Annotated in this window: 195 protein-coding genes and 7 pseudogenes (1 of these 202 only partly in view); 116 read left to right on the top strand and 86 right to left on the bottom strand. The window is 59.6% G+C overall.

The features are described from left to right. Positions 1-1,000 carry the end of a trimethylamine N-oxide demethylase gene (locus AC07W5_RS15685; protein ID WP_495023757.1) on the top strand. It extends 1,343 nt beyond the left edge of the window, so 1,000 of the gene's 2,343 nt are visible here — the last part of the coding sequence; its start codon lies beyond the left edge, outside the window; it ends in the stop codon at positions 998-1,000. Between the two features lie 201 nt (positions 1,001-1,201). Then, entirely contained in the window at positions 1,202-2,881 is a 1,680-nt protein-coding gene (locus AC07W5_RS15680; protein ID WP_495011915.1) for an APC family permease, read from the top strand. Between the two features lie 167 nt (positions 2,882-3,048). Here AC07W5_RS15680 and speB read toward each other — a convergent pair whose 3' ends face one another. After that, the gene (gene speB, locus AC07W5_RS15675; RefSeq protein ID WP_495023756.1) at positions 3,049-4,008 is read right to left on the bottom strand and encodes an agmatinase; all 960 of its coding nucleotides are present in this window, start codon (positions 4,006-4,008) and stop codon (positions 3,049-3,051) included. A 13-nt stretch (positions 4,009-4,021) separates the two neighbouring features. Beyond that, entirely contained in the window at positions 4,022-5,113 is a 1,092-nt protein-coding gene (locus tag AC07W5_RS15670; RefSeq protein ID WP_494991539.1) for a polyamine ABC transporter substrate-binding protein, read from the bottom strand. A gap of 101 nt (positions 5,114-5,214) precedes the next feature. On the opposite strand from AC07W5_RS15670, the gene AC07W5_RS15665 reads away from it, so the two are divergent. After that, a complete protein-coding gene (locus AC07W5_RS15665) occupies positions 5,215-6,114 on the top strand; it encodes a LysR family transcriptional regulator (protein ID WP_495023755.1) in 900 nt (299 codons plus the stop codon). Between the two features lie 121 nt (positions 6,115-6,235). On the opposite strand, the pseudogene AC07W5_RS15660 reads toward AC07W5_RS15665, so the two are convergent. Both AC07W5_RS15660 and AC07W5_RS15655 read right to left on the bottom strand, forming a co-directional pair. After that, a pseudogene (locus AC07W5_RS15660) lies at positions 6,236-6,764 on the bottom strand (DUF2931 family protein). Positions 6,765-6,892: 128 nt separating this feature from the next. Then, positions 6,893-7,930 (bottom strand): phospholipase effector Tle1 domain-containing protein, encoded by a 1,038-nt coding sequence (locus tag AC07W5_RS15655; RefSeq protein WP_495023834.1) that lies wholly within the window; start codon positions 7,928-7,930, stop codon positions 6,893-6,895. 691 nt (positions 7,931-8,621) lie between these two features. Between AC07W5_RS15655 and AC07W5_RS15650 the strand changes: the two genes are divergently transcribed. Together AC07W5_RS15650 and AC07W5_RS15645 are read left to right on the top strand one after the other, a co-directional pair. Next, a complete protein-coding gene (locus tag AC07W5_RS15650) occupies positions 8,622-8,912 on the top strand; it encodes a DUF3077 domain-containing protein (RefSeq protein ID WP_495011910.1) in 291 nt (96 codons plus the stop codon). 130 nt (positions 8,913-9,042) lie between these two features. Further along, positions 9,043-9,513, top strand: coding sequence for an LEA/WHy family protein (locus AC07W5_RS15645; RefSeq protein WP_494991534.1), 471 nt, complete (start codon positions 9,043-9,045; stop codon positions 9,511-9,513). A 5-nt stretch (positions 9,514-9,518) separates the two neighbouring features. Here the strand turns inward: AC07W5_RS15645 and AC07W5_RS15640 are convergent, their stop codons facing one another. Continuing rightward, positions 9,519-11,042 (bottom strand): MFS transporter, encoded by a 1,524-nt coding sequence (locus AC07W5_RS15640; RefSeq protein ID WP_495023754.1) that lies wholly within the window; start codon positions 11,040-11,042, stop codon positions 9,519-9,521. Between the two features lie 130 nt (positions 11,043-11,172). On the opposite strand from AC07W5_RS15640, the gene AC07W5_RS15635 reads away from it, so the two are divergent. Together AC07W5_RS15635 and AC07W5_RS15630 are read left to right on the top strand one after the other, a co-directional pair. Beyond that, positions 11,173-12,069, top strand: coding sequence for a LysR family transcriptional regulator (locus AC07W5_RS15635; RefSeq protein ID WP_494991532.1), 897 nt, complete (start codon positions 11,173-11,175; stop codon positions 12,067-12,069). A 54-nt stretch (positions 12,070-12,123) separates the two neighbouring features. After that, a complete protein-coding gene (locus tag AC07W5_RS15630) occupies positions 12,124-12,669 on the top strand; it encodes a GNAT family N-acetyltransferase (protein ID WP_495023753.1) in 546 nt (181 codons plus the stop codon). Here AC07W5_RS15630 and AC07W5_RS15625 read toward each other — a convergent pair. Further along, entirely contained in the window at positions 12,662-13,582 is a 921-nt protein-coding gene (locus AC07W5_RS15625) for a carbon-nitrogen hydrolase family protein (protein ID WP_495023752.1), read from the bottom strand. The genes AC07W5_RS15630 and AC07W5_RS15625 overlap by 8 nt on opposite strands. 85 nt (positions 13,583-13,667) lie before the next feature. On the opposite strand from AC07W5_RS15625, the gene AC07W5_RS15620 reads away from it, so the two are divergent. Next, positions 13,668-14,576, top strand: a complete 909-nt coding sequence (locus AC07W5_RS15620) for a LysR family transcriptional regulator (RefSeq protein WP_495023751.1) — start codon at positions 13,668-13,670, stop codon at positions 14,574-14,576. Between the two features lie 73 nt (positions 14,577-14,649). Here the strand turns inward: AC07W5_RS15620 and AC07W5_RS15615 are convergent, their stop codons facing one another. Beyond that, entirely contained in the window at positions 14,650-14,901 is a 252-nt protein-coding gene (locus AC07W5_RS15615) for a hypothetical protein (RefSeq protein WP_494991528.1), read from the bottom strand. 165 nt (positions 14,902-15,066) lie between these two features. Here AC07W5_RS15615 and AC07W5_RS15610 point away from each other — a divergent pair, with 165 nt between their 5' ends. After that, positions 15,067-15,384: an ElaB/YgaM/YqjD family protein gene (locus AC07W5_RS15610; RefSeq protein WP_494991527.1), complete on the top strand. Its 318-nt coding sequence runs from the start codon at positions 15,067-15,069 to the stop codon at positions 15,382-15,384. A gap of 46 nt (positions 15,385-15,430) precedes the next feature. On the opposite strand, the gene AC07W5_RS15605 is transcribed toward AC07W5_RS15610, so the two are convergent. After that, a complete protein-coding gene (locus AC07W5_RS15605) occupies positions 15,431-16,468 on the bottom strand; it encodes an Ldh family oxidoreductase (protein ID WP_495011905.1) in 1,038 nt (345 codons plus the stop codon). Positions 16,469-16,759: 291 nt separating this feature from the next. On the opposite strand from AC07W5_RS15605, the pseudogene AC07W5_RS15600 reads away from it, so the two are divergent. Further along, a pseudogene (locus AC07W5_RS15600) lies at positions 16,760-17,260 on the top strand (FecR/PupR family sigma factor regulator); the annotation flags it as partial. A gap of 134 nt (positions 17,261-17,394) precedes the next feature. After that, the gene (locus tag AC07W5_RS15595) at positions 17,395-17,775 is read left to right on the top strand and encodes a fe2+ zn2+ uptake regulation protein (RefSeq protein WP_494991525.1); all 381 of its coding nucleotides are present in this window, start codon (positions 17,395-17,397) and stop codon (positions 17,773-17,775) included. Positions 17,776-17,792: 17 nt separating this feature from the next. On the opposite strand, the gene AC07W5_RS15590 is transcribed toward AC07W5_RS15595, so the two are convergent. Beyond that, a complete protein-coding gene (locus AC07W5_RS15590; protein ID WP_489071560.1) occupies positions 17,793-17,981 on the bottom strand; it encodes a hypothetical protein in 189 nt (62 codons plus the stop codon). Positions 17,982-18,139: 158 nt separating this feature from the next. On the opposite strand from AC07W5_RS15590, the gene AC07W5_RS15585 reads away from it, so the two are divergent. Then, entirely contained in the window at positions 18,140-18,277 is a 138-nt protein-coding gene (locus AC07W5_RS15585; RefSeq protein WP_495023750.1) for a hypothetical protein, read from the top strand. 46 nt (positions 18,278-18,323) lie between these two features. On the opposite strand, the gene AC07W5_RS15580 is transcribed toward AC07W5_RS15585, so the two are convergent. After that, on the bottom strand, positions 18,324-19,244 hold the full coding sequence (locus AC07W5_RS15580; protein WP_495023749.1) for a LysR family transcriptional regulator: 921 nt from the start codon (positions 19,242-19,244) through the stop codon (positions 18,324-18,326). A gap of 121 nt (positions 19,245-19,365) precedes the next feature. Here AC07W5_RS15580 and AC07W5_RS15575 point away from each other — a divergent pair, with 121 nt between their 5' ends. The 12 genes and pseudogenes from AC07W5_RS15575 to AC07W5_RS15520 all read left to right on the top strand — a co-directional run bounded on the left by AC07W5_RS15575 (position 19,366) and on the right by AC07W5_RS15520 (position 36,412). Then, positions 19,366-20,361, top strand: coding sequence for an aldo/keto reductase (locus AC07W5_RS15575; protein ID WP_494991521.1), 996 nt, complete (start codon positions 19,366-19,368; stop codon positions 20,359-20,361). Between the two features lie 148 nt (positions 20,362-20,509). Then, a pseudogene (locus AC07W5_RS15570) lies at positions 20,510-20,713 on the top strand (YqaA family protein); the annotation flags it as partial. A 102-nt stretch (positions 20,714-20,815) separates the two neighbouring features. Next, positions 20,816-21,769, top strand: coding sequence for a D-2-hydroxyacid dehydrogenase family protein (locus AC07W5_RS15565; protein ID WP_495023748.1), 954 nt, complete (start codon positions 20,816-20,818; stop codon positions 21,767-21,769). Between the two features lie 482 nt (positions 21,770-22,251). After that, entirely contained in the window at positions 22,252-23,820 is a 1,569-nt protein-coding gene (gene glgA, locus AC07W5_RS15560) for a glycogen synthase GlgA (protein ID WP_495023747.1), read from the top strand. A 16-nt stretch (positions 23,821-23,836) separates the two neighbouring features. Beyond that, on the top strand, positions 23,837-25,645 hold the full coding sequence (gene treZ, locus AC07W5_RS15555) for a malto-oligosyltrehalose trehalohydrolase (RefSeq protein ID WP_495011901.1): 1,809 nt from the start codon (positions 23,837-23,839) through the stop codon (positions 25,643-25,645). Next, complete coding sequence (gene malQ / locus AC07W5_RS15550; RefSeq protein WP_495023746.1) at positions 25,642-27,720, top strand: 4-alpha-glucanotransferase; 2,079 nt, start codon at positions 25,642-25,644, stop codon at positions 27,718-27,720. The genes treZ and malQ overlap by 4 nt, the downstream gene beginning before the upstream one ends. Then, positions 27,717-30,500 carry a malto-oligosyltrehalose synthase gene (locus tag AC07W5_RS15545; protein WP_495023745.1) on the top strand — a complete coding sequence of 928 codons (2,784 nt, stop codon included), beginning with the start codon at positions 27,717-27,719 and terminating at the stop codon, positions 30,498-30,500. The genes malQ and AC07W5_RS15545 overlap by 4 nt, the downstream gene beginning before the upstream one ends. 21 nt (positions 30,501-30,521) lie before the next feature. Then, a complete protein-coding gene (locus AC07W5_RS15540; protein ID WP_494991515.1) occupies positions 30,522-30,794 on the top strand; it encodes a DUF2934 domain-containing protein in 273 nt (90 codons plus the stop codon). Positions 30,795-30,914: 120 nt separating this feature from the next. Beyond that, the gene (gene glgX / locus AC07W5_RS15535; protein WP_494991514.1) at positions 30,915-33,074 is read left to right on the top strand and encodes a glycogen debranching protein GlgX; all 2,160 of its coding nucleotides are present in this window, start codon (positions 30,915-30,917) and stop codon (positions 33,072-33,074) included. 223 nt (positions 33,075-33,297) lie between these two features. Then, a complete protein-coding gene (locus AC07W5_RS15530; RefSeq protein ID WP_494991513.1) occupies positions 33,298-34,056 on the top strand; it encodes a PIG-L deacetylase family protein in 759 nt (252 codons plus the stop codon). A 95-nt stretch (positions 34,057-34,151) separates the two neighbouring features. Beyond that, positions 34,152-34,952, top strand: a complete 801-nt coding sequence (locus AC07W5_RS15525; protein WP_494991512.1) for an endonuclease/exonuclease/phosphatase family protein — start codon at positions 34,152-34,154, stop codon at positions 34,950-34,952. Positions 34,953-35,344: 392 nt separating this feature from the next. Beyond that, on the top strand, positions 35,345-36,412 hold the full coding sequence (locus AC07W5_RS15520; RefSeq protein WP_495011898.1) for an autotransporter domain-containing protein: 1,068 nt from the start codon (positions 35,345-35,347) through the stop codon (positions 36,410-36,412). A gap of 95 nt (positions 36,413-36,507) precedes the next feature. Here the strand turns inward: AC07W5_RS15520 and glgB are convergent, their stop codons facing one another. From glgB to AC07W5_RS15505, 3 genes are all read right to left on the bottom strand, one after another. Further along, entirely contained in the window at positions 36,508-38,739 is a 2,232-nt protein-coding gene (glgB, locus tag AC07W5_RS15515) for a 1,4-alpha-glucan branching protein GlgB (protein ID WP_495011897.1), read from the bottom strand. Further along, positions 38,736-42,089 carry a maltose alpha-D-glucosyltransferase gene (treS, locus tag AC07W5_RS15510; RefSeq protein WP_495023744.1) on the bottom strand — a complete coding sequence of 1,118 codons (3,354 nt, stop codon included), beginning with the start codon at positions 42,087-42,089 and terminating at the stop codon, positions 38,736-38,738. The genes glgB and treS overlap by 4 nt, the downstream gene beginning before the upstream one ends. Before the next feature lie 168 nt (positions 42,090-42,257). Further along, the gene (locus AC07W5_RS15505) at positions 42,258-44,255 is read right to left on the bottom strand and encodes an alpha-1,4-glucan--maltose-1-phosphate maltosyltransferase (protein ID WP_495023743.1); all 1,998 of its coding nucleotides are present in this window, start codon (positions 44,253-44,255) and stop codon (positions 42,258-42,260) included. A 1,054-nt stretch (positions 44,256-45,309) separates the two neighbouring features. Here AC07W5_RS15505 and ccoG point away from each other — a divergent pair. Then, a complete protein-coding gene (gene ccoG / locus AC07W5_RS15500) occupies positions 45,310-46,722 on the top strand; it encodes a cytochrome c oxidase accessory protein CcoG (protein ID WP_495023742.1) in 1,413 nt (470 codons plus the stop codon). A gap of 138 nt (positions 46,723-46,860) precedes the next feature. Next, positions 46,861-48,270: a GntR family transcriptional regulator MpaR gene (gene mapR / locus AC07W5_RS15495; RefSeq protein WP_494991505.1), complete on the top strand. Its 1,410-nt coding sequence runs from the start codon at positions 46,861-46,863 to the stop codon at positions 48,268-48,270. 127 nt (positions 48,271-48,397) lie between these two features. On the opposite strand, the gene AC07W5_RS15490 is transcribed toward mapR, so the two are convergent. The 7 genes from AC07W5_RS15490 to tpx form a co-directional block, all read right to left on the bottom strand. After that, a complete protein-coding gene (locus AC07W5_RS15490) occupies positions 48,398-49,144 on the bottom strand; it encodes an SDR family oxidoreductase (RefSeq protein ID WP_494991504.1) in 747 nt (248 codons plus the stop codon). Positions 49,145-49,234: 90 nt separating this feature from the next. Then, complete coding sequence (locus tag AC07W5_RS15485; protein ID WP_495023741.1) at positions 49,235-51,316, bottom strand: putative bifunctional diguanylate cyclase/phosphodiesterase; 2,082 nt, start codon at positions 51,314-51,316, stop codon at positions 49,235-49,237. Positions 51,317-51,594: 278 nt separating this feature from the next. Next, positions 51,595-53,088 (bottom strand): efflux transporter outer membrane subunit, encoded by a 1,494-nt coding sequence (locus tag AC07W5_RS15480; RefSeq protein ID WP_495023740.1) that lies wholly within the window; start codon positions 53,086-53,088, stop codon positions 51,595-51,597. Beyond that, positions 53,085-56,192: an efflux RND transporter permease subunit gene (locus AC07W5_RS15475; protein ID WP_495023739.1), complete on the bottom strand. Its 3,108-nt coding sequence runs from the start codon at positions 56,190-56,192 to the stop codon at positions 53,085-53,087. The genes AC07W5_RS15480 and AC07W5_RS15475 overlap by 4 nt, the downstream gene beginning before the upstream one ends. After that, positions 56,189-59,290 carry an MdtB/MuxB family multidrug efflux RND transporter permease subunit gene (locus AC07W5_RS15470; RefSeq protein ID WP_495023738.1) on the bottom strand — a complete coding sequence of 1,034 codons (3,102 nt, stop codon included), beginning with the start codon at positions 59,288-59,290 and terminating at the stop codon, positions 56,189-56,191. The genes AC07W5_RS15475 and AC07W5_RS15470 overlap by 4 nt, the downstream gene beginning before the upstream one ends. Next, positions 59,287-60,603 (bottom strand): MdtA/MuxA family multidrug efflux RND transporter periplasmic adaptor subunit, encoded by a 1,317-nt coding sequence (locus AC07W5_RS15465; protein ID WP_495023737.1) that lies wholly within the window; start codon positions 60,601-60,603, stop codon positions 59,287-59,289. The genes AC07W5_RS15470 and AC07W5_RS15465 overlap by 4 nt, the downstream gene beginning before the upstream one ends. A gap of 175 nt (positions 60,604-60,778) precedes the next feature. Continuing rightward, the gene (tpx, locus tag AC07W5_RS15460) at positions 60,779-61,279 is read right to left on the bottom strand and encodes a thiol peroxidase (RefSeq protein WP_495023736.1); all 501 of its coding nucleotides are present in this window, start codon (positions 61,277-61,279) and stop codon (positions 60,779-60,781) included. Positions 61,280-62,071: 792 nt separating this feature from the next. Between tpx and AC07W5_RS15455 the strand changes: the two genes are divergently transcribed. Then, a complete protein-coding gene (locus AC07W5_RS15455; protein ID WP_495011887.1) occupies positions 62,072-62,272 on the top strand; it encodes a hypothetical protein in 201 nt (66 codons plus the stop codon). 143 nt (positions 62,273-62,415) lie between these two features. Further along, positions 62,416-63,816 carry a DUF1254 domain-containing protein gene (locus tag AC07W5_RS15450; RefSeq protein ID WP_495023833.1) on the top strand — a complete coding sequence of 467 codons (1,401 nt, stop codon included), beginning with the start codon at positions 62,416-62,418 and terminating at the stop codon, positions 63,814-63,816. 199 nt (positions 63,817-64,015) lie between these two features. Here the strand turns inward: AC07W5_RS15450 and AC07W5_RS15445 are convergent, their stop codons facing one another. Together AC07W5_RS15445 and AC07W5_RS15440 are read right to left on the bottom strand one after the other, a co-directional pair. Further along, positions 64,016-64,510, bottom strand: a complete 495-nt coding sequence (locus AC07W5_RS15445; RefSeq protein ID WP_495011886.1) for a DUF934 domain-containing protein — start codon at positions 64,508-64,510, stop codon at positions 64,016-64,018. Next, positions 64,507-66,180 (bottom strand): nitrite/sulfite reductase, encoded by a 1,674-nt coding sequence (locus AC07W5_RS15440; RefSeq protein WP_495023735.1) that lies wholly within the window; start codon positions 66,178-66,180, stop codon positions 64,507-64,509. Before AC07W5_RS15440 ends, AC07W5_RS15445 begins: the two co-directional genes overlap by 4 nt. Before the next feature lie 389 nt (positions 66,181-66,569). Here AC07W5_RS15440 and ccoN point away from each other — a divergent pair, with 389 nt between their 5' ends. Together ccoN and AC07W5_RS15430 are read left to right on the top strand one after the other, a co-directional pair. Next, positions 66,570-67,997, top strand: a complete 1,428-nt coding sequence (gene ccoN / locus AC07W5_RS15435; RefSeq protein WP_495023734.1) for a cytochrome-c oxidase, cbb3-type subunit I — start codon at positions 66,570-66,572, stop codon at positions 67,995-67,997. A 15-nt stretch (positions 67,998-68,012) separates the two neighbouring features. After that, positions 68,013-68,234 carry a cbb3-type cytochrome c oxidase subunit 3 gene (locus AC07W5_RS15430; RefSeq protein WP_494991493.1) on the top strand — a complete coding sequence of 74 codons (222 nt, stop codon included), beginning with the start codon at positions 68,013-68,015 and terminating at the stop codon, positions 68,232-68,234. A 114-nt stretch (positions 68,235-68,348) separates the two neighbouring features. On the opposite strand, the gene AC07W5_RS15425 is transcribed toward AC07W5_RS15430, so the two are convergent. After that, a complete protein-coding gene (locus tag AC07W5_RS15425) occupies positions 68,349-68,843 on the bottom strand; it encodes a hypothetical protein (protein ID WP_494991492.1) in 495 nt (164 codons plus the stop codon). A gap of 70 nt (positions 68,844-68,913) precedes the next feature. After that, positions 68,914-69,690: a helix-turn-helix domain-containing protein gene (locus AC07W5_RS15420; RefSeq protein WP_495023733.1), complete on the bottom strand. Its 777-nt coding sequence runs from the start codon at positions 69,688-69,690 to the stop codon at positions 68,914-68,916. Positions 69,691-69,770: 80 nt separating this feature from the next. Here AC07W5_RS15420 and AC07W5_RS15415 point away from each other — a divergent pair, with 80 nt between their 5' ends. Next, positions 69,771-70,463 carry an aspartate/glutamate racemase family protein gene (locus AC07W5_RS15415; RefSeq protein ID WP_495023732.1) on the top strand — a complete coding sequence of 231 codons (693 nt, stop codon included), beginning with the start codon at positions 69,771-69,773 and terminating at the stop codon, positions 70,461-70,463. Between the two features lie 33 nt (positions 70,464-70,496). On the opposite strand, the gene AC07W5_RS15410 is transcribed toward AC07W5_RS15415, so the two are convergent. Continuing rightward, the gene (locus tag AC07W5_RS15410) at positions 70,497-70,937 is read right to left on the bottom strand and encodes a carboxymuconolactone decarboxylase family protein (protein ID WP_494991489.1); all 441 of its coding nucleotides are present in this window, start codon (positions 70,935-70,937) and stop codon (positions 70,497-70,499) included. 191 nt (positions 70,938-71,128) lie between these two features. On the opposite strand from AC07W5_RS15410, the gene pdxR reads away from it, so the two are divergent. The 3 genes from pdxR to AC07W5_RS15395 all read left to right on the top strand — a co-directional run bounded on the left by pdxR (position 71,129) and on the right by AC07W5_RS15395 (position 73,465). Next, positions 71,129-72,562 carry a MocR-like pyridoxine biosynthesis transcription factor PdxR gene (gene pdxR / locus AC07W5_RS15405; RefSeq protein WP_494991488.1) on the top strand — a complete coding sequence of 478 codons (1,434 nt, stop codon included), beginning with the start codon at positions 71,129-71,131 and terminating at the stop codon, positions 72,560-72,562. Positions 72,563-72,664: 102 nt separating this feature from the next. Continuing rightward, positions 72,665-72,946 carry an antibiotic biosynthesis monooxygenase family protein gene (locus AC07W5_RS15400; protein ID WP_494991487.1) on the top strand — a complete coding sequence of 94 codons (282 nt, stop codon included), beginning with the start codon at positions 72,665-72,667 and terminating at the stop codon, positions 72,944-72,946. A gap of 99 nt (positions 72,947-73,045) precedes the next feature. Then, a complete protein-coding gene (locus AC07W5_RS15395) occupies positions 73,046-73,465 on the top strand; it encodes a cupin domain-containing protein (protein ID WP_494991486.1) in 420 nt (139 codons plus the stop codon). A gap of 180 nt (positions 73,466-73,645) precedes the next feature. On the opposite strand, the gene AC07W5_RS15390 is transcribed toward AC07W5_RS15395, so the two are convergent. Beyond that, positions 73,646-78,568, bottom strand: a complete 4,923-nt coding sequence (locus AC07W5_RS15390; protein WP_495023731.1) for an NAD-glutamate dehydrogenase — start codon at positions 78,566-78,568, stop codon at positions 73,646-73,648. Between the two features lie 504 nt (positions 78,569-79,072). Here AC07W5_RS15390 and AC07W5_RS15385 point away from each other — a divergent pair. The 10 genes from AC07W5_RS15385 to AC07W5_RS15340 all read left to right on the top strand — a co-directional run bounded on the left by AC07W5_RS15385 (position 79,073) and on the right by AC07W5_RS15340 (position 92,356). Then, positions 79,073-79,429 carry a hypothetical protein gene (locus AC07W5_RS15385; protein WP_494991484.1) on the top strand — a complete coding sequence of 119 codons (357 nt, stop codon included), beginning with the start codon at positions 79,073-79,075 and terminating at the stop codon, positions 79,427-79,429. Between the two features lie 293 nt (positions 79,430-79,722). After that, a complete protein-coding gene (locus tag AC07W5_RS15380; protein WP_494991483.1) occupies positions 79,723-80,682 on the top strand; it encodes an AAA family ATPase in 960 nt (319 codons plus the stop codon). A 5-nt stretch (positions 80,683-80,687) separates the two neighbouring features. Beyond that, the gene (locus tag AC07W5_RS15375; protein WP_495011878.1) at positions 80,688-81,632 is read left to right on the top strand and encodes a DUF58 domain-containing protein; all 945 of its coding nucleotides are present in this window, start codon (positions 80,688-80,690) and stop codon (positions 81,630-81,632) included. Next, positions 81,629-82,123 carry a DUF4381 domain-containing protein gene (locus AC07W5_RS15370; protein ID WP_494991481.1) on the top strand — a complete coding sequence of 165 codons (495 nt, stop codon included), beginning with the start codon at positions 81,629-81,631 and terminating at the stop codon, positions 82,121-82,123. The genes AC07W5_RS15375 and AC07W5_RS15370 overlap by 4 nt, the downstream gene beginning before the upstream one ends. Continuing rightward, on the top strand, positions 82,116-83,186 hold the full coding sequence (locus tag AC07W5_RS15365; protein WP_495023730.1) for a vWA domain-containing protein: 1,071 nt from the start codon (positions 82,116-82,118) through the stop codon (positions 83,184-83,186). Before AC07W5_RS15370 ends, AC07W5_RS15365 begins: the two co-directional genes overlap by 8 nt. Next, positions 83,183-84,922, top strand: a complete 1,740-nt coding sequence (locus AC07W5_RS15360) for a vWA domain-containing protein (RefSeq protein WP_495023729.1) — start codon at positions 83,183-83,185, stop codon at positions 84,920-84,922. Before AC07W5_RS15365 ends, AC07W5_RS15360 begins: the two co-directional genes overlap by 4 nt. Then, positions 84,919-86,559, top strand: a complete 1,641-nt coding sequence (locus tag AC07W5_RS15355) for a BatD family protein (RefSeq protein WP_495011877.1) — start codon at positions 84,919-84,921, stop codon at positions 86,557-86,559. Before AC07W5_RS15360 ends, AC07W5_RS15355 begins: the two co-directional genes overlap by 4 nt. Positions 86,560-86,853: 294 nt before the next feature. After that, positions 86,854-88,098 (top strand): exonuclease SbcCD subunit D C-terminal domain-containing protein, encoded by a 1,245-nt coding sequence (locus AC07W5_RS15350; protein ID WP_494991477.1) that lies wholly within the window; start codon positions 86,854-86,856, stop codon positions 88,096-88,098. Then, positions 88,095-91,736 carry an AAA family ATPase gene (locus AC07W5_RS15345; protein ID WP_495023728.1) on the top strand — a complete coding sequence of 1,214 codons (3,642 nt, stop codon included), beginning with the start codon at positions 88,095-88,097 and terminating at the stop codon, positions 91,734-91,736. The genes AC07W5_RS15350 and AC07W5_RS15345 overlap by 4 nt, the downstream gene beginning before the upstream one ends. Next, positions 91,733-92,356: a glutathione S-transferase gene (locus AC07W5_RS15340; RefSeq protein WP_495011874.1), complete on the top strand. Its 624-nt coding sequence runs from the start codon at positions 91,733-91,735 to the stop codon at positions 92,354-92,356. The genes AC07W5_RS15345 and AC07W5_RS15340 overlap by 4 nt, the downstream gene beginning before the upstream one ends. Positions 92,357-92,524: 168 nt before the next feature. Here AC07W5_RS15340 and AC07W5_RS15335 read toward each other — a convergent pair whose 3' ends face one another. The 7 genes from AC07W5_RS15335 to AC07W5_RS15305 form a co-directional block, all read right to left on the bottom strand. After that, a complete protein-coding gene (locus tag AC07W5_RS15335) occupies positions 92,525-92,797 on the bottom strand; it encodes a hypothetical protein (protein ID WP_495023727.1) in 273 nt (90 codons plus the stop codon). Next, positions 92,794-93,006, bottom strand: coding sequence for a hypothetical protein (locus AC07W5_RS15330; RefSeq protein WP_495023726.1), 213 nt, complete (start codon positions 93,004-93,006; stop codon positions 92,794-92,796). Before AC07W5_RS15330 ends, AC07W5_RS15335 begins: the two co-directional genes overlap by 4 nt. A gap of 462 nt (positions 93,007-93,468) precedes the next feature. Then, positions 93,469-93,648 carry a hypothetical protein gene (locus tag AC07W5_RS15325; RefSeq protein WP_494991471.1) on the bottom strand — a complete coding sequence of 60 codons (180 nt, stop codon included), beginning with the start codon at positions 93,646-93,648 and terminating at the stop codon, positions 93,469-93,471. A gap of 157 nt (positions 93,649-93,805) precedes the next feature. Next, positions 93,806-94,981, bottom strand: coding sequence for a lactonase family protein (locus AC07W5_RS15320; protein WP_495023725.1), 1,176 nt, complete (start codon positions 94,979-94,981; stop codon positions 93,806-93,808). Continuing rightward, the gene (locus AC07W5_RS15315; RefSeq protein WP_495023724.1) at positions 94,968-95,261 is read right to left on the bottom strand and encodes a DUF5629 family protein; all 294 of its coding nucleotides are present in this window, start codon (positions 95,259-95,261) and stop codon (positions 94,968-94,970) included. The genes AC07W5_RS15320 and AC07W5_RS15315 overlap by 14 nt, the downstream gene beginning before the upstream one ends. Before the next feature lie 146 nt (positions 95,262-95,407). Then, positions 95,408-97,813 (bottom strand): efflux RND transporter permease subunit, encoded by a 2,406-nt coding sequence (locus tag AC07W5_RS15310; RefSeq protein WP_495011870.1) that lies wholly within the window; start codon positions 97,811-97,813, stop codon positions 95,408-95,410. Between the two features lie 19 nt (positions 97,814-97,832). Beyond that, positions 97,833-98,885, bottom strand: a complete 1,053-nt coding sequence (locus AC07W5_RS15305; protein ID WP_495023723.1) for a WD40/YVTN/BNR-like repeat-containing protein — start codon at positions 98,883-98,885, stop codon at positions 97,833-97,835. A 276-nt stretch (positions 98,886-99,161) separates the two neighbouring features. On the opposite strand from AC07W5_RS15305, the gene AC07W5_RS15300 reads away from it, so the two are divergent. Continuing rightward, on the top strand, positions 99,162-99,518 hold the full coding sequence (locus tag AC07W5_RS15300; RefSeq protein WP_495023722.1) for a hypothetical protein: 357 nt from the start codon (positions 99,162-99,164) through the stop codon (positions 99,516-99,518). A 306-nt stretch (positions 99,519-99,824) separates the two neighbouring features. Here the strand turns inward: AC07W5_RS15300 and pepN are convergent, their stop codons facing one another. From pepN to AC07W5_RS15270, 6 genes are read right to left on the bottom strand one after another with little or no spacing between them, the layout of a single operon-like run. Next, positions 99,825-102,494, bottom strand: a complete 2,670-nt coding sequence (gene pepN / locus AC07W5_RS15295; RefSeq protein ID WP_495023721.1) for an aminopeptidase N — start codon at positions 102,492-102,494, stop codon at positions 99,825-99,827. Positions 102,495-102,506: 12 nt separating this feature from the next. Then, on the bottom strand, positions 102,507-103,337 hold the full coding sequence (locus tag AC07W5_RS15290; RefSeq protein ID WP_495011867.1) for a DUF2797 domain-containing protein: 831 nt from the start codon (positions 103,335-103,337) through the stop codon (positions 102,507-102,509). After that, entirely contained in the window at positions 103,334-103,594 is a 261-nt protein-coding gene (locus AC07W5_RS15285) for a YeaC family protein (RefSeq protein ID WP_494991464.1), read from the bottom strand. The genes AC07W5_RS15290 and AC07W5_RS15285 overlap by 4 nt, the downstream gene beginning before the upstream one ends. 36 nt (positions 103,595-103,630) lie before the next feature. Continuing rightward, positions 103,631-104,500: a rhomboid family intramembrane serine protease gene (locus AC07W5_RS15280; protein WP_495011866.1), complete on the bottom strand. Its 870-nt coding sequence runs from the start codon at positions 104,498-104,500 to the stop codon at positions 103,631-103,633. Further along, positions 104,497-105,471, bottom strand: coding sequence for a metallophosphoesterase (locus AC07W5_RS15275; RefSeq protein ID WP_495023832.1), 975 nt, complete (start codon positions 105,469-105,471; stop codon positions 104,497-104,499). Before AC07W5_RS15275 ends, AC07W5_RS15280 begins: the two co-directional genes overlap by 4 nt. After that, positions 105,468-106,358, bottom strand: coding sequence for an NAD(+) kinase (locus tag AC07W5_RS15270; protein WP_419115794.1), 891 nt, complete (start codon positions 106,356-106,358; stop codon positions 105,468-105,470). The genes AC07W5_RS15275 and AC07W5_RS15270 overlap by 4 nt, the downstream gene beginning before the upstream one ends. On the opposite strand from AC07W5_RS15270, the gene AC07W5_RS15265 reads away from it, so the two are divergent. Beyond that, a complete protein-coding gene (locus tag AC07W5_RS15265; RefSeq protein ID WP_495011941.1) occupies positions 106,260-107,411 on the top strand; it encodes a DUF1853 family protein in 1,152 nt (383 codons plus the stop codon). The genes AC07W5_RS15270 and AC07W5_RS15265 overlap by 99 nt on opposite strands. Before the next feature lie 131 nt (positions 107,412-107,542). Here the strand turns inward: AC07W5_RS15265 and AC07W5_RS15260 are convergent, their stop codons facing one another. Together AC07W5_RS15260 and AC07W5_RS15255 are read right to left on the bottom strand one after the other, a co-directional pair. Then, the gene (locus tag AC07W5_RS15260; RefSeq protein WP_495023720.1) at positions 107,543-108,835 is read right to left on the bottom strand and encodes an arsenic transporter; all 1,293 of its coding nucleotides are present in this window, start codon (positions 108,833-108,835) and stop codon (positions 107,543-107,545) included. Between the two features lie 232 nt (positions 108,836-109,067). After that, on the bottom strand, positions 109,068-109,625 hold the full coding sequence (locus AC07W5_RS15255) for an NADPH-dependent FMN reductase (protein ID WP_494991459.1): 558 nt from the start codon (positions 109,623-109,625) through the stop codon (positions 109,068-109,070). Between the two features lie 185 nt (positions 109,626-109,810). On the opposite strand from AC07W5_RS15255, the gene AC07W5_RS15250 reads away from it, so the two are divergent. Beyond that, complete coding sequence (locus tag AC07W5_RS15250) at positions 109,811-110,047, top strand: hypothetical protein (protein WP_494991458.1); 237 nt, start codon at positions 109,811-109,813, stop codon at positions 110,045-110,047. Between the two features lie 88 nt (positions 110,048-110,135). After that, entirely contained in the window at positions 110,136-111,029 is an 894-nt protein-coding gene (locus AC07W5_RS15245) for a LysR substrate-binding domain-containing protein (protein ID WP_495011864.1), read from the top strand. Here the strand turns inward: AC07W5_RS15245 and AC07W5_RS15240 are convergent. From AC07W5_RS15240 to AC07W5_RS15220, 5 genes are all read right to left on the bottom strand, one after another. Then, a complete protein-coding gene (locus AC07W5_RS15240) occupies positions 110,995-111,612 on the bottom strand; it encodes a GNAT family N-acetyltransferase (protein WP_495011863.1) in 618 nt (205 codons plus the stop codon). The two genes, AC07W5_RS15245 and AC07W5_RS15240, sit on opposite strands and share 35 nt — an antisense overlap. A 14-nt stretch (positions 111,613-111,626) precedes the next feature. Further along, positions 111,627-113,882, bottom strand: a complete 2,256-nt coding sequence (locus AC07W5_RS15235; RefSeq protein ID WP_494991455.1) for an Orn/Lys/Arg family decarboxylase — start codon at positions 113,880-113,882, stop codon at positions 111,627-111,629. A 103-nt stretch (positions 113,883-113,985) separates the two neighbouring features. Then, on the bottom strand, positions 113,986-114,738 hold the full coding sequence (gene dnaQ, locus AC07W5_RS15230) for a DNA polymerase III subunit epsilon (protein ID WP_494991454.1): 753 nt from the start codon (positions 114,736-114,738) through the stop codon (positions 113,986-113,988). Between the two features lie 135 nt (positions 114,739-114,873). After that, complete coding sequence (gene rnhA, locus AC07W5_RS15225; protein WP_494991453.1) at positions 114,874-115,326, bottom strand: ribonuclease HI; 453 nt, start codon at positions 115,324-115,326, stop codon at positions 114,874-114,876. Between the two features lie 144 nt (positions 115,327-115,470). Further along, positions 115,471-116,229 carry a methyltransferase domain-containing protein gene (locus tag AC07W5_RS15220; RefSeq protein WP_494991452.1) on the bottom strand — a complete coding sequence of 253 codons (759 nt, stop codon included), beginning with the start codon at positions 116,227-116,229 and terminating at the stop codon, positions 115,471-115,473. Positions 116,230-116,294: 65 nt separating this feature from the next. On the opposite strand from AC07W5_RS15220, the gene gloB reads away from it, so the two are divergent. From gloB to fabI, 8 genes are all read left to right on the top strand, one after another. Continuing rightward, positions 116,295-117,062 carry a hydroxyacylglutathione hydrolase gene (gene gloB, locus AC07W5_RS15215; protein WP_495011862.1) on the top strand — a complete coding sequence of 256 codons (768 nt, stop codon included), beginning with the start codon at positions 116,295-116,297 and terminating at the stop codon, positions 117,060-117,062. Positions 117,063-117,161: 99 nt separating this feature from the next. Continuing rightward, positions 117,162-118,580: a transglycosylase SLT domain-containing protein gene (locus AC07W5_RS15210; RefSeq protein ID WP_494991450.1), complete on the top strand. Its 1,419-nt coding sequence runs from the start codon at positions 117,162-117,164 to the stop codon at positions 118,578-118,580. 124 nt (positions 118,581-118,704) lie between these two features. After that, positions 118,705-120,537 (top strand): extracellular solute-binding protein, encoded by a 1,833-nt coding sequence (locus AC07W5_RS15205; protein ID WP_495023719.1) that lies wholly within the window; start codon positions 118,705-118,707, stop codon positions 120,535-120,537. Beyond that, positions 120,534-122,387 (top strand): extracellular solute-binding protein, encoded by a 1,854-nt coding sequence (locus AC07W5_RS15200; protein ID WP_495011860.1) that lies wholly within the window; start codon positions 120,534-120,536, stop codon positions 122,385-122,387. Before AC07W5_RS15205 ends, AC07W5_RS15200 begins: the two co-directional genes overlap by 4 nt. Before the next feature lies 1 nt (position 122,388). Further along, positions 122,389-123,462 carry a microcin C ABC transporter permease YejB gene (locus AC07W5_RS15195; protein WP_495011859.1) on the top strand — a complete coding sequence of 358 codons (1,074 nt, stop codon included), beginning with the start codon at positions 122,389-122,391 and terminating at the stop codon, positions 123,460-123,462. 1 nt (position 123,463) lies between these two features. Then, a complete protein-coding gene (locus AC07W5_RS15190) occupies positions 123,464-124,483 on the top strand; it encodes an ABC transporter permease (RefSeq protein WP_495011858.1) in 1,020 nt (339 codons plus the stop codon). 1 nt (position 124,484) lies between these two features. Next, a complete protein-coding gene (locus AC07W5_RS15185) occupies positions 124,485-126,095 on the top strand; it encodes an ABC transporter ATP-binding protein (protein WP_495011857.1) in 1,611 nt (536 codons plus the stop codon). A 20-nt stretch (positions 126,096-126,115) separates the two neighbouring features. Then, on the top strand, positions 126,116-126,910 hold the full coding sequence (gene fabI, locus AC07W5_RS15180) for an enoyl-ACP reductase FabI (RefSeq protein WP_494991444.1): 795 nt from the start codon (positions 126,116-126,118) through the stop codon (positions 126,908-126,910). Between the two features lie 138 nt (positions 126,911-127,048). Here fabI and AC07W5_RS15175 read toward each other — a convergent pair. After that, positions 127,049-127,168 (bottom strand): annotated as a pseudogene (locus tag AC07W5_RS15175) (LysR family transcriptional regulator); the annotation flags it as partial. Between the two features lie 95 nt (positions 127,169-127,263). Between AC07W5_RS15175 and AC07W5_RS15170 the strand changes: the two are divergent. Next, positions 127,264-127,689, top strand: a complete 426-nt coding sequence (locus AC07W5_RS15170; RefSeq protein WP_495011856.1) for a VOC family protein — start codon at positions 127,264-127,266, stop codon at positions 127,687-127,689. Between the two features lie 16 nt (positions 127,690-127,705). Here the strand turns inward: AC07W5_RS15170 and AC07W5_RS15165 are convergent, their stop codons facing one another. The 5 genes from AC07W5_RS15165 to AC07W5_RS15145 all read right to left on the bottom strand — a co-directional run bounded on the left by AC07W5_RS15165 (position 127,706) and on the right by AC07W5_RS15145 (position 132,397). Continuing rightward, positions 127,706-128,671, bottom strand: coding sequence for a GGDEF domain-containing protein (locus AC07W5_RS15165; RefSeq protein WP_494991442.1), 966 nt, complete (start codon positions 128,669-128,671; stop codon positions 127,706-127,708). Between the two features lie 66 nt (positions 128,672-128,737). Next, a complete protein-coding gene (locus AC07W5_RS15160) occupies positions 128,738-129,337 on the bottom strand; it encodes a hypothetical protein (RefSeq protein ID WP_495023718.1) in 600 nt (199 codons plus the stop codon). Between the two features lies 1 nt (position 129,338). Next, the gene (locus AC07W5_RS15155) at positions 129,339-131,504 is read right to left on the bottom strand and encodes a xanthine dehydrogenase family protein molybdopterin-binding subunit (RefSeq protein ID WP_495023717.1); all 2,166 of its coding nucleotides are present in this window, start codon (positions 131,502-131,504) and stop codon (positions 129,339-129,341) included. 50 nt (positions 131,505-131,554) lie between these two features. Continuing rightward, entirely contained in the window at positions 131,555-132,010 is a 456-nt protein-coding gene (locus AC07W5_RS15150; protein WP_494991439.1) for a (2Fe-2S)-binding protein, read from the bottom strand. Positions 132,011-132,205: 195 nt separating this feature from the next. Beyond that, positions 132,206-132,397 carry a hypothetical protein gene (locus AC07W5_RS15145; RefSeq protein WP_495011852.1) on the bottom strand — a complete coding sequence of 64 codons (192 nt, stop codon included), beginning with the start codon at positions 132,395-132,397 and terminating at the stop codon, positions 132,206-132,208. Positions 132,398-132,673: 276 nt separating this feature from the next. Here AC07W5_RS15145 and AC07W5_RS15140 point away from each other — a divergent pair, with 276 nt between their 5' ends. The 3 genes and pseudogenes from AC07W5_RS15140 to AC07W5_RS15130 all read left to right on the top strand — a co-directional run. Continuing rightward, positions 132,674-133,177 (top strand): VOC family protein, encoded by a 504-nt coding sequence (locus AC07W5_RS15140; protein WP_495023716.1) that lies wholly within the window; start codon positions 132,674-132,676, stop codon positions 133,175-133,177. A 37-nt stretch (positions 133,178-133,214) separates the two neighbouring features. Beyond that, the gene (locus AC07W5_RS15135; RefSeq protein ID WP_495023715.1) at positions 133,215-134,048 is read left to right on the top strand and encodes an AraC family transcriptional regulator; all 834 of its coding nucleotides are present in this window, start codon (positions 133,215-133,217) and stop codon (positions 134,046-134,048) included. A 27-nt stretch (positions 134,049-134,075) separates the two neighbouring features. Next, positions 134,076-134,234: pseudogene (locus AC07W5_RS15130) on the top strand (adenosine-specific kinase); the annotation flags it as partial. 86 nt (positions 134,235-134,320) lie between these two features. On the opposite strand, the gene AC07W5_RS15125 reads toward AC07W5_RS15130, so the two are convergent. The 4 genes and pseudogenes from AC07W5_RS15125 to AC07W5_RS15110 form a co-directional block, all read right to left on the bottom strand. Beyond that, positions 134,321-134,941 carry a LysE family translocator gene (locus AC07W5_RS15125; protein ID WP_494991434.1) on the bottom strand — a complete coding sequence of 207 codons (621 nt, stop codon included), beginning with the start codon at positions 134,939-134,941 and terminating at the stop codon, positions 134,321-134,323. A 209-nt stretch (positions 134,942-135,150) separates the two neighbouring features. After that, positions 135,151-135,573, bottom strand: coding sequence for a DUF2000 domain-containing protein (locus AC07W5_RS15120; protein WP_494991433.1), 423 nt, complete (start codon positions 135,571-135,573; stop codon positions 135,151-135,153). Between the two features lie 14 nt (positions 135,574-135,587). Continuing rightward, positions 135,588-135,809: a hypothetical protein gene (locus AC07W5_RS15115; protein ID WP_495023714.1), complete on the bottom strand. Its 222-nt coding sequence runs from the start codon at positions 135,807-135,809 to the stop codon at positions 135,588-135,590. A gap of 58 nt (positions 135,810-135,867) precedes the next feature. Beyond that, a pseudogene (locus AC07W5_RS15110) lies at positions 135,868-135,945 on the bottom strand (LysE family translocator); the annotation flags it as partial. A 557-nt stretch (positions 135,946-136,502) separates the two neighbouring features. On the opposite strand from AC07W5_RS15110, the gene AC07W5_RS15105 reads away from it, so the two are divergent. The 7 genes from AC07W5_RS15105 to AC07W5_RS15075 all read left to right on the top strand — a co-directional run bounded on the left by AC07W5_RS15105 (position 136,503) and on the right by AC07W5_RS15075 (position 142,579). Next, positions 136,503-136,916, top strand: coding sequence for a hypothetical protein (locus AC07W5_RS15105; protein ID WP_495011848.1), 414 nt, complete (start codon positions 136,503-136,505; stop codon positions 136,914-136,916). A gap of 498 nt (positions 136,917-137,414) precedes the next feature. Further along, entirely contained in the window at positions 137,415-138,035 is a 621-nt protein-coding gene (locus AC07W5_RS15100; RefSeq protein WP_495023713.1) for a LysE family translocator, read from the top strand. A 34-nt stretch (positions 138,036-138,069) separates the two neighbouring features. After that, positions 138,070-139,110 carry a DMT family transporter gene (locus AC07W5_RS15095; RefSeq protein ID WP_494991429.1) on the top strand — a complete coding sequence of 347 codons (1,041 nt, stop codon included), beginning with the start codon at positions 138,070-138,072 and terminating at the stop codon, positions 139,108-139,110. 80 nt (positions 139,111-139,190) lie between these two features. After that, positions 139,191-140,273, top strand: coding sequence for a bifunctional transcriptional activator/DNA repair enzyme AdaA (locus AC07W5_RS15090; RefSeq protein ID WP_495023712.1), 1,083 nt, complete (start codon positions 139,191-139,193; stop codon positions 140,271-140,273). 60 nt (positions 140,274-140,333) lie between these two features. Continuing rightward, positions 140,334-141,146 (top strand): isocitrate lyase/PEP mutase family protein, encoded by an 813-nt coding sequence (locus AC07W5_RS15085; RefSeq protein WP_495023711.1) that lies wholly within the window; start codon positions 140,334-140,336, stop codon positions 141,144-141,146. Between the two features lie 5 nt (positions 141,147-141,151). Next, entirely contained in the window at positions 141,152-141,769 is a 618-nt protein-coding gene (locus tag AC07W5_RS15080) for a DNA-3-methyladenine glycosylase family protein (RefSeq protein WP_494991426.1), read from the top strand. Between the two features lie 321 nt (positions 141,770-142,090). Further along, a complete protein-coding gene (locus AC07W5_RS15075) occupies positions 142,091-142,579 on the top strand; it encodes a GFA family protein (protein WP_495023710.1) in 489 nt (162 codons plus the stop codon). A 156-nt stretch (positions 142,580-142,735) separates the two neighbouring features. Here AC07W5_RS15075 and AC07W5_RS15070 read toward each other — a convergent pair whose 3' ends face one another. The 5 genes and pseudogenes from AC07W5_RS15070 to AC07W5_RS15050 all read right to left on the bottom strand — a co-directional run bounded on the left by AC07W5_RS15070 (position 142,736) and on the right by AC07W5_RS15050 (position 150,037). Further along, the gene (locus tag AC07W5_RS15070; protein WP_495023709.1) at positions 142,736-145,813 is read right to left on the bottom strand and encodes an efflux RND transporter permease subunit; all 3,078 of its coding nucleotides are present in this window, start codon (positions 145,811-145,813) and stop codon (positions 142,736-142,738) included. Beyond that, positions 145,810-147,012, bottom strand: coding sequence for an efflux RND transporter periplasmic adaptor subunit (locus tag AC07W5_RS15065; RefSeq protein WP_495023708.1), 1,203 nt, complete (start codon positions 147,010-147,012; stop codon positions 145,810-145,812). The genes AC07W5_RS15070 and AC07W5_RS15065 overlap by 4 nt, the downstream gene beginning before the upstream one ends. Next, positions 147,009-148,373, bottom strand: a complete 1,365-nt coding sequence (locus AC07W5_RS15060) for an efflux transporter outer membrane subunit (protein ID WP_495023707.1) — start codon at positions 148,371-148,373, stop codon at positions 147,009-147,011. Before AC07W5_RS15060 ends, AC07W5_RS15065 begins: the two co-directional genes overlap by 4 nt. Before the next feature lie 258 nt (positions 148,374-148,631). Beyond that, a pseudogene (gene miaE, locus AC07W5_RS15055) lies at positions 148,632-148,991 on the bottom strand (tRNA isopentenyl-2-thiomethyl-A-37 hydroxylase MiaE); the annotation flags it as partial. A gap of 89 nt (positions 148,992-149,080) precedes the next feature. Continuing rightward, the gene (locus AC07W5_RS15050) at positions 149,081-150,037 is read right to left on the bottom strand and encodes a LysR family transcriptional regulator (protein ID WP_495011940.1); all 957 of its coding nucleotides are present in this window, start codon (positions 150,035-150,037) and stop codon (positions 149,081-149,083) included. Positions 150,038-150,231: 194 nt separating this feature from the next. Here AC07W5_RS15050 and AC07W5_RS15045 point away from each other — a divergent pair, with 194 nt between their 5' ends. Both AC07W5_RS15045 and AC07W5_RS15040 read left to right on the top strand, forming a co-directional pair. Further along, positions 150,232-150,864 carry a glutathione S-transferase family protein gene (locus tag AC07W5_RS15045; protein ID WP_495023706.1) on the top strand — a complete coding sequence of 211 codons (633 nt, stop codon included), beginning with the start codon at positions 150,232-150,234 and terminating at the stop codon, positions 150,862-150,864. A gap of 121 nt (positions 150,865-150,985) precedes the next feature. Next, a complete protein-coding gene (locus tag AC07W5_RS15040) occupies positions 150,986-151,351 on the top strand; it encodes a nuclear transport factor 2 family protein (protein ID WP_493060885.1) in 366 nt (121 codons plus the stop codon). Between the two features lie 150 nt (positions 151,352-151,501). On the opposite strand, the gene AC07W5_RS15035 is transcribed toward AC07W5_RS15040, so the two are convergent. After that, positions 151,502-152,110: a MiaE family protein gene (locus tag AC07W5_RS15035; RefSeq protein ID WP_489072876.1), complete on the bottom strand. Its 609-nt coding sequence runs from the start codon at positions 152,108-152,110 to the stop codon at positions 151,502-151,504. 227 nt (positions 152,111-152,337) lie between these two features. Between AC07W5_RS15035 and AC07W5_RS15030 the strand changes: the two genes are divergently transcribed. After that, the gene (locus AC07W5_RS15030) at positions 152,338-153,201 is read left to right on the top strand and encodes a universal stress protein (RefSeq protein WP_494991420.1); all 864 of its coding nucleotides are present in this window, start codon (positions 152,338-152,340) and stop codon (positions 153,199-153,201) included. A gap of 57 nt (positions 153,202-153,258) precedes the next feature. Here AC07W5_RS15030 and AC07W5_RS15025 read toward each other — a convergent pair whose 3' ends face one another. After that, the gene (locus tag AC07W5_RS15025) at positions 153,259-153,729 is read right to left on the bottom strand and encodes a DUF1289 domain-containing protein (RefSeq protein WP_494991419.1); all 471 of its coding nucleotides are present in this window, start codon (positions 153,727-153,729) and stop codon (positions 153,259-153,261) included. A 407-nt stretch (positions 153,730-154,136) separates the two neighbouring features. On the opposite strand from AC07W5_RS15025, the gene acnB reads away from it, so the two are divergent. Continuing rightward, the gene (acnB, locus tag AC07W5_RS15020) at positions 154,137-156,737 is read left to right on the top strand and encodes a bifunctional aconitate hydratase 2/2-methylisocitrate dehydratase (protein WP_495023831.1); all 2,601 of its coding nucleotides are present in this window, start codon (positions 154,137-154,139) and stop codon (positions 156,735-156,737) included. 51 nt (positions 156,738-156,788) lie between these two features. Here acnB and AC07W5_RS15015 read toward each other — a convergent pair whose 3' ends face one another. From AC07W5_RS15015 to glnT, 8 genes are all read right to left on the bottom strand, one after another. Next, entirely contained in the window at positions 156,789-158,456 is a 1,668-nt protein-coding gene (locus AC07W5_RS15015) for a SulP family inorganic anion transporter (RefSeq protein ID WP_495023830.1), read from the bottom strand. 13 nt (positions 158,457-158,469) lie between these two features. Continuing rightward, entirely contained in the window at positions 158,470-159,087 is a 618-nt protein-coding gene (locus AC07W5_RS15010; protein ID WP_495011839.1) for a ParB-like protein, read from the bottom strand. Between the two features lie 270 nt (positions 159,088-159,357). Continuing rightward, the gene (locus AC07W5_RS15005; RefSeq protein WP_495011838.1) at positions 159,358-160,638 is read right to left on the bottom strand and encodes a serine/threonine transporter; all 1,281 of its coding nucleotides are present in this window, start codon (positions 160,636-160,638) and stop codon (positions 159,358-159,360) included. Positions 160,639-161,077: 439 nt separating this feature from the next. Further along, positions 161,078-162,412: an ammonium transporter gene (locus tag AC07W5_RS15000; protein ID WP_495023705.1), complete on the bottom strand. Its 1,335-nt coding sequence runs from the start codon at positions 162,410-162,412 to the stop codon at positions 161,078-161,080. A 314-nt stretch (positions 162,413-162,726) separates the two neighbouring features. Beyond that, positions 162,727-164,049 (bottom strand): FMN-binding glutamate synthase family protein, encoded by a 1,323-nt coding sequence (locus AC07W5_RS14995; RefSeq protein ID WP_495023704.1) that lies wholly within the window; start codon positions 164,047-164,049, stop codon positions 162,727-162,729. A 10-nt stretch (positions 164,050-164,059) separates the two neighbouring features. Continuing rightward, positions 164,060-164,743, bottom strand: a complete 684-nt coding sequence (locus tag AC07W5_RS14990) for a protein glxC (protein WP_495023703.1) — start codon at positions 164,741-164,743, stop codon at positions 164,060-164,062. Positions 164,744-164,754: 11 nt separating this feature from the next. Next, complete coding sequence (locus AC07W5_RS14985; protein WP_494991414.1) at positions 164,755-165,660, bottom strand: class II glutamine amidotransferase; 906 nt, start codon at positions 165,658-165,660, stop codon at positions 164,755-164,757. Between the two features lie 78 nt (positions 165,661-165,738). Beyond that, positions 165,739-167,073, bottom strand: coding sequence for a type III glutamate--ammonia ligase (gene glnT, locus AC07W5_RS14980; RefSeq protein WP_495023702.1), 1,335 nt, complete (start codon positions 167,071-167,073; stop codon positions 165,739-165,741). A 368-nt stretch (positions 167,074-167,441) separates the two neighbouring features. On the opposite strand from glnT, the gene AC07W5_RS14975 reads away from it, so the two are divergent. The 15 genes from AC07W5_RS14975 (at position 167,442) to AC07W5_RS14905 (ending at position 182,055) form a co-directional block, all read left to right on the top strand. Then, the gene (locus AC07W5_RS14975; protein ID WP_495023701.1) at positions 167,442-168,047 is read left to right on the top strand and encodes a helix-turn-helix domain-containing protein; all 606 of its coding nucleotides are present in this window, start codon (positions 167,442-167,444) and stop codon (positions 168,045-168,047) included. A 405-nt stretch (positions 168,048-168,452) separates the two neighbouring features. Then, positions 168,453-169,319, top strand: a complete 867-nt coding sequence (gene purU, locus AC07W5_RS14970; RefSeq protein WP_495023700.1) for a formyltetrahydrofolate deformylase — start codon at positions 168,453-168,455, stop codon at positions 169,317-169,319. Beyond that, the gene (gene folD, locus AC07W5_RS14965; protein WP_495011834.1) at positions 169,316-170,236 is read left to right on the top strand and encodes a bifunctional methylenetetrahydrofolate dehydrogenase/methenyltetrahydrofolate cyclohydrolase FolD; all 921 of its coding nucleotides are present in this window, start codon (positions 169,316-169,318) and stop codon (positions 170,234-170,236) included. The genes purU and folD overlap by 4 nt, the downstream gene beginning before the upstream one ends. Continuing rightward, positions 170,236-171,477, top strand: a complete 1,242-nt coding sequence (locus AC07W5_RS14960) for an FAD-dependent oxidoreductase (protein WP_495023699.1) — start codon at positions 170,236-170,238, stop codon at positions 171,475-171,477. Before folD ends, AC07W5_RS14960 begins: the two co-directional genes overlap by 1 nt. 12 nt (positions 171,478-171,489) lie before the next feature. Beyond that, a complete protein-coding gene (locus tag AC07W5_RS14955; RefSeq protein WP_494991408.1) occupies positions 171,490-171,795 on the top strand; it encodes a sarcosine oxidase subunit delta in 306 nt (101 codons plus the stop codon). Further along, on the top strand, positions 171,782-174,721 hold the full coding sequence (locus AC07W5_RS14950; protein WP_495023698.1) for a 2Fe-2S iron-sulfur cluster-binding protein: 2,940 nt from the start codon (positions 171,782-171,784) through the stop codon (positions 174,719-174,721). Before AC07W5_RS14955 ends, AC07W5_RS14950 begins: the two co-directional genes overlap by 14 nt. Positions 174,722-174,723: 2 nt before the next feature. Next, positions 174,724-175,404 carry a sarcosine oxidase subunit gamma gene (locus AC07W5_RS14945; protein ID WP_495023697.1) on the top strand — a complete coding sequence of 227 codons (681 nt, stop codon included), beginning with the start codon at positions 174,724-174,726 and terminating at the stop codon, positions 175,402-175,404. Between the two features lie 182 nt (positions 175,405-175,586). Next, positions 175,587-176,369: an IclR family transcriptional regulator gene (locus tag AC07W5_RS14940; RefSeq protein WP_495023696.1), complete on the top strand. Its 783-nt coding sequence runs from the start codon at positions 175,587-175,589 to the stop codon at positions 176,367-176,369. A 332-nt stretch (positions 176,370-176,701) separates the two neighbouring features. Then, entirely contained in the window at positions 176,702-177,292 is a 591-nt protein-coding gene (locus AC07W5_RS14935; RefSeq protein ID WP_494991404.1) for an amino acid synthesis family protein, read from the top strand. A 25-nt stretch (positions 177,293-177,317) separates the two neighbouring features. Beyond that, positions 177,318-178,151, top strand: coding sequence for an alpha/beta fold hydrolase (locus AC07W5_RS14930; protein ID WP_494991403.1), 834 nt, complete (start codon positions 177,318-177,320; stop codon positions 178,149-178,151). Further along, a complete protein-coding gene (locus AC07W5_RS14925) occupies positions 178,148-179,629 on the top strand; it encodes an aldehyde dehydrogenase (RefSeq protein ID WP_495023695.1) in 1,482 nt (493 codons plus the stop codon). The genes AC07W5_RS14930 and AC07W5_RS14925 overlap by 4 nt, the downstream gene beginning before the upstream one ends. Positions 179,630-179,641: 12 nt before the next feature. Continuing rightward, entirely contained in the window at positions 179,642-180,127 is a 486-nt protein-coding gene (locus AC07W5_RS14920) for a flavin reductase family protein (protein ID WP_494991401.1), read from the top strand. A gap of 129 nt (positions 180,128-180,256) precedes the next feature. Next, the gene (locus AC07W5_RS14915; RefSeq protein WP_150807566.1) at positions 180,257-180,646 is read left to right on the top strand and encodes a carboxymuconolactone decarboxylase family protein; all 390 of its coding nucleotides are present in this window, start codon (positions 180,257-180,259) and stop codon (positions 180,644-180,646) included. A 90-nt stretch (positions 180,647-180,736) separates the two neighbouring features. Beyond that, a complete protein-coding gene (locus AC07W5_RS14910; RefSeq protein WP_494991400.1) occupies positions 180,737-181,489 on the top strand; it encodes a GntR family transcriptional regulator in 753 nt (250 codons plus the stop codon). Positions 181,490-181,491: 2 nt separating this feature from the next. Continuing rightward, positions 181,492-182,055 carry an NUDIX hydrolase gene (locus AC07W5_RS14905; RefSeq protein WP_494991399.1) on the top strand — a complete coding sequence of 188 codons (564 nt, stop codon included), beginning with the start codon at positions 181,492-181,494 and terminating at the stop codon, positions 182,053-182,055. A 15-nt stretch (positions 182,056-182,070) separates the two neighbouring features. Here the strand turns inward: AC07W5_RS14905 and AC07W5_RS14900 are convergent, their stop codons facing one another. Beyond that, positions 182,071-182,364 carry a DUF1330 domain-containing protein gene (locus AC07W5_RS14900; RefSeq protein WP_495023694.1) on the bottom strand — a complete coding sequence of 98 codons (294 nt, stop codon included), beginning with the start codon at positions 182,362-182,364 and terminating at the stop codon, positions 182,071-182,073. Between the two features lie 86 nt (positions 182,365-182,450). Here AC07W5_RS14900 and ribBA point away from each other — a divergent pair, with 86 nt between their 5' ends. The 10 genes from ribBA (at position 182,451) to AC07W5_RS14850 (ending at position 192,255) form a co-directional block, all read left to right on the top strand. Beyond that, positions 182,451-183,560: a bifunctional 3,4-dihydroxy-2-butanone-4-phosphate synthase/GTP cyclohydrolase II gene (ribBA, locus tag AC07W5_RS14895; protein WP_495023693.1), complete on the top strand. Its 1,110-nt coding sequence runs from the start codon at positions 182,451-182,453 to the stop codon at positions 183,558-183,560. Positions 183,561-183,990: 430 nt separating this feature from the next. Next, positions 183,991-185,016, top strand: coding sequence for an ABC transporter substrate-binding protein (locus AC07W5_RS14890; protein WP_494991396.1), 1,026 nt, complete (start codon positions 183,991-183,993; stop codon positions 185,014-185,016). Then, positions 185,013-185,957: an ABC transporter permease gene (locus AC07W5_RS14885; RefSeq protein WP_495023829.1), complete on the top strand. Its 945-nt coding sequence runs from the start codon at positions 185,013-185,015 to the stop codon at positions 185,955-185,957. The genes AC07W5_RS14890 and AC07W5_RS14885 overlap by 4 nt, the downstream gene beginning before the upstream one ends. Before the next feature lie 6 nt (positions 185,958-185,963). Next, complete coding sequence (locus AC07W5_RS14880; RefSeq protein ID WP_494991395.1) at positions 185,964-186,773, top strand: ABC transporter permease; 810 nt, start codon at positions 185,964-185,966, stop codon at positions 186,771-186,773. A gap of 17 nt (positions 186,774-186,790) precedes the next feature. Next, complete coding sequence (locus AC07W5_RS14875; protein WP_495023692.1) at positions 186,791-187,945, top strand: ABC transporter ATP-binding protein; 1,155 nt, start codon at positions 186,791-186,793, stop codon at positions 187,943-187,945. A gap of 313 nt (positions 187,946-188,258) precedes the next feature. Then, positions 188,259-188,744, top strand: coding sequence for a flavin reductase family protein (locus AC07W5_RS14870; protein ID WP_489074574.1), 486 nt, complete (start codon positions 188,259-188,261; stop codon positions 188,742-188,744). A gap of 58 nt (positions 188,745-188,802) precedes the next feature. Continuing rightward, a complete protein-coding gene (locus AC07W5_RS14865; RefSeq protein ID WP_494991393.1) occupies positions 188,803-189,846 on the top strand; it encodes an LLM class flavin-dependent oxidoreductase in 1,044 nt (347 codons plus the stop codon). Positions 189,847-189,924: 78 nt separating this feature from the next. Further along, positions 189,925-190,083, top strand: a complete 159-nt coding sequence (locus AC07W5_RS14860; RefSeq protein ID WP_494991392.1) for a hypothetical protein — start codon at positions 189,925-189,927, stop codon at positions 190,081-190,083. Positions 190,084-190,213: 130 nt separating this feature from the next. After that, on the top strand, positions 190,214-190,897 hold the full coding sequence (locus AC07W5_RS14855) for a cysteine hydrolase family protein (RefSeq protein WP_495023691.1): 684 nt from the start codon (positions 190,214-190,216) through the stop codon (positions 190,895-190,897). Further along, entirely contained in the window at positions 190,894-192,255 is a 1,362-nt protein-coding gene (locus AC07W5_RS14850; RefSeq protein WP_495023690.1) for a purine-cytosine permease family protein, read from the top strand. The genes AC07W5_RS14855 and AC07W5_RS14850 overlap by 4 nt, the downstream gene beginning before the upstream one ends. A gap of 176 nt (positions 192,256-192,431) precedes the next feature. On the opposite strand, the gene AC07W5_RS14845 is transcribed toward AC07W5_RS14850, so the two are convergent. After that, positions 192,432-193,406 carry a site-specific integrase gene (locus AC07W5_RS14845; protein WP_495023689.1) on the bottom strand — a complete coding sequence of 325 codons (975 nt, stop codon included), beginning with the start codon at positions 193,404-193,406 and terminating at the stop codon, positions 192,432-192,434. Positions 193,407-193,942: 536 nt separating this feature from the next. Here AC07W5_RS14845 and arnB point away from each other — a divergent pair. Genes arnB through AC07W5_RS14800 form a run of 9 tightly spaced genes read left to right on the top strand, consistent with a single transcriptional unit; the run spans position 193,943 to position 204,362 of the window. Further along, the gene (gene arnB / locus AC07W5_RS14840; RefSeq protein ID WP_494991388.1) at positions 193,943-195,082 is read left to right on the top strand and encodes a UDP-4-amino-4-deoxy-L-arabinose aminotransferase; all 1,140 of its coding nucleotides are present in this window, start codon (positions 193,943-193,945) and stop codon (positions 195,080-195,082) included. Between the two features lie 5 nt (positions 195,083-195,087). Next, on the top strand, positions 195,088-196,107 hold the full coding sequence (gene arnC / locus AC07W5_RS14835) for an undecaprenyl-phosphate 4-deoxy-4-formamido-L-arabinose transferase (RefSeq protein WP_494991387.1): 1,020 nt from the start codon (positions 195,088-195,090) through the stop codon (positions 196,105-196,107). After that, positions 196,104-198,095 carry a bifunctional UDP-4-amino-4-deoxy-L-arabinose formyltransferase/UDP-glucuronic acid oxidase ArnA gene (gene arnA / locus AC07W5_RS14830; protein WP_495013121.1) on the top strand — a complete coding sequence of 664 codons (1,992 nt, stop codon included), beginning with the start codon at positions 196,104-196,106 and terminating at the stop codon, positions 198,093-198,095. Before arnC ends, arnA begins: the two co-directional genes overlap by 4 nt. Continuing rightward, positions 198,095-198,979 (top strand): 4-deoxy-4-formamido-L-arabinose-phosphoundecaprenol deformylase, encoded by an 885-nt coding sequence (gene arnD, locus AC07W5_RS14825; protein WP_494991385.1) that lies wholly within the window; start codon positions 198,095-198,097, stop codon positions 198,977-198,979. The genes arnA and arnD overlap by 1 nt, the downstream gene beginning before the upstream one ends. Continuing rightward, the gene (arnT, locus tag AC07W5_RS14820; RefSeq protein WP_495023688.1) at positions 198,976-200,625 is read left to right on the top strand and encodes a lipid IV(A) 4-amino-4-deoxy-L-arabinosyltransferase; all 1,650 of its coding nucleotides are present in this window, start codon (positions 198,976-198,978) and stop codon (positions 200,623-200,625) included. The genes arnD and arnT overlap by 4 nt, the downstream gene beginning before the upstream one ends. Next, the gene (gene arnE, locus AC07W5_RS14815; protein ID WP_495023687.1) at positions 200,622-200,966 is read left to right on the top strand and encodes a 4-amino-4-deoxy-L-arabinose-phosphoundecaprenol flippase subunit ArnE; all 345 of its coding nucleotides are present in this window, start codon (positions 200,622-200,624) and stop codon (positions 200,964-200,966) included. Before arnT ends, arnE begins: the two co-directional genes overlap by 4 nt. Next, the gene (gene arnF / locus AC07W5_RS14810; protein WP_494991382.1) at positions 200,963-201,370 is read left to right on the top strand and encodes a 4-amino-4-deoxy-L-arabinose-phosphoundecaprenol flippase subunit ArnF; all 408 of its coding nucleotides are present in this window, start codon (positions 200,963-200,965) and stop codon (positions 201,368-201,370) included. The genes arnE and arnF overlap by 4 nt, the downstream gene beginning before the upstream one ends. Next, positions 201,367-202,746 carry a UDP-glucose dehydrogenase family protein gene (locus AC07W5_RS14805; RefSeq protein WP_494991381.1) on the top strand — a complete coding sequence of 460 codons (1,380 nt, stop codon included), beginning with the start codon at positions 201,367-201,369 and terminating at the stop codon, positions 202,744-202,746. The genes arnF and AC07W5_RS14805 overlap by 4 nt, the downstream gene beginning before the upstream one ends. Positions 202,747-202,754: 8 nt before the next feature. Beyond that, the gene (locus tag AC07W5_RS14800; protein WP_494991380.1) at positions 202,755-204,362 is read left to right on the top strand and encodes an ArnT family glycosyltransferase; all 1,608 of its coding nucleotides are present in this window, start codon (positions 202,755-202,757) and stop codon (positions 204,360-204,362) included. Between the two features lie 312 nt (positions 204,363-204,674). On the opposite strand, the gene AC07W5_RS14795 is transcribed toward AC07W5_RS14800, so the two are convergent. Continuing rightward, on the bottom strand, positions 204,675-205,640 hold the full coding sequence (locus tag AC07W5_RS14795) for a LysR family transcriptional regulator (protein WP_494991379.1): 966 nt from the start codon (positions 205,638-205,640) through the stop codon (positions 204,675-204,677). A 303-nt stretch (positions 205,641-205,943) separates the two neighbouring features. On the opposite strand from AC07W5_RS14795, the gene argH reads away from it, so the two are divergent. The 9 genes from argH to AC07W5_RS14750 all read left to right on the top strand — a co-directional run bounded on the left by argH (position 205,944) and on the right by AC07W5_RS14750 (position 215,610). After that, positions 205,944-207,371, top strand: coding sequence for an argininosuccinate lyase (gene argH / locus AC07W5_RS14790; RefSeq protein WP_495023686.1), 1,428 nt, complete (start codon positions 205,944-205,946; stop codon positions 207,369-207,371). Between the two features lie 108 nt (positions 207,372-207,479). Further along, positions 207,480-208,358: an amino acid ABC transporter permease gene (locus tag AC07W5_RS14785; RefSeq protein WP_494991377.1), complete on the top strand. Its 879-nt coding sequence runs from the start codon at positions 207,480-207,482 to the stop codon at positions 208,356-208,358. Positions 208,359-208,378: 20 nt separating this feature from the next. Further along, positions 208,379-209,143, top strand: a complete 765-nt coding sequence (locus AC07W5_RS14780; protein ID WP_494991376.1) for an amino acid ABC transporter ATP-binding protein — start codon at positions 208,379-208,381, stop codon at positions 209,141-209,143. 42 nt (positions 209,144-209,185) lie between these two features. Next, the gene (locus AC07W5_RS14775; RefSeq protein ID WP_494991375.1) at positions 209,186-210,010 is read left to right on the top strand and encodes an ABC transporter substrate-binding protein; all 825 of its coding nucleotides are present in this window, start codon (positions 209,186-209,188) and stop codon (positions 210,008-210,010) included. 206 nt (positions 210,011-210,216) lie between these two features. Continuing rightward, positions 210,217-211,065, top strand: coding sequence for a polysaccharide deacetylase family protein (locus tag AC07W5_RS14770; RefSeq protein WP_495023685.1), 849 nt, complete (start codon positions 210,217-210,219; stop codon positions 211,063-211,065). Further along, on the top strand, positions 211,058-211,945 hold the full coding sequence (locus AC07W5_RS14765) for a polysaccharide deacetylase family protein (RefSeq protein ID WP_495023684.1): 888 nt from the start codon (positions 211,058-211,060) through the stop codon (positions 211,943-211,945). Before AC07W5_RS14770 ends, AC07W5_RS14765 begins: the two co-directional genes overlap by 8 nt. Beyond that, the gene (locus AC07W5_RS14760) at positions 211,942-213,309 is read left to right on the top strand and encodes an MmgE/PrpD family protein (protein ID WP_495023683.1); all 1,368 of its coding nucleotides are present in this window, start codon (positions 211,942-211,944) and stop codon (positions 213,307-213,309) included. Before AC07W5_RS14765 ends, AC07W5_RS14760 begins: the two co-directional genes overlap by 4 nt. A 272-nt stretch (positions 213,310-213,581) precedes the next feature. After that, a complete protein-coding gene (locus tag AC07W5_RS14755) occupies positions 213,582-214,754 on the top strand; it encodes an MFS transporter (protein ID WP_495013156.1) in 1,173 nt (390 codons plus the stop codon). Between the two features lie 148 nt (positions 214,755-214,902). Then, positions 214,903-215,610 carry an HPP family protein gene (locus tag AC07W5_RS14750; protein WP_495023682.1) on the top strand — a complete coding sequence of 236 codons (708 nt, stop codon included), beginning with the start codon at positions 214,903-214,905 and terminating at the stop codon, positions 215,608-215,610. 48 nt (positions 215,611-215,658) lie between these two features. Here the strand turns inward: AC07W5_RS14750 and astA are convergent, their stop codons facing one another. The 7 genes from astA to AC07W5_RS14715 all read right to left on the bottom strand — a co-directional run bounded on the left by astA (position 215,659) and on the right by AC07W5_RS14715 (position 221,946). Beyond that, positions 215,659-216,693 carry an arginine N-succinyltransferase gene (gene astA / locus AC07W5_RS14745; RefSeq protein ID WP_494991370.1) on the bottom strand — a complete coding sequence of 345 codons (1,035 nt, stop codon included), beginning with the start codon at positions 216,691-216,693 and terminating at the stop codon, positions 215,659-215,661. Further along, the gene (gene ctlX, locus AC07W5_RS14740; protein WP_494991369.1) at positions 216,690-217,652 is read right to left on the bottom strand and encodes a citrulline utilization hydrolase CtlX; all 963 of its coding nucleotides are present in this window, start codon (positions 217,650-217,652) and stop codon (positions 216,690-216,692) included. The genes astA and ctlX overlap by 4 nt, the downstream gene beginning before the upstream one ends. 674 nt (positions 217,653-218,326) lie before the next feature. After that, positions 218,327-218,806 carry an Lrp/AsnC family transcriptional regulator gene (locus AC07W5_RS14735; RefSeq protein WP_495023681.1) on the bottom strand — a complete coding sequence of 160 codons (480 nt, stop codon included), beginning with the start codon at positions 218,804-218,806 and terminating at the stop codon, positions 218,327-218,329. A gap of 12 nt (positions 218,807-218,818) precedes the next feature. Beyond that, positions 218,819-219,580, bottom strand: a complete 762-nt coding sequence (locus AC07W5_RS14730; RefSeq protein ID WP_495023680.1) for an ABC transporter ATP-binding protein — start codon at positions 219,578-219,580, stop codon at positions 218,819-218,821. A 78-nt stretch (positions 219,581-219,658) separates the two neighbouring features. Beyond that, positions 219,659-220,369, bottom strand: coding sequence for an ABC transporter permease (locus AC07W5_RS14725; RefSeq protein WP_494991367.1), 711 nt, complete (start codon positions 220,367-220,369; stop codon positions 219,659-219,661). Beyond that, on the bottom strand, positions 220,366-221,058 hold the full coding sequence (locus AC07W5_RS14720; RefSeq protein ID WP_494991721.1) for an ABC transporter permease: 693 nt from the start codon (positions 221,056-221,058) through the stop codon (positions 220,366-220,368). The genes AC07W5_RS14725 and AC07W5_RS14720 overlap by 4 nt, the downstream gene beginning before the upstream one ends. Before the next feature lie 108 nt (positions 221,059-221,166). Next, on the bottom strand, positions 221,167-221,946 hold the full coding sequence (locus AC07W5_RS14715; RefSeq protein ID WP_494991366.1) for a transporter substrate-binding domain-containing protein: 780 nt from the start codon (positions 221,944-221,946) through the stop codon (positions 221,167-221,169). Positions 221,947-222,404: 458 nt separating this feature from the next. Here AC07W5_RS14715 and AC07W5_RS14710 point away from each other — a divergent pair, with 458 nt between their 5' ends. Both AC07W5_RS14710 and AC07W5_RS14705 read left to right on the top strand, forming a co-directional pair. Next, on the top strand, positions 222,405-223,511 hold the full coding sequence (locus AC07W5_RS14710) for an enoyl-CoA hydratase/isomerase family protein (protein ID WP_495023679.1): 1,107 nt from the start codon (positions 222,405-222,407) through the stop codon (positions 223,509-223,511). Positions 223,512-223,514: 3 nt separating this feature from the next. Next, on the top strand, positions 223,515-224,666 hold the full coding sequence (locus AC07W5_RS14705; protein ID WP_494991364.1) for an acyl-CoA dehydrogenase family protein: 1,152 nt from the start codon (positions 223,515-223,517) through the stop codon (positions 224,664-224,666). Positions 224,667-224,728: 62 nt separating this feature from the next. Here the strand turns inward: AC07W5_RS14705 and AC07W5_RS14700 are convergent, their stop codons facing one another. From AC07W5_RS14700 to AC07W5_RS14680, 5 genes are read right to left on the bottom strand one after another with little or no spacing between them, the layout of a single operon-like run. Next, complete coding sequence (locus AC07W5_RS14700) at positions 224,729-225,502, bottom strand: enoyl-CoA hydratase (RefSeq protein WP_494991363.1); 774 nt, start codon at positions 225,500-225,502, stop codon at positions 224,729-224,731. Positions 225,503-225,540: 38 nt separating this feature from the next. Continuing rightward, entirely contained in the window at positions 225,541-226,668 is a 1,128-nt protein-coding gene (locus AC07W5_RS14695; protein WP_495013128.1) for an acyl-CoA dehydrogenase, read from the bottom strand. 9 nt (positions 226,669-226,677) lie between these two features. Beyond that, a complete protein-coding gene (locus AC07W5_RS14690; RefSeq protein ID WP_494991361.1) occupies positions 226,678-227,871 on the bottom strand; it encodes an acetyl-CoA C-acyltransferase in 1,194 nt (397 codons plus the stop codon). Positions 227,872-227,883: 12 nt separating this feature from the next. Beyond that, complete coding sequence (locus tag AC07W5_RS14685; protein ID WP_494991360.1) at positions 227,884-228,651, bottom strand: SDR family NAD(P)-dependent oxidoreductase; 768 nt, start codon at positions 228,649-228,651, stop codon at positions 227,884-227,886. Positions 228,652-228,667: 16 nt separating this feature from the next. Next, a complete protein-coding gene (locus AC07W5_RS14680; protein WP_494991359.1) occupies positions 228,668-230,326 on the bottom strand; it encodes an AMP-binding protein in 1,659 nt (552 codons plus the stop codon). Positions 230,327-230,686: the final 360 nt, after the last annotated feature.

The following is a 230,686-nucleotide window of genomic DNA, read 5'->3' as shown; positions in this document are numbered from 1 at the left end:
GGACCTGACCGCCCTGCGCAAATTCGAAATCATCGGCCCGGATGCCGAAGCCCTGCTCCAGTACTGCCTGACGCGCGACGTGCGGCGGCTGGCGATCGGTCAGGTGGTCTATTCGGCCATGTGCCATGAACACGGCGGCATGCTCGACGACGGCACCCTGCTGCGCCTGGGCCAGGACAACTTCCGCTGGATCTGCGGCGAGGATTACGCCGGGGTCTGGCTGCGTGAGCAGGCACAGAAGCTGGGCATGAAAGTCTGGGTGAAGTCCGCCAGCGAGCAGATTCACAACCTTTCGGTACAGGGGCCGCTGAGCCGCGAACTGCTCAAGCAAATGGTCTGGACCCCGGCCACCCAGCCCGGCGTGGAAGCCTTGGGTTGGTTCCGCTTTCTGGTGGGGCGCCTGGATGGTTACGACGGCTGCCCGCTGATGATTTCCCGCACCGGCTACACCGGCGAGCTGGGCTACGAAGTCTGGTGTCAGCCGCAGGACGCCGAGCGGGTCTGGGACCGGATCTGGCAACTGGGCGAGCCGCTGGGCATCGTCCCGCTGGGCCTTGAAGCACTGGACATGCTGCGCATCGAAGCCGGACTTATTTTTGCCGGCTATGAGTTCAGCGACCAGACCGATCCGTTCGAGGCCGGGATCGGCTTCAGTGTTCCGCTCAAGAGCAAGACCGACGATTTCATCGGCCGCGATGCACTACTGCGGCGCAGTGCCAATCCCATGCACAAACTGGTAGGCCTGCAACTGAGCGGCAATGAAGGCGCCCATCACGGCGACGGCGTGTACAGCGGTCGCGCCCAGGTCGGCGTGGTCACCAGTGCCTGCCGTTCACCGCTGCTGGGCAGCAATATCGCCTTGTGCCGGGTCGATGTCGCCAGCTGCGAAGCAGGTACCGCGCTGCAAGTAGGCAAGGTCGATGGCTTGCAGAAGCGCATCGATGCCCAGGTCATGGCGCCGATTTTCTACGACCCGCAGAAATGCCGGGTGCGCAGCTGATCGGCCAGACAAGTTGTTGCTGCACCGAATACCGCTACTGCGTTGCCCACCAGCGAGACAAAGAGTCTTTCGACAAGACCAAAAACACTCGCTGACCGAAGCCCTGCCGCCGAACCGGATGCCAACGCATCCGGCCGAGTGCCAGGGTATCGGCTGACCTTCCGACTGCCCCGACAACTCTTCTTACATGGGATCACAGAAATGGAAGCGACTACGTTCGAGACCGTATCGCAGGCTGGCCAGACGGTTGGCAGCCTGCAGCGCAAAATTGACTGGAGAGGTGCGTTCTGGGTTGCCAGCGGCGTGCCAGCACTGGTGCTGTTTTCCATTGGCGCGATTGCCGCGACGGTGGGCAAACCGGCGTGGATCGTCTGGATCATTTCGATCCTGTTCGGTTTCATCCAGGCCTTCACCTATGCCGAGATCGCCGGATTGTTCCCGCATAAATCCGGCGGTGCATCGGTTTACGGTGCGGTGGCCTGGGTGCGTTACAGCAAGCTGATCGCGCCGGTGTCGGTGTGGTGCAACTGGCTGGCCTGGTCACCGGTGTTGTCCATCGGCTCCGGGCTGGCCGCCGGTTACATCCTCACCGCGTTGTTTGCGCCGGACGCGCTGATCAACACCTGGCAATTGACCTTGCTGGATCTTGGCTGGATCAAGAGCGGGCTGTCCCTGCGCATGAATGCGACCTTCGTGGTCGGCGTGGTGATTCTGCTCGGGGTGTTTGTCATACAGCACGGCGGCATCCTGCGCTCGGCACGCCTGACCCTGATACTCGGTGTCACCTCGCTGATTCCGCTGCTGCTGGTGGGCGTGGTGCCATTGTTGACCGGCGATGCGCTGCAGGCCAACTTCCTGCCGCTGTATCCCTTGGCTCACGACGCCGGCGGCCAGGTCATCGATGGCGCGTGGGACATTTCCGGTTGGTCGTTGATGGCCGGCGGGCTGTTCATGGCGGCATGGTCGACCTACGGTTTCGAGACTGCCGTGTGCTACACCCGCGAGTTCAAAGACCCCAAGCGCGACACGTTCAAGGCGATCTTCTATGCCGGCCTGCTGTGCATTCTGGTGTTCACCCTGGTGCCGATGGCGTTTCAGGGCAGTCTCGGCCTCGGTCAACTGGTCAGCGCCGCGGTGCTGGATGCCAACGGCACCGTCGTGACGCCAGCGGTTTACAGCGGTTTGCTGTCACCGGCGATCTACAGCGGCATGGGCGTTGGCCAGGCGATGGCCGACAGCATCGGTGGTGGTAAAGTCGTGGCCAATGTGGTGTTGATCATGCTGATCCTCGCCACGCTGCTGGCGATCATGACCTCGATGTCCGGCTCCTCGCGCACCTTGTATCAGGCTTCGGTGGATGGCTGGTTGCCCAAATACCTGGGCCACACCAACGAACACGGCGCTCCCACCGCAGCCATGTGGACCGACCTGTCGTTCAATCTGCTGCTGTTGCTGATGTCCGACTACGTGTTCGTCCTCGCGGCGTCCAACGTCAGTTACATCATCTTCAACTTCCTCAACCTCAATGCCGGCTGGATCCATCGCCTCGACCGCCCGGACTGGGTGCGCCCATACAAGGCACCGACTGTACTGCTGGCATTGGGTGGCGTGCTGAGCTTCGTCAACCTGGCGTGCATGGGCCTGGGCGCCGATATCTGGGGCGCCGGCACCTTGTTCACCGGGGTGCTGCTGGCGCTGTTGATTATCCCGGTCTTCGTCTATCGGCACTACGTGCAGGACAGGGGCAGCTTCCCGGTGGCGATGCTCAGCGACTTGCATATCCAGACCGATGAAGGCGCCAGGCGGGCCGGGATGCTGCCCTATGTGACCTTGGTGGCGGGTGTGCTGGTGGTGTACTTCTGTCATCGCCTGGCGGTTTGAATCAGCGACCAGCTGAGTGTTGAATGGCTGGGCAGGAGACGGTTTCACTTCTAGCGTGAATGGCCAGGGATGGCGAAACGCTAACGATTCGGCTCAATACTTGCAGGAGCCAGGCTTGCCCGCGAAGACGGCCTGGAGGTCACTACAGACTTGTAGCGAATACAGCCCTAGCGATCGACCTTATGCCGCGCCGCATACAAGCACAGCATCTCCATCGCCAGGGTTGCTGCCGCCAGTGACGTGATGTCCGCGCTGTCATAGGCCGGTGCGACTTCCACCACGTCCATGCCCACCAGATTGATCCCGCGCAAGCCGCCGAGAATCTCCAGCGCCTGCACCGTGCTCAGGCCACCACATACCGGTGTGCCAGTCCCTGGTGCGAATGCCGGGTCCAGACAATCGATGTCGAACGTCAGGTACACCGGGTTATCGCCAACCCGCTCACGGATCGATTCGATGATCTCGTCGCAGCCGCGCCGATGCACTTGCCGCGCGTCCAGCACCTGAAAGCCCTGGTGGTCATTATTAGTGGTGCGCAAACCGATTTGTACTGAACGGGACGGATCCACCAGCCCCTCTTTCGCCGCGTGCCAGAACATGGTGCCGTGGTCGATGCGTTTACCGTCTTCATCGGGCCAGGTGTCGCTGTGGGCGTCAAAATGGATCAGCGACAACGGACCGTGCTGCCGGGCATGGGCCTTGAGCAGCGGATAGCTGATGAAGTGGTCACCGCCAAAGGTCAGCATTGCGCAACCCGCCGCGAGGATCTTCTCGGCATGGGCCTGGATACTGTCCGGTATCGACTGCGGCGTGCCGTAATCGAAGTTGCAATCGCCGTAGTCGATCACGGCCAGATGGTCGAAGGGGTCGAAGGTCCAGGGCCAATGCCGTTCCCAGGCGATCCCGGTCGAGGCACTGCGAATCCCCCGTGGCCCGAAGCGCGCGCCCGGGCGGTTGCTGGTGGCGGTGTCGAACGGTACGCCACTGACCACCACGTCCACACCGCGCAAGTCGCGGCTATAACGGCGGCGCATGAAACTGGTGATGCCGGCGTAGGTGCTTTCAGCGGCAGTCCCGTAGAGGCTGTCGCGGGTCATGGCCTGGTCATTCAAATCAGCGATATCCATACACAATTCCTTATTATTGGTGGCTACGGAAGGTGGTCCACACGCGGGTGCGCTGACGCATGTCCTTGAGGCTCATGCTGCGGTCGGCGTACAGACGATCACGCACATCGGCAGGCGGGTAGATATTGGCGTCTTCACGCACGGCGGTATCCACCAAGGGTGTCGCTGCCTGGTTGGCTGTGGCGAAAAACAGCGTGTTGGTCAGCGCTGCCACCGACTCCGGGCGCAGCATGAATTCGATAAAGGCCCGCGCCGCTTCCGGGTGCGGTGCGTCCTTGGGGATCGCCAGGTTGTCCTGCCACACCAGTGTGCCTTCCATGGGTATCCGGTAAGTCACCTCGAACGGTTTGTTGGCCTTGTGCGCCTGATCGGCAGCCATGCTTGCGTCACCGTTATAGGTCAGCGCCAGACACACACTGCCATTGGCCAGATCACTGATCTGTCGCCCGGTGGCCACGTACAGCACCGAAGGTTGCAACTGATGCAACAAGGCTTCGGCGGCGGCCAGATCATTCTTGTCAGTGCTGTAGGGATCTTTACCGAGGTAATGCAGCGCCAGACCGATCACTTCCTGAGGCGAATCAAGAATGGCGATACCACAGTCCTTCAACTTGCTGGCGTATTCGGGCTTGAACAGCAGATCCAGGCTATTAAGAGGTACGCCCGGCAAGCGCTTCTTTACTGCTTCGACATTGATGCCCAGGCCCAGCGTGCCCCAGGTATAAGGCACGCCATAACGGTTACCCGGATCGACAGCGGCAAGCTTTTTCAGCAAATCCGGATCAAGGTTGTCGTAGCCTTTGAGGTTGTCGTGGGGAATTTCCTTCAAGGCGCCGGCGGCCAGACCACGGGCCAATACGCTGGACGACGGCACCACCACGTCATAACCGCTGCCGCCGGTGAGCAGTTTGGTTTCCAGGACTTCCGAGGTATCGAACGTGTCGTAGCGCACGTGGATGCCGGTTTCCTGTTCAAAACGCTGCAAGGCCTCGGGCGCCACGTAATCGGCCCAACTGTAAAGATTGACCACTTTGTCTTCGGCCTGCGCCGACAGTGCAATGGCCAAAGCCAGAGCGGGATAACAGAGTCTGAGAACCGAACACATGGGAATCACCTGCCGCAATGGAGTGCCTGCAGGATGCGCCAAGGGATACATTGTAAAAATATTAAGTTTATTATCCTGACTTTCACCGGGAGTAATGTTTGATGCTCGGACAAATTCACGATCTGGACCTGCATCTGCTGCGCCTGTTTGTCAGCGTGGTGGAGTGCGGTGGTTTCAGCGCCGCCCAAGGTGAACTCGGTCTCAGCCAGTCAAGCATCAGCCAGCAGATGGCCAAGCTCGAAACCCGTCTCGGCTACCGGCTGTGCAGTCGCGGCAAAGGCGGTTTCAAACTGACGCCCAAAGGCGAGCAACTGCTCAGCTCGACTCGCGAGCTGTTCCAATCCATTGAAGCGTTCCGCCATCAGTCCAACGGCGTGGCCGGTCGATTGCTCGGTGAAGTGCGCCTGGGCCTGTCCGAAGCCCTCGATCAGTCAATTCTGCAACGGGTCGCCGAAGCGATCCGGCGCTTTCGCGAGCGGGACGAGTCGGTGCGCATCGAACTGATCAGCGCCATGCCCGGCGAGATGGAAAGGCTATTGCTGCAACAGCGGCTGGACCTGGCGATCGGCTATTTCTCACAGGTACAAAGCGCATTCGACTACCGCGAACTGTTCACTGAAACCCAGCATCTGTACTGCGCGAAAGGTCATCCGCTATTCACCAACGATGCACCGGACGATGAAGCACTGCAAAACACCGATCGGGTCGACCACCCCTATCGCTTTCTGCGAAGCGCCGAACCCTTCCAGGGCAAGCTCTGTTCGGCCCGCTCGGAACAGGTCGAAGGCACCCTCACCTTTATCCTTTCCGGAAAACATGTCGGCTATCTACCCAACCACTTCGCCCGTTCCTGGGAGGAAAAAGGCTTACTCAAGGCCGTGCGTCAACAAGACCTGAGTTTTGAAGTGGCCTTTCACCTGGCCCGGCATCGGGCGCAGGTGCCGGGGGATGCACAGCGGGCATTCGAGGAGGACTTGTTGACGGCGTTTTCCCTGGCCTAGACAGCTGCGGGGGATTTTCGCGTGGGGCTGGCATGAGGTTGCGTCAGCATTGCTCGGGCCTGTTGTGGAAATCCCACTGTCAGTGGGATCCAGCTTCGAGTTGATATCAAAGGAGTTTCCATCACCAACTTCCGTAAGGGATGCCGAAGCGTTCGATGTAGCGCTTGGAGGCGGCTTTGATGCTGACGTAATACCCTTCGTACATCCCTTGATCCGGCCCCAATGGCTCGATGCCGACCACGGCGCGGTCGGCTTTGTTGGCGTGGAAGCAGTCGTCCCAGACCCAGACCTGAATGATTCCGCCGGGGGCCAGGCCCAGGTTTAAAGATGCGCTGAATCTAGAGGTGTACTCCGGGTATTTGTGACAGCGTCGTGCCGTAGAGTTGCGCATGATTTCGGGTTTCTTCCGGGATATCGATCCAGCCGCTGTAGGTTTTTCGCTCGACAATCGACTGCCAGCGCACATAGATGCGCTTGGGCAGGTCGGCGCCAACAACCGGCATCCCTGAACCGCCGACTCCATCCCAGCCGCGGGCTACTTCAGAGTCAAATTGTTCTCCCAGCGTCTGTGCTGCAGCGCCGGCAGCAACGTCGCGAAACAGCCGGCCTTGAATATCTTCCACTGAGGAAGTTTCCACCCACACGGTCATATGGGCCGGTTCGGTAAAACCGATGTACCACCAGCGGCTCTTGTAATCATTTTTGGCGGAGAGCGGGTCCGGTGTCTGGCAACCGCTCAGAGATAACAGCGCTAGAAGCAAAAAAAGGTGTTTCATGGCTACAGCATCCATTCCGGTACATGAGGGTGTTGCACCCGCACGGCGTCCGCCGTCGGAGCGTTGACATAGATCAGCTCGAGCTTGCTGGTGCGCGGTCCGGCGAGCAGGCCCGGCGTCCAGTGGGCAGACCTATGGATGTAGCAGTGCCTGAGCAGCTTCTCTTTGGTGGGCGTCGTGCTGTAGTCGCCCGAGATAAAACGATCGCATAGCGTTTGCAGTTCAGAAGGCGGACGTAACCCCGGTCTTTCATTGATCTCTTCAAACTGTACACCGTGCTTTTTCGCCGCCTCGTACATCACCCGCAAGTACACCTTTGCCAGCCCGGCGCTGACCTTACGCTGGAGCCGTAAGCCGACAAAAACCCTTTTGTGTTTCGGGGCCATACGGTCCTGTGAGTCGGCCGGCAGTAGTTCGGGTTCGGGGGTGACAAGCCTCAACATGTCCAGGGGCCAGCCTTTGGCGTGCCATGTGGCTTGCGCTTGTTGGGCGTCGCGGTAGATCGAGGTGGTTTTCACATCGGTGTGCACAGGCACGTCCAGTGCCTGCAGCGGGATGAGCATCACCCGTTCTTCGGCCTCGTCCCGGTAGCCGCCGCCGAGGTCCGAATGGGCGCCGGGCAGGCTGATTTCCGTGTGATCCGGGCCCAAACGGTTCAGGGCGAAGTTGGCACGGTGCTCGTCCCGCGCCACCAGATGCAGCACATGGCGAAAGAGCTTCGGGTGCAGATGCAGTTTGACCCCCGGAGTGGCGGGGCTACGCACATAGCCCAAATTGCTCCAGCCGCCCACCGAGGCCACGGTGTCGAACAGCCCGATAAACCCGGTATGCACGCTTTCGCCATAGATTTTGCTGAAACCATTGGCGAAGAATTTTTTGGGCAAGGCCAGGGTTTCGTGCAAGGGACTGCCGACTCCTGCCATCGTCAGGGGCTGCGTTCTGCTGTTGCGCCGTCTCGGCGCAGAAGGCTCTGTCCTTGGTTCGTTCCGCCCGTTGTGTTGCCAACGCCTGATCACGGCACACGGCGCAATGGTATCCATCGACTTCATTTTTCATTCGGCATCCCTTTTTCAGTCGACCCATCCTTGGGCCGGAAGCCCAATGGCAGGCTTCAAGCTAAAAATGCACCCCAAACGGTAAGGCCGGATGCCAGTTGCGGATTGATAGTCTGTGGGAAGTGCGCTGAATTCGCTGCACCTGGAGCTGACAGAAAAAACGCACTCTAAAACGAGGTTTGGCATAAGCCTCGGCGGGAGATGCCAAAGGTTTCCGGTCTTATCGCAGGCCTTCGGCAGTGACTACAGGGGATGTGTCGGGTTGAGATTTTTCCGGCGTTATTTTGAGTTGCAGTCCCCCGACCTCCCCGCTATCCTTCGGCGGTCGTTGCACATTCAGCGACCGGGCTTGGCGGCCTGAGTTAATCAAGGCGCGACAGCGCCTCCCACACACATTGCAGGCGCTTTTTTTTGCGCCCGCATATCTGCGTTATGGCGGGTTGCGTGGGAGAACCTTCGGGTTCGCCGGTTCCTTGATTCCCGGTCCGCCAATCCTGCGCAATCCGCCACCCTCATCTGCTTGGCGGCAGACGGTGGTGGTTCCCCTAGAATCGAGGAGCCAGACCATGTACAGCATAAATCCGTCCAAAATCCGCATTTGCGCTTACCGCACTACACCCTCGGCCACGTTTCAAACCTCCCCCCTGCGCCACCTCCAGACCCTCGGAGGTGCCCAATGACCGATCACCAAGACCTCAAAACCATCGGCCTCACGCCGTTCTCCATCCATTCGGATCAGGCGCTGTTCCGGGTCAACAGTGGCGTGTCGATCCGAGAGGCGCTGTCGCACGTGTCCGACTTGCTCCATGTCGCGAAGATGCTGGCAGAAGATGCCGCGATGGAACGAAATACCGACCGTTATGCCTGGGCGTCGCACTATTTGCAGGAGATGAGTAAGGCGGTGATCGATGATGTGGTGAAAGTGCTAACGCCCAAACCTGTACCCGTTGCGAAGGAGAAGATGTGAGGATGGAATATCGATCCAGCTCACTGTCGGCGCGTTCTGCGCTATCTTGCTGAACATGCGGTGAACCGTTAGAGAGGCTCGAGGGCCCAGCCACTGGCGGTTCGGCCCTTTTCTTTTCGAGATCACGTCCATGCGCAGATTCTTCGGTTTATCCCTCGCCCTGCTCCTGCTCACCTTGAGCGCCTGCGCCCAGTTCCCCAGCCGGGATCCGCTGAACATCAACGTGGTGGGCATCGAACCGCTGCAGAGCCAGGGTCTGGAAGTACGATTCGCGGTGAAACTTCGTCTGCAAAACCCCAACGAAACGCCGATCGACTACAACGGCGTGGCCCTGAATCTTGAGGTCAACGGGCGGCCACTGGCCAGTGGCGTGAGCGATCAACACGGCTCGATCCCGCGTTTCTCCGAAGCGATCCTGACGGTGCCGGTGAGCATCTCGGCATTCTCAGTGTTGCGTCAAACGCTGGGACTGAGCCAGACCCAAAGCCTGGACAACCTGCCTTACGTGCTGCACGGAAAACTGGCGGGGGGTGTGTTCGGCACCATGCGTTTCGTTGACCGAGGCAATCTCAGCCTGCCAGGCTCGACCGCAGTCTGGTGAGCCCGTCATGTTTTGCGCGGTTCACGTAAAGCCACAAACACCACCAATGCCGAGACGATAGTAATCCCGATCAGCACATACAGCAGTTGGCTGAAGGCGTTGGCATACAACAGCAACAACGCCTCACGACTGAGGTGCGGCAACAGCGCTGCACTGGCTTGCAGGTTGCCGTTGGCCAACTGTTGCGCCGCGAGGGAAATGTGTTCTGAGTCCGCAACTGCGTCGCTGATCGAAACCTTGAGTAATCCGGCCAATACAGCGATCACCAGCGCCAACGCAATGCCCTCCCCGGCGACCCGGGTCGTACTGAAAATTCCGGTGGCCATGCCAGCGCGCTCCTTGGGTACCACACTCACCGACAACCCGTCCATCAAGCCCCACGGCATGCCTGCACCCAACCCGATCACCAACATCGGCAGCACATATTCTGCCGGGGGCTGTCCTGGCGCGACGCAACTGAGCCCATACAAACCGGCTGCGGCGATCAGTAATCCGACACCCGAAACCACCCCGGCGTTAATCCAGCGGGTCAGCAGCGCCGCGAGAAACGGCACAACAACCATGGGCGCAGACAAAGCGATCATCATCAAGCCGGCGTCGACCTCGCTGTAGCCTTCGACACCGATAAAGCGTATCGGTAGCAGAATTAACAGCACTACGAAGCAGTAACAGGTGGCAATCGGCAGCACTTGAACGCCGACAAAACGCGGGTAACGAAACAACGACAAATCAAGCATCGGCCGCGAGACCCGCAGCTCCACCGCGACAAACCCCAGCAACGACGCCAGCGCTCCCAGTAGCAGACCCAACACCAGCCCACTGCTCCAGCCACTTTCCGGCGCCTGCAAAATCCCCCAGGTAAACAGCACCAGCGCTGCGGTAAAACTCAGGGTGCCCGGCCAATCGACGCCAGCGGCGTCAGGGTCGCGAGACTCGTGCATCCGTGGCACACCAAACAGCAACGACATACCACCGATAAGCGTCGCGGACAAAAAGATAGCGCGCCAACCGAAGTGCTCGATCAACACTCCGGCCAGAATCGGGCCGAAGGCCAGGCCGACGCCAAACGTCGTGCCCAGCAGACTGAAGGCCCGGGTTCGCACCACACCGTCGAACTCCTGCGCCAGTGCAGCCGAACCGCCGGCCAGCGCGGCGGCTCCGGCAAGTCCCTGGACGGCCCTCAGTAGATCGAGCCAAAGCACCGAAGGTGCAAACGCCAACGCAAGAGATGTCACGGCGAATAGCGCGATGCCAATACCGAATACTCGCTTGCGACCGTATTCATCAGCCAGCGTCCCGGCAGCCATCAGCGCGCTGCCGAAACTCAGCATGAAGGCATTGGTCATCCAGCTCAGGGCTAAGGCACTGCCACCCAGCTCACGACCAATTGCCGGAGTGGCGACGGCGACCCCGACAAACGTCAGCGGCAATATCAACGCCGCCAGGCAAACCGCCGCCAACACCACGTAGGGATCGCGGGTGCTGGACGGGAAATCTACAGTGTTGGAAATATCGACTTCGCGGCTCATTTGCACCTCAGGTGTCTGTGGCCGACAACGCGGCATTCAAGTCGATTCGATGGTAGATTCGCTTCAATCAGCGATAAATAGGGCGAAAGTCCCTATTTAAAGGACTAAAACGCTCGAATCGAGACTAACTTTGGACAATTTGAATGGCTTGCTTGCCTTCGTCCGCGCGGCGCAAATGCGCAGCTTTGTCGCCGCTGGAGAGCGATTGGGGATTTCCGCTTCGGCGGTCGGAAAAAGCGTGGCGCGGCTTGAAGAAAAACTCGGCGTACGACTGCTCAACCGCAGCACCCGACGTATTAGCCTGACCGACGAGGGCACGCTGTTTTTCGAGCGATGCCAACGCATCGTCAGCGAAGTCGAGGAGGCGCAAGCGGAACTCGCACGAATCACCGACAAACCCCGGGGCAAGTTGCGCGTCAGCCTGCCTGCCGTCGGCTATCGCATGCTGCTGCCGATCCTCCCCGAGTTCGCCGAACGCTACCCGGACATCGAGCTGGACCTGGACTTCAATGACCGGCTGATCGATGTCATCGCCGAAGGTGTCGATGCGGTGATTCGTAGCGGCGAGTTGATGGATTCTCAGCTCAAGTCGCGCACGCTAGGACCGTTTCGCTTCGTGCTGATCAGCGCTCCCCACTACTTTGCTCGTCATGGCACACCCACGACGCCGAGGGAACTGGAGCAGCACGCTTGCTTGCGTTACAAATTTCCAGGCACCGCCCAGTTGCAGGAATGGAAACTGCGCAGTGCAGCCGATGAACCACCGTTGCTACTCAGAAGCGCGCTGATCAGCAATAACCTGGAAGCGCTGATCTTCGCCGCGACCCAAGGGCTGGGTATCGCCTTTATCCCGGATTTTGTGGTCCGCGAAGCATTGGCCGACGGCACGTTGGTCTCGGTGCTGGATGACTACCAGACCGACAGCGGAAAATTCTCGATTCTGTGGCCGAGCAGTCGACACCTGCTGCCAAAACTGCGAGTGTTTGTCGACTTTCTGGCCGAGCGGCTGGTATTGGGAAAACCCTGAACTCTGAACCGTGAAAGCCGTTTTATCGCACACTCCAAGGAGGAAACCTCGCACATGGAACCCGTCCCGATCCTGTACACCGAACGGCTGATTCTGCGCCCGCTGGAGCTGGCCGACGCCGAAGCCATTCAGCAGCAGTTCCCGCACTGGGAAGTGGTGCGTTATCTCAATGCCATGGTCCCATGGCCTTACCCTGCGGACGGTGCACTTCGCTATTTGCAAAGCATGGCCCTGCCAGCAATTGCCCGATGCGAAGAATGGCACTGGTCGATCCGTTTGAAGTCGGCACCGGATCAACTGATTGGCAATGTCAGCCTGATGGACGAGCCAGGCAACAATCGTGGCTTCTGGCTTGCACCACAATGGCAAGGTCAGGGGCTGATGAGTGAAGCCAGCGCGGCGGTGACCCAATACTGGTTCGAAACCCTCGGTCGCGCGCTGATGCGAGTGCCCAAGGCCTCGCCGAATCTGGCCTCACGGCGTATCTCCGAGCGCGACGGTATGCGCCTGATCAACACCGAAGAAAGCAACTTCGTCAGCGGGCGCTTCCCGTGCGATACCTGGGAAATCACCCGCGAAGAATGGCAACGCCTCAGATAAACCGCACGCCCGGTTTGGCCCGCTCATCCACGGTCAATTCGAACACGTCCGGGCGTGCATAGTGCCCGACCACGTCGTAGTCGTAACGAGCGCGGACCAATTGATCCGTGTCGATTTCAGCGCTCAGCAGACCGGCGCCGCCCAATAGCGGCCCGGCAAGAATATCGCCCATGGGACCTACGATCACGCTGCCGCCGGCAATCAACGGGCGCTCGGCCGGCCAGTTGGCGATATCCCGGCCCAAGGCTTGCGGTGAGTCCTGAACCTGACAGGCGCTGACCACAAAGCAGCGCCCTTCGTGAGCGATATGACGCATGCTGACCTGCCACATCTCCCGCTCATCCACCGTCGGCGCGCACCAGACTTCCACGCCTTTGGCGTACATCGCGGTACGCAGCAGCGGCATCATGTTTTCCCAGCACACCGCCGCGCCGATTCGCCCGACCTTGCTGTCGATCACCGGCAATGTCGAGCCGTCGCCCTTGCCCCAGATCAGCCGCTCGGTACCGGTAGGCATCAGTTTGCGATGCTTGGCCACCAGGCCGTCTTGGGGCTCGAAATACAGCACGGTGCAATACAGCGTGCTACCAGAGCGTTCGATGACTCCCAGCACCAGACTGGCGCCTGTACGCGTGGATAATCCAGCCAAGGCTTCGGTTTCAACACCGGGAACGTCGATCGCGTTGGCGAAATAGCGGGCAAAAGCCTCTCGGCCTTCCGGCAAGCGATAGCCCAATTGCGTTCCAAAACTTTCGCCTTTTGGATAACCCCCAAGCAAGGCTTCAGGCATGACCACCAGGCTCGCACCGGATTCGACGATGGCACTTTCGTAAGAGAGGATCTGTTCCAGTGTCTCGCCCTTGCCGCCGGGCAATGAACCTATTTGCAGTGCAGCAACGATGGACTTGGGCATCGCGGTAACTCCATGAGCAATGAGGTGTTGCTCATTCTCCCGCCGCGATCGACTATGAATAAAGTCCATTTCAATGCTGAATGATATGAACCAAATGAATATCACCGACATCGACCTCAACCTGCTCAAAGCTTTCGAAGCGTTGCATGACGAGTCCAGCGCCAGCCGGGCGGCGTTACGTCTGGGGGTTACGCAATCGGCCATGAGTGCGGCGTTGCGCCGGCTGCGAGACGTGTATGGCGATCAACTATTCGTTCGCACGGGTCGCGGACTGGCACCGACGCTTCGTGCCAACCAGCTGAAACCGGTGATCAGTGAAGCACTGAACAAGTGTCGGCAAAGCCTGGCGATGGTCGACCCTTATGTCAGCCATTACGAAGGTCGCTCGGTCGCCATCGGTTTATCGGATGACTTCGAAATTGCCTACGGACGGCGGCTGATCGAGGAGATTGCACAGCGCGCGCCGAAACTGCGGCTGATTTTTCGTCAAACCCACAGTCAGATTGTTGCCCATGCATTGATGGAGCGCAGTATCGACCTGGCAATCACCGCCGGTGGTTTTGCCGAGCGCATGCTCAGCCGCCAGGTGCTCGGTGAAGGAAGCTATCTGTGCCTGGTGGACCCGGCCAGCCTGGCCGACGGGCAGCATGAAATCGACCTCGACGAATTCGTCAGACGCGAACATATATTGGTGTCGTCGGGAGGATTTATCGGGATTACCGATGAGGGGTTGGCCGGATTGGGACTGAGCCGACAGGTCTGCGCCTCGACCACCCACTTCGCGGCGTTGCCTTATCTGCTCAAGGGTAGCCAGGCCGTAGCGACCATCCCGGCCCACGCAGCGCAGAGCATTGCGGCGCTCACCGGGCTGACGCTGTTGCCCTGCCCTCTGACGCTGCCACGCTACCCGATCGAACTGGGCTGGCGCACCAGTACTCAGCTCGATCCGGTGGTGCTAAAAGTACGGGAAGCAATAGTGGCGTGCTTTTTGTAGGAACTGCCACAGGCTGCGATCTTTTGGGGGTAACCCTGTGCTCAGCTGGCTACACACTGACAAGAAAGCCCGGTTACTTCGCCGCCATCAACCGATTGACTTCACTGCGCACCATGTTGGCGAATTCCGGCGGAGACATGAGATCCAGCTCCGAGCGCACCCATTCCGCCCATTTGCCCTTACGCTTGGCGCGCTCGCCGAACAAGCGTGCGCCCTCGCCTTTGGCTTTACCCAGATTGCTCTGCCAAAGGTCGAACAGACGGGACTTTTCATCTTCAAGCGCAGCGCGCTCGGCAAGGGGCTGGTTAGCCAGATTGAAGCTCATGGGAGTTACCTGCTGCGTAAAATTGGCAACATCTTACACTGTAGGAAGAAATGTCTTTGCCTGGATTTCTTGTCGACTTTCGGCTCAGGCACAAAATAGCTGCAACTTTTACACGTGCAGCTGACTCCATGGTTCACTGCACACTCACCTGCAAGGAGTATCTCGATGGCCCGGAAAAACGCCGCGCAAATGGCTGACGAACAAATCAAGGATCAAGCTTTCAGCGAGCTGCGGGCGCTGATCGAAGAGTCGGAAAAATTACTCAAAAGCAGTGCCTCGCTGGTGGGCGAGGAAGGCGAAAGCCTGCGCGAACAAGTCGCGTTGAAACTCAAGCAGGCACTGAACGCCGTATCGAGCGTACGTGAGCGCAGCAAGCCGGTGGTCGATGCCACGCAAATCTACATAGGCGGGCATCCTTGGCAGACTGTGGCGATCTCAGCCGGTTTTGGTCTGGTGCTCGGCTTGTTAGTGGGCCGTCGTTAATACGTCAGTTCAAAAGGCGAGCCGTAGTCAGCTCGCCTTTTTCACATCAAAGTCCTGCCAACTCGCGCAGCTGCGTCAACTCTGCGCTGGCAATCCGAATCCCTTCTTCGCCAGCCTTCGCTCGCTCACGATGACGACGGTCGCCTGGTAAACGCTTGAGCCCTACCCCGTGCATCTGCCGCACCAATTCCTGACTGCGCTCGGCGAAACTCTGCCCGGCCGCTTTGCTGGGGTCGATCACGATGATCAACTGACCGGTCCAAGGGGTTTTCGCCCCAGGGTGATTAGACCAATCGAACTCGAACGAGAAGTTTCCACCGGTCAAGGCCGCGGCCAGCAGTTCGACCATCATCGATAGCGCCGACCCCTTGTGACCGCCAAACGGCAACAGCGCACCGCCTTCGAGAATCGCCTTCGGGTCCTGGGTCGGCTGGCCCAGGCTGTCCACCCCCATGCCGGCGGGCAGGCGCTCGCCCTTGCGCGCAGCGATCTGTACATCACCGTGGGCAATGGCGCTGGTGGCCAGATCGAAGACAATCGGATCACCGTCGGCCCTCGGTGCGGCAAAGGCAATCGGGTTGGTGCCAAACAGCGGGCGATCGGCGCCATGGGGCACGACGCAGGTCATGCTGTTTACCACGCTTAATGCCACCAGCCCTTCATAAGCGAAGGGTTCGACATCCGGCCAGAGTGCCGCAAAGTGATGAGAATTGCGTATCGCCAACACTGCGATCCCGGCGCTTCGGGCTTTCTCGACCAGAAGCGCCCGAGCCGCCGCCAGGGCCGGCTGAGCAAAGCCGTTGGCCGCGTCGACCCGGACAAAACCTGATGCCACGTCTTCAACGACAGGCACTGCCTTGCCATCGACCCAGCCGCTCGCCAGCGTCGATACATAACCGGGGATACGGAATACGCCGTGACTGTGGGCACCATCGCGCTCGGCGCCCGCGCAGTTCTCGGACAGGACGCGAGCCACTTCGAGGGAAGTACCCTGGCGCAGGAAAATTTTCTCTAACAACGCCACCAACTGAGCATAAGTGATGCGTTCTGACAGGGTTTCGTCAACCAAAGGTGATGCAGACATCTGAAGCTCCAGTTTAATTATTGGAGGGGGCAACAGCGTATGAAATTCCGGCACCCGGATTAAACAACGGTTAGCGAGCGCCCTGTCAACTTTTGTCGCTCGAGCAGACGCTCAAGAGCGCGAGATTTTCTTGATCATTTTCGTACTCCATTGACGGGCATTGCTGATAGATGTGCTGTTTTCTTGGGTATTTTCCGGGGCAACAGGTTCCACATTGATATCTATTTGCCATTACCGCCATTCTCGTCGCCTGCCCGTGAAGGTTAGAATGCAGGAAATCAGGAAGAGTCAGTGAGCGAACAATCCCTCTCAGAAGCCGAATACGATGCCGTTACGGATGCCGCCGCGCATTGGTGCATGCGTTTGCACGCGCATGACTGCACGGCAGCCGAGCGCCTGGCGTTTGAGCAATGGCGAGATATTCATCCATTGCACGCCTTCGAGTACGAGGCAATGCGCAAAATCCGGGATGTCTCGGAGCAACTTCCGCGCACAGAAACGCCACAAATCACTCCCGTTTCAGCGCCACACCACCCATGGCGAGCTTACGGCCTGGCCGCGGCGATCAGTCTGCTGGCGTTGCCGCTGGCGGCATTTACCGGCTGGACCCTGGGCTGGCTACCAGGTTCCTATGAACACTTCCAGGCCGAGAGCCATGTGCGTCACATCACCTTGGCCGATGGCAGCCAGGTCGAACTGAACCTTGGCAGCGAATTGACCAACAGCATCCCACGCCCGTTGAACGAGCGTTCACTGCCGAGGGTGACGGCGTTGTCGAGTCAGCTATTTTGGGTAGATGACATGCCGGCAACCTGATACCGACAATTTTTCTACATCTGGCGCTTCATGATTTGGTGTACTCATTCGTCTTAGTAACAGAGAGCACCCATCATTTTCCTGATCAGGCTCTGAAAAGGAGTTTTTGCATGTACAACCAGCAATTGCCAATGGATGGCAACAAAACGCTGCACAGCCCGACACTGGGTGGTGAGACCGATGTATTCGGCAAAAGCGCTGAGCGCCACAACAATGACCGGATCAGGCTGTTGCTCAAAAGCTTCGGCCTGCGCACCAGCCTGATTCGCCTGAAGGTCATCGACGCCTTGTTGACGGCGGCCGAGAACGACCGCTCGCTTGGCGTGCGCGGTGTGCACAGCCATTTGTTGGAGCTGGACATCCCCTTGTCCTTTCTCAGCGTACGCGAGGTGCTCAAGCGCCTGTGCAGCGAAGGTGTGATCACGCTGAATCCGGACAAGAGCTACAGCCTGAATCAACAGGCTATCGCGCTACTGCACGGCAAAGACTGAAACCTTGCAGCCCCGACTCAGGGCTTGACCTTGCGGCGCATGACGCCATTGACCACCACCACGACCACCGCCACGCCAATGGCGATGTACTGGAACATTTTTTCGGTGATCATCCCGGCGTTTTGCATGTAAGAGAGGCCAAACATGATCCCCAGTACCACCAGGGAGATCAGAATCGAATATTTCAAACGTTGCGACTGGGTCATTGCGGGTTCCTGAGCCTGAAAATGTGTATCCGGTTTGTATCCAGATGCATGCCAAGACCCTACCTTTGTGCGGGAATGGGCAGCTACAAACGGGATCTCATGTTACAGCCGATGAAGAGTTTTGGCTTCATCGCGGCTTTAACCATGAGGATTTTGAAATGCTCCGTCGAATCACAATGCTGATTCCCCTGCTGATTATCCTGACCCTGAGCGACTGCCTGTTTTTCCCTCGCGAAGGTGGCTGGCACGAGCACCGCCATTACGATGGTGGCCATGGTTATTATGAACGTCGCTAAAAAGCCTTCAGTGAACCTCTCGACTCCCCCCTTCTCATAACCACGATCATCCTCCCGGGCGCTTGAAACCACTTTGCTCCCGGGAGCACAGATCAACCAGCCAGTCGACAAATACCCGCACCCGCCGGGACAACTGGCGGTGCGGGGGATAGAGCGCAGTCAGTGGCAGCCTTGGCGGCGGTATATCCCTCAGGACCTCGCACAAGCTGCCCTCTCGTAGCTGTCGGTCAACGTGGTAACGAGGCATCTGCACCAGGCCATATCCCGCTTCACAAGCCGCCAGATAACCATCGGCACTGTTGACCGAGACCTGCCTGGGCAAGTCGATCAAGCGCACCTCATCACCCACCTGAAATTCCAGGCCATAGCGCTTGCCCGTGGCGCTGGAAAAATACTCGACCACTTGGTGTCCAGCCAGGTCATCCAGACATTGCGGCCTGCCGTTGCGCTGCAAATACTCGAGGCTGGCACAGGTCACTTGACCTATCAGTGCCAATGGACGGGCCACCAGCGAGTCATCCAGAGACAGCCCGCCACGCAGCACGCAATCGACACCCTCACGAATCAGGTCCACAGGCCGATCGTTCAAGCCGATTTCCAGCTCGATCAACGGATAAAGAGTGGTGAACTCGGGGAGTGCCGGAATCACGATCAAACGACCGATACCGGCAGGCATGTCAACCCGCAACGTGCCGCGTGGGTTGTTGCGAGCGGCAGAAAATACCGCCTCCGCTTCCTCAAGATCCGCCAACAGACGAATGCAGCGCTGGTAATAGGCCGCTCCGTCGAGAGTCGGACTGACCTGCCGCGTTGTGCGTTGCAACAGCTGCACACCCAAGTGCGCCTCCAGCTGCTTGATCAGAATAGTCACTGAGGCGCGAGGCAATTGCAGGCTGTCGGCGGCCTTGGCAAAGCCACCCAATTCAACAATCCGCGTAAACACACGCATGGCGTTAAAACGATCCATTGTTTTGCCCTGCCCGACCATTATTTAGAAATTACAAATAGTGATAGCGGTTTTAGCCGGTTTATCTTGTTTTTGTCGAGGAGAACAATAGCTCCGGTCATCTATAAGGAGCTTCAAACCTATGCACACTCGTCAACTAGGCACAAACGGCCCACAGGTTTCCGCCATCGGTCTTGGCTGCATGGGCATGACCGACTTCTACACCACCGGCACAGATACCCAAGAGGCGATCGCGACCTTGCACCGCGCCCTGGAGCTGGGCATCAACCTGCTGGACACCGCTGACATTTATGGCCCTCACAGCAATGAGGAACTGATCGGCAAGGCGATTCGGGGTAAACGGGATCAGGTATTTCTGGCCAGCAAATTCGGCATCGTCCGCGATACGGCAAACCCGGCCAGCCGTTCGGTCAATGGTCGTCCGGACTACATTCGCACATCGATCGACGGCACCTTGAAACGCCTGGGCGTGGAAACCCTGGATCTGTATTACCAACACCGCATCGACCCCGATGTCGCGATCGAAGAAACCGTGGGTGCCATGGCCGAACTGGTCAACGAAGGCAAGGTGCGCTATCTCGGTTTGAGCGAAGCATCGGCCAACACCCTGGAGCGGGCGCACAAGGTTCATCCCATCAGCGCGCTGCAAAGTGAATACTCACTGTGGAGCCGCGATCAGGAAGATAACGGCTGCCTGGCGACCTGCCAGCGTCTGGGAGTCGCTTTCGTGCCTTACAGCCCGCTCGGTCGGGGTTTTCTGACTGGAGCCCTGAAAAGCCCGGACGACTTCGCCGCCGATGACTACCGGCGCTTCAGCCCACGCTTTCAGGGTGAAAATTTCGCCCGGAACCTGCGGCTGGTGGAGCAAGTGCAGGCCCTGGCCGCCGACAAGGGCGTCACCGCCGGGCAACTGGCACTGGCCTGGGTGTTGGCGCAGGGTGATTACCTGATTCCGATTCCCGGGACCAAGCAGCGCAAATATCTGGAGGAAAACGTCGCGGCATTGGACATCAAGTTGAGCGCTGGCGAGTTGCAGGCCCTGGAAGCGATCTTCCCGGCGGATGCCACCGCAGGTCTGCGTTACCCCGAAGCGGTAATGCAAATGCTCAATAAGTAGTAGCGATGTCCATACGCCCGTTCAATCCCCTTGCGAACGGGCCCGTGGATCTCGAGCCTGACAAATCTGCAATACCCCTATCAGTTAGCTGACAGGCTGCGCTGATTAAAGTCCCGTCGAACCCGGCACATCAGGCCCGATGGGACTTCAATTGGCAAAGGCTCAGCGGCATTATCAACGTTATGGTCACTGGTCATTGTTGCTGAGCTGGGTGCCGGTCATCGGCGATCCTCTGACGTTGGTCGCCGGGGTGATGCGCGAACCGTTCTGGCGTTTTCTGCTGGTCGTGTCCTTCGCCAGGTCCGCACGCTACCTGATATTGGCATGGCTGAACCTGGGCTGGATGCAGTGAGCCTTTGACTCACCGGATTGCCGCTGATTAATGTCGCCATAATCGGCGGATTACAGCATCGACGGGTTTGCTGTGCCCCCACTCGATAACGAGGTAGCGTCCATGCGTGTACAGATCGCGGTAATCGATGACTGGCAGAACGTCGCCAGCCGTGTGGTGGACTGGTCAGCCCTGGAACAGATCGGCGAGCTCAGCTTCCTGCATGACTACCCGGCTGACAGCGCAACACTGCAAGAACGGCTGGGCGCGTTCGAAGTGATTTGCGTCATGCGTGAGCGCACCCTGTTCGACGAAACCCTGCTGCGCGGCTTGCCCAAGCTCAAGTTGCTGGTCACCGGCGGTATGCGCAATGCCGCGATTGATCTGAAGGCTGCGGCCGGGCTGGGCATTCAGGTGTCCGGCACCGACAGCTACAAACACGCCGCTCCGGAACTGACCTGGGCGCTGATCATGGCCCTGACCCGAAATCTGGTAAAGGAAGCCAACGCCCTGCGCAGCGGTGACTGGCAGCAAGGCCTGGGCGGCGATCTCTACGGCAAGACCCTGGGCATTCTGGGCCTTGGCAGTATCGGCAAACGTATTGCCCAGTTTGGTCAGGTGTTCGGCATGCGCGTGATCGCCTGGAGCGAAAACCTCACCGCCGAGCGCGCGGCGCAGTCCGGCGTAACCTGGGTCAGCAAACGTGAACTGTTCGAACAGGCTGACGTGCTGTCGATCCACCTGGTACTCAGTGAGCGCAGCCGAGGCCTGGTGGACGCACAGGCTTTGGGCTGGATGAAGCCGACTGCACACTTGATCAACACCGCCCGCGGGCCGATTGTCGATGAAGGCGCGTTGATCGAGGCGCTCCAGCAACAGCGTCTGGCCGGTGCGGCGCTTGATGTGTTCGAGCGCGAACCTTTGCCGGTGGATCATCCGTTCCGGCATTTGAGCAATGTGCTGGCCACACCCCATGTGGGCTACGTCAGTGAACAGAACTACCGGCAGTTCTATTCGCAGATGATCGACGACATCCAGGCCTGGGCGAACGGGCAGCCGATCCGTCTGTTGACCTGACACAACCCCCGACAACCCACAGGTTATGCGCACTATCACGGTGCAAGCGCATTTTCTTCGCGCACTTGCATCTGGCAATCCCCTCACCTTTTTCGCGCCTGGGGCTCAATTTATCTGCCCTTCGCCAGTGCGCCTGTAACACTTGCATGCTAGGCGAACGCCTCCCTTGGCATTTTGTCGGACAATTTTGCCAAGTTGCCTCTCCCCTTCTAACTTCTGGCCTAGACTCAGTTTCGCGGGTGAAAAACGATCGGCCAACAGCATAAAAAAGTCGAAACTTTCTACCCAAGAGAAAGGTCAGGTTTAAGGTAAGGCCGCATTGTTTGGTGCATTCCTTGCAACGGCCAATCCACTCTTTATTGCTTCAGCGTACTCAGTGCCATTCTCTCGATTGCGTAGCGCTCATGCGCCTGGTCACAGGAGTTGACCAACCCTATCTCTGGTGTTTTGCCAGGAACAGATCAATAAAAGGGGAAAAACAGATGATCAGTGCCGCTGTAGAAACCCAAGGAGAGCTTTCTCATCAGCAGGTCGGCGAAACGGTGCCGATAGCGGTTTTCGCTCCTGCGAACAAGACGGTGCTACCGGCGCCCAGGCAGAACCCCAATCGAAAAAAAGTCCTGTTCGTAACCTCGGAAATGGCCGACCTGGTGAAAACCGGCGGTTTGGGCGACGTCTCTGCGGCGCTGCCCAGAGCGATGGCCCAACTGCATGATGTACGGGTGTTGATTCCCGGCTATCGGCAAGTACTCAACAGCGAAAATCCGATCCATATCATCGGCGAGCTGGGCGGCCATGCTGCGCTACCGCCCTGCAAGATCGGCCGCATGGACATGCCCGACGGCCTGGTCATTTATGTATTGATCTGCCCTGAGCTGTACGAGCGCGAGGGCACGCCCTACGGCGCCAATAACGGTCGCGACTGGCCGGACAACCATATCCGCTTCGCCCGCCTCGGTCTGGCCGCTGCCGACATCGCCGCCAATCTGGCGCAAATTCATTGGTGCCCTGATCTGGTGCACGCCCACGACTGGCCTGCCGGCCTGGCGCCGGCCTATATGCATTGGCGCGGTCAGCGCACACCAACCCTGTTCACTATCCATAACCTCGCCTATCAGGGCGTGGTCAGCCTGGCCTGCTGCCCGGAGCTGGGCATTCCAGTGCATGCCCTGCAACAGGAAGGCATGGAGTTTTACGGAAAACTGTCTTTTCTCAAGGCCGGGATGGCGTATTCGAGCCATATCACCACGGTCAGCGCGACCTACGCCCAGGAAATCACTACACCGGCTTTCGGCTGTGGTCTCGATGGCTTTTTGGCCAGCAAGACCCAGCAAGGTCTGCTCAGCGGCATTCCCAATGGCATCGATGACAGCTGGGAAGCGGCTACCGATCCGCATCTGGTCTGCCCGTTCAGCATCGGCGACTGGCAAGGCAAAGCGGTCAACGCCGCTCATGTACGCGAGCTGTTTGGTCTGCAGGCGTCTGAAGGTCCGTTGTTCGCCGTGGTCTCGCGCCTGGTCTATCAAAAAGGACTGGACCTGACCGAAGGCGTGGCCGAGTTCATCGTTGCCTCGGGCGGTCAGATCGCGATCATCGGGCGTGGCGAGCCGGAAGAAGAACAAGCCATGCGCGCGCTGGCCCAACGTTTCCCCGGGCAGATTGGTGTACATATCGGCTTTAATGAAACCGATGCCCGACGCATGTTCGCCGGCAGCGATTTCCTGTTGATGCCTTCAAGGTACGAGCCCTGCGGCTTGAGCCAGATGTATGCCCAGCGTTATGGCTCGTTGCCAGTGGCCCGTAATACCGGCGGCCTGGCCGACACCATCGAAAACGGCGTAACCGGCTTTCTGTTCGATGAGTCCACAGTGCCCAGCTATCAAGAAGCGCTGCAGCGGGCGTTCAAGGTATTCGCCTACCCTGATCTGCTCCACGCCATGCGCTGCAGGGCCATGGCGGTGCCCTTCATCTGGTGCAAGGCAGTCGAACCCTACGCCGAGCTTTATGAGCAATTGGTCGCTAAAGCGCTGGGTAAATCGGGCAAACAGTAAGAGGTCTTCATAATAGATGCCTTTACGGACTCTGGAAGCCTGGCCCCACGGCGCAATCATGCTGGATGCGGAGCACACCCGCTTTGCCTTGTGGGCGCCAGATGCGTTTTATGTGAGTGTCGAACTGGAAAACCGCCAGTCGCTGCCGCTGTTGCCGCAGACCGACGGCTGGTTCGTGATTCAAACCCGCTGCCCCGCCGGTACCCGCTATCGCTACAGCATCGATGGCGAACTGGATGTACCTGATCCCGCCGCCAGGGCTCAGGATGGCGACGTGGACGCTCACAGCGTGGTAGTCGACCCTCTCGCCTACCACTGGCAACACACCACTTGGCAAGGCCGCCCCTGGCATGAAGCGGTGATCTATGAGCTGCATGTCGGCGTACTGGGTGGTTATGCCGAAGTCGAAAAACACTTGCCGCGCCTGGCCGCATTGGGCATCACGGCGATCGAACTGATGCCTCTCGGGCAATTCCCCGGCGAACGCAACTGGGGTTACGACGGGGTTTTTCCATATGCACCGCAAGCCTCCTATGGTTCGCCCGAGCAACTCAAACAGCTGATCGACAGTGCCCACGGTTATGGTCTGGCGGTGATTCTCGACGTGGTCTACAACCACTTCGGCCCGGACGGCAACTACCTGCATCGCTACGCTAAAAGCTTCTTTCGCGAAGACAAACACACCCCTTGGGGAGCCGCCATTGACTTGCGCCACCGCGAAGTGCGCGACTTCTTTATCGACAATGCATTGATGTGGATTCTGGAGTATCGCTTCGACGGTCTTCGCCTGGACGCCGTGCACGCCATCGATGATCCGGATTTCCTGCAAGAACTGGCGCACCGCGTGCGACAACAAATCCCCGCCTCAAGGCATGTCTGGCTCACGCTGGAAAACGAGTTCAATCAGGCCAGCCTTCTGGAACAAGGCTTCGACGCGCAATGGAACGATGACGGCCATAACGCGTTGCACGTGTTGTTGACGGGCGAAACCGACGCTTATTACGCCGACTTCGCTGACCAGCCGACCGCAAAACTCGCCCGCTGCCTGAGTCAGGGCTTTGCCTACCAGGGCCATACCACCCGCCACGGCACACCGCGTGGTGAACCCAGCGGACATTTGCCGCCCAGCGCTTTCATACTGTTCCTGCAGAACCACGACCAGATCGGCAACCGCGCCTTGGGTGAACGACTGAACCACCTGGCTGCGCCTCAAGCGCTGCATGCCGCCACCGTGCTGTTGCTGCTATCGCCGATGATCCCCTTATTGTTCATGGGCGATGAAGGTGCTGTCAGCGAGCCTTTTCTGTTTTTCACCAGTCACCGCGGTGAGCTGGCCGACGCTGTTCGTGAGGGGCGGCGCAATGAGTTTGCCGCCTTCAGCGCCTTCGCCGATCCGCGCAAACGTGAGCTGATTCCTGACCCCAATGCACCAGAAACCTTTCACGCCTCACGACCGGTGCTGACACAAGCCAATACGGATGCGCAACGCGCGACTCAGGAGCTGTATCGGCAGCTGCTGGAGATCCGCCACCGCAAGATCACTGCGCGCTTGCCCGGTGCCCAGGCATTGGGCGCCGACGTTCTGGCCGAGGGTGCGCTCAGCGCGCGCTGGCGACTGGGTGACGGCAGCCTGCTGCGAATTGACCTGAACCTCAGCGCGCAACCGGTGGCCCATTCATCACCGGACCCGGCACCGCAGGTTCAGGCACAACAGCTTTTCGAATACCCGCAAGAGGCATTCAGCCTTCTGCAACAGGGCACACTCGCCCCATACTGCGCGCTTGTCAGCCTGACGGCGCCACCCCTGACTGGAGAGCGCCCATGAACGATGCGCAACTGGAAACACTCGCCAGACGTGCGGGGCTGGCGGTCGACTGGATCGATGCCAACGGACAGCCGCAAAAAGTCACCCCCGCCGTGCTGCGTGCCGTACTGAGCGGGCTGGGTCACCCCGCCTCCACGAAACAGGAAATCGATGCCAGCCTGCTCGAACTGCAACACGTCCAACAGAACAAAAAACTGCCACCGCTGTTGACTGCCGACGTCGGCAAAGGGCTGGACCTGGCACATTACTTTGCCCCGGGAACGCCCTGTGAGATTCATCTGGAAGACGGCGCCATCCTCAACCTGAAACTGGACGCCGAGGCTGTACTTCCGGGGCTGATTCCGGTCGGCTATCAAGGTGTCAGTATCGCCGGGCAGCACTTCACTCTCGCGGTGGCGCCCCAGCATTGCTATAGCATGGCCGATGCACTCGACAGCACGACACCGCGCGCCTGGGGCCTGAGCGTGCAGCTGTATGCCCTGCGACGCCCGGGCGATGGCGGCTTCGGCGACACCCAGGCGCTGGAGAACCTCGCCAGGGTCGCCGGCGAGCGCGGTGCCGATGCCTTGGCCATCAGCCCGCTGCACGCGATGTTCAGCAGCGACACCCAGCGCTACAGCCCCTACTCGCCCTCCAGCCGCCTGTTTCTCAACAGCCTGTACGCCTCGCCTGGAGAGATTCTGGGTGAGCGTGCGTTGCGCACAGCGATAGACGCCACCGGCCTTGCCGAGGTGCAGCACCGACTGGAGCAACAAACACTGATCGACTGGCCCGCCGCCGCAGACGCCAAACAGCGCCTGTTACGGGCGCTGTATGAAGGCTTTTGTCACGGTGATCATCCACTGCAAGAGGACTTCAGCAGTTTTCGTCATTGCGGTGGCGAAGCGCTGGAGAACCATTGCCGATTCGAGGCGGTTCAAGCCGAGCGCGCATCCCGCGGCGAAAGCCTTGACTGGCGCCAATGGCCAGAACAATGGCGCGACCCACGCAGCGCGGCACTGGCCGAATTCGCCGAGCAAAACGCCGGACACATCGGTTTCTTCGCCTTCTGCCAATGGTTGATCGCCCGCTGTCTGGAGCGTGTGCAAACGGCGGCACGCAGCAGCGGCATGGGCATCGGCCTGATCGCCGATCTGGCGGTGGGGGCGGACGGCGGTGGTAGCCAGGCCTGGAGTCGCCAGGACGAGTTACTCGCTGCTCTGACGGTCGGTGCACCACCGGATATCCTCAATCGCACCGGACAAAGCTGGGGCGTTTCGGCGTTCAGTCCTGAGGGGCTGGTGCGCAACGGCTTTCGGGCGTTCATCGAAATGCTCAGGGCCAACTTCGCCCACGCCGGCGGGCTGCGAATCGACCATGTGATGGGCCTGCAGCGTCTATGGGTGATCCCGCTCGGCGCGCCACCGAGCGATGGTGCCTATCTGTATTACCCGGTGGACGACCTGCTGCGGCTGCTGGCACTGGAATCGTTCCGGCATCAGACCATCGTGCTCGGCGAAGACCTCGGTACCGTGCCTGACGGCCTGCGGGAAAAGCTCATCGCCCGCTCGATGCTGGGCACGCGCGTGCTGCTCTTTGAGCAAGACAACGCGCATTTCAAGCCGATCCTCGACTGGCCGGACAACGCCTTGGCCACCACCAGCACGCATGACCTGCCAACGCTCAACGGCTGGTGGCATGGCCGCGACATCGAGTGGAACGCGCGTCTCGGGCTGGCCGACACCAGCGCCCAGACCCATTGGCGAGCACATCGACAGCGCGAACGTGACGGGTTGCGCCGGGCCTTGAGCCAGGACCCGCAGAATTTTCGCGAAGAGTCCCACGAGACCGATCAAGTGCTCGATGCCAGTGTGCGCTTCCTCGGCCACACCCGCGCGCCACTGGTATTGCTGCCACTTGAGGACGCCTTGGGTATCGAGGAACAGGCCAACTTGCCCGGTACCACCGACAGCCACCCCAACTGGCGCCGTCGATTCGCCAGCGACAGCGAAGCACTGCTCGATGACCCAGATGCCGCACGGCGCCTGGAAATGCTCGCCTGCGCACGACAACAGGCCTTTGAGCGTGACCGATGAATGCCACACTCAGCCACCCGCTGCGGGCAACCGTGCGCCTGCAATTTCACAAGGGCTTCACGCTCAATGACGCGGTGCCTTTGCTGCCGTACTTCGCCAGCCTGGGCATCAGCCACATCTACGCTTCGCCACTGCTCAGCGCCCGTGCCGGCTCCATGCACGGTTATGACGTGGTCGACCCGACCACGGTCAATCCCGAGCTGGGCGGCGAAGCGGCCTTGCATCATCTGGTCCACGCCCTGCGCCAACAGCGCATGGGCCTGATCCTCGATATCGTCTCCAACCATATGGCCGTAGGCGGTGCCGACAATCCCTGGTGGCTGGATTTACTGGAGTGGGGTCGGCTCAGCCCCTACGGTGAGTTCTTCGATATCCAGTGGCACTCCCCCGACCCTTTGCTTGAAGGCCAGTTACTGCTGCCATTTCTCGGCACTGACTATGGCGTGGCATTACAGGACGGGATGATTCCCTTGCGCTTCGATGCCGCACGCGGGGTCTTTTATGTCGAGCACTATGAGCACCATTTCCCGATCTGTCCCACCGATTACGGTGAACTGCTCAAACCCGACGATCAGCTGGATCCCGAACACGCGCAACCGCTCAAGTCCCTGGCTGATCGTTTCACCACCCTTCGCTACCTGCCTGATGCCCATTGCCTGGCGTTGCCGCTGCAACAGAAATTGCTCGAACTGGCCCGGCAATCGGTCATCCGACAAGCCATTGAACACACCCTGAGCCTGTACGATTCCCGCCAACCTGAAGGCCTCGCCCGCCTGCACAACCTGCTGGAGCGGCAGAGTTATCGCCTGGCCAGTTGGCGCACGGCGGCCGACGATATCAATTGGCGGCGCTTCTTCGACGTCAATGAGCTCGCCGGTCTGCGGATCGAACGGCCAATAGTGTTCGAGGCCACCCACGCAAAAATTTTCCAGCTGATCCGCGACGGCCTGGTGGACGGGTTGCGTATTGACCATATCGACGGTCTTGCTGATCCGCGGGGGTATTGCCGCAAACTGCGACGTCGGGTCGATGCCTTGTCGCCTTCGCGGCACTTCCCGATCTACGTCGAGAAAATTCTTGGCCAGGGCGAAACGCTGCACCGCGACTGGCAGGTGGACGGCAGCACCGGCTATGAGTTCATGGATCAGGTGTCGCTGTTGCAACATGACCCGCAAGGCGCCGACACCCTTGCCTGGCTGTGGACGACTCACAGCGAACGCCCCGCCGACTTCGTTCAAGAGGCACTGCTGGCCCGTCAGCAGATGCTCAACGGCTCTCTTGCGGGGGATTTCGAAAGCGTCGCCCAGGCGCTGTTACAGATTGCCCGCGATGACCTGATGAGCCGCGACTTGACCCTGGGTGCGATTCGCCGGGCGTTGCAGGCACTGATCGTGCACTTTGCGGTATACCGCACCTACATCAGTGCCTGTGGCCGGTCAGCGCAAGACGAGATGTTTTTTCAGCAAGCCATGACCGGTGCCCGTAGCACGCTGGGCGAAACTGACTGGCCGGTGCTCGACTACCTCGAACGCTGGCTCGGCGGCGAGCCATGGCGCAAGCGCCCCGTGGGCAGGCATCGCAAGATCCTCAAGCATGCCTGTGTGCGTTTTCAACAGCTGACGTCTCCGACGGCGGCCAAGGCCGTGGAAGACACCGCGCTCTATCGCTCGGCGGTGCTGCTGTCACGCAACGATGTCGGCTTCAATACCGGGCAGTTCAGCGCCCCTGTCGCCGACTTTCACCAAGCCTGCAGCCAGCGCCTGGCAACCTGCCCGGACAACCTGCTGACGACGGCCACCCATGACCACAAACGCGGTGAAGACACCCGCGCCAGGCTGGCCGTGCTCAGCGAACGCAGCGCCTGGTATGTCGAGCAGGTCGAGCACTGGCGAGCGCTGGCCGCACCACTGCGAATCGATCCCGCAATGCCTTCAGCCGGTGATGAGCTGATCCTCTATCAGACACTGCTCGGCAGTTGGCCGCTGGAACTGCGCAGCGACGAAACAGCCCTGCAGGACTTCGCTCAACGTTTCTGGCAATGGCAGCAAAAAGCATTGCGCGAGGCCAAACTCCAGAGCAGTTGGAGCGCACCCAACGAGGCATATGAACAAGCCGTTCATGGATTCCTTGAGCGCCTGTTGTTGTCCCCCGAGGGGCTGGAGTTACGCTCTGCCATCGGCGAGGCCGCGCACGTGATCGCCCCTGCCGGCGCCTTGAATGGTTTGGCTCAAACCTTGCTGCGTCTTACCGTACCTGGCGTCCCTGATCTCTATCAGGGCAATGAGTTCTGGGACTTCAGCCTGGTGGATCCGGACAACCGACGGCCCGTGGATTTCAGCCTTCGGCAGCACGCTTTGGACACGTCTTGCGATATCTCGCAGCTACTAGTGAGCTGGCGTGACGGGCATGTCAAACAAGCGTTGATTGCCCAGGCACTGACCCGGCGCGCCGAGCATCCGGAGCTGTTTCGCCGGGGCCGCTATCAGGCACTGGAAGTGCTCGGTAGCCAGGCCGGACACGTGCTGGCGTTCATGCGCGAAATCGATGGTCAGCGGGCCGTAGTAATTGTTCCAAGGCTTGCGGCCAACTTGCTGGAAATTGGCGCCAAACCGCTGTTAGACGCTCCGGTTTGGGGCGATACCCGGGTAAGACTTCCGGTCGCCGCGTCCGGGCAAAACCTGAAAGGACTTTTTTCAACGTGCGCAGTCACACTCCACAAGGAGTTAATGATCAGTGCCGCGCTGAGGGACTTTCCGGTCAATCTCTTTATACAAACTTGAGTTCAGTTCAGGAGCATTACGATGAGTACCGACGAAAAACGCGTCCGTGAATTTGCCTATCAAATCTGGGAGTCCGAAGGTAAACCTGATGGCCAGGAAGCCCGCCATTGGGAGATGGCGTGCAAGCTGGCAGAAGCCGAAGCCCTGGTCCCGAGCAAACCACCTAAAACCAGTACGACCAAGGCCAAACCCAAAGCCACGCCCTCCGCTGCTGCGCCGGTAGTGGTGCCAGCGGGTGAGAAACCGGCTACCGTGAAAAAACCACGAGCACCGCGTAAACCAGCAGTCAAGTGACGTCATAACAGCCCATGCTATCCATGCATTTTTGTGTGGCGAGCTGGCTCGCCACGATGGGTTCGTTCTCCCTGCAAAAAACGCCAGAGCGGAACATCGAACTCATTTGCAGGAGCACCTATGGCCAAGCCACATAAAGCCGCGCCCGAGCTTCACGCAGTGGCTTCACGTATCCGTGAAGGCTTGCCCTTTCCGCTGGGCGCCACCTGGGATGGCCTTGGGGTCAACTTTGCGCTGTTCTCCGCCAACGCAACCAGGGTCGAACTGTGCCTGTTCGACGACACCGGCGAAGTAGAGCTTGAACGCATCGAGCTGCCGGAATACACCGACGAAATTTTCCACGGCTATCTGCCTGATGCCCATCCCGGCCTGATTTACGGCTACCGCGTCTACGGCGCCTACGATCCGCAAAACGGTCATCGTTTCAACCACAACAAGCTGCTGATTGACCCGTACGCCAAGCAACTGGTGGGCAGGTTGAAATGGTCCGAGGCATTATTCGGCTTTACTATCGGCCACCCTGACGCTGACCTGAGTTTCGACGAACGTGACAGCGCGCCGTTCGTGCCCAAGTGCAAGGTCATCGACCCGGCCCACACCTGGGGGCACGATCATCGCATCAGTGTACCGTGGGACCGGACGATCATTTACGAAGCTCACGTGCGCGGCATGACCATGAGACACCCTGGCGTCCCCGAGAACCTGCGCGGCACGTTCGCCGGGCTGATGGTCGACGACGTTGTGGAACATATCCGCAAACTCGGTGTGTCGTCAGTCGAATTGATGCCGATCCATGCCTTCGTCAACGACCAGCATCTGCTGCACAAGGGCATGACCAATTACTGGGGCTACAACAGCATCGCTTTCTTCGCCCCGGACCCGCGGTACCTGGCCAGTGGCAAGATCGCCGAGCTCAAGGAAATGGTTGCGCACCTGCACGAAGCCAATCTGGAAGTGATTCTCGACGTAGTCTACAACCACACGGCCGAAGGCAACGAGCAAGGCCCGACCCTGTCCATGCGTGGCATCGACAACGCCTCTTACTACCGCTTGAATCCGGACGACAAACGCTTCTACATCAATGATTCCGGGACTGGCAACACCCTGGACCTGAGTCACCCTTGCGTGCTGCAGATGGTCACCGACTCACTGCGCTACTGGGCCACGGAGATGCACGTGGACGGCTTTCGTTTTGACCTGGCGACCATTCTCGGGCGTTATCACAATGGCTTCAACGAACGCCACAGCTTCCTCGTTGCCTGCCGCCAGGATCCGGTGCTACGTCAGGTAAAAATGATCGCCGAGCCTTGGGACATCGGTCCCGGTGGTTATCAGGTCGGTCGTTTCCCTCCGGGTTGGGTCGAGTGGAACGACCGCTTTCGCGATACCGTCCGGGCGTTCTGGAAAGGCGACGACGGCCAGCTCGCAGACTTCGCCGCACGCATGACCGCCTCCGGCGAATTGTTCAATCAGCGCGGCCGTCGGCCTTATACGTCGCTCAATTTCATCACCGCCCACGATGGTTTCACCCTGTACGACCTGGTGTCCTACAACGACAAACACAACGAGGCCAACGACGAGAACAATCAGGACGGCAGCAACAACAACCTGTCCTGGAACCACGGCGTGGAAGGCCCGACTGACGACCCTGAAATCAACGCTCTGCGCGCGCGCCAGATGCGCAACTTGGTTGCCACCCTGTTGCTGTCCCAAGGCACACCGATGCTGGTGGCCGGCGACGAATTCGCCCGCACCCAGCACGGCAACAACAACGCCTACTGCCAGGACAGCGAAATCGGCTGGGTCAACTGGGACCTGGACGAAGACGGCAAGTCGTTGCTCAAGTTCGTCAAACGCCTGATAAAGCTGCGCCTGGCCTATCCGGTCCTGCGTCGCGGACGCTTTCTGGTGGGCAATTACAACGAGGACATCGGCGTCAAGGACGTCACCTGGCTCGCGCCGCACGGTGGTGAAATGACCACCGAACAATGGGAAGAGAGCCACGGCCGCTGCCTGGGCATGTTGCTCGACGGCCGCGCCCAGGAGACCGGCATTCGCCGCCCGGGCGCAGACGCGACCTTGTTACTGGTGGTCAACGCCCATCACGACGTGGTCAATTTTCGTCTCCCGCAAGTGCCTGACGGCGGTTTCTGGACCTGTATGGTGGACACCAACCAACCGTCGATTCGAGGCCAGGAGCGCCTGGACTTCGATCACCAATACTCGGTAACCGGCCGCTCGCTACTGCTGTTCGAGCTGCAGCATGAGGAAGAAGATTGAAATCGCAGTTGAAGGCATTGATCCTGCCGGTATAAAAAAACTGCGACCGGTTCTTCATACAAGGGAGACTTAACCCGGAGTATGAGCAATACTCAGCTCGCGGCGATCCAGGACTCGGAGCGCCAGCAAACCTCTATCGACACGTCATCACCGGCGTGCAGAGGATTGACCACAAGCCACCGTTCAAGACTGGCTGCGGTATCAAAACAAGGACGTGACGCCAATGAAACCTGTCTCCCTCCCCGACAGCACCCTCCCTGCGCAGATATGGAACAGTGCGCTCGAGCTGGAAAATATCCCGGTCATCAGTACCAGCATGCTGGTCCCGCCAGGCGCTCGCGCGGTCGTGATCGCTCCTCACCCCGGCGACGAGGTGGTGACCTGCGGTGGTCTGTTACAGCTATTGGCCAGTCTGGGCCACCCCTTGCAACTGATCTCGATCACCGACGGCAGTGCCAGTCATCCGGGCTCGAACCTATGGTCGGCCAAGCGCCTGAGCGTATTCCGCCCGCAGGAAAGCGTCGAAGCCCTCCGGCGTCTGGGGCTGCCGATGCACAGCCTGAAGTGGATCCGCGGCGGCTTCACCGACAACGCCCTGGGCGAATGCGAGCATCAGCTGACCCAGTTCATAGCGCGCTATTTGCGACCTGGTGATGTGGTCTTCAGCACCTGGCGTGAAGATGGCGATGTCGACCATGACACCGTTGGCCGGGCCAGCGCCAAGGCCGCGGCGATGGTCGACGCGCACTTTCATGAAGTACCGGTCTGGGCCTGGCACTGGCCGGTCCGCGAACAAGGCCTGATTCCCTGGCAACGGGCGCGTAAGATTCGTCTGAACACCTGGACCGTGGCCCGAAAAAGCCATGCGACCCATGCCTACGCCAGCCAACTGGATGGCGAGCCCGCTATCGGTATCGCACCGATGCTGCCGCGGGTCATCCTGGAGCGCATGCGCCTGCCATACGAGATCGTGTTTGTGTAATCGATGCAAGCGCGGATCAATACACCGGTAAACGCTGAACTGTCGGGCAAAGCATCAGTCGCATAAGTCATCAGCCCTGAATCAGAGGAGCGACCGTGAGCAACGAATCAGACAGGCGCCCCGTCAGCCCGGCATCAACCAGCAACCCATCGGTGATTCATCGCCTGAGAGTTCTGACGGTCAACACCCACAAGGGCTTCACGGCCTTCAACCGGCGCTTCATCCTGCCAGAATTGCGCGAAGCGGTTCGCAGCACCTCGGCGGACCTGGTGTTTTTGCAAGAGGTGCTGGGCGAGCACGACCGCCACGCCTCGCGCTACTTCAATTGGCCGCAGCAGTCACAGTACGAGTTTCTCGCTGACAGCATGTGGAAGGACTTTGCCTATGGACGCAACGCGGTCTATCCGGACGGCCATCACGGCAACGCCCTGTTGTCGAAATACCCAATCAGGCAACACCGCAATCTCGACGTATCCATCACCGGCCCCGAACGTCGCGGGCTGCTGCATTGTGTGCTGGAAGTGCCGGGGCATAACGAAGTTCATGCGATCTGCGTGCATTTGAGTTTGCTGGAAAGCCATCGTCAGTTGCAGCTGGCCCTGCTCTGCCAACTGCTCGAATCGCTACCCGACGATGCGCCGGTCATCATCGCTGGCGACTTCAACGATTGGCAGTTGCAAGGCAACGCCACCCTCGCCCGGCGCGACTATCTGCATGAAGCCTTCGAGCGCCATCTCGGGCGCCCGGCCAAGACCTATCCGGCACGCTGGCCACTGCTGCGTCTGGACCGTATTTACTTGCGCAACGCCAGCAGCCACGAGCCGAAGATTCTCAGTCACAGGCCGTGGACACATCTTTCCGATCACTTGCCATTGGCAGTTGAAGTGCACTTCTAACAACCCGAAGCCGATCATTTTAGCCGAGTCGGCACCGTCGGCAATCCGGGTGTCAGGGTAGTCCGGCACTCTCGTAGCTACCTGACAAAAGGCTCTAGCCAGCGTCCTGGAAAATGATTTGACGTACAAACAAGAGCTTAGAGAATGTATAAATATCAATAATTTGACGACTCTAAATTAACCATACCGCCCATCGTCCAATTTCTTGACGCAACGTCAAGGGTCTTCTTAGCTTCACCTTACTACCCCCGGAAATACCATCAGGGGCAAGCCTCCAAACGCCCGCGCAAGCAGGCCGACAGGGCTTTGCCCCAATAAATTCGGTCGCCCCTCATTCGGGGTAGGAGAGACGCCAAAGCGAGATAAGGCATGCCATTGCAAGGTAGACCTCCATGAAAATTTCCATCACCTCACAAGAGATCAAAATCACTATTTACACCGTTTCGACTTCACTGCTGCTGTGCTCTGCCATGGAGGTTCAGGCAGCCTCCGCCGATGATGAGTCGATCCCCTGGTATCGCCAGGACGTTCCAGCGTTTACCTTGCCAACACCTGACTCGATGTTCACTGGCCGTTACACTACAAACCCCACCCTCGACACTCACCCGTTGACTGTTTACGAGGCCGCGCCCGCTGCATGGGAGCGCGTGTATGGTCAAGCCTCCAGACAGGCTGAAACCGACTACCTCACCTCCCAGTCTTCCGGCAACGTCGATGGCCTTCTCAAGGGACCAGCGCTCTACACCGTGCAAAACGATAGCGGGCACACCCAACGTGTCGGCTTGCTGGGTGGTCAGAGCCAGTTCCAGACCAACAGCAATGGCATTGTGATTACCCGCGCCATGGCCGCCCCCCGTAACGATAGCCTCGATCTGCAAGGCTCAAGCCTCGGCGCCTACTGGAGCCTGACCGGTTCGCAGGGCTGGCATGTGGATTTGACCGCAAGCGGTGGCCGGGTCAACGGCTACAGCCGCACCGATCAGGGCGCACGGCAAGCGACCGAAGGTAGCGCGGTGACCCTGTCGGTCGAAGGCGGATTTCCCATCGGCATCAACGAAAACTGGGTAGTCGAACCCCAGGCGCAGTTGATCAACCAACGAATTAGCCTGGACACCCCGAATGCCGGAAGTGGCAACTACTCGTCCAGCGACTTGACCTCCTGGAGTGGCCGGGTTGGTGCGCGCTTGAAAGGTAACTACCAGATTAGCGGGCTGCCGATCGAACCCTACGTGCGGACCGACTTGTGGCACACGGTAAACAGCACTGACACGCTGACTCTCGGCCAGGTCGACAAGATCAGCAATAGCCGCAACTCCTCCACCGTTGAACTGGGCCTTGGCCTGATAGCCAAGGTCTCGCCCACTGTGAACCTTTATATGAGCGCCGATTACAGCAGCGACGTCGACACCAATGCCCTCAACGGCTTGATCGGCGTCCTGGGTGTGCAGATGCGTTGGTGAGGGTTTGCCGCGACAAGCGTCAAACCTGTGGCGAGGGGGCTTGCCCCTCGCCACAATTGCCCGCGAATGATTACACAGCGGCCGCTATCGCCCGCTCAACCCTCCGGCCGCAAGATCAACACCGCCAACGGCGGCAGATTCAACACCAACGACAACTCCTGACCATGGCTGGGCTCCTCCTCGGTGATAACGCCGCCACCGTTGCCATAGTTGGAGCCGGCATAGGTGTCGGCATCGCTGTTGAGCACCTCGCTCCAGCGCCCGGCAAAGGGCACACCGATCCGATAGGCCTGACGAGGCACCGGCGTGAAGTTGGCCACCACCAGCACCGGGCGCCCTTGCTTGCTCCAGCGCAACCAGGCGTAGACGCTGTTGATCGCGTCATCACCGATCAACCACTGGAAACCCTGCGGCGCATCGTCCTGATCGTGCAGTGCCGGCTCCTCGCGGTACAGCCGGTTGAGGTCTGTCACCAGTTTCTGCACACCTCTGTGCTCCGGGTACTGCAGCAAATACCAATCAAGCTGCTGATCGTGATTCCACTCGCGCCATTGGCCGAACTCGCACCCCATGAACAGCAGCTTCTTGCCCGGATGCGTCCACATGAACGTCAGGTAAGCCCGCAGGTTGGCGAATTTCTGCCAGCGATCACCGGGCATTTTGTCGATCAGCGAATGCTTGCCGTGCACCACTTCGTCATGGGAAATCGGCAGGATGAAACGCTCGGACCAAGCGTAAACCAGGCCGAAGCTCAACTCGTTGTGATGGTGAGCGCGGTACACCGGATCCTGCTGAATGTAGTGCAGCGAGTCGTGCATCCAGCCCATGTTCCATTTGTACGCGAAACCCAGCCCACCCTGCTGAGTGCCCTGACTCACACCAGGCCAGGCCGTGGACTCCTCGGCAATCATCAGTGCACCCGGTGCCTCCAGGGCAATCACGTCGTTCAGGTGGCGAACAAAATCGATGGCTTCCAGGTTCTCGCGACCACCATGACGATTGGGCACCCACTCGCCCGCATTGCGTGAGTAGTCGCGGTAGAGCATCGAGGCCACTGCATCCACGCGCAGACCGTCGACATGGTAATGCTTGAGCCAGTGCAGCGCCGAAGCCAGCATGAATCCGTGAACCTCGGTGCGACCCAGGTTGTAGATCAGCGTGTCCCAATCCTGATGGAAGCCTTCCAGCGGGTTGCCATACTCATACAGCGCCGTGCCGTCGAACTGCGCCAGACCATGGGCGTCGGTAGGGAAATGCGCCGGCACCCAATCGAGAATCACGCCGATATCCGCCTGATGGCAGGCGTTGACGAAGGCGGCGAAATCATCTGCCGAGCCGTAACGAGCACTCGGGGCAAACTGCGACAGCGGCTGATAGCCCCAGGAGCCACCGAACGGATGCTCCATGATCGGCATCAGTTCGATATGGGTGAACCCAAGACTCTTCACATAAGGAATCACACGTTCGGCCAGCTCATGCCAGTTATATTGGCGCGAGACCTCACCCAGGTCGTCGACTTCGCACTGCCAGGAGCCGGCATGCAGCTCATAGATCGACAGCGGTGCATCCGGTCGCTGGCGCTCGCCTCGGGCCTGCATCCAGTCGTTGTCTTGCCAGTCGATCTTCAGCGGGGAAGCGACTTTCGACGCGGTGTCCGGCGGCAGCTGAGTCGCCAGCGCCATAGGGTCGGCCTTGAGCGGCAGAATCCCGTCCGCACCAAGAATTTCGTACTTGTAGGCCTCGCCTGCCTGCAGGCGCGGGATAAACAATTCCCACACACCTGAGGAATGGCGCAAGCGCATGGGATGCCGACGACCGTCCCAGACGTTGAAGTCACCCACCACCGACACCCGCCGGGCATTCGGTGCCCACACTGCAAAGCGCACGCCGTCGACGCCGTCCACGGTCTTCAATTGCGCGCCAAGGCAGGCGCTCAGGTCGCGGTGGTTGCCTTCGGCGAACAGGTAAAGGTCCATCTCGCCGAGCAGTTGGCCAAAGCTGTAGGGGTCTTCGCTGGTCTGCTCGGCGCCAGCCCAATTGATCCGCAACTGATAGGCCTGAGCTCGGTCGAAATGCCCGACAAACAGACCCGGTACATCGGCCTCGCTCAAACTTCCGAGCACCTCCCCACTGTCCCTGGCCAGCACCTGAACACTCAGGGCACCCGGTAAAAACGCGCGGATAATCTGCCCGCCTGCACCATCGTCATGGGGGCCCAGAATTGCAAACGGATCGCGATGCTCGGCACGCACCAAGGCGTCAATATCCTTTGCGCCGGGCAGCAATGTCACTCTCGAATGACCCTGTTCCCTGTTTGAGAAACTCATGACTGCTCTCCACTGGTCTCTGTGTCGGAAAAGGGTTTAAGCCCCCTCAATAATCCATACAAGCCGTGCAATGGCACCGGCAGCCAAGTGGGTCGATTTTCGGCTTCATACACCACTTCATAGGCTGCTTTCTCCAGACAGAACAACGCCAGCGCGGCGTCTTCACCTTCGTCGTTTTGCCATGCATGAGCAAGACTAGCCGTTGCCAGCCGATATGCCTGAACAAAGGCATGCCGCGCTTCACTCAAATACCGATCCGTCACACGCGCGCGCGCGGCATGGGCCTGTGCCGAGCCGTCGACACCCTGCACATTCAGCGCCATCGCCGCCGCATAGTCGAACGAACGCAGCACGCCGCTGACATCCTTGTACGGGCTGTGTTTGCCACGACGTTCATGCAATGCGCGGGCCGGTTCGCCTTCGAAGTCGATCAGGTAGGCATCGTTCTTGATCACCAGCACCTGTCCTAGGTGCAGATCACCGTGTACCCGCATACGCAAACCGCCGACAGTCTGTTTTGCCAGGCTCTGGATGTGGCTCAGCAGGGCTTCTTTGTGTTGCAGCAAACGGCTGACCAATACCTGATCTTCAGGCCCAAGCCCGGTCCGATGTTGCTCGAGCATCTGCAAGGCGCACCCCAGTTGCGTGCCGATGTGTCTGGCCCACTCTTGCGTATCCTTGAGCGTACTCGGTTTCGGACTGAAGTCCGGGTTATCGCTGGGCGCGGCCAACACCTGGTGCATCTCGCCCAGGCGCTGACCCAGCATGCCGGCGAAATCTTTCAGTTCGCCCAACGCGTTGTAATGCTGTTCCTGTTCGGAAACAGCCTCGGCCAATTCATCGCGAATCGCCCGTTCAAGGTTGTTCTGCGTCCACTCCCAGGCGTCCCCCTGATTACTCAGATACCCTTGCGCGATCATCAACAGATTGTCCTGGCCCTGCTCGTCACGGCGAATCACCGAGCCGAGCAGCGGTGAAATATGAGGGAAGCCCGCCGAGGTCAAATAAGCCCCCATTTCCAGCTCCGGATGAACACCGGCGCTGACTTTGCGGATCAGTTTGAGCACCAGACTGCTGCCGACCACCACTGAACTGTTGGACTGTTCGGCCGACAGATATCGCACTTCAGCTTCGTCGCTCAGGCCCAGCCTGGCCAGTTCGGCGGTGGCCTCGAAGCGAATCTCGCCTGCGCTTGTCGGCAATACGGTCTGCGTCTGGATGCCCTGCAAAATCGCCCGCACAAAGGTATCGAGGCTGAAGGCATCGGTGATCAAACCGACTTGTCGTCCACGCCGGACCCGCGCCAGTGCAAGCTGCTGCGCCAAGGCTGTGCTGAACTGATCCTCGGCCAACAGACCGAACGGCAACTGATAGCGACTGGCCTGCCCATCGCTGGTGACCTCGATTTCGCTGAGCAGCACCGGATGCTGCGGGTCGCCAAAGCGCACGCCGTAGGCGATATGCACCCGTTCGATCGCCGAGTCCTTGCCAGCGAACCAACGCCGCTTCGGCAACCAGGTCGGCAGCGACGTCTGCTCCAGGGTGGTGCGTGACGGCGCTTCGAGCAATTCTTCGAGGCGTTCTTTCAGGACCAGGGTGGTGAAGTCCGGCATGCTTTGCGCCGGCTCCACATGCCAGCTCGGCATTTGATTTTCCGCCGCCAGTACAAACCAGTAAAAACCGTACGGAGCCAGCGTCAGCAGAAAATTCAATTGGCCAATCGGCGGGAAGGCGTTCCCGCCGAGCATTTCCACCGGCACCATGCCCGCGAAAGCCGACAGATCCAGTTCTGCGGCCTGTGCACTGCGGGACACGTTGGCCACGCAGAGGATAATTTCGTGCTTGCCGTCGGCTCCTGTGTATTCCCGGGTATAGGCCAGAATCCGTCGATTGCTCGGCGACAGCATTTTCAGCGTACCGCGACCGAACGCTTTCGACTGTTTACGAACGGCCAGCATCCGTCGATGCCAGTTCAACAATGAATGCGGATCGACGGCCTGGGTCTCGACATTGACCGACAGATAGCCGTAGAGCGGGTCCATGATCGGTGGCAGCACCAGGCTGGCCGGATTGGCGCGCGAGAATCCACCGTTACGGTCGATCGACCATTGCATCGGCGTGCGCACGCCGTCGCGGTCGCCCAGATAGATGTTGTCGCCCATGCCGATCTCATCACCGTAATACAGCGTCGGCGTGCCCGGCATCGACAGCAGCAGGCTGTTGAGCAGCTCTATGCGACGGCGGTCACGCTCCATCAAGGGTGCCAGGCGTCGACGAATCCCCAGATTGATCCGCGCCCGACGGTCGGCCGCGTAGTAATTCCACAGGTAATCGCGCTCTTTGTCGGTGACCATTTCCAGGGTCAGTTCATCGTGATTGCGCAGGAAAATCGCCCACTGGCAGTTGACGGGAATCTCCGGGGTCTGACGCAGGATGTCGGTGATCGGAAAACGGTCTTCCTGCGCCAACGCCATGTACATGCGTGGCATCAACGGGAAGTGAAAGGCCATGTGACACTCGTCGCCATTCTGGCCTTTGCTGTCAGCATCGCCAAAATACAGCTGTGTATCTTCCGGCCATTGGTTGGCTTCAGCCAGCAGCATACGGTCCGGGTAGTTGGCGTCGATCTCGGCACGGATCTGTTTGAGCACCTGATGGGTTTCGGGCAGGTTCTCGTTATTGGTGCCGTCACGTTCGATCAGGTACGGAATGGCGTCCAGCCGCAGGCCGTCGATGCCCATGTCCAGCCAGTAGCGCATCACCGAGAGTACGGCTTTCATGACTTGCGGGTTATCGAAATTCAGGTCGGGCTGGTGGGAATAGAAGCGGTGCCAGAAGTACTGGCCGGCCACCGGATCCCAGGTCCAGTTGGATTTTTCGGTGTCGAGAAAGATGATCCGCGTGCCGTCGTACTTCTGATCGTTATCGGACCACACATAAAAGTCCCGCGCCTTTGATCCCGGTTTGGCTTTGCGCGCCCGCTGAAACCACGGGTGCTGGTCCGAAGTGTGGTTGATCACCAGTTCAGTGATGACCCGCAGCCCGCGCTGGTGAGCCTCGGCGATAAAGCGTCTGGCGTCGGCCATGGTCCCGTAGTCGGCGTGAACGCCCCGGTACTCGGCAATGTCGTATCCATCGTCGCGACGCGGTGAGGGGTAGAACGGCAGCAGCCAGAGGGTGTTCACACCCAGATCGGCAATGTAATCGAGCTTGGCGATCAGACCTGGAAAATCGCCGATTCCGTCGTTATTGGAGTCGAAAAATGATTTTATATGAACTTGATAAATCACCGCATCCTTGTACCAGAGCGGGTCCTTGATAAAGCTTGCTGACTTGGGTTTCTTTGCCATTGGAAACTCCTGGACTGATCGGATCGTTCCCACGCTCTGCGTGGGAATGCCTCACCGGACGCTCCGCGTCCGCTCTTGGTGTGACGCGGAGCGTCACGGGCTGCATTCCTTTGCTGCGCATGGGAACGATCAAAAGCGCTCTGCGTGGGAACGATCAACCCGTCTTCGTCACACTGCCGATATCCGCCAGATCCCGAACGGCTGATTCCACGGCTCGATCCGCATCCACTGGGTTTTGCCGTACCAGGTCCACCGATGACCGTTCATCAAATCCTCGCCGCGGGTTTGCGCGTCGTCGGGTAAGCCCATCTCCCATAGCGGCAGCTCGAAGTTCGCCTCTTGCACATTGAATGGATCGAGGCTGACCGCCACCAGAACGAAGTTGCTGCCATCGGCGCTGCGTTTGCCGAAATACAGAATGTTGTCGTTCCAGGCGTTATAGATTTTCAAACCCAAATGACTGTGCAGTGCCGGGTTCTGCCGACGTATGCGGTTGAGCTGGGTGATCTCGGCGATGATGTTGCCGGGGGCGTTGAAGTCGCGGGGGCGGATCTGATATTTCTCCGAGTCCAGATACTCTTCCTTGCCCGGCACCGGCGCGGCTTCACACAGCTCGAAGCCCGAGTACATACCCCACAGCCCCGAGCCCATGGTCGCCAGCGCGGCGCGGATCAGGAAACCGGCACGACCGGACTCATGCAGAAAAGCCGGATTGATATCCGGCGTATTGACGAAGAAATTCGGGCGGAAGCACTCGCGCCACGGCGACTGGTTGAGCTCGGTGAAATACGTCGCCAGTTCAGCCTTGGTGTTGCGCCAGGTGAAGTAGGTGTAGCTCTGGGAAAAGCCAACCTTGCCCAGGCGCGCCATCATCGCCGGCGTGGTAAAGGCCTCGGCAAGAAAAATCACCTCGGGGTACACCGCCCGTACATCTGCAATCATCCACTGCCAGAACGGCAAAGGCTTGGTGTGCGGGTTATCGACGCGAAAGATCTTCACCCCCTCCTCGACCCAACCGACGACGACATCCCGCAACGCCATCCACAGACCGGGAATCGCATCGGTGGCATAGAAGTCCACGTTGACGATGTCCTGATACTTCTTCGGCGGGTTTTCGGCGTATTTAATGCTGCCGTCCGGCCGCCAGTTGAACCAGCCTGGGCGCTGCGTGAGCCAGGGGTGATCCTGGGAACACTGGATGGCGAAATCCAGAGCGATTTGCAGCCCATGTTCAGCGGCAGCGGCCACCAGGCGGCGAAAGTCTTCACGACTGCCCAACTCTGAATGAATCGCCTCATGCCCGCCCTCGTCGCTGCCGATGGCATAAGGGCTGCCCGGATCATCAGGACCACACGTCAGCGAATTGTTCGGGCCTTTGCGGTAGCTGCGGCCAATCGGGTGGATCGGCGGAAAGTACAAAACATCGAAGCCCATGTCATGGATCATCGACAATCGCGAGTGCACATCATTGAACGTGCCATGGCGCGCCGGGTCATCGGTGATCGAGCGGGGAAACAGCTCATACCAACTGGCGAACTGCGCCAGCTCACGCTCGACGTCCAACGGGTATTCAGGGCTGATGCTCAAGTAGGCACGATGATTGGCCTGGGCCATCAGCTCAGCGCTGCGCTCATGCACAAACAACGCGACTTGCTCGGTTTCCGGCAAACCGCAGAGCTCATGATGCAAAGCGCTCAACTGCTCGCTCAATACCCCTTCACTGCGCTCGACCGCTTGCTGCACCAGGTTGCGTCCTTCCTGCAACTCCAGGCTGACCGGTACGCCGGCCATATGTTTCTTGCCCAGCTCATAACAAAAACTGGCGAACTGATCGATCCACGCTTCGATGCAAAATACATAGCGACCCTGGGCGGGCACCGTGAACTGCCCTTGCCAGCCGTTATTACCGAGGTTGGTCATGGCTTCGCTTTGCCACGCGCTATCAGCCTCCGCGCGCCAACGGAGGTTGACCGCCAGCTTGTCATGCCCGTCGGCGAACACCTTGCTGGTGACTGTCACCGGCTGGCCCACCAGGGCTTTGGCCGCAAACTGCCCTCCATCGATGACAGGCTGGGTGCTTTCGATCGCAATGCGTGGCAACAGCAACGCCTGCGACAAAGGCAATTTCGGGTTGTGTTCAAGTTCTGTCGGTGTTTCAGCAATCATTGAGCATCTCTCCCTACGCCCCCTTGGACGCTCTTGTGCCTGGTCGTGCCTCACAGGCGCTGGTCTGTCTGTGAATGAACTCACTTAGGTTCCGAGCCAAGAGCAGGCACAAAAGTTCAGACTGATTTGCCTGCGGCGTACCCTCGGCAAAATCCGCAGTCATCGTCACCCGCCGACGTTCAACCGCTTTACTCCTGTCACCAACAAGCAGAAACGAGGCCATGTTCATGGGTATTTCAATTGCGCGTGAAAAAGATCCGCCGACTCAAGCGGCCCCCGATTAGCGGCCCAACAGAAGCGATAAGCATAGGTAGAAAACCAATGGGTGACCTGCGTGAGGGATGGTTTTTACAGCCTACCGTTCGTCGCTTTATTCATGGCAAGCCTGCAAGTCGCAGGCTTTATTTTTTTAGAAACTCCAATAAACGCCCTACAGCAGCACTGCCCTGCGCACTGAATCGCGAGCAACTAAAAGACAGTCGACCGACCTGTGCCCCCCTACAACTACGAGCTACTTGACTTCTACAACAAACACTTCAAAACATCCGAAAGAGCCGTACCCGAAAAGAGACAGCGGTCACTAAGAGAAACCCTTGATCAACTGAGCAGAAACAACGACATCGACTTCAGTAAACATGAACTGCAGAAACCATCGACTGGGGACGACACACCTTTATCGGAAACTGAATAAGGCCTGCGCGAACTATTACTCATCCGTCTCCGGCAACCGAACCACCCTCGGCATCACACTAATTATCGCCAATACCGGCAAGGTACTTGGCACCGTAGCGGGCACGGTAGACCGTCGTTAGCATTCGCAGGCCACCGAGGGTGGTTCGGTGATTTGACTGATCCGGATTGCAGGCAGCGGCCAGCGCCTGCGTCGGGGGCTGTCGTGTCGCTGTAATGGGGACGCCAAGGGTGCTGCAACTTGTCGCAGGCAAGCGTCTGGCGCTCATCTGATCCGCTTTTTATTCCGATACCTGAGTCTGTTATGCAAACAGATCGCTCGTCATAGTGCAGCTGCCTGATGGAGGCTGATGAGCGAAAGACCATGAGCGATAGAATCCCCGTCCGACTAGTAGAAACATTCGAGCCTTCGCGTCCAAAGATGAAGGCCAAATCCAGCGACAACCTGATTCACACCCGAAGCTTCACCGGTTTGTTCCGCACCTTGCGGGTGAGCGGTGCAGGCTTTTTGTTCCTGGCGTTCTTTGGCACCGTGTGGCTGAACTGGGGTGGCCGTCAGGCGGTGCTCTGGGACTTGTCGGAAAGCAAATTCCACATCTTCGGTGCTACCTTCTGGCCGCAGGATTTCATTCTGCTCTCGGCGCTACTGATCATCTGCGCCTTTGGCTTGTTTGCGATCACCGTGTTCGCCGGGCGAGTCTGGTGTGGCTATACCTGTCCTCAGAGCTCCTTTACCTGGCTGTTCATGTGGTGCGAAAAGGTCACCGAGGGCGAGCGCAACCAGCGAATCAAACTACAAGCCGCGCCCTGGGGCCTGAACAAACTGATGCGCCGCTCGGTCAAGCACACTATGTGGCTGGCCATCAGCCTGCTCACCGGCTTGACCTTTGTCGGTTACTTCACGCCAATCCGGCCGCTGGCCAACGAGCTGCTGACCCTGCAAATGGGTGGCGTCAGTCTGTTCTGGGTGCTGTTTTTTACCGGTGCGACGTACATCAATGCCGGTTGGTTACGCGAAGCGGTGTGCATGCACATGTGCCCCTATGCCCGCTTTCAGAGCGTGATGTTCGACAAAGACACCCTGACCATTTCCTACGATGTTGCCCGCGGCGAAAACCGTGGCCCACGCAAACGCGGCGTGGCATCGGCCGAGGTTGGGCTGGGTGACTGCATCGACTGCCAACTGTGCGTGCAGGTCTGCCCCACCGGTATCGATATCCGTGACGGCTTGCAGATGGAATGCATAGGTTGCGCAGCCTGTATCGATGCCTGCGATTCGATCATGGACAAAATGGGCTATGCCCGCGGGCTGGTCAGCTATACCTCGGAGCATGAGTTGCAAGGTGGCAAGACTCACCTGTTGCGCCCACGACTGGTCGGTTACACCGTGGTGCTGCTGCTGATGATCGGCGCATTGGCCCTGGCGTTGGTGGAACGGCCGATGGTCTCGCTGGATGTGAGCAAGGATCGTGGCCTGTTCCGCGAAAACAGTCTGGGCCAGATCGAGAACATCTACAGCCTGAAGATCATCAACAAGACCCAGCAACGCCAGCAATACAACCTGGCCCTGGTGGATGGCGATGGCTTCCAGTTGCAGGGCAAGACGGAGCTGAGCCTGGCGCCGGGCGAGATCGTGGATATCCCCGTGTCGGTGGCGATGACGACTGACCGCCCAAGCAGCAGCTCGCAAAAAATCAGCTTCATGATTACCGACAGCGATGACCCGAGCGTACACAGCGTCGCGCAAAGTCGTTTTGTTGCGCCGTTGAATCGGTAGACTCTCTAGCGAGCGCTTCGCGCTCGATCGCGGGCAAGCCTCGCTCCTGCATGGTGTGCGCAATTCTGTAGGAGCGAGGCTTGCCCGCGAAGAAGAAGTCAGCCGAATATTTCTGTATGACACTGAACCGGGCCTTAGATGAAACGCTACGAAAAATTCGCTGACGACATCGCTGAACTGATCCGCCGCGGGGTGCTCGGCCCTGGCCAGCGCGTGCCATCGGTGCGCTATGCCAGCCAGACCTATGGAGTCAGCCCGTCCACGGTGTTCCAGGCGTATTACCTGCTGGAACGTCGTGGTCTGATCCGTGCCCGACCGCGCTCCGGCTACTTCGTCAACACCCACGCGCCGAGCCCGTTCTCGGAGCCGGTGATCAGCAGCCAGGTCAACGAATCCACTGAAGTCGATGTCAGCGAACTGGTGTTCTCGGTCCTTGATTCGATCAAGGACCCGACCACCATCCCCTTCGGCTCGGCCTTCCCCAGCCCGACCCTGTTCCCGCTGCAACGTCTGGCCCGTTCACTGGCCAGCGCCAGCCGCGAAATGGACCCACGGATGGTGGTCACCGACATGTCGCCGGGCAACCCGCAACTGCGTCGGCAGATCGCCCTGCGCTACATGGTCGGCGGCTTGATGCTGCCCATGGAAGAGCTGCTGATCACCAACGGCGCCCTCGAGGCCCTGAACCTGTGCCTGCAAGCGGTGACCGAACCCGGTGACCTGGTGGCCATCGAAGCCCCGGCGTTCTATGCCAGCCTGCAAGTACTGGAACGACTCAAGCTCAAAGCCGTGGAAATCCCCGTGCATCCACGGGACGGCATCGACCTTGGCGTCCTGGCGCAAACCCTCGAGCGCCACCCGATCAAGGCCTGCTGGTGCATGACCAGCTTCCAGAACCCCATGGGCGCGACGATGCCCGAGGCCAAGAAACAGGAGCTTGTGGAGCTGCTGCGCACTCATCAAGTGCCGCTGATCGAGGACGACGTCTACGCCGAACTCTATTACGGTCAACAGGCACCGAAACCGGCCAAGGCTTTCGACACCGAAGGCCTGGTGATGCACTGCGGCTCCTTCGCCAAAAGCCTGGCTCCCGGCTACCGTATCGGCTGGGTCGCCGCCGGGCGCTATGCACAGAAAATCGAACGCCTGAAACTCATGACCTCACTCTGCGCCTCGATGCCTGCCCAGGCCGCCATCGCCGACTACTTGCAACACGGCGGCTACGACCGCCACTTGCGCAAACTACGTTACGCCCTGGAAGAGCAACAAAGCGCCATGCTCGCCGCCATCGCCCGCTACTTCCCGGCGCAAACCCGCGTCAGCCAACCGGCCGGCGGCTACTTCCTGTGGCTGGAACTGCCGGCGCAGATGGACTCATTGAAGTTATTCCAGATGGCACTGGCCCAGGGCATCAGCATCGCACCGGGGCCGATCTTCTCGCCAACCCGGCGGTTCAGGAATTGCATTCGGTTGAATTACGGCAGCCCCTGGAACGAGGCTGCCGAGAAGGCGATGGAAACGCTGGGGCGGATTGTGCGGTCGTTCTGATGGTTCAGTGTGATCGTTCCCACGCTCCCGCGTGGGAATGCAGCCCGTGACGCTCTGCGTCACTGCCGAAGCGGACGCGGAGCGTCCAGTGAGGCATTCCCACGCAGAGCGTGGGAACGATCATTAACTACCGCCCACCGCCCAGATCCACAAAAGTCCCGGTCGCATAGGAAGCCTTGTCCGACAGTAGCCAGATAATCGCCTCGGCCACTTCATCGGGGCGGCCGCCGCGGGCCATCGGAATGCCGGATTCGAGTTTGCTGACGCGGTCCGGGTCGCCGCTCAGGGCGTGGAAATCGGTGTAGATGTAGCCGGGGCGCACCGCATTGACGCGGATACCCTCGCCTGCCACTTCTTTGGAAAGACCGATAGTGAAGCTGTCCAGTGCGCCTTTGGAGGCCGCGTAGTCGACGTACTCACCGGGGGCTCCAAGACGCGAGGCGACGGAGGATACGTTGACGATACTGCCGCCCTGGCCGCCGTGTTTGGGGGACATGCGCAACACCGCATGCTTGGCGCAGAGAATCGGCCCCAGCACATTGGTTTTCATGACTTTGAGAATACGAAACTCGGACATTTGATCGACCCGGGATTTGTGCCCCACGGTGCCCGCGTTGCTGACCAGTGCCGTCACCCGACCCAGTTCGGTATCGACCCGATGGAACAGGCCGATGACTTCGTCTTCGATACTGACATCGGCGCGCACGGCAATCGCCTGGACACCCAGCGCGCGGACTTGCTCGAGCACCTGCTGAGCGGCCAGCTCGTCCGCCTGGTAATTGATGCAGATCCGATAACCCTGCTGCGCTGCCAGAAGTGCAGTGGCCGCGCCGATACCGCGGCCGCCGCCGGTGATGACCATGACTCTGTCCATGCTTGCTCCCCCATTCAAACCTTAAGCATTGGCTGCACAATACCTGCCAGCGAGTGCTTTTGCATGGGTTCAAGTCAAGCACATCGCAGTTCAACTTGCCGCCAGTTGCTCCGTTCTATGGATATCTGCCATGAAGCGCTCCGCTGGCAGCGGATGCCCGAGCAAGTAGCCTTGCAACGAATCGCACCCTAACTGGGTCAGGAAATTTTGCTGCACATCGGTTTCCACGCCTTCTGCGACGATTCGCAGCCCCAACGCCTGACCGAGGGCGACGATGGCTGAAACGATGGCGGCGTCATCGCTATCATGTTCCAGATCGCGGACAAAACCACGGTCGATCTTCAATTCGTTGGCCGGCAAACGCTTGAGGTACATCAGGCTCGAGTAGCCGGTACCAAAGTCATCAATGGACAAATCGACGCCCATTTGCGAAAGCTCCTGGAGGACCGTCATGCTCGCATCAGCGTCGCTCATGGCCGTGGTTTCAGTGATTTCCAGGGTCAGGCTGTTGGCCGGCAAGTGGTGGCGCGCCAACGCGCCGGCAACGCTTTTCACCAGCCCGGCATGACAAAACTGCAAAGCCGACAGGTTCACTGCGATACGCCAGTCGGTGTAGCCCTGCACGTACCATTCACGCATCTGGCGGCAGGCTTCGTTCAATACCCATTCGCCGATCGGGATGATCAGACCGGTCTTTTCCGCCAGATCAATGAATTTGTCCGGCAGCATCATGCCATGCTGCGGGTGTACCCAACGCAACAGGGCCTCGGCACCTACTGGTTGGCCGTTGCAGGCATCGAACTTGGGTTGGTAATACAGACTGAATTGCTCGTGCTCGACGGCGGCACGCAGGTCTTGCAGCAATTGCAATTGTTTACGGGCGTCGGTGTTCATCGAGGCGTCGAAGAAGCGATAACCGTTCTTGCCGGTACCTTTGGCGTGGTACATCGCCGCGTCGGCGTTCATCAGCAATTCTTGTGCGGTCTCACCATTACCGGGGTAAACGGCAATACCCACGCTGGCGGAGATTTGCAGGTCATGCTCGGCCACCCGAAACGAGCGCGAAATCAGCCCGACCTGGCGCGCCGCCAGGCTCAGGGCATCATCCGGCTCGCCGAGCTGCACCAACAACACGAATTCATCGCCACCGATGCGCGCCAGCGTGTCCTGGCTACGCAAATCCTCGCGCAGGCGCAGGCCGACTTCACGTAGCAACTGGTCGCCCATGTGATGCCCAAACGCATCGTTGACCGGTTTGAAGCCATCCAGATCGAGGAACATCAACGCAAAACAACCGCCCTGCTCGCGCACCAGATGCATCGCCTGATCAATGCGATCGGCCAGCAGAACCCGATTCGGCAATCCGGTCAGGGTGTCGTGCAGTGCCAGCTGGGTGAGTTCCTGATTGGCCAGGGTCAGCGAGTTGGCCAGATCGGCAGTACGGGCTTCGAGGCGGGCGTCGAGGACCGAGGTCAGCAACGCGATGCACAGCACCGCCAGGGTGGTGACCAGCACCAGGTTATCCAGGCCCTTGCTGCTCAGGCCGTCGAACGCTGCACCACAAAAGCTGCCGTCGGCGAAACGCGCTGCGGCCATGCCGGTGTAATGCATGCCGACTATGGCGATGCCCATGATCACTGCCGCGCCGCCACGGGCAAACATGACGTAAGGGGTGTTTTGACGCAGCCGGAAGGCGATCCACAACGCAGCGGCTGAAGCCCCGACGGCGATCAACAAGGACGCGCTGAACAGCGCCGGGTCGTAATCGATACCCGGCTGCATGCGCATGGCGGCCATGCCGGTGTAGTGCATGGCGCTGATCCCGGCGCCCATGATCAGGGCGCCGAACGCCAACTGCCAGGCCGGCAAACGTGGCTGGCTGACCAGCCACAGGGCAAAACCACAGGACACAATGGCGATCAGCAGGGATAACAGGGTAATCGTGAGGTCATACCCCAGGTCAACCGGCAACTCGAATGCCAGCATGCCGATAAAGTGCATCGACCAGACACCCACACCCATGGCCAGCGCCCCGCCCGCCGTCCACAGATGAACCGCCCGGCCCCTGGCCGTAGCGATGCGTCCGGTGAGATCCAGAGCGGTATAGGAAGCGAGAATCGCTACACAGAGGGAGATCAAGACCAGGGCGGGGGAATAACTACCAATGAGCATGGGGCTTCTCGTGGCCAATGAGCCGAACGGCGTCCATGCTCGGTGTCAAAGTGGCGATTGTACCGATTGCGCTACAGAACGCACTGAGAAAAACTATCAATAGGCCATTAGTCGATAATCCGTATGTAGCAGCTGGCGAAGCCTGCGTTCGACCGCGTAGCGGACGTAAATTAAACACCAAGATTCCGCAGGCTGATCGCAGAGGCTCATTCACGAGCGCTTCGCACTCGAACGCAGGCTTCGCCAGCTGCTACAAAACCTGCCTGTATCTTTATCCCCTACTCCTTCTCACTCAGCTGCATCTGCCCATCCCAGCCACCGCCCAACGCAGCGATCAGTTGTACGCTGGCAATCAAGCGGCTTTGCAGCAGGGTCAGCACGCTGCGTTCGTTGCTCAGGGCAGTGGCCTGGACCACCACCACATCGAGGTAGGCGATCAAACCGGCCTTGTACTGGTTCTGGGTCAGACGCAAGGATTCGCGGGCTGACTCCAGGGCTTGCTGTCGCACCGCCGCTTCGTCTTCCAGCACCTTGAGCTGCACCATGAAGTTTTCCACCTCACGAAAGCCATCGAGCACGGTCTGCCGGTATTTGGCCACGGTCTGGTCATACACCGCTTCAGTGCGATCGACCTCCGCCGAGCGTTGGCCGCCGTCGAACAGGGTCATGGCCAGTTTCGGTCCCACCGACCAGAAGCGGTTTGGCAGGCTGATCCAGTCGGCGAAGGTACTGCTGCTGTAACCGCCGCTCAGGCTGAGAGTCAGGTCTGGAAAGTAGGCTGCTTCAGCTACGCCGATGTTGGCATTGGCGGCAATCACCAAACGCTCGGCCGAAGCGATGTCCGGACGCCGCTCAAGCAGCTGCGACGGCAGGCTCAAGGGAATCTGCGGCAACGCGGGGATGTCCTGAGTCTCTGCCAGGTTGAACTCTGCCGGCGGCACCCCCGTCAGTACGGCGATGGCGTTTTCCAGTTGGGCGCGCTGCCAGATCAGGTCGATGAGGTCCGCCTGAGTGCTCTTTAGCTGGGTTTGCGCCTGGGCGACCGCATCTTTGCCGGATATGCCGGCGCGGTATTGGTTTTCGGTCATTGTCAGTGAGCGCTGATAGGTCTCGACCGTCGCTTCCAACAGGCGCTTCTGTTGATCCATCACCCGCAATTGCAGGTAGCTCTGCACCAGCTGCGATTGCTGGCTCAGGCGCATTGCCGCCAGATCCGCAAAGCTTGCCTGGGCACTGGCCTCATTGGCCTCCAGGCCGCGACGCAATTTACCCCAGACATCCGCCTCCCAACTCACACCCAGCTGGGTGTTGTAAGTATCGCGAATGCCGCTGATGGAGCTGGTCAAGCTCGAACTGCTGCTGCCAGTGCCCTGACTGGAGCGGGTTTTCCCGGCGCTCAGGTTCACACTCGGAAAAAACGAACCTCGGGCGCTGCGAACCAGGGCCTGGGCCTGGCGGTACTGGGCTTCCGACTGGGCAACGGTCTGGTTGGCACTGTTGAGCTTCTCGATCAGGCCGTCGAGTTGCTGATCACCGTATAACTCCCACCAGGCACCACGGGCCAGGGAGTCGCTGGGGTTGGCCTGACGCCAGCCCTTGGCTTCTTTGAATTGGGCTGGAGCACTCAGTTCCGGGCGTTGGTAATCAGGGCCGATAGCGCAGGCGCTGAGCATCAACCCGCACAAGGTCAGGCTAAGCAGACGCGAACCGCGGGCCATGACCAGGCGTTGAGTGAACGGCACGGGGGCTTTGGGAGGCGAGCGGTCAGTCATAGCGGAGTTTCCAGAGCAGCATCGGTACGTATCCCGCGCCAGTGATTGAAGCGATGGCGCAGACGGTCGAGATAGAGGTAAACCACCGGGGTGGTGTAAAGCGTCAGTACCTGGCTGAAGATCAGCCCGCCGATAATCGTCAGGCCCAGCGGCTGACGCATCTCCGCGCCCTCCGCGGTGCTGAGCAACAACGGCAAGGCACCGAGAATCGCCGCCAGCGTGGTCATCAGAATAGGCCGCAGTCGCAACAGGCAGGCGCTGCGGATCGACTCCAGCGGTGGCATGCCCCGCTGACGTTCAAACTGCAGCGCCAGGTCGATCATCAGGATCGCGTTTTTCTTCACCACGCCGATCAGCAAGAACAGCCCGAGCAACGAGATCAGGCTGAACTCGCCGCCGAACGCGTAGATCGACAGCAGCGCCCCGACCCCGGCCGACGGTAGCGTTGAAAGAATGGTCAACGGGTGAATATAGCTTTCATAGAGCACCCCCAGCACCAGGTACACCGCCACCAGCGCGCCGAGAATCATCCACGGCTGACTCTTTTGCGCCGCGGCGAAGGCGTTCGCGGTACCCGCCATCTTGGCAATCACCTCTTCGGGTAGCCCGACCTTGGCAATGGCCCGTTCGATGGCCGCAGTACCCTGTTCGACGGTGACGCCTTCGGCCATGTCGAAGGTAATGCTTTCAGAAGCAAACTGCCCTTCATGGCTGACCCGGTCGTTTTCCAGGCTGTTTTCGTAATGGGCGATACCCGACAGCGGGATGCGCTGGCCAGTGGCGGTGATCACCTGCACCTGATTGAGGGTTATCGGGTCCCGGGCGTATTTCGGGTTGACCTCCATCACCACCTGATACTGGTTGAGGCTGTCATAGATGGTGGAGATCTGTCGCTGGCTGTAGGCGTTGTTCAGCACTGCTGTGACCATGTTCATGTCAACGCCCAGGCGCTTGGCCTGGTCGCGGTCGACCACCAGCGTCACCTGCTGGGCACCCCGCCCCTCGCGGGCATCAATGGCCGTCAGCTCGGGCAAGGCCTTGAGCGCTTTGACGACTTTGGGGTACCACTCGCGCAATGCCCCCAGATCGCCACTTTGCAGGATGTAGGAATATTGCGAGGTGGTTTGCTCGCGACCACCACCAAATTGCAGATCCTGGTCGGCCATGAGCATCAATTGACTGCCCGGCACCTTGGGCACCGACTTGCGTAGACGCTCGATGACTTTCTGCGCGGAAACCTGCCGTTCCTTGATCGGTTTCAGACGCACCAGCATGAAAGCGTTGTTGGTGCCGTTGTTCCCGCCAATAAAGCCGGCGACACTTTCTACCGCCGGGTCGGCCAATACCGCGCGACGGAAGGTTTCCATCTTCGGTTGCATCACGTTGAACGACATCCCGTCATCACCGCGCACAAAGCCAATCAACTGACCGGTGTCCTGTTGCGGCAGGAAGGTTTTGGGCACTACCACATACAGCGCGACGTTGACCCCGATGGTGATCAGCAGGCTGAACAAGGTCAGCCGCCGATGATGCAACACCCAGTCCAGGCTGCGCGCATAGCCGCTGACCATCCACTCGTTGGCCCGCTGGCTCCAGCGTTGCAAGCGATTTTCCTGGCCGGGGTTGTGGGGCTTCAGCCAGCGCGCGCAGAGCATCGGCGTCAGGGTCAGCGAGACCACCAGCGAGACTACGATGGACGCTGCCAGGGTGATGGAAAACTCGCGGAACAGGCTCTCGATGATCCCGCCCATAAACAGAATCGAGAGAAACACCGCCACCAGCGAGACGTTCATCGACAGCAGCGTGAACCCCACCTCCTGGGCCCCCCTATACGCCGCTTTCATTGGCGAAATACCTTCGTCGATATGCCGGGAAATGTTCTCCAGCACCACGATCGCGTCGTCCACCACCAGCCCGGTGGCAAGAATCAGCGCCATCAGCGACAGGTTGTTCAGGGAAAACCCATAGAGGTACATGATGGCGAAGGTGCCAACCAGCGACACCGGTACCGCCAATGTAGGGATCAACGAGGCGCGCAACTTTCCGAGGAACACAAACACCACCACAATCACCAGCGTCACGGCGATCAACAGGGTCATTTCCGCTTCGTGCAAGGTGGCCTTGATCACCGGCGAGCGGTCCATGGCCAGGTTCAGTTTGACGCTGGCCGGTAACACTGCCTGCAACGCTGGCAGCTGAGCCTTGATCTCGTTGACCGTTTCGATGATGTTAGCCCCGGCCTGACGGTTGATCACCAGCAGCACCGCCGCATCATCGTTGAAAAAGCCGCTGTTGTAGCGGTCTTCGACGCCATCGCTGACCTTCGCCACATCACTGAGGCGCAACGCCGAGCCATTCTGGTAGCGAATGATCAGCGGCTCGTAATCCCTGGCTTTCTCCAGTTGGTCGTTGGCCTGCACCAGCCACATGCGCTGGTCGTCTTCGACCGAGCCCTTGGGCCGGCGCACGTTAGCGTTGGCGATGGTCGTACGCACATCGTCCAGTGCCACGCCGTACTGGTTAAGCAACTGCGGCTCCAGCTCGATGCGCACTGCCGGCAGCGAGCTGCCGCCGATCTGCACTTCACCCACCCCCGGCACCTGGGACAGGCTTTGCGACAGAATGGTCGAGGCCAGATCATAGAGCTGGCCCTTTTGCAGCACATCCGAGGTCAGCGACAAGACCATGATCGGTGCCTGGGACGGGTTGACCTTTTTGTAGGTCGGCATGCTGCGCATACCACTGGGCAGCAGGTTGCGCGAAGCGTTGATCGCGGCCTGCACTTCCCGCGCCGCGCCGTTGATGTCCCGATCGAGGTCGAACTGCAGGATCACCCGGGTCGAGCCCTGGCTGGAACGGCTGCTCATGGTGTTGACCCCGGCGATGGCGCCGAAGGAACGCTCCAGCGGCGTTGCCACGGTCGACGCCATGACTTCCGGGCTGGCGCCAGGCAGGCTCGCCTGAACCACGATCACCGGGAAGTCCATCTGTGGCAGCGGCGCCACCGGTAGCAAACCGAAGCTCACGCCACCCAGCAGCAGGATCGCCAGGCTCAGTAACATGGTCGCTACCGGCCGGCGAATGAAGGGTCCGGACAGGTTCATGGCTCAACCGGCTCCAGACGATCCGGCGCCGGCCGCCAGCGCCGGGCGAGACGGTCGAAGTACAGGTAAATCACCGGCGTGGTGAACAGCGTCAGCACCTGGCTGACCAACAAACCGCCGACCATCACCAGGCCCAGCGGTTGACGCAGTTCAGCGCCGGAACCGGTGGCAAGCATCAAGGGCACGGCGCCGAACAGTGCGGCCAGGGTAGTCATCAGAATCGGCCGGAACCGCAGCAACGCCGCTTGATAGATCGCCGCCTCCGGGTCCATGCCCTGATTGCGTTCGGCATCGAGGGCGAAGTCGATCATCATGATCGCGTTCTTTTTCACGATACCGATCAGCAGAATGATGCCGATGATCGCGATCATCCCCAAATCATTGCCGCTGAGGATCAACGCCAGCAAGGCGCCAACCGCCGCCGAGGGCAAGGTCGAAAGAATGGTGACCGGGTGGATGTAGCTCTCGTAGAGCACGCCAAGCACGATGTACATGGTCACCACCGCCGCCAGAATCAGCAGCAAGGTGCTCGACAGCGACGCTTCAAAGGCCTGGGCGGCGCCCTCGAACCGGGTCTGCACGCCGATCGGCATGCCGATATCCTGCTGCACCTTATTGATCAGCTGTACCGCCTGCCCCAACGCCACACCGGGCGCCAGGTTGAACGACATCATCACCGCGGGGAACTGGCCGATATGGGTAATCGCCAGTTGCGCCTGACGCTCCTCGATATGGGCCAGGCTGGACAACCGCACCTGACCGCCAGCGGTGGTTTTGACGTGGATCTGCTCCAGAGCCTGCGGACCGATCTTCTCGCCAGACTGCGACTGCAGCACCACACGGTATTGGCTGGCCTGGGTGTAGATGGTGGAAATCTGCCGCTGGCCGAAGGCGTCATACAGCGCATCGGTGATGTTCGACACGGACACACCAATGCGCGACGCCGCATCGCGGTCGATCACCAGAAAGACCTGCAAACCCTTGTCCTGCAAATCGCTGGCAACGTCGGTCAGCTCCGGCTGCCTGGCCAGCGCTTCGACCAGCCTGCCGCTCCAGAGGCTGAGCATGTCGGCATCCGGCGAGGACATGCTGAACTGATACTGGGTACGACTGACCCGGTCTTCGATGGTCAAATCCTGCACCGGCTGCATGAACAGCCGGATGCCCACCAACTTGTTCAGTTCGGGTTGCAAGCGCGCAATCACTTGCGTTGCGCTCTGGCCACGCTCGTTATGGGGTTTGAGGTTGATCAACAGGCGCCCGCTGTTGAGCGTGGCGTTATCGCCGTCGACGCCGATGTAGGACGACAGGCTTTGTACGGCCGGGTCTTGCAGAATGATTTTGGCCAGCTCCTGCTGACGCTGGCTCATCGCAGCGAACGAAATCGACTGCGGCGCCTCGGAAATGCCCTGGATCACCCCGGTATCCTGCACCGGGAAGAACCCCTTGGGCACCACCATATACAGGAACACCGTCAGGCCCAGAGTGGCGATGGCCACCAGCAGAGTCAGTGGCTGGTGTTTCAACACCCACTTCAACTTGCGCCCGTAGGCGGCAATCATCCAGTCGATCCAGGCGCCGCTGGCACGGTAAAAACGGCCCTGCTCTTGCTCCTCGGGGTCACGCTTGAGCAAACGCGCGCACATCATCGGTGTCAGGGTCAGGGAGACGACCAGGGAAATCAGGATCGCCACCGCCAGGGTGATGGCGAACTCGCGGAACAACCGCCCTACCACGTCAGCCATGAACAGCAGCGGAATCAATACCGCGATCAGCGACAGTGTCAGCGAGATCAAGGTGAAGCCGATCTGCTTCGCGCCCTTGAGCGCCGCCACTAGCGGGCTGTCACCCTCCTCGATGAAGCGCGAGATGTTCTCCAGCATGACGATGGCGTCGTCCACCACAAAGCCGGTGGCGATAGTCAGGGCCATCAGGGTCAGGTTGTTGATCGAGAATCCGGCCAGGTACATCACACCAAAGGTACCGATCAACGACAGCGGTACGGCAACCGACGGAATGATCGTCGCGCTGGCCCTGCGCAGAAACAGGAACGTCACCATGACCACCAGGGCGATGGCGATCAGCAGTTCGTGTTGCACGTCGGTGACCGAGGCGCGGATGGTCTGGGTACGGTCGGTCAGCACGATCACGTCAAGGCCGGCCGGCAGGTTGTCGGTGATGCTCGGCAACAATGCCTTGATCCGGTCGACCACTTCGATCACGTTCGCGCCCGGTTGACGCTGGATGTTCAACAACACGGCCTGGTTTTGATTGGCCCAGGCGGCGAGGCGCTCGTTCTCGGCGCCGTCGACGATCTGTGCCACGTCCTTCAGACGCAGCGGAGCACCGTCTTTATAGGCGAGGATCAGCTCGGCGTAGTCTTTGGGCGAGGTCAGCTGGTCGTTGGCATCGAGCATCGAGACCCGGGTCGTACCGTCGAAGTTGCCCTTGGGCTGGTTGACGTTAGAGGCACTGACCAGGGTGCGCACGTCCGAGAGGTTCAAGCCGTTGGCCGCCAGAGCCTCGGGATTGACCTTGATCCGCACCGCCTGACGCTGACCACCCGCGATGCTGACCATGCCGACGCCACTGATCTGGGCGATCTTCTGCGCCATGCGGGTATCGACCAAATCATTGAGCTTGGGCAACAGCATGGTCCTGGAGGTAATGGCCAACGTCAGAACCGGGGTGTCCGCCGGGTTGACCTTGTTGTACACCGGCGGTGCCGGCAGATCCTTGGGCAACAGGTTGGTGGCGGCGTTGATCGCGGCCTGCACCTGCTGCTCGGCGACATCCATATTGATCTCGAGGCTGAAACGCAAGGTCAGCACCGAGGCGCCGCCAGAACTGGTCGAGGTCATCTGGGTCAGCCCTGGCATTTGCCCGAACTGACGTTCCAGCGGCGCAGTGACCGCACTGGTCATCACATCAGGGCTGGCACCGGGGTAAAGCGTCATCACCCGAATGGTCGGGTAATCGACCTGGGGCAATGCCGAGACCGGCAACAGCCGGTAGGCGATCAGGCCGGCCAGAATAATGGCCAGCATACTCAGGGTCGTGGCCACCGGACGGAGGATGAACAGCCGTGAGATGTTCATGCGCCGCCCTTTATCGCCTTGCCAGTGGCTGCTGGTTCAACCGCGCTGCTTGCCGGCGTGCCTTGCAGATCCTTGGCCGGGGTGGCCGGAATCTCCTGGCTGTCGTTGACCACTTCCACCTCGCTGCCCTCTTTCAGGCGATCGGTGCCCTCCAGAACCACACGATCACCCGGGCTCAGGCCTTCGTTGATAACCGTTACATCGCCGTCGCTGGCACCCACCTTCAACGGCAGGATCCTGACCTTTTTATCGCCGTCCATCGCGTAGACAAAGGTACCGTTGTTGCCGAACTGGATCGCTGCCGACGGCGCCAGCACTACGCCTTTCAAGGTGTCGGCGAGCACGCGCACATTGACGAACTGATTGGGAAACAGCGTTTGATCACGGTTCTCGTAGCGCGCCTTGAATTTCAGGGTTCCGGTGGTGATGTCGATCTGGTTATCCAGACTCTGCAAGACGCCGGTAGCCTGCAATTTCACGTCACCGCGGTCCCAGGCTTCCACTGGCAATCGGGCACCGCTGTGGAAGCGCTCAAGGACCGTCGTCAGGCTGTTTTCCGGCAAGGTGAAGGCCACGCTGATCGGCTGAGTCTGGGTAATGATCACCAGCGCCGTGGTGTCATTGGCCGCCACCAGGTTACCGACGTCCAGTTGACGCAAGCCCAGACGTCCGGCAATCGGTGCGCGAATCCTGGTGAACTCCAGGTTGAGCCTGGCGTCATTGACCGCCGCCTGATTGGTCTTGACCGTGCCCTGATACTGACCCACCAGCGCTGCGGCGGTGTCCAGCGTCTGTTTGGCGATACTGTCTTCGGCGTACAGGCCGCGGTAGCGCTCAAGATCGACCAGGGCATTTTTCAGTTGCGCCTGATTCTGTAGCAAGGTGCCTTCGGCCTGAAGCAAGGCATTCTGGTAGGGACGCGGGTCGATCTCGGCCAGCAAGTCGCCGGCCTTGACCATCTGCCCTTCCTCAAACGCGATCTTGACCAGCTCGCCAGCCACGCGACTGCGCACATTGATGGTATTCAACGCCGTGACGGTACCCAGTGCTTTGTAGTACAGCGGGAAATCTCCACGCGTTACTGCCGCCACGCGTACCGGAACCGGTCCGGCGGACCCGCCGAACCCCGGGCGCATGAGGCCGGACTTGCCGGTATGCCCGGTGCTGGCTTTCTGCGCTGCGGCTTCTTTGTGAGCAACGTCGGTTGGCCAGAACTTCCAGCACAGACCAGCGATGACCAACAGGACAAGCAGGCCGAGCAGCCAGCGACGGGGGTTACGGGAAGCAGTGGATTGCATGGAAGGATCAACCATTGGGCGCGTGAGCATCTTCTACTGAAGGCTGAAAGATAAGCACTGGCGGGGATTTAGCAAAGCGCCTTTACCGGCAATTTACGTTGGGCTTACGTTCGTCAGTGCTTGCTAAACCACTGACGCACAAATAAAAACGGCCTGGACAAGGCCAGGCCGTCAATAATCGTAAAACCTGTTACTTCAAAACGGCCAACGCCGCTTCGTAGTTGGGCTCTTCAGCGATTTCCTTGACCAGTTCGCTGTGCAGCACAGTGTCGTTTTCGTCAAGGACGACAACGGCACGAGCAGTCAGGCCTTTGAGTGGACCGTCAGCGATAGCCACGCCGTAGTTCTGGATGAACTCGACGCCACGCAGGGTGGACAGGTTCTGGACGTTGTCCAGACCTTCCGCGCCGCAGAAACGTGCCTGGGCGAACGGCAGGTCAGCCGAAATGCACAACACAACCGTGTTGGCCACGTCGTTGGCCTGGGCATTGAACTTGCGCACGGAAGTGGCGCAGGTCGGGGTGTCGATGCTTGGAAAAATGTTCAGCACTTTGCGCTTGCCGGCAAAGCTCGCCAGGGTAACGTCGGACAGATTGCCAGCAACCAGGGAGAACGCAGGCGCCTTGGAACCGGCTTGCGGCAGCTGGCCGTTGACTTGAACCGGGTTGCCTTTAAGAGTGACTTGAGCCATGAACGGAGTCCTTTTGAGAGGAGTTGTGGTGAGAAATCTTGAACATTTCGAGGAGCCAAAGTTAAACACGAAAGTGCTTTGCGGCCTATCCCGTATTGCTGACAAATAACTCCCGTTCCATTACCTGAAATGTCCTGTTCATGACTGTAATACACGCTCGTCAGCAGATGCAGGTTTCTACGTTGAATGACGGACCGTCTATCGCGGGCAAGCCTCGTTCCCACAAATATGACGCGATCCTCTGTCGGAGAAGGCCGGGCAACACTTCTATGCCCAAGACACAAGCTGGCGAAGCCTGCGTTCGAGTGCGCAGCAGTCGCAATTGAGTGAACCGCCTGTTTTCAGAAAGAAAGCGCTCGCCGGTTTTACGACCGCTACGCGCTCGAACGCAGCCTTCGGCAGCTGCTACGAAGAACTTGCCCGTCCGCCCCCTCAACCCCGGCAAAGCCGTGCACAAAACCCAACGAATGAATGCCTTCCACTGGCTAAGTCGACTTTCCCTGCTAGTTTCATCAGAAGCGTCCTGCTGGAGTCCTAGAGCGAAAAGCTATATCAATCGGCCATGAAGTGCCGAGTCGTCCACTGAGCCACGAAGGAATCGGGGGAATGATGTCGAAAACTCTACATACGCCCGCTATGTTATTGGCCGCAACGTTATCGCCTGCGTTTTGCGCAATAGGGGACAACCAACCCCCAAACGCTACAACACAGCTGAGCGCAAAGGTGACGGCGTACCGCAATTCACGCTGCTTGCCGGACTGAATGTCACCTTCGGAAAATAAGGAAGTTGCTATGAATGTTTTTCTTCGCGCAGCGGGTTTCAGCCTGATGGCGCTTTTCGCAAGTTGTGGCGTCGGTGCTCAAGCTCAAGCTCAGTCTCTGGACACTCGCCTCGGCCCAATCAACATGCAGGGCGAACTGCCGTCCCGCGACGCCATTGCCAAACGCTACGCCGAACTGGACTTTCAACTGGCTATTCAGGCTTATTTGTGAGCCTTGGCGCTTGTGTGTTCAGCTACTTGCCGCTGTATGCGCCAACCGGTGCCTATTTCGACAAAAGCTGGAAACCCGACGGCATCATGGCTGTGGAATAACGCCTGAAAACCGGATGAGTTCATGAGAAGGACGAAGCAATGATCATTGAAAGACCGACACGCCTGTTGCTCGCCAGCCTTTCGCTGCTGCTGAGCAGCACTGCCTGGGCCGACTTCAGCGCCACACCCGCCGAAGCCCGGGCAATTGCCAAAGAGGCGTACCTCTATGGCTTCCCGGTGGTGGAGATGTACAAGACCCTGTACACCCAGGCCGTGGACAAAAAAGCTCCGAACTACAAGGCACCGTTCAATCAGATCAGCAATACCGCAATGCTCTTCACGCCCAAGGACACCGCCTTCCTCACCCCTGACTCCGACACGCCCTACTCGTTCGTCTGGATGGACCTGCGAACCGAACCTGTGGTCCTGACACTGCCGGCGATCGAGGAAAGCCGCTATTACTCGGTCCAGTTGATCGACCTTTACACGCAGAACTTCGCCTATCTCGGCACCCGTAGCACCGGCAACCAAGGTGGCCATTTCATGATCGCCGGCCCCGACTGGAATGGTCAGCAACCGGTCAACATCGACCGGATGATCCGCACTGAAAGCAACATTGCCTATGCCATGTATCGCACGCAGTTGTTCGACGAAAAAGACCTGAACAAGGTCAGACAGATACAGAAGGGATACAAGGTTCAGCCCCTGAGCCGCTACCTGGGCGAACCTGCGCCCCAAGCGGCCTCCAGGGTAGATTGGCCAAAACCCGAGGCCAACATGAGCGACAGCCCGGAGCTGTTTCGCTACCTGAACTTCATGCTGGCCTTCGCTGCACCGCAAGCGGTTGAAGGAGACCTGCTGGCGCGCTTCGCCAAAATCGGCATCGTCGCCGGACAACCGTTCAAGGTCAGCGACCTGAGTGCCGAGCAGCGCAAAGCCCTGGAGGCCGGGATCGCCGACGGCAAGGCCGAGTTTGCCGCACTCAAGAAGGACAAGGTCGACACTCACCAGGTCAACAGCGGTAATCTATATGGCACCCGAGACCGCCTGAACAACAACTACCTGTACCGCTATGCCGGCGCCAGGGTGGGGATCTTCGGCAATTCGGCCGAAGAGGCGAATGACATCGTTTATTTGGTCGACAACAAGGGCAAGCCGGCCAATGGCGCGAAACGCAGTTACACCCTGCACTTCGACAAAGATTCACTGCCGCCGGCCGACGCTTTCTGGTCACTGACCATGTACGACGGCAAGAGCCAGTTGCTGGTGGCCAACCATATGAAGCGCTACCTGATCAACTCGCACCTGTTGCCGAACCTGAAACTCGATGCCGACGGCGGCCTGACCCTTTACCTGCAGCACTCAGAACCGGTCAAGGACAAAAAGAGCAATTGGCTGCCGGCGCCGCACGGACCGTTCTATGCCGTGTTGCGGATCTACCTGCCCAAACCGGAAGTGGTCAGCGGACAGTGGAAAATGCCGCTGCTGACACCCATTGAGTAACATGCCGTGAACATGCGCCTGATTGTTGGCTGGCTTCAACGGCGTCACGTTCAAGAACCAGACCCGGGGATTCGGCGTTGAAGTAAAGAGTGCCGAATCAACGATGATGGAGTGATGGTCATTTGTGGCAAGGGAGCACGTTCCCTCGCCACAGGCCCTAAGCCTGGCATTCCAGCGTGTCAGCTCAATAGCCCCCCCTCTAACGCCTGCGAAACAACGGCCGTGGCTCGATCACCGAGCGGCCGTACAACACGCTCATCCCGGCCAGGCCCTTGAGGGCGTCTTCGGCGGATTTGTCTTCACGCACCGCGAAGGCATCGAAGCCGCATTGGCGCATATGGCTGAGCTGATCGCGCAGCACATCGCCAATTGCGCGCAACTCGCCCTGCCAACCCAAACGAGTGCGCAGCAGATAAGCCTGGCTGTAGGCACGGCCGTCGCGAAAGCTCGGGAAGTCCAGGGCAATCAGCGGCAGGCTGGAAAACCAGGGCGTCAGGTTTTCCACTTCGTCATCAGGGCCGAGCCAGACGCCCGAGAGCGCCGTCGTGGTTTGAGCACTGCGGGCAAGCCACTGGGGTAGCGGCAGGATCAGCGGTCCACTGGGCAACTCATCCGCCGCGTCACGAACCAACTGCCAGGGATCGTCGCGCACCCACTCGGCGACACCCTCTCGCAAACGCAACACATTGTTCATATCGAGACCTCCAGGACCTTCGGATAGACCCTTTCCTTGAATGGCTCCAGGCCAATGCGTTGCAAGGTATCGACGAACAGCTCTTCGCTTTCCCGGTAAAGGACAAAGGTCGCGATAATGCGCTCGATGACCTGCGGTACTTCGGCGGCGCTGAACGAGGGGCCGATCACCTTGCCCAATGCGCTGTTCTTGCCCTGGGAGCCACCGAGAGTGATCTGGTACCACTCACTGCCGTTTTTATCGACGCCAAGGATGCCGATATTGCCGATGTGGTGATGGCCGCAGGCGTTCATGCAGCCGGAGATATTGAGGCTGATATCCCCCAGATCGTGCAGGTAATCGAGGTCATCGAAACGCGCTTGAATGGCCTGCGCGATGGGGATCGACTTCGCGTTAGCCAAGGCACAGAAATCACCACCGGGGCAGGCGATGATGTCCGTCAGCAAGCCGATATTGGCGCAGCCCAGCCCCTGTTCATTGGCCAGACGCCAGAGCGCATAGAGATCGGCCTTGGGCACATCCGGCAGGACGATGTTCTGCTCATGGGCGATACGGATTTCGCCAAAGCCGAACTGCTCGGACCAATCGGCGACCGCTTCCATTTGCTCAGCGGTGACGTCGCCGGGCGGTGAGGCAATACCGGGTTTGGTCGACAGCACCACACTGGTGTAGCCCGGCACTTTATGCGGCTGCACGTTGCGCGAGACCCAACGGGCGAAAGCCGGGTTTTCACTCAGATGGGTGCCGAAGTCCAGATCGGTATCCACCAGTGGCTGGTAGTTCGGCGGTACAAAGGCGCTGGCGACGCGCTCGTACTCGACGTCAGTCAACTGCGCCGGGCCATCCTTGAGGTGCTGCCACTCCTCCTCCACTTCCCTGGCAAAGGCTTGAATGCCCAAGGCTTTGACCAGAATCTTGATCCGCGCCTTGTACTTGTTATCGCGTCGCCCATGGCGGTTATAGACCCGCAGCACCGCTTCGACATACGACAGCAAGTGCTGCCACGGCAAACCCTCACGAATCTGCAAACCAAGGATCGGCGTGCGTCCCAGACCACCACCGACAATCACCCGCAGCAGCATCTGGCCGCCGCCATCGCGGTAAAGATAAAGACCGATGTCATGCATCATGATCGCCGCCCGGTCTTGCCTGGCCGAGCAGATGGCGATCTTGAATTTGCGTGGCAGGAAGAGGAATTCCGGGTTGATGGTCGACCACTGCCGCAGGATCTCCGCCAGCGGCCGCGGATCGAGCAGCTCGTCGGCGGCGACCCCGGCAAAGGCTTCAGTGGTGATATTGCGTACGCAGTTGCCCGAGGTCTGGATCGCGTGCATCTCGACCTGGGCCAGACGCTCGAGGATGTCCGGCACCTGAGCCAGTTCAATCCAGTTGAATTGCATGTTCTGCCGGGTAGTGAAGTGACCGTAGCCACGGTCGTAATCCCGGGCGATGCTCGCCAGGGTGCGCATCTGCTGCGCGCCGAGGGTGCCGTAGGGAATCGCGACCCGCAGCATGTAAGCGTGCTTTTGCATGTACAGGCCGTTTTGCAGGCGCAGTGGCAGGAACTCTTCCTCGCTCAACTCACCCACCATGAAACGCTCGACCTGATCGCGAAACTGCGCGACCCGTTCAAAGACCAGGGCACGGTCATAGTCGTCATAGTGATACATGGTCCTACCTCATCAGTGCTGACCCCAAACTCTCACATCACGTAGCAGCTCGGCTGCGAAGCAGTCGTAGAGCCCGAGCATGCGGTGCGTCTGTCATACCGCGTCGTCTGGATTACGAGCGCTGCGCACTCGAACGCAGCCTCGCGGGCTCGGCAGCTGCTACAGGGTGGATATGGCGACTATGCACCTGCAGCTCAGCACGTTACAGATTCAGGTAAAGACTAAAAAACCATATCAGAGTGCGGCGCATGGCCGTCGGCAGGCACTCCATCTGATCTGTATTAATGCAGTTTTTCTGAGTCTGTTTTGTTTCTCCCATGCTTTCTACAGTTCAGCGCATGCCAGACCGGGTGGCCTGGCAAGACTTTGCAACCGTGGAAGAATTGACCATGAGCACAGCAGCAAACGGACAGGCTTATAACTACAGGGTCGTCCGCCAATTTGTCGTGGCAACGGTGGTGTGGGGCGTGATCGGAATGGCGATGGGCGTATGGATCGCCTCGCAACTGGTCTGGCCGCAAATGAATCTGGACCTGCCCTGGACCACTTTCGGTCGCTTGCGGCCGCTGCACACCAGCCTGGTGATTTTCGGCTTTGCCGGCAGCGCGCAGTTCGCCGCCAGTTATTACGCGGTACAGCGCACCTGCCAGGTGCGGCTGTACTCCGACAAGCTCGCCGCCTTCACCTTCTGGGGCTGGCAGTCGGTGGTCACGATCATGCTGATCACCTTGCCGCTGGGCTACACCACCACCAAGGAATACGCCGAGATCGAATTCTCGGGCGCGGTGTGGATGACAGTGGTCTGGGTCGCCTACGCCATTGTGTTCTTCACCACCGTGGTGCAACGCAAAACGAAGCACATCTACGTCGGCAACTGGTTCTTCGGTGCGTTCATTGTGGTAATCGCCATGCTGCACGTGGTCAATCACCTGTCGATCCCGGTGGGCTGGTTCAAGTCTTACCCGGTGTATTCCGGCGCCACCGACGCGATGGTCCAGTGGTGGTACGGGCATAACGCCGTGGGCTTCTTCCTGACCACCGGTTTTCTGGGGATGATGTACTACTTCGTGCCCAAACAGGTCGGTCGGCCGGTGTATTCGTACCGTTTGTCCATCGTGCACTTCTGGGCGCTGATCACCCTGTACATCTGGGCCGGCCCGCATCACTTGCACTACACCGCGCTGCCGGACTGGGCGCAGTCGCTGGGCATGGCCATGTCGCTGATCCTGCTGGCACCGAGCTGGGGCGGGATGATCAACGGCATGATGACCCTCTCCGGCGCCTGGCATAAATTGCGTACCGACCCGATCCTGCGCTTTTTGGTGCTGTCACTGGCGTTCTACGGCATGTCGACCTTCGAAGGACCGATGATGGCCATCAAGACGGTCAACGCCCTCTCCCACTACACCGACTGGACCATCGGCCACGTACACGCCGGCGCCCTGGGTTGGGTGGCGATGATCACCTTCGGCTCGATGTACCACATGATCCCGAAAGTCTTCGGACGTTTACAGATGCACAGCATCCCGTTGATCAACCTGCACTTCTGGCTGGCGACCATCGGTACCGTACTCTACATCGCCTCGATGTGGGTCAACGGCATCACCCAGGGCTTGATGTGGCGCGCGATCAACGACGACGGCACCCTCACCTACTCCTTCGTCGAGGCACTGCAAGCCAGCCATCCAGGCTTCGTTGTGCGCTTTGCCGGTGGCGTGTTCTTCCTCAGCGGCATGCTGCTGATGGCCTACAACACCTGGAGAACGGTGCGGGTCGCGGAGCTGAAAATGGCGATGAGTGAAGTGCAAATTGCCTGAGACCAGGAGGTTGAGATGATTGAAATCGCACTGAATGTACTGGCCGTGGTGTGTCTGTACCTGTCGGTTGAGTATTGCTTGAGGAATCAGTCGGCCGAGAGCCTCGACGATGCGAGCTTGATCCCCTTTGCCGACGACCCGGAAGTGGCGCGAAGGGTGGAATTGGCAACGGGCAAGACCATCAAGGCCGTGGCGCCTGAAGTGGCGAAGGAAGGCTGGGGAAATGTAAACATGTGATTGATCGTTCCCACGCTCTGCGTGGGAATACATCCCGTGACGCTCTGCGTCACATCCAAAAGCAGACGCGGAGCGTCCGGGGCGGCATTCCCACGCAGAGCGTGGGAACGATCCTTACCCCCGTTCCCGGGGAATCAGGCTTTGCAACTGCTGCGCCAGGAAATTCGCATCAAAAGCAAAGATATCCGGGTCTTTCAAACCGTTGGCCTTGCGCCACTGCCAGTCGGTCGACGGCGGTTGGCACACCAGCGAGACACTGCCGTAACGTGCGGCCGTCAGGCCCATCACCGCCACAGAGATCAAGCCACCGACACCCATCGCTTCCGGTACGAATTCCACCGGTTTGCCGGTAATCTGCACCGTCAGCTTCCAGGTGTTGAAGGGAGAGGTTTCGACAGGAACGTTCGGACCTGAAGCGACATAGCCTTCGCGACTGACTTCAAGCAGGTTCGGACTCTCCACAGGCTCAAGCCACTGTTCGATATGGTCGAACAGCTCGCCGATGCGCACCGCCCATTCGGCCGATTGAGTCTCGAACACCTGCTTCTTGTGCGCTTCGCTTTCTGCATAGTGGCGAAGCATCTCGCCCAGCTGCGTTACGTCGTCCATTGCGTTGTTCCTCGGATCAAGCATGACTTCAAGGTTCTGATCATGGCAGATGCCAGCAAGCAGCGTATGACTAAAACCGCCGACGGTACTGAGCCGGCGTCATCCCCAACAGCGTGCGGAATGCGCTGCCCATGTGCGACTGATGGGCAAAGCCCGCATCCAGCGCGATAGCGGCCAGTGGTAGCGCTGTGTGCTCGATCATCCACCGTGCAGCCTGGACCCGGACTTCGACAATCCAGGCGTGGGGCGTCCTGCCGATCGCCCGGGTGAAATCGCGCAGCAAACGCAGCTCGGTATGCCCGTAGGTGGCAGCCAGCTGCTCCAGCGTCAACGGTTGATGGTACTGCCCGGCAATCTGCTCCAATACCCGAGCTAACGCTTTTGGCGTCACACGTTCCGGCTTTTGCGCCTGGAGCAACGGCAAACCAACGAAACTCAGGGCGCAGGCCTCCAGCGCCAGCAGATCGGGTTGCGGATCGAGCAACAACCGCCGCAGCTCGCGGCCCAGCGCCAGAGCGTGGCGATGGCCAGGGACCTGCACACGGTGTCTGAGATTGAGCGGTTCGTCGCCAGTAAACGGCTCATCCCAGCGCGCCAACAGGTATTCACCGCCACTGGCCGACTCGGAAAACACTTCCACACCCACCGGTGTATAGGCCAGCACACCGGGCAAGGTGTCGAAATCCACCCGTCGGTCCGAATCGATCGCATGTACCCCTTGCTGACGCTCAAGGGTCACGCCCAGGGTTTGCCACTGTGCCGGATCACGGGCACTGTAAGCGACGCGCGGCAAGAGTTGCAGGCAGAGTTTGCCGCCCAGCAGGGTCTGGCTCAGCGGGCCTGGCATGTGAAATTTCTTGATAGATCGAACCGCTGCGTCACGGGAAACTCTCTCCGACAAAAATTTGCCATCAACAGGAGAACAGCATGCGCACCATTGGCCTGATCGGCGGCATGAGCTGGGAGTCCAGCGCCGAATATTACCGCATCATCAACCAGCAAGTACGCGACCAGCTGGGCCCGCTGCGTTCAGCGAAGTTGTTAATGTACAGCGTCGACTTCGGCCCTGTCGAACAGGCCCAGCATGCCGGGCGCTGGGACGATGCGGCACTGATTCTGGTGGACGCGGCGCGCCGTCTGGAAGCCGGCGGCGCCGAGTGCGTCGTGCTCTGTACCAACACCATGCACCGGTTGGCCGAGCAGATTCAGGCGGCGATATCGGTGCCTTTCCTGCACATTGCCGACCCGGCCGGGCAGGCCGCGGTGGATGCCGGCGCGCTGACAGTCGGCCTGCTCGGGACCGCGTTCACCATGGAGCAGGACTTCCTCAAGGATCGTCTCGCGGCCCAAGGGCTGAGCGTTCTGGTGCCAGGAGCCGCCGAGCGCGACGCGGTCCACCGGATCATCTACGACGAGCTGTGTGTCGGTGTGATCAGTGAGCGTTCACGGCAAACCTATCAACGGATCATCGAATCCCTGGCCGCACGCGGTGCCCAGGCAATCATCCTCGGCTGCACTGAAATCGGCCTGCTGATCAAACCCGAACACAGCTCGCTGGCGCTACTCGACACCACCGAATTACACGCCCGGGCAGCCGTGGCGTTTGCCTTGGGCGATTGACTCAGGAGGCGGTTCGTGTACGACGCAGGCGCCTTAATCACTGGGCTGCTGCCGAAACCCCACCGCCAACCGGTTCCAGCAATTGATGGTGGCAACCGCAACGGTCAAATCGACCATCTCCCGCTCGCTGAACTCGGCCCGCAGCGCCGTATACAGCTCGTCCGGCACATTGGAGGCAGGCAGCAACGTCACCGACTCGCTCCAGGCCAGTGCGGCCTTTTCCCGTGCATTGAAGAACGGTGAATCACGCCAGACGCTGATTGCGTACAACCTGCGTTCGGTCTCGCCCTGACGGCGGGCCTCGACGGCATGCATGTCGGTGCAGAACGAACACTGATTGAGCTGCGAGACGCGAATCCTGATCAGTTCCAGCAACGGTTTTTCAATCGACAGGCCAAAGGTCGCCGCCTCGAGCATGAGGATCCCCTTGAGGGCTTGCGGCGAGGCCGTGTAGTAATCCAGACGAGGTTCCATGGGCGTGACCTTAGGCTGACATGCGGTGAGTCAAAGCCTAAGACCCGAGGCGCCAAGGCCCTATATCCAATTGCCGATTTTTTCGAAAGACCACCCATGCACCAAAACCCGCAGCCGTAGCCTGTGGCCCGGCTACACGAAATGTATTGTTGCGCGTAACCTTGCACACGACCGCCTTCAGGACTTCACCCATGGAACTTCATGTTGTCATCAATGGCCGCAAGGACCTGGCCGAGCAGCTGTACCAGCAACTGCGCGGTGCCATCGAGTCCGGTCGGCTTGCCGCCGGCGCACAGTTGCCACCCAGTCGTTTACTGGCTGAGCAACTGGGCGTTTCGCGCAAGACGGTCTCCGACACCTACGCGCTGCTGACCTATGAAAACTTCCTGATCGGCAAGATCGGCCGTGGCACCTTCGTCAATGCCCGGGCGGCCAAGGCCGAGCGCAAGCAAAGCGCGGCGGACCTGGCCTGCGCACAAAGCCTGGCAAACTGGCAGAACCTGCCCGCGCCCTTGCGCCATCCAACCCTGGAAGGCACCTTGCGCTGCGAATTCATCGGCGGCGCGACTACGCGCAATCAATTCCCCCAGGAAGAATGGCGGCGCTGCACTCAGGACGCGCTACGCCGAATCGCCCTCAACGGCGGGTTCTACAGCCAACCGGAAGGCCTGCCAGCCTTGCGCAGTGCCATCGCCGGGCATGTCGCGTTCTCCCGTGGCGTGGCCTGTCATGACGACGACATCGTGGTCTGCAACGGCGCCCAACAGGCGCTGGACCTGATTGCCCGGGTGGTCATCGAACCGGGCAGCATCGTCGCCATGGAAGACCCCGGCTACACCCCGGCACGGTTGCTGTTCACCGCCCAGGGCGCGATGGTGGTCGGTGTCCCGGTAGACGCCGAAGGTATCCAGGTCGAGTTGATCCCCGACGGCGCGAGGCTGATTTACGTCACCCCGTCGCACCAGTTTCCCCTTGGCATGCCAATGAGTCCGGCGCGGCGCGAAGCCTTGCTGGAACGCGCCCGAGTGCTGGGTGCGATCGTGATCGAGGACGACTACGACAGCGAATTCCGCTATGAGGGCCGGCCCACCGATTCCCTGCAAAGCATGGATAGCCGGGGCGTGGTCGCCTACGTCGGAACCTTCTCGAAAACCATGCTGCCCGAGTTGCGACTCGGTTATGCAGTACTGCCACCGGCGATCCACAGTGCGGTGGTCAAGGCCAAGCAACTGACCGACTGCCACACCTCGACCCTGCCGCAATGGGCGCTGGCCAAGTTCATTTCCGAGGGCTATCTGCTCAAGCACATCCGCCGCTGCCACGCGGTCTACGCCGGGCGCCGGGAACGAATACTGAACCGCCTGCAAGGTGATCTTTCGCCCTGGTTCGAGGTAGTGCCATCGATTGCCGGTTTCCACATGGCCGCGCTGTGCAAGGTGCCAGTGGAAGTTCCCTTGCTGATCGAGCTGGCGAAGAAAGTCGAGGTCGGGCTTTACCCCCTGGACAGTTTCTTCCACGACACACCGGTTAGAAGCGGACTGATCATCGGCTTCGGAGCGATAGAGACCCTGGACATCGACCCGGCGCTGGACAAGGTCAGGGATATTCTCAAACAGATCGCCTGATTGGCTCAGTGGTTTTCCTGCGGATTGGATATGGGTGTTGAACGAGTCCGGCCCTACTCTTCTCCTCACGAACTCCCCTGCACGTCACTCGGAGAACCTGCCATGTCCAGCATCGCGATCAATACCGTCCAGATCCAGGCCGCTAAAGGTCGTTCGGATGAGCTTGGCCTACACCTGACGCGGATTGCCGACACCCTGCGTGAAGCGCGGGGCTGTCTCGATTATGCGGTGCAGGAGTGCCCGAGCACTCCTGGCCTGTGGACCGTCAACGGCCATTGGCAGACCCGCGAATGCATGGAGTCGCACTTCGCACTGCCGGCGTTGCAGGGTTTTATCGAGCTGATCGGCAATCGCCTGGCCTGCCGACTGGACTTCAATCACTGAGCCATTGGCCTCCTGTTCTTTCCCGGGATTGGCTATTGGTCGGTCCGGGATTGGGACTTAGGGTGAGTCACCTCCCCCGACGACATAAAAGGAACCGCCATGAAAGCCCTCTCGCTCGCGACCTCGATCTTCGCTGGTCTGGCCATGCTGGCCTCGCTCAGTGCCTTCGCCCACGACCCGGTCTATGGCAAGGAAAAACGCAACGTACTGCAAGAACATGAACTGACCAACGCACCGGGCAAGAAAGCCATGATGCTCACCGTCGACTACGCCCCGGGCCAGGCCACTGCGCCGCATATGCATGCGGGCTCAGCGATGGCTTATGTGCTGGAAGGTGAAATAACGTCCCAGGTCAACGACGAAAAAGCCATCACCTACAAGGCCGGCGAGTCGTGGTACGAAGCCGCAGGCTCCAGGCACCCGGTCTCGGCCAATGCCAGCCAGACCAAACCCGCCAAACTGCTGGTGTTCATGTTGCTGGGCGATAAGGATGAAGTGTTGACCCCGTTGAAAAAATAAGGACATCAATGTGTGGTGTCTGTCAGGGCCTCATCGCGAGCAAGCTCGCTCCTACAGAGTACACGTACCACCTGTAGGAGCGAGCTTGCTCGCGATGGCGTCAAATCAGACACCACATGATTTTCAGGCTGAAAAAAAACCCGCATCATTCGATGCGGGTTTTTTTCATGCAGCACTCAATCAGGCAGTGGCGGCAGCCACCGTTTGACTGTCCATCTCCAGGTCCGGCAGTTCGCGGTTAGCGACGGCATTTTGACCGCTCATCGCCAAATCCAGCAGTTCGCGGTTGGCCACTGCGTACATGGCGTAGTCAGTGCCGCTGGCGGCACGGATGTCCACCAGCATGGCGCGCCAGCGCTCGACCATGGTGCGGTTCTGTTCCAGCCACAACTGAAGACGTGCTTCCACCTCTTGCGGGGCATTGGCCATTTGCAGAACCGAGATGGTGATCGCCCGTTGCTGCCAGTCGACGTCATCACGGAAGGCTTCGCGCGCCAGCGCCTGCCAGTTGTTTTCCACCGGCAGAGCACTGATCTGTTGCAGGTACCAGGTGATGTCCAGCGCACTGCCCACGGCGAAGAACGCCTTGGCCACATCGGCAGGGTTCTGACCGGTCACATCAGAGGCTTCGATGACCGGCAGCAAGGAGTACAGGTGAGTAGTGCCTGCAACCATGCGCGCCAGCAACTCAGGCACGCCGGCTTCGACGTAGGCCTGGTAGCGGGTCTGCCAGCCATCGCGGGTCGGGCCTTCCAGCAGTTCGTCGAGCTTGAGACCCAACGCCGCCAGATGCGGACCGAAATGCGCCACATCACGGGCAGCATTCTGCTCGTTGCGACGGCTGCGCAGGAACCAGCGAGTAGCCCGACGGCCCAGACGCATCAGCTCATCCATCAGCTCCAGTTGTACGTCCGCCGAAACCTGGTAATCCAGGGCCTCTATCTGCCGGAACCAGTGCGGGAGATGGAAGATATCCCGAACGATTACATAGGCACCCGCAACATTCGCCGGGCTCATGCCGGTGGACTCTTTCAAGCGCTGAACGAAGGTAATGCCCATGTGGTTGACCAGATCGTTGGCGATCTGGGTGCTGACGATCTCGCGTTTCAGACGGTGACGGCGCATGGCTTCGGCGAACTTGCTGACCAGCGTCGGCGGGAATGCGGTTTCCATGTCGCGAGTCAGGTAGGCGTCATCCGGCACCAGAGAGTTGAGCAGCGCTTCCTTGAGGTCGATCTTGCTGTAGGAGATCAGCACCGACAGCTCGGCACGGGTCAGGCCATGGCCAGCCGCGACGCGCTCGTCGAGTTGCTCTTCCGACGGCAGGAACTCGATGGCGCGGTCCAGCTTGCCGCGGCCTTCAAGGTCGTTCATCAGGCGTTTGTACTCGGCGATCCGTACGTAGGCACGACGGGCCGCCAGGGACAGCGCCTGGGTCTGCTTGTAGTTGTTGCCCAGGACCAGGCCGCCGACTTCATCGGTCATGCTGCCAAGCAACTGGTTACGTTGCTTCTCGGTCATATCGCCAGCATGCACAACTTCGTTGAGCAGGATTTTGATGTTCACTTCGTGGTCGGAGCAGTCCACACCACCGGCGTTGTCGATGAAGTCGGTGTTGGAACCGCCACCATTGAGACCGAACTCCACACGACCCAGTTGGGTCATGCCGAGGTTACCGCCCTCGCCCACGACTTTGCAGCGCAGTTCGTTGCCGTTCACGCGCAGCGCGTCGTTGGCCTTGTCGCCGACATCGGCGTGGCTTTCGGTACTGGCCTTGACGTAAGTTCCGATACCGCCGTTCCACAGCAGATCCACCGGTGCCTTGAGCAAGGCGTTCAGCAGTTCGGTCGGAGTCAGTTTGTCGGCCGAGATGTCGAAGCGCTCTTTCATCTGCGGGGAAATCGCGATGCTTTTTGCACTACGAGAGAAGATCCCGCCGCCTTCGGACATGATGCTGGTGTCGTAGTCTGACCAGGCCGAACGCGGCAGATCGAACAGACGCTGACGCTCGGCGAAGCTGTTGGCTGGCGCAGGATTGGGGTCAATGAAGATGTGCAGGTGGTTGAAGGCTGCGACCAGTTGCAGCTTGTCGGACATCAGCAAGCCGTTACCGAACACGTCACCGGCCATGTCGCCGACGCCGACCACCGTGATGCTGTCTTCCTGAACGTTGATACCGCGCTCACGGAAGTGACGCTGTACGCCGACCCACGCACCCTTGGCGGTGATGCCCATTTTCTTGTGGTCATAACCGGCCGAGCCGCCGGAGGCGAACGCGTCACCGAGCCAGAAACCGTAGTCGATGGCAATACCGTTGGCGATGTCGGAGAAGGTCGCAGTGCCCTTGTCCGCTGCCACCACCAGATACGGGTCATCGTTATCGTGACGAACCACGTTAGCCGGAGGCACCAGAGCGCCGTCTTTCAGGTTGTCGGTGATGTCCAGCAGGCCGGAGATGAAGATCCGGTAGCAGGCAATGCCTTCTGCCGCGACTTCATCACGGCTGCCGCCCAATGGCAGGCGACGCGGCAGGAAGCCGCCCTTGGCGCCGACCGGTACGATCACCGAGTTTTTCACTTGTTGGGCTTTTACCAGACCCAGCACTTCAGTGCGGTAGTCTTCTTCACGATCGGACCAGCGCAGGCCGCCGCGCGCGACGTTGCCGAAGCGCAGGTGCACGCCTTCAACCCGTGGCGAGTAAACGAAGATTTCGAATTTCGGAACCGGTTTAGGCAGTTCCGGAATCAGGTGCGGGTTGAACTTGAAGCTGAAGTAGGACTTGTTCTGACCGTTGGCATCGGTCTGGTAGAAGTTGGTCCGCAGAGTTGCCTTGATCAGGTCCAGGTAGCGACGCAGGATACGGTCTTCGTTCAGTACTTGAACGTCGTCCAGCGCGCTCAGGATCGCGTGTTCCAGACGCAGCTGCTTGTCGTCGAGGTCTTCGCTGGTCAGCTTGCGGGCCAGGTAGAAACGGGTCTTGAACAACCGGGTCAACTCGCGAGCGATGTCGGTGTGGTTGTTCAGGGTGCTGGCGATGTAGCCGAGGTCGAAGCCCAGGCGAATCTGCTTCAGGTAACGGGCGTATGCACGCAGCAGCGCCACGTCGCGCCATGGCAGGCCGGCAGTCAGTACCAGACGGTTGAACCCATCGTTCTCGGCATCGCCACGAACGATGTGGACGAATGCGTCCTGCAGCGTGTCGTTGAGCTGCTGGATGTCTAGGTTCAGGCCTTCAGCGGCGGTGAATGCGAAGTCATGAATCCAGAACTCGCGACCGGTGCTGTGGCGCAGGCGATACGGGAACTCGCCAAGGACGCGCAGACCGAGGTTTTCCAGGATCGGCAGCACATCGGAAAGTGCCAGCGGGGTATCGGCGTGATACAGCTTGCAATGCAACTGTTGCTGACCGGCGGTTTGACCCAGCAGCGGCTGGTAGAAGCTCATGACCAGCGGGTTGGCTTCGCTCAGGCTCAGCAAGTGTTGCATGTCGACCACAGCCGAGTGCGCAGCGAAGCGCTCGCGGTAGCCGGCCGGGAATCCTTTAGGGAAGTCGGACAGCACGTTGGTGCCGTGGGCTTCGCCGAAGCTTTCGATCACCAGGCTTGAGTAGTCGTCCTGCCAGCTGCGGCAGGCCTGCACCACTTCTTTTTCCAGCAACAGCGGATCGATGTCGAGACGGTTCTTCGGGTCGACCCGCAGAATCAGTTGCACACGGGCCAGCACGGACTCGGAGAAGAAGGTCCAGAACTCGCAATCGGAGGCTTTCAGGCGATCCATCAGCACTTGCTGGATCTTCTGACGCACTTCGGTGGAATAGATGTCGCGCGGCACATAAGCCAGGCAGTAGCAGAAGCGGCCGTACGGGTCTTTGCGCAGGAACACGCGGATCTTGTTGCGTTCCTGGATCTGCACGATCGACATCACGGTGCTGAACAGCTCGTCGACCGGAGTCTGGAACAGGTCGTCACGGGGCAGTACTTCGAGTACCTGAGCCAGTTCCTTGCCCAGGTGAGCCTTGGCCTGGAAACCGGAACGACGTTCGATTTCCCCGACCTTGCGGCGGATGTACGGAATGACCCGCACGCTCTCGCCATACACCGAGGAGGTGTACAGGCCCATGAAACGGCATTCCTTGATGACCTTGCCGTTGGCATCGATCTGGCGGATCGACACATAATCCGGGTAAGCCGGACGGTGCACACGGCTTGGGTGCGCAGCCTTGGCGAACGACAGCACGGTCGGTTCGCGCAGGTAATTCACGGCGTAGTCTTCGATGCGCAGGTCATCGGCGGTGAGGCCGGCGCGCAGCAGTTTGGTCAGACCGAGGAAGGAGTTCTGGTCATACTCGATATGACCGCCATTCTGGTCATCGCAAACCACGAACTCTTCGTAGCCGAGGAAGGTGAAGTGGTTGCCCACCAGCCATTCGAGGAAACCCTCGATCTCGTTCTTTTCGTCTGCATCAATAACAAACTTGCTTTTTTCGATGCCGTCGATCAGCTCCTGGACCTTGGCTTTCATCGGTTCGAAATCGGCGACCGCAACGCGGACTTCGCCGAGAACCTGCTCCAGCTCTTTGCTCAATACATTGAGCTCGGCGGTATGAGCGCAGCGATCGATCTCCAGGTACATCAGAGATTCTTGCTGGATGCCTTCGCCCTGGGTGCCTTTTGGCAGGATTTCCAGCAACTCGTTCTTGCTGCCGCGACGCACGCTCAGCACGGTGGTCTGCAGCGTGTGGATGCTGTAACCGCGACGGTTCAGCTCGGTGCGCACCGAGTCCACCAGAAACGGCAGATCGTGGTGCAGCACTTCGACTGCAGTGTGGGTCGACTGCCAGCCGTGACGTTCGTAATCGGGGTTGTACACACGCACCTGCGGTTGGGCGTGGTCAAAGCGCTCAAGCAGGCGCCAGGCAGAAAGGGTGCAGCCGGCGAGGTCAGACAACCGACGCTGGGTGAGTTCATCCAGGGAAATGATGCCAAAAAATTGTTCAGCGAACAGCGCCACTTGTGGCAGTGCCTGTTCACTGATGTGCTGCGCCAGTGCCGCTTGCAGTTGGTGCTGGAAGTCGGCTTTGCTGGCTGCGGTGAAGAACGCCATCTGTGGTACTCCGCTTGGGCTTGTTATTGATGGAAGCGTCGCGTGCAAAACCCCTTACGGGGCGGTCCGTCACCCGGTTCCTGATTCTCGGGCAGAGGAAACAGGGCGACAGGTGGGTGAAGCTGGACGAGACACTCAGGTCACATTCACCTTCCTTCGATGGGCATCTGCAAAAACGACTGCCGGGCAGACAAGCAATGTCTTTACAGGTGTCCATCAGTTGCGCAGCTTAACCAGTGCGGCAAGGCCACTGCTTGCGATGCTGCGACATATTCGGTCATCGGTAAGTAACTCGGCTGCTGCGCATCGAACAACACTAGCAGTTGCGCAGGAAAATCGCTGGTTCAAACCAGGTTTTACAGTACATCCGTACCAGAAGTGACCGATAAGACTCACTCCGTTCATAGCACAGGCTCTGACACACAAGTCAGCAGAAAATTCTTCGGGCTGGCAGAATTAGACTTTGCTTGCTTTCACAGCGCCCCCAGAGCCAGGAACCGCCCCATGCAACTGACCACCGCCCATTTGATCGCCAACCCCTGCGACGACGAAGAAGACAACATGGCAATGCTCTGCTGCCATAGTGACAAGGGCGAGATGTTCCTGATGACTCGCTACCCCGACGAGGATGAAGTCGAGCTCACCCTCGATGGCGAACCTTCCACACTCGATGGTTTGAAAGTCACCCTCAGCGCCGATCGCCTGCTGATCGAAATCGGCGCCGCCGATGCCGATGTGCTCAATGGCGACGACCATCTGGAAATCCATCACAGCACCGCAGCGATGGACTTGCCCGAGGTTGAAGAAACCCTGCAAAACATCCTCAAAGGTACCGGCACCTATATAAGCCAGCTCGCCTGAGCCTTTGGCAAAAAGCGCAAGAATGATCGTTCCCACGCTCTGCGTGGGAATGAATCCCGTGACGCTCCGCGTCACAGCTTCAGAAGCGGACGCAGAGCGTCCATGGCGGCATTCCCACGCAGAGCGTGGGAACGATCTCCTTATACGCGCAAAAAAACCTCCATAACCCCCACAAATCCCGAAAAATCCCTGATCGCCGTTAGTCGCCACCCCCTGCTATGGATTAAAGTAACGCCCCCAAGCCAGAGCGTTATTCGAACGCCTTCGGTCACCCTTTCCAGGAACAGTCATAGATGGAACATCGTGAAGCGCTGCTAGCGCTGCGAACCTTTCTTTCAACGCAGATTCTAGGCCAGGAAAAACTCATCGAGCGCTTGCTCATTGCCCTGCTCGCTGACGGCCATTTGCTGGTCGAAGGGGCCCCTGGTCTGGCCAAGACCAAGGCCATCAAAGAGCTGGCCGAAGGTATTGAAGCGCAGTTCCATCGTATCCAGTTCACCCCCGACCTGCTCCCCGCCGACATCACCGGCACCGAGATCTATCGCCCGGAAACCGGTAGCTTCGTATTCCAGCAAGGGCCGATTTTCCATAACCTGGTGCTGGCCGACGAAATCAACCGCGCCCCGGCCAAGGTCCAGTCGGCCTTGCTCGAAGCCATGGGCGAGCGGCAAGTCAGCGTCGGCCGCAGCACCTATGAGCTGTCGCCGCTGTTTCTGGTGATGGCAACCCAGAACCCCATCGAGCAGGAAGGCACCTATCCGCTGCCCGAGGCTCAGCTCGACCGTTTCCTGATGCACGTCAAAATCGGCTTTCCAGACGCTACCGTCGAGCGGCGCATTCTGCAGCAGGCTCGCGGCGAAGCCCTCAACGGCGAAATCAAACCCGAGCGCCGCGTCAGCCAGCAGGCAATCTTCGCCGCGCGTAAGGAGATCCTCGGTTTGTACATGGCCGATGCCGTGGAGGAATACCTGGTGCAACTGGTCATGGCCACCCGCACCCCGGCCAAGTTCGATCCGGAAATGGCCGAGTGGATCGCCTACGGCGCCAGCCCGCGAGGCTCGATTGCCCTCGATCGCTGCGCCCGGGCCCATGCCTGGCTGGCCGGTCGCGACTTCGTCAGCCCGGAAGATATCCAGGCCGTGCTGTTCGACGTATTGCGCCACCGCATTATTCTTTCCTTTGAAGCCGAAGCCGCGGGCATCGACCAGGACCGGGTGGTCCAGCGGATTCTCGACGTTGTAGCCGTCGCTTGACCCCTATGACCCACCCAATTCACGAACCGGGCATTCGCGTCAGCCTCGCCGAGCTGATCAAGATGCGCCATCGCGTGCGTGAAGTGCAGTTGTTTTCAACGCCCAACCAGCGCAGCCCGCTGATTGGCCTGCACCACTCGAAACTGCGCGGACGCGGTGTGGACTTCGATCAAGTGCGGGTCTATCAGGCCGGCGACGACGTGCGAACCATCGACTGGCGCGTTACTGCACGCACCCAGGAGCCCCACACCAAGCTGTTCCATGAAGAACGCGAACGGCCGATTTTCATCATGGTGGAACAAAGCCGCCGGTTGTTCTTTGGTTCCGGCCTGATGTTCAAATCGGTACTCGCCGCCCAGGCCGCGAGCTTGATCGGCTGGGCGGCGCTGGGTCACAACGACCGGGTCGGCGGGCTGGTGTTCGGTGATAACGAGCACTACGAGATCAAGCCGCGACGCAGCAAGCAAAGCCTGCTGCAGTTGCTCAACCGCCTGGTACGGGTCAATCAGTCGCTGCGCACCGACGGCGAGCCAGACCGTGATACCTTCGGTATAGCCCTGCGCCGCGCCCGGGAGGTGTTGCGCCCGGGCAGTCTGGGGATCGTGATCTGCGATGAACGCGCCTTGTCGGATGCCGCCGAGCAACAACTGAGCCTGCTGTCACGGCATTGCGACCTGTTGTTGCTGCCATTATCCGATCCGCTGGACCATGCCCTGCCCGCCGCCGGTCTGCTGCGCTTCGCCGAGCGTGGCGCACAACTGGAACTGGACACGCTCAACTACGACTTGCGCCAGGCCTATCGCGCTCAAGGCGAAGCGCGCATTGCCCGCTGGGAGTTGCTTGCACAAAAACTGCGGGTACCATTGATGCCCTTGAGCACCCAAAGCGAAATGGTCGAGCAATTGCGCGAGTACCTGAACCCACAGCTACGTCCGGGAAAAGCCAAGTGAGCAGCCTGGAACAATTACAGCCCTTGATCACCCCGCCACCTGTTGGCTTCTGGCCGCCTGCGCCAGGCTGGTGGCTGCTGTTGATTCTGTTGCCGCTGATCGGTTTCGGCCTTTGGACGCTGCGCCGCTTTCTACCGAAAAAACGCCCTGTGGCCCGCGCCGAACAACCGCTCGACCCCGTACGTCTGGCGGCTCTGGCCGAACTGGCGCAGATGCCAAAACCCTATGACGGCGCGCCAGCAGGCGCTTGGCTCCAGCAGCTTAACGGGCTGCTCAAACGCCTGTGCCGCAACCATTATCCCTACAGCCAAAGCCATACCCTCAATGGCCGCAAATGGCTGGCGTTTCTCGACAATCGCTGCCCCGCTGCCGGCTTGACCCGCTGGATGGTGCTGGTCGAAGGCGCCTACAAGCCCGAATGCAAACTCGATGACAAGGCCATCGCCGGCCTGACCCAAGCGGTCGACACCTGGATTCGTAAACATGTTTGAGTTCGCCTGGCCGTGGATCTTCGTCCTGCTGCCGTTACCCTGGCTGCTGCGGATGTTGCTGCCGGTCGCAGATAGCGGCGAACCGGCACTCAAAGTCAGTTTCCTCAACGATCTCGAAGGTCTGGCCCGACGTCGTGCCCGGGCTAACCTTCCGGCCTGGCGCCAGCAGGCGCCGTTCATTTTACTCTGGCTGCTGTTGCTGATCGCCGCTGCCCGTCCGCACTGGCTGGGCGAGCCGTTACCGATTGCCGCCAGTGGCCGCGATCTGTTGGTGGCGGTGGATGTCTCTGGTTCCATGGACTTTCCCGACATGCAGTGGCAGGACGAAGACGTCAGCCGCCTGACGCTGGTCAAGCGCCTGCTCGGTGACTTCCTCGAAGGCCGCGAAGGCGATCGCGTCGGCTTGATTCTGTTCGGCAGTCAGGCCTATCTGCAGGCACCACTGACATTTGACCGACGTACGGTGCGGATCTGGCTCGACGAAGCGCGAATCGGTATCGCCGGCAAGAACACCGCCATCGGTGATGCCATCGGCCTGGCCCTCAAACGCCTGCGTCAACGTCCAGCGCAAAGCCGGGTACTGATCCTGGTCACCGATGGCGCGAACAATGCTGGCCAGATCGCCCCGATCACCGCTGCGCGGTTGGCCGCCGAAGAAGGCGTGACCATTTACCCGATTGGCATCGGCGCCGATCCGGAGCAAAGCGGCACGCTGGGCTTTCTGGGGCTGAACCCCAGCCTGGACCTTGACGAGCCTGCCCTGAAGGAAATAGCCGAGGTCACCGGTGGACGCTATTTCCGCGCCCGCGATGGCGAAGAGTTGCGAGCGATCAAAGAAACCCTCGATCGGCTTGAACCTGTTGCACAACAACCGACCCAGGCCCGCCCGGCCCAAGCGTTATACAACTGGCCGCTGGCCGCGGCGTTGCTGCTGAGCATGCTGCTGGTGATCCGCCAGCGTTGGCCGGACAACCCGGTGCAGCGTTTATTCACCAAGGAGATTTTCCTGCACCAACACCCTGAATGGCGCCAGCGACTCAAGCGCCTGCGGAGGCGCCGATGATCGCGCTCTGGCCGCACTGGTTCCGTCCCTGGTGGCTGCTACTGTTGCCGCTGCTGGGATGGTTGCTGTGGCAACTCTGGCATCGACAAAAACGCGCCGGACGCTGGCAGGTGATTCTGCCCCCGGCGTTCCACGCGACATTGCTCAGCGGTGGCAGGGGCCATGAGAGCAAATTGCCATGGGTCGCCCTCGGCCTGGCCTGGACCCTGGCGGTATTGGCGCTGCTCGGCCCGAGCTGGCAGCGGGTTGAACAGACCAGCCAAAAGCCGGCCGACCCGCTGGTGGTATTGCTCGAACTGACCCCGGAAATGCTTGCCACGGACGTTTCGCCGAACCGCCTGGAGCAGGCCCGACGCAAACTGTTGGACCTGCTGCAAAACCGCAGCGATGCGCAAACCGCGATTGTCGTCTACTCAGGCAGCGCTCACACCCTGGTGCCATTGTCGGATGACCTGGCCACGAGCCGCAACCTGCTGGAAGTGCTGAAACCGTCGATCATGCCCCAGATAGGTCATCGCGCCGATCTGGCGGTGAAAAAAGCCTTGACCCTGCTTGATCGCGGCGCCCTCGGTCAGGGCCGGATATTGCTCATCGGTTCATCCCTCACCGAGCAGGAACGCCAAGGGATTCGTCAGGCACTCAGCGGCCAGGCACCACAGTTTTCGATACTGGGTATCGGCAGCCGCGCAGGTGCGCCGGTCGCTCAGGAAGGCGGCAGTTTCCTCAAGGATGCCCAAGGCGCAATTCTCGTCGCGCGGCTGGATGGAGCAAGCCTCAAGGCCTTTGCCAATGAGCTGGGCGGTCGCTATCGGCAGGCACGGCTGGACGATAACGATCTGCGCGGCCTTGGCCTGTTCAACGGCCCGCAAAGCTTGCGCAATCAAGGCCAGACCCTGCACCTGGATACCTGGGCCGATCAAGGCTATTGGCTGTTGCTGCCATTGCTGCTGCTCGCTGCCTGTGCCGGACGACGGGGCTGGCTGTTTTGCCTGCCATTGCTGTTCATGCTGCCGCAGCCGGGTTACGCCTTCGAGTTCAACGACCTCTGGCTGCGCCCGGATCAACAGGGCCAGCATTTGCTTGAGCAACAACGCCCGGCCGATGCCGCCCGGCATTTTGAAGACCCACAATGGCAAGGTTTCGCGCTCTATGAAGCCGGCAATTATGCCGCTGCCGCCCAGCGTTTCGCTGAAGGCAACGACGCCCGCGCCCATTACAATCGTGGCAACGCACTGGCCAAAAGCGGTGAGCTGGAAGCTGCGCTGGATGCCTACGAACAGGCACTGGAGCGCCAGCCGGATTTGCAGCCAGCACTGAGTAACAAAGCCCTGGTGGAAAGTCTGCTTAAACAGAAACAGCCACCGGCGCAGAGCGAACCGAACAAGACCGAAGGTTCTGACGCCGAGCAAGCCACGCAAAACCCGCCACCCGGCGCGGCGACGCCGCCCCCGACCAGCGGTGAACAGAAAACCGAGACGCAGAACCCGTCGTCGACCAGCGAACCTCAGGCACACGGCACACCGCAACCGGGCAATAATGAAGTGCCGGGCAGCGAGCTGGGCGACGAACACACCACCACGCCGCCCATCAGATCGGCCGAAAACAACTTCGACGATGAGCGCCGACAAGCGCTGGAACAATGGCTGCGGCAAATTCCGGACAACCCGAGCGAACTGCTCAGACGCAAATTCTGGTACGAACAGCAACAACATCAGGATCAGGGAAAAATTCGATGACCCGCTTCACCGCCCTCTTGCTCGCACTCCTTCTCTGGACCTGTCAGGCCCTGGCTGCAGGGCTGGTCGCCAGCGTAGATCGCAGCCGTTTGAACTCTGGAGAAACCATTGAACTGACCCTCGAATCCAGCGATGCAACGCTGTTCGGCAAACCCGACCTGACTCCGCTGGATGCTCTGTTCGAAGTCCGCGGCACCCGCCAGATCAACCAACCCACCACCTTGGGCGGTGACAACCGTGCCACCACCCGCTGGATTATCACCCTGCTGCCCAGACACAACGGCACCGTGGAGATCCCGTCGTTGCAACTGGGGGAATTCAAAAGCCAGCCGATCAGCCTGCAGGTGATCGAAAGCGAAACCCAGGACAGTGCCAACAAACTGGCGCCGGTGTTCATCGATGCCAGCCTCGATCAGGACAGCGTCTACGTGCAGGCCCAGGCGATCCTGACCCTGCGCATCTACCACTCGGTGTCACTGTATGACGACAGCAGCCTGACACCTTTGCAAATTCCCGATGCGCGAATCGAACAGCTGGGTGAGTCGCGCACCTACGAAAAAGTCATCAACGGCCTGCGCCATGGCGTGATCGAAATGCGTTACGCGATCTTTGCGCAACACAGCGGCGAGCTGAAGATTCCAGCGCAGATATTCAGCGCAACCCTGGTCGACGCTCAACCATCCCAGGACCCGGCACCCCAGGGTCCGAAACAAGGCAAACTGATACGCGTCAGCTCCACCGAGATCCCGCTGACGGTCAAAGCCAAACCTCTCGACTATCCGGCCGACGTACCCTGGCTGCCGGCACGCAGCCTGAGCCTGAGCGAAAGCTGGAGCCCGGAGCCGGATCACAGCCAGGTCGGCGACTCTCTGACCCGCAGCCTGACGATCAAGGCTGAAGGCCTGTCCAGCTCACAACTTGCACCCCTGCCCACCACCGATGTCAACGGCCTGCGCCGTTACCCGGACCAACCGATACTGAGCAACAAGAGCGGCGAGCGTGGCCTGATCGGCAGTCGCGAAGACCGCGACGCTCTGGTGCCGACCCGCAGCGGCGCAATCGAGCTGCCAGCGGTGGAAGTGGTCTGGTGGAACACCTTTGAGGATCACCTGGAACGCAGCAGCCTGCCGGCCCACACTCTGCAAGTGGCGAACAACCCGAGCCTGGTGGTCGACACCCCCGCCAGCAACACACCGACCGGCTCATCGACTGACTACGCAGAACTTCGACGCTGGCAGCTCAGCACCCTTATTCTGGCCTGCACCACCCTGCTCGGCTTCGGTCTCTGGTGGCGCGCCCGTTGGCAACCGGCGATCCTGCGCACGGCGCAGACAGGCCCAAGCCCGCGCACCCTGCTCGACGATATCAAACGCGCGAGCCTGGCCAACGACCCGCAAGCAACCCGACAAGCGTTGGACGCCTGGGCCCGGCAACAACCGGAAACCCTGGCCGATATGGCCGCCCGCTACGTGCCGCTGTCCGATGCACTGGATGGCCTGAACGGGGCGCTCTACAGCGAAACCGGCCAACACTGGCAAGGCGAGGAGCTGTGGCGGGTGATCCGCGCCATCCCGATCACCGAACGCGTTCAGGACCCGGTTGGCGACAGCGGCCTGCCGCCGCTTTATCCGAAATAGTGGAGAGTAATTTCTGGCTCCGCATTTTTCCCGTAGCAGCTGCCGAAGGCTGCGTTCGAGCGCGAAGCGGTCGTACAGTCAGGCACTGCGGTTTTACAGGTTAACCGTGGACACATGATTTACGACTGCTTCGCCCGAACGCGGACCGAGCCGAACGCAGCCTTCGGCAGCTGCTACGGGTCGCGCGAATCCACATCAACCGCGCCCTTACAGTTTTTTGCCAGTAAACTCTTTGCCCTTTCGCCGCTATCATTTTTCCCGCGGCCACACCTCATTTTTCAAGCGGAGTTTGCCTTGCGTCTGTTTCACACCTCCGACTGGCACCTTGGGCAGAACCTGCACGGCCAGGAACGCGACTTTGAACACGCCTGCTTTCTCGACTGGCTGCTTCGCCAGCTTGGTCTGGAGAAGCCCGATGTCCTGCTGATCGCCGGCGACATCTTCGACACGGTCAACCCGCCGGTCAAAGCCCAGGAACGCCTTTACGACTTCATTGTCAGCGCCCACGAGCAACAGCCATTGCTGACCATCGTGATGATCGCCGGCAACCACGATTCCGGCTCGCGCATCGAGCTGCCCGCGTCCTTGATGCGGCGCCTGCGCACTCACGCGCTGGGGCGGGTGTTGTGGCTCGATGACGGCCAACTGGATGCCGAGCGCCTGCTGATCCCTTTGCCCGATGCAACCGGAGAAATCGCCGGCTGGTGCCTGGCGCTCCCGTTTTTGCGTCCGGCAGAAGTCACCGGCGCGCATTTGGGTGACGACTACCTGCGCGGTATCGGCCAGGTTCATGAATGGCTGATCGCCGCTGCCAACGCCAAACGCCAACCGGGGCAGGCGCTGATCGCCATCAGTCACGCGCACCTGGCCGGCGGTTCGGTTTCGCAAGACTCCGAGCGCAGCCTGATCATCGGCAATGCCGAAGCGTTGCCCGCCAGTCTGTTCGGGCCGAGCATCAGCTATGTCGCCCTCGGCCATTTGCACAAACCGCAAAAGGTCAACGGTGAGGAACGCATTCGCTACAGCGGTTCGCCGATTCCACTGTCATTTTCCGAGATTGGTTATCAGCATCAGATTCTTGACATCGAACTGGCAGGTGAAACCCTGCTCAGTGTCGAACCCCGGCTGATCCCCCGTGCCGTCAACCTGCAACGCCTGGGCCCTGCGCCATTGGCCGAGATATTGAGCCAGCTGCAAGACCTGCCGAATATCGACCTGCTGGCCGATCTCCAGCGCCAACCCTGGCTGGAGGTGCGGGTTCGCCTCGACGAACCGCAGCCGGACCTGCGCCAGCAAGTGGAAACAGCGCTGCAAGGCAAAGCCGTGCGCCTGGTACGAATTGCCGCCGAATACGCCGGCAATGGTGACCGTGAAGGCGCCGATGAAGGCACTCAGCTGATCGAGCTGGACCAACTCACGCCCCAGGAACTGTTCAGCCGAGCCTGGATGGACAGCTATGGCAGCGAGGTCGACGAACAGACCCTCAACGACTTCGCCGTGCTGTTGCAAGACGTTCAACTGGAGAGCGAACAGCCATGAAAATCCTCGCGATCCGTTTGAAAAACCTCGCCTCGCTGGCCGGCCCCTTTGAAATCGACTTCACCGCCGAGCCCTTGGCCAGCGCCGGCTTGTTCGCCATCACCGGGCCTACCGGTGCCGGCAAAAGCACCTTGCTCGATGCCTTGTGCCTGGCGCTGTTTGGTGCGGTGCCGCGACTCAACAACACCGGGCGCGACGCCAAAGTGCCGGATGCGGACGGTGAAATTGCCACGGGCGATCCGCGTACGCTGTTGCGTCGTGGCACCGGTGACGGTTATGCCGAGGTGGACTTTCTCGGTATCGACGGTCGTCGCTATCGCGCACGCTGGGAAGCCAACCGGGCGCGGGAAAAAGCCAATGGCAAACTGCAAGCCAGCCGCCAAAGCCTGCGCGACCTGGACACCGATCAACTGCTGGCCAGCCAGAAAGGCGAGTACAAAACCCGGCTCGAAGCGGTGCTGGGCCTGAATTTCGAACAGTTCACCCGCGCGGTGATGCTTGCACAGAGTGAGTTCAGCGCCTTCCTCAAGGCTGATGACAACGACCGCAGCGAGTTGCTGGAAAAACTCACCGACACAGCCCTCTACACTCGCCTCGGCAAGCGCGCCTTCGATAAAAGCAAAGACGCCCGCGAAGCCCACAAGCTGTTGCAAGACCAGGCCACCGGTGTCACGCCGCTGGAGCCCGACGCGCGCGCCGAGCTCGATCAGCGTTTCAATGACGCTCAACAGCAACTCAAGACGCAACAGGCGCAACTCAAACAACTTGAGTTGCAGCACACCTGGCTCAAGGAACTGCGCCAGTTGCAAGACGAGCAGCAGAGCGCCGCCGAGCAACTACAGCAAGCCCAACAGCATTGGGACGGTCAGGCCAGCCAGCGCCTGAATCTGACCCGCCTGGAGCAACTGGCGCCGCAGCGGCATCAGTTTGCCCGCCAGACAGAACTCACCGCCCTGCTCAATCCGCTGGCGGTACAAATTCAGCAACACAGCCAGCAGCAGCTTGATCTGCAAACCCGTCAGGGCCAGCTCGAACAAAGCCTGCTGGATGCTCAGACCGCCCTGGCCGACGCACAAGCCCGACAAACCGCTGGCGCGCCACTGCTACGTCAAGCATTTGAAGAACAAAGCACCCTCGTGCGCCTGACCAAGGATCTGGGCCAAGGTGCAGCGCTCAAGCAACAAACGGAGCTGGCCTGCACCCAAGGGCAAAGCGCAATCCAGGCCATGTTCGAGCAACAACGTCTGGTCGCCGAGCGCCTGACTAAAATCGCCGAACAACTTGAACACAGCGCGTCTCTGGCACCGCTGGGCGAAGCCTGGAATGCCTACCGCGATCGTCTGCAACAGTTGGTGCTAGTCGGTAATCGTCTGAATCAGGGGCAGGCCGAACTGCCTCAACTGGAACATCGCGCCGCCACCGCCGCGCAGCAACTGGGCGAGCAACGCAAACAGCTCGAACTGCTCTACCGCGAAGCCGCCGCCGAGCCTGAAGCGGTGGCCGAGCAGATCCAGATTCTCGGCAGCCTGTTACACGACAACCGTAAGCAGCAGCGAGCCTTCGAAGAGCTGGCGCGGTTGTGGGCCAGCCAGCAACAAATGGATCAGCGAGCGCTGGAACTGCAACAGCGCCAGCACAGCGCGCAACAAGAACGCGAGCGCCTGACCCACGACGGAGTTCAGGCCAAGGCCGAGCTGACGGTTGCCGAGCAAACCCTGAACGTCACTCTCCAACTGCTGGAGCGTCAGCGCCTGGCTCGCAGTGCCAGCGTCGAAGATCTGCGCGAGCAGTTGCAGGACGACCAGCCCTGTCCGGTCTGTGGCAGTCACGAACATCCTTACCATCAGCCTGAAGCCCTGCTGCAAAGCCTGGGTCGTCACGACGAAGGCGAAGAAGCCAATGCGCGCAAAGCTGTCGATACGCTGAAGGCAAAGCTCGATGAGTTGCGTTCCGACGTCGGCGGCGTTATCGCCCGGCAAAAGGAACTGCTGCAACAGCTGGAGCAGCTCGCGCCCCAGCAACAAGCGCTGGCCCTGAGCCTGGAAGCGCACCCGCTGTGGGGGCAACTATTGGCCCAGGACACCGGCAAGCACGATGCCTGGCTCAATCAGCAAACCAGCCAGCTGAACCAGAGCATCGCCCAGGATGAACAGCGCCAGAATGCGCTGCTGACCTTGCAGCAAGACGCCGCACGCCTCCAGCAACAGCTACGCACCGCCGAGGAGGCCAGCCAGCAGGCTGCCCAACAATTAGCGGAACAACAACGGCAACTGGCCGCAGACCGCCAGCGCCTGGAGGAAGAGCTGTCAGCCTTCAGCACCCTGCTCCCGCCCGATACGCTAGAAGGTTTGCGCCGGCAGCCAGCCGCGACCTTCATGCAGCTCGATCAGCAGATTGCCCAACGCCTGGAGCACCTTGAGCAGCAGCGCGACGAACTCAGCGAACAGCAGCAGCGTCAGCAGTCGCTGGATAAGGAACAGGATCGTCAGCAACTGCGCACGCAGCAATCCGACGCCGCGCAACAGCAGTTCACCGCCCTCGCCGATCAGCAGCAAGCCTGTCAGCAAAAACTGCGTGGGCTACTGGGTGAACACGCCAATGCCGAGCAATGGCAGCAGCAACTGGATCAGGCCGTCGAACAGGCACGCAACGCCCAGACAATGGCCGACCAGGCGCTGCAAGAAACCCGTAGCCAACTGATCCAGCACGGCGCGGACCTGAAGGCCAAGCAAGAGCGCTTGCACTCCCTTGAGCTAGAGAGCCGAGAGTTGAGCAGCAAAATCGCCGACTGGCGCCAGCGGCATCCCGAGCTGGACGACGGCGGTCTGGAACAGTTGCTGGCCTTCGACGACGAGCAGATCAGCCAGTTGCGCCAGCAGTTGCAACACAGCGAAAAAACCATCGAACAAGCCAAAGTTCTACTGCATGAACGCGAACAGCGCCTGCACCACCACCAGGCGCAGCACAATGGCAACCTCGATGCCGAACAGCTGGCGAGCGCCCTGAGCGAACTGCAAAGCCAGTTCACCGCCACTGAACAACTCAGCGCCGAACTGCGTGCCCGGCAAGCCGAAGACCAACGCCGGCAGAACGCCAATCAGGTACTGGCGCAACGCATCGCCCAGGCCTACAGCGAATGGCAGCGCTGGGCACGGCTGAATGCCTTGATCGGCTCGGCCACCGGTGACACCTTTCGCAAGATCGCTCAGGCCTACAACCTTGACCTGCTGGTGCATCATGCCAACGCGCAATTACGTCAACTGGTGCGCCGCTATCGCCTAAGGCGCGGCGGCAGCATGCTCGGTCTATTGGTGATGGATACTGAAATGGGTGACGAACTGCGCTCGGTGCATTCGTTGTCCGGTGGCGAGACGTTCCTGGTCTCCCTGGCGCTCGCCCTGGGCCTGGCGTCGATGGCCTCCAGCACGCTGAAAATCGAATCGCTGTTTATCGATGAAGGGTTCGGCAGTCTTGATCCTGAGTCGCTGCAACTGGCGATGGATGCACTCGACGGTCTGCAGGCGCAAGGGCGAAAGGTCGCGGTGATTTCCCACGTGCAGGAAATGCACGAGCGAATCCCGGTGCAGATTCAGGTCCGCCGCCAAGGCAACGGCCTGAGCACACTGGAGGTGAAATGAGTACGCCGACCCTCTATTCCTTCCGTCGCTGCCCGTATGCGATGCGTGCGCGCATGGCCCTGCGTTATTCAGGTGTGAGCGTGAACATTGTCGAGGTCAGCCTGAAAGCCAAGCCTGCCGAAATGCTCCTGCTGTCCAGTAAAGGGACGGTGCCGGTGTTGAACGTTAATGGCCGGGTAATCGAAGAAAGCCTGGAGATCATGCGCTGGGCGCTGGAACACCATGATCCGCAGGATTGGCGGCTCAAGGACGACCTCGCGGCAGAGCAAGCGAGCGCCGCGCTGATCGAAGAGAACGATCAGGTGTTCAAGCGCTATCTGGATCGCTACAAGTACGCCGATCGCTATCCGGAGCAGCCAATGGAGCATTACCGCGCGCAAGGCGCCGTTTTTTTACAGAAGCTCGATGACCTCTTGCACAAGCATGTCTATCTGGCAGCCGATCACTTGAGCCTCGCGGACATCGCCCTGGCGCCGTTCTTGCGGCAGTTTGCTCATGTCGATCAGCACTGGTTCGCACAGACGCCGTATCGGCATTTGCAGGCATGGTTGCAGCGATTTCTGGAGTCAGAGTTGTTTATCGGGGTGATGGCCAAAGAAGCTGCGCCACAAAACCCGTAGCAGTTGCCGAAGGCTGCGTCCGGCTCGGTCCGCGTTCGGGCGAAGCAGTCGTAAATCGGCATCCCGGCTCATCCAGAAAAATTGCGGTCAATCATTCTACGACCGCTGCGCGACCGGACGCAGCCTGGCGGCAGCTGCTACAGAAGGTTCGTCGCTTCTGAAATCCGCCTAAGCCACCACCGGCCTGGCAAACACACCGCACATTTGCAACGCCGAGCAATCCACTTTGAACGGGCCGAAAAATGCGGCTTTCGGCTTGATCGGCGGATTACCCGCCAGCAGCCCCAACGCCTTGGCGGTTTGAATGTTGTGGGCGATGTTGTGATTGCACTCGATGGCCCGGGCCAAAGAGCCCGCTGAACCCTGCCCGATCCCCAGCAACGAAGAGCCGTTGGTCAAGAACGCCAGGAAGGCAATGACCCAAAGCTTGCCTCCTTTCATAGCGTCGCCACTCCCACAGTCTGTGCCTGTTCGGCAGTGACGCTTTGTGCGCGATGTTCAAATTGAATGGCTGGGAAAGCCACTTGAATCGGCGCGTCGATCCAGGCTTTAGTCTGTGCCGACAGCGTGACCACGATGATCATGACCACGTACAAAACGATCGCGACGTACGCACCGTGCCTGGCAGAGGTAAGAAGTGTGCTGGCCATGGGATTCTCCGTGGGCATGTTTCAGTGCCCACAGAATCGATCAAAAAACAAAGAATGAATAGCGACCTTTATGCATAGTAGCTATCAGTTTTATTGATCTTGAATCCGACGCGCTTTAGTCCTGCAACAAGCTCATTAACCGCTCGCGCGCAGCGTCCGGCTCGTCTGGAACAGGCTGGGCAGCCGACAAAATGGGGGTGGAATAGAGGAACAGAAGAACCACTGCCAGACGCATAACCATGCTGTCGATCCCTTGGAGAGACTGAGTCAATAAATTAGCGTCAAATTTAAACACATGGCCATGTGACATTACCAAAGGAATTTGCACTCGGCGCACAAATCAACAGCACAGCGACTTATGCAGGAGCGACATCACTCTTGGTCTCGGTCGACGAAAATAATCGCCGATCGGAGTCGGAGTAAGTGACTTCGCTCCTGCATAAATTCTTCAATGCCGAGTTTTCAGTGTTGGATCTTGTGATCCAGTGCGGCGTAGAAGTTGGCGCTTTGTTGCAGGTATTTCTGGGTGTAGGTATGGGTGCTGGATTTTCTATCGCTGATCTCAACGCTGGCACTGGCTGGCAAAGCCACGGTAGCCGAGATAGCGGAAGCAGCGATGACGGAGAAGAGATTGAAGTTCATGGCGGTAACCCTCGTAAATTCAGTTGGCTTGCTTGCCCGGGTGGGCCGTGAAGCAAACTTACGCCCGAGGTTCGGCGCGTTGAAATGCTTTGCAGCAGTAGCGAATATCAGCGTCATTAATAGAAGTACGCAGGCCCCGACCTTCGGGGCCTGCGGCCTATTGACGCAGCAGAAACCTGATATCGCTGGGGGAATCGAAAGGCAGTTTTTGTACGGTTTTGCCTAACAAACCAGTCTTGGCGTCCCGCTCCAGCACGACGATATGGTTGCTTTTCTGGTTGGCAATCAACAAGAACTTGCCGCTCGGATCGAGGCTGAATTCGCGCGGATGATCACCTTCTACCGAGCGTCGCTGGATTTCCTTGAGCTCTCCGGTCGCAGGATCAACGGCAAACACCAGCAACTGATTGGCGCTGCCACGGTTGCTGATGTAGAGAAATTTGCCATCCTGCGATGCATGCAGCGCGCCAGCGGCTTTCTCTTGCGCAGGCCGGTTGGCGGCCAGTTCGACCATCTGCCGCTGCACAAGCTTGCCTGCCTGATAATCGAACACCGCTACTTGCGCGCTCATTTCCATCGTCAACCAGGCATGCTTGCCATCACCGCTGAACAGCAAATGCCGCGGCCCGCTGCCCGGTGGCAATTGCACCGAAGCTGGAGTAGCGGCGGTCAACGGCTGCTCGGGGCTGGCTTTGGGGTCATAACGGTAGACAAAGATCTTGTCCGCCCCCAGGTCACTGGCAAACACAAACTGACCGTCCGGCGATGACACCGCCGAATGCACATGGGCTGACATCTGCCGTTCAGGATTGACCCGACTGGACGGATGACTGCTGAGTTGCACCGGCGGTGCCAGCTTGCCATCAGCCGCCACAGGTAAGACCGCGAGGCTGCCACCCGGATCTTCCAGCACCGAATAGTTACTGACGAACAGGTAGCGCCCGTCGGCGCTCAGACTGGAGTGAGTCGGCTCATTGCCCAGGGACTGGACCTGATTGATCAGGTTTAGCTGATGGTTCTTCGGCTCAATAGAAAAACTGCTGACACGGCCGACCGGATCGGTCTGACCGGGGCCGTTCTCGTTGACCACAAACAGTCGCTGCTGATCCTTGGACAGGGTCAACCAGGACGGGTTGGAGCTCTTCACCACCTGCAACGGTTTGGCATCGAGCTGACCTGTGCGACTGTCGAACTGCAGGCGATAGAGGCCCTGGCTCTGGCCCTGGGTGTAGGAACCGACCAACAGCTCATAGTTATCAACCGGTGCAGCCTGCACGGACATCGCCCCCACACTACCAGCCATCAGCAATGGCCAGAAGTTACGCATCCTCATGCTCATCGTCCTCTTCGTCTCCGGCGCTGAATGCGCTCATGCACACCAGTCGGTGTTCGCCGGAGTCGCCGGTGATGGTCCAGCTTTGCAACGTTTCATCAAAGGTCGCGGCTTGAACCTGGGCCACGCTGAAACTCCAGCGTTTGGCTGCCCGGCCGTCCATGCATTCGATCTGCAACTGGCTGTCATCGAAGGAGAAATCAAAAGCATGCAGCCCGTCGATTTCCAGCATGTCGCAAGTTTGGAGGGCGGTCAGCAAGGTGTTGGTAACGGCAGTCATGGCGATCAATCATCAATTGGAAAGGTGCAATGATAGCCCATCAACGAACTTCACTCCCTGCGCTGATCGTTCCCACGCTCCCGCGTGGGAACGATCAAAAAAAAAAGCCGCAACCTGAGTTGCGGCTTTGATGTTTCAGCTAACGCTTAGTGGGCGAACAACGAATTACCCTTCTGCCCGGCCAGGCTCGAAGGCTTGATCAGGAACCGCGCCAGCGCTGGCAACAGCCACAACGCGCCGAACATATTCCACAGCAGCATGAAGGTCAGCATCAGACCCATGTCGGCCTGGAACTTGATCGCCGAGAAGATCCAGGTGCAGACGCCGATGGCCAGGCACAAACCCGTGAACAGCACTGCTTTACCGGTGGATTTCAGGGTCTGGTAATAGGCTTCCTGCAGCGGCAGACCGGCACGCAGGAAACTTTCGAGGCGGCTGTAAATGTAGATGCCGTAATCGACACCGATCCCCACGCCCAGCGCCACCACCGGCAAGGTCGCGACTTTCACGCCGATACCCATGAAGGCCATCAGGGCGTTTCCGAGCACCGAGGTCAACACCAGCGGCAGCACAATGCACAAGGTTGCCGCCCAGGAACGGAAGGTGATCATGCACATGGTCGCCACGCAGGCGTAAACCAGGATCAGGATGGTCAGCTCCGACTCCTTGATCACTTCGTTGGTGGCTGCTTCGATCCCGGCGTTACCGGCCGCAAGGATAAACTCCAGGCCATCCTTGTTGTTCTCTTTGGCGAACGCCTGCACCGCCTGCACCGCGCGATCAAGGGTTGCGGCCTTGTGGTCGTTGAGGAACACCAGCACCGGCGCCAGCGAGCAACTGTTGTTGTACAGACCATCAGCTCGAGCGATGGAGTTGTTCAACACATCCGGGTTGCGCGACAGGGTTTCCCATTTCAGGTTGCCCTCGTTCATGCCCTTGATCATCTGTTTGGAGACAGTCACCAGGGAAATCGCCGACTGCACGCCCTCGGTGTTCTGCATCTTCCACATCAACTCATCGATCGGCGCCATGGCTGCATAACGCGAGCAGCCTTCCGGAGCAGTCTTGACCATCACCACCAGTACATCGGAGCTGGTGGAGTAGTTGCTGATGATGAAGTTGTTGTCCTTGTTGTAGCGCGAATCAGGACGCAGCTCCGGCGCACCTTGATCGAGGTCGCCGATCTTCAGGTTCTGGCTATACCAGAGACCGCCGCCGAAGGCCAGCAGGGCCAGGACGATCGACACCGGCGCAACTTTCGGGCTGGCAAAGTTCGACAGCACACGCCAGAACGGATGCTCACGCACTGCGTCTTTCTTGCTGCGTTCGACGGCGCGCCTGCTGATGCCGACATAGGAAATCGCTACCGGCAACAGGATCAGGTTGGTGAACACGATCACCGCCACGCCGATGGACGCGCCGATGGCCAGTTCGCGAATCACGCCGATATCGATGATCAGCAAGGTAATGAAGCCCACCGCATCCGCCAGAATCGCGATCATCCCCGGCAGGAACAATTGCCGGAAGGTACGTCGCGCCGCTGTCAGGGCGTTGTCGGCCTCACTGGATTGCAAGGCGATGCCGTTGATCTTTTGCACGCCGTGGGAAATACCGATGGCGAAAATCAGGAACGGCACCAGCATCGAATACGGGTCCAGCCCAAAACCGAAGGCGTGCATCAGCCCGAGTTGCCAGACCACCGCCACCAGCGTGGTACTCAACACAGCGATGGTGCTGCGTAGGCAGTTGGTGAACCAGTACAGCAACACCAGGGTGATGATGAAAGCGACGCCGAAGAACATCACCACCATGATCAGGCCATCAATCAGGTCGCCGACCTTCTTGGCGAAACCGACGATGTGGATCTTCACATTGGGGTTTTGCGCTTCGAACTTGTTGCGGATTTTCTCTTCGAGCTCGTGGGAGAATTTCTGGTAGTCCAGCGCGAGCAACTTGCCCTGGTCTTGCGGGTCCGGGTAGGACTCCAGCAACGGGATATCGACGATACTCGACTTGAAATCGTTGGCGACCAGCCGACCGACCTGACCGGACTTGAGCACGTTGTTACGCAGCAGATCGAGGCTGTCGGCCGAGCCGTTGTAGCTCTGCGGAATCACCTCACCACCGGCGAAACCTTCCTCGGTCACTTCGGTCCAGCGAACGCTGGGGCTCCACAGCGACTTGAGACCGGAACGGTCAACACCGGAGATGTAGAACACCTCGTCGTTGATCTGCCGCAAGGTCTCCATGTACGTCCTGGAGAAAATGTCGCCATCAGTGGCTTCCACCGAGATCCGCACGGTGTTGCCCAGGTTGGCCAGATCGTTGCGGTGCTCAAGCATCTTCTCGATGAAGGGGTGCTTGAGCGGAATCATTTTTTCGAAACTGGTGGACGGCCGGATCAGCGTCGCCTGCCAGAACAGGAAAACGCTGACCAACAGGCAGATGACGATCACCGCCGGGCGGTTGTTGAAAATCAGACGCTCGAGAAACGTCGCCTTGTCCTGGTGATGACTGCTGATGGAAATCGTGTCTTGTTGATGACTGCTCATGGAAATCCCCGCCTTCTTATTATTTGCCCAGCTCAGCGCCGGTTGGCGTGGTAGCGCGAACGCCGCCCTGTCCCACCAGAATCAAGTTGCCGTTGCCCGCCGCCGTAACCGCCGACAAGGAAATGCGGTCTGGTCGATTGAATACGCTAAAGGTCAATCCATCGTCGTTGCTGCGTACCACGCTGCCGCCGTTGCCGACGATGACCAGTGAACCGTCGTCGAACAACGTCGCACCGGACAGACCGAATTCGAGTGCACCGCGAGCAGCTTTCAGCTCAACCGGCTCCCAGGTACTACCGAAATCAGTGGAGCGGAACAGGTTGCCGCGCAAACCATACGCCAGCAGTGTGCCGGACTGGCGGGTACCGATCACACCGAACAGCGAGCCGTGATACGGGCTTTCCAGGCGCTCCCAGGTTTGCCCCCAATCGGCGGAGCGGAACATGCTGCCCTGCTCGCCGACGATGAACAGACCGCGATCCTTAACCGCCGCGATGCCGTTGAGGTGGTACTGGTCTTCGTTGTTCAGGCGATCGCTGGCATCTTCCCAGCTCTTTCCGCCGTCGGTGGTCTCCAGCAGTGCGCCATAGGCGCCCACAGCAAAGCCGTTGCTGGCGTCCTTGAACCAGACATCGAGCAACGGCGCTTCACGTTTCAAGTCTTCGAATTGTTTGGTCCAGGTGGCGCCGCCGTCTTCACTGGCAAGAATCTGCGCGTCATGCCCGACTGCCCAGCCGTGCTTGTCATCGACAAAGAACACCGCCGTCAGCAGCTGCCGAGTCGGCACTTTGGCCTGGGTCCAGTTCTTGCCCTGGTCATCGGAATAGAGAATGTGGCCGCGATCACCCACCGCCACCAGACGCGCACCGGCATGCACAACGCCAAGCATCAGGCCTTTGGCGGACTTTGCGGATTCAATCGAATAGACAGTACCGGCCGCCGCCGTGGCAGCAGCCTGGACAGGGGCCGACAGAGCGGCAACTCCCAACAGCGAGAGCGCTGTAGCCAGCAACGCGAATCTGCGTAACGCCGGCGGGCGGCAAAAAACCACACCCATGACAGGCTCACTCATAGACCTTTCCCCCATTATTATTGTTAGGTCATTCAACCTTTCAGGGCGCCGCTCAGGGCGTTTTTTCTGATTTGCCGTTTCGGATGGTTGTCCTGAAAGCTGCAATCTAGAGCCCCCTCTGAAGCTGACCTATCCTATCCAGCTTTGGAAAGGTCTGACAATCGACGCCACGTTATCTTTTGTTAACCCGGCGCTTTGGAGGAGTGCCTGAATGGCAAGACATTCGCTGTCATGATGAATAACGGCCGTGTTGCACGGCCCCTGTAGGAGCGAGGCATGCCCGCGATAGCGGCGGTGCGTTCACTGTTGATTTTGACCGGGTACATATCCGTTTCTGCGGTAACGGCTGCTGACGGTTTCGCCCTTACGGCGTGTCACTTTTTTTCAAACGCGAACGCCAAAAAAGTAAGCAAACGCCGGGCTTTTGATCTTGATCTTGACCTTGATCTTGACCTTGATCTTGACCTTGATCTTGATCTTGACCTTGACCTTGATCTTGATCTTGATCTACCCGCCCCTTCGGAAGGCCGAGCGGAGGCGTTCATCAGGGGGTGGGCGCGAAGCGCCGTTCGACGAAGTCGAACACATCGAGAGGAGGTCGAAGCGAAGCCGACCGGAGGCGATGCCCCCTGATGAATGCCGGAACGAGGGAACGCCGAGCCTTGGCGAGGTGCCGTACGCTCGGGGCAAGCCCTTTTGGGTACTTTTGGGGCGTTTGCCAAAAGGGCCTCGCCGTAAGGGCGAAACCCTAAGTGGCCGTTACCGCAGGAATGGATATGTACACCAGCAAGAGCCAGGCCGGCTGTCAGGCCGCCATCGCGAGCAATCGAGCGTCGACCGGCTGCTCCCACAATGGATCGTGTACATCCGCAGGAGCCAGGCCGGCTATCAGGCCGCCTTCGCGAGCAATCGAGCGTCGACCGGCTGCTCCCACAGGGGTCAGGCCAGGCTTTTGCTGACCACTTCAAAGACGTCGCTGGACAGCTCGCCCGAGGCACGAATGCGCTCCAGCTCCCCCTTCATCAACGCCTGGCGCACAACATCGTACTTGCGCCAGCGAGTCAACGGCGCCAACTGCCGTGAAGCAATCTGCGGATTGAACCCATTAAGCTCAATCACCAAATCCGCCAGGAAACGATAGCCAGAACCATCCGCAGCATGGAAATTGATCAGGTTCTGCCCGGCAAACGCCCCGACCAACGCACGAACCTTGTTCGGGTTCTTGATGTTGAACGCAGGATGCTTCATCAGCTCCTTCACGCGTTGCAAGCCACCCGGCAAACCACTACCCGCCTGGACACTGAACCACTGATCCATGACCAACGGGTTGTCTTTGAAGTTTTCAGCGAAGGTCGCCAGGGCCTTGGCCTTCTCTTCAACGAATGGCGAGTTGACCAATACCGCCAGTGCGGTCAGGCGCTCGGTCATGTTGTCGCAAGCATCGAACTGCTCGAGGGTCGCAGCCAGAACTTCCGGTTTGTCGCTGAGCATCAGGTACGACAGCGCGATGTTCTGCAGGCTGCGACGGGCGAAGTGCTCGGCCTCGGCGATGTAGGCAGTCTTTTTCGACAGCTCGCGATTGGCCTGATAGCGCTGCCACAAACCATCGAACAGGCTGTCAGCCAATTGCTTGCGAGCGAATTCGCGAGCGGCATGGATGGCATCCACGTCGGCCACTTCGCTGATTTCGGTGAGGTAGGCTTCACTTGGCAACGAAAGCATTTCCGCGACCATGGCCTGATCCAGCGTCTCGTCCGCCAGCACTGTGCGCAAAGCCTTGACCAGACGTTGATCCAGTACCAATGCAGTGCCTTGTTGATGCTGAGCAATCAGCTCCTGCAACACCTGCACCGACAATTGCTGGCCGGCTTCCCAGCGATTGAAGCCATCGCTGTCGTGTTGCATCAGGAACATCAACTGGTCGCGATCGTACGGGAAGCTCAGCTTCACCGGTGCCGAGAAGCCACGCAGCAAGGATGGCAATGGCTTTTCAGTGATGTCGACGAAAGTGAAGGTCTGCTCTGCTTCGGTCACCGACAGCACACGGGAGGTACCGTCAGCGGCGGCTTCACCGACCAGGCGTAGCGCAATGGCGCCACCCTTGGCATCCAGCAGACCGAGTTCGACCGGGATCACGAACGGCAGCTTTTCAACCTTGTCCGGGGTCGCCGGGTAGCTCTGGCGGAAGGTCAGGCTGTAGGTTTTCGCTGTGCTGTCAAAAGCCTCGCTGACGGTCAGACGCGGCGTACCCGCCTGGCTGTACCAGCGTTTGAACTGGGTCAGGTTGACGCCGTTGGCGTCTTCCATGGCTTTGATGAAATCGTCACAGGTCACAGCCTGGCCGTCATGGCGCTCGAAATACAGGTCGCTGCCTTTGCGGAAACCTTCGTCACCAAGCAAGGTGCGAATCATCCGCACCACTTCCGAGCCCTTTTCGTAGACTGTCAGGGTGTAGAAGTTGGAGATTTCGATAAAGCTTTCCGGGCGCACGGCGTGGGCCATGGGGCCGGCGTCTTCGGCGAATTGGTGAGTGCGCAGGTAGGCGACGTCCTCGATGCGCTTAACGGTGCGCGAGTTCATGTCGGCAGAGAATTCGGCGTCGCGGAACACCGTGAAGCCTTCCTTGAGCGACAGCTGGAACCAGTCGCGGCAGGTCACGCGGTTGCCCGACCAGTTGTGGAAGTATTCGTGAGCGACCACCGCTTCAACGCGCTGGTGCGCAGCGTCGGTAGCGGTTTCGGCGCGAGCCAGCACGCAGCTGGAGTTGAAGATGTTGAGGCCCTTGTTCTCCATGGCCCCCATGTTGAAGTCGTTGACCGCAACGATCATGAAGATGTCCAGGTCGTACTCGCGGCCATAGACCTCTTCGTCCCAGCGCATGGACTTCTTCAGGCTGTTCATGGCGTGCTGGCATTTGTCGATGTTTTCCGGCTCGACATAAATACGCAGTGCAACGGAGCGTTCGGTCATGGTGGTGAAGGTATCTTCAACGCACCACAGGTCACCGGCCACCAGCGCGAACAGGTAAGCCGGTTTCATGAACGGGTCTTCCCAGGTCGCCCAGTGCCGACCGTCCTCTTGCGGGCCGCTGGCAATCGGATTGCCGTTGGACAGCAGTACCGGATAGCTGTGCTGTTCGGCGCTGACCGTCGTGGTGAACTTGCTCATCACGTCCGGGCGGTCGAGGTAGTAAGTGATCTTGCGGAAACCTTCGGCTTCGCACTGGGTGCAGAACATGCCGCTGGATTTGTACAGCCCTTCCAGAGCGGTGTTGGTTTCCGGGTGGATCCTGACGCTGGTGTCGACGGTGAACGAAGCGCTCGCCGGATGCAGGGTCAGGTGATGCTCTGTCAACTGATAATCGGCGGCTGTCAGGTCGCGGTCAGCCAGTTTCACCGACAGCAGCTCCAGCTGCTGGCCATCCAGCACCAGCGGCGGCAGGCCCGCAGCGCTGTCCAAAAGGCAGGCCGGGTTGCGGCGCATCACCAGTTGCGCATGGACCAGGGTGTGGTCCTCGAACAACTCGAAGGTCAGGTGCGTCTCGTCGATCAGGTACTCAGGCGCCTGATAGTCCTTCAGGTAGATCATCTTCGGTTGTTCGTTGCGCATGCTGGAGTCCTTCTACTGATGCACGGCGAGTTGATAAGCCGTGTACTTGCGAATATTGATAACGCCGGTGTCGAAAATCAGGTACTGCCCCTTGATCCCCATCAGCGTGCCTTCGGCAATCGGGTTCTTGTCCAGGTTGAAGCTGACGATCCTGGCCGGGTACTGCTCGACCGGATAGCGGATTTCAATCGGCTCGACATCGCCGATCACCTGGATAGCCTGCAGGCCGAAGCGCTCCTGCAAACCCAGCAGACCTTCGGCACAGCTGTCGAAAAGCTGCTCGCGAACCTGTTTGAGGTCCACCGCCTCGGCATCACCCTTGAGCAATGCACGCCAGTTGGTTTTGTCTGCCACCTGACTGCGAAACAGGTCTTCAACGAAACCCGATTGCTGACGGGTCGATACCCGTATGATCGGTAGCGCCTGGCTGGCGCCCTGGTCGAGCCAGCGAGTCGGCAGCTGAGTCGCACGGGTGATTCCGACTTTGATCCCCGACGAATTGGCCAGATAGACCACGTGATCGGTCATGCAGAACTGCTCGCCCCAGGCCGGATCGCGACAGGTGCCAGCGTCGTAGTGGCAGCGCTCCGGACTCATGATGCAGATATCGCACTGGGCCAGCTTGGTCATGCACGGGTAGCAGTAGCCCTGGCTGAAACTGGTTTTGGTCTTGCGCCCGCAATGGGTGCAGTGGATCGCCCCCAGGTACTCGAGGCGCACTGTGGTGCCGATCATTGGATTGACCGGCACCTCGGTATCGCCAAGACGAAAGGCGTATTGAACGGCCGACGCTTCAAGGCGCGCCGACATCTTGCTGATTGCACCGCGGCCAATCTCGATCAATGGATGGCATCCGACTTGAACAGGATGTTCGGTACTGGCGCCGACTTGGAGCTGCACTCCTGCGGGCCCATGTAACCGGTACGTTGTTCTTCCGGCAGATTCTGGATTTCCCAGGCAATCATGGCTTGCAGCGAAAGCGCTTTTTGCTCGTCCGTCAGCTTGCCGCCGTCGGACCATTTGCCGATCTCTACAGCCAGTTTCAGGCTCTGGTAGATGTGGGGGGTGATGTTTTTGATCATTTCGTTAAAAGAGGACATCAGGTTCTCCGCGCTCTTTATTCAAATCGCAATTTTTTAGACGGCCAGTTTACGTCGGCTGAACAAGCCACCCAACAAACCGGTGACGCATCCGACGAGCAACCCGCCGATATGCGCCGCATTGGCAATTTCACCGAAACCGATCATCGAGATCAGTCCGGACATACACAGCAGCAGCCACACCAGCATCATCACCAGCACCCCACGGGGCAGGTGATAGGCCGGGTTCGGCGACAGTAATTGGTAGATCCAGCAATGCCCCAGCAGGCCGTATAGCACCCCGGACAGCCCGCCAAACAAGCTCGGACCGCTGAAATAATATTGAGCGTAATTGGACACCAGGCCGAACAATAGCGTCAGACCCAACAGGTTGATGCTGCCCTGGCGAATCTCGATACGCCGCCCCAGTTCCCAGTACCACATGCCGTTCATGGCCAGATGGAGGATGCCGAAGTGGATCAGCATCGGTGTCACCAAGCGCCACCACTGCCCCGCTGCGAGGCTGTCGGCCAGTGGCGTGAACTGGATGTACTCACCCGCCACGCGGAACTCGAGGAAGGTCAGCCAGCGCAGGGTGCCGAGGTTTTCGCCGAGCATCGTCACGCCGCCAACGATCAGGCACAAAAGCAGGATCAGCGCGGTTACGGGGCTGTAGCGCAATTGCTCGACAAAGCCCGGCTGCATCGTGGCCTCGGCCACCGGGATGTCCAGCTGCTGATCGGGATCGCCGGCCGGGAAACGCTCGTACAGCGAACGAACGTCATCGCTGATGCTATCGGGTACCCACAGCACCTGCTCGCCAGCCTCTTCGCTGACCCTGTGCGGCACTTGCATGCGTTGCAGCAGTTTGACGAAACCACTCAGGTCGACCGCCAGCGGCAGGCGCAATACAGCGACGGCACTCATTGCATGACCTCTGGACGTTCGACATCGACCCAGACGAACTTGCGCGGATCGAGGCGGGTCTCCTGGTCCAGTCGATAAGCGACCAGTTTTCCGTAGAGCACCGCGCTGTAGTCCAGGCAGGCCAGATTCGGCCGGATCGGTGCCGGTTTTCCGCTGCGCCAGTAGTGGCCGACAAACAACAGTGGCTCGTCGATGCCATAGCGCAGCAAGGTGTCTTTCTGGGTAGGGGACAGCGGTGTCCGGGCCACTGGCTCGGGTAAGGCGTCGGGTTGGAACACAATGTCTCCGTAGGTTTGCGGGTCGTCTTCCCAGAACTTGGTACGGAAGAACGCCCGGGTCAGGCCGTCACCGCTGGTCATGGTCAAGCCGTGAGGCAGACGCATGTCGGTGCCGCGCAACAAACGATCGAACACCGTGCAGGCAAAACTGCCGGGCACAGCGGCGGCCTGGAGGAAGTGCTCGTCGATGCAGCCATCGGGATGCAGCGCCCGCAACGGCTCGATCAGCCCGGCATCCCAGCAGGCATGCACCACGCGAAAGCGCCCGGCGTCGACAAACAACGGCATCTTGTAGAACCACTTGAGGAAGTCATGCCAGTCCGCCGGGTGCTGAGCGAATTGGGTCAGGGTTTCGTTGATCAGCCGAGCATGGCGCGGCGTATGTTCGCGCACGTATTGCTTGCCGCTGCCCGGAGGAGCCGGTGTACTCCAGCCCAGAGCGTTGAACTCATGGTTACCCATGATGCACAGCGCCTGACCGGCTTCGCTCATGTCGTGGACGATATGCAGTGCTTCCCGGATCCGCGGGCCACGGTCGATGACATCGCCAAGGAATACCGCCATTCGCGAGGAATGGCGCCAGACACCGCCCAGTCTTTGGTACCCGAGCCGGTCGAGCAAATGCTCAAGAGTATGAGCGCAACCGTGCACGTCACCGATCAGGTCGTAGCTACGCGCGGGATCGAGCATCAGTCGCCTCCACCACCCAACCGGCTGCCCCAACCGAGCTTGGTCCGGCACACTTCGTAGTAGTTGTGGTCCAGAGGATGGATCAGGCGCAGTTTTTGCGCCTTCTTGCTGATGGTGATGGTGTCGCCGGGCGCACAGGTGAAGTGATTCTGGCCGTCACAGGAGACTTGCGGGTATATCTGCATATCCTTGGACACAACGATTTTCAGCTCACTATTGCCATCGACCACAATTGGCCTTCCAGACAAGGTATGGGGGTACATGGGCACGATAACAATGGCATCGAGTTTGGGATGCATGATCGGCCCGCCTGCCGACAGCGCATAAGCGGTCGAACCGGTCGGCGTCGCGATGATCAGGCCGTCGGCCTTCTGGCTGCAGACGAACTGGCCGTCGATGTACAGCTCGAACTCGATCATCCGCGTCGACTTGCCGGGGTGCAGCACGACGTCGTTGAGCGCATCGCCCTGGCCGATGGCCTCGGCGTGGCGGCGGACTTCGGCTTGCAGCAGGAAGCGGTTTTCCACCAGGTAATGGCCGTCGAGCACCTCAGCGACCTTGACCTCCAGCTCGTCGGGGCGGATATCGGTCAGAAAGCCCAGGCTGCCACGGTTGATCCCCAGCACCGGCACGTTATGTCGCGCCAGAGCCCGGGCGGCGCCCAACAGGCTGCCGTCACCGCCGACGACGATCACCATGTCGCAGACTTCACCGAGCATTTTGCGTGAGGAAGTTTGCAGGCCGTGGCCCGGGAGGACTTCGGCGATGGTGTCCTCGAGAATCACATGCAGGTGCCGCTCGAGCAGAAACCTTTTCAGCCGGCGAACCGTGTCGAGTACCTGGGAACTGCCCAGGCGACCGATAATGCCGATATTACGAAATTGCTCCATGGGGTTCCTGCAAGGTTCTGGGACGGGCGAAAATGTCGATTATGGGCGAAACCTTGCCGCAGACAAAATCCTTTCCGGCACATAAACGACTATGCTCGCAGAATGATCCTGTTTCCCGGCTTACTCAACCTACCCCGCCAGTTGCGTCATCCCGAAGTGCGCGACCTGGCTTGGGTCATCCTCGCGCCGCCAATGCTCAGTGAAACGCCTTGGCCGCAGCGCCACCCTCTGGCGGGCAGCGATTGGGTGCAGGCCCCCGAACAACTGGTGCAGTGGCTCAAACAGCTGGATCGCGACAGCGGTCCTTTGCGGCACTGGCTGGCCCTGGGCCCGACCCGGCGCCTGGGCCTGTATTACGAACGCCTGTGGCAATTCGCCGTGCAGCACGCCCCCGGCGTCGAATTGATCGCCGCCAATTTACCGATCCGCCGTGAAGGCCACACCCTGGGCGAGCTGGACATGCTGCTGCGCGACCGCGATGGCGTGCATCATCTGGAACTGGCGATCAAACTCTACCTGGGACCGCAGCACGGTGACGGTCATGACACCGCGCAATGGCTCGGCCCTGGTTGTCATGACCGACTGGACCGCAAACTGGCGCACCTCAGCCAGCATCAGTTACCGATCTCCGCCCGCCCCGAAAGCCGCGAAGCACTGGCCACACTCGACATCCTGCACTTCAGCGCGCAGTTGTGGCTGGGGGGCTATCTGCTTTATCCGTGGCCAGGCAAGGCTCAGCCACCGACTGGCGCCCACCCGCAGCATTTGAACGGCCGTTGGTTACACCAGCGTGACTGGCTGACATTTGTCGTTGAAAGGCCGCCGGGGCGCTGGCAACCCCTGCCCCGTCACGCCTGGCTGGCACCGGCGCATTACCCTGCCGATCAGACGTGGGACGCTGACCGACTGGATGCCTGGCTGGCCGATCTGGAACCACAGGCACCCGCACAGTTGCTGGTGCGTCTGACGGAAAACTCCGCGGGCGACTGGGAAGAAGCCGAGCGGCTGTTTCTGGTGGCCGATCTTTGGCCGAATGTGCCCGGGACGGGTTAAGCCCTTCAGCGTCTGGAAGGGCCTCTTCGCGGGCAAGCCTCGCTCCTACAGAGATCCGGATCAGCCCAGCATGGTGTGATCGACTCCAAACCCGTAGGAGCGAGGCTTGCCCGCGATGGGGGCGACGCGGTCTAAGGGATGCCCACCGACAACCGCAGCGCCAACGCCGCCAATGTCACCAGCAGCACCGGCACCGTCAGCACAATCCCGACCTTGAAGTAATACCCCCAGCCAATCTGGATGTTCTTGCGCGCCAGTACGTGCAGCCAGAGCAAGGTCGCCAGACTGCCGATCGGCGTGATTTTCGGCCCCAGGTCACTGCCGATGACGTTGGCGTAGATCATCGCCTCCTTTACAACGCCCACAGCCTGACTGGCGTCGATGGACAACGCGCCGATCAGCACCGTCGGCAGATTGTTCATGATCGAGGAGAGCAACGCCGTCAACAGACCGGTGCCCATGGCAGCGCCCCAGATGCCATAACCGGCAAACCAGTCCAGCAGACCGGCCAGGTGCCCGGTCAGGCCGGCATTGCGCAGGCCATAGACCACCAGGTACATGCCCAGAGAGAAAATCACGATCTGCCACGGTGCTTCTTTCAGGACCTTGCGGGTTGAAATCTTGTGGCCGCGGGCAGCGATCGCCAGCAGCAAGGCCGCACAGACAGCCGAAATAGCACTGATGGGAATCCCCAGCGGTTCCAGGGCGAAGCACCCCACCAGCAAAATGATCAGCACCCACCAACCGGCGATAAAGGTCGCCTTGTCGTGAATCGCGTGCTCAGGCTGTTCAAGCTGTTCAGGGTCGTAATCGCGGGGAATGTCCCGACGAAAAAACCACATCAGCATACCTAGCGTCGCCGCCACGCTGACCAGGTTGACCGGCACCATCACCGCCGCGTAGTCGTTGAATCCGATCTTGAAGAAGTCCGCCGAAACGATGTTCACCAGGTTCGAGACCATCAACGGCAAGCTTGCGGTATCGGCAATGAACCCCGCGCCCATCACGAACGCCAGGGTCGCCATCGGAGAAAAGCGCAAAGCCAGCAGCATCGAAATCACGATTGGCGTGAGGATCAACGCCGCTCCGTCGTTAGCGAACAACGCCGAAACCAGCGCCCCCAGCAGCACCATGCAGGCGAACAGCTTGCGCCCGCTGCCACGCCCCCAACGGGCGACGTGCAAGGCTGCCCAGGCAAAAAAACCGGCCTCATCCAGCAACAGACTGATGATGATCAACGCCACGAACGTTCCGGTGGCATTCCAGATGATCTGCCATACCAACGCAATATCGCTCAGATGGACCACGCCGCCGAGCAGCGCCAGAACCGCACCGAATACCGCGCTCCAGCCAACACCAAGGCCTTTGGGCTGCCAGATCACCAAGGTCATGGTCAGCAGAAAAATCAATGACGCTATCAGCATGCAAAGCAGCCTTCGAAAGGGGTAGAAAATGTCGTTTGATGGGGGCAGCAGCGGACGAGGCGAGGGATTTTAAGATATCGACAGGGTTGGGAGTGTATAGGTGTCCAGCTTTTTGCAGGAGCAGCCAGTTGACGCTCGATTGGTCCGGGCGGCGTTCCGACGATGGCGATCTCAAGGACGCCATCGCCGGCAAGCCGTGTTCCTATAGATGATCCATGCGTGACAGCGTGATTCAGACCTTCTTATGCTGCTCGACCCAATCCCCGTAGGCATCGATAAATTTCTGCAATAACGGCCGGATAGCCTCTGAAGGCTTGCCCGCTTCGTCGAATGCAGAGCCTGCATGACTCAGATAGGCTTCGGGTTGCTGCATGCACGGCACGTTGAGGAACACCATAGACTGGCGCAGGTGGTGATTGGCGCCAAACCCCCCGATAGCCCCCGGCGAAGCGCTGATCACGGCGCCCGGCTTGCCGTTCCAGGCGCTTTTGCCATAAGGACGGGAACCGACGTCAATCGCATTCTTCAATACACCCGGCACGGAGCGGTTGTATTCCGGGGTTACGAACAACACTGCGTCGGATGAACTCACCTGTTGTCGGAAAGTGCTGTAGGCTGCCGGCGGTGACGCGTCAATGTCTTCGTTGTAGAGCGGCAGATCACCAATCTCGATGATGTTCAGTTTGAGATTGGCGGGTGCCAGGTCTGCCAATGCCAGCGCGACCTTCCGGTTGATCGACTGTTTTCTCAAGCTGCCGACCAGAACTGCAATCGTATAGACGTTGCTCATTGAGGATTCTCGACTAACTGGCTATAGGAGCCTGTAGTTATAGATGATCCAGGGGGCATGACAACCAATCTGGTTCGAGGATTCGGCCCTCACGACTATTTTTTTCCTGCAGGAAAACTTACCCCGCCCAACTACGGTCTACAGAGCCGCAAATTGAGTGATTTATCTCCAGAGGTTCTAAGCAGATGGCAGCAGTACTCGTCGGACAATTCCATGCAAGAGACGCGCAAGGCCGTGTCTATTCAGTGCATGAGTTCCAGGAATCCACCCCCTCGCAAGACAGCCTGACTGGCTCGCAGCCTGTTACCACCTATCGCCTGGCCATTGGTGACCGGGTCAACAAACTGGATGACAACCAATTCATGCTGGTTCAAACAGGCGTTACCATCGTTCGTGAGCCCCAAACAACGATCTCCTCATAACATGCGGTCATGAGCAGAAGTCATATGCGCGGACTTGGGTTAGGATTCAGTCACTGAATCCCTCACCTGCTGGACATGGACTTCAAGCATGCGTTTACGTCATATCGAAGTGATCCAGGCGCTCCTGCAAACCAGTCATCTGGGCACTGCTGCCGAGTTGCTGCAATTGCCGGTGGCCGAGGTCGAAGCGATCCTGCGTGATACCGAAGACCAGCTGGGCTTCATGCTGTTCGCCAGTGTGCGCGGGCGGCTGCAAGCCACTCGCGAAGCACGTGAGCTGCAAGTCGGGATCACCCGCGTGTATGAAGCGCTTGAGCCCGTGCAGCGACTGGCCAGTAGCCTGAAGCAGTATCAGGCGCCTCCTTTGCGGATCATCTGCACACCAGCGCTTGCGCAGCAATTATTGCCGCAGAGTGTCGCAGCGCTGCGCCGAAGATTTCCCGATGCACCTTGTAGCCTTTCCAGCCAACCGACCCGCGACATCGTCAAAAGCCTGTTATTACGGGAAAGCGTTCTGGGTTTTAGCCTGTACGACCCCGACCACGGCGACATCCACTGCGAGGTTGTTGCTCAAGGCAAACTGCAACTGCTGGCCCCCCATGGCTGGCTGCAACCCAAGCAGAAGTACATCTCCCTACAGGACCTGGCGGGCCAGTCAATGGTCGGCCTGGAAGGGCATGAGCCGCTTAGCGTGATGTTCGACAGCAAGCTGCAAGCCTTGCGCCCGGCACCGGTGATTCAGACTAGGGTACAGACCTACCAAATGATGCGCAGCATGGTCGAGGCCGGGGAAGGCCTGGCCATCGTCGATCCGTTTACCGCCATTGGCGCGCGAGCCGGCGGTCTTGACGTGTGCCCACTGTCACCACCCGTGCCGATCACGCTCTACTCCCTCGCCCTCAAGAACAACACGCCGTCGCCCGCCTTGCAGGCACTGCTGGAAATTGTCACGGAAAAAGCCGAGGCGATGCTGGCAGGTTGATCATCGGCTTATCCTGCGGATCTTCAAACAAGCGATACCAGAAAATCGCCACCTCGCAGGTTTGCGGATCGATCCCGCGATAGCGCAGATGATCGATCCCACCGACTACGTAACCGCAGCGCTCGTACAGCCGACAGGCCCCCAGATTATTGTTCTGGGTTTCCAGCATGATGCCCGGCAATTTCTTCTTGCGGCTCCAGAACTGCGCGACATCCAGTAAAGCCTTGGCCACACCGTGTCGACGCGCGGGCGCATGCACCGCCAGCTCATCGATATGGGCAAAGCCATTCCAGTTGGTGCTGACCACGACATGCCCCACCGGAAGATCATCGAGATAGGCCATGAAAATTGCGCTGTCGACCGCGTCGCGGTAACTGCTGAACTCCTGCGGATCAATGCCATAACACTTGCGATAAGAGGTGACCTGCTCCAGCGGCCATTGATCGACACTTTTGTCGATTTGCGCCGAAGCATAAACACTCACGTCAAAACTGAAGTCGCTGCCCCAGACGTAGGTCGCGAAACCCTCATCGGCAACGCGCACTGACAAGCCTGGGTGCTTGGGATTGATGACAGGCCGCATGGCAGGAAAAGTCCTCAAACCTTGATGCAATCAACGGTGTAGCAACGCCCATTGCCTACGTCTTCGTGCTGCAAACCATGCACGTCCGCGACAAAGCCAGGAAAACTACTGTTGAAGGTGCGAGCGAACGCCAGGTAATCGATGATCGAGCGGGTCGCTTCAGTGAAGCGCTCGCCGGGCATGATCAGCGGAATGCCCGGTGGATAGGGTACCAGCATCACGGCGGCGATCCGTCCATTCAGGGCGTCAATGGAGACGGCTTCAACCTCGCCACGCACCAGTTGGTCATAGGCGTCGGCAGGTTTCATGGAGATTTCCGGGAGTACGGTGTACATGCGTTTGAGGTGCTTGGCCGTGGCATTGCTGCGATAACAGGCATGTAGCTGGTCACACAGATCTCGCAAGCCCATTCCCTGATAACGGGCAACGTCCTGTCTCGCTATGCACGGCAGGCAGGTGGCGAGACTGACGTTGGCGTCGTAGTTGCGTTTGAACTCCAGCAACTCGGTGAGCAGCGTGCTCCACTTGCCTTTGGTAATGCCCATGGAGAACAGCACCAGAAATGAATACAGACCGGTTTTCTCCACCACCAATCCGCGCTCCCAGAGAAACTTGCTGACCACCGCTGCCGGAATGCCACGCTCGCTCAATGCGCCACCGGCGCTCAACCCAGGCGTGACCAGCGTGACCTTGATCGGATCGAGCAGTACGTAATCTTCGGCAATGTCGCCAAAACCGTGCCAGTCCGCTTCGGGCTCAAGCAGCCAGTCAGAGGTGATAACCCGATCGATACCTTCAACCGACGGTGGCTGCCAGATCGAGAACCACCAGTCATCGGCGGCGATATGCTGACGCAGATTGGCCAGGGCACGACGGAAACTCAGCGCCTCATCGAACATTTCCTGCAGCAGCGAACGGCCCGTCGTACCTTCCATCATCGCGGAAGCAACGTCCAGAGAGGCGATGATGCTGTACTGCGGCGAAGTGGAGATATGCATCATGAAGGCTTCGTTGAAACGATCACGGTCCAGTTTCCGCGCACCGCCGTCCTGCACATGGATCATCGATGCCTGACTGAAAGCCGCCAGCAGCTTGTGCGTGGAATGGGTGGTGAACACCAGGGGGCTATCGGCCGTGCGCGATGTCCCCATGCCGTAACGCCCGGCAAAGAACTCGTGAAACGCCGCGTAGGCATACCAGGCCTCGTCGAAGTGCAGCACCTCGACGCTGTTACCCAGCGTCTGCTTGATCAGCTCGGCGTTGTAGCACAGACCGTCGTAGGTCGAGTTGGTGACCACCGCCAGCTTGACCTTGGGCGGCCGGCCTTTGGTCAACGGGCTGGCATCGATCTTGGCCTTGATCGATTCAGGACTGAATTCGCTCAGTGGTATCGGCCCGATGATCCCCAGTTCATTGCGCTCCGGACACAGGTACAACGCAATAGCACCGGTCATGATGATCGAGTGCAAAACCGATTTGTGGCAATTGCGATCCACCAACACCAGATCGTCGCGCCCGACCATCGAGTGCCAGACAATTTTATTGGCCGTTGAAGTGCCATTGATCACGAAAAACGTGTGATCGGCGCCAAAGTTCCGTGCAGCGCGAGCCTCTGCCTCAGCCAACGGGCCGGTGTGGTCCAGTAACGAGCCCAGTTCCGGTACCGAAACCGACAAATCCGAACGCAGGGTGTTTTCCCCGAAAAACTGATGGAACGCCTGCCCCACCGGACTCTTGTGATAGGCAACGCCACCGCCGTGACCGGGAGTGTGCCAGGAGTAATTGGAGTCTGCGGTGTGTTGCACCAGCGCTTTGAAAAACGGCGGCAGCAGGCCATCAAGGTAACTGCGTGCGGCCCGCGCTACTTGCCGCGCGAGGAACGGTACAGTGTCTTCGAACAGGTAGAGAATGCCGCGCAGTTGATTGAGCTCACTCATAGCGTCGGCCGGGGCGTTTTCCAGGGTGACCTGCTCGCCCAGCGCGAAGATCGGCAGGTTCGGCGCGCGGACACGGGCCAGTCGGATCAACTCGGCCATGTTCTGTAGCAGATGGGTGTTTTCTCTGGCGTCTTCGGCCGCAATCAGCATGCAGGCCAGGCCGTGATGGGTCGAGGCAACCAGTCGCCCCTCGGTGTAATCCACCGCGCAAACGATACTGAAGCCTTCCTGCTCCAGTTCCCTGGCGATCCCGCGGACCCGATCACCGGCAACGGTGTCGGCCTTGATGTCCCGGTGCACGATAAGGACGGGAAATTTCAAGTCTTTATACATGGGGCTCGACGTCCTGAAGCGGCAGACCGAGGCCTGCCAATGACCTCAGGGTAGAGGGTTGAGCCCCATGTGGCGAGGGGCATTCCTCGCAAGCGAACGCAGATTACCCCTTAGCCTCGGCCAACTGCACCCAGAGCGCCGGAGCACCGGCGGACTTGGCAATCGCTTCCATCCTCGCCACGTGTTCGGCCAGGTCATTTTCACTGGCACGAATGATTCGGGTTGGCTGACGATCGGCAGGCAAACGACGAATCTCGCCAGGACGGTTGCCAGAACCTTCGCCTGAACCATTACCGTCCGAAGCATTGCCGGCCAGAGACAGGCTGGTCTGGCCGCCAGTCATGGTCAGGTAAACGTCAGCGAGGATCTCGGAGTCGAGCAACGCGCCGTGCAGTTCACGGCCGGAGTTGTCGACGCCATAACGTTTGCACAACGCATCAAGGCTGTTGCGCTGACCGGGGTGACGCTCACGGGCCATCATCAGGGTGTCGAGGATCGTACAGTGCTGAGTGATATCAGCCCGATCCTTCTGACCCATCAGGGCAAATTCATTATTGATGAAGCCGACGTCGAACGCCGCGTTATGGATGATCAGCTGCGCGCCTTTGATGAATTCGAAGAATTCTTCGGCCACTTCGGCGAAACGCGGTTTACCCACCAGGAACTCGTTGGTGATGCCGTGGACGCCTATGGCACCTTCATCACTTTCCCGGTCAGGCTGCAGATAAACATGGAAATGCCGACCGGTCAGGCGCCGACCGATCAACTCGACGCAACCGATTTCGACAATCCGGTGGCCGTCAGTCACCGGCATGCCGGTGGTTTCGGTATCGAGTACAACGGATCTGTTGGCCATCAGGGGTCAGCTCTCAACGGTTCATCTTTCAAAGCGCGCGATTTTAGCACGCTCTATGTCCCAGCTGGCGAAGCCTGCGTTCGCCTCGCGGTCGCGCCCGCCCTGGCGGGCGCAATCGGCACAAGACAGAGTCGTTTACGCCGGCTTGTAGCCCCGCACCTCATCCACGCCACGGTTGGCCAGCTGATCGGCACGCTCGTTACCGTGATGGCCGATATGCCCGCGAACCCATTTCCAGGTGACGTTATGGCGATTGACCTGTTCATCGAGCATCTTCCACAGATCAGCGTTTTTCACCGGTTCCTTCGCAGCGGTTTTCCAGCCGCGTTTCTTCCAGTTGTCCATCCACTCGTTGATGCCTTTCATCACGTATTGCGAGTCGGTGACCAGCAGCACGTCGCAAGGGCGTTTGAGCTCTTCCAGGCCACGAATCGCCCCCATCAGCTCCATGCGGTTGTTAGTGGTATTGGCTTCGCCACCCCAAAGTTCTTTTTCAACGCCCTTGCACACCAGCAATGCGCCCCAGCCGCCAGGGCCGGGGTTGCCCTTGCAGGCGCCGTCGGTGAAGAGTTCTACGCTATCGCTCATGCCAACCTATCCAGAAAATGCCTGTGGCTTGCCGATCGTTGACCGGCAACGTCCCAGGGCCTGCTGATGCAGGGTGACAAGCCGTCACCAAACGTCAACAGACCCTTGGCCGGGCAAGCCCGGCCGGGGAATATAAAGAGTGTTTTACGGCTCGATGTGGCGACGATTGACCTTGGCCATCGGCAACGGAATCAGCTTGCCCATTGGTTCGCGCCGAACCTGACGCACCGGCCTCAAGCCAACCACGATCTTGCGTGCCACCAGCAAATAAAAGCCGCCGCCGGACAACTGCCAGTCGCCGGCCTTGCGCTCCCAACCGGCCAGACGGGCCTGCCAGGCGGGGGACGCAAGCGGCGGACGATAGCACCCGAAGCGGCGTTTCTCCAGCGCAAAGCCCAGCAGGTTCAGCCAGTCGCCTACCCGCGAAGGCGAAATGCAGCGGGCCTTGCTTAGCGCGTCATGAGCGAACACATGGCGCAAGCCCCAGCTACTCCAGGGGTTGATTCCGACAATCAGCAAATGTCCGCCAGGACGCACGCTGCTGGCGGCTTCACGGAGCAAACCATGGGGCGACAGGCAAAAATCCAGACCGTGCTGCAATACCACCACGTCGGCGGCGTGCTCACTGAGCGGCCAGGCCTGCTCCTCGCAGACGATCTCCACCCCGGGTAGCGGTGCACCGAGCCGGACATTGCGCTGCACTTGCGGTGCCGCTGGCGGCGCCTCGGCCGAAGGACCGTAATGCACCAGGTAGCCGCCAAAGAACCGCCCCAGCTCGTCTTCGAGCATGCGCCGTTCTTCATCCAGCAAAAATTGCCCGATGGGACCTGACAGCCACTCACGGGCCGCGCTGATCAATGCCAACCAGTCAGGATCAGCCTGAGCGAACGCTTTATCGGTCATTGCATTCTCCAACTCGCCAAGAAGTTCTAAGATGCGCCATTGTTTTCCGCTTGGCGAATCCGACGATGATACAGATCAGTGCCCTGCCCGCCTTCACCGACAACTACATCTGGTTGTTACAAGATCACAGCACCCGGCGCTGTGCCGTGGTCGACCCGGGTGATGCCGCGCCGGTACAGGCATGGCTTGAGCAACATCCTGAGTGGACGCTGAGCGACATTCTCGTCACGCACCATCACCATGATCATGTCGGAGGCGTCGAGCAACTGAAAAAAGCCTCGGGTGCCAAGGTCTACGGTCCGGCGAGCGAAAACATTCCGGCGCGTGATGTGGCCCTGAACGACAACGACCGCATCAGCGTGCTCGGCCGGGATTTCGAGGTATTGGCCGTTCCAGGCCATACCCTGGGGCATATCGCATTTTACCATCACGGGCTGCTGTTCTGTGGCGACACCCTGTTCGCCGCCGGTTGCGGGCGTCTGTTTGAAGGTTCGCCGCAACAGATGCACAACTCTTTGACGCGTCTGGCGGCCTTGCCTGAAGACACGCTGGTGTACTGCACCCACGAATATACCCTGAGCAATCTGCGTTTTGCCCAGGCCGTCGAACCGACCAACCCGTACATCGCTGAACGTCTGGCGACGGTTACTCAATTGCGAGAAACCGGCCGCATGACCTTACCCTCGACCCTGGCCCTGGAAAAACTCACCAACCCTTTCCTGCGTACTGGCGAAACATCCGTTAAACAAAAAGCGGACGAGCGGAATGGCCTGGATAACCGGGCTCCCAGTGCAGTTTTCGCTGCCTTGCGCGCCTGGAAAGATAAGTTCTAAGCCGAGCCACCATTGGTACAAAAATTCTGAATGGTTGACCGCACCTTCCGTGCTTTCTAGAATCGCCCGACATTTTTGCCCGGAACTTTCTTCCAGCCAATGTCGTCATCTATTCGTAAAACCAACAATTCAGACGCATTGACCCGCCTGGCTCAAGCCATCGCGGTGGCTGTGTCCGCCACCCTGGCGGGCTGCCAAAGCACCAACTATGCCCCGCAAACCGACGCGGTGCACACTCCGAATCTTTCCAGCCACATCAAGCAAAAGCCTATCTGGCTCAACGAAAAACCCAATCCGCAAGCCGCTCAGGATGTCTGGGAGCGCATGCGCCTGGGCTTCCAGTTGCAAGAGGGCCTTGGCGTAAACCCGCGCATCGAGCAACAGCGCTTGTGGTTCGCCAGCAACCCGTCGTTTCTGGAAAACGCCGGTGACCGCGGCAGCCTGTATATCCATTACATCATCGAACGCCTTGAAGAACGCAATATGCCGCTGGAGCTCGCGCTGCTGCCGGTGATTGAAAGTGCCTACAACCCGTTGGCCTACTCCCGGGCCGATGCCGTTGGACTGTGGCAGTTCATCCCGTCCACCGGGCGTTACTTCAACCTGCGTCAGACCCGTTTCTACGACGGCCGCCGCGACATCACCGCTTCGACCACTGCCGCACTGGATTACCTGACCCGTTTGCATGACATGTTCAACGGCGACTGGCTGCTGGCGCTGGCCGCCTACAACTCTGGTGAAGGTACTGTCAGCCGGGCCATCGAGCGTAACGAAAGACTCGGCCTGCCGACCGACTACTGGAACCTGCCGTTGCCTGCCGAAACCCAGGCTTATGTACCTAAACTGCTGGCCTTGTCCCAGGTGGTGCTGGCGCCCGAAGCTTATGGCGTCAACCTGAGCCCGATTGCCAATGCACCCTACTTCCAGGTCGTCGAAATCAATCAGCGCATGGACCTGTCCCGTGTCGCTGCCGTGGCCAATATCGACGAAGACGAACTGTTCCAGCTCAACCCGGCCTTCAAGCAACGCACCACCATCGATGGCCCCCAGCATTTGCTGGTGCCGACGTCCAAGGCACAGTTGCTGGCCGACAGCCTGTCGACCATGAAACCCGAAGAGCTGATCAGTCAGCGCCCGCTCAAACCCGTCTTCGAGGGTATGGACAGCCACGAACTGGCCAGGTTGAAACGCAACTATCGGGTGAAACACGGTGACAACCTGTCGTTGATCGCCAAGGCCAACAAGGTCGACATCAAGGATTTGCAACGCTGGAACAAACTGACCGGCAAAAATCTGAAAGTCGGGCAGACGCTGGTCATGCAAGACACCAGCAAAGGCAAAAGCAACGGCGTTGCCAGCAGCAAGAAGGCGACCCAGTACAAGGTCAAGCAAGGCGACTCGCTGTACATGGTTGCCAAACGTTTCAATGTAGAGATGCAGCACCTCAAGCGCTGGAACCCGAACACGGCCAAGGCACTGAAGCCGGGGCAGACGCTGACCGTTTATTTATCGCATTGAGAGCGGTTAAAGTCAGGCGCTTGTGGCAAGCCCCCTCGCCACAGGTGCACGACCTTTTTCCTGTCGATACAAGCTGTTACTGTACCGATCACAAAGCCCAAGCCGCCTGGATCGGATCTCTGCCTTGACGCGTCCCCTCCTCCTGCTCCTAATCAGTCTGGCCTTGAGCTTTCCCGCAGGCGCGACGATCAGCGAAAGCCATGGTTATGCGCAGTTCGGCACGCTCAAGTATCCGGCCAAATTCACCCATTTCGATTGGGTCAATCCTGCAGCGCCAAAAGGCGGTATCTTGCGGATCATGGCATTTGGCACCTTCGATACACTCAACCCCTACACGTTCAAGGGCACCAGCCCGGTTTCGACGCCCAACTTCCTGCAATACGGCGTCAACGAGCTGAATGAACCCCTGATGGCCGGCACCGGCCAATACGCCCCCTCGGGCGATGAGCCAACGTCCAGCTATGGCCTGATCGCCCAATCCGTGGAATTCAGCGAAGACCGCAGCTGGGTGGTGTTCAACCTGCGGCCCGAAGCGCGCTTTCACGATGGCACGCCGATCACCGCCTACGACGTAGCGTTTTCCTACCGCTTGCTGCTCAAGGAAGGCCATCCGCAATACCGGACCAACCTGCAGGAAGTGCTACGGGTCGACATCCTCAACCCGCAACGTATCCGCTTCGTCTTCAAACGTGCTGGCAATCCACTGATGATCTTGCGTCTGGGCGAACTGCCGGTGCTGCCACAGCATTACTGGGAAGGCCGCGACTTCAAGGCTACTTCCTTTGAGCCGCCATTGGGCAGTGGTCCTTATCGAATCACCCAGGTACAACCCGGTCGACAGCTGGTGTTCGAGCGGGTCAAGGATTACTGGGGCAAGGACCTGCCGGTCAATCGCGGCAAATACAACTTCGACCGGGTCGAGGTTGAGTTCTACCGCGACAGCGATGTGGCCTTCGAAGCGTTCAAGGCCGGCGAGTTCGATATCTACATCGAACACCAGGCCAAGAACTGGGCCAATGGCTATAACTTCCCGGCGGCAGGCCGTGGGGAGGTGATCAAGGCGCAGATCGCCCACCAGATTCCGACCCAGACCCAAGGGCTGTTCATGAACGGCCGCCGCAGTACTTTCGCCGATATCAAGGTGCGCGAAGCACTGGGCCTGATGTTCGATTTCGAGTGGACCAACCGCACACTGTTCAGCGGTGCCTATAAACGGGCCATGAGCTACTACCCCAACAGCGAGTTTTCCGCCACAGGCGTTCCGGTCGGCCACGAATGGCTGATGCTCGCGCCGTATCGCAACCAGTTGCCCGCCGACCTGTTTACCCAGCCCTTCAGCCTGCCGCAAACCGATGGCCGCGGCATCCCGCGGGAAACCCTGCGTCGCGCCCTCGGGCTTTTGGCTGAAGCCGGCTGGAAGCTCAATGGTCAACGCCTGCAGAACAGCGCCGGCCAGCCCCTGCGTTTCGAAATCCTGCTGGTCAATCCCAACCTGGAACGGCTTCTGCAACCCTACGCCGAGAACCTCGCCAGCATCGGCATCGACGCCCGCCTGCGCACAGTGGATCGCGCGCAGTACAAACAGCGCCTCGACCAGTTCGATTTCGACATGATCCTGATGACTCTCGACCAAACCCTCAGCCCGGGCCTGGAGCAATGGCAGTACTTCCATTCCAGCCAGGTCGGGGTCAAGGGCAGCAAAAACTATGCGGGTATCGCCAACCCGGTGGTCGATCATCTGCTGGAACAGTTACTCGCGGCCAAGACCCGCGACGAACAACTGGCCGCAGGCAAAGCCCTGGACCGGGTACTGTTGTGGCAGCATTACATTATCCCCAACTGGTATCTCAATTATCACCGCCTGGCGTACCGCAACCGGTTCGCCTTCGTCACCACGCCCCCTTACGACCTGGGTCTGAGCGCATGGTGGCTGAAGCCTTCGGAGAAAGCCCAATGATGCCCTTGCGTGCCCTGCTCCTGCGGGCCTGTGGCCTGTTGTTCACGGGACTTGCGTGCGCTGCCCAAGCTGCCCCGCAACATGCCCTGACGCTGTACAACGAACCGCCTAAATACCCGGAAGATTTCAAGTACTTCAATTACGTCAACCCGGATGCGCCTAAGGGCGGCACCTTCCGCCAGGCCGGTTTTGGTGGCTTCGACAGTCTCAATCCGTTCATCAACAAGGGCGTTCCAGCCGACAACATCAACCTGATCTACGACACCCTGGCCAAACAGGGGCTCGACGAGCCATTCACCGAATACGGCCTGATCGCCAGCAAAATCGAAAAGGCCCCGGACAACACCTGGGTGCGCTTTTACCTGCGACCTGAGGCCCGTTTCCACGATGGCCACCCGGTTCGTGCCGACGACGTGGTGTTCAGCTTTCAGACCCTGATAAAAAATGGCGCCCCGCTGTACCGCGGTTACTACGCTGACGTCGAAGAGGTGGTCGCCGAAGACCCGTTGCGAGTACTGTTCAAGTTCAAACACAATAACAACCGCGAATTGCCGCTGATCCTCGGGCAATTGCCGGTATTGCCCAAACACTGGTGGGAAAACCGCGATTTCAGCAAAGGCAACCTGGAGATCCCGCTGGGCAGTGGCCCCTACAAAGTCACTTCGGTGAAGGCCGGGCGCTCGATTCGCTATGAGCGGGTCAAGGACTACTGGGGCAAGGATCTGCCGGTCAACCGTGGTTTCTACAACTTCGACACAATGGCCATCGATTACTACCGCGACAACACCGTAGCACTGGAAGCCCTGAAGGCCGGTCAGTTCGACTATTGGCTGGAAATGACCGCGAAGAACTGGGCCAATGCCTACAACATTCCGGCGGTTACCGAGGGTCGATTGATCAAGGAACAGATACCCAACGGCAACCCTACCGGCATGCAAGGTTTTGTCTTCAATCTGCGCCGCCCGGTGTTCCAGGATGTTCGGGTGCGTCAGGCCCTGAGCCTGTTGCTGGACTTCGAATGGACCAACAAGCAATTGTTCAACGGCGCCTACGTACGCACCCGCAGCTACTTCGAAAACTCGGAAATGGCCGCCACTGGTCTGCCGGATCAGGATCAACTGGCGATCCTCGATCCGTTCAGAGGAAAAATTCCCGAGCAGGTGTTCAGCGAGGCTTTCCAGAACCCGCTGACCGACGCCAGCGGCATGATCCGCACCCAGCAGCGCAAGGCCTATCAACTCTTGCAAGAAGCTGGCTGGCGCATCGTCGACGACAAAATGGTCGACGCTAACGGCAAGCCGGTGATCATCGAGTTTCTACTGGCCCAGACCGAGTTCGAGCGGGTACTGCTGCCGTTCAAGCGCAACCTCAGCGATCTGGGGATCGATCTGGTGATCCGTCGGGTCGACGTTTCCCAGTACATCAATCGCCTGCGCTCGCGGGATTTCGATATGGTGGTCGGCAGCTTCCCGCAGTCCAGTTCGCCGGGCAACGAACAGCGCGAGTTCTGGAAGTCCGAAAGTGCCGACAAACCCGGCAGCCGCAACTCCATGGGTTTGAAAGACCCGGTCATCGACCAGCTTGTCGATCAGCTGATCAACGCCGATTCGCGCAAAAGCCTGGTAGCCCATGCTCGCGCCCTCGACAGGGTATTGCAGTGGGGCTACTACGTGATCCCGAACTGGCACATCAAGACCTGGCGCGTCGCGTACTGGAATCATCTCGGTCACCCCAAGGTCTCGCCGACCAATGAGGTGGGCATTTCCACCTGGTGGATCAAACCCGACGCCAAACCGGCGATAGAAGTTCAAACCAAGGTGCAAGCCGAACCTGCAGGCGTGGAGCAATAAGATGCTGGCGTATATTTTTCGGCGACTGTTGCTGATTATCCCGACCCTGTTCGGTATTTTGCTGATCAACTTCTTGATCATCCAGGCGGCCCCCGGTGGACCGGTAGAACAGATGATCGCCAAACTCGAGGGGTTCGAAGGTGCCACCAGCCGCATCGCTGGCGGCGGCGCAGAAGTGTCGGTGGCCGGTTCCAGCTACCGCGGTGCCCAGGGCCTGGACCCGGCACTGGTCAAAGAGATCGAGCACATGTACGGCTTTGACAAGTCGGCGCCGGAACGTTTGTGGATCATGGTCAAGAACTACGCCACCCTGGATTTTGGCGACAGCTTTTTCCGCGACGCCAAGGTCGTCGACCTGATCAAGGAAAAATTGCCGGTGTCCATTTCACTTGGGCTCTGGAGCACGCTGATCATGTATCTGGTGTCGATTCCGCTGGGGATTGCCAAGGCCACTCGGCACGGCAGCCATTTCGACGTCTGGACCAGTTCGGCGATCATCGTCGGCTACGCAATCCCGGCGTTTTTGTTCGCCATCCTGCTGATCGTGGTGTTCGCCGGTGGCAGTTATTTCGACTGGTTCCCATTACGAGGCCTGACCTCGAACAACTTCGATGAACTGAGCTGGGTCGGCAAGATCCGAGACTACTTCTGGCACCTGGCACTGCCCGTGACGGCACTGGTGATCGGCAACTTCGCGACCATGACCTTGCTGACGAAAAACAGCTTTCTCGACGAGATCAACAAGCAATACGTGATCACCGCCAAGGCCAAAGGCCTGACCAATCACGGAGTGCTTTACGGTCACGTGTTCCGCAACGCCATGCTGCTGGTGATCGCCGGTTTCCCGTCAGCCTTCATCGGGATCTTCTTTACAGGCTCCTTGCTGGTGGAAGTGATTTTCTCCCTCGACGGCATGGGCCTGATGAGTTTCGAAGCGGCGATCAACCGCGACTACCCGGTAGTGTTCGGCACGCTGTTTATCTTCACCCTGCTGGGTCTTGTAGTGAAACTGATCGGCGACCTCACCTATACCCTGGTCGATCCGCGTATCGACTTCGAAAGCCGGGAGCATTGAGATGAATCTTTCCCCCCTCAATCGCCGACGTCTCGAACTGTTCAAGACCAACAGGCGTGGCTGGTGGTCGCTATGGCTGTTTCTGATCCTGTTCGGCGCAAGCCTGGGTGCCGAGCTGATCGCCAACGACAAACCGCTGGCCGTGCATTACGACGGCGGCTGGTATTTCCCGGCGCTCAAGCGTTATCCGGAAACCACCTTCGGCGGCGAATTTCCGCTGGAAGCCAACTACAAGAGCCCGTACATCCGCGAACTGCTGAAGGCCAAGGGCGCCTGGATCCTGTGGGCGCCGATTCCATTCAGCTATCAGAGCATCAATTACGACCTGAAAGTCCCGGCACCCGCGCCGCCTTCGGCCGATAACTGGCTGGGCACCGACGATCAGGGTCGCGACGTGCTGGCCCGGGTAATCTACGGGTTTCGGGTTTCGGTGTTGTTCGCCCTGACGCTGACCATCCTCAGTTCGATCATCGGCGTGATCGCCGGTGCCTTGCAGGGTTTCTATGGTGGCTGGGTCGACCTGGCCGGGCAGCGTTTTCTGGAGATCTGGTCCGGGTTGCCGGTGCTGTATCTGCTGATCATCCTCGCGAGTTTCGTGCAGCCGAACTTCTGGTGGCTGCTGGGGATCATGCTGCTGTTCTCCTGGATGAGCCTGGTGGACGTGGTGCGCGCGGAGTTCCTGCGTGGGCGCAATCTCGAATACGTACGTGCCGCCCGGGCGCTGGGCATGCAGAACGGTGCAATCATGTTCCGCCACATCCTGCCCAACGCCATGGTGTCGACCATGACCTTCATGCCGTTCATCCTCACCGGCGCCATCGGCACCCTGACTGCTCTGGATTTCCTCGGCTTTGGTCTACCCCCCGGCGCGCCGTCCCTCGGCGAGCTGGTGGCCCAGGGTAAATCCAACCTGCAAGCGCCGTGGCTGGGCATGAGCGCCTTCGCCGTGCTGGCGATCATGTTGAGCCTGCTGGTGTTTATCGGCGAGTCCGCTCGCGACGCCTTCGACCCGAGGAAGTGAAATGCATCAGGACAATCTGATCGAAGTCCGCGACCTCTCCGTCGAGTTTGTCGTCGGCGAACGCCGCCAGCGGGTGGTCGAAGGCGTCAGCTTCAATATCAAACGCGGTGAAACCCTGGCCCTGGTGGGCGAAAGCGGATCGGGTAAATCGGTGACCGCGCATTCGATCCTGCGCCTGTTGCCCTACCCCTTGGCACACCATCCGACCGGCGCCATCCTGTACGCCGGACAGGACTTGCTGAGCCAGAGAGAAAAAACCATCCGCCACATCCGTGGCAACCGGATCGCGATGATCTTTCAGGAACCGATGACGTCGCTGAACCCGCTGCACTCGATCGAGAAACAAATCAACGAAGTGCTCGGTCTGCACAAAGGCCTGAGCGGCAAAGTCGCGACCAAACGCACACTGGAATTGCTTGAGCTGGTAGGCATCCCCGAGCCACACAAACGCCTCAAGGCCCTTCCCCACGAGCTGTCTGGCGGCCAGCGGCAAAGGGTAATGATCGCCATGGCCCTGGCAAACGAGCCGGAACTGCTGATCGCCGATGAACCGACTACCGCCCTGGACGTCACCGTTCAGCTGAAAATCCTCGAATTGCTCAAGGAGTTGCAGGCCCGTCTGGGCATGGCGTTACTGCTGATCAGCCACGACTTGAACCTTGTGCGAAGAATTGCGCATCGCGTATGTGTCATGCAGCGTGGTTGTATCGTCGAACAGGCATCGTGCGAAGAGTTGTTCCGCGCACCACGGCATCCTTACACTCAGGAGCTGCTGGCAGCGGAGCCTCGCGGCAACCCGGCGACCAATATGGCCGGCGCGCCGTTACTGGAAGTCGAGGATCTGAAAGTCTGGTTCCCGATCAAGAAAGGCTTTCTGCGCAACACCGTCGATTACGTGAAAGCGGTAGATGGCATCAATTTCAGCCTGCCTCAGGGCCAGACCCTGGGGATCGTCGGTGAAAGTGGTTCCGGCAAATCCACCCTGGGCCTGGCGATCTTGCGGTTGATCGGCAGCAAAGGCGCGATCCGTTTCGAGGGCAAGCAGCTAGACTGCCTGACGCAGCAACAGGTTCGACCGCTGCGGCGGGAAATGCAGGTGGTCTTTCAGGACCCCTTCGGCAGCCTGAGCCCACGGATGAGCGTGGGCCAGATTGTTGGCGAAGGCCTGCGGATTCATAAGATGGGCACGCAGGCCGAACAGGAACAAGCGATTATCGCAGCGCTCAAGGAAGTAGGTCTGGACCCGGAAACCCGGAACCGCTACCCCCATGAGTTCTCCGGCGGGCAACGACAAAGAATCGCCATTGCCCGGGCATTAGTGCTAAAACCGGCGTTGATTCTGCTCGACGAGCCCACTTCGGCGCTCGACCGGACAGTCCAGCGCCAGGTAGTGGAGCTGCTGCGTTCACTGCAAACCAAGTACAACCTGACGTATTTGTTTATCAGCCATGACCTGGCGGTAGTCAAAGCGCTCAGCCATCAGTTGATGGTGGTCAAGCACGGCCAGGTGGTCGAACAAGGTGAGGCGCAAAACATTTTTGCCGCACCGCAACATCCCTATACACAGCAGCTGCTGGAGGCCGCTTTTCTGGCCCCAACAGCTGTCGAATAACCTGAAGAGAGGAGCAACACATGGGTTTTCTCGCCGGTAAGCGCGTACTGATCGTCGGTGTCGCCAGCAAGCTGTCCATCGCATCCGGCATCGCTGCCGCCATGCATCGCGAGGGCGCTGAGCTTGCCTTCACTTATCAGAACGACAAACTCAAAGGTCGTGTCGAAGAGTTTGCCGCTGGCTGGGGTTCGGGCCCTGAGCTGTGCTTCCCTTGCGACGTGGCCAGCGATGAAGAAATCGCCAAGGTCTTCATCGATCTGAGCAAGAAGTGGGATGGCCTGGACTGCATCGTCCACTCCGTCGGCTTCGCCCCGGGCGACCAACTGGACGGCGACTTCACCGAAGCCACCACCCGTGAAGGTTTCCGCATCGCTCACGATATCAGCGCCTACAGCTTCGTGGCCCTGGCCAAAGCCGGTCGCGAAATGATGAAAGGCCGTAACGGCAGCCTGCTGACCCTGTCGTACCTGGGTGCCGAGCGCACCATGCCGAACTACAACGTGATGGGCATGGCCAAGGCTTCCCTGGAAGCGGGCGTTCGTTACCTGGCTGGCTCCCTGGGCCCGGAAGGCACTCGCGTCAACGCCGTATCGGCCGGCCCGATCCGCACCCTCGCCGCCTCCGGCATCAAGAACTTCCGCAAAATGCTGGCCGCCAACGAAGCGCAAACTCCGCTGCGTCGTAACGTCACCATCGACGAAGTCGGCAATGCCGGCGCCTTCCTGTGTTCGGACCTGGCATCCGGCATCAGCGGCGAAATCATGTATGTAGACGGCGGCTTCAACACCACCGCCATGGGCAACCTCGAAGAGTGATGCCCACGCTGTGAAAAAACCCGCCAATTGGCGGGTTTTTTATGAGCCCGCTCCCCCACTGAACTACGCCTCCTGAACGCCTTCCGGCAAACACCGGGCAAACAGCTGTTGAATGGGCAATTTACCCTGGTTATGCCGTACAAGTAGCACGATCTCCCGGCGAATGACCTGTGCAGACAGCTCCTTGGGTAGCTCAAAGGGCGGTTTGATCAGGATCGCCAGATCGACTTCGCCGGTGTCGACCTGACTCAACAGATCGAAATAATTTGAGCTGGACGCAAAAATTTGGGTCTTTCAATCAAAAACAACAAGTCTAGAATCAGTTCGACTCCCTACAACCGAGGATTGATCCTATGAAACTTTCTCCCTTTCACTTGGCCATCCCGGTTTTCGATCTACCTGCAGCGCGCCGTTTCTATGGCCAAGTGTTCGGCCTGGAAGAAGGTCGTTCCAGCGATCACTGGGTCGACTTCAATTTTTTCGGCCATCAACTGGTCATCCATGAACATGCCAAAACCGCTTCGCAAGAATCCGCACACACCAATGCTGTGGACGGTCATGACGTTCCGGTCCCGCATTTTGGCGTGGTGTTGGCGATGGATGAGTGGGAAACCCTGGCCGAACGACTGAAATCCCTCGACACCCGGTTCGTGATCGAACCCTGCATCCGTTTCAAGGGCCAGGTGGGCGAACAAGCCACCATGTTCCTCTTCGACCCTTGCGGCAATGCCCTGGAGTTCAAGGCATTCAAGGACATCGATCAGTTGTTCGCCAAGTAAGCCTGAGGACGAGGTATTAACGTTTCCTGAAAACCTGCTTATGTGTATGTATCGCCCAGTCGGCATCGGCCAGCAAATCCTCGATCGATTCGTGACGCTGCAGGTCATATTCGATCTGGCCGACGCTGAAGCGGATGGCGTAGCCGCGCTGCAAGGTCGAGTTACGCTCATCCAGAATCTCTTGCAGGCGCGCCATGATTGCCGAAGTCTCCACGTGATGGGAGCCGGTCAGCAACGCCACGAATTCATCCCCATCCAAACGGCCGATCACATCACTTTCACGAAACGCGATGCGAAGCACGTCAGCGAAGGTTTTAAGCGCGTTATCACACTCGGCATGGCCGTACCAATCGCTGATCCGTTTGAAGTCGTCGAGGTAAAAAAATAGCAGCGTCGCCGGTTTTTTCAGCCGTTTACAAGCGCTCAACCCGTGTTGGGCCAAGGCCTCGAAACCATGGCGATTAGACAGCAGCGTCAGTTCATCCATGCTCGCCACCTGCACTGCCGCCAACTCCTGCTCAGCCATGCGCGCAAGCTCACTTAGCAGCTCGCGCTCTTCGTCGTTCAGTTGGCGGGGTTTCGTGTCGATCAGGCACAAGGTACCGAGTGTGTCGCCATTAGCAGCGGTCAGCGGGCAGCCCGCATAAAAACGAACGCCTGGTTCGCCGACGACCAGCGGGTTGTCATGGAAGCGCTCATCGTGCTGCGCATCCGACACCATCAGCATCTGGTCCTCGAGGATCGCATGGCCGCAAAAAGAAATATCACGCCCGGTCTCACTGACCGCCAGCCCAGCGCCGGACTTGAACCACTGCCGGTCTGCATCCACCAGACTGACCAAGGCGATCGGCACATTGAACACGCGCCTGGCCAGACGGGTCAGGCGGTCGAAGCGCTCCTCCGGGGAGGTGTCGAGGACATTCAACGAGCGCAGAGTCTCTACGCGGGCATTCTCATTGACAGGTTTGATTGGGGCCAGCATCACGCACTCCTTTGGCATGTATGTTCCGTTGATCAGTCCACACGCGGATTTACTCCGCGATATCTCTCACCTTAGCTGAGTCGTCTCCATGCCGTGCCCCAGCGGGCACGGCCCACCCGCTGTGGCCCACAGTTTGAACCGGGTGACAAAAATGTCATGGGCGACCGGCACCGGTGCCCGTGTTCCGCCGGGGTTCCAGCCCCACAGCACCAGTTTGTCGTCGCTGACGTGTTTGATCAGCGCGGCAAAGTCGCGGTCGCCATTACTCGATTTATCCTTGATGAGCTGGCACAGCTTATCGGCCGGCAGGCCAATCCAGGCCATTTTGTGCGCGGGCGGCGGCAGGCTCCAGTTCGGCGCGCCCGGTGGCGCGTGAGGTCCGTAACTGGCGGGAGGATTGGTCTCGGCGTGGCAGGTTGCGCAAGGCAATCCCGCCGCACCCTTGCCGTCCTCACCACGCACCACGTCCATGGCATGAGGAACGCCGGCATCGAATTGCAACGGCGAATCGCCGGGTATGTGGCAGTTCTGGCAACGCGGGCTCTGGAAGACTTTCTGCACCGTGGCAAAGGCTGCCAGCGCCGCCTCATCCCTGGCAAACAGATCGTCGGCATAGCCACCAAAGCCGATCAATATCAACGCGCCCAGAAACAACTGTCTTTTCATCTCAAACCCCTGCCAGGCGCAACGGCAATTCGCGCAAGCGTTGACCGGTCAAGGCAAACACCGCGTTGGCCACCGCCGGTGCCGTGGGCGGTACACCGGCTTCACCGATGCCACCGGGCTTGTCGCTGCTGGGCACGATATGCACCTGGACCAGCGGCATTTCGTTCAGGCGCAGCACCTGATAGTCATGGTAGTTGGACTGCACAACGCGTCCCGCCTTGATCGTGAGTTTGCTGTGCAAGGTCGAACTCAGGCCAAAGGCGATGCAGGACTCCATTTGCGCGGCAATGCTTGCCGGATTCACCGCAATTCCGCAGTCCACGGCGCAGACAACCCGATGTACACGGATCGCCAGGTTGTCCTGCGAAACTTCGGCCACCTGAGCGACGTAACTGCCGAACGACTCATGCACGGCAACTCCCAACGCATGTCCCTCAGGCAGGGGCGCTCCCCACCCGGCCTTCTCCACCGCCAGATTCAGCGCGCCCAAATGCCGCGGATGGTCCTTGAGCAACATTCGCCGGTATTCCACCGGATCCTTACCGGCCGCAGTGGCCAGCTCATCGATCAACGACTCCACGACAAACGCGGTGTGACTGTGCCCCACCGAACGCATCCACAACACCGGGATCCCGGTTTTCGGTGAATGCAGATCCACCTGATGATTCGCCAGACCTTTCATATAAGGCCCGTCGGCCAGCCCCTCGACGGACGTACCGTCGATACCGTTCTTTACAAAACCTGCTTCGAACGGTGTGCCAGCCATGATCGACTGCCCCACCACCACGTGCTTCCAGGCAATCGGTAGCCCATCAGCACCAAGACCGATACGCGCCTGATGCAAAAACGCCGAACGGTAGTAACCGCCGCGCACATCATCCTCGCGGGCCCAGACAGTCTTGACCGGTGCCTGGGCCGCTTTGGCCACCTGCACCGCTTCGCTGACAAAGTCCGACGACGGGTTGGCTCGCCGGCCAAAACCTCCGCCCAGAAAGGTCGTATGGATCTCGATTTGCTCGGGCTTGAGGCCAGTGATTTTCGCTGCAGTTTGCTGATCCATGGTCTGGAATTGAGTGCCAGTCCAGATTTCGCATTTGTCCGCAGTGAGCTTGACCGTACAGTTGAGCGGTTCCATGGGCGCATGGGCCAGGTACGGCACGCTGTATTCGGCGACGACGGTTTTCACCGCCTTGGCCAAGATGCCAGCCGCATCGCCAGCCTGGGTCGCAGACACGCCTTGCGTGGTGGCCAACTTGCGAAATGTTTCCAGTAGCGTCCCACTGTCCAGATCGGCATGGGGCCCCAGGTCCCATTCGACCTTCAGTGCATCACGGCCCAGTTTCGCCGCCCAGAAATGCTCGGCAACCACCGCAACGCCGGTGGGCACCTGCACCACCTTGCGTACCCCTGGTACGGCCATGGCTGCTGCGCCGTCGAAGGATTTGACGGTACCGCCAAACACCGGCGAACGAGCGACCATCGCCGTCAGCAGCCCGTCGAACTGCACGTCCATGCCGAACCGGGCCCGCCCAGTGATTTTCTCCGGGGTGTCGAGACGTTTGGTCGGCTTGCCGATCACTTTCCAGTCTTTCGCCTCCTTGAGCTTTATCGAGGCCGGATCCGGCAGCGGTAGCTGACCGGCGTCATTGGCCAACTCGCCATAACTGGCCCGATGATCACCGGCAATGACCTGTCCTTGCTCGGTACGAATTTCGGAGGGCGCGACGTTAAAGCGTTTGGCAGCCGCCTCGATCAACATGATCCGGGCGGTCGCTCCGGCCAGACGGTAACGGTCGAACTCCATCCAGGTGGACGTCGAGCCACCGGTCATCTGCATCCCGCCAAAGGCCGGCAAACCATAAACCGCCGCTGCCGGAGCATGTTCGACGCGAATCTTCGACCAATCGGCGTCCAGCTCCTCGGCGATCAGCATGGACAACCCGGTCCAGATGCCTTGACCCATTTCCGAATGCCCCAGCAGCACCGTGACGCTGCCATCACTGGCGATGCGCAGAAAGGCGTTGGGCGCAAAAGGTCTGTCCGTCCCTGACTCAGCCTGGGTGAAACGATGGGCCCCGGGAATGACAAAGGCCACGACCAGGCCTCCGCCTATCAGTACTGTGCTTTTGAGAAAGTTACGCCGCGAAGTCTCTATCACGCGATTCATCGCCAAGCCTCCAGGTCCACAAGTACGTGCCAACGGCGCACCGCGGCTTTTCAGCCGAGCTCGGCCGCGCGCTTCACTGCAGCGCGAATACGTGGATAGGTACCGCAACGACAGATATTCCCCGACAAGGCCTGATCGATATCGCGGTTGCTCGGCGAGGGAATTTTCGCCAGCAAGGCTGCTGCCGACATGATTTGTCCGGACTGACAGTAACCGCACTGCACCACATCGAGCTCAGCCCAGGCCCGCTGCACCGGGTGCGAGCCGTCTTTCGACAGGCCCTCGATGGTGAGGATTTTTTGCCCTTTGGCCACCGCCGAGGCCGGGGTGATACAGGAGCGCAACGGCGCGCCATCGACATGCACGGTGCAGGCACCGCATTGCGCAATGCCGCAGCCAAACTTGGTGCCAGTCAGGTGTGCCACGTCGCGCAGCACCCAGAGCAATGGCATGTCATCGGCGACGTCGAACTGCTGCGCTTTGCCGTTGATGTTGAGCGTAAGCATGGTTATTCCTCATGCCGATGACAGGACTCACGGGGTCCTTGAGCTGCGACGCTGTGGCCGACCCGGTCTACGCGCGCATTGGGTTATCCATAGAGCTAAGCGCACTTTGCCAAGCGGTTCATTTTCAGCGACCACCGGTCACGAAAAAGGGCCGCTTCTTTCGAAGCCGCCCTTTGCTGACACCCATCAATTTCCTTATAGCCGAGGTCCGAACAAAATCCCTGTGTAACGCATAAGAAACAGCATGGACACCAGCGTCACGATCCCGAGTTGACCTTCGTAACCATAGGCACCGATGACACCGGTGCACAGCAGGACCACACCGAGCCCAAGGACCTTGCTCGAAAGGTGCAGGACATTCTGAGGGGAGCTGAAGAATTCAAACACTTGGGCGTACTCCTGAAATGGTTCAGTTGTACTGTTGACCGATCAAGTCCCGCGCCAAGATTAAATACCATATGTATCAGCCATTTAAGACAACAATAGTCAATATGACCATAATCATAATTGGTCTTAATGACCACATGCGCAGTCATTAAGACTGCATATTGAAGCATTCTCATTTTCCAGATCAGGACATAATTGTCGATCTACGGCGCGGCCGGACGACTATCGGGGGGCTACGCTGTTATTGCGCCGTGACTACCGAAAAGGAGAACCGCCATGCAACGCATTCAAAAGATCACTCCATGCCTGTGGTTTGACGACCAGGCCGAAGCCGCCGCCGGGTTTTATTGCTCACTCTTCGATCACTCGAAAATCACCGCTATCACTCGCTATGGCAAAGCCGGTTTCGAGCTTCATGGCCGGCCCGAAGGTTCGGTGATGACTGTCAGTTTTGAGCTGGACGGTCAATCCTTTACTGGCCTGAACGGCGGACCGGTGTTCACCTTCAGCGAGGCCATTTCGTTCCAGGTCAACTGCCTGGCCCAGGATGAAGTCGACCACTTCTGGAACGCCCTGTCTGAAGGCGGTGACAAACAAGCCCAGCAGTGCGGCTGGCTCAGGGATAAATTTGGCGTTTCCTGGCAGATTGTTCCGACCGTGCTGATGCAGATGATGAAAGATCCCGACACAACAAAATCCCAACGGGCCATGCAAGCCATGTTGCAGATGAAGAAAATCGATATTGCCGCACTCGAGCAAGCCTTTGCCGGTCAGAGCTAATACACTCTAGAGCTGGCCTGCCGATGGACGCCCGACGATGACCCATAACCCTGCGAAAGATGCTGACAAGGCGCCACGCTTCTGGCGTGACGAAGCCTTGCCTTTTATCGAAGTCCGCTCCATCGCGGACGGCCGCGAGGTCTGCTACGCCCGGCATTCGCACGAGCACTTTTCCATTGGTGCAATTACCGCAGGGCAAAGCACCTACATTCATGAGAACAGTCACCTGAGGGTCAGCGCCGGTACCGTAGTGCTGATGAATCCCGGTGATGTCCACGCCTGCAACCCGATCGACGATCAGCCCTGGTCGTATCGCATGTTCTACGTCGACACGCCTTGGCTGACCGATCTTCAGCACACGCTGGGGTTCAGTCCGGAGCTGGACTTTCGGGCTTTCTCCACCACCCATACCACCGACGCCAGCCTGTATGCGGGGCTGAACCGGCTGTATGAGGTACTGATCGACGAACAGGCCGAACCGCTGCAAAAACACAACAGCGCAGTGGCGTTTTTCTCTGACTTGCAGCAAAGACTCAACCCCTCCGAACTCCTGGGCCGTGAGATCAACCTCAAGCTCGAACGGGCGGCAGAGTACATCCGGGACAATTGCACGTTGGCGTTGAAGCTCGATGACATCTGTGAGGCTGCGCAGCTATCGGCCTCCTACCTGACCCGCGCCTTCAAGCAGCACTACGGCATGACCCCTCATGCGTTTCTGGTGAATCGGCGTATCCAGTTCGCCCGGGCGCAACTGCGCAGCGGCAAATTGATTGCCGATGTCGCACTGGAAGCCGGGTTTGCCGATCAGGCGCATTTTCAGCGGGCGTTCAAGCAACATCTGGCGGCGACGCCGGGGCAATATCGCAGTTGAGTTCCCCTCATGGCCTCACAAATTCCTTGTGCGACAGCCAATCCAACTGAAGTCATTCTCGCTGAAATAGAGCAAGGACGAGCGATCCTGGGCGTAGTAGATTGCTTCTGCGCCAAGGACATTGAAGGCGACGAAGACATCCTGTGGCGCAAGAACCTGTTGCGACAGATCGGTTACAAGCTGTGAGTTGAAGAGCCGGCAATGAGTGGCGCCGTGACCGCGCCGCAAGCGGAACACTCCGATGCAGGGCGCAGCCACGGCCACTGAGGGCCTCAACGAATCAGCATCGCCGCGGCAGCCGCTACCATGATCGCCGCCGCGCCGCGGAACAGCCGCTGTTGCGCTCGCAAGCTCGACAGCAGGTGCCGGATGCGCACCGCGCCGACAATGAACAGCGCGCCAACGCCCAGCAGAACGAGAATGGTCAGTGGCACCAGCATCAGCCCCCAGGTCTGCAACGAGACCGTCTCAAGGTTGATCACCAGCGGCAACAACGCCAGATAGAAGGCGATGGTCTTCGGGTTGCCCAGGGTAATGGTCAGACCGGATATCGCCGCCGACAGCAGCTCCTTCTTCTTCACCTGCTTGCCGACTTCGATAGCCTGATGGTTGGCGAACCAGAACTGCCAGGCCAGATAGCACAGGTACAGCGCCGCCGCCCAGCGTACCAGCTGGAACAACGCATTGAAGTGCTCGGCGATCATCGCCAGACCAAAGACCGCAAATGACAGGTAGGTCAGATCGCCGAGAATCAACCCAAACAGCAGACAAAAGCCCGACAACGCGCCACCGCTGACGCTGCGCGCCACCAGCGCCGCCATGCCGGGGCCGGGAATGGCGGCCGCGATGCCCAGCGCTGCCGAATAGGTAAGTACTTGTGTCAAATCGAGCATGTCGCTTTCCTCAGGTAATTTATTATTGTATTGCTCGATGATTTCCGCTTCCGGCAAGCAAGGTTATCAACGGCATCAACAGGATGCAGCGACCCACTGCCTGACGACTTCCCGGGAAAAAACCAGATCCTGCATAGCTAATCCGACCGGCTTGAAGATCGTCACGCCCAGGTTCAGGCTTGAATAAAGCGCACACTACAACCTCCTTGTCATTTAAACAGCGAAAGATTACCGGTCAACTTACTGATTTTTTTCTGTGGCCCGATCAAGCCAATGGCAACCAATTCTATGGCTGAACTATCGGCCTCGGAGATACGCGTCTCATACTCCTGATAAGTTTTGCAGGATTGCGCCAGCGCGCTGAATGGCATGGTATGGATTTCATCATCCGCCAGCGCTTTCTCTTGAAGCGCCTGCAAATACTCATTGGTGGATAGCAGAATCGGCAACGGTGCGTAGATGACTCCGGGGTAATTAACATTGTCACGGCTTTGCATGTCAGGTCCGACCAGACCTTCTACCGAACGCCCCAGGCTGACGCCGATGACGCTGACGGCATTGGCCGCATGTCCCAGCCCCAGTGCTTTGTCGACTACAATTACGCATTTGTGAACGGCAGCATCGAAATTCATTGAATCCTCCACAACTAACAATAAATCTTCAGTTCTTTGAGTTTTGTCACACTGAAGTCAGCCCAACCATCGAGCAGCCCGGCAAACTTTGTAGTGTCACTGCCGATGTCGATATCAATTACTTGCCAACTGGCAATTTTTTGCCACTTCATCACACCCTGCAGATGGTTGGGTTGAATCAGAAGCGCAGAGAGTGTCTCTTGAGTTTCAAACAACCCCATTACCACAAAGTTCATAACCTGTTTGCGCCGACTTACATTCCTGCCGCAAGCCCAGCCCAATATTTCGTTGATATAAGGCGAAGATATTGGCCGGTCCAGGGTTAATCGAGGAGGCCAGGGCAAATGCGGCCATGGAGATAATCAAACTCATCACGTACCTTCTTCAAGTCAGTTGGGTAATTCCAGCACTCAGGATAAAGAGCGCTCCCATGCCTGTATTGAAGAAAAATGCCCCCCTAGGGAGTGCGGTATGAACGGGTCGTCTGCTGACCTTTACCGGGATGATCGCTCCCGCCGTTTCTTCATCCGCCAATGACACAACATGGCTGGCAGTCAAAACACGACGCAAACATTACCGATGTCGAGCAAACCGGCCTCAAGTATCAGGTTAGCGTCAATGGCATAACGCGCAGCGCGTTGGTCACCGGGTGTCAGCGTTGCTATAGCGCGCTGTACGCCCCTTGGCTGTATGGATCTTCACACCAGCGGGTGACTGCCAGGCAGCAGGTCGAGCAATAGACATCCTGTCTTCTCCCAATGGCGCCACCTCCGGGATGAGGCAGACGCTCGCTATCAGCATGGTTTTTTTACAATGGATGGGGAGGCGTAAGCCTTGCCAGGGTATCAGCAGTCGATCCAGCAGTTGGCCTGTGATTTGCTCCCTCTCCCATCGGGCTTCCTATCCTGGGAGTCAAGTTGGAGGTCAATATGCTTATCACAAAGCCTTTATTGGCATTAGCTATCGGCGCAATCTTATCGACATCAACCGTCCTGGTACCTGACACAATTTCTGGATTTTCGAGTGCCTATGCCAGGGAGGGTGGCAGCGGCCATGGTGATGGGGGCGGCGCAGGCCACAGTGGTGGAAGTGGTAGCGGGCATGGCGATGGTCATGCCGGCGAAGGCCACTCAGGGAGTTCGGCTTCTGGCCGTGATGGAAGTCATGCCGAACCTGGCGATGACCACGGCATTCACGCAGCCGGCGAGCTTGGAGATGACCACGGTGTTCACGCAGCAGGCGAGCTTGGGGATGACCACGGTGTTCACGCAGCAGGCGAGCCTGGGGATGATCGGGGCGTTCATGTAGGCGGTGAGCCTGGAGATGACAAGAGCGGGACCTGAAAGGCTGCATTGACTGACAACCTATAAAGTCTTGGGGCAGGCTTTATAGGTTTTCTTTTGAATGAAAGAAGACAAACACCCAGGAACAAGACAATCCCCTTGCCCCCGTTTACGGGGCAGATCCCCCAATCCTGGTCTCGTTTTGGCGATATCGCCACCCTGAAAAAGAGGCTGATTGTTCCTCGACACATCACATACACTCTCTGCATCTGCGGGTGACACCTGAGTCCAAGGCACAATGCAGCCACACTGCCAATGCCAGTCAGTTAAGGAATTTCAGGTTCAGCACTGCCCCCCGTAGCAGCTGCCGAAGGCTGCGTCCGGCGGCGAAGCCGTCGCAAATCCTGCTTCCACGATTTGTCTGGATACCGCAGTGACTGTTTTACGACTGCTGCGCAGCCGGACGCAGGCTTCGCCAGCTGCTACTGTCCGCGTAATGTCTTGACTGACTGGCATTAGCCACACTGCCTGAAATAAAAATATCCCATGGAGCCCATCATGGATCTCGCAACACTCACCTTATTTCTTCCCGCCTGTTTCGCTTTGAACATGGCCCCCGGTCCGAACAACCTGCTCTCGGTGAGCAACTCGACCCGCTACGGCTATCGCACCTCCTGCGTCGCCGGGGTGGGTCGCCTGCTGGCCTTTGCCGGAATGATCGCCCTCGCCTCGGCCGGTTTGGCCGTGGTGCTGCAGACCTCGGAACTGTTGTTCTACGGGATCAAGATTCTAGGCGCGGCCTATCTGTTTTACCTGGCGCTGCAGTTGTGGCGCGCCAGTCCCGAAATCGAAACCGAGGCGGTGAAAGCGCCGGTCGGCGTGCTGGCTCTGGCGCGGCAAGAATTTTTGGTGGCTGCCGGCAATCCAAAGGCGATCTTGATTTTCACCGCCTTCCTGCCGCAGTTCGTCGACTCGACACAAGCGGTCACACCGCAGTTCGCTGTGCTCGGTGCGTTGTTCCTGTGCCTGGAATGGATCGCCATCAGCGCCTACGCCTACATGGGCTTGCACATGCGCCGCTGGTTTGCCGAGCCACGCGGCAAGCGGATATTCAACCGCTGCTGCGCCGGGTTGTTGTCGGGTGCTGCTTCGGTGTTGCTGATGGCCCGCCGGGCTTGAGAAATTCCAGCGTTAGACTCGGAGTAGCAGTTGAATGAACATCAGCATTTTCTACGCACTGGCGGCCGCCGCACTATTTGGTGCGAGTACACCACTGGCCAAACTGTTAGGCCTGAATCTCTCCCCGATCCTGCTCGCCGGCCTCCTGTACCTGGGTAGCGGAATTGGTCTGACAGTCGTCAGGTTTATCCGCGACCGCCGTTGGCAAAAAACCGGTCTTACGCCGTCAGAATGGCCGTGGCTTATCGGTGCGATCGCTTTTGGTGGTGTTCTTGGCCCGATCGCACTGATGTTTGGTTTAACCCGAACATCAGCCTCGACAGCGTCACTCATGCTTAATCTGGAAGCCGTACTGACAGCGTTACTGGCGTGGGTCGTTTTCAAAGAGAATGCTGATCGCCGGATCGTGGCGGGTATGCTCGCCATCGTTGCCGGAGGCCTCGTCCTGGCGTGGCCGCAGAGTACAACCCGGTCTTATGAGTGGCTTGGGCCATTGGCTGTCGCTTTGGCCTGTGCTTGCTGGGCTATCGATAACAATCTGACGCGCAAGGTTTCAGCCTCGGATGCTCTTTTTACTGCTGGTATCAAAGGCTTGATCGCCGGTCTGGTGAACTGTTCTCTGGCACTTTTCCTGGGGGCTCAACTTCCAGATTTTTCCGTGCTTGGCCCCACGCTCATCGTTGGATTTCTGGGCTACGGCATCAGCCTGGTGCTGTTCGTTCTGGCGCTTCGAGGGCTTGGCACCGCACGCACCGGCGCGTACTTCTCTACGGCACCGTTTCTGGGCGCAGCCATTTCGATTTTGATGTTGGGCGAGCCTGTGTCCTTCACGTTCTGGGCGGCGGCCTTGTTGATGGGCACAGGTGTCTGGATTCATCTCACCGAAAGCCATGCCCACGATCACCAACACGACCCGCTCACGCACGAACACCGTCATGTTCACGACGAGCACCATCAACACGAGCATTCGTTTGAATGGGATGGAACGCAGCCCCACAGCCACGTACATGACCATGCGCCGATCCGCCACAGCCATCCGCACTTTCCAGACATTCATCACCGGCACAAGCACTGAGGTCACGCTCAAGCAAAAGCCGGAATTCGCTGTCGATTTTCCGGTGGAGGCTCAGCGCCGGTCACTCTAGACTCGTGTCCATGAACCTAAAAAACACCCTACTCCCGCCCCATACCGAGATGGTTCGCGCCATGCTCGAACGAGACACCGCCTATGAGGGGGTGTTCTTTACCGCGGTCAAAACCACCGGCATCTTTTGTCGCCCGACCTGCACAGCGCGCAAGCCGAAGCCGGAAAACGTCGAGTTCTTCGCCCATGTCGACGAGGCGATGTCGGCGGGCTATCGCGCTTGCCTGCGTTGCAAGCCGCTGGACGCCGCGGCCATCGCACCGGACTGGGTGCAAAAGCTGCTCTCGGCGGTGGATACCGACCCCGACCAGCGCTGGACCGATGCCCAGTTACTGGCCAAGGGCATCGAGCCGCTGAAGCTGCGGCGTTGGTTCAAACAACATTTTGGCATGACCTTCCATGCCTGGCTGCGCACCCGGCGCCTCGGCATGGCGTTAGGCGGCATCAAACAGGGCAATTCCATTGATAACGTCGCGTTCGACTCGGGTTACGAATCCCTGAGCGGTTTCCGCGACGCGTTTCAAAAGTCCTTCCATATCACCCCCGGCCGCGCCGCCAACAGCGAGCCACTGCTGTTCACCCGCCTGACCACACCGCTGGGGCCGATGATCGCCATGGCCGAGCGCCGTGGGCTGGTGCTCCTGGAATTCCTCGATCGACCCGCGTTGACCCGGGAGGTAGAAGCACTACAAAACCGCTACAGCTATGCCGTGGCGCCAGGGCACAACGCCTACTTGCGACAAATCGAAAATGAACTGGCGCAGTATTTCGCAGGCAAGCTGACCGAGTTCAAGGTCCCGCTGCATTTGCCGGGCAGCGATTTCGCCAGGCAGGTCTGGGCCGAACTGACGAAAATCCCCTATGGCCAGACCAGCACCTACGGCACCATCGCCGTGTTGCTGGGCAAACCCGGCGCCAGTCGTGCCGTGGGCCTGGCGAACGGGCATAACCGTCTCTCGATTGTCGTGCCCTGCCACCGGGTGATCGGTGCAGATGGCTCGTTGACAGGCTATGGTGGAGGACAACCGCGCAAGGCGTTTTTGCTTAGGCTGGAAAAGGCCAAGGTGCAGGTCATTCAACAACTCGCGTTCTGATCGCTCCCCGTTTATTTCAACCCCGTCTATATCAACAAAGTCATAAGGGAAGGACATCCGATGGACACGCTCGACAATCAATTTCACCAGCTGCACCACGAGGGTTTGCTGATCCTCACCAACGTCGCCGATGCCGCCGGGGCGCGGCTGGTGGAGCAATTGGGCAGCAAAGCCATTGCCACCAGCAGCGCGGCTGTGGCGTGGGTTCATGGCTATCCGGATGGCAACACCCTGCCCCTCGAACGCCTGGTGTCGACCGTCGAGTCCATTGCCCGAGTGATTTGCGTGCCGTTGACCGTGGACATCGAGGCCGGTTATTCCGATGACCTGGCACGGGTTGCCGATGTGATCGATGCGGTGATCGCCGCCGGGGCCGTCGGGATCAACATCGAAGATGGCGCCTCACCGCCCGAACTGTTGGCACGCAAGATCGAGATCGCTCGTCAGGTTGCCAGGCGCCGCGACGTGAAGCTGTTCATCAATGCGCGCACCGACGTCTACCTCAAGGGTCTGGTGCCCGCCGAAGATCGCGTCGCAGAAACGCTCAAGCGTGCGGCGTTGTATCAAGCCGCTGGCGCCGATGGGTTGTTCGCCGCAGGCGTGACCGCGGAGTACGAAATTGCGGCGCTCTGCCAGGGCACCACGCTACCGGTGAACGTACTCGGATTACCCGGCCTGCCGTCGCCAGACGAGCTCAAAATCCTCGGCGTACGCCGCTTGAGTGCAGGATCGGGCATCGCCGAGTTTCTTTACGGCGCCATGGCCGGGCTTGCTAAAAGCTTTCTGCAAACCGGCAAGCTCGACAGCAGCCACCTGAAGGCCTTCACCTATGGCGAAGTGAACGCCCTGCTCAAACCCTCCGGGAAAGCCTGATCGCGATGCTCGATCCCTATCTGCCCGCGACCGAGTTTCTGTCGTCCATCGATGACGACTGGCGGCGCCACATTGCCGCCATCGGCCCTTGCCTGCATCAGCCCCATCCGGCGCGCGATCCTTATGAGTCGCTGGTGCGGGCGATTGCCTACCAGCAACTGCATGCCAAGGCCGGGGATGCGATTGTCGGGAGGTTGCTGGCGTTGTTTCCCTCGGGCGCGTTTCCGAGGCCTGAGCAGATTATTGCAACCGGGATTGACCAGATACGCAGTTGCGGGTTTTCGGCCAGCAAGATCGCGACCATTCAGGGGATTGCTGAGGCGGCGTTGAGTGGTGTGGTGCCGGATTACGCCACGGCATTGACCATGGACGATGAGACATTGATCGAGCGGTTGATTACCTTGCGCGGGGTTGGACGCTGGACGGTTGAGATGCTGCTGATTTACAGCCTGGAACGGCCGGATATTTTGCCGGCCGATGATTTTGGCGTGCGCGAGGGGTATCGGCGGTTGAAGGGGCTGGAGGTGCAGCCGACGCGCAAGCAGATGATCGAAATGGGGTTGTGGTGGAGTCCGTATCGGACGACGGCGGCCTGGTATTTGTGGCGGGTGCCGAACAAATGAAAGCGACGAAGGTCGCATAACCGCTGATCGGAAACTGCTGTGCCCCTGTCAGATCTGACAGTAGCCACAACTGGCAACCGGCGACGCGATTCTGGTGCCGGTCGAAGGGTGCTGAAGGTCTAGTGGCCTGTGTGGCTAGTTCTGTTAGTCAACTTCGGCGCCAGCAGCCCATATCCTGCGTTGCTGTTCCTCGCCATAGCGGGCTATGACTCGTCACAGCGCCTTGGCTCTGGGCCGCCGGCATCCGAATTTGAGCTAACGAACTAGCCACACAGGCCACTAGGCTGTCCTAAGTACGTCCAAGAACAGCCGGAGATTCCCATGCAGCTCGAAGGTTCCTGTCATTGCGGTGCGGTCAAGTTCAGCCTGAGCAGTGCACACCCCTACCCTTACCAGCGCTGCTATTGCTCGATCTGTCGCAAGACTCAGGGGGGTGGCGGTTATGCGATCAATCTGGGCGGTGACGCCAACAGCCTGAAAGTCCGCGGCCGCAAAAACGTCGCGATCTATCACGCCCGACTCAAGGATGAAGGTGATCGCCGCGCCCACAGCAGCACCGCCGAGCGTCACTTCTGCAAGCTCTGCGGTAGTGCGCTGTGGCTGTTCAGCCCGCAGTGGCCGGAGCTGATCCACCCGTTTGCCTCGGCCATCGACACACCGCTGCCGGTGCCGCCGGAACATACGCATCTGATGCTTGGCTCAAAAGCCGATTGGGTTGAAGTCCAGGCGCACCCCGGCGACCAGCAATTCGAGGTCTACCCGCAAGAATCCATCGCCCAGTGGCATGAGCGGCTTGGCTTGAACCGATGAGCCGTTGCGCTTGAAATAGATGGCTTTTTGTAGGAGCAGCCGCTCGACGCTCGATGGGTCCGGGCGGCGTTCCGACGATGGCGATCTCGAGGACGCCATCGCCGGCAAGCCGTGCTCCTACAGGTTCTGCGCCCTCACCACATCCTTTGTGAACCTTTAACTCTTGACCAGCGAGTGCTCGACCTGACTACGACGGCGAAAGCGATCGAACCAGAGGTAGACCACCGGGGTGGTGTACAGCGTCAGCAGTTGTGACACCGCCAGCCCGCCGACGATGGCAATCCCCAGCGGTTGTCGCAATTCGGAGCCGGCGCCATGACCAAAAGCCAGCGGTACCGCTCCCAGCAAGGCAGCCAGAGAAGTCATCAGAATCGGACGCAGCCGTAACAGACAACCTTCGCGCACAGCATCGCGGGGACTCATCCCTTGCTGCTCGGCCGCCAGGCTGAAATCGACGATCATGATGGCGTTTTTCTTGACGATCCCGATCAACAAAATGATCCCGATCATGCCCAGGACTGAAAGATCCTGACCACAGATGATCAACGCCAGCAAGGCGCCGAAGCCTGCCGAGGGTAACGTGGAGATGATCGTCAACGGATGGATGGCGCTTTCGTACAGCACACCCAGGACGATGTAGACCGTCAGAATCGCCGCCAACACCAGCCACGGCTGCGACTTGATGGAATCCTGAAACGCTTGGGCGGTTCCCTGAAAGCTCCCACGGACGCTATCCGGCAATCCGACATCCAGCGAGGCCTGCTGAATTGCCGCGACGGCGTTGCTCAGGGCTTGACCCGGCGCCAGGTCGAACGACAGCGTGATGGCCGGGAATACCCCCTGATGGTTGATCACGATCGGCGCCAGCTCGTTCTTGACGCTGGCCAACAGGTTCAACGGCACCCTGTCGCCGGCGGCTGAACGAACGTACAGATGCGCAAGCGTATCGAGCGACAACTGCCAGCGCGGATCGAGCTCGAGAATCACATGATTCTGATCGAGCTGGGTGAACATGGTGGCGATCTGTCGCTGCCCGAACGCATCGTAAAGCACGTCATCGATAGCCTGGACGGTGACACCCAGCCGTGCCGCCGTGGGGCGGTCGATCACCAGTGTCGCCTGGGGTGCGGCGTGCTGCTGATCGGAGGTGACATGCTGCAACTGTGGCAGCGTCTTGAACTTCGCCAACAGAACCGCGCTCCAGTGGTCCAGCTCAAGGCTGTTCGGGTCCTGGAGGGTGTATTGATACTGGGTCTTGCTCGCCCGCCCACCGATCTGAATGTCCTGGTTGGCCTGCATGAACAGCTTGATAGCAGGCACCGCATCAAGCTGCGGTTGCAGTCGGGCGATCACTTGCTGGGCGCTGGCGGTGCGTTCACTGAAGGGCTTGAGGTTGATCATCACCTTGCCCTGGCTGATCGTCGGGTTGGGTCCGATCCAGAAATAGACCTTGGCCACTGCTGGGTCCTGACCGATGATATCGGTCAGGCGCGCGACGTCCTCGCGCATTGCCTGCGACGAAATATCCGGCGCCGCCTCGGCGACCCCCTGAATCAGCCCGGTGTCCTGCTGTGGGAAAAAGCCTTTGGGGATGTAGACATACAGCGCAGCCGTCGCCACCAGTGTCGCCAGCGCGACTACCAGGGTCAGGCGCTGATGCTCCAGTACCCAATCCAGACTACGTCGGTAACCATCGTGCAAGCGTGTGAACCCCGCTTCACAGGCCTGCGCGAATCGCCCGGGGCGGTCCTCGGCGTGGGGTTTCAAGAGCCACGCGCAGAGCATTGGCGTCACCGTAAGCGAAACGATGCAGGACATGACAATCGCCACGCTGACCGTGACCGCGAACTCGCGCATCAGGCGTCCGACGATCCCTCCCATCAACAAAATCGGCAGGAATACCGCGATCAGCGAAACCGTCATAGAGACGATGGTGAAACCGACTTCACGCAAGCCATCGACCGCCGACTGCAGGCGTGACTTGCCCATTTCCAGGTGACGCACGATGTTTTCCATCACCACGATGGCGTCGTCGACCACGAATCCCACCGCGATCGCCAACCCCATGATCGACAGGTTATCCAGGCTATAACCCAGCAAGTACATCACCGCAAAGGTCGCCACCAGTGACAGAGGAATGGTCAGGCTCGGGATCAGGGTCGCGGTGGCTTTGCGCAGAAACACAAAGATCACTACCACGACCAGCGCGATGGACAGCAACAACGTGAACTGCACGTCATGCACCGACGCTTCAATCGTCTGCGTGCGATCGCCCACCACCTGAACCTGAACGTCACGGGGCAACGATGCCGTCAACGACGGCAGACGCGCCTTGATCGTTGCAATGGTCGCCAGCACGTTGAAACCCGGCTGTTTATGGATGTCGACAATGATCGTCGGCTCCCCGCCGATGGCCGCCGCCTGCTGGGTATCTTCGGCACCATCGATCACCCGGCCAAGGTCGCCCAGTTTGATCGGCATCCCGCTCTTGTAGGCAACCACCTGGTCGCGATAGCCCTGCGGGTCGAGCAACTGGTCGGTGGTGTTGAGGGTCACGTTACGGCTGGCACCGTCCAGGCTCCCTTTGGGCTGGTCGAGCGTACTCAGACCGATGACGCTACGCACGTCCTCCAGTGTCAAGCCGCGAGCTGCCAGGGCATCCGGGTCGATCTGAATGCGCACAGCGGGTTTCTGTTCACCATGAAAGTCCACCAGACCAACGCCCGGCACCTGCGATAACTGCTGAGCCAGGTAATTGTCGGCATAGCGATCCAGTTCGTGCAGCGTGCGAGTCGGTGACGTCAGCGCCAACGAAAGCACGGTGAACTCGGCCGGATTGACCTTGTTGAAGGTCGGCGCACTGGTCATGCTTTTGGGCAGGCTGGCGCTGGCGGTATTGATCGCCGACTGGACATCCTGGGCGGCGCCGTCAATGTTGCGGGACAAATCGAACTGCAGCACGATCTGGGTTTTCCCCGAGGCGCTGGACGAGGTCATGGATGTGACTTGAGGGACTGCCGAGAAAGCACGCTCCAATGGTGTCGCCACCGAAGTCGCCATAGTCTCGGCACTCGCGCCGGAGAGTTTTGCGGTGACCTGAATCGTCGGGAAATCCACGGTCGGCAGCGGCGCTACGGGTAACTGAAAATACGCGAAGCTTCCCAGCAGCATCACCCCCAACGCCAGCAAGCCCAAACCGACACGTCGCTGGATCAAACCGGACAAGGCTTTCATCGCCCTCCCTCCACGCCGTTGCTGGAGGCAATCGATACGGACGTATCGACTTGCGCAGGATCAGCCTGAACCGCAGACACCTTGACTCCCGGTGCGATACGCGACTGCCCTTGAACCACGACCGTTTCACCCGGTTCCAGCCCTGCACGAATCCATTGCTGGCCATCGACCACGGCCGCCGCCTGGACTGGTCGCGGCGCTACTCGCTGATCAGCGTTGACCACATAAACAAAACTGCCCTTCTGTCCTAACTGGACCGCGTTGGCCGGAACCACGGTTGCCTTGCGCTGGGTATTGAGCAACAGGCGGGCGTTGACCAACTGCCCGGGCCAAAGCTTGTTATCGGCATTGTCGAATTGGGCTTTGAGCTGAATCTGGCCGGTGGCGGCAGCGACCTGACTATCAATGAAGCTCAGGTGCCCGCTGGCAATCTGTTGCCGACCATCACGGCTCATGGCAACCACCTGCAAGGGCTGGCGCGCAGTCTCTTCAAGGATTTCGGACAGCTCATCCTGGGACACGGCAAAGGCCACCGAGATCGGGGCCATTTGAGTGATGGTCACCAACCCCGTCGCGTCCGTGCCATGAACAATCGAGCCGACGTCCAGCAGGCGCTGGCCGGTGCGCCCGGTCAGCGGTGCGAGGATCTGGGTGAATCCCAGTTGCAGACGCGCATTCTCCAGCGCGGCCTGATCCGCCTGTACGCTGGCTTGCTGCGCGGCCAGCTGCGCCCGATAGGTATCGACATCCTGGGTCGGACCGGCCTTGGCCGCAGCCAGTTTACTGGCCCGATCCAGGCTGACGCGCAGATTGGCCAGTTGCGCTTGATCTTTGGCGACCACGGCCTGGGCCTGCGCCAACTGAGCGTGATAGACCCGCGGATCGATCTGCGCCAGTTGGCTGCCAGCAGTCACCATCTGGCCCTCACTGAAGAGCACCTTCTGCAACTCGCCATCGGCCCTTACCCGCACATTCACCGTGTTGAGCGGCTGGACGTTGCCGATCGCATCCAGCCAGATGGGCAAATCTTGTTGGCGGGCCTGCTGCATGACCACCGGCACCGCACTGTCCGCCGGTTTGGCGGGTTCGGCGGATGCGCGCCATGGGGTGCTGATCACCCACCCGGCGCCCAGCAGGACGATGAGCAGTCCGGCATGGCGCCAGCGGCGAAAAGGAGGCGAAACGAGTGGGACGTTCATGGGCGTGTGGCCTGAAGAGCTGAAGAAGACGGAGTGGGCATGGTGTTAGACGAGATGGCGGCAGCCGTGAAATCACCGCCCAGTGCGCGAAACAGGCCGACTGCGGCCTGCAAATGCTGCAGGCGCACCTGCAGCAACGTGTCTTCGGCCTGGTACTGGGTACGCTCCACGACCAACAGCGTCTGGAAGTCGGTCGAGCCCAGACGGTAACGAACCTGCGCCAGCCTCGCGGCCTCACGGGCCGAGGCCACTGCAGCGCGGTTCAGCTCATAGGCTTGATCCAGTTCATGGGCAGCACTCAACTGCGTCTCGACATCCTGCAAGGCTTCGATCACCGACTCCCGATAGCTGGCCGTCAATTCCTGGACATGAGCCTGATCGAAGTGCAATTGGCCGTTCAGTTGGCCACCCATGAACACCGGTTGGGCCAGTGTGCCGACCACGCTCCAGATCCGTCCTCCAGCCAGGGTGTCGAGGCCGCCCATCAGATCCAGCGATAGATTGGGTAAAAAGGCAGCTCGCGCCACACCGACATCAAAATTGGCCGATTTCAGGCGTGCCTCGGCCGACTGGATATCCGGCCGCTGGCGCAGCAGGCCGATCGGCAATCCAAGCGTAGGCTTTGGTACGTCGAACCGCTCCAGGCCGGTCTGAGACACGGTGAATCCTTGTGGCGCAGCGCCGACCAGTACCGCCAATTGATACAGCGCCTGATCGCGTTGCTGACGCAGGGCCGGCACCGCGGCCTGAAAGGTTTGTCGGGCATTGCGTTGCTGCTCGACCTCAAGGTTGGACACTGCCCCCTGGCTGGCTTGCACCTGGACCAACTCAAGCACTTGTTGCGCGTCGTCAGCGATCGACTGTGCCAGACGCAGCCGCTCTTCGAGCGAGAGCACCTGGAAATAGCTGTCGGCAATCGACGCTCCCAAGGTCATGCGCAAGGTCTGCGCATCGAAAGCGCTTGCTTGCGCCAGCGTCTGGGCTGCGTCAGCCGTTGCCCGGTGCTTGCCCCAGAAGTCCACCTCATAGGACGCCTGGGCAAACACGCTGCGTGTCTGGCTCGTCGAGCTACCGTTCTGCCGCTGATAGCTGCCGCCCAAAGCCACTGCCGGGTATTGTGCGGCACCCGCCACCTGGGCCGAAGCACGGGCTTCATCGATTCGGCTGAGAGCCGCTTGCAGGGTGTAATTGTGATCCAGACCGCGGGCGATCAGAGCGTCGAGCTCCGGACTGTGAAACTCTGTCCACCACTGCCCGCCCGCTGCCGGTGCGCTGGAAGCCGCGCCGGCCCAGGCCGGCGCAACTGCCAATGCGGGTTGATGGTAGGTCGGCACCAGCGAGCAACCACTCAACAACAGCATGCCCAGGAGCGTCAGCCGTTTAGAAAGTCGAAGCGAGGCTGAGGACGGTCTGAAAGACGAAGGTAACGTAACGACGGGCATCTACTGATCATCTCCGGCAAAGCCTGTGTGGCTTGGCCACCACGAATGGCGCGAAGATAACAATGGGCACCTAGCAGAGCGTTCCCCTGAACCTAAACATTAGTTTAGTTAAGCCCACCGGGGTCTTCGAAGCTGTTCCCCCTGCCTATGAATTATTTGACAGGTTTGCCCGAAAAATCAGGCTACCGAAGAGAGCGCTGGAATCGCGCTGTGAAAGCGGAACTCGGTATCCGATGACTCGATGAGAACCTGCTCGGTCGCCCTGACCTTCTCGATCACCTGGGCAATGTCCTTGGCGTCCCCGTACTGGTGAGCCAGTTTCAGATATCCCTGGAAATGCCGGGCCTCGCTTTTCAGCAGACCGAAGTAGAACTTGCCCAGTTCTTCATCCAGATGCGGCACCAGCGCTTCGAAGCGTTCGCAACTTCGAGCCTCGATAAAGGCACCGACCACCAGGGTATCCACCAGTTTGACCGGTTCGGGGTTGCGCACTACTTTGCGCAACCCCGAGGCATAGCAGCTTGCGGAGAGCTGGCGTCCCCAGTTTTGCATTTATGGCGACGTTGGCGAGGTGCGCTATTGCTCCGAGCGCTGCCGGAGCGGGCCATTCACTCCCCCCGCCATCTTCACCGTCTGCGCCGGTTTGATGGCTTCTGTTCCAGGACCGTCTCGGCTCTCCATTGCGCCGCGGCGAGTCTGGAGGTAAAGAACTCTGCCAAGGCGCTAACTTTCGCTGGCCGTGCACGAGCCGTGGGTGTGACGAAATAAAGCCCCCCTTCAGGCAAACGCCAATCGGTCAACAGCGGCTCGAGCTGCTTGTCGCGCAAATACTGTGTCGCGATGAACTCGGGGATCTCCGTGATGGCCAGTCCGGCAAGGACGGTAGGTAATAATGCCTCCACGCTCGTTGCCCGCAACCCGCCGGCGGGCACAACAGTGCATTCCTCAGCGCTCTTTGTGTGCGTAAAGCGCCAGATGTCATGCCTATTTCTGTTGATGTAACTCAGGCACCGGTGAGCACCCAACTCGCTCGGGTGTTGCGGGCGACCGTAGTGGGACAGATAGTCAGGGGACGCCACCACGAACCGGCGCACCGGTGCAATGAGACGGGCAACGAGTGACGAATCCTCCATGACCGCGATACGCAGGGCGGCGTCAAAGCCCTCGCCAATCAAGTCAGCTTGCGCGTCCGCGGAATGGAGATCGATGGAAATGTCTGGATAGGTCCGAAAGAACTCGGGCAGCAACGGGGCGACCCAGCGCGCCCCAAAGGAAAGCGGTACCGCGAGCTTTACGAGACCACGTGGTCGACTCGATGTCTCACGTGCGAAATCCTCGGCGTCCTCAGCCTCCGCGTAGATCCTTGCCGCTCGATCGGCGAGCGAGCGGCCATAGTCCGTGAGCGCAAGTCGTCGGGAGGTGCGGTTGAACAATCGACCTCCCAACCGCTCTTCAAGGCGGGTAACGGCCCGCGAGACCGTCGCGACCGAGACACCCATGGCTGTTGCCGCCGCCGCAAATGAACCTTCTTCGGCGACCTTCCCGAACATCGCGAGTCCTTCGAAATCTGGCAGCTTCGACATGACATTCCTGCAACGATGGTTTTCATTCATTTCTATTTCGAAAAATAGCGCATGGCCATAGATTTGTCTCACCCAACTTCCTCCGACGTAGCTTGCATCGCGGGTACGGAGCTCTTCGTCGATGGAGGGCAGGCCCAAGTCTGACGACTGGCCTGGGCGGCTGGTTCGTCAATTGAATGAAAGAGGATATGACCATGCTTGAAGTGTTTGCCTTTGCCACGCCCAACAGCCTCAAGGTCTCCATCGCGCTGGAAGAGTTGGGGCTGGACTACCGGCTCGTCCCCGTCAATTTGCGTCAGGGGGAACAGAAGAGCGAAGCCTTCCGAGCCTTGAATCCCAACGCCAAAGTGCCCGTGCTTATTGACCGCTCCTCCGAGCCAGGCGTCGACGATGTGGTGCTCGGCGAGTCCGCCGCCATCCTGGTCTACCTTGCAGAGAAAACCGGGCAACTGCTTGCGAATCATGGCATTCATCGCGGCAAGGTATTCGAACAACTCTTCTTCCACGCGTCCGGCCTGAGTCCCGCGTTCCTGCAGGCGTTCCTGGTCAACCTGCAGTCCTCACCGCAAGCTGAGGCCCAAGCGCGTGCTTTATCGGAAGTAGATCGAGTTCTGGGGGTGCTCAACCACAACCTTGAGCAGAGTCCTTATGTGGCTGGTGAGACGTACAGCATTGCGGACATCGCACATTTCGGGTGGGTGTGGCGTCACCAGGCAATCGGCGCCTCTCTCGCCAAGTTCCCGTTCGTGACTCGCTGGTACGAAGAAGTCTCGGCGCGGCCCGCAGTCGTTACGGCCATCAAGAAGACCTTGGCGCTTGCTCAATAACGCAACGCCCACTCTCTCAACCCCCTGGGGCAAAGCGGCCGCTTGAGGGCGCCGGATGCGAGAGAGGTCCACGCCATACGCCCGGAATCGGCTCAACAGTCAATGACTGAGGAAAAGAATCATGAATGCTCGCATCAATGAACTGCTGCTTCGCAACCTTCAGGAGGTCTTTGGTGAAGGTGACGCGTCCCGTCGTCGCGAGGCCATCATGGAGCTCTACACAGAGGATTGCATGATCTACGTGCCTCCAGGTGTTTTTGTCGGGCACGACGCGCTGGACAAACTTGCCGGAGATCTTCGCGCGATGCACCCGCACTTCGTGTACACGCCACACAGTAAACCGCAGGCGCTCCACAATGCCGGTCGCCTGGCATGGGGCTCTGGTCCGCGCGGCGAGTCACCCGACTACACGGGTTGGGATGTGATCATCGTTCGCGATGGGAAGATAGCGGCGCTCTATGTCTTTCTCGATAGCGATCCCACCTGAAACAACCGAGCGCTCTCGCTTGGCTGCACTGGGTCGGCGAGCGAGAGTACTCCCTCGGGGTGCGTTCAATGCAAAAATTAAAAAGCCCCGCAGACCTTAATCTGCGGGGCTTTTCTATATATGGCGGACAGATCATGATTCAAAACTACGTCACGTCAGCGTCGGGATACCACTATGGAATCTGAATTCGCTATCCGGGCTGTCAATCAAGCCAGCCTCAACCGTCCTGACCTTTTCGATTACACGATCCACGTCAGCGGCATCCCCGTACTGATACGCAAGCTTTAGATAGCCTTGGAAGTGCCGTGCTTCGCTTTTAAGCAAGCCGAAGTAGAATCGCCCCAACTCATCGTCCAGATGCGGCACCAGCGCTTCGAAGCGCTCACAGCTACGGGCCTCGATAATGGCTCCCACCACCAACGTATCAACGAGCTTCACTGGCTCATGGCTTCGTACAACAGCTCTTAGCCCAGAGGCATACCGACTAGCCGACAGCGGGCGCCATTCGATTTTGCGCTTTTTCATTAGCCGCAAAACCTGTTCGTGATGCACAAGCTCTTCACGGGCCAGCCGAGACATCATGATCACCAGATCAGAGTAAGCACCGTACTTGGCAATCATGCTCAGAGCAGTGCTAGCGGCCTTGAACTCACAATTCTTGTGGTCGATCAGCAGGGTTTCCTGATCCGCCAGCGCGGCCTGGACCCAACCGTCCGGGGTGCGGCAACCCAAAAACTCGTGAATTTCCGGAAAAATCATAGGGACACTTCCGTACGTTCAGGAGCGTGGCAAGGCAGGAGGGCAGCGACTTCAAGGATCGGTAACATGAGGCTCACGAAAGAAAGGTTCACAGCGAAGGGCGCTGATTATACCGGCCGGGCCGCAGACCACCAGTCGGCCGACTTGATGTGCGTCAACATCACAGTCAGCGCACAGCAACTATAGTTGTGCAACGTAGCGTCTATCACCTTCTGGAGATCCCGATCATGCAAGCCATTCGCAGCATCCTGGTGGTCATTGAGCCCGAGCATTCGGAAAGTCTCGCACTCAAACGCGCCAAGCTGATCGCCGGAGTGACCCAGGCGCACCTGCATTTGCTGGTCTGCGACAAGAAGCATGAGCACTCGGCGCTCCTGAGCGTGCTCAAGAGCAGCCTGTTGAGCGAAGGCTACAGCGTCACCACCGAACAGGCGTGGAATGAAAGCCTGCACGAAACCATTATCGACGTGCAGCAGGCCGAAGGCTGCGGCCTGGTGGTCAAGCAGCATTACCCCGACAACCCGCTGAAAAAGGCCCTGCTCACCCCGGCGGACTGGAAACTGCTACGCTATTGCCCGACTCCGGTGTTACTGGTCAAGACCTCCACCCCCTGGACTGGCGGAACCATTCTGGCGGCCATCGACGTCGGCAATACCGATGGCGAACACCGCAACCTGCACGCCAGCATCGTCGATCACGGCTTTGACATCGCCAGCCTGGCCAAGGCGCAGTTGCATGTCATCAGCGCCCATCCGTCACCGATGCTGTCGGCGGCCGATCCAGTGTTTCAGCTCAAGGAAACCATCGAAGCCCGCTACCGCGAGCAGTGCAAGGCGTTTCAGGCCGAGTTCGACATTGATGACGACCATTTGCATATCGAAGAAGGCCCGGCAGACGTATTGATTCCACACTTTGCCCACAAGTTGCAGGCATCGGTCACGGTCATCGGTACCGTGGCGCGTACCGGATTGTCAGGTGCATTGATTGGCAATACCGCGGAAGTGGTGCTCGACTCGCTGGAAAGCGACGTACTGGTGCTCAAGCCGGACCAGATCATGGACCACCTGGAGGAAGTGGCGTTGAAGCATTGAGGTGATGATCACCTGTGGCGAGGGAGTGGCCGCTCCCTCGCCACTAGGTTTCAGCAATCAGGAACCGAAGGCATCCCTGAGAAAGCCCGGCGCGATGTAACGCTGATAATGAGCTTCAGACAGCAGGAAAAACTCCCGATCAATGGCATCACGCAGCTGCGGCAGGCTCCAGCCGCGAAACTCGGGCATTAACACCATGCCGTAGGCGTCCAGTTGGCTGATGACCCGCGCGCCACGGGCAATCAACTGATAGGCCCAGCAATATTCGGACTGATGGGGCACGAAGCGGATTTTTCGCTGCTCCAGCTGCTGACGCAGCCGTTTGGGGTCGAAAATTTCCAGTTTGCCGGCCATCACCTGCACCAGCAGCTGCTCCAGACGCAGCCAGACCGCACGTTTTTCTTCCTCGTTGTAGCCGTTCCAGTGAATCACTTCATGGTGGAAACGCTTGCAGCCACGGCATACCAGATCACCGTAAACAGTGGAGCAGAGGCCGACGCAGGGGGTCTTGATGGTCTGATTGGGCATAGGTAAGCAGAACGTGAGAAGCAAAACAGGTCGGCATGTTAGCCCTTTGTCTAACATTCATCACCCCTCAAAGTTCAGAGGCTAACTTACCTTAAAATTTTTTTTGCCGTAGAATCAGCCAGCCTTTTAAGGCGCCAATGTCCGTTAGAAGCTGTTTTCAAAGCGTCACGAGCACAGTCGTTCCTTCAGAGCGGTGTTGGCGAAGGGTTTTTCCAGCGGGGAAAAGCCCAACGCCAACCCTCATCAGCTCCCCGTTCTGCAGGCGTAAAACTTTGAAAGCAGCTTCTGTAAGGAATTGCCGGTAATTCTGGCTAAGTGGCCCACAACGCTACGCAGCGCATGAGTACGGCAATTTCGGGATGAGCGTCCCGGACACCCATTTGGGACCACTGATGAGGGTAATAACTGTGCTTGAAGCCTACCGCAAACATATCGAAGAGCGTGCAGCACTGGGTATCGTTCCCCAGCCGCTTAACGCCGAACAAACTGCAGGCCTGGTCGAGCTGCTGAAGAATCCCCCGGCTGGCGAAGAAGCTTTCCTCGTTGACCTGATCACCAATCGCGTACCGCCTGGCGTGGACGAAGCAGCCTATGTAAAGGCCGGTTTCCTCTCTGCTCTGGCCAAAGGCGAAGCCACTTCCCCTCTGCTCGACAAAAAGCGCGCTGTTGAACTGCTTGGCACCATGCAAGGCGGCTACAACATCGTGACGCTGGTTGACCTGCTCGACTCAGCCGAACTGGCTCCGGTCGCTGCCGCGCAACTCAAGCACACCCTGTTGATGTTCGATGCTTTCCACGACGTCGCGGAAAAAGCCAAGAACGGCAACGTTCACGCTCAAGGCGTATTGCAATCCTGGGCTGACGGCGAGTGGTTCAAGAACCGCCCTGTTCTGGCCGACAAGATCAGCCTGCGCGTATTCAAGGTCACCGGCGAAACCAACACCGACGACCTGTCCCCTGCTCCTGATGCCTGGTCCCGTCCAGACATCCCGCTGCACGCCCTGGCCATGCTGAAAATGGCCCGTGACGGCATCGTGCCTGATGAGCAAGGCGTCACCGGTCCCATGAAGCAGATCGAAACCATGCGCGGCGAAGGCTTCCCGATCGCCTACGTCGGCGACGTAGTGGGTACCGGTTCTTCGCGTAAATCGGCCACCAACTCGGTGCTGTGGTTCTTCGGCGACGACGTTCCTTACGTGCCGAACAAGCGCGCTGGCGGTTTCTGCTTCGGCAGCAAAATCGCTCCGATCTTCTACAACACCATGGAAGATGCCGGCGCACTGCCAATCGAATTCGACGTGACCAACATGAACATGGGCGACGTGATCGACCTGTACCCTCATGCCGGTAAAGTCACCAAGCACAACAGCGACGAAATCCTGACCACCTTCGAAATGAAGACCCCGGTCCTGCTCGACGAAGTCCGTGCTGGCGGTCGTATTCCGCTGATCATCGGCCGTGGCCTGACCGAGAAGGCGCGTGCCGAGCTGGGTCTGCCGCCGTCCGATCTGTTCAAGAAGCCGGAAGCTCCGGCTGAAAGCACCAAGGGCTTCACCCTGGCGCAGAAAATGGTCGGCAAGGCGTGCGGCGTAGCTGGCGTTCGTCCAGGTACCTACTGCGAACCGAAAATGACCACCGTCGGCTCCCAGGACACCACCGGTCCCATGACCCGTGACGAACTGAAAGACCTGGCGTGCCTGGGCTTCTCGACCGATCTGGTAATGCAGTCTTTCTGCCACACCGCGGCTTATCCAAAGCCGATCGACGTGACCACCCACCACACCCTGCCAGACTTCATCATGACCCGCGGCGGTGTTTCCCTGCGTCCGGGTGACGGCATCATCCACAGCTGGCTGAACCGCATGCTGCTGCCGGACACCGTCGGTACCGGTGGTGACTCCCACACCCGTTTCCCGATGGGGATCTCCTTCCCGGCCGGTTCCGGTCTGGTCGCTTTCGCCGCAGCCACTGGCGTGATGCCACTGGACATGCCGGAATCGATCCTGGTTCGCTTCAAAGGCAAAATGCAACCGGGCGTCACCCTGCGTGACCTGGTTCACGCCATTCCTTACTACGCGATCCAGGCTGGCCTGCTGACCGTAGAGAAGAAAGGCAAGAAGAACGCCTTCTCCGGCCGTATCCTGGAAATCGAAGGTCTCGACAACCTGAGCATCGAACAGGCATTCGAACTGTCCGACGCCTCGGCCGAGCGTTCCGCTGCCGGTTGCACCATCAAGCTGTCCAAAGAGTCGATCACCGAGTACCTGAGCTCCAACATCACCCTGCTGCGCTGGATGATCGGCGAAGGCTACGGCGATGCGCGTACTCTGGAACGCCGCGCTCAAGCGATGGAAGCCTGGATTGCCAACCCTGAGTTGATGGTTGCCGATGCTGACGCCGAATACGCTGAAATCATCGACATCGACCTGGCCGACATCAAAGAGCCTGTGCTCTGCGCGCCGAACGATCCGGACGACGCCCGTCTGCTGTCCAGCGTTGCTGGCCAGAAGATCGACGAAGTGTTCATCGGTTCGTGCATGACCAACATCGGTCACTTCCGCGCTGCCGGTAAACTGCTGGATCAGGTCAAGGGTCAGCTGCCAACCCGTCTGTGGCTGTCGCCGCCGACCAAAATGGACGCTCACCAGTTGACCGAAGAAGGCTACTACGGCATCTACGGCAAGGCTGGCGCGCGCATGGAAATGCCGGGCTGCTCGCTGTGCATGGGTAACCAGGCTCGCGTTGAACCGAACTCCACCGTAGTGTCGACATCGACCCGTAACTTCCCGAACCGTCTGGGCGACGGCGCAAACGTCTACCTGGCTTCGGCTGAGTTGGCGTCTGTTGCTTCGATCCTGGGTCGCCTGCCGACCGTCGAGGAGTACATGGCCTACGCGAAGGAAATCGACACCATGGCCAGCGATGTCTATCGCTACCTGAGTTTCGACCAGATCGCCGAGTTCCGTGAAGCTGCTGCGAATGCCAACATTCCGGTCATTCAAGCCTAACGTTACAACGCTATAGAAAACGCCGCGTATCTTGCGATACGCGGCGTTTTTTTATGCCTGCTGATCAGTCCATGCCTTCAGCGCCTCCTGAACCGCGCCGTCCACACTCAAACCACTGAGTATCACCTGCGAACGCTCGGTCACCGGCAAGGCCCGCAATGCCTCTTTGGCCTCGTGCTTCAAACGCGCCAGCACCAATCGCTTGCCTTCAACACTGACATGCCCAAAGAACTCCTCCAGCGCCTCGATGCTGGTGCCGTCCAGGTCAGGCGACTCTTCCAGACTCAAAATGACCGTATGAATCGGCTCTTCACTGTGACGTATCAATCTGAGCGCCCCGCCCAGGATCCGTTCGACATTGGCGAAAAACAGCGGCTCACCGGGGCGAAGAATGATCATCCCGGGAATTTTCAGGGCCAAGGGATGGCGTTGCAGATCGACGTAATCATGCCCTCCACCCATTTGCCCAAGGATCTGGATATCTGCCGAGGACATCTGCCTCAGCATCAGCACGACACTGATGGCGACCGCCACCAACAATCCATCCAGCACACCGAGTACCAGCACCGCCACCACGGCACAGGTGACCAGCAATCGGTCGCGGCGCCAGACAAAATAGCGCCCTAATGGCTGCAGGCTCAGCCCGCGAGCCAGGGCATGAATGACGATGGCCGCCAGCACCGGCTCCGGTGTCAACGCAATGTACGGCAGCACCGTCAGCACGATGGCCAGCACCACCAATGCGGCGATGCCACCTGCCAGGCGCGAGTCGGCACCCGCCGCCTCATTGGCAGAGGTCGCCGAATAACCAGCGCCCGCCGGCATACCATGAAACAGGCCGGAAATCAGATTAGCCGCCCCAAGCGCGAGCAAATCCCGGTTCGACGACACCCGATCGCCGTGCTTGAGGGCAAAGGAGCTGATCGAGCCGTACGACTCGGCATACAAGATCATGACCATGGCAAAGCCCAACTCACCCAGGCGCAACCAGTCGGCGAACGGCAACACCGGAAGATTCGGGATCTCCAGCCTCAAATCAATCACACCGATCAACTTCACCCCATAGGCCGGAAGGTTCAGCCATTGGCCAGCCGCAATACCGACCATCACCACCAGCAGTCCTCCCGGCAAGCGTTTGACCCGTGCGAACAGCCATAACAGTGCCAAGGCTAGCGCTGCAACGCCGGCACCGGCCCGGTTCCAGTGCGGTAACTGCTCCACTAACTCAGGCAGAAAACGGATCAGATTGCTGTTGGTCAGGTGCACGCCGACGATACTGGCGACCTGCTTGATGACGATGGTGATCGCCAGACCAAACGTAAACCCGCGCAATACCGGCTTGGCGATGAAGGACGTCACGCTGCCGAGCTTGAGCAGCCCCGCCAGCAGAAAGAACGCCCCGGTCACCAGCACCAGAGCGATCGCCAGCGTCAATCGCAGCGCTGAATCGCCACCCGCCAGCGTCACGGTCGCCGCCGCCAGCACCGCTGCCGAAGAGGACGTCGCGGAAACAATGGCGTAGCGGCTGGTACCGAACAACCCATAACAGAGCAAACCGGCGAACAATGCGATGACCCCGGCCTGAGGTGGTAACGCCGCGATGCTCGAATAGGCAACGGCTTCAGGCAACAGCAAACCAGCAATCGACAGGCCTGCAAGCAGATCCCGCGTGCGGTTTTGCGGTGGTGGTGCAGCCTGCTCCGGGGGGGACGCAGAGATTGGCGCGCGCGGACTAATCAGCAATCGGACCGACCCAGCCCGGCAGATATCGGGCTTCCTGACTGCGTGCAAGAGTCAGGGCTCTGTCCTGAAGTTTCGGGCCCTGATCGTTGATCAGTTCACTGGCAATCCGGCTGCGGAAAAAATCAGCCCAGAGAAACTCACTGAAGGGCGTCGCGTCCTTGGCGTAACCACCGGCACGTCGCAACTGCCCGGCCAGGCTGCGATAGGGATCGTCTTGCAAATCGGCGATACGCCGAGGGATGGCCTCATATGGACGCCTTTCGCCCTGGGCGTCGTAGGGGTGTGCCCACTGGTTAAAGTTCATCACATTCCAGAACGTCACCGGCTCGACAAAAGACAAATCCTTGAGCACCAGCAGCGCTACGAACTTGACCTCTTCTTGTAGCAGCGCCAAACCGAAATGATGGTGATCGACGATGTAATAACGCCCTTCAGGCCCCAGAATAGAGGGAAACCAATGATTCTCCAGCGCCGCAGCGCGCTCCTTGCGTTTGAGTTTTCCCCAGTCCTTGCGCTTGGCATTCACTTCGGCCAGGCCGACGGTGAGCTGCGTTGGATGCAGTTTTTCCAGCTTACCGGTGATCAGTTGCGGATGAGCACGAGCCATGTAGAGCCTCCAGATGAGAAAGCCCGAAACGTTTGGCGAGTTCACCTGTTTCTAACAGCAAGAACTGCACGGCGCGGGGCATAAGTCCCAAGCTTAGACGGCAATGGCGCTATGGCCTTGATACCCATCAAATATTCAACGAATCGGTAAGGCAACGTCAGCAAAACCGCCACAGCGCATTGCACGCTAAATCGGCGTCCGTCACTTTGTTCAAGCGCACGCTTATGAGTCGAGGGTCGGCCTGGAGGTCCAGGCTGACCCTGCACAGGCTCAGGCGGTGAGCGAATAAATCAACGCCGAAATCGCCACCAGGCCGACCAGTGTCACGAAGACGTTGGAGGCCTGGCCGCGATACGCAGCCATGGCCGGCACACGACGGATCGCATACATCGGCATCAGGAACAGAATCGCCGCGATGACCGGGCCACCCAGGGTCTCGATCATGCCCAGGATGCTCGGGTTGAGCGTCGCGACGATCCAGCACACCACCAGCATGAAGGCAGCGGTCATGCGATCCAGAGTCTTCGGTGCCGGGCGACGGCCACTCTTGACGATCAAGCCCTTCAGGCCTTCGCTGGCGCCAATGTAGTGCCCCAGGAACGACTTGGAGATGGCCACAAAGGCAATCAGCGGTGCGGCGAAAGCAATCGTCGGGTTGCTGAAGTGGTTGGCCAGGTACGACAGGATCGACAGGTTCTGCGCCTTCGCTTCAGCCAATTGCGCTGGCGACAAAGTCAGCACGCAGCTAAAGACAAAGAACAGCACCATCACCACCATCAAGCCGTGGGCGCGAGACAGGATCTGCGAGCTGCGCTCTTCAGCATGGGTGCCATAACGACGCTTCTGGTCCACCGCAAACGCCGAGATGATCGGCGAATGGTTGAACGAGAACACCATCACTGGAATCGCCAGCCACAGCGTGTGCAGCAAGGCCGAAGGCTCAGGCAGCGTGGTCGCAGTGGCGAGAATGCCGCCGGTCCAGTGCGGAACCAGGAACACTGCCAGGAAAAGCAACGCAACGATGAACGGATAGACCATCAGGCTCATGGCCTTGACGATCGCCTGTTCGCCACAGCGCACCACTGCCAACAGGCCGAGAATCAGCACGAACGACAGAATCGCCCGCGGTGGCGGCATGATGTGCAACTGGTGCTCGAGGAAACTGCCCACGGTGTTGGTCAGGGCTACGCTGTAGATCAGCAGAATCGGGAAGATGGCGAAGAAATACAACAAGGTGATCAGCGCGCCAGCCTTGATCCCGAAATGCTCTTCGACCACTTCGGTGATGTCCGCACCCGCACGGCCGGAGAGCACGAAGCGGTTGAGGCCGCGGTGCGCATAAAATGTCATCGGAAACGCCAGCAGCGCCAGAATCAACAGCGGCCAGAAGCCGCCTAGACCAGCGTTGATAGGCAAAAACAGGGTACCCGCACCGATTGCCGTGCCAAACAGGCCCAGCATCCAGGTAGTGTCATGACGATTCCAGCTACTTAGGCTTGCTGGTACCGCCGCATCAAAGCGTTCGTCGACGCTATTGGCCTGATCATTCATCCGGTCGGATCTCCGCATTCCGGTCATTTGCCACACAGCCGGAGCGAGTCAGAAAAAGCTGACAGGCAGCGCCCCGGCCGTAACAGGGGCGCGATTCTCCGGGATTAATCAACAGAAGCAAAGACTTAGCTGAGAAGCGGTAAAGCGGATGAGCTTGACCGCCAGAAATTTGCTGTGGCAGCAACGCCCTCATCGCAGTTCAGCTCGGCTCCTACAAAAAAGCCGGAACCAAGGCTAATGCCAGTCAGTTAAGCGAACGCAGCCTTTGTAGGAGCAGCCGGTCGACGCTCGATTGCTCGCGATGGACCTGAGGGCGACGCGTTTATCCAGCAAACACGCGTCATCGTTAACGTCCATCGCGAACAAGCTCGCTCCTACACATACCCTTAACTGACTGGCATTGGGAACCAAGGCTCCTCATCTTTTTTAACCTGCCGGATCACACGCTATAAGCACGCTCGTCATGCTCGGCCAGGTCCAGGCCCACTGTCTCGTTCTCGCCGCTGGTGCGCAGGCCGATGGTCCATTCCAGTACCTTGAGGATGATCAGGCTCACGACAAAGCAGTAGACGAAGGTGAAGCTGACGCCCTTCAACTGAGTCAGCACCTGAGTCACGATATCCAGATTCTCCACATACCCGCCCAATGCAGGAGACGCGAAGACGCCGGTCAGGATCGCACCGACGATTCCGCCAATGCCATGCAGGCTGAACACATCCAGCGAATCATCGTAACCAAGCTTCTGCTTCAACTGGCTGACGCCGAAGAAACATGCGGCCCCGGTGATCAGGCCAATCGCCAAGGCGCCGGCCGGACCGACATAAGCACAGGCCGGGGTGATACCGACGAGGCCGGCCAATGCACCTGAGGCCGCACCGAGCGCGCTGGGCCGACCCTGGATCAGGGATTCGGTGAGCATCCAGCCGACGACCCCGGCGCACGCTGCCACCTGGGTGGTCAGCATGATGATCCCGGCACCGGTATTCACCGCGGCTCCCGAGCCGATATTGAATCCGAACCAGCCAACCCACAGCAGACCGGCGCCCATCAGGGTGAAACCGAGGTTATGCGGTGGCATCGCGACGTTCGGGTAGCCTTTGCGTTTGCCCAGTACCAGGCACGCCACCAGTGCCGCCACGCCCGCATTGATATGCACAGCAGTGCCGCCGGCGAAATCCAGTACCCCCCAATTGACCATCAAGCCGCCGGGGCCGCCCCAGATCATGTGTGCGACTGGCGCGTAGACAAAGGTGAACCACAGCGCCATGAACGCCAGCGCGGCGCTGAACTTCATGCGTTCGGCGAAACCACCGGCAATCAGCGCCGGCGTAATGATCGCGAAGGACATCTGGAACACGCTGTAGACGCCTTCGGGAATACTGCCGACCAGGCTGTCGTGGGTCATGTCGAGCATGAACACTTTGCTGAAACCGCCGACAAAGCTGTTCAGATTGACTTCACCGGCGACCATACCGGTCGCGTCGACGACGATGCTGTAGCCGTAGACCACCCACAGCACACCGATCACCCCGGCGATGGCAAGCAACTGAGTGAACACCGAGAGGAAATTTTTTGCCCGGACCATCCCGCCATAAAACAGCGCCAGGCCCGGAATGCACATCAACAACACGAACATCGTCGCGGTCATCATCCAGGCGGTGGTACCAGTGTCCAGGGTGACATCGGCCGCCGAGGCCAGAGGCGACAGGCACAGTGCCGCGAACATCAGCGTCAGCCGGGAGAAGGTCAGCCGTGAATCAGGGAATGGAATCATTGTCAGCAAGCTCCAGAGCAGGAAAGTCGTCTAAAGGGGGCTGGCAGAGCAAGGAAAGTGCGAGGCCATGAGGCCTCGCGGTGCATACGGGTCTGTGCCCGTTAGGGGTAAAACCGGAGACCTGTAGGAACGGGCTTGCCCTAATGCCGGGCAGTTAAGGGTATGTAGGAGCGAGCTTGCTCGCGATGGGCTCAAGGGCGGCGCGTTGATTCAGCAAGCGCGCGTTATCGTTAACGTCTATCGCGAGCAAGCTCGCTCCTACATACCCTTAACTCACTGGCATTGGGGCTAGCCCACTCCCACAGGTTCCGCGTTTAGTACTGCTGCCCAGGAATCCACGAAGTCCCGGCCAACGGCACGCGGGCCATGGCGGCGGCTTCCACGGTCAAGGCCACCAGATCCTCAGGGTCGAGGTTATGCAGGTGCGACTTGCCGCAGGCCCGGGCCATGGTCTGGGCTTCGAGGACCAACACCCGCAGGTAGTTGGCCAGACGTCGACCGCCCTCCACCGGATCAAGCCGTTTGGACAGTTCCGTGTCCTGGGTGGTGATACCCGCCGGGTCGCGGCCCGCTTGCCAGTCATCGTAGAAACCGGCGGCCGAACCAAGCTTTCGCAGTTCCTCGTCCAGACGTGGATGGTTGTCACCCAGGGCGATCAACGCCGCCGTACCAATGGCCACCGCATCCGCGCCGAGGGCCATGGCCTTGGCCACGTCGGCACCGTTACGGATACCGCCGGAAACGATCAACTGCACCTTGCGATGCATGCCCTCCTCCTGCAACGCCTGCACCGCAGGCGGGATGGCGCCGAGAATCGGAATGCCGACATGCTCGATAAAGACTTCCTGAGTCGCCGCCGTGCCGCCTTGCATGCCGTCGAGCACAATCACGTCGGCACCGGCCTTGATCGCCAGTTTGACGTCGTAGTACGGACGGCTCGCGCCGATCTTCACGTAGATCGGTTTTTCCCAATCGGTGATTTCACGGATCTCGGCGATCTTGATCGCCAGGTCGTCCGGCCCGGTCCAATCCGGGTGACGGCAGGCACTGCGTTGATCGACGCCGATGGGCAGCGTGCGCATCCCGGCCACGCGCTCGGTGACTTTCATGCCCAGCAGCATGCCGCCGCCACCTGGTTTGGCGCCCTGCCCCAGGACGATTTCGATGGCATCGGCCTTGCGCAGATCATCCGGGTTCATGCCGTAACGCGATGGCAGGTACTGATAAACCAGGTGCTGGGACTGTCCGCGCTCTTCCGGGGTCATGCCGCCGTCGCCGGTGGTGGTGCTGGTCCCGGCGATGGTTGCGCCACGGCCCAGGGCTTCCTTGGCATTCGCCGACAAGGCGCCGAAGCTCATGCCGGCAATGGTTACCGGAATCTTCAAGTGCAGGGGCTTTTTGGCGAAGCGGTTGCCGAGGATCACATCGGTGCCGCATTTCTCGCGATAGCCTTCCAGCGGATAGCGGGAAACACTGGCGCCGAGCAACAGCAAGTCATCGAAGTGCGGCAGCTTGCGCTTGGTGCCTCCACCGCGAATGTCGTAGATGCCGGTTTCGGCGGCGCGCTGGATTTCCTGAATGCTCAGGCGGTCGAAGGTCGCGGATTCGCGCAGGACCGGAACAGGTTTGTCGCTCATTGTGTTCTCCTTAGTACGCGGACGCGTTATCGACTTTGAAGTTGTACAACTGACGGGCCGAACCGTAGCGTTTGAAGGCTTTCGGGTCAGCGGTGAAACCGGCTTGGTCCAGCAGCTCTTTGATCTCGGCAAGATGTTCGTCGCGCATTTCCTTTTCAATGCAGTCCGACCCCAGCGACTGCACGCTGCCCTGCACGTAGATCCGGGTTTCGTAGAGCGAATCGCCCAAGGCATCCCCGGCATCGCCGCAGACCACCAGACGCCCGGCCTGGCCCATGAAGCAGCTCATGTGGCCGATGCTGCCGCCGACCACGATGTCGATGCCTTTCATGGAGATCCCGCAACGCGCACCGGCGTCGCCCTCGATCACCAGCAAGCCGCCATGAGCGGTGGCGCCAGCGGCCTGGGAGGCGCTGCCCTTGACCCGTACCGAGCCGGACATCATGTTTTCCGCCACACCGGTGCCGACGTTGCCGTGCACAGTGATGTGGGCTTTCTTGTTCATGCCTGCGCAGTAGTAACCGGCGTGGCCCTGGATATCGATGAACAGTTCCTGGTCAACGCCGACCGCAATGTTGTGCGCGCCGTTGGAATGGGTCACCACCCACTCAGCAAAGCTCAGTTGTCTGGCCTGGTCGTGCAGCCCCTGATTGAGCTCGCGTACTTCACTGACAGATAGATCGATAGTTTTCATAACGGGGCTCCTCAGGCGCTTTTGCGTTCCCAGATGTACATGGTGGATGGCGCCGGTTCCCAGACCTTGGCGTTCTCGATGCCGGGCAGGCTCGAAAGCGCCTGGTATTCCGAGGCCATGGCGACGTAGTCGTCGGTTTCGGCGAGGATCGCCGGCTTGCAGGCAATCGGGTCGCGGATCACCGCGAAGCCGTTGCGGGTGCCGATGGCGAACGTGAAGAAGCCGTCGAGGTCGTCCAGCGCGTGATCCAGCGCCACTTTCAGCGAGTCGCCCTGTTGCAGGCGCCAGGCCAGGTAACCGGCGGCGACTTCAGTGTCGTTCTCGGTCTGGAACACGATGCCCTGACGCTTGAGTTCCTGGCGCAGGCGGAAGTGGTTGGACAACGAGCCGTTGTGCACCAGGCACAGGTCGGCACCGGTGGAAAACGGGTGGCTGCCTTCCATGGTCACCGCGCTTTCGGTGGCCATGCGGGTGTGGCCGATAATGTGACTGCCTTTCATCCCGGCGAGGTTGAAACGCTCGGAGATCTCCTTGGGCAAGCCCATGCCCTTGAGGATTTCAATGCTTTGACCGGCGCTCATGATGCGCACGCCCGGCGCCAGTTCGGCCAGTGCACTGCGAACAGCGGCTTCTTTGGCGGGGGTTTTCAACACCACTGCGCTGGCGTTCTGAAACCAGTTCACGGACTGGCCGAGCCGGCCTTCCAGCGCGCCCATCAGGGCATTGAAGTCAAAACCGGGCACCGTGCTTTGCAGGGTCAGCTTGACCGAGCCTTCAGCCACTTCATCGCCATAAATGGCAAAGCCGGCGCTGTCCGGGCCACGGTCGGTCATCGACAGCAGCATGGGTTCGAAGAGTTTGCCAAGCCGGGACTCCAGCGCTGGATTCTTCAAGTACAGACCTACGATTCCGCACATACATTTCTCCTACTGGGCAGCCGGTTCCTCGATCAGAGGTACCGGGTCGATACAAAACGGGTGGTTGAAAAGGCTCGTTTAGAAAAATTCGGTGTAGCGCTGGATCTCCCAATCGGAGACGTGGCGGCTGTACTCGACCCATTCCATGCGTTTGAGCTCGATGAACTCGTTGACGATTTCGCTTCCGAGTTTTTCCCGGAACAACGGATCGGCATCCAGCGCGTCACAGGCTTCCTTGAGGCTTTGCGGCAAGGTGGCGATGCCACGGCCAGCGATTTCTTCGAGGCTCAGGGAGTAGAGGTTTTCGTTGCACGGCGGCCCTGCTTCCAGCTTGCGGTCGATTCCGTCCAGGCCGGCAGCGATGATCGCGGCGCTGACCAGGTACGGGTTGCAACCGGCATCCGGCAGGCGAAACTCGAGGCGCCCGTAAGGGACACGGACCATCGCCGAGCGGTTGTTGGAGCCGTAGGCAACGAACGCTGGAGCCCAGGTCGAACCGGAAAGCGAACGGCCGACCACCAGGCGTTTGTAAGAGTTGACCGTCGGCGCGGCGAAAGCACACAACGCCGGACCATGGGCCAGCAGGCCGGCCGCGAAGTGATAGGCCATTTTCGACAGGCCCATGCCACTTGAGTCGCTGGCGTCATGGAACAGGTTCTTGTTCACAGCGTCAGCGATCGACAAGTGAAAGTGCATGCCGTTGCCCGCACGTTTGGGGTCAGGCTTGGGCATGAACGAGCAGATCATCCCCAGGTCGTTGGCGACTTCACCGGCGGCCATGCGGAAGAAGGTGAAACGATCGGCCGAAGTCAGCGCATCGCTGTAGGTGTAGTTGATCTCGAACTGGCCGTTGGCGTCTTCGTGATCGATCTGATAGATGTCGAAATCGACTTTCTGCAACGCTTCGGTAAGGTTCTCCAAGAACTGCCGCGAGCGCGACAGGCCTTTGTAGTCGTAGCAGGGTTTGTCCAGGTTATCGCTGGCATCAACGCTGCATAGCTTGCCTTCGGCGTCACGACGGAACAGGCTGAACTCAGGTTCCAGGCCGGTATTGAGGGTCCAGCCGCGAGCACTCAGGCGCTCCACCTGGCGCATCAAGACGTAACGCGAATCGTAAGGATGGGGTTCGTTGTTGACATGGCCGACGCAGACGATGCGCCCGTAACCCGGCTGCCAAGGCACCGCCGTCAAGGTACTCAGGTCGCCCTTGGCCATGAAGTCCGGGCCGTGGGGTTGCATGCCCATGCCGCAGATGGCAAAACCGGCAAAGCCGGCGCCACTGTCGATCACCGTCTGTAACCCGGAAACAGGTACCGACTTGGTTTTCGCCGAGCCGTGAATATCCACGAACTGAGCCAGCACGTATTTGATTTTGTGCTCATCGATGATTCGTTGTGTATCTGTGGGCAACATCACATATGACTCCTCGAGCAAGGCAAAACAGCGGGATCTGCTGGGAGGGTCGGCCGAAGTCGTTAACGATTGCCCAGTGCTAGAATTCAGCTGGACGAGACCTGAAGCCAACCCGATTATTCTCACAAAGAAATTTACTTTCCTAATGAGAATGCAATTGCCTTGCCAGATTTGCTTTCAGATAGCCGCTGCACAGCGCCCGGCGCCAGGAAACGCTGGTGTTTCAAGGGCTCGTCAGGGAAATGAGTGTCGCAACGGGCAAACTTCAGACATGCTGGAACCGCTCAGGCTGGAGAAATGACGGGTAGCAGCAGAAGTGCATCGCACATTCATAGTGCGAAATTTATATTCATGATCGGAAATGAAGCATGAACAAAGTGATTCCCACCGAGGCCGAGCCCCGCTTGAGGCTCGAGCAATATCTGGGCGTGCAAATCAAGCGGCAGCGGCAATTGCAGGAATTGAAGATTGCCGATGTGGCGCAACTGGCCGGCATCAGCCAGGGCATGCTCAGCAAGATCGAAAATGCCCAGGTGTCCACCAGCCTCGATACCTTGAGCCGCCTGTGCGACGCCCTCGGTATGCCGATGTCGAAACTCTTCAGTCAATACGACCAGCAAGGCAGTGGCGCCCTGCTGGTGCGCAAGGGTGAAGGGATGCAGGTGGTGCGTCGCGGCACCGACAAAGGCCACACCTATCACCTGCTCAACCATACCCGTGGGCCGAAGAAAACCTTCGAGGCTTACATGGTCACCATGGACGATGCCAGCGAAGAGTTCCCGACCTTCTCCCATCCGGGCACCGAGTTTCTCTATCTGCTCAAAGGCGAAATCGTCTACCGCCACGGTAACCAGCTCTATCACATGAAAGCCGGCGACAGCCTGACATTCGATGGCGAAGTCCCTCACGGCCCCGAGCAGTTGGTGAAAGTGCCGATCCAGCTGCTGTCGATCATGAACTACGGCGACGATTGATCAAGGCTCAGCACATCCCCCGTAGCAGCTGGCGTAGCCTGCGTTCGGCGGCGTAGCCGTCGTAAATCCAACCTCCACGGTTAAGCTGAAACACCGCAGGGTCCGATTTTACGACTGCTTCGCAGCCGGACGCAGCCTGGCGGCAGCTGCTACAGGGCATCAGCGCTTGGCCACGATGCAACATCCAGAACAACCCTCCTCCCCTCGCGCCGCCTTTCTTCCTCCTCGCAAAAAAAACCAAAACAACGCTGGACGGCGTTTTTTATTTCACCTATAAAAAGCGCCACAGGAATATTTTATTCGCACAGAGAATCTTTATTCAGCGATGAATTTAATTCCCACCGATGAATATTCATCGACTCCACAGCCCCCTTAGCCTGTATGTCACCCTTGCGAGGACCCGTAATGAGTACCGAACCGGACCACTTCATTTTCAAGATCAGCTGCCCGGCGACATCGGGTATCGTCGCCGCCGTGACCTCCTTTCTCGCCGAGAACCGCTGCTACATCAGCGAACTGGCGCAGTTCGACGACGAGGAGACCGGTCAGTTCTTCATGCGCGCGGTCTTTCGCTTCAACAGCGGCGTCACGGGTGACATCGAAACCTTGCGCCGGGGCTTCGATGAAGTGGCCGTGGCACTGAACATGGACTGGCAATTGCACGCCGTCGCCCAACCGATGCGCGTGTTGATCATGGTCAGCAAATTCGACCACTGCCTGACCGACCTGCTGTACCGCCACCACAAAGGCGAGATGGACATGCAGATCACCGCCATCGTCTCCAACCATCTGGAGCTGCGACCCATGGCCGAACGTGAAGGCATCCGTTTCATCTACCTGCCGGTGACCAAGGACACCAAGGCCCAGCAGGAAGCCGCGCTGCTGAAGATCGTCGAAGAGACGCAGACCGAGCTGGTGGTGCTGGCGCGTTACATGCAAATTCTTTCCGATGACCTGTGCAAGCAATTGTCGGGCCGGGCGATCAACATCCATCACTCGTTCCTGCCCGGTTTCAAGGGTGCCAAGCCCTACCATCAGGCCCACCAGCGCGGGGTGAAACTGATCGGCGCGACAGCGCACTACGTCACCTCGGACCTGGACGAAGGTCCGATCATCGAGCAGGAGGTGCAACGGGTCGATCACGCCTACAAGGCAGACGATCTGGTGACTATCGGCCGCGATACGGAAACCGTCGCGCTGTCCAAAGCCGTCAAATATCACCTGCAACACCGGGTGTTCATCAATCGCGAAAAAACGGTGATCTTCCGATGAACAGTTCTATCCCGCTCGCCCGCGACATCGACGGCAAAGCCATTGCTTCCCAGGTCCTCAGCGAGGTCGCGGCCGAAGTCCGTGAACTGGCACAACAGCAGGTGACGCCGACGCTGGCCGTGGTATTGGTCGGTGAAGACCCGGCCAGTCAGGTCTATGTGCGCAACAAGATTCTTCGCGCCAAAGAGGCCGGAATCGGCTCACTGGAACAGCGCTTGCCCGCGACCACCAGCCAGGCGCAATTGCTCGCGGTGATCGCCGAGCTGAACGCCGACCCGACGGTCAACGGTATTCTCGTGCAACTGCCGGTGCCGGCGCATATCGATGAAGGCGCGGTGATTCAGGCGATCGACCCGATCAAGGATGTCGATGGCTTTCATCGGGAGAACGTCGGTGGTCTGGTCCAGGGCCAGGAAGTCCTTACGCCGTGTACGCCAAGCGGCTGCATGCGCCTGTTGCACGACACTTGCGGTGACCTGAGCGGCAAGCATGCGGTGGTGATCGGCCGCTCGAACATCGTCGGCAAGCCCATGGCGACCCTGTTGTTGCAGGCCCACTGTTCGGTCAGCGTGGTGCATTCGCGCAGCGTTGACGCCGCAGCCCTGTGTCGTCTGGCGGACATCGTGGTGGCTGCCGTCGGCCGTGCGCAGATGATCGATGCCAGTTGGCTGAAACCCGGCGCGGTGGTGATCGATGTCGGCATCAACCGCATCGAGACTGAACACGGCAGCCGCCTGGTGGGCGATGTCGATTACGCCAGCGCCCGCACCGTCGCCAGCGCCATTACCCCGGTGCCCGGCGGTGTCGGCCCGATGACCATTGCCTACCTGTTGAAAAACACCGTGATCGCCACCCGCCTGCAACTGCAACGGGCTGCCGACTCGCCTGCCACTCAACCGCCGATCCAGGAGGCGTGATGCCCTTTAATCTCTTGAAGTACGGCCTCTCCTGCGAGTACACGGCTGAGATGGACCTGCCACCGCCCAAGGAACTCAAGTCATCCTACGACGTAGTGATCATCGGCGGCGGCGGTCATGGCGTGGCAATTGCCTATTACCTGGCCAAGTACCACGGCATCACCAATGTCGCGGTGCTGGAAAAATCCTATCTGGGTGGCGGCAACACGGCGCGTAACACCGCAGTGATTCGCTCCAACTACTTGACCAGCGAAGGCGTGCGTTTCTACAGCGAGTCGGTGAAGTTGTTCAAGGACCTGTCCAACGAGTTCGACTTCAACATCATGTACTCCGAGCGCGGCCAACTGACCCTCGCCCACACCGACGCAACGGTCCGGGCTTTCCGCCAACGCGCTGAGGTGAACAAGCATTTCGGTGGCCGTACGGAAATGATCGACCGCCAGCAGATCCGTGAGCTGGTGCCCAGCCTCAACCTCGACCCCGGCCACCTGCCGGTCCTGGCTGGCCTTTGGCATATCGATGGCGGCACTGCCCGGCATGACGCCGTGGCCTGGGGCTACGCCAAGGGCGCAGCGAAACGCGGAGTGGAAATCCATCAGCTGACCGAAGTGCAGGACCTGATTATCGAAAATGGCCGGATCACCGCAGTGAAAACCAACCGCGGCACGATTCAGTGCGGCTGCGCGGTACAAGCCGTGGCCGGGCACAGTTCATTGATGGCCAAGAAGGCCAAAATCGACATGCCCATCGTCTGCTATCCGCTGCAAGCCATGGTCACCCAACCGTTCAAGCCGTTCCTCGATCCGCTGGTGAGCTCGTCGGCGCTGCACTGTTACGTGCAGCAGACCAGCCGTGGCGAAGTGGTGTTCGGCGGCGGCTCCGACCCCTACCCGCTCTATAACACCCGCTCGACCCTGGACCTGAAGGAAAGCCTGATTTCTGCCGCCATCGAAATGTTCCCGTTCCTGGCCAATGCCAAGCTGATGCGCCAGTGGGCCGGGATCACCGACATGACCCCCGATTACAGCCCGATCATGGGCCTGTCGCCGGTCGACAATTACTATCTGGATGCCGGTTGGGGGACCTGGGGCTTCAAGGCCACGCCGATCTGCGGCAAGACCATGGCCGAACTGGTCGCCTCCGGTGGCAAGGTTCCGGACCTGATCAAGCCTTTTGGCCTGGAACGCTTCTCGACCTTCCAGCAAGTCAACGAGATGGGCGCGACCGCGGCCAGTCACTAAGGGGCGAAACCTATGAAAGTCATGAATTGCCCACTGAACGGGCCGCGCAATATCACCGAGTTCACCTACGGCGGCGAGTTCAAGGATATGCCCGACCCGGTGACCTGCAGCGACGCGCAATGGGCGCATTACGTGTTCAACAGCGAGAACGCCGCCGGCGTGGTTCGCGAGTGGTGGATGCACAACGCCTCGAGCTACTGGTTCCTGGCCGAGCGCCACACCGTTACCGACGAAATCCTGCGCACTTTCGATGCTCGCGAAATCTACAACCAGCGCGTCGAGTTCAGCCTTGCGGAGCACAGCAATGAGCCAGCCTGATTCCACCTTTGAAAGCCGCTTGCCGCTGCCCATGGGCCTGCTGATCGATCGGCAACGCCCGTTGGTCTTCAACTTCGACGGCAAGCCCTATTCCGGCTTTGCCGGTGACAGCATCGCCAGCGCCTTGCTCGGCAGCGGCCGTTTTTTGCTCTCGCGCTCGTTCAAATACCACCGCCCACGCGGCCCGTTGACCATGGCCGGGCAAGACGCCAACACCCTGGTGCAACTGCCGCAAGAGCCTAATGTGTTGGCCGATACTCACTGGCTGCAGGCCGGTGTCCAGGTCAGCGGACAAAACTATGCCGGCTCCCTGGACAATGACCGGGATGCGCTGCTGGGCAAATTCTCGCGATTCATGCCGGTGGGCTTTTATTACCGCTCGTTCTACAAGCCCAAGGGCATGTGGAAAATCTGGGAGCCGCTGATTCGCAAAAAGGCCGGGCTGGGCATCCTCAACCTGGATTTCAAGCCGCAGTATTACGACAAGGCTTACCTGTTCGTCGATCTGGCAGTGGTCGGCGCCGGGCCCGCCGGCTTGCAGGCAGCACTGACCGCCGCCAATGCCGGGGCCAAAGTGCTGCTGATCGAACAACAGCGTCTATTGGGCGGCGCACTCACCTATGCACGCTTCGACGTGCAGGGCGCTCAGGCCGATGACGTGCGCCAGGCGCTGGTGAACGCAGTCAGCCAGCACGCCAACATCCAGATTCTCACTGAAGCGACCTGCAACGGCTGGTTCACCGACAACTACCTGCCGGTGATCAAGGACAAGCGCATGTACAAAGTGCGCGCCAGCCAATGCATCATCGCTTCGGGCGCCTTCGATCAGCCGGTGATTTTCCGCAACAACGACCTGCCCGGCGTGATGCTGTGCAGCGCCGCGCAACGCTTGATGAAGTTGTACGCGGTCAAACCCGGCAAACGCGCGGTGGTCCTGACCGGCAACGACGACGGTTATCGCACCGCGCTGGATTTGCTGGAGCAAGGGGTTGAAGTCGCAGCCGTAGTCGACATGCGCAACGACGCCGACGATGCGCGTCTGAGCACCGAGCTCAATCGCCTGGGCGTTACCGTGCACCTGCAACACACCGTTTATGAAGCCTTGCACAGCAAAGGCATGCGCCACATCAGCGGCGTCGATATCCGGCGCATCACAGCCCGTGGCGAAGTCGCAAGGGAAAGTCTGCAACTCGATTGCGACCTGCTGTGCATGACCGCAGGCTACATGCCAGTCTATCAACTGGCCTGTCAGGCCGGTGGCAAGTTGGCCTACGCCGACCCAGTGGCGGAGTTCGCCATCACCGGCCTGCCGAAAAACCTCGCCATCGCCGGTTCCGTCAACGGTCGGCACCTGCTGGAAAACGTACTCAAGGACGGTGCCAAAGTCGGTGCGCAAGCGGCGTTGGCCTTGGGCCTGGCTGTGGAGCATCAGGAGCAGGCGCTGAGCCCCGAACATCGGGTCAACTTCGACTGGCCAATCTTCGCGCACCCGAGCGGCAAGGAATTCGTCGACTTCGATGAAGACCTGCAAATCCGCGACATCATCAACGCGACGCGCCACGGCTATCGCGACGTGCAGTTGGTCAAACGCTTCTCCACTGTGGGCATGGGGCCTTCGCAAGGTCGGCACTCGGCACTGCCAACGGCGCGTCTGGTGGCCGCCAGCACCCAGCGCACTGTCGGCGAAACCGGTGTCACCACCGCTCGCCCGCCGTTCGAGGCGGAAAAGCTGGCGCACATCGCCGGGCGCAGTTTCGACCCGATCCGGCGTACCGCCATCCATCAGCGTCATCTACAGGCCGGAGCGAAAATGATGCCGGCCGGTAACTGGCAGCGTCCGGCCTACTACGGCTTCAAGGACAAAAATGGCCAACCGGCCAGCCGTGAGCGCTGCATGCAGGAAGAAGCCTGTCATGTGCGCAAAAGCGTCGGTCTGATCGACGTCTCGACCCTCGGTGGCCTGGACATTCGCGGCCCGGATGCCGCCGAACTGCTGGAGCGGATGTACACCTTCGCGTTCGCCAAACAACCGATTGGCCGCACCCGTTATGCGTTGATGACCAACGAACACGGTGTGGTCATCGACGATGGCGTCTGTGCGCGGCTGGCCGATCAACATTTTTATGTCACGGCCACCACCAGCGGCGTCGACCGGATCTATCAGTCGATGCTCAAGTGGAACGTGCAATGGCGGCTGAACGTCGATATTGCCAACGTCACCGCGGCCATCGCGGCGGTCAACCTGGCCGGGCCCGAATCGCGCAAGGTGCTGGAAAAGGTCTGCGCCGATATCGACCTCTCGCCTGACGCCTTCCCTTACCTGGGTGTGCGTCAGGGCACGGTGGCCGGGATCGCCGCTCGGGTCATGCGGGTCGGCTTCGTCGGTGAGCTGGGGTATGAGATCCATGTGCCGGCGCGTTATGCCGAATACCTCTGGGACACGCTGATGGACGCCGGACGTGAACAGGGCATTCGCCCGTTCGGCGTCGAAGCACAGCGCTTGCTGCGGCTGGAAAAAGGCCACGTGATCATCAGCCAGGACACCGATGGCATGACCCACCCTGCAGAAATCGACATGGGTTGGGCGATCTCGCGCAAGAAGCCGTTCTTCGTCGGCCGGCGCTCCGTGGACATCCTCGAAGCCCAGCCGCTCAAGCGCAAACTGGTGGGTTTCACCTTGCCCAAGGGCAGCAGCCAGCCGCTGGAAGGTCATCTGGTGCTCAAGGGCCCGGACATCAGCGGCAACGTCACCTCCTGCGAATATTCGCCAACGCTGGGCATGATCATCGGACTGGCCTATGCCGCCGTCGATCAGAGCACACCGGGGCAACAGATTCCGATTCGGGTAGAGGGCGCGCAAGTGGTACAGGCCACGGTGGTCAAACTGCCGTTCTTCGATGTCGATAGCCAACGCCAGGAGTTGTGAGCATGGTCACTGCACAAGATTTTCGCGAACGCAGCCCATTGTCTGCCTTACAGGAAAACGCCCGGTTGGCACGTCTGGGCGACAGCCTGATCGTCAGCCGTTACGGCGACCAGGATGAAACCGCGCAGTTGGCGAGCTGCGCCCTGCTCGACCTGAGCAATCTGGCGCGGGTCGGCTTTCGTGGTGCCGATGCCGCCGCGCATCTGCACGCGCAACAATTCGAACTGCCGAGCGCGCCTAACCGCTGCGTCGTGCAGGCCGATGGCAGCAGCGTCGCACGCCTTTCCCAGACCGAGTATTTCCTGCTTGGCAGCTTGCAGGACGCGGGAGCCAGGCTTCAGAAGCTCGAAGCCCAATGGCAACTGTCCTCCAGCGCCTGCTACCTGCTGCCGCGGCAGGACAGCCACGCCTGGCTGGTGTTGACCGGCGAACACCTCAGCTCGGTGATGGCCAAGGTCTGCGGCGTCGATCTGCGACAACAAACGTTCGCCACCGGTGCCGTGGCACAGACGTCAGTGGCGCGCATGAGCGCGATCATCATCAATGCCTCGCAACCGGACCTGCCGCTGTTCCACATCCTCTGCGACCGGGCTTCGGCGCAATATTTGTGGGGTGCGTTGCTGGATGCGATGCAGGAGTTCGGTGGCGAACCGGTGGGTATTGATGCGTTGTTGGCGGGATGAGGTCTGCCTGAGGGATTTTCGTGCCTTATAGGCCGCCTCGCGAGCAAGCTCGGCTCCTACAGGTTATGTGCCAATCACACCATCCAGATCTGGCGCAATTCCACTGTAGGAGCCGAGCTTGCTCGCGAGGCGGCGTACCTGACTCACCGCATGATGGTCCGGCTACTCCTGCAGGAGACTCCATGAACAGCATCGAAGACCCCACCCTCGACAGCGATTACCGTGTCCCGGCCTTGCAGCGCGGGCTGTGGATTCTGCAGTTGTTCAGCAGCAGCGAACGGGTGCTGAGCATGAACGATATCGCCGAGCGCCTGGCGCTCAGCGTGTCGTCGATCTACCGCATCGTGCAGACGCTCAATGGCATGGGTTATCTGAAAAAAGCCGGGAAAAACACCTATGAACTCGGCCCGCAGGTGATCGCCAATGGCTTCACCTACCTGGCCAGCCGTGATCTGGTGGACATCGCGATCCCACACCTGAACACCTTGCGTGACCGCAGCTCACTGTCCTGTCACCTGGCCGTGCGTGAGCAGACCGACAGCGTTTACATCTACCGGGCTTTCGCCTCCCAACGCTTGTCGGTCAACGTGCCCATCGGTACGCGCATTGCCTGCCATTGCACCGCAATGGGTCGGGTGCTGCTCAGCGATTTGAGCGAAGCCACCCTGGTCAGCCTGTACCAGCACGTGCGGCTCGACGACTACCCGGCGCCCGCGCCCAAGACCTTGCCCGAGCTGCAGCAGATCGCCGAACAGGATCGACAACTGGGCTGGGTACTGCACCGCTCCGATTACTCCACTGCCATCGCCACCGCTATCCGCGACCACCGCGGCGAGGTGGTCGCTGCAATCAATCTGTCCGGCCCGGATGCGATCATGGACTCCCCGGACAATCGCGAACGCTTCAAGAACATGCTGCTGGACTGCGCACACCTGATTTCTGTCGAGATGGGTTTTAAGGCTTAACCCTCAAGCGCAATCCCCTTGGCGACACCAATCTAATGTGGGAGCGGGCTTGCTCGCGATGCAGACACCTCGGTGTATCTGAAACACCGCGGTGATGCTATCGCGAGCAAGCCCGCTCCCACATTAGATTGGGCCAGGCTTCAAAACTGTCGCCATGCCCACATCGACTTCCAACCCGTGGAATCGCACCCGCAGCATTCCCCACTTTCCCCTGCCCGCTCTACCTTCCGTCGCCTTCCCTTTCGATGAACTTGCAGCTGACGCTTGCATACACAATATTATGGTATACCATCATACGACAAACACATTCCCTCTCTCATACGGAGTCGCTCATGAGTTTCGAAATTCGCAAGATCGTCAGCTACGTGGAAGAAACCTTTATCGAAGGCGGCAAGGCCGCTGACACGCCCGTGACCATGGTCGGCCTGGCCGTTGTCATCAAGAACCCATGGCTGGGTCGTGGTTTTGTCGAAGACCTGAAGCCGGAAATTCGTGCCAACTGCTCCGATCTGGGGGCTCTGATGGTCGAGCGCCTGGTGGCGACGATCGGCGGTGCAGACAAGATCGAGGCCTATGGCAAGGCTGCCGTAGTCGGCGCCGACGGCGAGATCGAGCATGCTTCCGCTGTGATCCACACCCTGCGTTTCGGCAATCACTACCGCGAAGCGGTGAAAGCCAAGAGCTATTTGAGCTTCACCAACAAACGCGGCGGCCCGGGCACCTCGATCCAGATTCCGATGATGCACAAGGATGACGAAGGTCTGCGTTCGCACTACATCACCCTGGAAATGCAGATCGAAGACGCGCCGCGCTCGGATGAGATTGTCGTCGTTCTCGGTTGCGCCAACGGCGGTCGCCTGCACCCACGCATCGGCAACCGCTACATCGATCTGGAAGAACTGGCCGCAGAGAAAGCCCAGTAACTCATAAGATTTGCAGGAGCGATCCATGATTCGGCTCAGCGCTGAACTCACCCCGGCCGGCACCAGTTATCTGGCGACCGGCCAAGGCCAACCCGTGGTATTGATCCACGGCGTGGGTCTGAATAAAGAAATGTGGGGCGGCCAGATCGTTGGTCTCGCTCCGCATTACCGGGTCATTGCCTATGACATGCTTGGGCATGGTGCCAGCCCGCGCCCGGCATCCGGTACCGGGCTGCTCGGTTATGCCGACCAGTTACTGGAACTGCTCGAACATTTACAGCTGCCACAAGCCACGGTCATCGGCTTCTCCATGGGCGGGCTGGTGGCACGGGCATTCGCCCTGCATTACCCGCAGCATTTGCTCGGGCTGGTGGTGCTCAACAGCGTGTTCAACCGAAGCCTTGAGCAGCGCGCCGGGGTCATCGAGAGGACCGCCCAGGCCGCCGAACACGGCCCGGATGCGAATGCCGAGGCGGCGCTATCGCGCTGGTTCAGCCGTGAATATCAGGCGGCCAATCCGGCACAGATCGCGGCGATCCGCCAGACCCTGGCCGGCAATGACCCGCAAGGTTATCTGACCACCTATGAGTTGTTCGCCACCCAGGACATGTACCGCGCCGAGGACCTGGGCACTATCCAGGTGCCGACCCTGATCGCCACCGGCGAGCTGGACCCCGGTTCCACGCCGCAAATGGCCCAGCAATTGGCCGAACGGATACCCGGCGCGCAAGTTGCCGTGCTCCACGAGCAACGGCATATGATGCCGGTAGAGTCGCCGCGCCTGGTCAATCAGGTGCTGCTGGACTTCCTCAACACGGCGCAAACCCGACAAAATCAAATAAAGGGGATCGTTGCATGACACTCGCACGCTTCCAGATGTGCATCGACGGACAATGGGTCGATGCCCTCTCCGGCAAGACCTTCGAAAGCCTCAACCCGGCGCTGGCCCAAGCCTGGGCCGAACTGCCGGATGCTGACGAAGCCGATGTCGAGCGCGCCGTACAGGCCGCGCAAAAAGCTTTCGAAAGCCCGGCCTGGCGCGGTTTGACCGCCACCGCCCGTGGCAAATTGCTGCGCCGTCTCGGTGATCTGATCGCCGAGAACAAAGAGCAGCTGGCGCAGCTGGAGAGCCGCGACAACGGCAAGCTGATCCGCGAGACCCGCGGTCAGGTCAGCTACTTGCCCGAGTTCTTCCATTACACCGCAGGCCTTGCCGACAAACTTGAAGGCGGCACCCTGCCGTTGGACAAACCCGACCTGTTTGCCTACACCGTGCATGAACCGATGGGGGTGGTCGCTGCGATCATTCCCTGGAACAGCCCGCTGTACCTGACCGCGATCAAACTGGCGCCGGCTCTCGCAGCGGGCAATACCATCGTGATCAAGCCGTCCGAACACGCCTCGGCAACCATCCTCGAACTGGCCCGCCTGGCCCTCGAAGCCGGCATTCCAGCGGGCGTGGTCAACGTCGTCACCGGGTACGGGCCCAGCACCGGCGCGGCCCTGACCCGCCACCCGCTGGTGCGCAAGATCGCCTTCACCGGCGGCGCCGCAACGGCTCGCCACGTAGTGCGCAGCAGTGCCGAGAATTTTGCCAAGTTGTCGCTGGAACTGGGCGGCAAATCTCCAAACATCATCTTCGCCGACGCCGACCTCGACAGCGCGATCAACGGTGCCATCGCCGGCATCTATGCCGCTTCCGGGCAGAGCTGTGTGTCCGGTTCGCGGCTGTTGGTGCAGGACGAGATCTACGATGAGTTCGTCGAGCGTCTGGTAGAACGCGCCAAGCGCATCCGCATCGGCAACCCGCAGGACGACTCCAGCGAAATGGGCCCGATGGCCACTTCCCAGCAACTGGCCGTGGTCGAAGGTCTGGTGGCCGACGCCATCGCCGAAGGCGCCCGCCTGCGCCTGGGTGGCAAGCGCCCGCCAATGGACAGCGACGGCTGGTTCTACGAGCCGACCCTGTTCGAATGCGACCGCAATTCGATGAAGATCATGCAGGAAGAAGTCTTCGGCCCGGTCGCGTCGGTGATTCGCTTCAAGGACGAGGCCGAGGCGCTGGCCATCGCCAACGACTCGCAGTTCGGCCTGGCGGCAGGCATCTGGACCCGCGACCTGGGCCGCGCCCACCGCCTGGCGCGGGATGTACGCTCCGGGATTATCTGGGTCAACACCTACCGTGCAGTCTCGGCCATGGCGCCGATCGGCGGTTTCAAGAACAGCGGCTACGGTCGCGAGAGCGGCATCGATTCGGTGCTGGCCTATACCGAGCTGAAAACGGTATGGATCAACCTCTCGTCGGCTCCCATGCCCGACCCCTTTGTCATGCGTTGAGGATGGCCCGAAATGATCGAACCTGGCATTTATAAAGACGTGATGGCCTCCTTCCCCTCCGGGGTCACGGTGGTCACCACCCTCGACCCCGAGGGCGGCATCGTCGGCATCACCGCAAGCGCCTTCAGTGCGCTGTCGATCGACCCGGCGCTGGTGCTGTTCTGCCCCAACTACGCCTCAGACACCTACCCGATCCTGCGCGACAGCAAACGCTTTGCGATCCATTTGCTCTCGGCGGATCAGCAGGCCGTGGCCTACGCCTTTGCCGGTAAAGGCAAGGACAAGGCCAAAGGCATCGAATGGCACCTGAGCGAACTGGGCAACCCGCTGCTCAACGAGGCCACGGCGATCATCGAGTGCGAACTGTGGCGCGAATACGATGGCGGCGATCACGCAATCATCGTTGGCGCGGTGAAGAACCTGATCCTGCCTGAGCAACCCGTCACGCCAATGATCTATCACCGAGGCAAGCTGGGCCCGCTGCCCACCCTCGCCTGAGCACTTTTCTTCAGGGTCGCACGCCACCACCCATAATCACCGCGAAGGTTCGAAATACGGCATCGACGACTACCTTGAACTCAAATACACCCTGATGGGTGGGCTTTGATCCGCCGGGAGCGATCTGACATGAACAACGAGAAATACCAAAAGGGTCTGGCAATCCGCACTCAAGTGCTGGGCCAGGACTATGTGAACAAATCGATCGAGAACGCCGACGACTTCACCCGGCCGCTGCAGGAAATGGTCACCGAGTACTGCTGGGGTCACGTCTGGGGCCGCGAGGGCTTATCGCTTAAAGAACGCAGCATGATAAACTTGGCCATGATTTCGGCACTCAACCGGCCACACGAACTCAAGCTGCATGTACGCGGCGCCTTGCGTAACGGTCTGAGTCGTGAACAAATACGGGAGATCCTGCTTCAGGTAGGCATCTACTGCGGTGTCCCCGCAGCCGTAGACAGTTTCCGTCTCGCCCGTGAAGCATTCGCCGAAGCCGACGCCGAGGCATCCAGTTAACCACTGGCTGTTCAATCTGACCGGAGCACTGATGATCGAAGCGATCGAAGTGCTCTTTTTGCATGGACAGCCACATTCAGAGCGGACCCGATGAAACGCCTGCCACTTGACGACAGCTTCAAGGTCAATCGCAACCCCGTTACCCTGCGCGAAATCGTGCTGGATAAACTGCGAAGCGCCATCATGAACTTCCAGCTTCTGCCGGGAGACCGTCTGGTCGAGCGGGATCTGTGCGACCGTCTGGGTGTCAGCCGCACCTCCGTTCGTGAAGCCCTGCGCCACCTGGAATCCGAAGGTCTGGTGGAATTCGCCGATGCCAAGGGCCCGAGCGTTGCCATCATTACCCTGGAAGATGCCTGTGATATCTACGAGCTGCGTTGCGTGCTCGAAGGCCTGATCGTCCAGTTGTTCACACTGCGCGCCAAGGCCAAGGATGTTCGCGCCCTGGAAAAAGCCCTCGAGGAGAACCGCAAGGCCCTCAAGGACGGCGAATTGCAGCAAGTACTCGATTCGGTACAAGGCTTCTACGACGTTTTGCTGGAAGGCTCGGGCAACCACGTCGCGGCCACCCAGTTGCGCCAGTTGCAGGCACGCATCAGCTATCTGCGCGCCACTTCGGTGTCCCAGGAGAACCGCCGCAGCGTCAGCAACCAGGAAATGGAACGCATCGTCGAGGCGATCAAGAGCGGCGACCCACTGGCTGCGCATCAGGCATCGGTCGATCACGTCCGCGCCGCCGCGAAAGTCGCGCTGGACTACCTCAAGCTCAAGCAGAACGAGACTGACAAGGTGCGTGAAATCGTCTCGCCCATCGTTCTCAAAGAACCGCGCATAGGTCACTGAACATGCCCATCCCGCGCTTCTGCCCGCAATGCGGTAGCAGTGACCTCGGTCACCAGCAGCCGCAAGGCGATACCCATGAGCGCTTGATGTGCCGCGGTTGCGGTTACATCCACTACGTCAATCCAAAGATCATTGCCGGCTGCATCATCGAGCAGGATGGCAAATACCTGCTGTGTCAGCGTGCGATCCCGCCGCGCCCCGGCACCTGGACCCTGCCCGCAGGCTTTATGGAAAGTGGCGAAACCACCGAGCAGGGAGCCCTGCGCGAAGTCTGGGAAGAAACCGGGGTGCGCGCGGAAATCGTCTCGCCCTACTCGATCTTCAGCGTGCCGCAGATCAGCGAGGTCTACATCATCTTCCGCGCCATCGCCGTGGAAGACACTGGACAATACGGTCCGGAGACCCTCGACTGTCGCTTTTTCGCGCCCCAGGACATTCCCTGGGACAGCATCTACTACCCGGCCATCCGGCAGATCCTCGAACGCTATATCGAGGAACGCCAGGCGGGTGTCTACGGCATCTATATGGGCAACGATGACAGCGGCACAGTCCACTTCATCCGCTGACCGAACCGCCGAAACTCAGGCTTCATACCCTTCGACAATGATCACTTCAGCCCTGGCTGCGCCCTGGCGGTACCGGCACGCCTGCTGATATTCCGGCGAGCGATAGCACGCCTGCGCCTGTTCGTAAGATTCGAACTCGATCACCACGCTGCGTTGCGGCGTCGCCCTGCCCTCCATTGCCTCGCAACGCCCGCCACGGGCCAGCAGCTTGCCGCCAAACAGGGCGAAGGCTGCTGGCGCGCGCTGGGTGTATTGAACGTATTGATCCGGGTCGGTGACGTCGACGTGGGCAATCCAGTAAGCCTTCATAGCAACCTCGTTATTTCGGTTTATTTTGTATTATGGTATACCATAAACACGAACCTTCAACCATTCGCGACACAGAGAGCCCGAGCATGGCCTTCAACAGCATCGAAGAACTTATCGAAGATTACCGTCAAGGCAAGATGGTCCTGTTGGTCGACGATGAAGACAGAGAAAACGAAGGCGACCTGCTGCTCGCCGCCGAACGCTGCAACGCCCAGGCGATCAGCTTCATGGCCCGCGAAGCACGGGGCCTGATTTGCCTCACGCTGACCGACGAGCACTGTCAGCGGTTGGGTCTGGAGCAGATGGTGCCGAGCAATGGCAGTGTATTCAGCACCGCCTTCACCGTGTCCATCGAAGCCGCCACCGGGGTCACGACCGGAATCTCGGCCGCCGACCGCGCCCGCACCGTCGAGGCCGCCGTGGCGGCGACTGCTACCGCGCAAGACCTGGTACAACCGGGGCATATTTTCCCGTTACGGGCCAAGGAAGGTGGCGTGCTGACCCGCGCCGGGCATACCGAGGCCGGTTGCGATCTGGCGCGCCTGGCCGGTTATACCCCGGCCTCGGTGATCGTTGAAGTGATGAACGATGACGGCACCATGGCCCGGCGACCGGACCTGGAGATCTTCGCGGCCAAACACGGCATCAAGATCGGCACCATCGCCGACCTGATCCATTACCGGCTCAGCACCGAACATACAGTGACGCGCATCGGCGAGCGCGAACTGCCAACCGTTCACGGTACGTTCCGACTGGTCACCTATGAGGACCGGATCGAAGGCGGCGTGCACATGGCCATGGTCATGGGCGATATCCGTCGCGAAGACCCGACACTGGTCCGCGTGCATGTGATCGATCCGCTGCGCGACCTGGTTGGCGCCGAGTACACCGGGCCGTCGAACTGGACGCTGTGGGCGGCACTGCAAAAAGTCGCCGAAGAAGACCGTGGTGTGGTGGTAGTACTGGCCAATCACGAGTCCTCGCAGGCGCTGCTTGAGCGGATTCCCCAGTTGACCCAACCGCCTCGGCAATACACCCGCTCACAATCGCGAATCTATTCCGAAGTCGGCACCGGGGCACAGATTCTGCAAGACATCGGCGTCGGCAAACTACGCCACCTCGGGCCACCGCTCAAATATGCAGGCTTGACCGGGTACAACCTGGAAGTCGTGGAAAGCATTCCGTTTACCGGCTGACGCCACGATGGAGTATGGGCATGACGCGCTTCCCGTAGCAGCTGGCGAAGCCTGCGTCCGGCTGCGCAGCGGCCGTAAATTCAGGCACCGCGGTGTTTCAGGTTAACCGTGGACGCAGGCTTTACGACTGCTGCGCAGCCGGACGCAGCCTAGCGGCAGCTGCTACGGGGAATGTGCCGAGGCGGCACCGTAATCAGATAAGAAATATCGCCATCTGCTGACAATCGGTAAGGCGAAGCCCTTGCAGAAAGTTTGGAATACCATAATATGATATTCCATAGACCGAACAATTCGTCAGGTGCACCCGCCAGGGAGGACACACAACAACAGCCCCTGACACGGTCGATGTTCAAGGCCCCGATGGACCTACTGCTCCCGATAGGCGGGCGTCAACAGCCCGCTCAAAAACACAACAAATGAGGGCGTAAAAATGGTGTTGAATAAACGTGCAACCGCGTTACTCGCTGCAGGCTTTCTGGCAATCACCTGCACGGCAGCCAGTGCGGCTGACAGCATGAGTTTCGTCAGCTGGGGTGGCTCTACCCAGGATGCGCAAAAGCAGGCCTGGGCCGACCCTTTCAGCAAGTCCAGCGGGATCAAAGTGGTCCAGGACGGCCCGACCGACTACGGCAAACTCAAGGCCATGGTTGAAAGCGGCAACGTGCAATGGGACGTGGTCGATGTCGAGGCGGATTTCGCCCTGCGCGCAGCGGCTGAAGGTTTGCTCGAACCGCTGGACTTCAAGGTGATCCAGCGCGACAAGCTCGACCCGCGTTTCGTCTCCGATCACGGCGTCGGCTCGTTCTTCTTCTCCTTTGTCCTCGGTTACAACCAGAGCAAGCTAGGCGCTACGGCCCCGGAAAACTGGAACGCACTGTTCGACACCAAAACCTTCCCGGGCAAACGTGCGCTGTACAAATGGCCGAGCCCTGGCGTACTGGAACTGGCCCTGCTGGCCGACGGTGTTCCCGCCGACAAGCTCTATCCTCTGGATCTGGATCGCGCCTTCAAGAAACTCGACACCATCAAAAAAGACATCGTCTGGTGGGGCGGTGGCGCGCAATCCCAACAACTGCTGGCCTCCGGTGAAGCCAGTCTCGGTCAGTTCTGGAACGGCCGGATCCACGCCCTGCAAGAAGATGGCGCACCGGTCGGTGTGAGCTGGAAACAAAACCTGGTCATGGCCGATTTCCTGGTTATCCCCAAAGGCTCGAAAAACAAGGACGCGGCCATGCGTTTCCTGGCCAACTCCAGCTCCGCCAAAGGCCAGGCCGACTTCTCCAACCTGACCGCCTATGCACCGATCAACACCGATAGCGTGCAACGCCTGGACTCAGTACTGGCACCCAATCTGCCGACTGCCTACGCTAAGGATCAGATCACTCTCGACTTCGCGTATTGGGCCAAGAATGGTCAGAGCATCGCGACACGGTGGAACGAATGGCTGCTCAAATGAAGATGACGGCCACTGCGTCCCGTCAATCCAATCCGGTCGGGGGCGCCTCTGGCGTCGCCGGTTCGGCTCCAGGCAAGGCGGCGGCCATGAAGCCTTCCACTCCACTGACCCAACGTTGGCGCGGTGCCAGCAACCTGGCCCCGGCACTGCTGTTCCTTGGCCTGTTCTTCTTCGCGCCGCTGATCAGCCTGCTGCTGCGTGGGGTCCTCGAACCTGTTCCAGGGCTGGGCAACTATACCGAGCTGTTCGCCAACTCGGCTTACGCCCGCGTGCTGTTCAACACCTTCGCGGTGGCAGGCCTGGTCACCGTATTCAGCTTGCTGTTGGGTTTCCCGCTGGCTTGGGCAATCACCCTGGTCCCGCGTGGCTGGGGCCGCTGGGTGCTCAATATCGTCTTGCTGTCGATGTGGACCAGCCTGTTGGCACGGACCTATTCCTGGCTGGTGCTGCTCCAGGCTTCAGGGGTGATCAACAAGGCCTTGATGGCCATGGGCATCATCGATCAACCGCTGGAGATGGTGCATAACCTGACCGGCGTGGTGATCGGCATGAGCTACATCATGATTCCGTTCATCGTCCTGCCGCTGCAGGCGACCATGCAAGCCATCGATCCGATGGTCCTGCAGGCCGGGTCCATTTGCGGTGCCAGCCCGTGGAGCAATTTCTTTCGGGTGTTCCTGCCGCTGTGTCGGCCGGGGCTGTTCTCCGGCGGCTTGATGGTGTTCGTCATGTCCCTGGGCTACTACGTCACCCCGGCACTGCTCGGTGGCGCGCAGAACATGATGCTGCCGGAATTCATCATCCAGCAGGTGCAGTCGTTCCTCAACTGGGGCCTGGCCAGCGCTGGCGCAGCCTTGCTGATCCTGATCACCCTGGTGCTGTTCTACTGCTACCTGAAGCTGCAACCGGAATCCCCGGTCGGCTCCAGCAACTCGAGGTAAGCCATCATGTTATTGACCGCCAATGCCATGAGCCGGCGCATGCGTTTGAGCCTTTACCTCACCACCGGGGTCATAGCGTTGTTTCTGCTGCTGCCCATTGTGTTCATCGTGCTGCTGTCGTTCGGCTCTTCTCAGTGGCTGGTGTTCCCGCCACCGGGCTGGACGCTGAAGTGGTACATGCAATTCTTTTCCAATGCCGACTGGATGGATGCAGCCTTTGCCAGCCTCAAGGTCGCGGTCCTGACCACGATCTTTGCCGTGGCCCTGGGTTTACCGACCGCCTTCGCCCTGGTGCGTGGGCGCTTTCGCGGCCGGGAGATGCTGTATGGCCTGTTCACCCTGCCGATGATCGTGCCGCTGGTGATCATCGCCGTGGCGGTGTACGCGCTGTTTCTCAAGCTCGGCTACACCGGGACGATGTTCGCCTTTGTGGTCAGCCATGTGATCGTCGCGTTGCCGTTCACCATTATCTCGATCATCAACTCGCTGAAACTGTTCGATCAGTCGATTGAGGACGCTGCGGTGATTTGTGGTGCTTCGCGACTGCAAGCGGTGTTCAAGGTGACCTTTCCGGCAATCCGCCCGGGCATGGTCGCCGGTGCGTTGTTCGCCTTTCTGGTGTCGTGGGATGAGGTGGTCCTCAGCGTGATGATGGCCAGCCCGACCCTGCAAACCTTGCCCGTAAAAATGTGGACCACCTTGCGTCAGGACCTGACCCCAGTGATCGCCGTCGCCTCGACGCTGCTGATCGCGCTGTCGGTACTGGTCATGGTGATCGCCGCCGCTGTGCGCCGGCGCAACGAAGTCAGCGCCTGAGCGCCTGGGAGAAAAAAATGAGTGCTGTGATCAAAGACCCTGCGCAGCAGGACAACAAGACCCTGGTCAGCCTGCGCAACCTGAACAAGCACTACGGCGACTTCGCCGCCGTGGACGACATCTCGCTGGATATCCAGGACGGTGAATTCCTCACTTTTCTCGGCTCCAGCGGCTCCGGGAAAAGTACCACCCTGTCAATGCTGGCCGGCTTCGAAACCCCCAGTTCCGGGGAGATCCAGGTCAACGGCAAATCGCTGGTCAATGTGCCACCGCACAAACGCGACATCGGCATGGTGTTCCAGCGCTATTCGCTGTTTCCGCACCTCTCGGTGCGCGACAACATCGGCTTCCCGCTGGATATTCGCAAACTCGGCAAAGCCGAACGTGAGCGTCGGGTCGAAGCCATGCTCAAACTGGTGCAACTGGATCAGTTTGCCCATCGCCGCCCTTCGCAACTGTCCGGCGGCCAGCAGCAGCGCGTGGCGATTGCCCGGGCGCTGGTCTACGAGCCACGCATTCTGCTGATGGACGAACCACTCGGCGCGCTGGATAAAAAACTCCGTGAAGACCTGCAGGATGAACTGCGCCAGCTCCATCGGCGCCTGGGTATCACCATTGTCTACGTGACCCACGATCAGGAGGAAGCCATGCGCCTGTCACAACGCATCGCGATCTTCAGTCATGGCAAGATCGTCGGCCTGGGCAGCGGCTTCGACCTGTATCAGAACCCGCCGAATGCCTTTGTCGCCTCGTTCCTGGGCAACTCGAACTTCCTCAAGCTCAAGGCCCAGGGCAATGCCGTGGCGACCTTTGAAGGCCGACCGCTGTCGATCCGTCTGACCTCAGGGTTGCAAACCGGTCAGGAAGTGCTGCTCATGGTTCGCCCGGAAAAAGCCCTGGCCCTGAGCGTCGAACAGGCCGCCAGCGATCCCCTCGCCCCAGGCTGGAACGAAGTGTCGGCGAGCGTTACGGAAGTGTTGTTTCTTGGCGAAAGCCAGACCTGTAGCGTGGTCACCTCTGGCGGCACAGCGATGACCGTCAAAGCGCTGTCTGCTGCGGGTATGCCGCTTAAAACCGGCGATCCGGTGCGGGTGCGCTGGGCCACTGCCGATGCCTGCGTCTATACCCTGTGGGCGGAGAGTGATTTGAACAAGGCGGCTGGCGCGCACTGATCTGCTTCCCTGCCAAACCAGGCCAACGCCCTTTAACCAGGGCGTTGGCTTTTTTGTGGGTGACAGATTGTCGTTTCGGGCAAGCCTGCGGTTGTCGTAGCACGCTTTTCGTAGCAGCTGGCGAAGCCAGCTGCTACGAGGGGATTGTTGTATCGGCCATAAAATTCCTCCGATTCATGACCTCTCAGCCGAGAACGGACATTCGTCTAGACAGAAGAAAAACCACTTGCAAAGATGATATTACGGTATACCATCAGACATACAAAATCACTAAAAAGGCGCACAGCGCTACCGTCTGGCCGAGGAACATCCAATGATCGACGCGAACGTCTACAAATTAGTCATGGGCTCCTTCCCTTCCGGTGTGACAGTCATCACCACACTGGATGATGAGGGTCAAATCGTCGGTCTGACGGCCAGCGCTTTCAGTTCACTGTCGATGGACCCGGCCCTGGTGCTGTTCTGCCCCAATTACAGCTCCGACTCCTACCCGGTGCTGATCAAGAACAAGCGCTTTGCCATTCACTTGCTTTCCGGTGAACAACAGAACGAAGCCTATGCCTTCGCCCGCAAAGGCAAGGACAAGGCGCAAGGCATCCAATGGACCCTCAGCGAGCTGGGTAATCCGCTGCTGAGCAATGCCACCGCCATTATCGAATGCGAGCTATGGCGTGAGTACGAAGGCGGCGATCACGCCATCATGGTCGGCGCGGTGAAAAACCTGATCGTGCCGCAGCAGCAGAGCCGCCCGCTGGTGTATTGCCGCGGCAAGATGGGCGCCCTGCCAGCCTTTGCCTGATCCCACCCCCGTGCCTGTAGCTGACAGGCAACAACAAAAAAGATCCGAGGTATGCGTCATGAAATTTTCGTTATTCGTGCATATGGAGCGCTGGGATGAGCAAGTCAGCCATCGCCAATTGTTCGAAGACCTGACCGAGCTGACCCTGCTGGCCGAGGCCGGTGGTTTCCGCACCGTCTGGATTGGCGAACACCACGCCATGGAATACACCATTTCCCCAAGCCCGATGCCGCTGCTGGCCTACCTCGCGGCACGCACCACCACCATTCACCTGGGCGCCGGCACCATCATCGCGCCGTTCTGGCACCCGCTGCGGGTCGCCGGTGAATGCGCGCTGCTGGATGTGATCAGTAACGGCCGCATGGAAGTCGGCCTGGCCCGAGGCGCTTACCAGGTTGAGTTCGACCGTATGGCCGGCGGCATGCTTGCCTCCTCCGGCGGCCAGGCCCTGCGGGAAATGGTTCCGGTGGTGCGCGCGCTGTGGCAAGGCGACTACGCCCACGATGGCGAGATCTGGAAGTTCCCGACGTCCACCAGCGTGCCCAAGCCGATCCAGCAGCCAAACCCGCCGATGTGGATCGCCGCCCGCGACCCGGACTCGCACAACTTCGCAGTGGCCAACGGCTGCAACGTCATGGTCACGCCGCTGATGAAAGGCGACGAAGAAGTGCTCGACTTGAAGAACAAGTTCGAAGCCGCTCTGGCCAATAATCCCGACGTCCCGCGCCCGCAACTGATGGTGTTGCGCCATACCCATATCCACAGCGCTGACGACCCCGAAGGCTGGAAAGTCGGCGCCAAGGCCATTTCGCGCTTCTATCGCACCTTCGATGCCTGGTTTGGCAACAAGCAAGTACCGGTCAACGGGTTCCTGGCACCTAGCCCGGAAGAAAAATTCGAAGGCCGTCCTGAGTTCGAACTGGAAAACATCCACAAGAACACCATGATCGGCACGCCTGAAGAAGTCATCGCACGGATCAAGTACTATCAGGAACTGGGCGTCGACGAATTCAGCTTCTGGTGTGACAACAGTCTGCCCCACGCCGAGAAAAAGAAATCCCTGGAGCTGTTCATCAAGCACGTCGTGCCTGCGTTCCAGTAAGCCTGCGGTTACGTATACTGCCGCACCTGCAGGGTTGCGGCAGTACCCGATCAGCATTGCCTGTCATGGTCGATTTTCATGATAAACAGTCGATTCTACCCACGTGCAAGCTCCCCTGCTCCAGGCGCTGAACTGGCGTACTTGCGTGGCGATTCGACCTCTTCGCACATCCATCTCAAGCGCTTGCGCGCCTGCGTTTCGGCCAAGCAGAACGGCTTCTGGCTGATAATCACCTGAGCAAACCCTGAGTTAGAACCACACTGCGACCGGACTTCGCCTGGCGAGTCTTGTCGTTTGTGTACTCTGCTTCGACTCGATCGAGTCTGCGGGGCGGCCGTTTGCGCCCCGTTCTTCATCAGGTTTGCTCATGAATAATAAAAACGCGCTCTTGATCATCGACATGCAACAGGAAGATGGCTTCCCCCTGGAAAACTTCGAGGGGGTCATCGCCCATAACCTTGCATTGCTCACGGCGGCCCGCCGCAGCTCTATCCCGGTGTTCTACACCCGGCATATCAATCAGGCCGACGGCCGTGGTCTAGCTCCGGGCGAGCCCAGGGCCGACGACGGCGGCCCCAGCAGTTACCGGGCCGGTACCGCTCAAGTAGAAATCATCGCTGCACTGGCACCCCGGCCGGACGAGCAGGTCATCGACAAACATCGCTACAGCGGCTTTCATCAGACCGACCTCGACGCGCGACTCAAACAGCTGGACATCGACACCCTGATCATCAGCGGCGTGCTGACCGATGTTTGTGTATTAACGACGGTTTTCGACGCCTTTTCGCTGGGTTATCGCATCCAGCTGATCACCGACGCCTGCTCAACCAGCACCTGGGCGGCGCACTACTCTGCGCTGCTGATCATGGCCAACTGGGTGTACTCAATCGAGCTGTTCACCTGCGAACAATTCCTGCTTTCGCTGCGCGGTGAGCATTTTGTCTGCTGCGCCCCCGGGCAGCCGGACCTGTTCGCCCACCAGCCCGAGGAGTTGACGAACACCATTGCCCGCTTCCAATCCAGCCTTCAGCGCCAGGAGTGCCTGTCATGAGCATCGAAAAAAGAAGCATCGATTTCATTCCAGAGTCCGAACGCTACGGTAAGCCCGGTTCGCTGTTCTTCATCTGGTTCGGCGCCAACATGAACATCACCACCATCGCCTCCGGGGTGTTGCCGGTGGTGATTGGGTTGAATCTGTTCTGGAGCGCGCTGGCGATCGTTCTGGGCTCGCTGCTGGGCGCGATCTTCATGGCTTCGCACTCGGCCCAGGGACCCAAACTGGGGATCCCGCAGATGATCCAGAGCCGCGCGCAGTTCGGGGTGATCGGTGCGATCCTGCCGTTGCTGTTCGTCATGCTGATCTACCTCGGCTTCTTCGTCAGCAACACCTTGCTGGCGGCCCAGGCCCTGGAGTCCGTCAGCCCGCTGGGTAGCAACGCCAACATCGTTCTGATCGGTGTGTTGTGCTTCGTGGTGGCGCTGTATGGCTACCGGCTGATCCATCGGCTGCAAAAGCTGCTGTCGATCCTGTCGCTGTTGGTGTTCATCGCCGCCACGCTGCTCGCGTTGAGCCTGCCGATCCCGGCGGGGCAATGGGCTGCGACGGACTTCTCACTGGCGAAATTCTTGATGGCAGTGAGCATTGCAGTGACCTGGCAACTGTCCTACGCCCCATATGTAGCGGACTACTCACGCTACTTGCCGAGCAAAACGCCGATGCCCCAGGTGTTCTGGTACAGCTACGCCGGGACGGTCAGCGGCGGTGCGTGGATGATGATCCTTGGGGCGATCCTGAGCGTGGCCATTCCCGACTTCGCCGCCAATGTAGGCGGCCATGTCGCCGGACTGTTCGGCCCGGCGGCGCTGCTGTTGTTCGCGTTTATCGTCTACGGCCAGGTGTCGATCAACGTTTTCAACCTGTATGGGGCGTTCATGTCGACCATCACCGTGATCGAACCCTTCTCTCGCCTGCGCGTCACACCACGGGTCAGGGGCGTGTTCATGTTGATCATCAGCCTCGTCGCCACGGCCTTATGCACCATCAATCAGGCTGACTTCATCGCCTTTTTCCTCAATTTCATCTTCTTCATGAGCTATTTCCTGATCCCCTGGACGGCGATCAATCTGGTCGACTTCTACTGGTTGAGGAAAGGTGAATACCGGATTGACGATATCTTCGACATGAATGGCATCTACGGCAGGGTCAACTGGATCGCCTGTGCGAGCTTCATCGTGGCCATCGTGGTGGAGATCCCCTTCATGAACACCACCCTTTACGTCGGTCCGCTGGCCACGCTGCTCGATGGTATTGACCTGGCCTGGGTAGTCGGATTGGTGGTGCCAGCCATCAGCTACTACTGGCTGATGAGACTCGGCAAGCAGGCTCCAAGGGTCGCTGAACTGTCATAAAGACCCTGCACAGCGCCTGATCGCGGGTTTTCGCCCATCACACACCCGCCTGAGCCAAGGCGAAGGCCGGTGTGTGAGTTCGCGCCAGCTTTGGTACCCATTGGCACTCGGCAATGGCACTCGACGTCGAGCAGAAGAGCCCGCCCGGCGGGCCCTCCCAGGCAATAGTGCACCCTTTAAAGGTCAAAGCGATCAATCGCCCGGCGTCGTTCGTTTTCATCTCGAACGTCATAATTGGCGGTTGTCTGGATGTTCGTGTGATGCGCGAGCTTTTGCGCAATTGACAAGTCGTGCTCCTCGATCACACGCGTAATGAACGAGCGACGAAAATCATGAGGCATGATTTTCACGCCAACCTGGGCACCGCGTTGTCGTGCAATGTAATAAATCGCGTGTTTGGTGATCCGTTCACGGGTGATGTGACTGCCACGACGAATTCTGTTGAACAGAAACGGATCGTCATCCTGCCCTTCGACCAACTGTGAGCGCCGAAACTGCAACCATGCGTCCAGCCTGGCGAACGCCCAGGTCGGTGCGTACTTGATCAGTTCCTTGTTTCCTTTTGCCGTGACTCGCAGGCTGCGCTCACGAAAATCAATCTGGTTGAGCTCAAGATTCACCGATTCGGATTTACGCATGCCTGAGCCATACAGGATTGCTATCACCGCAGCGTCCCGCAGCCCTTGCGGTCTTGGATCGGCCGCACAGACGGCCATCAGCTCCTGGATCAATGAGCGCTTGAGGTTTCGCCCCTGGGACAGGCGTGTGCCCGCGATGGCTTTGACCGAGCGCATTTTCAACAGATGATCCTGAGTGATCAGGCTCAGACGCCACGCCTCGTTCATCACACCGCGCACGGCATTGACATATAACGAGGATGTATTAGGCGCATAACCATCGGCGCGTAATGTCGCCACCAGCGCGATAACGTCGCCGGGCTGCAGTTCATGCCAGGGGATTTCCTCGATATTCATATCTTCAAAACCCAGCCGATCCGCAGCGTCTTGCAGCACATAACGCATGGTCAGCCGGCTTGAAGGCGCCAATCGAGCCAGATAGAGGGTCAGTGGATTGTCGTTACCCTTCCCCTCAGGCACGTTCAATCGGCTGCCGGGGGTATGCGGTGAATCGTTAGTGGGTAGATCAATCAAACTGAACAGCCCTTAAATGAAAATAGCTCAACCAAACATCCATTCGGGCGAGAAAATTTAATACAGAACAACAGCCACTGCGAATGCCACCGACTGAGTGATGCCCTTCCCTGACGCGTCCAAAAGGACCGACAGATATTTTTCCAGAGAAAGCCACCGGGCCAAAAAACCTGAAAAACTCTGAACATTAGCTGTCTGGCCCCGAGATAAACAGTCTGTTGCCCTATTTTTCATATTAGTTTCACATTTTTACGCTTAACCTCGCCCCGGAGAATAGGGTGCCATCACGTTGATGGTGCAGACACTACAGCCCCACTGCAGCAACGGGTGACAATTCCGGGCGATGACGATAAAGTATTGATCCTTATTTACTTTTCAGCCTATTGGTCTTTACTCACGGTGCGCATGGATCGCCCGCATCCAACCTCTGGAATGGACACTGTCGAATGCCCGGCTTGAACAATTTCACTGAATGACATCCTGGTTTTAACCCGTTTTATTGCCTGCGCCCCCTACCCGTTTTACCCGAGGTCTTGATGAACCAGCCGTTTCTCCCCTTCTCACGTCCCAGCATTGGCGATGAAGAGATTGCCGCCGTTGAGCAGGTACTTCGCTCTGGCTGGATTACTACCGGCCCGAAAAACCAGCAGCTCGAAGAACAATTCGCAGAGCGTGTGGGCTGTCGGCATGCCGTGGCGCTGTCTTCGGCCACTGGCGCGATGCACATCACCTTGCTGGCATTGGGGATCGGTCCAGGCGACGAAGTGATCACGCCTTCGCAAACCTGGGTCTCCACCGCCAATATGATCTGCCTGTTGGGGGCAACACCGGTTTTCGTCGACATCGACCGCGACACACTGATGACCGACGTCCATGCCATTGAGGCGGCAATCACCCCTCGGACCAAGGCAATCATCCCGGTGCATTACGCCGGCGCTGCCTTTGACCTGGATCCACTTTATGCGCTGGCGGCCCGGCATGGCATCCCCGTGATCGAGGACGCCGCCCATGCCGTCGGTACGCAGTATCGCGGCCGCGCAGTCGGCGCCCAAGGCACGGCAATCTTCTCGTTCCACGCGATCAAAAACATGACCTGCGCCGAAGGCGGGATGTTTGTCAGCGACGATGAGGCCCTCGCCAACCGGGTACGCATGCTCAAGTTTCATGGCTTGGGGGTTGATGCCTACGATCGCCTGACCCATGGCCGCAAGCCGCAGGCACAGGTGATCGAGCCCGGCTTCAAGTACAACCTGGCCGACGTCAATGCGGCGATCGCACTGGTGCAACTGCAGCGCCTGGATGAAATCAATGCCAAACGCGAAGAACTGGCGCAAGCCTATTTGAAGCGCCTGAGTGCATTGCCGGTAGAACCGCTGAAAATGCCGGGCTACCCGCAACAACATACATGGCATCTGTTCATTCTGCGCATTGACGCCGAGCGTTGTGGGCGCGATCGTGATGCCTTCATGAAAGCATTACAGGAACAAAACATCGGCAGCGGCATTCACTTTGTCGCTACCCATCTGCATACTTACTACCGCCAGCGTTTCCCGAACATCCATTTACCCAATACGGAGTGGAACTCGGCACGCCTGTGTTCGATCCCGTTGTTCCCCGACATGACCCTCGACGATGTCGAGCGTGTCGCGAGCGCCATTGAAAACATTCTGGACTGAAGCCTTTGAGACCTTATCCGATTAAGTGTGTGTCGATCGTTATCCCGGTCTACAACGAAGAAGAAAGCTTGCCTGAATTGCTGCGCCGTACCGAAGCGGCCTGTCAGCAGCTCAAGCACGAGTATGAAATCGTCCTGGTCGATGATGGTAGCCGCGACAACTCGGCACAGCTTCTAGAAGAAGCCGCCCAGCGTGAAGGCAGTTCAGTGGTCGCGGTCATTCTCAATCGCAACTACGGCCAGCACGCAGCAATCATGGCCGGTTTCGAGCACTGCAAAGGCGATGTGGTCATTACCCTTGACGCCGACCTGCAGAACCCGCCGGAAGAAATCCCCCGTCTGGTGGAACAAGCCGAACTGGGCTACGACGTCGTTGCCACCGTGCGCAACAATCGTCAGGACTCGGCCCTGCGCCGCTGGCCGTCGAAACTGATCAACCTGGCAGTGCAACGCTCTACCGGTGTCGCCATGAGCGACTACGGCTGCATGCTGCGCGCCTACCGCCGCACCATCGTCGACGCCATGCTGGCCTGCCGGGAACGCAGCACCTTCATCCCGATTCTGGCCAACAGCTTCGCCCGTCACACCACCGAAATCCTGGTGCAGCACGCCGAGCGCGAGCATGGCGAGTCGAAATACAGCCCGATGCGCCTGATCAGCCTGATGTTCGATCTGCTGACCTGCATGACCACTACCCCGTTGCGACTGCTGAGCATCATTGGGTTCAGCCTCGCGGCACTGGGAGCGCTGTTTGCCTTCCTGCTGATCTTCCTGCGCCTGATATTCGGCGCCAGCTGGGCGGGTGACGGCACCTTCGTACTGTTCGCAGTGCTCTTTGTGTTCACCGGCGGCCAGTTCATCGGCATGGGCCTTCTGGGTGAATACCTGGGCCGCATGTACAGCGATGTGCGCGCCCGGCCGCGCTTCTTTATCGAAAAAATCCTACGTAACAAACCCGCTACTCCTGCTCCCGTTGTCACTGTCGACGGTCTGCCTTCCACCACTACTGATCAGGTTTCGCCATGAATCCAAAAGCTGTTGTTTTCGCCTACCACGACATCGGCTGTGCAGGTATCGAAGCACTGCTCAACGCAGGTTTCGAGATTGCTGCCGTGTTTACCCACGCCGATGATCCGAAGGAAAACACCTTCTACGGCTCAGTAGCCCAATTGTGCGCCCGTAAAGGCATTCCCGTGCACGCACCGGAAGATGCCAACCACCCGCTGTGGATCGAGCGCATCGCCAAACTGAACCCGGACTACCTGTTCTCGTTCTACTACCGCAACCTGCTGGGCGAGCAACTGTTGGCTACCGCCAGCAAAGGTGCGTTCAACCTGCACGGCTCGCTGCTGCCAACCTACCGTGGCCGCGCTCCAGCAAACTGGGTACTGGTCAACGGCGAAACCGAAACCGGCGTGACCCTGCACCGCATGGTCAAGCGTGCCGACGCTGGCGCAATCGTCGCCCAGCAACGCGTTGCAATCGACCGTGCCGATACCGCCCTGAGCCTGCACGGCAAGCTGCGTGAAGCCGCTTCCAACCTGCTGCGCGACACCCTGCCGCTGCTTGTTCAGGGCAAAGTCACCGAAACCGCCCAGGACGAATCCAAGGCCACTTCTTTCGGTCGTCGTACCCCAGCGGACGGCAAGCTTGTCTGGAACAAACCTGCCGAAGAGCTGTTCAACCTGGTTCGCGCCGTGACCCAGCCTTACCCGGGCGCTTTCTGCGACGTGGGCGAGCACAAACTGATTGTCTGGAGCGCTGAAGTCGCCAAGGGCAACGAAGGTCTGGCACCAGGTCGTGTGATCAGCGTCAACCCGCTGCGCATCGCCTGCGGTGAAGACTCGCTGGTAATCACTTTTGGTCAGCGCAATGACAATGGCCTGTACCTGGCCGGTCCTTCCCTGGCTAACGAGCTGGGCCTGGTGGACGGCTCCGTGCTGCGCGGTGCTGAATCCGGCCGCAAGCCACGCCGTACCCGCGTACTGATCCTCGGTGTGAACGGCTTTATCGGTAACCATTTGTCCGAGCGCCTGCTGCGTGACGACCGCTACGAAGTCTACGGCCTGGACATCGGCTCCGACGCCATCGAGCGCCTGCGCAGCCACCCGAACTTCCACTACGTGGAAGGCGACATCAGCATTCACTCCGAGTGGATCGAGTACCACATCAAGAAGTGCGACGTGGTCCTGCCGCTGGTGGCCATCGCCACGCCGATCGAATACACCCGCAACCCGCTGCGCGTATTCGAACTGGACTTCGAAGAGAACCTGAAACTGGTTCGCTACTGCGTCAAGTACAACAAGCGCGTGATCTTCCCGTCGACCTCCGAAGTCTATGGCATGTGCCAGGACCAGTACTTCGACGAAGACACCTCCAACCTGGTGGTCGGTCCGATCAACAAGCAGCGCTGGATCTACTCGGTTTCCAAGCAACTGCTGGACCGCGTGATCTGGGCCTACGGTGCCAAGGGCCTGAACTTCACCCTGTTCCGTCCGTTCAACTGGATGGGCCCGCGCCTGGACCGTCTGGACTCGGCCCGTATCGGCAGCTCCCGCGCCATCACCCAGCTGATCCTCAACCTGGTGGAAGGTACGCCAATCCGCCTGTTCGACGGTGGCGAGCAGAAGCGCTGCTTCACCGACATCGCCGACGGCATCGAAGCCCTGGCACGCATCATCGACAACGACAACGATGCCTGCAACGGTCAGGTCATCAACATCGGTAACCCGGAAAACGAAGCCAGCATCCGTCAGCTGGGCGAAGAACTGCTGCGTCAGTTCGAAGCTCACCCGCTGCGCGCCAACTTCCCTCCGTTCGCCGGTTTCCGCGACGTAGAGAGCAAGGCGTTCTACGGCACCGGTTACCAGGACGTGGCACACCGCAAGCCAAGCATCGAAAACGCCAAGCGCCTGCTGAACTGGGAGCCAACCGTGGAGATGAGCGAAACCATCGGCAACACACTGGACTTCTTCCTGCGTGAAGCCATGCTCGAAATCGCGGACAAGCGCTGATGCAGGCAGGTCTTCGGATCGATGTCGACACCTACCGAGGTACCCGTGAGGGGGTACCCCGGTTGTTGGAGATGCTCGATGAAGCACAGGTCAAGGCGACGTTTTTCTTCAGCGTTGGTCCGGACAACATGGGGCGCCATTTATGGCGCCTCATCCGTCCGCAATTTCTCTGGAAGATGCTGCGCTCCAATGCGGCCGGTTTGTACGGCTGGGATATTTTGCTGGCCGGCACTGCCTGGCCAGGCAAACCCATCGGTCGTGATCTCGGGCATCTCATGCGTCAGACGCTTGCGGCCGGGCATGAGGTTGGTTTGCACGCCTGGGATCACCATGGCTGGCAAGCCAACGCCGGGCGCTGGAGTGAAGCGGATCTGATCGAGCAAATTCGTCGTGGCGTCGACAGTCTGAGCGATATTATCGGCCAGGCTGTCGATTGTTCGGCCTCTGCCGGTTGGCGTGCCGATGAACGCGTCATCGAGGCCAAGCAACGTTTTGGCTTCCGTTACAACAGCGATTGTCGCGGTCAGAGTCTGTTCCAGCCGCGGCTGGCTGACGGCAGCCTGGGCGCGCCACAGATTCCGGTCGACTTGCCGACTTTCGACGAAGTCGTCGGGCCGGTGGTTGCCGCCAATGATTTCAACTCATTCATTCTTGATCGTTTCAGCCCTGAAAAGCTGAACGTCTACACGATTCATGCGGAAGTAGAAGGGATTCTGATGGCTAACGATTTTCGTCAGCTGTTGGCTACGGCCAGTCAACGTGACATCCAGTTTCAACCCTTGGGCAATTTGCTGCCCGCCGAGCCTGGCAGCTTGCCTGCAGGCCGGGTGATACGCGGTGCCCTGGAGGGTCGCGAGGGTTGGCTGGGAGTGCAAGGCGCATGACCAACCGTTGGGCGCTGCCTTTGCTGTTGCTGGCATTCGGTTTGTTTTATCTGCTGCCTCTGGCCTCTCACGGGCTGTGGATTCCGGACGAAACCCGCTACGCCCAAATCAGTCAGGAAATGCTCCTGAGCGGTGACTGGATTTCCCCGCACTTCATGGGCATTCGCTATTTCGAAAAACCTGTCGCCGGTTACTGGATGATCGCTATCGGTCAGGCCGTGTTCGGCGACAATCTATTCGGTGTACGGATCGCCTCGGCGCTGAGCATCGGCTTGAGTGTAGTCCTGGCCTACCTGATCGCTCGCCGCCTGTGGAATGATCCTCGCAAGAGTTTCACCAGCGCCCTGCTCTATACGAGCTTCGCGGTGATCGCCGGCCAGGCCGGGTATGCCAATCTCGATCCGCAATTCACCTTCTGGGTCAATTTGAGCCTGGTGGCGTTGTGGTTTGCGCTCGATAGCGTGAGTCAACGCGCCCGCCTCGCTGCGTGGGCAGCATTGGGTTTGGCCTGCGGCATGGGATTCATGACCAAAGGATTCCTGGCCTGGTTGTTGCCGGTGTTGATCGCCCTGCCCTACATGCTCTGGCAAAAGCGTTTGCGCGAGTTGCTGACCTACGGTTGCGTAGCGGTCGTGGTGGCAATTGCGGTGAGCTTGCCGTGGGTCCTGGCCGTCCACGCTCAAGAACCGGACTACTGGCGGTTCTTCTTCTGGCATGAGCACATTCGGCGCTTCGCCGGGGACGATGCCCAGCACTCTCAACCCTGGTGGTTCTACCTGCCGATGCTGGTGGCTTTCAGTCTGCCATGGGCCGGGTTGCTGCCCTCGACATTCAAACAGGCCTGGCAAACAAAACGTCAGGCCAGCATCGGGTTCCTGCTGCTCTGGCTGTTGCTGCCACTGGCGTTTTTCAGCCTGAGCAAAGGCAAGCTCCCGACCTATATCATGCCCTGCCTGTTGCCGCTGGCCTTGCTGATGGGCAATGCGCTGATGGATCGAGTGGCTGCAGCGCGCGGCCGGGCTATCGGCCTGAACGGGCTCCTCAACGCGGTACTGGGCCTGCTCGCTCTGCTGGCACTGGTCTACTTCCAGCTGAAGGAACCGGTGTACGTAGATCAACTCCAGAATCTGGTGCTGGTGTTCATCGTGCTGTTCGGCTGGATCATCTGCAATCTTGTGCAAGCGTTCAGGCCGCTGCGGCTATGGGCCGCGCCGGCGCTCGGCAGCTGGCTGCTGGTGGCATTGGCACCTGCCGCGCTGCCCAATTCGCTGGTCTACAACAAGATGCCCGACCAGTTCATCGTCGACCATGCTCAGGAACTTGGCCAGACCGGGAAACTGCTGAGCAATGACCTGGGTGCTGCCTCGGCCCTGGCCTGGCGTCTGCAACGCCCGGATGTGGCGCTGTACAACACCGTGGGCGAGGTGAAATATGGCCTGGCTTATCCCGACTCCGCCCAGCGCCAGGTCAATCTCGAGCAAATTCAGCATTGGATGAGCGACGCCCGCAAGACCGGCTCGGTCGGCGTGGTGATGCGGGTCAAAAGCGACGACGAACTGCATGAAATCGAGTTGCTTCCCAAAGATGCCAAGCGCTATGAGCAAGGCAATATCGTGATTCTGATCTTCTCCCAGAGTGCGCCATGACCCTGCTGTTACTACTGACCGCTTGCCTGCTGACCTGTTTTGGGCAGATCGCCCAGAAATACGCCGTGGAAAGCTGGCGCGGGACAGATCATGACTGGATCGCCAAGCTGCTCTCCCCATGGCTGTGGCTCGCCCTCGCCTGCCTTGGTTTCGGTTTGCTGGTTTGGCTATTGGTATTGCAGCGACTGGAAGTCGGTATCGCTTATCCGATGCTGAGCCTGAATTTCGTACTCATCACCCTGGTCGCGCGCTTCGTGTTCCATGAGCATGTCGACAGTCGTCATTGGCTGGGAGTCGCCCTGGTCATTGCCGGTGTCGTGTTGCTGGGAGTACACGCATGAATCTGCGCCGCGGAATTATCTTCGCCATGGGCAGCGTGCTGCTGGTCAGCGGTGCGCAACTGGGTATGCGCTGGAGCATGACCCGTTTGCCAGCACCGGCGCAGTGGCTCGAAGCCCTGACCGGCGGCAGTGTCGATCTGCTGGCACTGGGAATAGTGTTCAGCTCTATCCTGGCATATGCCCTGTCCATGCTCTGCTGGCTCGCCGCATTGCGTGACCTGCCACTGGGCAGGGCCTATTCCTTGCTGAGCATCAGCTACGCCCTGGTGTATCTGCTTGCCGCCAGTTTGCCGTTCTTCAATGAACACTTCAGTATGTCCAAAACACTGGGGGTGGCCTTGGTCATGCTCGGTGTTATCACCATTAACTCTTCACGTATACCCCGTCCTAGGGACTCCGTATGAAAATCAGCGTAATTGGTAGCGGTTATGTAGGTCTGGTGCAGGCAACTGTCCTGGCTGAAGTCGGTCATGATGTCATCTGCATGGACGTCGATCAGAACAAAATCAAATTGCTGCAGAAAGGCCACGTCACTATCTTTGAACCAGGGCTGGAGACCATGGTCAAGGAGAACCTGGAGAGCGGGCGCCTGCATTTCACCAGCGACGAAAAGCTGGCGATCGAACACGGGCAAGTGTTGTTCATCGCTGTCGGCACGCCATCGGACGAGGACGGCTCGGCCGACCTGAAATATGTCTTGTCCGTGGGTGACGCGGTCGCACGCCATCGGGTCGAACCGCTGATTCTCGTGGAAAAATCTACTGTTCCGGTCGGCACAGGCGACACCCTGCGGGCGCACATCGAAGAAGTCCTGAACAAGGACGGGCGTACCCTGGAGTTCGATATCGTTTCCAACCCGGAATTCCTCAAGGAAGGTTCGGCCGTCAGCGACTGCCGTCGCCCTGACCGCATCGTCATCGGTTGCGAACGTGAAGAAGTCCGTGAAGTGATGCGCGAACTTTACGCGCCCTTCAACCGCAACCATGACCGCATCATCTTCATGGACCTGCGCAGTGCCGAACTGACCAAGTACGCAGCCAACTGCATGCTCGCGACCAAAATCAGCTTTATCAACCAGATCGCAGAACTGGCCGAACACCTGGGTGCGGATATCGAAGCCGTACGCATGGGCATCGGTGCGGACCAGCGCATCGGCTACCACTTCATCTACCCTGGCTGCGGCTATGGCGGCTCGTGTTTCCCCAAGGATATGCGCGCCCTGATCCACAGTGCCCAGGAAGCGAACTGCTCCAGCGACCTGCTGCAGGCGGTCGAGGCCATCAATGAGCGGCAGAAACACAAGCTTTTCGAGCGCATCAACGCGTTCTACAAGGGTGAGCTGAAGGGCAAGACCTTCGCCCTCTGGGGCCTGGCATTCAAACCCAACACCGACGACATGCGCGATGCGCCAAGCCGGGTGCTGATGGAAGCCTTATGGGCTGCCGGCGCACAGGTACGGGCCTTCGACCCTGAAGCCATGCAAGAGACCCAACGGTTGTACCCGAATCAACAAAACCTGTCGTTGATGGGTACGCCAGAGTCCGCACTGGTGGGCGCAGATGCCTTGATCGTCTGCACCGAATGGCAACAGTTCAAGGCGCCGGATTTCAAGTTGATCGAGCAGCGGCTCAAAGCCCCGGTGATCTTCGACGGGCGCAACCTGTATGACGCCGATCGTCTGGCACGCAAAGGCTTCAAGTACTTCCCGATGGGTCGTGGCGAGTCGCGCAACCTGCCAATCCCTGATCAGCAGTGGCCATCCGCCCCAGTCGTAGCCTAGGAGGCCGCGTGCACGCTTATCCATTGACAAGGATCCGTCAGCAGTCGTTAGGGCTGGGACTTTTGGCGCTGTTGCTGTTCTGCGCCGGGGTCTACCAGCAAACGGCGATAGGCTTCGACACGCGGTTCGTACTGTTCGCTCAGGAAATGCTGCGCCATGGGCCGGGATTCTTCCCGACCACCTATGGCCAGCCTTACGCTGACTACTGGGCCACCTCGACCCTGTTTACCTGGCTGCTGTCGCTGCCGTTCGGCCAGGTAAACGCCTTGACGGCCTGGTTGCCCAGCGCCATTGCCTCGGCGCTGATCGTTACGCTGATGTATCGCCTGGTGGCGCCCTACTCCAGAACCTGGGCGCTGCTGAGCATCGCCCTGCTGTTGCTGACCAATACCTTCATCACCGAAACCCGTGCCGTGTCCCTCGACCAGATGGTCGCGGCCGTGACCTTTACCGTGTTCTACCTGGGCTATGCCGCCGACCATTTCGCCGCACCACGGCGGCTGGTCTGGATACTCGCGCTGCTGGTACTCGGTTTTGCCATTCGCGGGCCCATCGGGCTGGTGGTGCCCACTGGCGTGCTGTGCAGCTATTACCTGCTCAACGGCCAGTGGCGCCGGATGATCAGCGTCGGCTTGCTGGCCGGGCTGCTGCTGGCGGCGGGTATCGGTCTGCTGCTGTGGCTGGCGAACGTCAGCGGTGGTTCGGCCTTCGTCCAGGACGTGATCCGCATGCAGTTCATGGGGCGCATGGACGGCAGAGAAGGCTCCAGCGGCCTGTTTTTTTACTTCAGCAGTTCGCTTGGCAACTTTGCGCTGGCCTACCCGCTGGCGCTGCTGGTTTTGGCATCGGTGATTGCGGCTGGTCGTCAGCATCAACGGCCGGCATTACGTTTGCTGTTTTTTTGCGCTGCCGCCGGGCTGATCGTGATGATCGGTTTGTCCATACCACAGGCCAAAAAAGCCCGCTACCTGTTGCCGATGGTGCCCATGGCCGCAATCGTTGCAGCTTATCCGTTCCAGGTCGCACAAGGCCGGGTGTTCCTCTGGCTTCGAGGCTTGATGCAAGGGATCTGGTTGTTGCTGCCTGGCTTGCTGATCGCCGGGTTGTTGTTCGCTCAACGACGGTTTCCTGAGCAACTGCCCTCGATCACTTCGATGCTGATACTCCTGGCAGTGCTACAACTGGCGGCACTGGCGCTGCTGTTCAAATCCCGCTGGCGTGCAGTGGGGCTGGCGTATTGCGCCGTGCTGGCCGTGTGGTCCAGTTTCATCCTGGTCGTCGAGCCTGCCGAGCGTGAGTTGTATGACACGCGCGCCTTCACCCTCGCCGCTCACGATATGATCCAGCACGATCCGGCGACCGTCGTCCTGCACGCCATGGGGAAAGACGCCAAGGCCATCAAGTTCATGGTCAATCTCGAGCAGGACCTGCAACCAACCTTCACTGACGCGCCGCAAGACCTTGAGCGAGTACAAGGACCCGCGTGGCTGGTGATGGATAAAACCGACTACCTCGCCCTGCAAGGCACCCGATTCGCTGCATTACAGCCGCTGCTGACCGGGCGTTTCGACAAGAATGACTACGTGCTGCTGCACTTGCCGCAAGCACAGCCCTGACCGGCCTCCCGCCAAAGCGACAGGTAACGCTTAACGCCCTCCAATACAGCCGTCAGAAGTATTTCTGACGGCCCCTCCTATTCCCTCATGCATGAATTTTTCGCAGCAAAATCCGACAGCGATATAGGTAACCGCCACCTATGAGCGTCCCTCCAGCGGATCATAATCAACCCGTAGCAGCGACTCGGAATAAAGTTCTTCAGCCACTCAACAACCCTTCATAGACGCGACCCAGAAACGTTACTTCTGAGTTCCTCGTTTAAACACCATAGGCGCCTCCCGGCCCCTGGATTTCCAAAGACAACTGGTCCATCAGGAAACGGCCTTAAGGTCGACTCCCAAGGCATTCGCGAACGCTTTTACCAGCGGGCTGCGAACGATGTTATGCCGCAAGATCAGATTGAATGGCGTGCTGAAATTAATCAGATCCGGCCGCAGTGCCCTTAACTCCCCTCGCGCCACCAGAGCCGCTGCATAGTGCTGCGGAAGAAAACCGACAAATCGTCCGGTTTTGATCAACATGGCGACGGCTTCAACCTGAGAAGCCGACGCGGAGTCACTGTCGTAGACAGCAAAGTTGGCTTTATCCCGATGAATGGCGTAACGGTGATTGATGAACTGATGGTCCTTGAGTACATCGACACTCATGTCACTGTCCGCCGCGTTGAACAGCGCATGCCCGACAGCGCAGTAAGCCTCTGATCTTTCTTCGTAGAGATTAAAATAATCAAACTCTTCTCTTTTTTGATACACGGGTACTATTCCGGCGACTAAACGCCCTTCCACCACGCCCCGTTCCACTTCATCTAATTGAGCCGCATGCAGTCGAAACCTGACCTTGGGCGACTCATCATGAATCCGCCTTAACGCTGCCACTAACGGCGACTGCTCATCTGAAATAGTATTATCAATAACGCCGACACTAAGGTCGCCAATCAATTCATTCTGCGCGCAACTAAGGCGATCCCGAAAGTTATCAACCGAGGCAAATAACTCGATCGATGCCTGATATACCAGAGTGCCTTCTTCGGTCAGGCAAAAACCTTCGCGACCTCGGGTACACAGGCGCATGCCAATGCGAATTTCCAGATCCGAGATCTGTTTGCTGATGGCCGCAAGACCCACATTCAGCTCATTCTGGGCGGCACTGAAGCCTCCGGCCTCGACCACAGCCTTGAACACCTTGAGCAGTTTGAAATCCAGACCACTGAGCGCCAAAGGTGCTCTATGCACGGTTTTCGGTGGTGGGTTTCCAGAATTGGAAAGTGGGGTTTCCATAATGCTTATTTACCTCACGCGCCCTATTCAACAGGCTGTGCTCAACAACAAAAACATAGCCGACCAATAATAATGAACACAGAAAACAAGGCTTGGCAACTACAAATAAATCCATCAATCAGCCTCAACCTGCTGATGTCGAACGATTTAAAGTTGACACTTCGATCAGCTCTCGCCACTTGCAACTGCCCTCTTGAAAACTGCATGACCTCAACACGGTCCGACTTATTCGATTAAGCCCCGGTCACCTGTTACGGACATGCGTACCGCCTTCAGTTCGAGTTACCGACGAGGAAAATAAAAATGACTCAACCTACCGATCGTCTGTGGGGAGCGCGCTTCAAAAGTGGCCCTTCCGAGGCCCTGGCAGCACTGTCGCGTTGCCCCGAACGCTACTTCCGCTTGACCCCGTATGACCTCGCTGGCTCCAAGGCCCATGCCCGTGAATTGCAGCGTGCAGGCCTGCTGGATGAGCAGGAAACCCTGAAAATGCTCGCAGCCCTCGAGCAAATCGGCGTTGATTTCCGCGACGCTCGCATCAGCCCGACCCAGGATGACGAGGATGTCCATACCTTCATCGAGCGTCTGCTGACCGAGCGTCTCGGCGCTCTGGGCGGCAAGCTGCGGGCCGGCCGTTCACGCAACGACCAGACCGCCAACGACCTGCGGTTGTTCCTGCGTGACCACGCCCGCACCCTGACGGTCGAAGTATTGGCTCTGCAGCAAGCGCTGGTGGATCAGGCCGAGCAGCACATCGAGAGCATCTGCCCGGGCTTTACCCACCTGCAGCAGGCCCAACCGATCGTCTTCGCCCACCACTTGCTGGCCCACGCCCAATCCATGTTGCGCGACGTGCAGCGTCTGGTGGACTGGGACGCGCGCACCGCCCTGTCACCCTTGGGCGCTGCGGCCATGGCCGGCTCCGCCATCGCTCGAATGCCCCAGCAGTCGGCCAGGGAAATGGGCTACAACGGTGTCTGCGAAAACTCCATCGACGCCGTGGCCAGCCGCGATCACGTCGCTGAATTCCTGTTCGTCGCCAGCATGCTCGGCATCAACATTTCGCGCCTGGCCGAGGAGTTTTGCCTGTGGTCATCCCGGCAGTTCCGCTGGGTCGCACTGGACGATGCCTATGCCACCGGCAGCTCGATCATGCCGCAGAAGAAAAACCCGGACATCGCCGAACTGGCACGCGGCAAGGCTGGCCGGCTGATCGGTAACCTCACCGGCCTGCTCTGCACCCTCAAATCCTTGCCGCTGTCCTACAACCGCGACCTGAGCGAAGACAAGAACGGCGTACTCGATACCGTCGATACCTTGCTGCTGGTGCTGCCGGCCATGGCCGGAATGGTCGCGACCATGAAGGTCAACGTCGAAGAGTTGCGTCGTCAGGCACCGCTGGGCTTCACCCTTGCCACCGAAGTTGCTGACTGGCTCGCGGTTCGCGGCGTGCCGTTCAAAGAAGCCCACGAAATTACCGGCGCCCTGGTCCAGGCCTGTGAAAAGCACGGCATCGAACTCTGGGAAGCCTCACCGGCGTTGCTCGCCGAGGTCGATGCACGGTTGACACCGCAGGTGCGCGACAGCCTGACCCTGGAAGCGGCGATCGCTGCTCGCAGTGGTTGGGGTGGCACCGCGCCGCAACAGGTGCGCGAGCAGCTCGGCCGGCTGAAAACCGCCCTGGCCGCACAGCACCAATGGGCCGAGGACTACAACGGCTTTCGTCTCTGAAACCCTGAACACCTGTAGGAGCAAGCTCGCTCCTACTGTGTTCGCCGTTGCCTTTTTTGAATGACCGATAGACCGCAGGTGCCGTCAGCCTGCGTTCGGAGAAACAACATGAGCCAGACCCAGGCACAGCGCCTCCTTGCCGAGCGCAAACAAGCCGAGAATCAGTTCGACATTACCCAGTACGAACACGTACCCCGGCGTTACTACGGGCGAATCATCTTCGCTACCCTGATCGTCGTCGCCTTGCTGGGGCTGGTGCGCGCGTTTGCCGAAGGCCAGATCGAGTGGTCGTACATCGGCCAGTTCCTGACCTCCAAAGCGATCCTGTTCGGCCTGTTCAACACCATCGTCATGGCGATTCTGGCCATGGCCCTGGGCGTGGTATTCGGGGTCATCACGGCGATCATGCGCATGTCGCAGAACCCGATCCTGCGCTACGTGGCCGTCACCTACACCTGGCTGTTTCGCGGCACGCCACTGATCCTGCAACTGCTGTTGTGGTTCAACCTGGCGCTGATCTTCCCCACCATCGGCATACCCGGTCTGTTCGAACTGGACACCGTCAGCCTGATGACGCCCTTCATCGCCGCCCTCCTCGGGTTAAGCATCAACCAGGGTGCCTACACCGCCGAAGTGGTACGCGCAGGATTGCTCTCGGTGGACACCGGCCAGTACGAAGCCGCCAAGTCAATCGGCATGCCGCGCTTGCAGGCGCTGCGCCGGATCATCCTGCCTCAGGCCATGCGCATCATCATCCCGCCGGTGGGCAACGAGTTCATTGGCATGGTCAAGATGACCAGCCTGGCCAGCGTGATCCAGTACTCGGAACTGCTCTACAACGCCCAGAACATCTACTACGCCAACGCCCGGGTGATGGAATTGCTGATCGTCGCCGGCATCTGGTACCTGGCCGCCGTTACCGTCTTGTCCTTCGGTCAAAGCCGCCTGGAGCGTCGCTTCGCCCGTGGCGCTGGTAAGCGCTCTTAAGCCGCGCTGGAGAATTGAACATGAGAAGCATCGTCAAGGCTGTCAGCCTCAACAAGTACTACGACAACTACCACGCGCTCAAAGATGTCAGCCTGGAAGTCGAGCAAGGTGAAGTGCTGTGCGTGATCGGCCCCTCCGGCTCCGGCAAGAGCACCCTGCTGCGTTGCGTCAACCAGCTGGAAAAAATCGACAAGGGCGGTCTCTGGGTCGACGGCGAACTGGTGGGCTACCGGATCGTCGGCAACAAGCTGCACGAACTCAACGAAGCGCAGATTGCCCGCCAGCGCCTGGCCACCGGCATGGTGTTCCAGCGTTTCAACCTGTTCCCGCACATGACGGTGCTGCAAAACATCATCGAAGGCCCTTGCCAGGTGCTCAAGCGCTCGCCCAAGGAAGCCCAGGAGGATGCCCTGGAGTTGCTCGCGCGGGTCGGCCTGGCCGACAAACGCAATAGCTACCCGATCGAACTCTCCGGCGGCCAGCAGCAACGGGTAGCCATTGCCCGTGCCCTGGCCATGCGCCCGAAACTGATGCTGTTCGATGAACCCACTTCGGCACTCGACCCGGAACTGGTCGGTGAGGTGCTGTCGGTGATGCGCGATCTGGCGCAGACCGGCATGACCATGATCGTCGTCACCCATGAATTGGGCTTCGCTCGCGAAGTCTCCAACCGCATGGTGTTTATGGATGGCGGGCAGATCGTGGAGGCTGGAAGCCCCGAAGAAATTCTAATAAGTCCACAAAACCCTCGCACCCAAAGCTTCATTTCTGCCGTTCGCACCTAGGTCCGGTTTCGGATCTCACAACAACTCAAAAAGAGAACGACCATGAAGAAATTTGTCATTCCAGCAGTCATCACCGGTCTATTGGCTTCATCCGCAGTCTGGGCCACCGAGTTGCCCGCCAGTATCAAGAGCAAGGGCGAAATCGTTGCGGCAATCATGCCCAACTACCCGCCGATGGATTTCAAGGACCCGGCCAGCAACACCCTCACCGGCCTCGACTACGACCTGGGCAACGCCCTGGCTGAACGTCTGGGGGTGAAGATCAAATGGCAGGAAACCGGCTTCGAGCAAATGATCAACGCGCTGAGCACCAAGCGTGTGGACATCGTGCTCTCGGGCATGACCGACACCGCCGAGCGGCAGCAAACCGTGACCTTTGTCGACTATTTCACCAGCGGTCCGCAGTTCTACACCTTGCAGAAAAACACCGCGATCAATGACAGCATCGACTTGTGCGGCAAGACCGTCGGCACCAGCCGCCGGACTACTTTCCCGGCAGAAATCGCCGAGTGGAGCAAAGCCAACTGCGAAGCGGCCGGCAAACCGGCGATAAAAGTGGTGGGTTCCGAAGGCTCGGCTGATGCCCGCGCACAACTGCGCCAAGGTCGACTGGATGCGGCGATGCAAGGCAGCGAAACCTTGTCGTACCTCAAGACTCAGGAAGCCAACACCTTCAAAACCCTCGGCACACCGATCTCCGTGCAGTTCTCGGGGCTTGGCGTCAGCAAGAGCAACCCGCAGCTGGCCGAAGCCATCAAAGTTGCCCTGCAAAGCATGGTTGCCGACGGCAGCTACCAGAGCATCCTGAAGAAATGGGACCTGAGCCAGGGAGCGATCGAGACGGTGGCTATCAATAACGGTAAGTAGGTTTTCGGTTGGGTGGGTTTCGCAAAGGTCGAGATTGACGACTGATTCGAAGTCCGCCCCTTGTAGGAGCGAGCTTGCTCGCGATGGACGTTAACGATAACGCGGGCTTTCTGAATGAACGCGCCGCCCTTGAGTCCATCGTCGGAACGCCGCCCGGAGCAAGCTCGCTCCTACATTGGCACCAATAAATTAATGGAGCACCACCCATGCCCTCCTCGCCGCAACCGACCTGGCCCGGCAGTCACAAAGCCTGTCTGGCCCTGGCGTTCGACCTCGACGGTCCCACCGGCGATGCCATGCTCAATGGCTCGATCTGGCACAAGCCCGAGTATTTCGGCTTCGGCGGGTATGGCCCGTATCGGGCCTTGCCGCGGATTCTCGACCTGCTCGACGAGTTCCGGATTCCGACGACCTTCTTCGTCCCGGCCTGGGTCGTGGAGAACTGGCCCAGGCAATGCCAGGCGATTGTCGAGCGAGGCCATGAAGTGGCGTATCACGGCTACAAACACGAGTCCTTCTATGCCCTGACCCTGGCGCAGCAGCAGGACGTCATGAACAAATGCCGCGAGGTGTTCTGGCAGCATCTGAACATCCGTGCTGAAGGTTTTCGTACCCCATCCGGCGACTGGCGTGCCGAAACTCCGGCCATGCTGGTGGAAGCCGGCGTGATCTATTCCAGCAGCATGCGCGGTGACGATCGGCCGTACCTGGTGCAGGTTCCCGGTCATGCACAGCCATTGGTGGAAATCCCCGGGCGCTGGGAAATGGACGACTACACCTCACTGGCTTACACCCGCGCACCGGACTTTCCCTCAGGTCTGGACCGCACCGCCAGCTACGAGTTGACGCTGGACAACTGGTGCCGCGAATTCGATGGCGCCGCCGACGAAGGGCTGTGCCTGACCACCTTGTTCCACCCGAAAATCACCGGCAAACCGGGCCGCATTCTGCTGCTCGAACGCCTTTTCGAACACATGCGTCAGCGCGATGACGTGTGGTTCGCCACCTGCCGCGATGTCGCCCACTGGTGGCTCAAGGAGCATCACCATGGCTGAGTCCAGTGTTTGGCCACAAGGTTATCGTTGCGCCGTGGTGCTGACCGTGGACTACAACGACATCCACGGCATTCTGACCCAGGCCCCGGAAGTCGCCGGGCGTGACAAAACGCTGTCGGTCTGGCGCTACGGCACCCAGCGCGGTGTCGATCGCTTGCTGGGTTTGTTCGAGGAGTTGGGTGTACCCGGCAGCTGGTGTATTCCCGGCGTCGTAGCGCAAGAAAATCCCGGGCACATTCGCGCGATCCAGGCCGCCGGGCACGAGATTGCCTGCGCCGGTTACCGCCATGAAAACTACGACACCCTCAGTCTCGCCGAGCAAGTAAATGCACTGGCTCGTGGTTGCCAGGCGCTGACCGATATCACTGGCAAGCCACCACAGGGATTTCGCATCCCGGCCGGCAACTGGGCGCCCGGATTTGTCGAGGCGCTGCGCGCGCAAGGCATTCGCTGGTCGTCGTCCTGGCGCGGGGATGATCTGCCGTTCGCCCACCCCACGGCACCGCAAGTGATCGAGTTGCCGTTGCACTATGAACTCGAGGACGAGCCCTACTTCGCCTTCAACCTCAGTCCGGCGGTGCCGCCGGCGCAATCGCGGATCGCCTCCTACAGCCACACCCTGGGCAACCTGCAGATGGACTTTGCCGGGTTTCATCGTTTCGGCCTGTGCTACGTGCTGCGTCTGCACCCGGAGATTATCGCCACTCCAGGCCGTATCGGGGTGCTGCGCGAACTGCTCAAGGGCATCCAGCAATACGATGACGTGTGGATCGCCACTGCGGCGGATGTCGCGCAATGGTGGAGCGAGTCGGCAGCACCAATGACCGAGGACCATCCGGCGGCGGTGTATGAGCGGCACTATCGGGCGTACTTGCCATGAGCGAACGGATGCAGCGGCTGGCGCGTTTCTGTGTCCAGACCCGTTTTGAAGACCTGCCCCCCGAACTGGTGGAGAAAGCCAAACGGCACATCCTCGACACCTTCGGCGCGACACTGGCCGGGACCAGAAGCGAGATTGTCGGTGCCGTACGCCAGACCCTGGGACAAGAGCCGGGCATGGCGTTGGTCTGGGGTACTCACCAGCGCACTGGCGCCACTCAGGCCGCGATGCTCAATGGCATCGCCGCTCACGCGCTGGAACTGGATGATACCGGTGGTTGCGACCACTCTGGCGCGGTGGTGCTACCCGCGGCCATGGCCGCTGCGGGCTTGAGGTCGACACCATTGAGCGGCCAGGAGCTGATCACCGCGGTGGTTATCGGCTATGAAGTGGGTCGCCGGGTTCTCGAAGCCTGCGGCGGCTATTCGGCCCATAACGGCGCGGGGTGGCACTCGACCGCCACCTGTGGGGTGTTCGGCGCGGCGGCGGCCAGTGCGCGCATCCTTGGCCTGGATCAAACGCAAATGCTGTCGGCCCTGGGCATCGCCGGCAGCTTCAGCGGCGGGCTCTGGTGCTTTATCCACGACGGCTCGCAAAGTAAAAAACTCCACAGCGGCCGTGCCGCCGAAGGTGGTTTGCTGGCGGCGCGTTTTGCCCGGCAAGGCATCAGCGGCCCATCGAAGCTGTTCGATGAGGTCTGGGGTGGTTTTCTCAAGACCCTGGCCGGTGACAGCGCTGTGCCCCAGGCACTGGATGAGGCCCTCGGCCAGGTCTGGAAACTCGCCCGTTGCTCGATCAAACCCTATGCCTCGTGCCGTGGCACTCACTCGGCCATAGACGCCCTGGGCCTGCTGCTTGAGCAGTTGCAGGTCAGCGCAGATCAGGTGGAAGACATTCAGGTGTCCCTGTGCGGCTTCTTGAAGGCTATGTGCGGCGGTCGCGACATCAGCACCCTGGCTGCCGCGCAAATGAGCCTGCCCTACGCCCTCGCTGTTCGACTGGTCTATGGCCATGCACGGCTTGATGCCTACGATGATGAGCAGCGTCGCGCCCCGCAGATCCGGCATTGGCTGCAACGCATCCAGCTAGATGTGGATCCGCAGCTGTCAGAGGATGGCGAACCGGTGGTCACGCTGCGTTGTGTGGATGGACGCCAGGCCAGCCTCTGCGTCGAAGTGCCGTTGGGCGCGCCGGGCAATCCGTTGAGCGATGGGGCGCTGCAAGAGAAGTTTCACAGTTTGGCGATGCAGGTGATGCCCAAAGAACAGGCCGCAGAGTTGCTGGAGCAATTGTGGCGGCTTGAGGAACTGGAATCTGTTGGGGTGCTGGATAAAGGGTTAACGGGGCAAACGCGCATCCTGTAGCAGCTGGCGAAGCCTGCGTTCGAGCGCGAAGCGGTCGCAATCCGGGCGACTCAATATTTGCTCAGTATCGCGGTATGGCATTTTACGACCGCTACGCGCTCGAACGCAGCCTGGCGGCAGCTGCTACATAGGGTTTGATCGTTCCCACGCTCCCGCGTGGGAATGCAGCCCGTGACGCTGCGCGTCACATTCAAGAGCGGACGCAGAGCGTCCAGTGAGGCATTCCCACGCAGAGCGTGGGAACGATCAACGACAAGGAAATCTGCACCTCCGTGGCCACTTACTCGCTCGTAATCCGCCGTTTGATGATCTGCTCGCTGACCATTGTCGTCAGCCGCGCCATCACCAGCCCTTTGCTCACATTGTTCCTGAGTAACAAACTCGGCCTGAACCAGCAGGACGTCGGCCTGTTGCTGGGCATCGCGGTGTTCATTGCCACCCTGCTCGCCCTTTATGGCGGTTACATCATCGATCGCCTGGAAAAGCGCCGGTTGCTGATCCTCGCGATGCTATCCAGCGCTATCGGTTTCGTCCTGCTGACCTTCGCCGAAAACCTGTACCTGACAACCCTGACCCTGGTGATTACCGAAACCGCGTCCGCGCTGTTTCTGATCGGCTCCAAAGCGATCATCAGCGAAAACCTGCCCATGGGCCAACGGGCCAGGGTTTTCTCGCTGCGCTACACCCTGACCAATATCGGCTACGCCACCGGCCCCATGCTCGGGGTGGTGATCGCTGGTGTACAGCCGTTGGCGCCGTTCCTGATCGCTGGCGGCATCGCGTTTTTCAGCACCTTCCTGATGCGCGGAATTCCCTCAGACGCCAGCACCGCCCCCAACAAACCGCAAAGTTTTCTCAACACCCTGGTGACACTGAAAAACGACCGCACGCTGATCATGTTCACCTGCGGCTGCCTGCTCAGTACCGTCGTCCATGGGCGTTACACCCTGTACCTTTCGCAATACCTGTTGGTGACCCAGAACTCCCACAGAGCCCTTGAAACCATGGCGGCGATCCTCGCCTGCAACGCCATCAGCGTGATCCTGTTGCAGTATCAGATCGGCCGTTTCCTGAAGCGTGAGCAACTGCGCTACTGGATCGCCGTGGGCAGCAGCCTGTTCATTCTCGGGCTGATCGGCTTCAGCTACGCCGACAACCTGACCTCGTGGTGCCTGGCGATGTTTGTCTTCACCCTCGGCGAGATGATCATCTACCCGGCGGAGTTTCTCTTCATCGATACTCTTGCCCCCGAGGAGTTGCGCGGCAGCTATTACGGCGCGCAAAACCTCGCAGCCCTGGGCGGCGCCTTGAGTCCGGTGATCTGCGGTTACTTGCTGACCCACTCCGCGCCAGGCACGATGTTCTATGCATTGAGCGCCCTGACGGCCATGGGCGGTTCGCTGTGCTTCTTGAGCGGACGCAGAGTCTCGACACTTCAAAAATAATGCACTTAAACAGCATCATTATGAATTTGTCAGCGATTCCATTGATCGGCACACTGTGCCGGTTCCTCCCCCAAATGTTGGAACTTTCAAAGGGTTGCCTCGGCAGCCCTTCTTTTTGCCCTCCATCTGCAATTGGATCGTCTTCATCATGCTTGCTCGCTGGTTACCTGCCGCCGTCAATACCCGCCCCACGGAATGGAGTCGCGCCGCCATCGGCATGTCCCTCGGCACCTTGTTCAGTGTGTGGTTCTGCGGGCATGTGTTCGGGATGGACGTGGCGCTGCACCTGATCGGCCCACTGGGGGCTTCGGCGGTACTGCTGTTTGCCGTGTCGTCCGGCGCACTGGCTCAGCCGTGGTCGATTCTCGGCGGCTACTTGACCGCCGCGGTGGTGTCCCTGCTGGTGGCCCACGTGCTTGGCCGAACGCTGGGCAGTGCCTGCCTGGCTGCCGGCATGGCGCTGATTCTGATGTGCTGGTTACGTTGCCTGCATCCACCGGCCGGGGCGCTGGCCTTGCTGCTGGTACTGGCGGATCCCGCGACCATCGCCATGGACTGGCTGGCGCTGGGCCCGGTCATGCTTGGCGCGCTTTGCATGCTGCTCAGTGCCCTGGCCTATAACAACCTGACGCGGATTCGCTACCCAAAGAGCCATAACGATCCTGTCGCGGTGATTGTGGCCGATCACCCGCCCACAGACACTGCGGGCATCACCGCCGAAGACCTGAGGCGTGCGCTGGAAGACATGCAAGAGTTTTTCGACGTGACCCCGGAAGACCTTGAGCAACTGATCCACGCCAGCGAGCTGCACGCCAAACGCCGCAGTATCGGCCAAGTGCTGGTCAGCAGGGTCTGAGCACAGATAATCAATGGAGCCCCGCTCCGGGCTCCATTGTTGCATTCCCTAGGCCGCCGACCGTTGTTGCGCCGGTACCGCCAGGCTAACCGCCCGCACTGAAGCACCGGCACTCAAGCCCAGGCTTTTCGCTGTTTGCGCATCGACAATTAACGTACCTGCTGCAACTCGCGCCGGCGCAGCGGTGATTCGGCAATTGGCGAACTGGCGGTTGTGAATCAGATAGGGCACTGCGAGTTCACCGGGTGTGCCGATACTCAGCTGCAACACCTGACTATCACGCACCGCACGAATGTCACCGGTGGCGCACTCGATCAGCGGCCCGCCGTCAAAGATATCGATGTAGTCCTTATGGTCGAAACCTTCGGCCTTGAGCATGCCCAACGCCGGTTCGGTATTGGGGTGAACCCGACCGATCACCGAGCGCGCCGCTTCTGGCAGCAAACAGGTTGGCAATGGAAACTTGGGCATCAACTCAGCGATAAAGGTCTTGTTACCCAGGCCGGTCAAGTAGTCGGCATCGGCAAAATCCATCTTGAAGAAATGCCGCCCCAGGCCTTCCCAAAACGGCGAAACACCCTCTTCATCCGAGTAACCGCGCATTTCGGCAATCACCTTCTCACCGAACTTCTCACGAAACTCGGCCAGAAACAGAAACCGCGCCTTGGACAACAACCGGCCATTGAGCCCTTTGCGGTGTCCGGCATGCAGGAACAACGAACACAGCTCCGACTGCCCGGTCATGTCATTACCCAGAAACAACGTCGGCAGCTGTTGATTGATCCCCAGATTCTTCGACGCAGCAACAAACAACCCGAGGCGGTAGTTGTACCAGGGCTCGCGCATGCCCACGGCACCGGCCAGCGCACAAATGCCGACGGCTTCGCCGCTCTCGGTTTCCAGCACAAACAGGTAATCGGCATCCGCTCGTTCGGCCTCGCCGGCGAAGGTTTTCTCCGCCCACTCCAGGCGATGGCGCAAACGCACGGCATCGGCCGGCAAGGTGGTCAAACCGGTGCCCGCACTGTGGGCCAGGGTCAATAATGCAGGCAGGTCAGCCATTGTGGCAGGACGGACGATCATCGCGATTGCTCCTTGGAGGCCAGATGGTTGGACTGATGTTCAGGCAGACGCTCAGGTAGAAAAACTTCCGCCAGCATGCAGCGCGCACTGCCGCCGCCGATGCGTTCGATGGTGTCGATATTCACCGGCAGCGGTGTGGCGTGACGCTCGATCAATCGACGTTGCGTCAAATCCAGCGATTGCCAGGCTGTACGCGACATCACCAGCAAGGGGTCGCCCGCCGCGTTATGGACTTCGAGCATGTTGCCGGCGAACGACTCCAGTTGCTCCCAGCTCAGGGCCATGACCTGTTTGCCGCTGTCCTCCAGCCGAGATTGCAACGCCGAGCGCTCGTTCAGATCGCTGACGGACTCCAGACACACCACGGCGAGGCTGCTGCCCACGCTCATCATCACGTTGGTGTGGTAGATGGCGACGCCCTGACGGTCCACCGCGTTGAACGCGCAGAGCTCATAACCCAGGTGGTCGACCACCTGATTCAAGGCCTGGGCATGGGTGCGAGTGGAATAACCGGCGTAACAAATTCGCTGCTGACGATCGAGAACCATGCTGCCGGTGCCCTCAAGGAACACTTCCTGCTGTTCCAGGCCCGAGAGGTCCAGCATCTGCTCGACCCGGTACTCGTCGCGCAACCACTCCAGTACGCCTTTGTCCCGTTCCAGCCGACGGTTGTGGCCCTGCATCGGGTACAGCACCAAAGTGCCGTCAGGATGGCTGCTCCACCAGTTGTTGGGGAAGATCGAGTCAGGGGTATGCGGCGCTTCGCTGTCGTTGTGCACCATGACGGTGACACCCTGCTCGCGCAATGCGGCGACGTAGCCATCGAACTCTCGCAGAGCTTTGAGCTGCACGTCTTCGGCGAGCGCGGCCTGGCGCTGGAAACGGTTGTTGGCGGCCGTGTCCTGATTGAAGGAGAAACGTGTCGGGCGAATCATCAAAACGGTATTGGTGGTTTGCATGGGCACAGAATCAATGAGGGTTAAGAGGTACTCATTGTCTGGTTTGGCGGGCAGAAAACCCGGCTGATAACGTGGGTGGGTGTGATGGAAATGGCTGAAAGCGAGGGGGTGAGCAGCCGATTCGGCGGGGAAAGATGTGCGCTGGATCGATCGTTCCCACGCTCTGCGTGGTAACGCCTCATCGGACGCTCTGCGTCCGCTTCTGTGACGCAGAGCGTCACGGGCTGCATTCCCACGCGGAGCGTAGGAACGATCTGCAAACCCGGCCGATAACGCGGGTGGGCGTGATGGAAATGGCTGAAAGCGAGGGGGCTGTCAGCCGATTCGGCGGGGGGAAAGATGTGCGCTGGATCGATCGTTCCCACGCTCTGCGTGGTAACGCCTCATTGGACGCTCTGCGTCCGCTTCTGTGACGCAGAGCGTCACGGGCTGCATTCCCACTCGGAGCGTGGGAACGATCTGCAAACCCGGCCGATAACGCGGGTCGGTGTGATGGAAATGGCTGAAAGCGAGGGGGCTGTCAGCCGATTCGGCGGGAGGAAAGATATGCGCTGGATCGATCGTTCCCACGCTCTGCGTGGTAACGCCTCATCGGACGCTCTGCGTCCGCTTCTGTGACGCAGAGCGTCACGGGCTGCATTCCCACGCGGAGCGTGGGAATGATTTCGTAGGGCTTACTCCATCGAAGTCTTGACCATCGCAAGCTCGGGATGGCTGACCAGTTTGTCGATGCGCAAGTCCGGGTCGTCGAACCAGACTTCGGTCAGCACCCGGTAATGCTCCATGTCCCGGCAACGCATACGCAGGCTGTAGTCGAACGCGCCGCTGATCAGGCGGCACTCCAGCACCTGCGGACAGGCACGCACCTTGGCTTCAAACGCCTTCTGCGCCGCCCGCCCGCTCTGGTTCGAAAGCGCCACCAGCACCAGTAACGACAACCCCGGCGTCAGTTTCTTTTCGTCGAGAATCGCCCCATAACCGCGGATAACCCCGAGCTGTTCGAGCTTGCGCACCCGTTCCAGGCACGGCCTGGGAGTCAGGTGCACCCGCTCGGAAAGCTTCTGATAGGTGATACGCCCTTCATGGCGCAGCACCTCAATGATTGCCTGATCGATACGATCAAGCACGATCGACAGATCGCGGATATCCGCCATGTACGTCTTGCCTCACTTCAAACGACCCGATAAAAATTGCTGCAAACGCTCGCTCTGTGGCTGGTCGAGAATCTCTGCAGTTCCCTGCTCCTCAACCCGGCCTTGATGCAGAAACAACACATGACTGGACACCTTGCGGGCAAAGCCCATTTCGTGGGTCACCATCAGCATGGTACGGCCCTCTTCTGCCAGGGCCTGAATCACCTTGAGTACTTCACCCACCAGCTCCGGATCGAGCGCCGAGGTCGGCTCGTCGAACAGCAGAATCTGCGGTTCCACCGCCAGGGCCCGGGCAATCGCCACCCGTTGTTGCTGGCCGCCGGAAAGAAACGCCGGGTACTGTTCGGCCACTCGCTGCGGCAAACCGACTTTGTCCAGATAAGCACGAGCGCTTTGCTCAGCGTCCTTGCGACTGACGCCCAGCACACGGCATGGCGCCAGCATAATGTTTTCCAGAACAGTCAGGTGGCTCCACAGGTTGAAATGCTGAAACACCATGGCCAGACGCGTGCGCAGGCGCTGCAACTGCGCGGGACTGGCAACGCGCATGCCACCGGCTGCCGGCCGCGTCGCGATGACTTCGCCATCCAGCTCGATGGAGCCCTCGTCAGCCCGTTCAAGAAAGTTGATACACCGCAGCATGGTGCTTTTCCCGGAACCGCTGGCACCGATCATGCTCACCACATCGCCTGCACGGGCTTTCAACGAGACGCCCTTGAGCACCTCATTGTCACCAAATCGTTTATACAGATTTTCAACCGTCAGCTTGTACATGAAACACTCCTGGAGCCACACCGCTATCGGCACAGCTCTGGACAGAAAGAATGGAGATGAACAACCGCACGCAATGACTCAGTGAGCCGGACCGAGAAAACTCAGCCAGCGCTTCTCTGCCAGGCGGAATGCACCCACCAGCCCGAAAGACAGCGCCAGGTAAAGCAACCCGGCAATGCCGAACGCCTGGAAAGTCATGAAGGTCGCGGCGTTAGCGTCGCGGGCCACCTTGAGGATGTCCGGAATAGTCGCGGTGAAAGCCACCGAAGTCGCATGCAACATCAGGATCACTTCGTTGCTGTAATACGGCAGTGCCCGGCGCAACGCCGAAGGCAGGATCAGCCGTAAGTACAAACGCCAGCCACTCAAGCCATAGGCGTGGGCCGCCTCGATTTCACCATAGGGAATACTGCGAATCGCCCCGGCGAAAATTTCTACGGTGTAGGCACAGGTATTGAGAGTGAACGCCAGCAAGGTGCAATTCATCGCATCGCGAAAGAAGGCTTCCAGCAGTGGCTGAGAACGGACCACCGCAATGCCGTAGATCCCGCTGTAGCAAATCAGTAGCTGGATATACAGCGGCGTGCCACGAAACACATAGGTGAATAGCTGAACCGGCCAGCGCAGCAGGCCCCAGCGCGAGGTCCGCATGATCGCCAGCGGCAGCGAAAGGAAAAACCCCAGCACGATGCTCACGCAGAGCAACCACAAGGTTATCGCTAACCCGGTGAAGTTGTAGCCGTCACTGAAGAGAAAGGGTTTCCAGTATTCCGAAATCAACTCGATCATCGCGTCATCCCCCGTACGCCTTGGTTGTAACGACGCTCAAGCCCGCGCAGCACATAGTTCGACGCACTGGTGATCAGCAAATACAGCGCCGCCGCCAGCAGCAGGAAATCCAGCATATTAAAGGTGCTTTTGCCGGCCTCCTGAGCGACCTTGACCAGGTCCGACAAGCCGATGATCGACACCAGCGCCGTGGCCTTGAGCAGCACCAGCCAGTTATTGCCAAGGCTGGGCAAGGCGAAACGCATCATTTGCGGGAATACCACGAAGCGAAAACGTTGCCAGCGATTCAAGCCAAATGAAGCACCGGCTTCCTGCTGACCGCGCGGAACGCTGAGAATCGCGCCGCGAAAGGTTTCAGTGAAATAGGCGCCGTAGATAAACCCCAGGGTGATGATGCCTGCCACGAACGGGTCGATCTCCATGTAGGGCCAGCCCAGGGCCTCGGTCAGGCTGCTCAGCCAGCCTTGCAGGCTGTAGAAAATCAACAGCATCAGCACCAGATCGGGAACCCCGCGGATCAGTGTCGTGTAGAACGTCGCCGGCAGGTTGAAGAGGCGCAGCGGTGAAAGCTTGGCTGCCGCGCCGACCAGGCCCATCAGCATGCTCACCAATAGCGACAGTGCAGACAGTTTGAGGGTCACCCAGGTGCCGTGCAGCAACAGAGGGCCATAGCCTTGCAGGGCCGACATATCGAGCCCCAAAAAATGAAGGAAGGTATTCACGCAAGTCACCAGTCTTGAATTGCCACAGCCTGGCGCTGCATCGCACAGGACGATGCAGCGCTGTCGGTGCGAGGATCAGTTGTTGTAGAGATCGAGATCGCCGAAGTGCTTCTTCTGGATCTGCGCGTAGATGCCCTTTTCATGCAGGGCCTTGATGGCGGTGTTGATCATGCCTTTGAGCTCGTCGTTGTCCTGGCGGATGCCGATGGCGATTTCCGACGGTACCAGCGGGTCGCTGATGCCCTGACTGTTCTGGAAGTCGGCACCTTGCGGCGAAGTCAGGAAACTCATCTGCGCTTGCAGCTTGTCCTGAATCGACGCATCGAGACGGCCGTAAACCAGATCCGCGTAGACCTGATCCTGACTCTGGTAGGCCCGCAGTTTCACGCCACCGGGGGCCAGTCTGGCTTTGGCATAGGTCTCTTGAATGGTGCCCTGCATGTAACCGATGACCTTGCCTTTGAGGGATTCGGCGGTGGGTTCAAGACCGGAATCCTTGCGGGTGACGATGGCGGTCGGGCCGGCATACAGGCGGTCGGAGAAATCGATCTGCTTTTTGCGCGCCTCAGTTACCGTCATCGACGACTCGATCGCATCGAACTTGCCGGCCTTGAGCGCAGGAATCAGCCCGTCGAAGTCGTTACTGACCCACACGCACTTGAGCTTCAGCTCGGCGCAGATTGCATTGCCCAGATCCACACCAAAGCCTTGCACGCCACCATCGGCGGTGGTCGATTCGAACGGTGGATAGCTTGGGTTGACGCCAAATCGCAGCTCTTTCCACTCTTTGGCGCTAGCGCCTGCCGAGCAGAACAACAACGCAAGTACCGGTAAGGCCAGCCATTTTTTGTTCATCTTCGTAAGTCCCGATTTATTTGGATTTATCGCGGCCAGGCACACGACCGAGCCACATTTATGGGCAGGAGCAGAGAGTCGATGCGGCATCCACCGCAACAGCGTTCTTATTGTTTTAAACCGGTGCGTCGCCACACCCCCACCCTGAAACCCTTGTCGCAGACGGCTTCAAATGGAACACCAGAATGCCAACAGAATGCTTGGGGCAGGTGTCGTAACGGCCCGCGCAGACAGCCCGGCTATGCTGATAAGCGGTATTCCACAGCCGAATCGGTCGTTTCCGGCACTTACCCGGCGATAACACCCTTCGAAGGGGCGAATGAACAGGGTCATCCTGCAAAAATGCACACCAGACCTGCAGTTATCCGGGTTGTACATGGCAAATTTGCACTGTTACGATCCGGCATCGTTCGCGCGCGAACACTTCTATAAAGAACAATAAAAGCAGGGAGTTAGTGATGACTGCTCAGGTTTCATCCCAGGCGATACGGTCCGTGGATGCCACGCAAAACGAAGTGCTGGCCGAGGTCCGTAACCATATCGGCCACCTGACCCTCAACCGCCCCGCCGGCCTCAACGCCCTCACTCTGGACATGGTCCGCAGCCTGCACCAGCAACTCGATGCCTGGGCCCATGACCCGCAGGTACATGCGGTGGTGCTGCGCGGTGCCGGTGAAAAAGCCTTTTGTGCCGGTGGCGATATCCGCACGCTGTATGACAGCTTCAAAAACGGGCAAACCCTGCACCAGGACTTCTTCGTCGAGGAATACGCCCTCGACCTGGCCATCCATCAGTACCGCAAACCGGTGCTGGCGCTGATGGACGGTTTCGTCCTCGGCGGTGGCATGGGTCTGGTGCAAGGCGCGGATCTGCGGGTAGTCACCGAACGCAGCCGTCTGGCGATGCCGGAAGTGGCCATCGGTTATTTCCCGGATGTCGGCGGCAGCTACTTCCTGCCACGCGTTGCGGGCGAGCTGGGGATCTACCTGGGCGTCAGTGGCGTGCAGATCCGCGCTGCCGACGCGCTCTACTGTGGATTGGCCGATTGGTACCTGGAAAGCGACAGGCTGAGCCTGCTGGACCAGCGCCTCGATCACCTGGAGTGGCACGAAACACCGCTCAAGGACCTGCAAGGTCTACTGGCTGCCCTTGCCGTGCAGCAACTGCCCGACGCACCGTTGCACGCCTTGCGTGGGGCCATCGACCACTTCTTCGCCCTGCCCGATGTGCCGAGCATCGTCGAGCAATTACGCGAAGTCACGGTCGCCGACAGCCACGAGTGGGCCCTTGCCACTGCCACTCTGCTGGAAAGCCGCTCGCCGCTGGCGATGGGCGTAACCTTGGAGATGCTGCGGCGCGGTCGCCAGCTGAGCCTGGAAGAGTGCTTTGCCCTGGAACTGCATCTGGACCGTCAGTGGTTCGAACGTGGTGACCTGATCGAAGGCGTGCGCGCCTTGCTGATTGATAAAGACAAGAACCCGCGCTGGAACCCGCCGACCCTGCAAGCCCTCGATGGCGAGCATGTCGCGAGTTTCTTCAGCGGTTTCGACATGAGTGGGAGCTGAGCCATGCACGACCTTGAATTGAGTGAAGAGCAAGTCATGATCCGCGACATGGCCCGGGACTTTGCCCGCCGTGAAATCGCGCCCCACGCCCAGGCGTGGGAAAAGGCTGGCTGGATCGATGATGCGCTGGTGGCGAAGATGGGCGAGCTGGGTTTGCTCGGCATGGTGGTCCCCGAGGAATGGGGCGGCACCTATGTCGACTACGTCGCCTACGCCCTCGCAGTGGAAGAAATCTCCGCTGGCGACGGCGCGACGGGTGCCTTGATGAGCATCCACAACTCGGTGGGCTGCGGGCCGGTCCTCAACTACGGCACTGAGGAGCAGAAACAGACCTGGCTGGCGGACCTGGCCAGCGGACAAGCCATCGGCTGCTTCGCCCTGACCGAACCCCAGGCCGGCTCCGAGGCCCATAACCTGCGCACCCGCGCCGAGCTGCGCGACGGCCAGTGGGTGATCAATGGCGCCAAGCAATTTGTCAGCAACGGCAAACGGGCCAAACTGGCTATCGTCTTCGCAGTCACCGATGCGCATCTGGGCAAGAAAGGCCTGTCGGCGTTTCTGGTGCCCACCGACACCCCGGGCTTTATCGTCGACCGAACTGAACACAAGATGGGCATCCGCGCCTCCGACACCTGCGCCGTGACCCTCAACCAATGCACCATTCCTGAAGCGAACCTGCTGGGTGAGCGCGGCAAGGGGCTGGCGATTGCCCTGTCCAACCTTGAAGGCGGTCGTATCGGCATCGCCGCCCAGGCCTTGGGCATCGCCCGTGCGGCATTCGAAGCGGCGCTGGCTTATTCGCGCGATCGGGTGCAGTTCGACAAGCCGATTATCGAGCACCAGAGCATCGCCAACCTGCTGGCGGACATGCACACCCGTTTGAATGCCGCCCGCTTGCTGATCCTGCACGCGGCGCGTCTGCGCAGTGCCGGCAAACCCTGCCTGTCCGAAGCCTCACAGGCCAAGCTGTTTGCCTCGGAGATGGCCGAAAAGGTCTGCTCTTCGGCCATTCAGATCCACGGTGGTTACGGCTATCTGGAGGATTACCCGGTAGAACGCTTCTACCGCGATGCGCGGATTACGCAGATCTATGAAGGGTCGAGCGAGATTCAGCGAATGGTGATTGCGCGAGAGTTGAAGAACTATCAGATCTGAAGGCTGAAACCGGGAACCTGATCGTTCCCACGCTCTGCGTGGGAACGATCTTCGACGCTACATCACTTACCCTTGAACTGCGCCTCGCGCTTGGCGATAAACGCGGCCATCCCTTCTCTGCGATCTTCAATGGCGAACGCCGCATGGAACACCCGGCGTTCGAAACGCACGCCTTCGGACAGGCTGACTTCAAAAGCGCGGTTCACGCTTTCCTTGACCATCATCGCAATCGGCAGGGATTTGCCAGCAATCACCGCTGCAACTTTCAGCGCTTCATCCAGCAACTCATCCACCGGTACGATGCGCGCCACGATTCCGGCGCGCTCGGCTTCCACCGCATCGATCAAGCGCCCGCTCAGGCACATTTCCATCGCCTTGGCCTTGCCCACGGCGCGGGTCAGACGCTGGGTGCCGCCCATACCCGGCAATACACCGAGGTTGATTTCCGGCTGGCCGAATTTGGCGTTATCGCCGGCCAGAATGAAGTCGCACATCAGCGCCAGCTCACAGCCACCACCGAGGGCGAAACCGGCCACCGCGGCGATGATCGGTTTGCGACGGTTGGCCACTCGGTCGCTGTCGCTGAACAGATCGTCGAGGTAGATCTGCGGATAGGTCAGCTCGGCCATTTCCTTGATGTCGGCACCCGCGGCGAAGGCCTTCTTCGATCCTGTGAGCACGATGCAGCCAATCTCGGGGTTGGCTTCCAGGCCGTCCAGCGCCTGGTTCAGCTCACTGACGATCTGCGCATTCAGCGCATTCAGGGCTTGCGGGCGGTTAAGCGTGATCAGGCCAACCCGGCCCTGAACTTCCAGCAAAATCGTTTCATAACTCATGAATGGGCTCCTGCCTTAGAAAGAGTAGAGATACTGAGTCAAAGATTGCGTGAAATGACCATGCGCTGAATATCGCTGGTGCCTTCGTAAATCTGGCAGACGCGCACGTCGCGGTAAATGCGTTCCAGCGGAAAGTCGTTCAGGTAGCCATAGCCACCGAGGGTTTGCAACGCCGAGGAGCAGACCTTTTCAGCCATTTCCGAAGCGAACAGCTTGGCCATCGACGCCTCCACCAGCGCCGGTTTGCCGCTGTCACGCAGGGCCGCCGCGTAATGCACCATCTGCCGGGCGACAGCGATCTGTGTGGCCATGTCCGCCAGGCGGAAAGCCACGGCTTGATGCTCGATCAGCGTCTTGCCGAAACTTTCCCGCTCGCGGGCGTAATCGCGCGCGGCTTCAAAAGCTGCGCGGGCCATGCCCACCGATTGCGAGGCAATACCCACACGCCCGCCTTCGAGGTTGGCCAGCGCGATTTTGTAGCCTTCACCCTCCTCACCCAAGCGGTTGGCGACCGGTACTTTCACGTCTTCGAAAAGAATCTGGCAGGTGTCCGACGCGTGCTGACCGAGCTTGTCTTCGATCCGCGCGACCTTATAGCCAGGCGAATCGGTGGGGACGATAAACGCGCTGATACCGCGCTTGCCGGCACTCGGATCAGTCACTGCAAACACAATCACGATGCCGGCGTTTTGCCCGGAGGTGATGAACTGTTTGCAGCCGTTGAGTACGTAGTGATCACCGTTCAAGCGGGCACGGGTTTTCAGGCTGCTGGCGTCGGAGCCGGCCTGGGGTTCGGTCAAGGCAAAGGCACCCAGCATCGCGCCGCTGGCCAATGGTTTAAGGAATTGCTCTTTCTGTTGATCGTTGCCGAACTTGAGGATCGGCACGCAACCCACCGAGTTGTGCACACTCATGATGGTCGAGCAGGCGCCGTCACCGGCGGCGATTTCTTCCAGGGCCATGGCGTAGGCCAGGTAACCAGTGTCGCAACCGCCCCACTGCTCCGGCACCAACATGCCGAAAAAGCCCAGTCCGGCCATCTCGCCGATGGCTTCCTTGGGGAAGCGATGTTCACGGTCCCACTCGGCGGCGAACGGTTTCAGCCGTTCCTGGGCAAACTGCCGGGCCGCGTCGCTGATCTGTAGTTGTTCGTCAGTCGGGAGCATAAAGATTCCTTAGTACAGGACTTCAACAGCCATGGCCGTTGCTTCGCCGCCACCGATGCAGATGGCCGCCACGCCGCGATGCAGGCCTTTCTGGCGCAGGGCCGAAAGCAGCGTCACCAGAATCCGCGCACCGGACGCACCGATCGGATGGCCCAGGGCGCAAGCGCCACCGTGTACGTTGACCTTCTCATGGGGGATTTCCAGTTTGCTCATGGTCACCAGACTGACCACCGCAAAGGCTTCGTTGACTTCGAACAGTTCGACCTCGTCCAGCGACCAGCCGGTCTTGTTCATCAGTTTCTTGATCGCACCCACCGGTGCCACCGGGAACAGGCCCGGCGTATCGGCAAACGCCGCATGGCCGTGAATCACTGCCAGCGGTTTGAGGCCACGTTTTTCAGCCTCGGAGCGGCGCATCAATACCAATGCCGCAGCGCCGTCGGAAATCGAACTGGAGTTGGCAGCAGTGACCGTGCCGCCTTCGCGGAACGCCGGTTTCAGCCCGGTAATCTTGTCCAGTTTGGCCTTTGGCGGTTGCTCATCGTCGCTGATCAGCTTCTGCTCCTTGCCGACCATCACCTGCAACGGCACGATCTCGGCGGCGAAACTGCCGTCTTTGATCGCCTGTTGGGCACGAGTCGTCGAAGCAATGGCAAATTCGTCCTGAACTTCGCGGCTGAAGCCGTTGGCTTCGGCGCAATCCTCGGCAAAGGTGCCCATCAGGCGGCCCTTGTCGTAAGCATCTTCCAGACCGTCGAAAAACATATGGTCGATGACCTGGCCATGGCCCATGCGCAAGCCACTGCGGGCGCGGTCCAGCAGATAGGGTGCGTTGGACATGCTTTCCATGCCACCGGCCACCACCACCTCGGCGCTGCCGGCCAGCAGCATGTCGTGGGCCAAAATGGCTGCCTCCATACCGGAACCGCACATTTTGTTCAGCGTGGTGCAGCGGGTCGACTTGTCGAGCCCGGCGCCCAGCGCCGCTTGCCGTGCGGGCGCCTGACCGAGACCGGCCGAGAGCACGCAACCGAATAACACTTCTTCCACCGCGCCAGGTGCAACACCGGCGCGCTCGACGGCAGCGCGGATCGCAGCGGCACCCAGTTGCGGTGCGCTCAGGCTTTTCAGTTCACCCTGAAAACCGCCCATCGGGGTGCGGACGGCACTGACAATAACAATCGGATCGTTGGTAATAGTCATGATAAATCCTCCTTACTTGGCGGCCATGCGCAAGGCACCGTCGAGACGGATCACCTCACCGTTGAGCATGCTGTTTTCAATAATATGCCTAACCAGCGCAGCGTACTCCGAAGGTTTGCCCAGACGCGGCGGGAACGGAACGCCAGCGGCGAGAGAGTCGCGCACTTCCTGGGTCATGCCGGCCATCATTGGGGTTTCGAAGATCCCCGGAGCGATGGTCATCACCCGAATTCCGTAGCGCGCCAGCTCACGGGCGGCGGGCAAGGTCAGGCTGGCAATCGCGCCTTTGGAAGCGGCATAGGCTGCCTGACCGATCTGGCCGTCGAAGGCGGCGGCCGAGGCGGTGTTGATGATCACACCGCGTGAACCGTCGGCATCGGCTTCGCCGTCGGCAATGGCCGCGGCTGCCAGACGCAGCAGGTTGAAGCTGCCGATCAGGTTGACGTTGATCACCTGGCTGAAACTGGCCAGCGCATGAGGGCCGTTCTTGCCGAGAATCTTCTCGCCGCGCACCACGCCCGCGCAGTTGACCAGCCCGTGCAACCCGCCAAAGGCTGCGACCGTTGCCTTTACCGCAGCCTCGGCTGCCGCTTCCTGACAGATATCGGCCACGACGCTTTGCGCCTGTGAACCGAGCTTTTGCGCTTGGGCCGCCACGGCGTCGGCGTTCAAATCCACCAGCATCACCCTGGCACCAGCGGCCACCAGCATCTCAGCCGTAGCGGCGCCCAAACCGGACGCGCCGCCGCTGACGAGAAAAACCTTATTTTCGATCTGCATCGTTGTTTCCTTGGGTTCAAGCCTTGTGAGCCACGGCCTCTTGAGCCTTGGCGATTTCCTGATTGCGCAAGATAAAGCGCTGCAACTTGCCGCTTGGGGTTTTCGGCAGTTCGCTGACAAATTCGATTTCACGGGGGTACGAGTGCGCCGCCAGGCGCTTGCGCACGTGCTGGCGCAGCTCTTCGGCCAGCTGCGGCGCGGCACGGTATTGCGGGCTGAGCACGACAAAGGCTTTCACCAGCTCGGTGCGTTCCGGGTCGGGTTTTCCGATCACCGCCGCCTCAACCACCGCCGGGTGTTCAATCAGTGCGCTTTCCACGTCGAACGGGCCGACCCGATAACCCGAAGTGGTGATCACGTCATCGCTGCGGCCGACGAAGCTGATGCTGCCGTCCGGGTTCAGCTCCACGGTATCGCCGCTGAGGTAGTAGTTGCCTACAAATGCCTTGGTCGGCGCACCTTCATAGCCGGCGAACCAGCACATCGGTGACTGGGTGCGATCAATCGCCAGAATGCCCGGCTGCCCGGCCGGCAGCTCCTGGTAGTGATCATCGAGCACCACAATTCGGTGCCCAGGCGAGGCGAAACCTGCCGAACCGACATGCACCGGATGCTCCAGACCGTGGTGATTGCACAGCACCATGCCTAGCTCGGTCTGGCCGTAATGGTCGTGGATGACCACCCCCAGGTTATCGGCGAACCAGCGAATCACTTCCGGGTTCAGCGGCTCACCGGCGCTGCTGACGATACGCAGCTTGCCCTTGATCGAGCGGGCGAACTCATCACCGCCGGCGATCAGCAAGCGATACGCCGTCGGCGAACCGGTCAGGTTGGTAATGCCGTATTTGTTGATCACCCGGCAGGTGCTTTCCAGGGTGAACGGACCATCGTAGAAGGTGATCGGATGGCCCATGGACAGCGGGCCGGTAACGCCGAAATAGATGCCGTAGGCCCAACCCGGATCGGCAACGTTCCAGAACGCGTCTTCCGGGCGCAGGTCCACCGCATCACGGGTATAGCTCTGAAACGCGACAATCGCCTTGAGCGGTACGGCCAGCGCTTTGGACGGACCGGTGGTGCCCGAGGTGAACATCAGCAGGAAAGGATCGTCGCCGCTAAGCAGGACTGGCTCGCAGTCGGCCGAATAGTTGGCTTGCTCGGCCCAGAAACTGAAGTCGCCGCGCACGATGCCCTGGCCCTTGGGCCCGCCCACGGTGACGATGGTCGGGCAGCCGGTCACTTCGGTGAGTTTGGAACGGTTAGCGGCGTCGGTCACCACCAGCGCTGCACCGGAGCTGCTCAGCCGATGCTCGATGGCTTTGGGGCCGAAGGCGGTAAACAACGGCTGGTAGACCGCGCCAATGCGCCAGGTGGCGAAGACTGTAATTAGCAACTCAACGTTACGCGGCAAGAGGCCTGCGACTTTGTCGCCCTTCTTGACGCCTTGGGCCAGCAGAAAGTTGGCGAAGCGCGCGGCCTTGTCCTGCAATTCGCTGAAGGTGTAGGTCGCACTGGTGCTATCGCGGCCCTCCCAGAACAACGCAATACGTCCCGGCAAGGCATGCCGGTCGCAGCATTCGACGCACGCATTGAGCCCCGCCAGAGTGCCCTTCAGGGCTTCATCGACAGTGTGTTGATAATCGAATTGTGCAGTGGCAGACAAGTAATCGCGCATCACCAGAATCCCTCGGTCTTTTTATTAGTAGGAACCGTGAAAAATCCTGGAAATACTCGCTCTGTGTGGGGTGCTGGGCAATGGTCAAAGCTATCAAGTTACGTGACTGGTTTGGCCAAGATTTGAAGGATTGATCGTTCCCACGCTCTGCGTGGGAATGCCTCACCGGACGCTCCGCGTCCGCTTTGGCAGTGACGCGGAGCGTCACGGACTGCATTCCCACGCGGGAGCGTGGGAACGATCAAGGTCTAAGGCCAAGTGCTGCGTCCTACCCCGCCTCATGGGATCGTTCCCACGCTCTGCGTGGGAATGCCTCACTGGACGCTCCGCGTCCGCTTTGGCAGTGACGCGGAGCGTCAC

This window comes from Pseudomonas sp. GW821-FHT01E05 (assembly GCF_059422425.1).
The sequence above is the reverse complement of the archived record's forward strand: the minus strand, read 5'-3'. Positions and strand labels throughout refer to the sequence as shown.

What these genes read in the sequence shown, in the direction of transcription:
- AC07W5_RS15680 (WP_495011915.1), top strand. Translation starts at nt 1,202, where the DNA reads ATGGAAGCGACTACGTTCGAGACCGTATCGCAGGCTGGCCAGACGGTT.
- speB (WP_495023756.1), bottom strand. Translation starts at nt 4,008, where the DNA reads ATGGATATCGCTGATTTGAATGACCAGGCCATGACCCGCGACAGCCTC.
- AC07W5_RS15670 (WP_494991539.1), bottom strand. Translation starts at nt 5,113, where the DNA reads ATGTGTTCGGTTCTCAGACTCTGTTATCCCGCTCTGGCTTTGGCCATT.
- AC07W5_RS15665 (WP_495023755.1), top strand. Translation starts at nt 5,215, where the DNA reads ATGCTCGGACAAATTCACGATCTGGACCTGCATCTGCTGCGCCTGTTT.
- AC07W5_RS15655 (WP_495023834.1), bottom strand. Translation starts at nt 7,930, where the DNA reads ATGGATACCATTGCGCCGTGTGCCGTGATCAGGCGTTGGCAACACAAC.
- AC07W5_RS15650 (WP_495011910.1), top strand. Translation starts at nt 8,622, where the DNA reads ATGACCGATCACCAAGACCTCAAAACCATCGGCCTCACGCCGTTCTCC.
- AC07W5_RS15645 (WP_494991534.1), top strand. Translation starts at nt 9,043, where the DNA reads ATGCGCAGATTCTTCGGTTTATCCCTCGCCCTGCTCCTGCTCACCTTG.
- AC07W5_RS15640 (WP_495023754.1), bottom strand. Translation starts at nt 11,042, where the DNA reads ATGAGCCGCGAAGTCGATATTTCCAACACTGTAGATTTCCCGTCCAGC.
- AC07W5_RS15630 (WP_495023753.1), top strand. Translation starts at nt 12,124, where the DNA reads ATGGAACCCGTCCCGATCCTGTACACCGAACGGCTGATTCTGCGCCCG.
- AC07W5_RS15625 (WP_495023752.1), bottom strand. Translation starts at nt 13,582, where the DNA reads ATGCCCAAGTCCATCGTTGCTGCACTGCAAATAGGTTCATTGCCCGGC.
- AC07W5_RS15620 (WP_495023751.1), top strand. Translation starts at nt 13,668, where the DNA reads ATGAACCAAATGAATATCACCGACATCGACCTCAACCTGCTCAAAGCT.
- AC07W5_RS15615 (WP_494991528.1), bottom strand. Translation starts at nt 14,901, where the DNA reads ATGAGCTTCAATCTGGCTAACCAGCCCCTTGCCGAGCGCGCTGCGCTT.
- AC07W5_RS15610 (WP_494991527.1), top strand. Translation starts at nt 15,067, where the DNA reads ATGGCCCGGAAAAACGCCGCGCAAATGGCTGACGAACAAATCAAGGAT.
- AC07W5_RS15605 (WP_495011905.1), bottom strand. Translation starts at nt 16,468, where the DNA reads ATGTCTGCATCACCTTTGGTTGACGAAACCCTGTCAGAACGCATCACT.
- AC07W5_RS15595 (WP_494991525.1), top strand. Translation starts at nt 17,395, where the DNA reads ATGTACAACCAGCAATTGCCAATGGATGGCAACAAAACGCTGCACAGC.
- AC07W5_RS15590 (WP_489071560.1), bottom strand. Translation starts at nt 17,981, where the DNA reads ATGACCCAGTCGCAACGTTTGAAATATTCGATTCTGATCTCCCTGGTG.
- AC07W5_RS15585 (WP_495023750.1), top strand. Translation starts at nt 18,140, where the DNA reads ATGCTCCGTCGAATCACAATGCTGATTCCCCTGCTGATTATCCTGACC.
- AC07W5_RS15580 (WP_495023749.1), bottom strand. Translation starts at nt 19,244, where the DNA reads ATGGATCGTTTTAACGCCATGCGTGTGTTTACGCGGATTGTTGAATTG.
- AC07W5_RS15575 (WP_494991521.1), top strand. Translation starts at nt 19,366, where the DNA reads ATGCACACTCGTCAACTAGGCACAAACGGCCCACAGGTTTCCGCCATC.
- AC07W5_RS15565 (WP_495023748.1), top strand. Translation starts at nt 20,816, where the DNA reads ATGCGTGTACAGATCGCGGTAATCGATGACTGGCAGAACGTCGCCAGC.
- glgA (WP_495023747.1), top strand. Translation starts at nt 22,252, where the DNA reads ATGATCAGTGCCGCTGTAGAAACCCAAGGAGAGCTTTCTCATCAGCAG.
- treZ (WP_495011901.1), top strand. Translation starts at nt 23,837, where the DNA reads ATGCCTTTACGGACTCTGGAAGCCTGGCCCCACGGCGCAATCATGCTG.
- malQ (WP_495023746.1), top strand. Translation starts at nt 25,642, where the DNA reads ATGAACGATGCGCAACTGGAAACACTCGCCAGACGTGCGGGGCTGGCG.
- AC07W5_RS15545 (WP_495023745.1), top strand. Translation starts at nt 27,717, where the DNA reads ATGAATGCCACACTCAGCCACCCGCTGCGGGCAACCGTGCGCCTGCAA.
- AC07W5_RS15540 (WP_494991515.1), top strand. Translation starts at nt 30,522, where the DNA reads ATGAGTACCGACGAAAAACGCGTCCGTGAATTTGCCTATCAAATCTGG.
- glgX (WP_494991514.1), top strand. Translation starts at nt 30,915, where the DNA reads ATGGCCAAGCCACATAAAGCCGCGCCCGAGCTTCACGCAGTGGCTTCA.
- AC07W5_RS15530 (WP_494991513.1), top strand. Translation starts at nt 33,298, where the DNA reads ATGAAACCTGTCTCCCTCCCCGACAGCACCCTCCCTGCGCAGATATGG.
- AC07W5_RS15520 (WP_495011898.1), top strand. Translation starts at nt 35,345, where the DNA reads ATGAAAATTTCCATCACCTCACAAGAGATCAAAATCACTATTTACACC.
- glgB (WP_495011897.1), bottom strand. Translation starts at nt 38,739, where the DNA reads ATGAGTTTCTCAAACAGGGAACAGGGTCATTCGAGAGTGACATTGCTG.
- treS (WP_495023744.1), bottom strand. Translation starts at nt 42,089, where the DNA reads ATGGCAAAGAAACCCAAGTCAGCAAGCTTTATCAAGGACCCGCTCTGG.
- AC07W5_RS15505 (WP_495023743.1), bottom strand. Translation starts at nt 44,255, where the DNA reads ATGATTGCTGAAACACCGACAGAACTTGAACACAACCCGAAATTGCCT.
- ccoG (WP_495023742.1), top strand. Translation starts at nt 45,310, where the DNA reads ATGAGCGATAGAATCCCCGTCCGACTAGTAGAAACATTCGAGCCTTCG.
- mapR (WP_494991505.1), top strand. Translation starts at nt 46,861, where the DNA reads ATGAAACGCTACGAAAAATTCGCTGACGACATCGCTGAACTGATCCGC.
- AC07W5_RS15490 (WP_494991504.1), bottom strand. Translation starts at nt 49,144, where the DNA reads ATGGACAGAGTCATGGTCATCACCGGCGGCGGCCGCGGTATCGGCGCG.
- AC07W5_RS15485 (WP_495023741.1), bottom strand. Translation starts at nt 51,316, where the DNA reads ATGCTCATTGGTAGTTATTCCCCCGCCCTGGTCTTGATCTCCCTCTGT.
- AC07W5_RS15480 (WP_495023740.1), bottom strand. Translation starts at nt 53,088, where the DNA reads ATGACTGACCGCTCGCCTCCCAAAGCCCCCGTGCCGTTCACTCAACGC.
- AC07W5_RS15475 (WP_495023739.1), bottom strand. Translation starts at nt 56,192, where the DNA reads ATGAACCTGTCCGGACCCTTCATTCGCCGGCCGGTAGCGACCATGTTA.
- AC07W5_RS15470 (WP_495023738.1), bottom strand. Translation starts at nt 59,290, where the DNA reads ATGAACATCTCACGGCTGTTCATCCTCCGTCCGGTGGCCACGACCCTG.
- AC07W5_RS15465 (WP_495023737.1), bottom strand. Translation starts at nt 60,603, where the DNA reads ATGGTTGATCCTTCCATGCAATCCACTGCTTCCCGTAACCCCCGTCGC.
- tpx (WP_495023736.1), bottom strand. Translation starts at nt 61,279, where the DNA reads ATGGCTCAAGTCACTCTTAAAGGCAACCCGGTTCAAGTCAACGGCCAG.
- AC07W5_RS15455 (WP_495011887.1), top strand. Translation starts at nt 62,072, where the DNA reads ATGAATGTTTTTCTTCGCGCAGCGGGTTTCAGCCTGATGGCGCTTTTC.
- AC07W5_RS15445 (WP_495011886.1), bottom strand. Translation starts at nt 64,510, where the DNA reads ATGAACAATGTGTTGCGTTTGCGAGAGGGTGTCGCCGAGTGGGTGCGC.
- AC07W5_RS15440 (WP_495023735.1), bottom strand. Translation starts at nt 66,180, where the DNA reads ATGTATCACTATGACGACTATGACCGTGCCCTGGTCTTTGAACGGGTC.
- ccoN (WP_495023734.1), top strand. Translation starts at nt 66,570, where the DNA reads ATGAGCACAGCAGCAAACGGACAGGCTTATAACTACAGGGTCGTCCGC.
- AC07W5_RS15430 (WP_494991493.1), top strand. Translation starts at nt 68,013, where the DNA reads ATGATTGAAATCGCACTGAATGTACTGGCCGTGGTGTGTCTGTACCTG.
- AC07W5_RS15425 (WP_494991492.1), bottom strand. Translation starts at nt 68,843, where the DNA reads ATGGACGACGTAACGCAGCTGGGCGAGATGCTTCGCCACTATGCAGAA.
- AC07W5_RS15420 (WP_495023733.1), bottom strand. Translation starts at nt 69,690, where the DNA reads ATGCCAGGCCCGCTGAGCCAGACCCTGCTGGGCGGCAAACTCTGCCTG.
- AC07W5_RS15415 (WP_495023732.1), top strand. Translation starts at nt 69,771, where the DNA reads ATGCGCACCATTGGCCTGATCGGCGGCATGAGCTGGGAGTCCAGCGCC.
- AC07W5_RS15410 (WP_494991489.1), bottom strand. Translation starts at nt 70,937, where the DNA reads ATGGAACCTCGTCTGGATTACTACACGGCCTCGCCGCAAGCCCTCAAG.
- pdxR (WP_494991488.1), top strand. Translation starts at nt 71,129, where the DNA reads ATGGAACTTCATGTTGTCATCAATGGCCGCAAGGACCTGGCCGAGCAG.
- AC07W5_RS15400 (WP_494991487.1), top strand. Translation starts at nt 72,665, where the DNA reads ATGTCCAGCATCGCGATCAATACCGTCCAGATCCAGGCCGCTAAAGGT.
- AC07W5_RS15395 (WP_494991486.1), top strand. Translation starts at nt 73,046, where the DNA reads ATGAAAGCCCTCTCGCTCGCGACCTCGATCTTCGCTGGTCTGGCCATG.
- AC07W5_RS15390 (WP_495023731.1), bottom strand. Translation starts at nt 78,568, where the DNA reads ATGGCGTTCTTCACCGCAGCCAGCAAAGCCGACTTCCAGCACCAACTG.
- AC07W5_RS15385 (WP_494991484.1), top strand. Translation starts at nt 79,073, where the DNA reads ATGCAACTGACCACCGCCCATTTGATCGCCAACCCCTGCGACGACGAA.
- AC07W5_RS15380 (WP_494991483.1), top strand. Translation starts at nt 79,723, where the DNA reads ATGGAACATCGTGAAGCGCTGCTAGCGCTGCGAACCTTTCTTTCAACG.
- AC07W5_RS15375 (WP_495011878.1), top strand. Translation starts at nt 80,688, where the DNA reads ATGACCCACCCAATTCACGAACCGGGCATTCGCGTCAGCCTCGCCGAG.
- AC07W5_RS15365 (WP_495023730.1), top strand. Translation starts at nt 82,116, where the DNA reads ATGTTTGAGTTCGCCTGGCCGTGGATCTTCGTCCTGCTGCCGTTACCC.
- AC07W5_RS15360 (WP_495023729.1), top strand. Translation starts at nt 83,183, where the DNA reads ATGATCGCGCTCTGGCCGCACTGGTTCCGTCCCTGGTGGCTGCTACTG.
- AC07W5_RS15355 (WP_495011877.1), top strand. Translation starts at nt 84,919, where the DNA reads ATGACCCGCTTCACCGCCCTCTTGCTCGCACTCCTTCTCTGGACCTGT.
- AC07W5_RS15345 (WP_495023728.1), top strand. Translation starts at nt 88,095, where the DNA reads ATGAAAATCCTCGCGATCCGTTTGAAAAACCTCGCCTCGCTGGCCGGC.
- AC07W5_RS15340 (WP_495011874.1), top strand. Translation starts at nt 91,733, where the DNA reads ATGAGTACGCCGACCCTCTATTCCTTCCGTCGCTGCCCGTATGCGATG.
- AC07W5_RS15335 (WP_495023727.1), bottom strand. Translation starts at nt 92,797, where the DNA reads ATGAAAGGAGGCAAGCTTTGGGTCATTGCCTTCCTGGCGTTCTTGACC.
- AC07W5_RS15330 (WP_495023726.1), bottom strand. Translation starts at nt 93,006, where the DNA reads ATGGCCAGCACACTTCTTACCTCTGCCAGGCACGGTGCGTACGTCGCG.
- AC07W5_RS15325 (WP_494991471.1), bottom strand. Translation starts at nt 93,648, where the DNA reads ATGAACTTCAATCTCTTCTCCGTCATCGCTGCTTCCGCTATCTCGGCT.
- AC07W5_RS15320 (WP_495023725.1), bottom strand. Translation starts at nt 94,981, where the DNA reads ATGAGGATGCGTAACTTCTGGCCATTGCTGATGGCTGGTAGTGTGGGG.
- AC07W5_RS15315 (WP_495023724.1), bottom strand. Translation starts at nt 95,261, where the DNA reads ATGACTGCCGTTACCAACACCTTGCTGACCGCCCTCCAAACTTGCGAC.
- AC07W5_RS15310 (WP_495011870.1), bottom strand. Translation starts at nt 97,813, where the DNA reads ATGAGCAGTCATCAACAAGACACGATTTCCATCAGCAGTCATCACCAG.
- AC07W5_RS15305 (WP_495023723.1), bottom strand. Translation starts at nt 98,885, where the DNA reads ATGAGTGAGCCTGTCATGGGTGTGGTTTTTTGCCGCCCGCCGGCGTTA.
- AC07W5_RS15300 (WP_495023722.1), top strand. Translation starts at nt 99,162, where the DNA reads ATGCCCGCGATAGCGGCGGTGCGTTCACTGTTGATTTTGACCGGGTAC.
- pepN (WP_495023721.1), bottom strand. Translation starts at nt 102,494, where the DNA reads ATGCGCAACGAACAACCGAAGATGATCTACCTGAAGGACTATCAGGCG.
- AC07W5_RS15285 (WP_494991464.1), bottom strand. Translation starts at nt 103,594, where the DNA reads ATGTCCTCTTTTAACGAAATGATCAAAAACATCACCCCCCACATCTAC.
- AC07W5_RS15280 (WP_495011866.1), bottom strand. Translation starts at nt 104,500, where the DNA reads ATGAGTGCCGTCGCTGTATTGCGCCTGCCGCTGGCGGTCGACCTGAGT.
- AC07W5_RS15270 (WP_419115794.1), bottom strand. Translation starts at nt 106,358, where the DNA reads ATGGAGCAATTTCGTAATATCGGCATTATCGGTCGCCTGGGCAGTTCC.
- AC07W5_RS15260 (WP_495023720.1), bottom strand. Translation starts at nt 108,835, where the DNA reads ATGCTGATAGCGTCATTGATTTTTCTGCTGACCATGACCTTGGTGATC.
- AC07W5_RS15255 (WP_494991459.1), bottom strand. Translation starts at nt 109,625, where the DNA reads ATGAGCAACGTCTATACGATTGCAGTTCTGGTCGGCAGCTTGAGAAAA.
- AC07W5_RS15250 (WP_494991458.1), top strand. Translation starts at nt 109,811, where the DNA reads ATGGCAGCAGTACTCGTCGGACAATTCCATGCAAGAGACGCGCAAGGC.
- AC07W5_RS15245 (WP_495011864.1), top strand. Translation starts at nt 110,136, where the DNA reads ATGCGTTTACGTCATATCGAAGTGATCCAGGCGCTCCTGCAAACCAGT.
- AC07W5_RS15240 (WP_495011863.1), bottom strand. Translation starts at nt 111,612, where the DNA reads ATGCGGCCTGTCATCAATCCCAAGCACCCAGGCTTGTCAGTGCGCGTT.
- AC07W5_RS15235 (WP_494991455.1), bottom strand. Translation starts at nt 113,882, where the DNA reads ATGTATAAAGACTTGAAATTTCCCGTCCTTATCGTGCACCGGGACATC.
- dnaQ (WP_494991454.1), bottom strand. Translation starts at nt 114,738, where the DNA reads ATGGCCAACAGATCCGTTGTACTCGATACCGAAACCACCGGCATGCCG.
- rnhA (WP_494991453.1), bottom strand. Translation starts at nt 115,326, where the DNA reads ATGAGCGATAGCGTAGAACTCTTCACCGACGGCGCCTGCAAGGGCAAC.
- AC07W5_RS15220 (WP_494991452.1), bottom strand. Translation starts at nt 116,229, where the DNA reads ATGACCGATAAAGCGTTCGCTCAGGCTGATCCTGACTGGTTGGCATTG.
- gloB (WP_495011862.1), top strand. Translation starts at nt 116,295, where the DNA reads ATGATACAGATCAGTGCCCTGCCCGCCTTCACCGACAACTACATCTGG.
- AC07W5_RS15210 (WP_494991450.1), top strand. Translation starts at nt 117,162, where the DNA reads ATGTCGTCATCTATTCGTAAAACCAACAATTCAGACGCATTGACCCGC.
- AC07W5_RS15200 (WP_495011860.1), top strand. Translation starts at nt 120,534, where the DNA reads ATGATGCCCTTGCGTGCCCTGCTCCTGCGGGCCTGTGGCCTGTTGTTC.
- AC07W5_RS15195 (WP_495011859.1), top strand. Translation starts at nt 122,389, where the DNA reads ATGCTGGCGTATATTTTTCGGCGACTGTTGCTGATTATCCCGACCCTG.
- AC07W5_RS15190 (WP_495011858.1), top strand. Translation starts at nt 123,464, where the DNA reads ATGAATCTTTCCCCCCTCAATCGCCGACGTCTCGAACTGTTCAAGACC.
- AC07W5_RS15185 (WP_495011857.1), top strand. Translation starts at nt 124,485, where the DNA reads ATGCATCAGGACAATCTGATCGAAGTCCGCGACCTCTCCGTCGAGTTT.
- fabI (WP_494991444.1), top strand. Translation starts at nt 126,116, where the DNA reads ATGGGTTTTCTCGCCGGTAAGCGCGTACTGATCGTCGGTGTCGCCAGC.
- AC07W5_RS15170 (WP_495011856.1), top strand. Translation starts at nt 127,264, where the DNA reads ATGAAACTTTCTCCCTTTCACTTGGCCATCCCGGTTTTCGATCTACCT.
- AC07W5_RS15165 (WP_494991442.1), bottom strand. Translation starts at nt 128,671, where the DNA reads ATGCTGGCCCCAATCAAACCTGTCAATGAGAATGCCCGCGTAGAGACT.
- AC07W5_RS15160 (WP_495023718.1), bottom strand. Translation starts at nt 129,337, where the DNA reads ATGAAAAGACAGTTGTTTCTGGGCGCGTTGATATTGATCGGCTTTGGT.
- AC07W5_RS15155 (WP_495023717.1), bottom strand. Translation starts at nt 131,504, where the DNA reads ATGAATCGCGTGATAGAGACTTCGCGGCGTAACTTTCTCAAAAGCACA.
- AC07W5_RS15150 (WP_494991439.1), bottom strand. Translation starts at nt 132,010, where the DNA reads ATGCTTACGCTCAACATCAACGGCAAAGCGCAGCAGTTCGACGTCGCC.
- AC07W5_RS15140 (WP_495023716.1), top strand. Translation starts at nt 132,674, where the DNA reads ATGCAACGCATTCAAAAGATCACTCCATGCCTGTGGTTTGACGACCAG.
- AC07W5_RS15135 (WP_495023715.1), top strand. Translation starts at nt 133,215, where the DNA reads ATGACCCATAACCCTGCGAAAGATGCTGACAAGGCGCCACGCTTCTGG.
- AC07W5_RS15125 (WP_494991434.1), bottom strand. Translation starts at nt 134,941, where the DNA reads ATGCTCGATTTGACACAAGTACTTACCTATTCGGCAGCGCTGGGCATC.
- AC07W5_RS15120 (WP_494991433.1), bottom strand. Translation starts at nt 135,573, where the DNA reads ATGAATTTCGATGCTGCCGTTCACAAATGCGTAATTGTAGTCGACAAA.
- AC07W5_RS15115 (WP_495023714.1), bottom strand. Translation starts at nt 135,809, where the DNA reads ATGAACTTTGTGGTAATGGGGTTGTTTGAAACTCAAGAGACACTCTCT.
- AC07W5_RS15105 (WP_495011848.1), top strand. Translation starts at nt 136,503, where the DNA reads ATGCTTATCACAAAGCCTTTATTGGCATTAGCTATCGGCGCAATCTTA.
- AC07W5_RS15100 (WP_495023713.1), top strand. Translation starts at nt 137,415, where the DNA reads ATGGATCTCGCAACACTCACCTTATTTCTTCCCGCCTGTTTCGCTTTG.
- AC07W5_RS15095 (WP_494991429.1), top strand. Translation starts at nt 138,070, where the DNA reads ATGAACATCAGCATTTTCTACGCACTGGCGGCCGCCGCACTATTTGGT.
- AC07W5_RS15090 (WP_495023712.1), top strand. Translation starts at nt 139,191, where the DNA reads ATGAACCTAAAAAACACCCTACTCCCGCCCCATACCGAGATGGTTCGC.
- AC07W5_RS15085 (WP_495023711.1), top strand. Translation starts at nt 140,334, where the DNA reads ATGGACACGCTCGACAATCAATTTCACCAGCTGCACCACGAGGGTTTG.
- AC07W5_RS15080 (WP_494991426.1), top strand. Translation starts at nt 141,152, where the DNA reads ATGCTCGATCCCTATCTGCCCGCGACCGAGTTTCTGTCGTCCATCGAT.
- AC07W5_RS15075 (WP_495023710.1), top strand. Translation starts at nt 142,091, where the DNA reads ATGCAGCTCGAAGGTTCCTGTCATTGCGGTGCGGTCAAGTTCAGCCTG.
- AC07W5_RS15070 (WP_495023709.1), bottom strand. Translation starts at nt 145,813, where the DNA reads ATGAAAGCCTTGTCCGGTTTGATCCAGCGACGTGTCGGTTTGGGCTTG.
- AC07W5_RS15065 (WP_495023708.1), bottom strand. Translation starts at nt 147,012, where the DNA reads ATGAACGTCCCACTCGTTTCGCCTCCTTTTCGCCGCTGGCGCCATGCC.
- AC07W5_RS15060 (WP_495023707.1), bottom strand. Translation starts at nt 148,373, where the DNA reads ATGCTGTTGTTGAGTGGTTGCTCGCTGGTGCCGACCTACCATCAACCC.
- AC07W5_RS15050 (WP_495011940.1), bottom strand. Translation starts at nt 150,037, where the DNA reads ATGTCGAAGCTGCCAGATTTCGAAGGACTCGCGATGTTCGGGAAGGTC.
- AC07W5_RS15045 (WP_495023706.1), top strand. Translation starts at nt 150,232, where the DNA reads ATGCTTGAAGTGTTTGCCTTTGCCACGCCCAACAGCCTCAAGGTCTCC.
- AC07W5_RS15040 (WP_493060885.1), top strand. Translation starts at nt 150,986, where the DNA reads ATGAATGCTCGCATCAATGAACTGCTGCTTCGCAACCTTCAGGAGGTC.
- AC07W5_RS15035 (WP_489072876.1), bottom strand. Translation starts at nt 152,110, where the DNA reads ATGATTTTTCCGGAAATTCACGAGTTTTTGGGTTGCCGCACCCCGGAC.
- AC07W5_RS15030 (WP_494991420.1), top strand. Translation starts at nt 152,338, where the DNA reads ATGCAAGCCATTCGCAGCATCCTGGTGGTCATTGAGCCCGAGCATTCG.
- AC07W5_RS15025 (WP_494991419.1), bottom strand. Translation starts at nt 153,729, where the DNA reads ATGCCCAATCAGACCATCAAGACCCCCTGCGTCGGCCTCTGCTCCACT.
- AC07W5_RS15010 (WP_495011839.1), bottom strand. Translation starts at nt 159,087, where the DNA reads ATGGCTCGTGCTCATCCGCAACTGATCACCGGTAAGCTGGAAAAACTG.
- AC07W5_RS15005 (WP_495011838.1), bottom strand. Translation starts at nt 160,638, where the DNA reads ATGAATGATCAGGCCAATAGCGTCGACGAACGCTTTGATGCGGCGGTA.
- AC07W5_RS15000 (WP_495023705.1), bottom strand. Translation starts at nt 162,412, where the DNA reads ATGATTCCATTCCCTGATTCACGGCTGACCTTCTCCCGGCTGACGCTG.
- AC07W5_RS14995 (WP_495023704.1), bottom strand. Translation starts at nt 164,049, where the DNA reads ATGAGCGACAAACCTGTTCCGGTCCTGCGCGAATCCGCGACCTTCGAC.
- AC07W5_RS14990 (WP_495023703.1), bottom strand. Translation starts at nt 164,743, where the DNA reads ATGAAAACTATCGATCTATCTGTCAGTGAAGTACGCGAGCTCAATCAG.
- AC07W5_RS14985 (WP_494991414.1), bottom strand. Translation starts at nt 165,660, where the DNA reads ATGTGCGGAATCGTAGGTCTGTACTTGAAGAATCCAGCGCTGGAGTCC.
- glnT (WP_495023702.1), bottom strand. Translation starts at nt 167,073, where the DNA reads ATGTTGCCCACAGATACACAACGAATCATCGATGAGCACAAAATCAAA.
- AC07W5_RS14975 (WP_495023701.1), top strand. Translation starts at nt 167,442, where the DNA reads ATGAACAAAGTGATTCCCACCGAGGCCGAGCCCCGCTTGAGGCTCGAG.
- purU (WP_495023700.1), top strand. Translation starts at nt 168,453, where the DNA reads ATGAGTACCGAACCGGACCACTTCATTTTCAAGATCAGCTGCCCGGCG.
- folD (WP_495011834.1), top strand. Translation starts at nt 169,316, where the DNA reads ATGAACAGTTCTATCCCGCTCGCCCGCGACATCGACGGCAAAGCCATT.
- AC07W5_RS14960 (WP_495023699.1), top strand. Translation starts at nt 170,236, where the DNA reads ATGCCCTTTAATCTCTTGAAGTACGGCCTCTCCTGCGAGTACACGGCT.
- AC07W5_RS14955 (WP_494991408.1), top strand. Translation starts at nt 171,490, where the DNA reads ATGAAAGTCATGAATTGCCCACTGAACGGGCCGCGCAATATCACCGAG.
- AC07W5_RS14950 (WP_495023698.1), top strand. Translation starts at nt 171,782, where the DNA reads ATGAGCCAGCCTGATTCCACCTTTGAAAGCCGCTTGCCGCTGCCCATG.
- AC07W5_RS14945 (WP_495023697.1), top strand. Translation starts at nt 174,724, where the DNA reads ATGGTCACTGCACAAGATTTTCGCGAACGCAGCCCATTGTCTGCCTTA.
- AC07W5_RS14940 (WP_495023696.1), top strand. Translation starts at nt 175,587, where the DNA reads ATGAACAGCATCGAAGACCCCACCCTCGACAGCGATTACCGTGTCCCG.
- AC07W5_RS14935 (WP_494991404.1), top strand. Translation starts at nt 176,702, where the DNA reads ATGAGTTTCGAAATTCGCAAGATCGTCAGCTACGTGGAAGAAACCTTT.
- AC07W5_RS14930 (WP_494991403.1), top strand. Translation starts at nt 177,318, where the DNA reads ATGATTCGGCTCAGCGCTGAACTCACCCCGGCCGGCACCAGTTATCTG.
- AC07W5_RS14925 (WP_495023695.1), top strand. Translation starts at nt 178,148, where the DNA reads ATGACACTCGCACGCTTCCAGATGTGCATCGACGGACAATGGGTCGAT.
- AC07W5_RS14920 (WP_494991401.1), top strand. Translation starts at nt 179,642, where the DNA reads ATGATCGAACCTGGCATTTATAAAGACGTGATGGCCTCCTTCCCCTCC.
- AC07W5_RS14915 (WP_150807566.1), top strand. Translation starts at nt 180,257, where the DNA reads ATGAACAACGAGAAATACCAAAAGGGTCTGGCAATCCGCACTCAAGTG.
- AC07W5_RS14910 (WP_494991400.1), top strand. Translation starts at nt 180,737, where the DNA reads ATGAAACGCCTGCCACTTGACGACAGCTTCAAGGTCAATCGCAACCCC.
- AC07W5_RS14905 (WP_494991399.1), top strand. Translation starts at nt 181,492, where the DNA reads ATGCCCATCCCGCGCTTCTGCCCGCAATGCGGTAGCAGTGACCTCGGT.
- AC07W5_RS14900 (WP_495023694.1), bottom strand. Translation starts at nt 182,364, where the DNA reads ATGAAGGCTTACTGGATTGCCCACGTCGACGTCACCGACCCGGATCAA.
- ribBA (WP_495023693.1), top strand. Translation starts at nt 182,451, where the DNA reads ATGGCCTTCAACAGCATCGAAGAACTTATCGAAGATTACCGTCAAGGC.
- AC07W5_RS14890 (WP_494991396.1), top strand. Translation starts at nt 183,991, where the DNA reads ATGGTGTTGAATAAACGTGCAACCGCGTTACTCGCTGCAGGCTTTCTG.
- AC07W5_RS14885 (WP_495023829.1), top strand. Translation starts at nt 185,013, where the DNA reads ATGAAGATGACGGCCACTGCGTCCCGTCAATCCAATCCGGTCGGGGGC.
- AC07W5_RS14880 (WP_494991395.1), top strand. Translation starts at nt 185,964, where the DNA reads ATGTTATTGACCGCCAATGCCATGAGCCGGCGCATGCGTTTGAGCCTT.
- AC07W5_RS14875 (WP_495023692.1), top strand. Translation starts at nt 186,791, where the DNA reads ATGAGTGCTGTGATCAAAGACCCTGCGCAGCAGGACAACAAGACCCTG.
- AC07W5_RS14870 (WP_489074574.1), top strand. Translation starts at nt 188,259, where the DNA reads ATGATCGACGCGAACGTCTACAAATTAGTCATGGGCTCCTTCCCTTCC.
- AC07W5_RS14865 (WP_494991393.1), top strand. Translation starts at nt 188,803, where the DNA reads ATGAAATTTTCGTTATTCGTGCATATGGAGCGCTGGGATGAGCAAGTC.
- AC07W5_RS14860 (WP_494991392.1), top strand. Translation starts at nt 189,925, where the DNA reads ATGATAAACAGTCGATTCTACCCACGTGCAAGCTCCCCTGCTCCAGGC.
- AC07W5_RS14855 (WP_495023691.1), top strand. Translation starts at nt 190,214, where the DNA reads ATGAATAATAAAAACGCGCTCTTGATCATCGACATGCAACAGGAAGAT.
- AC07W5_RS14850 (WP_495023690.1), top strand. Translation starts at nt 190,894, where the DNA reads ATGAGCATCGAAAAAAGAAGCATCGATTTCATTCCAGAGTCCGAACGC.
- arnB (WP_494991388.1), top strand. Translation starts at nt 193,943, where the DNA reads ATGAACCAGCCGTTTCTCCCCTTCTCACGTCCCAGCATTGGCGATGAA.
- arnA (WP_495013121.1), top strand. Translation starts at nt 196,104, where the DNA reads ATGAATCCAAAAGCTGTTGTTTTCGCCTACCACGACATCGGCTGTGCA.
- arnD (WP_494991385.1), top strand. Translation starts at nt 198,095, where the DNA reads ATGCAGGCAGGTCTTCGGATCGATGTCGACACCTACCGAGGTACCCGT.
- arnT (WP_495023688.1), top strand. Translation starts at nt 198,976, where the DNA reads ATGACCAACCGTTGGGCGCTGCCTTTGCTGTTGCTGGCATTCGGTTTG.
- arnE (WP_495023687.1), top strand. Translation starts at nt 200,622, where the DNA reads ATGACCCTGCTGTTACTACTGACCGCTTGCCTGCTGACCTGTTTTGGG.
- arnF (WP_494991382.1), top strand. Translation starts at nt 200,963, where the DNA reads ATGAATCTGCGCCGCGGAATTATCTTCGCCATGGGCAGCGTGCTGCTG.
- AC07W5_RS14805 (WP_494991381.1), top strand. Translation starts at nt 201,367, where the DNA reads ATGAAAATCAGCGTAATTGGTAGCGGTTATGTAGGTCTGGTGCAGGCA.
- AC07W5_RS14795 (WP_494991379.1), bottom strand. Translation starts at nt 205,640, where the DNA reads ATGGAAACCCCACTTTCCAATTCTGGAAACCCACCACCGAAAACCGTG.
- argH (WP_495023686.1), top strand. Translation starts at nt 205,944, where the DNA reads ATGACTCAACCTACCGATCGTCTGTGGGGAGCGCGCTTCAAAAGTGGC.
- AC07W5_RS14785 (WP_494991377.1), top strand. Translation starts at nt 207,480, where the DNA reads ATGAGCCAGACCCAGGCACAGCGCCTCCTTGCCGAGCGCAAACAAGCC.
- AC07W5_RS14780 (WP_494991376.1), top strand. Translation starts at nt 208,379, where the DNA reads ATGAGAAGCATCGTCAAGGCTGTCAGCCTCAACAAGTACTACGACAAC.
- AC07W5_RS14775 (WP_494991375.1), top strand. Translation starts at nt 209,186, where the DNA reads ATGAAGAAATTTGTCATTCCAGCAGTCATCACCGGTCTATTGGCTTCA.
- AC07W5_RS14770 (WP_495023685.1), top strand. Translation starts at nt 210,217, where the DNA reads ATGCCCTCCTCGCCGCAACCGACCTGGCCCGGCAGTCACAAAGCCTGT.
- AC07W5_RS14765 (WP_495023684.1), top strand. Translation starts at nt 211,058, where the DNA reads ATGGCTGAGTCCAGTGTTTGGCCACAAGGTTATCGTTGCGCCGTGGTG.
- AC07W5_RS14760 (WP_495023683.1), top strand. Translation starts at nt 211,942, where the DNA reads ATGAGCGAACGGATGCAGCGGCTGGCGCGTTTCTGTGTCCAGACCCGT.
- AC07W5_RS14750 (WP_495023682.1), top strand. Translation starts at nt 214,903, where the DNA reads ATGCTTGCTCGCTGGTTACCTGCCGCCGTCAATACCCGCCCCACGGAA.
- astA (WP_494991370.1), bottom strand. Translation starts at nt 216,693, where the DNA reads ATGATCGTCCGTCCTGCCACAATGGCTGACCTGCCTGCATTATTGACC.
- ctlX (WP_494991369.1), bottom strand. Translation starts at nt 217,652, where the DNA reads ATGCAAACCACCAATACCGTTTTGATGATTCGCCCGACACGTTTCTCC.
- AC07W5_RS14735 (WP_495023681.1), bottom strand. Translation starts at nt 218,806, where the DNA reads ATGGCGGATATCCGCGATCTGTCGATCGTGCTTGATCGTATCGATCAG.
- AC07W5_RS14730 (WP_495023680.1), bottom strand. Translation starts at nt 219,580, where the DNA reads ATGTACAAGCTGACGGTTGAAAATCTGTATAAACGATTTGGTGACAAT.
- AC07W5_RS14725 (WP_494991367.1), bottom strand. Translation starts at nt 220,369, where the DNA reads ATGATCGAGTTGATTTCGGAATACTGGAAACCCTTTCTCTTCAGTGAC.
- AC07W5_RS14720 (WP_494991721.1), bottom strand. Translation starts at nt 221,058, where the DNA reads ATGTCGGCCCTGCAAGGCTATGGCCCTCTGTTGCTGCACGGCACCTGG.
- AC07W5_RS14715 (WP_494991366.1), bottom strand. Translation starts at nt 221,946, where the DNA reads ATGAACAAAAAATGGCTGGCCTTACCGGTACTTGCGTTGTTGTTCTGC.
- AC07W5_RS14710 (WP_495023679.1), top strand. Translation starts at nt 222,405, where the DNA reads ATGACTGCTCAGGTTTCATCCCAGGCGATACGGTCCGTGGATGCCACG.
- AC07W5_RS14705 (WP_494991364.1), top strand. Translation starts at nt 223,515, where the DNA reads ATGCACGACCTTGAATTGAGTGAAGAGCAAGTCATGATCCGCGACATG.
- AC07W5_RS14700 (WP_494991363.1), bottom strand. Translation starts at nt 225,502, where the DNA reads ATGAGTTATGAAACGATTTTGCTGGAAGTTCAGGGCCGGGTTGGCCTG.
- AC07W5_RS14695 (WP_495013128.1), bottom strand. Translation starts at nt 226,668, where the DNA reads ATGCTCCCGACTGACGAACAACTACAGATCAGCGACGCGGCCCGGCAG.
- AC07W5_RS14690 (WP_494991361.1), bottom strand. Translation starts at nt 227,871, where the DNA reads ATGACTATTACCAACGATCCGATTGTTATTGTCAGTGCCGTCCGCACC.
- AC07W5_RS14685 (WP_494991360.1), bottom strand. Translation starts at nt 228,651, where the DNA reads ATGCAGATCGAAAATAAGGTTTTTCTCGTCAGCGGCGGCGCGTCCGGT.
- AC07W5_RS14680 (WP_494991359.1), bottom strand. Translation starts at nt 230,326, where the DNA reads ATGCGCGATTACTTGTCTGCCACTGCACAATTCGATTATCAACACACT.